222 protein-coding genes and 1 other RNA gene (2 of these 223 running past the window's edge) are annotated in these 220,595 nt (G+C 67.3%); 101 read left to right on the top strand and 122 right to left on the bottom strand.

Annotated elements, in window-relative coordinates:
* Together AC1ROD_RS13620 and thrB are read left to right on the top strand one after the other, a co-directional pair.
* On the top strand, window positions 1-179 hold the end of the coding sequence (locus tag AC1ROD_RS13620) for an amino acid kinase family protein (RefSeq protein ID WP_492948805.1). Its footprint begins 1,567 nt before the window's first position; the window shows 179 of its 1,746 coding nt (coding positions 1,568-1,746); its start codon lies beyond the left edge, outside the window; its stop codon occupies window positions 177-179.
* Window positions 180-182: 3 nt separating this feature from the next.
* On the top strand, window positions 183-1,133 hold the full coding sequence (thrB, locus tag AC1ROD_RS13625; RefSeq protein ID WP_492948806.1) for a homoserine kinase: 951 nt from the start codon (window positions 183-185) through the stop codon (window positions 1,131-1,133).
* On the opposite strand, the gene AC1ROD_RS13630 is transcribed toward thrB, so the two are convergent.
* Window positions 1,130-2,203, bottom strand: coding sequence for a helix-turn-helix domain-containing protein (locus AC1ROD_RS13630; protein WP_492948807.1), 1,074 nt, complete (start codon window positions 2,201-2,203; stop codon window positions 1,130-1,132). The genes thrB and AC1ROD_RS13630 overlap by 4 nt on opposite strands.
* A gap of 91 nt (window positions 2,204-2,294) precedes the next feature.
* On the bottom strand, window positions 2,295-3,713 hold the full coding sequence (gene thrC / locus AC1ROD_RS13635; protein ID WP_492948808.1) for a threonine synthase: 1,419 nt from the start codon (window positions 3,711-3,713) through the stop codon (window positions 2,295-2,297).
* 151 nt (window positions 3,714-3,864) lie between these two features.
* Between thrC and AC1ROD_RS13640 the strand changes: the two genes are divergently transcribed.
* Window positions 3,865-4,803, top strand: coding sequence for a retropepsin-like aspartic protease (locus AC1ROD_RS13640; RefSeq protein ID WP_492948809.1), 939 nt, complete (start codon window positions 3,865-3,867; stop codon window positions 4,801-4,803).
* Here the strand turns inward: AC1ROD_RS13640 and gluQRS are convergent.
* Entirely contained in the window at window positions 4,800-5,654 is an 855-nt protein-coding gene (gene gluQRS / locus AC1ROD_RS13645) for a tRNA glutamyl-Q(34) synthetase GluQRS (protein ID WP_492948810.1), read from the bottom strand. The two genes, AC1ROD_RS13640 and gluQRS, sit on opposite strands and share 4 nt — an antisense overlap.
* Before the next feature lie 86 nt (window positions 5,655-5,740).
* On the opposite strand from gluQRS, the gene AC1ROD_RS13650 reads away from it, so the two are divergent.
* The 4 genes from AC1ROD_RS13650 to AC1ROD_RS13665 all read left to right on the top strand — a co-directional run bounded on the left by AC1ROD_RS13650 (window position 5,741) and on the right by AC1ROD_RS13665 (window position 9,239).
* The gene (locus AC1ROD_RS13650) at window positions 5,741-6,406 is read left to right on the top strand and encodes a DNA-3-methyladenine glycosylase family protein (protein ID WP_492948811.1); all 666 of its coding nucleotides are present in this window, start codon (window positions 5,741-5,743) and stop codon (window positions 6,404-6,406) included.
* A complete protein-coding gene (locus AC1ROD_RS13655; RefSeq protein WP_492948812.1) occupies window positions 6,403-7,083 on the top strand; it encodes a trimeric intracellular cation channel family protein in 681 nt (226 codons plus the stop codon). Before AC1ROD_RS13650 ends, AC1ROD_RS13655 begins: the two co-directional genes overlap by 4 nt.
* A 169-nt stretch (window positions 7,084-7,252) precedes the next feature.
* Window positions 7,253-7,813 carry an HNH endonuclease gene (locus AC1ROD_RS13660; protein ID WP_492948813.1) on the top strand — a complete coding sequence of 187 codons (561 nt, stop codon included), beginning with the start codon at window positions 7,253-7,255 and terminating at the stop codon, window positions 7,811-7,813.
* Window positions 7,814-7,982: 169 nt separating this feature from the next.
* Window positions 7,983-9,239 (top strand): tyrosine-type recombinase/integrase, encoded by a 1,257-nt coding sequence (locus AC1ROD_RS13665; protein WP_492948814.1) that lies wholly within the window; start codon window positions 7,983-7,985, stop codon window positions 9,237-9,239.
* 195 nt (window positions 9,240-9,434) lie between these two features.
* Here AC1ROD_RS13665 and AC1ROD_RS13670 read toward each other — a convergent pair whose 3' ends face one another.
* Together AC1ROD_RS13670 and AC1ROD_RS13675 are read right to left on the bottom strand one after the other, a co-directional pair.
* Entirely contained in the window at window positions 9,435-10,844 is a 1,410-nt protein-coding gene (locus tag AC1ROD_RS13670) for an ATP-binding protein (RefSeq protein WP_492948815.1), read from the bottom strand.
* A 213-nt stretch (window positions 10,845-11,057) separates the two neighbouring features.
* A complete protein-coding gene (locus tag AC1ROD_RS13675; protein ID WP_492948816.1) occupies window positions 11,058-12,905 on the bottom strand; it encodes a hypothetical protein in 1,848 nt (615 codons plus the stop codon).
* A gap of 503 nt (window positions 12,906-13,408) precedes the next feature.
* Here AC1ROD_RS13675 and AC1ROD_RS13680 point away from each other — a divergent pair.
* Window positions 13,409-14,584 (top strand): DUF3363 domain-containing protein, encoded by a 1,176-nt coding sequence (locus AC1ROD_RS13680; protein ID WP_492948817.1) that lies wholly within the window; start codon window positions 13,409-13,411, stop codon window positions 14,582-14,584.
* Window positions 14,585-14,607: 23 nt separating this feature from the next.
* Here AC1ROD_RS13680 and AC1ROD_RS13685 read toward each other — a convergent pair whose 3' ends face one another.
* Window positions 14,608-14,904 (bottom strand): hypothetical protein, encoded by a 297-nt coding sequence (locus AC1ROD_RS13685; RefSeq protein ID WP_492948818.1) that lies wholly within the window; start codon window positions 14,902-14,904, stop codon window positions 14,608-14,610.
* A 274-nt stretch (window positions 14,905-15,178) separates the two neighbouring features.
* On the opposite strand from AC1ROD_RS13685, the gene AC1ROD_RS13690 reads away from it, so the two are divergent.
* The 4 genes from AC1ROD_RS13690 (at window position 15,179) to AC1ROD_RS13705 (ending at window position 20,814) form a co-directional block, all read left to right on the top strand.
* Window positions 15,179-16,102 carry a HEPN domain-containing protein gene (locus AC1ROD_RS13690; protein ID WP_492948819.1) on the top strand — a complete coding sequence of 308 codons (924 nt, stop codon included), beginning with the start codon at window positions 15,179-15,181 and terminating at the stop codon, window positions 16,100-16,102.
* A 198-nt stretch (window positions 16,103-16,300) separates the two neighbouring features.
* Window positions 16,301-16,945 (top strand): hypothetical protein, encoded by a 645-nt coding sequence (locus tag AC1ROD_RS13695; RefSeq protein WP_492948820.1) that lies wholly within the window; start codon window positions 16,301-16,303, stop codon window positions 16,943-16,945.
* Entirely contained in the window at window positions 16,942-18,906 is a 1,965-nt protein-coding gene (locus AC1ROD_RS13700; protein ID WP_492948821.1) for an AAA family ATPase, read from the top strand. Before AC1ROD_RS13695 ends, AC1ROD_RS13700 begins: the two co-directional genes overlap by 4 nt.
* Before the next feature lie 24 nt (window positions 18,907-18,930).
* A complete protein-coding gene (locus tag AC1ROD_RS13705; protein ID WP_492948822.1) occupies window positions 18,931-20,814 on the top strand; it encodes a hypothetical protein in 1,884 nt (627 codons plus the stop codon).
* A 592-nt stretch (window positions 20,815-21,406) separates the two neighbouring features.
* Here the strand turns inward: AC1ROD_RS13705 and AC1ROD_RS13710 are convergent.
* Window positions 21,407-21,820 (bottom strand): GNAT family N-acetyltransferase, encoded by a 414-nt coding sequence (locus AC1ROD_RS13710; RefSeq protein ID WP_492948823.1) that lies wholly within the window; start codon window positions 21,818-21,820, stop codon window positions 21,407-21,409.
* Window positions 21,821-21,845: 25 nt separating this feature from the next.
* Window positions 21,846-23,219 carry a hypothetical protein gene (locus tag AC1ROD_RS13715; RefSeq protein WP_492948824.1) on the bottom strand — a complete coding sequence of 458 codons (1,374 nt, stop codon included), beginning with the start codon at window positions 23,217-23,219 and terminating at the stop codon, window positions 21,846-21,848.
* 279 nt (window positions 23,220-23,498) lie between these two features.
* On the opposite strand from AC1ROD_RS13715, the gene AC1ROD_RS13720 reads away from it, so the two are divergent.
* The 6 genes from AC1ROD_RS13720 to AC1ROD_RS13745 all read left to right on the top strand — a co-directional run bounded on the left by AC1ROD_RS13720 (window position 23,499) and on the right by AC1ROD_RS13745 (window position 31,411).
* Window positions 23,499-24,158, top strand: a complete 660-nt coding sequence (locus AC1ROD_RS13720) for a hypothetical protein (RefSeq protein ID WP_492948825.1) — start codon at window positions 23,499-23,501, stop codon at window positions 24,156-24,158.
* Between the two features lie 181 nt (window positions 24,159-24,339).
* Entirely contained in the window at window positions 24,340-24,954 is a 615-nt protein-coding gene (locus AC1ROD_RS13725) for a hypothetical protein (RefSeq protein WP_492948826.1), read from the top strand.
* Window positions 24,955-25,391: 437 nt separating this feature from the next.
* On the top strand, window positions 25,392-26,282 hold the full coding sequence (locus AC1ROD_RS13730; protein ID WP_492948827.1) for a DNA adenine methylase: 891 nt from the start codon (window positions 25,392-25,394) through the stop codon (window positions 26,280-26,282).
* A gap of 70 nt (window positions 26,283-26,352) precedes the next feature.
* Window positions 26,353-28,071 carry an AAA family ATPase gene (locus AC1ROD_RS13735; protein ID WP_492948828.1) on the top strand — a complete coding sequence of 573 codons (1,719 nt, stop codon included), beginning with the start codon at window positions 26,353-26,355 and terminating at the stop codon, window positions 28,069-28,071.
* Window positions 28,072-28,074: 3 nt separating this feature from the next.
* Window positions 28,075-29,346 carry a 5-methylcytosine restriction system specificity protein McrC gene (locus AC1ROD_RS13740; protein ID WP_492948829.1) on the top strand — a complete coding sequence of 424 codons (1,272 nt, stop codon included), beginning with the start codon at window positions 28,075-28,077 and terminating at the stop codon, window positions 29,344-29,346.
* 10 nt (window positions 29,347-29,356) lie between these two features.
* Window positions 29,357-31,411: an N-6 DNA methylase gene (locus AC1ROD_RS13745; RefSeq protein ID WP_492948830.1), complete on the top strand. Its 2,055-nt coding sequence runs from the start codon at window positions 29,357-29,359 to the stop codon at window positions 31,409-31,411.
* Window positions 31,412-32,192: 781 nt separating this feature from the next.
* Here the strand turns inward: AC1ROD_RS13745 and AC1ROD_RS13750 are convergent.
* The 13 genes from AC1ROD_RS13750 to AC1ROD_RS13810 form a co-directional block, all read right to left on the bottom strand.
* Window positions 32,193-33,560: a hypothetical protein gene (locus AC1ROD_RS13750; protein ID WP_492948831.1), complete on the bottom strand. Its 1,368-nt coding sequence runs from the start codon at window positions 33,558-33,560 to the stop codon at window positions 32,193-32,195.
* Window positions 33,561-33,637: 77 nt separating this feature from the next.
* Window positions 33,638-34,699, bottom strand: coding sequence for a hypothetical protein (locus tag AC1ROD_RS13755; protein ID WP_492948832.1), 1,062 nt, complete (start codon window positions 34,697-34,699; stop codon window positions 33,638-33,640).
* Window positions 34,700-34,721: 22 nt separating this feature from the next.
* The gene (locus AC1ROD_RS13760) at window positions 34,722-35,153 is read right to left on the bottom strand and encodes a hypothetical protein (protein WP_492948833.1); all 432 of its coding nucleotides are present in this window, start codon (window positions 35,151-35,153) and stop codon (window positions 34,722-34,724) included.
* Entirely contained in the window at window positions 35,150-36,577 is a 1,428-nt protein-coding gene (locus AC1ROD_RS13765) for a GMC oxidoreductase (protein WP_492948834.1), read from the bottom strand. Before AC1ROD_RS13765 ends, AC1ROD_RS13760 begins: the two co-directional genes overlap by 4 nt.
* Window positions 36,574-37,851 carry a polysaccharide biosynthesis protein gene (locus tag AC1ROD_RS13770; protein WP_492948835.1) on the bottom strand — a complete coding sequence of 426 codons (1,278 nt, stop codon included), beginning with the start codon at window positions 37,849-37,851 and terminating at the stop codon, window positions 36,574-36,576. The genes AC1ROD_RS13765 and AC1ROD_RS13770 overlap by 4 nt, the downstream gene beginning before the upstream one ends.
* A complete protein-coding gene (locus AC1ROD_RS13775) occupies window positions 37,851-38,981 on the bottom strand; it encodes a hypothetical protein (protein ID WP_492948836.1) in 1,131 nt (376 codons plus the stop codon). The genes AC1ROD_RS13770 and AC1ROD_RS13775 overlap by 1 nt, the downstream gene beginning before the upstream one ends.
* Window position 38,982: 1 nt before the next feature.
* On the bottom strand, window positions 38,983-39,723 hold the full coding sequence (locus AC1ROD_RS13780; protein WP_492948837.1) for a glycosyltransferase family protein: 741 nt from the start codon (window positions 39,721-39,723) through the stop codon (window positions 38,983-38,985).
* Window positions 39,720-41,333, bottom strand: a complete 1,614-nt coding sequence (locus tag AC1ROD_RS13785; protein WP_492948838.1) for a hypothetical protein — start codon at window positions 41,331-41,333, stop codon at window positions 39,720-39,722. Before AC1ROD_RS13785 ends, AC1ROD_RS13780 begins: the two co-directional genes overlap by 4 nt.
* Window positions 41,330-41,749 (bottom strand): HAD family hydrolase, encoded by a 420-nt coding sequence (locus AC1ROD_RS13790; RefSeq protein WP_492948839.1) that lies wholly within the window; start codon window positions 41,747-41,749, stop codon window positions 41,330-41,332. Before AC1ROD_RS13790 ends, AC1ROD_RS13785 begins: the two co-directional genes overlap by 4 nt.
* A gap of 5 nt (window positions 41,750-41,754) precedes the next feature.
* The gene (gene fcl / locus AC1ROD_RS13795; protein ID WP_492948840.1) at window positions 41,755-42,714 is read right to left on the bottom strand and encodes a GDP-L-fucose synthase; all 960 of its coding nucleotides are present in this window, start codon (window positions 42,712-42,714) and stop codon (window positions 41,755-41,757) included.
* Window positions 42,704-43,780, bottom strand: coding sequence for a GDP-mannose 4,6-dehydratase (gmd, locus tag AC1ROD_RS13800; RefSeq protein WP_492948841.1), 1,077 nt, complete (start codon window positions 43,778-43,780; stop codon window positions 42,704-42,706). The genes fcl and gmd overlap by 11 nt, the downstream gene beginning before the upstream one ends.
* A gap of 132 nt (window positions 43,781-43,912) precedes the next feature.
* Complete coding sequence (locus AC1ROD_RS13805) at window positions 43,913-45,145, bottom strand: glycosyltransferase family 4 protein (RefSeq protein WP_492948842.1); 1,233 nt, start codon at window positions 45,143-45,145, stop codon at window positions 43,913-43,915.
* On the bottom strand, window positions 45,142-46,098 hold the full coding sequence (locus AC1ROD_RS13810; RefSeq protein WP_492948843.1) for an NAD-dependent epimerase/dehydratase family protein: 957 nt from the start codon (window positions 46,096-46,098) through the stop codon (window positions 45,142-45,144). The genes AC1ROD_RS13805 and AC1ROD_RS13810 overlap by 4 nt, the downstream gene beginning before the upstream one ends.
* Before the next feature lie 397 nt (window positions 46,099-46,495).
* Here AC1ROD_RS13810 and AC1ROD_RS13815 point away from each other — a divergent pair, with 397 nt between their 5' ends.
* Entirely contained in the window at window positions 46,496-46,966 is a 471-nt protein-coding gene (locus AC1ROD_RS13815; RefSeq protein ID WP_492948844.1) for a c-type cytochrome, read from the top strand.
* A 27-nt stretch (window positions 46,967-46,993) separates the two neighbouring features.
* Here the strand turns inward: AC1ROD_RS13815 and AC1ROD_RS13820 are convergent, their stop codons facing one another.
* The 3 genes from AC1ROD_RS13820 to AC1ROD_RS13830 all read right to left on the bottom strand — a co-directional run bounded on the left by AC1ROD_RS13820 (window position 46,994) and on the right by AC1ROD_RS13830 (window position 49,669).
* Window positions 46,994-48,070, bottom strand: coding sequence for an acyltransferase family protein (locus AC1ROD_RS13820; RefSeq protein WP_492948845.1), 1,077 nt, complete (start codon window positions 48,068-48,070; stop codon window positions 46,994-46,996).
* Between the two features lie 131 nt (window positions 48,071-48,201).
* Window positions 48,202-49,008, bottom strand: a complete 807-nt coding sequence (locus AC1ROD_RS13825) for a metallophosphoesterase family protein (protein ID WP_492948846.1) — start codon at window positions 49,006-49,008, stop codon at window positions 48,202-48,204.
* 64 nt (window positions 49,009-49,072) lie between these two features.
* Window positions 49,073-49,669 carry a polysaccharide biosynthesis/export family protein gene (locus tag AC1ROD_RS13830; RefSeq protein WP_492948847.1) on the bottom strand — a complete coding sequence of 199 codons (597 nt, stop codon included), beginning with the start codon at window positions 49,667-49,669 and terminating at the stop codon, window positions 49,073-49,075.
* 162 nt (window positions 49,670-49,831) lie between these two features.
* Here AC1ROD_RS13830 and AC1ROD_RS13835 point away from each other — a divergent pair, with 162 nt between their 5' ends.
* From AC1ROD_RS13835 to AC1ROD_RS13855, 5 genes are all read left to right on the top strand, one after another.
* Window positions 49,832-50,398 (top strand): hypothetical protein, encoded by a 567-nt coding sequence (locus AC1ROD_RS13835; protein ID WP_492948848.1) that lies wholly within the window; start codon window positions 49,832-49,834, stop codon window positions 50,396-50,398.
* Between the two features lie 131 nt (window positions 50,399-50,529).
* A complete protein-coding gene (locus AC1ROD_RS13840) occupies window positions 50,530-51,018 on the top strand; it encodes a hypothetical protein (protein ID WP_492948849.1) in 489 nt (162 codons plus the stop codon).
* A gap of 97 nt (window positions 51,019-51,115) precedes the next feature.
* Window positions 51,116-52,426, top strand: a complete 1,311-nt coding sequence (locus AC1ROD_RS13845; RefSeq protein WP_492948850.1) for an outer membrane beta-barrel protein — start codon at window positions 51,116-51,118, stop codon at window positions 52,424-52,426.
* A gap of 35 nt (window positions 52,427-52,461) precedes the next feature.
* Window positions 52,462-54,741: a GumC family protein gene (locus tag AC1ROD_RS13850; RefSeq protein WP_492948851.1), complete on the top strand. Its 2,280-nt coding sequence runs from the start codon at window positions 52,462-52,464 to the stop codon at window positions 54,739-54,741.
* 65 nt (window positions 54,742-54,806) lie between these two features.
* Window positions 54,807-56,195: an O-antigen ligase family protein gene (locus AC1ROD_RS13855; RefSeq protein ID WP_492948852.1), complete on the top strand. Its 1,389-nt coding sequence runs from the start codon at window positions 54,807-54,809 to the stop codon at window positions 56,193-56,195.
* Window positions 56,196-56,229: 34 nt separating this feature from the next.
* Here AC1ROD_RS13855 and AC1ROD_RS13860 read toward each other — a convergent pair whose 3' ends face one another.
* Window positions 56,230-57,597, bottom strand: a complete 1,368-nt coding sequence (locus tag AC1ROD_RS13860) for a M28 family metallopeptidase (protein WP_492948853.1) — start codon at window positions 57,595-57,597, stop codon at window positions 56,230-56,232.
* A 157-nt stretch (window positions 57,598-57,754) separates the two neighbouring features.
* On the opposite strand from AC1ROD_RS13860, the gene AC1ROD_RS13865 reads away from it, so the two are divergent.
* The 3 genes from AC1ROD_RS13865 to AC1ROD_RS13875 are packed head-to-tail and all read left to right on the top strand — an operon-like array spanning window position 57,755 to window position 61,050.
* The gene (locus AC1ROD_RS13865) at window positions 57,755-58,774 is read left to right on the top strand and encodes a S1/P1 Nuclease (protein ID WP_492948854.1); all 1,020 of its coding nucleotides are present in this window, start codon (window positions 57,755-57,757) and stop codon (window positions 58,772-58,774) included.
* A gap of 3 nt (window positions 58,775-58,777) precedes the next feature.
* Window positions 58,778-60,232 (top strand): tetratricopeptide repeat-containing sulfotransferase family protein, encoded by a 1,455-nt coding sequence (locus tag AC1ROD_RS13870; protein WP_492948855.1) that lies wholly within the window; start codon window positions 58,778-58,780, stop codon window positions 60,230-60,232.
* Between the two features lie 44 nt (window positions 60,233-60,276).
* Entirely contained in the window at window positions 60,277-61,050 is a 774-nt protein-coding gene (locus tag AC1ROD_RS13875) for an RNA methyltransferase (protein WP_492948856.1), read from the top strand.
* Here the strand turns inward: AC1ROD_RS13875 and AC1ROD_RS13880 are convergent.
* Window positions 61,047-61,748 (bottom strand): NAD-dependent deacylase, encoded by a 702-nt coding sequence (locus AC1ROD_RS13880; RefSeq protein ID WP_492948857.1) that lies wholly within the window; start codon window positions 61,746-61,748, stop codon window positions 61,047-61,049. The two genes, AC1ROD_RS13875 and AC1ROD_RS13880, sit on opposite strands and share 4 nt — an antisense overlap.
* A gap of 145 nt (window positions 61,749-61,893) precedes the next feature.
* Between AC1ROD_RS13880 and AC1ROD_RS13885 the strand changes: the two genes are divergently transcribed.
* From AC1ROD_RS13885 to AC1ROD_RS13900, 4 genes are read left to right on the top strand one after another with little or no spacing between them, the layout of a single operon-like run.
* Entirely contained in the window at window positions 61,894-63,000 is a 1,107-nt protein-coding gene (locus tag AC1ROD_RS13885; RefSeq protein ID WP_492948858.1) for an S-(hydroxymethyl)glutathione dehydrogenase/class III alcohol dehydrogenase, read from the top strand.
* Between the two features lie 29 nt (window positions 63,001-63,029).
* Entirely contained in the window at window positions 63,030-63,413 is a 384-nt protein-coding gene (locus AC1ROD_RS13890) for a VOC family protein (RefSeq protein ID WP_492948859.1), read from the top strand.
* Window positions 63,413-64,276 carry an S-formylglutathione hydrolase gene (fghA, locus tag AC1ROD_RS13895; protein ID WP_492948860.1) on the top strand — a complete coding sequence of 288 codons (864 nt, stop codon included), beginning with the start codon at window positions 63,413-63,415 and terminating at the stop codon, window positions 64,274-64,276. Before AC1ROD_RS13890 ends, fghA begins: the two co-directional genes overlap by 1 nt.
* Complete coding sequence (locus tag AC1ROD_RS13900) at window positions 64,276-64,509, top strand: hypothetical protein (protein ID WP_492948861.1); 234 nt, start codon at window positions 64,276-64,278, stop codon at window positions 64,507-64,509. The genes fghA and AC1ROD_RS13900 overlap by 1 nt, the downstream gene beginning before the upstream one ends.
* Before the next feature lie 4 nt (window positions 64,510-64,513).
* Here AC1ROD_RS13900 and AC1ROD_RS13905 read toward each other — a convergent pair whose 3' ends face one another.
* Window positions 64,514-64,726 (bottom strand): hypothetical protein, encoded by a 213-nt coding sequence (locus AC1ROD_RS13905; protein WP_492948862.1) that lies wholly within the window; start codon window positions 64,724-64,726, stop codon window positions 64,514-64,516.
* Between the two features lie 200 nt (window positions 64,727-64,926).
* On the opposite strand from AC1ROD_RS13905, the gene AC1ROD_RS13910 reads away from it, so the two are divergent.
* From AC1ROD_RS13910 to AC1ROD_RS13935, 6 genes are all read left to right on the top strand, one after another.
* Window positions 64,927-65,544, top strand: a complete 618-nt coding sequence (locus AC1ROD_RS13910) for a superoxide dismutase (protein WP_492948863.1) — start codon at window positions 64,927-64,929, stop codon at window positions 65,542-65,544.
* Between the two features lie 71 nt (window positions 65,545-65,615).
* Window positions 65,616-66,542, top strand: coding sequence for an MBL fold metallo-hydrolase (locus tag AC1ROD_RS13915; protein WP_492948864.1), 927 nt, complete (start codon window positions 65,616-65,618; stop codon window positions 66,540-66,542).
* 161 nt (window positions 66,543-66,703) lie between these two features.
* Window positions 66,704-69,073, top strand: a complete 2,370-nt coding sequence (locus tag AC1ROD_RS13920; protein ID WP_492948865.1) for a bifunctional diguanylate cyclase/phosphodiesterase — start codon at window positions 66,704-66,706, stop codon at window positions 69,071-69,073.
* Between the two features lie 179 nt (window positions 69,074-69,252).
* Window positions 69,253-69,870: a 30S ribosomal protein S4 gene (rpsD, locus tag AC1ROD_RS13925; protein ID WP_207870678.1), complete on the top strand. Its 618-nt coding sequence runs from the start codon at window positions 69,253-69,255 to the stop codon at window positions 69,868-69,870.
* Between the two features lie 93 nt (window positions 69,871-69,963).
* The gene (locus tag AC1ROD_RS13930) at window positions 69,964-70,527 is read left to right on the top strand and encodes a GNAT family N-acetyltransferase (protein ID WP_492948866.1); all 564 of its coding nucleotides are present in this window, start codon (window positions 69,964-69,966) and stop codon (window positions 70,525-70,527) included.
* 32 nt (window positions 70,528-70,559) lie between these two features.
* Entirely contained in the window at window positions 70,560-70,685 is a 126-nt protein-coding gene (locus AC1ROD_RS13935; RefSeq protein WP_492948867.1) for a hypothetical protein, read from the top strand.
* Here AC1ROD_RS13935 and AC1ROD_RS13940 read toward each other — a convergent pair.
* Window positions 70,682-71,872 carry a serine hydrolase domain-containing protein gene (locus AC1ROD_RS13940; RefSeq protein WP_492948868.1) on the bottom strand — a complete coding sequence of 397 codons (1,191 nt, stop codon included), beginning with the start codon at window positions 71,870-71,872 and terminating at the stop codon, window positions 70,682-70,684. The two genes, AC1ROD_RS13935 and AC1ROD_RS13940, sit on opposite strands and share 4 nt — an antisense overlap.
* 79 nt (window positions 71,873-71,951) lie before the next feature.
* Here AC1ROD_RS13940 and AC1ROD_RS13945 point away from each other — a divergent pair, with 79 nt between their 5' ends.
* Window positions 71,952-72,359: a hypothetical protein gene (locus AC1ROD_RS13945; RefSeq protein ID WP_492948869.1), complete on the top strand. Its 408-nt coding sequence runs from the start codon at window positions 71,952-71,954 to the stop codon at window positions 72,357-72,359.
* 11 nt (window positions 72,360-72,370) lie between these two features.
* On the opposite strand, the gene AC1ROD_RS13950 is transcribed toward AC1ROD_RS13945, so the two are convergent.
* Complete coding sequence (locus AC1ROD_RS13950) at window positions 72,371-73,483, bottom strand: NADH:flavin oxidoreductase/NADH oxidase (protein ID WP_492948870.1); 1,113 nt, start codon at window positions 73,481-73,483, stop codon at window positions 72,371-72,373.
* Between the two features lie 279 nt (window positions 73,484-73,762).
* Here AC1ROD_RS13950 and AC1ROD_RS13955 point away from each other — a divergent pair, with 279 nt between their 5' ends.
* The 3 genes from AC1ROD_RS13955 (at window position 73,763) to AC1ROD_RS13965 (ending at window position 76,109) form a co-directional block, all read left to right on the top strand.
* Entirely contained in the window at window positions 73,763-74,161 is a 399-nt protein-coding gene (locus AC1ROD_RS13955) for a hypothetical protein (protein WP_492948871.1), read from the top strand.
* 72 nt (window positions 74,162-74,233) lie between these two features.
* Window positions 74,234-75,259, top strand: a complete 1,026-nt coding sequence (locus AC1ROD_RS13960) for a UbiA family prenyltransferase (protein ID WP_492948872.1) — start codon at window positions 74,234-74,236, stop codon at window positions 75,257-75,259.
* A gap of 13 nt (window positions 75,260-75,272) precedes the next feature.
* Window positions 75,273-76,109: a DUF3298 and DUF4163 domain-containing protein gene (locus tag AC1ROD_RS13965; protein ID WP_492948873.1), complete on the top strand. Its 837-nt coding sequence runs from the start codon at window positions 75,273-75,275 to the stop codon at window positions 76,107-76,109.
* 1 nt (window position 76,110) lies between these two features.
* Here AC1ROD_RS13965 and AC1ROD_RS13970 read toward each other — a convergent pair whose 3' ends face one another.
* The 4 genes from AC1ROD_RS13970 to AC1ROD_RS13985 form a co-directional block, all read right to left on the bottom strand.
* The gene (locus tag AC1ROD_RS13970) at window positions 76,111-77,052 is read right to left on the bottom strand and encodes an alpha/beta fold hydrolase (RefSeq protein WP_492948874.1); all 942 of its coding nucleotides are present in this window, start codon (window positions 77,050-77,052) and stop codon (window positions 76,111-76,113) included.
* Between the two features lie 33 nt (window positions 77,053-77,085).
* Entirely contained in the window at window positions 77,086-77,283 is a 198-nt protein-coding gene (locus AC1ROD_RS13975) for a helix-turn-helix transcriptional regulator (RefSeq protein WP_492033842.1), read from the bottom strand.
* Entirely contained in the window at window positions 77,280-77,684 is a 405-nt protein-coding gene (locus AC1ROD_RS13980) for a hypothetical protein (RefSeq protein ID WP_492948875.1), read from the bottom strand. The genes AC1ROD_RS13975 and AC1ROD_RS13980 overlap by 4 nt, the downstream gene beginning before the upstream one ends.
* A gap of 87 nt (window positions 77,685-77,771) precedes the next feature.
* A complete protein-coding gene (locus AC1ROD_RS13985) occupies window positions 77,772-78,152 on the bottom strand; it encodes a lysozyme inhibitor LprI family protein (RefSeq protein WP_492948876.1) in 381 nt (126 codons plus the stop codon).
* Between the two features lie 67 nt (window positions 78,153-78,219).
* Here AC1ROD_RS13985 and AC1ROD_RS13990 point away from each other — a divergent pair, with 67 nt between their 5' ends.
* Complete coding sequence (locus AC1ROD_RS13990; RefSeq protein WP_492948877.1) at window positions 78,220-79,170, top strand: fatty acid desaturase family protein; 951 nt, start codon at window positions 78,220-78,222, stop codon at window positions 79,168-79,170.
* Window positions 79,167-80,141: a polysaccharide deacetylase family protein gene (locus AC1ROD_RS13995; RefSeq protein ID WP_492948878.1), complete on the top strand. Its 975-nt coding sequence runs from the start codon at window positions 79,167-79,169 to the stop codon at window positions 80,139-80,141. Before AC1ROD_RS13990 ends, AC1ROD_RS13995 begins: the two co-directional genes overlap by 4 nt.
* A 10-nt stretch (window positions 80,142-80,151) precedes the next feature.
* Here AC1ROD_RS13995 and map read toward each other — a convergent pair whose 3' ends face one another.
* Complete coding sequence (gene map / locus AC1ROD_RS14000; RefSeq protein WP_492948879.1) at window positions 80,152-80,919, bottom strand: type I methionyl aminopeptidase; 768 nt, start codon at window positions 80,917-80,919, stop codon at window positions 80,152-80,154.
* Window positions 80,916-81,119 carry a ParD-like family protein gene (locus AC1ROD_RS14005; protein ID WP_492948880.1) on the bottom strand — a complete coding sequence of 68 codons (204 nt, stop codon included), beginning with the start codon at window positions 81,117-81,119 and terminating at the stop codon, window positions 80,916-80,918. The genes map and AC1ROD_RS14005 overlap by 4 nt, the downstream gene beginning before the upstream one ends.
* Window positions 81,120-81,262: 143 nt before the next feature.
* Between AC1ROD_RS14005 and AC1ROD_RS14010 the strand changes: the two genes are divergently transcribed.
* Together AC1ROD_RS14010 and AC1ROD_RS14015 are read left to right on the top strand one after the other, a co-directional pair.
* The gene (locus AC1ROD_RS14010) at window positions 81,263-81,862 is read left to right on the top strand and encodes a DUF998 domain-containing protein (RefSeq protein ID WP_492948881.1); all 600 of its coding nucleotides are present in this window, start codon (window positions 81,263-81,265) and stop codon (window positions 81,860-81,862) included.
* A complete protein-coding gene (locus AC1ROD_RS14015) occupies window positions 81,859-82,512 on the top strand; it encodes a class I SAM-dependent methyltransferase (RefSeq protein ID WP_492948882.1) in 654 nt (217 codons plus the stop codon). Before AC1ROD_RS14010 ends, AC1ROD_RS14015 begins: the two co-directional genes overlap by 4 nt.
* 48 nt (window positions 82,513-82,560) lie before the next feature.
* On the opposite strand, the gene AC1ROD_RS14020 is transcribed toward AC1ROD_RS14015, so the two are convergent.
* On the bottom strand, window positions 82,561-83,334 hold the full coding sequence (locus tag AC1ROD_RS14020; RefSeq protein ID WP_492948883.1) for an EF-hand domain-containing protein: 774 nt from the start codon (window positions 83,332-83,334) through the stop codon (window positions 82,561-82,563).
* Here AC1ROD_RS14020 and AC1ROD_RS14025 point away from each other — a divergent pair.
* A complete protein-coding gene (locus tag AC1ROD_RS14025) occupies window positions 83,297-83,467 on the top strand; it encodes a hypothetical protein (RefSeq protein ID WP_492949080.1) in 171 nt (56 codons plus the stop codon). The genes AC1ROD_RS14020 and AC1ROD_RS14025 overlap by 38 nt on opposite strands.
* 58 nt (window positions 83,468-83,525) lie before the next feature.
* On the opposite strand, the gene AC1ROD_RS14030 is transcribed toward AC1ROD_RS14025, so the two are convergent.
* Window positions 83,526-83,726 (bottom strand): hypothetical protein, encoded by a 201-nt coding sequence (locus AC1ROD_RS14030; protein WP_492948884.1) that lies wholly within the window; start codon window positions 83,724-83,726, stop codon window positions 83,526-83,528.
* A gap of 108 nt (window positions 83,727-83,834) precedes the next feature.
* Here AC1ROD_RS14030 and AC1ROD_RS14035 point away from each other — a divergent pair, with 108 nt between their 5' ends.
* Both AC1ROD_RS14035 and ypfJ read left to right on the top strand, forming a co-directional pair.
* Window positions 83,835-84,200, top strand: coding sequence for a hypothetical protein (locus AC1ROD_RS14035; RefSeq protein WP_492948885.1), 366 nt, complete (start codon window positions 83,835-83,837; stop codon window positions 84,198-84,200).
* 73 nt (window positions 84,201-84,273) lie between these two features.
* Window positions 84,274-85,137 (top strand): KPN_02809 family neutral zinc metallopeptidase, encoded by an 864-nt coding sequence (ypfJ, locus tag AC1ROD_RS14040; protein ID WP_492948886.1) that lies wholly within the window; start codon window positions 84,274-84,276, stop codon window positions 85,135-85,137.
* Window positions 85,138-85,153: 16 nt separating this feature from the next.
* Here the strand turns inward: ypfJ and AC1ROD_RS14045 are convergent, their stop codons facing one another.
* Together AC1ROD_RS14045 and ppk2 are read right to left on the bottom strand one after the other, a co-directional pair.
* Window positions 85,154-85,786 (bottom strand): Crp/Fnr family transcriptional regulator, encoded by a 633-nt coding sequence (locus tag AC1ROD_RS14045; RefSeq protein ID WP_492948887.1) that lies wholly within the window; start codon window positions 85,784-85,786, stop codon window positions 85,154-85,156.
* Between the two features lie 195 nt (window positions 85,787-85,981).
* The gene (gene ppk2, locus AC1ROD_RS14050; RefSeq protein ID WP_492948888.1) at window positions 85,982-86,728 is read right to left on the bottom strand and encodes a polyphosphate kinase 2; all 747 of its coding nucleotides are present in this window, start codon (window positions 86,726-86,728) and stop codon (window positions 85,982-85,984) included.
* A gap of 98 nt (window positions 86,729-86,826) precedes the next feature.
* Between ppk2 and AC1ROD_RS14055 the strand changes: the two genes are divergently transcribed.
* From AC1ROD_RS14055 to AC1ROD_RS14065, 3 genes are all read left to right on the top strand, one after another.
* Complete coding sequence (locus AC1ROD_RS14055) at window positions 86,827-87,984, top strand: serine hydrolase domain-containing protein (RefSeq protein WP_492948889.1); 1,158 nt, start codon at window positions 86,827-86,829, stop codon at window positions 87,982-87,984.
* A gap of 76 nt (window positions 87,985-88,060) precedes the next feature.
* The gene (locus AC1ROD_RS14060; RefSeq protein WP_492948890.1) at window positions 88,061-88,870 is read left to right on the top strand and encodes an extensin-like domain-containing protein; all 810 of its coding nucleotides are present in this window, start codon (window positions 88,061-88,063) and stop codon (window positions 88,868-88,870) included.
* Between the two features lie 205 nt (window positions 88,871-89,075).
* Window positions 89,076-89,279: a cold-shock protein gene (locus AC1ROD_RS14065; protein WP_492948891.1), complete on the top strand. Its 204-nt coding sequence runs from the start codon at window positions 89,076-89,078 to the stop codon at window positions 89,277-89,279.
* A gap of 30 nt (window positions 89,280-89,309) precedes the next feature.
* Here AC1ROD_RS14065 and AC1ROD_RS14070 read toward each other — a convergent pair whose 3' ends face one another.
* From AC1ROD_RS14070 to radC, 9 genes are all read right to left on the bottom strand, one after another.
* Window positions 89,310-90,278: a DMT family transporter gene (locus tag AC1ROD_RS14070; protein ID WP_492948892.1), complete on the bottom strand. Its 969-nt coding sequence runs from the start codon at window positions 90,276-90,278 to the stop codon at window positions 89,310-89,312.
* A 51-nt stretch (window positions 90,279-90,329) separates the two neighbouring features.
* Window positions 90,330-91,619 (bottom strand): glutamate-5-semialdehyde dehydrogenase, encoded by a 1,290-nt coding sequence (locus AC1ROD_RS14075; protein ID WP_492948893.1) that lies wholly within the window; start codon window positions 91,617-91,619, stop codon window positions 90,330-90,332.
* Window positions 91,616-92,749 carry a glutamate 5-kinase gene (proB, locus tag AC1ROD_RS14080; protein ID WP_492948894.1) on the bottom strand — a complete coding sequence of 378 codons (1,134 nt, stop codon included), beginning with the start codon at window positions 92,747-92,749 and terminating at the stop codon, window positions 91,616-91,618. The genes AC1ROD_RS14075 and proB overlap by 4 nt, the downstream gene beginning before the upstream one ends.
* A 60-nt stretch (window positions 92,750-92,809) precedes the next feature.
* A complete protein-coding gene (locus AC1ROD_RS14085; RefSeq protein WP_492948895.1) occupies window positions 92,810-93,235 on the bottom strand; it encodes an acyl-CoA thioesterase in 426 nt (141 codons plus the stop codon).
* 6 nt (window positions 93,236-93,241) lie between these two features.
* Window positions 93,242-93,601 (bottom strand): Grx4 family monothiol glutaredoxin, encoded by a 360-nt coding sequence (gene grxD, locus AC1ROD_RS14090; protein ID WP_492948896.1) that lies wholly within the window; start codon window positions 93,599-93,601, stop codon window positions 93,242-93,244.
* 78 nt (window positions 93,602-93,679) lie between these two features.
* Entirely contained in the window at window positions 93,680-94,609 is a 930-nt protein-coding gene (locus AC1ROD_RS14095; RefSeq protein ID WP_492948897.1) for an aldo/keto reductase, read from the bottom strand.
* Window positions 94,610-94,613: 4 nt separating this feature from the next.
* Entirely contained in the window at window positions 94,614-94,853 is a 240-nt protein-coding gene (locus AC1ROD_RS14100) for a BolA family protein (RefSeq protein ID WP_492948898.1), read from the bottom strand.
* Between the two features lie 72 nt (window positions 94,854-94,925).
* A complete protein-coding gene (locus AC1ROD_RS14105; protein ID WP_492948899.1) occupies window positions 94,926-95,444 on the bottom strand; it encodes a GNAT family N-acetyltransferase in 519 nt (172 codons plus the stop codon).
* 93 nt (window positions 95,445-95,537) lie between these two features.
* Window positions 95,538-96,281 (bottom strand): RadC family protein, encoded by a 744-nt coding sequence (radC, locus tag AC1ROD_RS14110; protein WP_492949076.1) that lies wholly within the window; start codon window positions 96,279-96,281, stop codon window positions 95,538-95,540.
* A gap of 346 nt (window positions 96,282-96,627) precedes the next feature.
* On the opposite strand from radC, the gene AC1ROD_RS14115 reads away from it, so the two are divergent.
* Entirely contained in the window at window positions 96,628-97,932 is a 1,305-nt protein-coding gene (locus AC1ROD_RS14115; protein ID WP_492948900.1) for an OmpP1/FadL family transporter, read from the top strand.
* Window positions 97,933-98,070: 138 nt separating this feature from the next.
* On the opposite strand, the gene AC1ROD_RS14120 is transcribed toward AC1ROD_RS14115, so the two are convergent.
* Both AC1ROD_RS14120 and AC1ROD_RS14125 read right to left on the bottom strand, forming a co-directional pair.
* A complete protein-coding gene (locus AC1ROD_RS14120; protein WP_492948901.1) occupies window positions 98,071-99,618 on the bottom strand; it encodes a DEAD/DEAH box helicase in 1,548 nt (515 codons plus the stop codon).
* Window positions 99,619-99,911: 293 nt separating this feature from the next.
* Entirely contained in the window at window positions 99,912-100,583 is a 672-nt protein-coding gene (locus AC1ROD_RS14125; RefSeq protein WP_492948902.1) for a DUF1345 domain-containing protein, read from the bottom strand.
* 135 nt (window positions 100,584-100,718) lie between these two features.
* Here AC1ROD_RS14125 and AC1ROD_RS14130 point away from each other — a divergent pair, with 135 nt between their 5' ends.
* The gene (locus tag AC1ROD_RS14130; RefSeq protein WP_492948903.1) at window positions 100,719-101,600 is read left to right on the top strand and encodes an ABC transporter ATP-binding protein; all 882 of its coding nucleotides are present in this window, start codon (window positions 100,719-100,721) and stop codon (window positions 101,598-101,600) included.
* Window positions 101,601-101,612: 12 nt separating this feature from the next.
* A complete protein-coding gene (locus AC1ROD_RS14135; RefSeq protein WP_492948904.1) occupies window positions 101,613-105,188 on the top strand; it encodes an ABC transporter permease/M1 family aminopeptidase in 3,576 nt (1,191 codons plus the stop codon).
* A gap of 36 nt (window positions 105,189-105,224) precedes the next feature.
* On the opposite strand, the gene alaS is transcribed toward AC1ROD_RS14135, so the two are convergent.
* The 4 genes from alaS to AC1ROD_RS14155 form a co-directional block, all read right to left on the bottom strand.
* Window positions 105,225-107,873, bottom strand: coding sequence for an alanine--tRNA ligase (gene alaS, locus AC1ROD_RS14140; RefSeq protein ID WP_492948905.1), 2,649 nt, complete (start codon window positions 107,871-107,873; stop codon window positions 105,225-105,227).
* Window positions 107,874-108,005: 132 nt separating this feature from the next.
* Complete coding sequence (gene rraA / locus AC1ROD_RS14145) at window positions 108,006-108,515, bottom strand: ribonuclease E activity regulator RraA (RefSeq protein ID WP_492948906.1); 510 nt, start codon at window positions 108,513-108,515, stop codon at window positions 108,006-108,008.
* A 50-nt stretch (window positions 108,516-108,565) separates the two neighbouring features.
* Complete coding sequence (locus AC1ROD_RS14150; RefSeq protein WP_492948907.1) at window positions 108,566-108,775, bottom strand: hypothetical protein; 210 nt, start codon at window positions 108,773-108,775, stop codon at window positions 108,566-108,568.
* A gap of 25 nt (window positions 108,776-108,800) precedes the next feature.
* Window positions 108,801-109,253, bottom strand: a complete 453-nt coding sequence (locus tag AC1ROD_RS14155) for a hypothetical protein (protein ID WP_492948908.1) — start codon at window positions 109,251-109,253, stop codon at window positions 108,801-108,803.
* Window positions 109,254-109,450: 197 nt separating this feature from the next.
* Here AC1ROD_RS14155 and AC1ROD_RS14160 point away from each other — a divergent pair, with 197 nt between their 5' ends.
* Window positions 109,451-109,834, top strand: a complete 384-nt coding sequence (locus AC1ROD_RS14160; protein ID WP_492948909.1) for a hypothetical protein — start codon at window positions 109,451-109,453, stop codon at window positions 109,832-109,834.
* A 273-nt stretch (window positions 109,835-110,107) separates the two neighbouring features.
* Here AC1ROD_RS14160 and recA read toward each other — a convergent pair whose 3' ends face one another.
* On the bottom strand, window positions 110,108-111,190 hold the full coding sequence (gene recA, locus AC1ROD_RS14165) for a recombinase RecA (protein ID WP_207870722.1): 1,083 nt from the start codon (window positions 111,188-111,190) through the stop codon (window positions 110,108-110,110).
* Between the two features lie 216 nt (window positions 111,191-111,406).
* Between recA and AC1ROD_RS14170 the strand changes: the two genes are divergently transcribed.
* Window positions 111,407-111,553, top strand: coding sequence for a hypothetical protein (locus tag AC1ROD_RS14170; RefSeq protein ID WP_492948910.1), 147 nt, complete (start codon window positions 111,407-111,409; stop codon window positions 111,551-111,553).
* Between the two features lie 4 nt (window positions 111,554-111,557).
* Here AC1ROD_RS14170 and AC1ROD_RS14175 read toward each other — a convergent pair whose 3' ends face one another.
* The 4 genes from AC1ROD_RS14175 to chpT form a co-directional block, all read right to left on the bottom strand.
* A complete protein-coding gene (locus AC1ROD_RS14175) occupies window positions 111,558-113,429 on the bottom strand; it encodes a M20/M25/M40 family metallo-hydrolase (protein WP_492948911.1) in 1,872 nt (623 codons plus the stop codon).
* An 86-nt stretch (window positions 113,430-113,515) separates the two neighbouring features.
* Window positions 113,516-114,334: a CheR family methyltransferase gene (locus AC1ROD_RS14180; RefSeq protein ID WP_492948912.1), complete on the bottom strand. Its 819-nt coding sequence runs from the start codon at window positions 114,332-114,334 to the stop codon at window positions 113,516-113,518.
* Window positions 114,335-114,354: 20 nt separating this feature from the next.
* Window positions 114,355-114,726: a response regulator gene (locus AC1ROD_RS14185; protein WP_492948913.1), complete on the bottom strand. Its 372-nt coding sequence runs from the start codon at window positions 114,724-114,726 to the stop codon at window positions 114,355-114,357.
* Between the two features lie 87 nt (window positions 114,727-114,813).
* Window positions 114,814-115,476, bottom strand: coding sequence for a histidine phosphotransferase ChpT (gene chpT / locus AC1ROD_RS14190; RefSeq protein ID WP_492948914.1), 663 nt, complete (start codon window positions 115,474-115,476; stop codon window positions 114,814-114,816).
* Window positions 115,477-115,570: 94 nt separating this feature from the next.
* On the opposite strand from chpT, the gene cysQ reads away from it, so the two are divergent.
* Together cysQ and AC1ROD_RS14200 are read left to right on the top strand one after the other, a co-directional pair.
* Window positions 115,571-116,350, top strand: coding sequence for a 3'(2'),5'-bisphosphate nucleotidase CysQ (gene cysQ / locus AC1ROD_RS14195; protein ID WP_492948915.1), 780 nt, complete (start codon window positions 115,571-115,573; stop codon window positions 116,348-116,350).
* Between the two features lie 76 nt (window positions 116,351-116,426).
* Window positions 116,427-116,645 carry a hypothetical protein gene (locus AC1ROD_RS14200; RefSeq protein ID WP_492948916.1) on the top strand — a complete coding sequence of 73 codons (219 nt, stop codon included), beginning with the start codon at window positions 116,427-116,429 and terminating at the stop codon, window positions 116,643-116,645.
* On the opposite strand, the gene AC1ROD_RS14205 is transcribed toward AC1ROD_RS14200, so the two are convergent.
* On the bottom strand, window positions 116,642-116,899 hold the full coding sequence (locus AC1ROD_RS14205; RefSeq protein WP_492948917.1) for a hypothetical protein: 258 nt from the start codon (window positions 116,897-116,899) through the stop codon (window positions 116,642-116,644). The genes AC1ROD_RS14200 and AC1ROD_RS14205 overlap by 4 nt on opposite strands.
* A 96-nt stretch (window positions 116,900-116,995) precedes the next feature.
* Here AC1ROD_RS14205 and AC1ROD_RS14210 point away from each other — a divergent pair, with 96 nt between their 5' ends.
* The gene (locus AC1ROD_RS14210; protein WP_492948918.1) at window positions 116,996-117,247 is read left to right on the top strand and encodes a hypothetical protein; all 252 of its coding nucleotides are present in this window, start codon (window positions 116,996-116,998) and stop codon (window positions 117,245-117,247) included.
* A gap of 267 nt (window positions 117,248-117,514) precedes the next feature.
* Here AC1ROD_RS14210 and AC1ROD_RS14215 read toward each other — a convergent pair whose 3' ends face one another.
* The 6 genes from AC1ROD_RS14215 to AC1ROD_RS14240 form a co-directional block, all read right to left on the bottom strand.
* Window positions 117,515-118,066, bottom strand: coding sequence for a CDP-alcohol phosphatidyltransferase family protein (locus AC1ROD_RS14215; protein ID WP_492948919.1), 552 nt, complete (start codon window positions 118,064-118,066; stop codon window positions 117,515-117,517).
* Between the two features lie 41 nt (window positions 118,067-118,107).
* Window positions 118,108-119,349 carry a hypothetical protein gene (locus tag AC1ROD_RS14220; protein ID WP_492948920.1) on the bottom strand — a complete coding sequence of 414 codons (1,242 nt, stop codon included), beginning with the start codon at window positions 119,347-119,349 and terminating at the stop codon, window positions 118,108-118,110.
* Window positions 119,350-119,484: 135 nt separating this feature from the next.
* Complete coding sequence (locus AC1ROD_RS14225; protein WP_492948921.1) at window positions 119,485-119,862, bottom strand: hypothetical protein; 378 nt, start codon at window positions 119,860-119,862, stop codon at window positions 119,485-119,487.
* 225 nt (window positions 119,863-120,087) lie between these two features.
* On the bottom strand, window positions 120,088-121,353 hold the full coding sequence (locus tag AC1ROD_RS14230; protein ID WP_492948922.1) for a hypothetical protein: 1,266 nt from the start codon (window positions 121,351-121,353) through the stop codon (window positions 120,088-120,090).
* A gap of 89 nt (window positions 121,354-121,442) precedes the next feature.
* Window positions 121,443-123,074 (bottom strand): peptide chain release factor 3, encoded by a 1,632-nt coding sequence (locus tag AC1ROD_RS14235; protein WP_492948923.1) that lies wholly within the window; start codon window positions 123,072-123,074, stop codon window positions 121,443-121,445.
* A 12-nt stretch (window positions 123,075-123,086) separates the two neighbouring features.
* Window positions 123,087-124,652, bottom strand: a complete 1,566-nt coding sequence (locus AC1ROD_RS14240) for a hypothetical protein (protein ID WP_492948924.1) — start codon at window positions 124,650-124,652, stop codon at window positions 123,087-123,089.
* 227 nt (window positions 124,653-124,879) lie between these two features.
* On the opposite strand from AC1ROD_RS14240, the gene AC1ROD_RS14245 reads away from it, so the two are divergent.
* A complete protein-coding gene (locus AC1ROD_RS14245; protein WP_492948925.1) occupies window positions 124,880-125,035 on the top strand; it encodes a hypothetical protein in 156 nt (51 codons plus the stop codon).
* A 45-nt stretch (window positions 125,036-125,080) separates the two neighbouring features.
* Here the strand turns inward: AC1ROD_RS14245 and AC1ROD_RS14250 are convergent, their stop codons facing one another.
* From AC1ROD_RS14250 to AC1ROD_RS14260, 3 genes are all read right to left on the bottom strand, one after another.
* A complete protein-coding gene (locus AC1ROD_RS14250) occupies window positions 125,081-126,613 on the bottom strand; it encodes a hypothetical protein (protein WP_492948926.1) in 1,533 nt (510 codons plus the stop codon).
* A gap of 77 nt (window positions 126,614-126,690) precedes the next feature.
* Window positions 126,691-127,071 carry a hypothetical protein gene (locus AC1ROD_RS14255; RefSeq protein WP_492948927.1) on the bottom strand — a complete coding sequence of 127 codons (381 nt, stop codon included), beginning with the start codon at window positions 127,069-127,071 and terminating at the stop codon, window positions 126,691-126,693.
* A gap of 132 nt (window positions 127,072-127,203) precedes the next feature.
* A complete protein-coding gene (locus tag AC1ROD_RS14260) occupies window positions 127,204-127,536 on the bottom strand; it encodes a DUF1491 family protein (protein WP_492948928.1) in 333 nt (110 codons plus the stop codon).
* 57 nt (window positions 127,537-127,593) lie between these two features.
* Between AC1ROD_RS14260 and AC1ROD_RS14265 the strand changes: the two genes are divergently transcribed.
* A complete protein-coding gene (locus AC1ROD_RS14265) occupies window positions 127,594-128,466 on the top strand; it encodes a hypothetical protein (protein ID WP_492948929.1) in 873 nt (290 codons plus the stop codon).
* Between the two features lie 6 nt (window positions 128,467-128,472).
* Here the strand turns inward: AC1ROD_RS14265 and AC1ROD_RS14270 are convergent, their stop codons facing one another.
* Complete coding sequence (locus tag AC1ROD_RS14270; RefSeq protein ID WP_492948930.1) at window positions 128,473-130,167, bottom strand: ATP-binding protein; 1,695 nt, start codon at window positions 130,165-130,167, stop codon at window positions 128,473-128,475.
* 227 nt (window positions 130,168-130,394) lie between these two features.
* Here AC1ROD_RS14270 and AC1ROD_RS14275 point away from each other — a divergent pair, with 227 nt between their 5' ends.
* Window positions 130,395-130,823: a SufE family protein gene (locus AC1ROD_RS14275; protein ID WP_492948931.1), complete on the top strand. Its 429-nt coding sequence runs from the start codon at window positions 130,395-130,397 to the stop codon at window positions 130,821-130,823.
* A gap of 4 nt (window positions 130,824-130,827) precedes the next feature.
* Here AC1ROD_RS14275 and AC1ROD_RS14280 read toward each other — a convergent pair whose 3' ends face one another.
* Window positions 130,828-131,535, bottom strand: coding sequence for a DUF6456 domain-containing protein (locus AC1ROD_RS14280; RefSeq protein WP_492948932.1), 708 nt, complete (start codon window positions 131,533-131,535; stop codon window positions 130,828-130,830).
* Window positions 131,532-131,837: a chromosomal replication initiator DnaA gene (locus AC1ROD_RS14285; RefSeq protein WP_492948933.1), complete on the bottom strand. Its 306-nt coding sequence runs from the start codon at window positions 131,835-131,837 to the stop codon at window positions 131,532-131,534. The genes AC1ROD_RS14280 and AC1ROD_RS14285 overlap by 4 nt, the downstream gene beginning before the upstream one ends.
* 464 nt (window positions 131,838-132,301) lie before the next feature.
* Here AC1ROD_RS14285 and ctrA point away from each other — a divergent pair, with 464 nt between their 5' ends.
* Complete coding sequence (gene ctrA, locus AC1ROD_RS14290; RefSeq protein WP_492948934.1) at window positions 132,302-133,003, top strand: response regulator transcription factor CtrA; 702 nt, start codon at window positions 132,302-132,304, stop codon at window positions 133,001-133,003.
* A 93-nt stretch (window positions 133,004-133,096) separates the two neighbouring features.
* Here ctrA and AC1ROD_RS14295 read toward each other — a convergent pair whose 3' ends face one another.
* The 6 genes from AC1ROD_RS14295 to AC1ROD_RS14320 form a co-directional block, all read right to left on the bottom strand.
* A complete protein-coding gene (locus AC1ROD_RS14295) occupies window positions 133,097-133,822 on the bottom strand; it encodes a hypothetical protein (RefSeq protein ID WP_492948935.1) in 726 nt (241 codons plus the stop codon).
* Between the two features lie 92 nt (window positions 133,823-133,914).
* Entirely contained in the window at window positions 133,915-134,826 is a 912-nt protein-coding gene (locus AC1ROD_RS14300) for an oxygenase MpaB family protein (protein ID WP_492948936.1), read from the bottom strand.
* Window positions 134,827-134,861: 35 nt separating this feature from the next.
* Window positions 134,862-135,920 carry an endo-1,4-beta-xylanase gene (locus AC1ROD_RS14305; protein ID WP_492948937.1) on the bottom strand — a complete coding sequence of 353 codons (1,059 nt, stop codon included), beginning with the start codon at window positions 135,918-135,920 and terminating at the stop codon, window positions 134,862-134,864.
* Window positions 135,920-136,330: a flagellar export protein FliJ gene (locus AC1ROD_RS14310; protein WP_492948938.1), complete on the bottom strand. Its 411-nt coding sequence runs from the start codon at window positions 136,328-136,330 to the stop codon at window positions 135,920-135,922. The genes AC1ROD_RS14305 and AC1ROD_RS14310 overlap by 1 nt, the downstream gene beginning before the upstream one ends.
* 27 nt (window positions 136,331-136,357) lie before the next feature.
* Window positions 136,358-137,701, bottom strand: a complete 1,344-nt coding sequence (fliI, locus tag AC1ROD_RS14315; protein ID WP_492948939.1) for a flagellar protein export ATPase FliI — start codon at window positions 137,699-137,701, stop codon at window positions 136,358-136,360.
* A gap of 86 nt (window positions 137,702-137,787) precedes the next feature.
* Window positions 137,788-138,762, bottom strand: coding sequence for an alpha/beta hydrolase family protein (locus tag AC1ROD_RS14320; protein WP_492948940.1), 975 nt, complete (start codon window positions 138,760-138,762; stop codon window positions 137,788-137,790).
* 136 nt (window positions 138,763-138,898) lie between these two features.
* Between AC1ROD_RS14320 and AC1ROD_RS14325 the strand changes: the two genes are divergently transcribed.
* The 4 genes from AC1ROD_RS14325 to AC1ROD_RS14340 all read left to right on the top strand — a co-directional run bounded on the left by AC1ROD_RS14325 (window position 138,899) and on the right by AC1ROD_RS14340 (window position 142,606).
* A complete protein-coding gene (locus AC1ROD_RS14325; protein WP_492948941.1) occupies window positions 138,899-139,672 on the top strand; it encodes a LytTR family DNA-binding domain-containing protein in 774 nt (257 codons plus the stop codon).
* Between the two features lie 106 nt (window positions 139,673-139,778).
* Window positions 139,779-140,753 carry a cysteine synthase A gene (gene cysK / locus AC1ROD_RS14330; RefSeq protein WP_492948942.1) on the top strand — a complete coding sequence of 325 codons (975 nt, stop codon included), beginning with the start codon at window positions 139,779-139,781 and terminating at the stop codon, window positions 140,751-140,753.
* Between the two features lie 48 nt (window positions 140,754-140,801).
* Window positions 140,802-142,019, top strand: coding sequence for a DUF2336 domain-containing protein (locus tag AC1ROD_RS14335; RefSeq protein WP_492948943.1), 1,218 nt, complete (start codon window positions 140,802-140,804; stop codon window positions 142,017-142,019).
* 158 nt (window positions 142,020-142,177) lie between these two features.
* A complete protein-coding gene (locus tag AC1ROD_RS14340) occupies window positions 142,178-142,606 on the top strand; it encodes a Ros/MucR family transcriptional regulator (RefSeq protein WP_492948944.1) in 429 nt (142 codons plus the stop codon).
* Window positions 142,607-142,759: 153 nt separating this feature from the next.
* Here the strand turns inward: AC1ROD_RS14340 and AC1ROD_RS14345 are convergent, their stop codons facing one another.
* The 8 genes from AC1ROD_RS14345 to AC1ROD_RS14380 form a co-directional block, all read right to left on the bottom strand.
* On the bottom strand, window positions 142,760-143,887 hold the full coding sequence (locus AC1ROD_RS14345; RefSeq protein WP_492948945.1) for a DUF2336 domain-containing protein: 1,128 nt from the start codon (window positions 143,885-143,887) through the stop codon (window positions 142,760-142,762).
* Complete coding sequence (locus AC1ROD_RS14350) at window positions 143,884-144,930, bottom strand: hypothetical protein (protein ID WP_492948946.1); 1,047 nt, start codon at window positions 144,928-144,930, stop codon at window positions 143,884-143,886. The genes AC1ROD_RS14345 and AC1ROD_RS14350 overlap by 4 nt, the downstream gene beginning before the upstream one ends.
* A 64-nt stretch (window positions 144,931-144,994) precedes the next feature.
* A complete protein-coding gene (locus tag AC1ROD_RS14355) occupies window positions 144,995-145,762 on the bottom strand; it encodes an ABC transporter permease (RefSeq protein ID WP_492948947.1) in 768 nt (255 codons plus the stop codon).
* The gene (locus AC1ROD_RS14360) at window positions 145,759-146,523 is read right to left on the bottom strand and encodes an ABC transporter ATP-binding protein (protein WP_492948948.1); all 765 of its coding nucleotides are present in this window, start codon (window positions 146,521-146,523) and stop codon (window positions 145,759-145,761) included. Before AC1ROD_RS14360 ends, AC1ROD_RS14355 begins: the two co-directional genes overlap by 4 nt.
* Window positions 146,516-147,565, bottom strand: coding sequence for an ABC transporter substrate-binding protein (locus AC1ROD_RS14365; protein WP_492948949.1), 1,050 nt, complete (start codon window positions 147,563-147,565; stop codon window positions 146,516-146,518). The genes AC1ROD_RS14360 and AC1ROD_RS14365 overlap by 8 nt, the downstream gene beginning before the upstream one ends.
* Window positions 147,566-147,635: 70 nt before the next feature.
* Window positions 147,636-148,772 carry a TonB family protein gene (locus AC1ROD_RS14370; protein WP_492948950.1) on the bottom strand — a complete coding sequence of 379 codons (1,137 nt, stop codon included), beginning with the start codon at window positions 148,770-148,772 and terminating at the stop codon, window positions 147,636-147,638.
* Between the two features lie 493 nt (window positions 148,773-149,265).
* The gene (locus AC1ROD_RS14375; RefSeq protein WP_492948951.1) at window positions 149,266-150,372 is read right to left on the bottom strand and encodes an alpha/beta hydrolase; all 1,107 of its coding nucleotides are present in this window, start codon (window positions 150,370-150,372) and stop codon (window positions 149,266-149,268) included.
* A 43-nt stretch (window positions 150,373-150,415) separates the two neighbouring features.
* Window positions 150,416-152,233, bottom strand: coding sequence for an ABC-F family ATP-binding cassette domain-containing protein (locus AC1ROD_RS14380; protein ID WP_492948952.1), 1,818 nt, complete (start codon window positions 152,231-152,233; stop codon window positions 150,416-150,418).
* Here AC1ROD_RS14380 and AC1ROD_RS14385 point away from each other — a divergent pair.
* The 6 genes from AC1ROD_RS14385 (at window position 152,232) to AC1ROD_RS14410 (ending at window position 158,840) form a co-directional block, all read left to right on the top strand.
* Entirely contained in the window at window positions 152,232-152,753 is a 522-nt protein-coding gene (locus AC1ROD_RS14385) for a YcgN family cysteine cluster protein (protein WP_492948953.1), read from the top strand. The two genes, AC1ROD_RS14380 and AC1ROD_RS14385, sit on opposite strands and share 2 nt — an antisense overlap.
* Before the next feature lie 111 nt (window positions 152,754-152,864).
* A complete protein-coding gene (locus AC1ROD_RS14390; protein WP_492948954.1) occupies window positions 152,865-154,379 on the top strand; it encodes a phage tail protein in 1,515 nt (504 codons plus the stop codon).
* 98 nt (window positions 154,380-154,477) lie between these two features.
* Window positions 154,478-155,413 (top strand): DnaJ C-terminal domain-containing protein, encoded by a 936-nt coding sequence (locus AC1ROD_RS14395; protein ID WP_492948955.1) that lies wholly within the window; start codon window positions 154,478-154,480, stop codon window positions 155,411-155,413.
* 2 nt (window positions 155,414-155,415) lie between these two features.
* Window positions 155,416-156,576 carry a phosphoserine transaminase gene (locus AC1ROD_RS14400; RefSeq protein ID WP_492948956.1) on the top strand — a complete coding sequence of 387 codons (1,161 nt, stop codon included), beginning with the start codon at window positions 155,416-155,418 and terminating at the stop codon, window positions 156,574-156,576.
* A gap of 85 nt (window positions 156,577-156,661) precedes the next feature.
* Window positions 156,662-157,957: an adenylosuccinate synthase gene (locus tag AC1ROD_RS14405; protein ID WP_492948957.1), complete on the top strand. Its 1,296-nt coding sequence runs from the start codon at window positions 156,662-156,664 to the stop codon at window positions 157,955-157,957.
* Window positions 157,958-158,033: 76 nt separating this feature from the next.
* Window positions 158,034-158,840, top strand: coding sequence for a response regulator (locus AC1ROD_RS14410; protein ID WP_492948958.1), 807 nt, complete (start codon window positions 158,034-158,036; stop codon window positions 158,838-158,840).
* A 54-nt stretch (window positions 158,841-158,894) separates the two neighbouring features.
* On the opposite strand, the gene rpoH is transcribed toward AC1ROD_RS14410, so the two are convergent.
* Complete coding sequence (gene rpoH / locus AC1ROD_RS14415; RefSeq protein ID WP_207870788.1) at window positions 158,895-159,782, bottom strand: RNA polymerase sigma factor RpoH; 888 nt, start codon at window positions 159,780-159,782, stop codon at window positions 158,895-158,897.
* Window positions 159,783-160,010: 228 nt separating this feature from the next.
* Window positions 160,011-161,003, bottom strand: a complete 993-nt coding sequence (locus tag AC1ROD_RS14420) for an RluA family pseudouridine synthase (RefSeq protein WP_492949077.1) — start codon at window positions 161,001-161,003, stop codon at window positions 160,011-160,013.
* 94 nt (window positions 161,004-161,097) lie between these two features.
* On the opposite strand from AC1ROD_RS14420, the gene AC1ROD_RS14425 reads away from it, so the two are divergent.
* Complete coding sequence (locus AC1ROD_RS14425) at window positions 161,098-161,733, top strand: DUF2799 domain-containing protein (RefSeq protein ID WP_492948959.1); 636 nt, start codon at window positions 161,098-161,100, stop codon at window positions 161,731-161,733.
* A 41-nt stretch (window positions 161,734-161,774) separates the two neighbouring features.
* Here the strand turns inward: AC1ROD_RS14425 and fba are convergent, their stop codons facing one another.
* The 6 genes from fba to AC1ROD_RS14455 form a co-directional block, all read right to left on the bottom strand.
* A complete protein-coding gene (fba, locus tag AC1ROD_RS14430) occupies window positions 161,775-162,860 on the bottom strand; it encodes a class II fructose-bisphosphate aldolase (protein ID WP_492948960.1) in 1,086 nt (361 codons plus the stop codon).
* Between the two features lie 119 nt (window positions 162,861-162,979).
* Window positions 162,980-164,176, bottom strand: coding sequence for a phosphoglycerate kinase (locus tag AC1ROD_RS14435; RefSeq protein WP_492948961.1), 1,197 nt, complete (start codon window positions 164,174-164,176; stop codon window positions 162,980-162,982).
* A 50-nt stretch (window positions 164,177-164,226) separates the two neighbouring features.
* Window positions 164,227-164,577 (bottom strand): ribosomal maturation YjgA family protein, encoded by a 351-nt coding sequence (locus tag AC1ROD_RS14440; protein WP_492948962.1) that lies wholly within the window; start codon window positions 164,575-164,577, stop codon window positions 164,227-164,229.
* Window positions 164,578-164,657: 80 nt separating this feature from the next.
* Window positions 164,658-165,665 carry a type I glyceraldehyde-3-phosphate dehydrogenase gene (gap, locus tag AC1ROD_RS14445; protein WP_492948963.1) on the bottom strand — a complete coding sequence of 336 codons (1,008 nt, stop codon included), beginning with the start codon at window positions 165,663-165,665 and terminating at the stop codon, window positions 164,658-164,660.
* Between the two features lie 125 nt (window positions 165,666-165,790).
* A complete protein-coding gene (locus AC1ROD_RS14450; protein ID WP_492948964.1) occupies window positions 165,791-167,371 on the bottom strand; it encodes an ATP-binding protein in 1,581 nt (526 codons plus the stop codon).
* The gene (locus tag AC1ROD_RS14455; protein WP_492948965.1) at window positions 167,368-168,072 is read right to left on the bottom strand and encodes a response regulator; all 705 of its coding nucleotides are present in this window, start codon (window positions 168,070-168,072) and stop codon (window positions 167,368-167,370) included. The genes AC1ROD_RS14450 and AC1ROD_RS14455 overlap by 4 nt, the downstream gene beginning before the upstream one ends.
* Before the next feature lie 130 nt (window positions 168,073-168,202).
* On the opposite strand from AC1ROD_RS14455, the gene AC1ROD_RS14460 reads away from it, so the two are divergent.
* The 3 genes from AC1ROD_RS14460 to AC1ROD_RS14470 all read left to right on the top strand — a co-directional run bounded on the left by AC1ROD_RS14460 (window position 168,203) and on the right by AC1ROD_RS14470 (window position 171,592).
* Window positions 168,203-168,898 carry an EF-hand domain-containing protein gene (locus AC1ROD_RS14460; RefSeq protein ID WP_492948966.1) on the top strand — a complete coding sequence of 232 codons (696 nt, stop codon included), beginning with the start codon at window positions 168,203-168,205 and terminating at the stop codon, window positions 168,896-168,898.
* A gap of 66 nt (window positions 168,899-168,964) precedes the next feature.
* Window positions 168,965-170,308 (top strand): S41 family peptidase, encoded by a 1,344-nt coding sequence (locus AC1ROD_RS14465; RefSeq protein ID WP_492948967.1) that lies wholly within the window; start codon window positions 168,965-168,967, stop codon window positions 170,306-170,308.
* A 9-nt stretch (window positions 170,309-170,317) separates the two neighbouring features.
* Complete coding sequence (locus tag AC1ROD_RS14470) at window positions 170,318-171,592, top strand: S41 family peptidase (RefSeq protein ID WP_492948968.1); 1,275 nt, start codon at window positions 170,318-170,320, stop codon at window positions 171,590-171,592.
* Here AC1ROD_RS14470 and purT read toward each other — a convergent pair.
* From purT to tkt, 4 genes are read right to left on the bottom strand one after another with little or no spacing between them, the layout of a single operon-like run.
* Window positions 171,573-172,778: a formate-dependent phosphoribosylglycinamide formyltransferase gene (gene purT, locus AC1ROD_RS14475; RefSeq protein ID WP_492948969.1), complete on the bottom strand. Its 1,206-nt coding sequence runs from the start codon at window positions 172,776-172,778 to the stop codon at window positions 171,573-171,575. The two genes, AC1ROD_RS14470 and purT, sit on opposite strands and share 20 nt — an antisense overlap.
* Before the next feature lie 4 nt (window positions 172,779-172,782).
* The gene (locus AC1ROD_RS14480) at window positions 172,783-173,175 is read right to left on the bottom strand and encodes a VOC family protein (protein WP_492948970.1); all 393 of its coding nucleotides are present in this window, start codon (window positions 173,173-173,175) and stop codon (window positions 172,783-172,785) included.
* A complete protein-coding gene (locus AC1ROD_RS14485; protein WP_492948971.1) occupies window positions 173,172-174,026 on the bottom strand; it encodes an alpha/beta hydrolase in 855 nt (284 codons plus the stop codon). The genes AC1ROD_RS14480 and AC1ROD_RS14485 overlap by 4 nt, the downstream gene beginning before the upstream one ends.
* Window positions 174,023-176,017 (bottom strand): transketolase, encoded by a 1,995-nt coding sequence (tkt, locus tag AC1ROD_RS14490; RefSeq protein WP_492948972.1) that lies wholly within the window; start codon window positions 176,015-176,017, stop codon window positions 174,023-174,025. Before tkt ends, AC1ROD_RS14485 begins: the two co-directional genes overlap by 4 nt.
* A gap of 112 nt (window positions 176,018-176,129) precedes the next feature.
* Here tkt and AC1ROD_RS14495 point away from each other — a divergent pair, with 112 nt between their 5' ends.
* From AC1ROD_RS14495 to AC1ROD_RS14540, 10 genes are all read left to right on the top strand, one after another.
* Window positions 176,130-176,411 (top strand): hypothetical protein, encoded by a 282-nt coding sequence (locus AC1ROD_RS14495; RefSeq protein WP_492948973.1) that lies wholly within the window; start codon window positions 176,130-176,132, stop codon window positions 176,409-176,411.
* Window positions 176,411-176,731 (top strand): cell division protein ZapA, encoded by a 321-nt coding sequence (gene zapA / locus AC1ROD_RS14500; RefSeq protein ID WP_207870803.1) that lies wholly within the window; start codon window positions 176,411-176,413, stop codon window positions 176,729-176,731. The genes AC1ROD_RS14495 and zapA overlap by 1 nt, the downstream gene beginning before the upstream one ends.
* Before the next feature lie 51 nt (window positions 176,732-176,782).
* Window positions 176,783-176,946: non-coding RNA, 6S RNA (gene ssrS / locus AC1ROD_RS14505), on the top strand.
* A gap of 64 nt (window positions 176,947-177,010) precedes the next feature.
* Window positions 177,011-177,568 (top strand): 5-formyltetrahydrofolate cyclo-ligase, encoded by a 558-nt coding sequence (locus AC1ROD_RS14510; RefSeq protein ID WP_492948974.1) that lies wholly within the window; start codon window positions 177,011-177,013, stop codon window positions 177,566-177,568.
* A 3-nt stretch (window positions 177,569-177,571) separates the two neighbouring features.
* Entirely contained in the window at window positions 177,572-178,393 is an 822-nt protein-coding gene (locus AC1ROD_RS14515) for a TIGR00282 family metallophosphoesterase (RefSeq protein ID WP_207870804.1), read from the top strand.
* 124 nt (window positions 178,394-178,517) lie between these two features.
* Window positions 178,518-179,231, top strand: a complete 714-nt coding sequence (locus AC1ROD_RS14520) for an SDR family NAD(P)-dependent oxidoreductase (RefSeq protein WP_492948975.1) — start codon at window positions 178,518-178,520, stop codon at window positions 179,229-179,231.
* Window positions 179,232-179,313: 82 nt separating this feature from the next.
* Window positions 179,314-179,769: a hypothetical protein gene (locus AC1ROD_RS14525; RefSeq protein ID WP_492948976.1), complete on the top strand. Its 456-nt coding sequence runs from the start codon at window positions 179,314-179,316 to the stop codon at window positions 179,767-179,769.
* Between the two features lie 45 nt (window positions 179,770-179,814).
* A complete protein-coding gene (locus AC1ROD_RS14530) occupies window positions 179,815-180,210 on the top strand; it encodes a MotA/TolQ/ExbB proton channel family protein (protein ID WP_492948977.1) in 396 nt (131 codons plus the stop codon).
* Window positions 180,210-180,521: a BlaI/MecI/CopY family transcriptional regulator gene (locus AC1ROD_RS14535; protein WP_492948978.1), complete on the top strand. Its 312-nt coding sequence runs from the start codon at window positions 180,210-180,212 to the stop codon at window positions 180,519-180,521. Before AC1ROD_RS14530 ends, AC1ROD_RS14535 begins: the two co-directional genes overlap by 1 nt.
* A 65-nt stretch (window positions 180,522-180,586) precedes the next feature.
* Complete coding sequence (locus tag AC1ROD_RS14540; RefSeq protein WP_492948979.1) at window positions 180,587-181,429, top strand: DUF5694 domain-containing protein; 843 nt, start codon at window positions 180,587-180,589, stop codon at window positions 181,427-181,429.
* A gap of 4 nt (window positions 181,430-181,433) precedes the next feature.
* Here the strand turns inward: AC1ROD_RS14540 and AC1ROD_RS14545 are convergent, their stop codons facing one another.
* From AC1ROD_RS14545 to AC1ROD_RS14580, 8 genes are all read right to left on the bottom strand, one after another.
* Window positions 181,434-181,787, bottom strand: a complete 354-nt coding sequence (locus AC1ROD_RS14545; RefSeq protein WP_492948980.1) for a DUF1428 domain-containing protein — start codon at window positions 181,785-181,787, stop codon at window positions 181,434-181,436.
* A gap of 103 nt (window positions 181,788-181,890) precedes the next feature.
* Window positions 181,891-183,456: an alkaline phosphatase D family protein gene (locus AC1ROD_RS14550; RefSeq protein ID WP_492948981.1), complete on the bottom strand. Its 1,566-nt coding sequence runs from the start codon at window positions 183,454-183,456 to the stop codon at window positions 181,891-181,893.
* 70 nt (window positions 183,457-183,526) lie between these two features.
* On the bottom strand, window positions 183,527-184,930 hold the full coding sequence (locus tag AC1ROD_RS14555; protein ID WP_492948982.1) for a cytochrome P450: 1,404 nt from the start codon (window positions 184,928-184,930) through the stop codon (window positions 183,527-183,529).
* A 42-nt stretch (window positions 184,931-184,972) separates the two neighbouring features.
* Entirely contained in the window at window positions 184,973-186,067 is a 1,095-nt protein-coding gene (locus AC1ROD_RS14560) for a glycosyltransferase family 4 protein (RefSeq protein WP_492948983.1), read from the bottom strand.
* Between the two features lie 37 nt (window positions 186,068-186,104).
* On the bottom strand, window positions 186,105-186,575 hold the full coding sequence (locus AC1ROD_RS14565; protein ID WP_492948984.1) for a hypothetical protein: 471 nt from the start codon (window positions 186,573-186,575) through the stop codon (window positions 186,105-186,107).
* Window positions 186,576-186,583: 8 nt separating this feature from the next.
* Window positions 186,584-188,773, bottom strand: coding sequence for a phosphoribosylformylglycinamidine synthase subunit PurL (gene purL, locus AC1ROD_RS14570; RefSeq protein ID WP_492948985.1), 2,190 nt, complete (start codon window positions 188,771-188,773; stop codon window positions 186,584-186,586).
* 50 nt (window positions 188,774-188,823) lie between these two features.
* Entirely contained in the window at window positions 188,824-189,183 is a 360-nt protein-coding gene (locus tag AC1ROD_RS14575; protein WP_492948986.1) for a DUF1801 domain-containing protein, read from the bottom strand.
* An 89-nt stretch (window positions 189,184-189,272) separates the two neighbouring features.
* A complete protein-coding gene (locus AC1ROD_RS14580) occupies window positions 189,273-190,067 on the bottom strand; it encodes a TspO-related membrane protein (protein ID WP_492948987.1) in 795 nt (264 codons plus the stop codon).
* A gap of 118 nt (window positions 190,068-190,185) precedes the next feature.
* On the opposite strand from AC1ROD_RS14580, the gene AC1ROD_RS14585 reads away from it, so the two are divergent.
* Complete coding sequence (locus tag AC1ROD_RS14585) at window positions 190,186-190,389, top strand: hypothetical protein (protein WP_492948988.1); 204 nt, start codon at window positions 190,186-190,188, stop codon at window positions 190,387-190,389.
* 11 nt (window positions 190,390-190,400) lie between these two features.
* Here the strand turns inward: AC1ROD_RS14585 and AC1ROD_RS14590 are convergent, their stop codons facing one another.
* The 5 genes from AC1ROD_RS14590 to AC1ROD_RS14610 all read right to left on the bottom strand — a co-directional run bounded on the left by AC1ROD_RS14590 (window position 190,401) and on the right by AC1ROD_RS14610 (window position 195,706).
* Window positions 190,401-191,054, bottom strand: coding sequence for a hypothetical protein (locus tag AC1ROD_RS14590; RefSeq protein WP_492948989.1), 654 nt, complete (start codon window positions 191,052-191,054; stop codon window positions 190,401-190,403).
* Window positions 191,055-191,063: 9 nt separating this feature from the next.
* The gene (locus tag AC1ROD_RS14595) at window positions 191,064-191,768 is read right to left on the bottom strand and encodes a hypothetical protein (RefSeq protein ID WP_492948990.1); all 705 of its coding nucleotides are present in this window, start codon (window positions 191,766-191,768) and stop codon (window positions 191,064-191,066) included.
* 97 nt (window positions 191,769-191,865) lie between these two features.
* Entirely contained in the window at window positions 191,866-192,528 is a 663-nt protein-coding gene (gene purQ / locus AC1ROD_RS14600; protein WP_492033726.1) for a phosphoribosylformylglycinamidine synthase subunit PurQ, read from the bottom strand.
* 33 nt (window positions 192,529-192,561) lie between these two features.
* Window positions 192,562-193,791, bottom strand: coding sequence for an MFS transporter (locus AC1ROD_RS14605; protein ID WP_492948991.1), 1,230 nt, complete (start codon window positions 193,789-193,791; stop codon window positions 192,562-192,564).
* 109 nt (window positions 193,792-193,900) lie between these two features.
* Window positions 193,901-195,706 carry a methyl-accepting chemotaxis protein gene (locus AC1ROD_RS14610; protein ID WP_492948992.1) on the bottom strand — a complete coding sequence of 602 codons (1,806 nt, stop codon included), beginning with the start codon at window positions 195,704-195,706 and terminating at the stop codon, window positions 193,901-193,903.
* Window positions 195,707-196,052: 346 nt separating this feature from the next.
* Between AC1ROD_RS14610 and AC1ROD_RS14615 the strand changes: the two genes are divergently transcribed.
* On the top strand, window positions 196,053-197,096 hold the full coding sequence (locus tag AC1ROD_RS14615) for a carbohydrate porin (protein WP_492948993.1): 1,044 nt from the start codon (window positions 196,053-196,055) through the stop codon (window positions 197,094-197,096).
* A 5-nt stretch (window positions 197,097-197,101) separates the two neighbouring features.
* Here AC1ROD_RS14615 and AC1ROD_RS14620 read toward each other — a convergent pair whose 3' ends face one another.
* The 4 genes from AC1ROD_RS14620 to purC form a co-directional block, all read right to left on the bottom strand.
* A complete protein-coding gene (locus AC1ROD_RS14620; protein ID WP_492948994.1) occupies window positions 197,102-197,566 on the bottom strand; it encodes a YbhB/YbcL family Raf kinase inhibitor-like protein in 465 nt (154 codons plus the stop codon).
* Window positions 197,567-197,639: 73 nt separating this feature from the next.
* Window positions 197,640-198,992, bottom strand: coding sequence for a hypothetical protein (locus tag AC1ROD_RS14625; protein WP_492948995.1), 1,353 nt, complete (start codon window positions 198,990-198,992; stop codon window positions 197,640-197,642).
* A gap of 189 nt (window positions 198,993-199,181) precedes the next feature.
* Window positions 199,182-199,418 carry a phosphoribosylformylglycinamidine synthase subunit PurS gene (gene purS, locus AC1ROD_RS14630; protein ID WP_207870822.1) on the bottom strand — a complete coding sequence of 79 codons (237 nt, stop codon included), beginning with the start codon at window positions 199,416-199,418 and terminating at the stop codon, window positions 199,182-199,184.
* On the bottom strand, window positions 199,418-200,176 hold the full coding sequence (gene purC / locus AC1ROD_RS14635; protein WP_492033719.1) for a phosphoribosylaminoimidazolesuccinocarboxamide synthase: 759 nt from the start codon (window positions 200,174-200,176) through the stop codon (window positions 199,418-199,420). The genes purS and purC overlap by 1 nt, the downstream gene beginning before the upstream one ends.
* 263 nt (window positions 200,177-200,439) lie before the next feature.
* Here purC and AC1ROD_RS14640 point away from each other — a divergent pair, with 263 nt between their 5' ends.
* Window positions 200,440-200,763, top strand: coding sequence for a DUF1476 domain-containing protein (locus AC1ROD_RS14640; protein ID WP_492948996.1), 324 nt, complete (start codon window positions 200,440-200,442; stop codon window positions 200,761-200,763).
* A gap of 301 nt (window positions 200,764-201,064) precedes the next feature.
* Here AC1ROD_RS14640 and AC1ROD_RS14645 read toward each other — a convergent pair whose 3' ends face one another.
* The 3 genes from AC1ROD_RS14645 to purB form a co-directional block, all read right to left on the bottom strand.
* Window positions 201,065-201,685 carry a fasciclin domain-containing protein gene (locus tag AC1ROD_RS14645; protein ID WP_492948997.1) on the bottom strand — a complete coding sequence of 207 codons (621 nt, stop codon included), beginning with the start codon at window positions 201,683-201,685 and terminating at the stop codon, window positions 201,065-201,067.
* A 102-nt stretch (window positions 201,686-201,787) separates the two neighbouring features.
* Window positions 201,788-202,282, bottom strand: a complete 495-nt coding sequence (locus AC1ROD_RS14650) for a DNA-deoxyinosine glycosylase (RefSeq protein WP_492948998.1) — start codon at window positions 202,280-202,282, stop codon at window positions 201,788-201,790.
* Window positions 202,283-202,290: 8 nt separating this feature from the next.
* Window positions 202,291-203,592 (bottom strand): adenylosuccinate lyase, encoded by a 1,302-nt coding sequence (gene purB, locus AC1ROD_RS14655; RefSeq protein ID WP_492948999.1) that lies wholly within the window; start codon window positions 203,590-203,592, stop codon window positions 202,291-202,293.
* Between the two features lie 138 nt (window positions 203,593-203,730).
* On the opposite strand from purB, the gene AC1ROD_RS14660 reads away from it, so the two are divergent.
* Together AC1ROD_RS14660 and AC1ROD_RS14665 are read left to right on the top strand one after the other, a co-directional pair.
* Window positions 203,731-204,372, top strand: coding sequence for a glutathione S-transferase (locus AC1ROD_RS14660; RefSeq protein WP_492949000.1), 642 nt, complete (start codon window positions 203,731-203,733; stop codon window positions 204,370-204,372).
* Between the two features lie 132 nt (window positions 204,373-204,504).
* Window positions 204,505-204,630: a hypothetical protein gene (locus AC1ROD_RS14665; RefSeq protein WP_263973006.1), complete on the top strand. Its 126-nt coding sequence runs from the start codon at window positions 204,505-204,507 to the stop codon at window positions 204,628-204,630.
* Between the two features lie 4 nt (window positions 204,631-204,634).
* Here the strand turns inward: AC1ROD_RS14665 and AC1ROD_RS14670 are convergent, their stop codons facing one another.
* Both AC1ROD_RS14670 and AC1ROD_RS14675 read right to left on the bottom strand, forming a co-directional pair.
* Window positions 204,635-206,323: a lytic transglycosylase domain-containing protein gene (locus AC1ROD_RS14670; protein WP_492949001.1), complete on the bottom strand. Its 1,689-nt coding sequence runs from the start codon at window positions 206,321-206,323 to the stop codon at window positions 204,635-204,637.
* A 199-nt stretch (window positions 206,324-206,522) separates the two neighbouring features.
* Complete coding sequence (locus AC1ROD_RS14675) at window positions 206,523-207,323, bottom strand: uracil-DNA glycosylase (protein WP_492949002.1); 801 nt, start codon at window positions 207,321-207,323, stop codon at window positions 206,523-206,525.
* Window positions 207,324-207,517: 194 nt separating this feature from the next.
* Between AC1ROD_RS14675 and AC1ROD_RS14680 the strand changes: the two genes are divergently transcribed.
* From AC1ROD_RS14680 to glyS, 6 genes are all read left to right on the top strand, one after another.
* Entirely contained in the window at window positions 207,518-209,167 is a 1,650-nt protein-coding gene (locus AC1ROD_RS14680) for an electron transfer flavoprotein-ubiquinone oxidoreductase (protein WP_492949078.1), read from the top strand.
* Window positions 209,168-209,223: 56 nt separating this feature from the next.
* Window positions 209,224-211,188: a tetratricopeptide repeat protein gene (locus AC1ROD_RS14685; RefSeq protein ID WP_492949003.1), complete on the top strand. Its 1,965-nt coding sequence runs from the start codon at window positions 209,224-209,226 to the stop codon at window positions 211,186-211,188.
* A gap of 1 nt (window position 211,189) precedes the next feature.
* Window positions 211,190-212,062, top strand: a complete 873-nt coding sequence (locus AC1ROD_RS14690) for a 4-(cytidine 5'-diphospho)-2-C-methyl-D-erythritol kinase (RefSeq protein WP_492949004.1) — start codon at window positions 211,190-211,192, stop codon at window positions 212,060-212,062.
* Between the two features lie 128 nt (window positions 212,063-212,190).
* On the top strand, window positions 212,191-212,952 hold the full coding sequence (locus AC1ROD_RS14695) for a fasciclin domain-containing protein (RefSeq protein ID WP_492949005.1): 762 nt from the start codon (window positions 212,191-212,193) through the stop codon (window positions 212,950-212,952).
* Window positions 212,953-213,034: 82 nt separating this feature from the next.
* Window positions 213,035-213,928 carry a glycine--tRNA ligase subunit alpha gene (locus tag AC1ROD_RS14700; protein ID WP_492949006.1) on the top strand — a complete coding sequence of 298 codons (894 nt, stop codon included), beginning with the start codon at window positions 213,035-213,037 and terminating at the stop codon, window positions 213,926-213,928.
* Window positions 213,928-215,979, top strand: coding sequence for a glycine--tRNA ligase subunit beta (gene glyS / locus AC1ROD_RS14705; protein WP_492949007.1), 2,052 nt, complete (start codon window positions 213,928-213,930; stop codon window positions 215,977-215,979). The genes AC1ROD_RS14700 and glyS overlap by 1 nt, the downstream gene beginning before the upstream one ends.
* 186 nt (window positions 215,980-216,165) lie before the next feature.
* On the opposite strand, the gene queA is transcribed toward glyS, so the two are convergent.
* Window positions 216,166-217,227 carry a tRNA preQ1(34) S-adenosylmethionine ribosyltransferase-isomerase QueA gene (gene queA, locus AC1ROD_RS14710; RefSeq protein ID WP_492949008.1) on the bottom strand — a complete coding sequence of 354 codons (1,062 nt, stop codon included), beginning with the start codon at window positions 217,225-217,227 and terminating at the stop codon, window positions 216,166-216,168.
* A gap of 48 nt (window positions 217,228-217,275) precedes the next feature.
* On the bottom strand, window positions 217,276-217,764 hold the full coding sequence (locus tag AC1ROD_RS14715; protein WP_492949009.1) for a hypothetical protein: 489 nt from the start codon (window positions 217,762-217,764) through the stop codon (window positions 217,276-217,278).
* A gap of 111 nt (window positions 217,765-217,875) precedes the next feature.
* Between AC1ROD_RS14715 and AC1ROD_RS14720 the strand changes: the two genes are divergently transcribed.
* The 3 genes from AC1ROD_RS14720 to AC1ROD_RS14730 all read left to right on the top strand — a co-directional run.
* A complete protein-coding gene (locus tag AC1ROD_RS14720; RefSeq protein ID WP_492949010.1) occupies window positions 217,876-218,343 on the top strand; it encodes a hypothetical protein in 468 nt (155 codons plus the stop codon).
* A 57-nt stretch (window positions 218,344-218,400) separates the two neighbouring features.
* Window positions 218,401-219,843 (top strand): response regulator, encoded by a 1,443-nt coding sequence (locus AC1ROD_RS14725; protein WP_492949011.1) that lies wholly within the window; start codon window positions 218,401-218,403, stop codon window positions 219,841-219,843.
* Window positions 219,844-219,911: 68 nt separating this feature from the next.
* Window positions 219,912-220,595: the 5' portion of a lysine--tRNA ligase gene (locus AC1ROD_RS14730; RefSeq protein ID WP_492949012.1), read on the top strand. It continues 996 nt past the right edge of the window; 684 of the gene's 1,680 nt are visible here — the first part of the coding sequence; it begins with the start codon at window positions 219,912-219,914; the stop codon falls past the right edge of the window.

The raw sequence follows: 220,595 nt of genomic DNA on the forward strand, positions 1-220,595 counted from the left end.
AGGATCCGCTGTTCCTGGCCCTGCGCGGCGAACGCAATGCGCTCAAGGTCTATGGCGAGGACGGCCGGGTGTGGTCGTGCAAGGGCCGCGGCGCCGGGCGCTGGCCGACGACGGAAAGCGTGCTGGCCGACGTCGCCGATATCGTGCGCGCGCGTCACGCCGCGCTCGGGTATCATTAGGTCATGGCGGTCTTCACTCCGGTTTCGGACGATCAGGCGCGGGCCTTCGTCGGCGGCTATCCGGCTGCCGGTGGGTTCGTGTCGCTGCACGCCATCGCCGAGGGGGTGGAGAACACCAACTACCGGCTGGAGACCACCACGGGCCGCTTCGTCCTGACCCTGTTCGAGGGTCGGACCGACGCCGCCTCCCTGCCGTTCTGCCTCGGCCTCACCGACCATCTGGGCGCGGCGGGCTATCCGGCCGCGCGGCCGCTGCGAGATCAGTCGGGTGCGTGGATCGGCGAACTGAACGGCCGGCCGGCGGCGGTGGTCGAATGGCTGTCCGGCGCCTGGCTGCGCGATCCGTCCGCGGAGGAGGTCGCCCGCGCCGGCGCCGCCCTGGCCCGCTTCCACCTGTCGGCCCGTCGCTTCTCCGGCCGCCGCGCCAATCCTGTGGGGCCGCCGGTCTGGAAGGCTCTGCTGGAGCGGTCCGCTTCGGGCGCGACGACGGCCGAGGACCGCCAGCTGGTCGCCGACTGCCGTCAGGCGCTGGAGCGGACCGGCGATCCGTTCACGGACGACCTGCCGTCCGGCGCGATCCACGCCGACTATTTCCCCGACAATGTCCTCTTCGAGAACGGTCAGGTCTCGGGCGTCATCGACGTCTATTTCGGCTGCGACGGCCCCTTCGCCTATGACCTGGCCATCGCCCTGACGGCCTGGGGCTTCGACGGTGAAGGGCGTGAGATTTCCGGCGCGGTCGAGGCCTTCCGGCGCGGCTATGAATCGGTGCGTCTGCTGACCTGGGCGGAGGAGAAGGTCCTGCCGCTGCTGGGAGAGGCGGCGGCGCTGCGCTTCACCCTGACGCGACTGCACGACAGGATCTTCCACGACCCGACCAAGCTGGTCACGCCCAAGGACCCCGCCGCCTTCTTCCGCCGCATGGCCTACTGGCGGGTGTCCGAAGCGGTTTAGGCGGCCTCGCCGCGACGCAGCCAGTCGACCACGACGTCATGGGCCGCGCCGTCCAGATAACCTTCCTCATTGGCCGCCAGCGGCGCGCCGCGTCCGACGAAGCCGACGGGCGCCACCTCGGTGGGCGGGAAGCCGAAGCGGTCGCGGAAGGCGCGGTCGAAGCGCGGGCGCGAGCCGAAGCCGTAACGCCGGGCGATATCCTCGACATTGGCCAGACGCCCGCCGCCGTTGACGCGCAGGTCGGCGTAGGCCCGGTCCAGCCGACGGTGCAGCACATAGGTCTGGACCCCGCCCATGTCACCGAAGGCGCGATACAGGGCGCTGCGCGACACGCCGATGGCCAGGGCGACCTCGTTGACGTTCAGAGTCGGGTCGGCGGCGCGGGCGTCGAACACCTGCATGGCCCGCTGGCGGATGGTGCGGTGGATGCTCTCGAGATGCACCGGCGACACCGGCCCGGATTGGCCGAGGAAGCGTTCGGCGATGACGAAGGTGGCTTCGATGGCCGCCCCGCCTTCTTCCTCGGTCAGGTCGCCGGCGACATCGACGAGGGTCTTCAGGTGCGAGGCGACCAGCCGCCCACCGGGACTGTTTGGCGGCAGGACCAGGCCGTGGATCTTGCGGCCCAGGAGCCAGGACGGCACCGAGGTCCGGGGCGTGACCAGATTGATCGTGTCGATGGTGTCGGCCTTGGAGGCCGAGGGGCGGGACAGGTCGCGGAACTGGACCGATCCGGCCGGGGCGATGGTTTCGCGCCCGTCGCAGTCGCCCCGCGTGTCCGTCAGATTGACGATGATGCTGATATGATCGAGGCCCGAGCGGCGGATCTCGCTGGCGGTCCGCGTCAGGGTCTGGGGGACCGAGCGTCCGCGCGCAAAGGTCGCCGCGCCGAACCGCCAGGCCGTGGTCTGACTGCGGAAACCGACGCGTCCGTTATCGGCGACCCCGGAAACGTCGTAGAGCTCGGAAATGGTGGCGCGGTAGCTTTCGTAGGCGTCGGGCTGCTTCTCGGACGAGATGGCCCAGGCGACGCTGAGCGCCTTGTCCGGCTTTACTGAACTCTCTGACACTGCCGCCTACCGCCCATACGCCCCACGCGCGATTCGCCATCGGTATCCGACATTGTGTGGTTTGTCGAAAGAATCCTGTTCGTGCAGAAGCTTAGCTGCGGAAACCTCTCACGGCGGCCAGCGCAGCTTCCGGTGTCGCCTCGATGACGGTCAGGCGTTCGGGGCGGTCGCCGAGCTCGCGGATGACGCGCGGCGGATCGGGATCGAAGCCGACCACGGGGGCGACGTCCTTGCCGAACTTGGCCGCGTGGGCGGTCGACAGGGCGACGACCGGGCCCACGCCTTTGGAATTTGGCCCGTTCAGCTGACTCCGCGCGGCCGACAGGGCCACGGCGGTGTGGGGGCAGACGACCTTGCCGTACGTCTCATACGCATGGGCGATCTCGGCGCACGTGGTCTCCTCGTCGACCGAGACGGCCGAGACCTCGGCGCGGAGGGCGCTCAGGAGGTCGGCGGGCAGGGTGGTCTGGCCGTCGCGCGCGAAGGCTTCGAAGACGGCGCGGGTGGCGGCCGGGTCGCGACCCGAAGCCTCGAACACCAGCCGCTCGAAGTTCGACGGCGCCTGGACGTCCATGGAGACGGAGGCCGTCTCCACCGCCGCGCGGCGAGCGTAGAGGCCGTCGTTGATGGCGCGGGCCAGGGCGTCATTCTGGTTCACCGCAGCGACGAAGCCGGCGACGGGCAGGCCCATCTTCCGCGCCGCGATGCCGGCGAAGGCGTCGCCGAAATTGCCGGTCGGGACGACGAAGGTCGGGCTGCGGGTCTCGCCCGCCGCGGCCAGCTGCATCGAAGCCGAGATGTAATAGGGGATTTGCCCCGCCAGCCGGGCCCAGTTGATCGAATTGACCGACGAGAAGCGCCCGCGCTCGCGCAGGGATTCCTCGGACAGCAGCCCCTTCACCAGCCGCTGGCAGTCGTCGAAGTCGCCGCGGATGGCCAGGTTCAGGACGTTGTCGGCCTCGACGGTCGTCATCTGCCGGCGCTGAACGGCGGAGACGCGGTCCAGCGGATGCAGGACGATCAGGTCGATCCCCGCCTTGTTGGCGAAGGCGTTGACGGCGGCGGCGCCGGTGTCGCCGCTGGTCGCCGTGACCAGGGTCAGCCGCTCGCCCGAGGCGGCAAGGGCTTCCGCCGACAGGGCGGCGGCCAGCTGCATGGCCAGGTCCTTGAACGCCGCCGTCGGCCCGTGCCACAGCTCCAGCATCCACAGATCGTCCGTGAGCTGAACCAGAGGCGTCACGGCCGGATCGTCGAAGCCCGCGACCAGCGTCCGAAGGGCCCGGTCGAGCGCGCCCTCGGGCAGGGCGTCGCCGATATAGGGCGCCATCGCCGCCTTCGCGATCTGCACATACGACTGCCCCGGCGCCGTGGCCCCGGCGGGAAGCTTCGGCCAGGCCGAGGGCATGTAGAGGCCGCCGTCGGGGGCCATGCCGCGCAGCAGGGCGTCGGCGAAATCGGTCGGGGTCGTGTCCCCACGGGTCGAGATATAGCGGGCGGCGGCGTCGGTCATGATGGATTGGTCGTACCCAGCCCAAGCGCCGCCGTCACCCGCATTTCGCCTGAAAGCGACACCCATATTTGCTCCCATATGGGCCCGGTGCGTTTTGCGGGCTGGCGCGGACCCAACGAACCCGCCATGTCTGGGTCATGAGGTCGGCTGAATGAACCGAAGGGATCTTCTGATCCGGCTGGGCGCCGTGGGGGCCACGGTCGGCGCCGCCTGGTGGTTCCGCGACAATGTCCTGTGGCGCAGGCCCAACATCGTCCTGCCGGCCCAACCCGAATGGCTGCCCTTCGCCGAGGCGCGGGCCAATGTCCCGACGGTGGAGGTCCGGCTGAACGGCCGCCGCGTCCGCGCCCTGATCGACAGCGGCGCCCAGTATTCGGTCATCGACCGGGAGTGGGTGAAGTCGCTCGGTGCGGTGAAGACATTCGACATGCCGATCCTCGCCTATGGCGTCGGCGGTCAGGCCCAGATCGGCAAGGGGCTGACGCTGGATCTCGCCGTCGGCGGCGCGCGCATCGACAAGCTCCGCACCGCCATCCTCGATCTCGGCCTGCTGGCTTCGGACGATGGTCTGGGGACGCCCCTGATCCTGGGTCAGGACGTGCTGGGCGAAATCATCCTGGACCTCGATCCCGCGCATCGCCGACTCCGTTTCTTGCCGCGCGAGGCCGCGCCCCCGACCGAGGTCCGGCCCGTGGAGGTCCATCGCGCGGGCAAGGCGCTGCGCACGGCGGTGACGGTGGAGGGGACGAAGGTTCAGGCGGTGATCGACACCGGCTCCTCCTCGCTTCTGGCGCTCAGCCGTTCGGCGGCGGCCTCGGCGGGACTGCTGAACGGGCGCGAGCAGCGGCGGGGCTCCAGCCTGGTGCTCGGCGGGGCCATGGCCTCGACCCTCGTGGAGGTCCGTGAGTTAACCTTCGCCGACCAGACCTATGAGAAGGCCGAGACGGCGATCTTCGGCGACGTCGCCCTGCCGGGCTTCCCCGACGCTCTGATCGGGATGGAGGCCTTCGTCGGGCGCCGCGTCCTGCTCGATCTGGGCGGCGGCCGGATGTGGGCCTCGCGCGAGCTGGATCTGACCGTCGGCGACTAGAGGCCGAGTTCGGCCTTCAAGGCCTCGGCTGTCACACCGGAGGCGCGGAGCTCGGCCAGGGTCACCGACTTGTCCCGCTTGGCGTATCGCTTGCCGTCGGGGCCAAGCAGCAGTGGGTGGTGTCGATAGAACGGCGTCGGCAGGTCGAGCAGGGCCTGCAGCACCCGCTGCACCGAGGTGACCTCGATCAGGTCCTCGCCGCGAATGACATGGGTCACCCCCTGCAGGGCGTCGTCCAGAACGGCGGCGATGATGTAGCCCGCGCCGATGTCCTTCCGTCCCACCACCATGTCGCCCAGCCGTTCGGGTTGGGCGTGATGGACGCCCGGCCTGACCCGTTCCTCGACCCAGGTCAGGGCGTTGAGATCGCCCAGCCGCTCGCGCGCCGCGTCCAGCGACAGCCGCCAGGCGAAGGCCTCGCCTCGCGCCAGCCGCTCAGCCTCCTCGTCGGCGGCTTGCGGGCCGTAGCTGAAGGCGTGGGGGTCGTTCGGATCGTCGGCATGGGGCGCGCCCCCGGCCAGGGCCATCAGCTCCTTGCGGGTCCGGAAGCAGCGATAGAGCACGCCCATGCCCCGCAGCCGCTCAAGGGCGGTATCGTATTCGGTCCGGTGTTCCGACTGGCGGCGCACCGGCTTTTCCCAGTCGATCCCCAGCCAGGCCAGATCCTCGTAGATGCCGGCCTCATACTCCGGACGGCAACGGGTGAAGTCGGTGTCCTCGATGCGCAGCAGAAAACGGCCGCCTGCTGCTTGCGCGGCCGACCAGGCGGTCAGGACCGAGAAGGCGTGGCCCTTGTGCAGATAACCCGTCGGAGAGGGGGCGAAGCGGGTGACGAAGGTCCGGTCGGGCATCCGCTCAGGATAGCGGCTTCCGGACGTGGTCGTCACCGGGCGCCGCGCTGACATTGCCGCCGCGGCGCACAGTCGTAAAAGGGCGAATGCCTGCCGCCGCCACGCCCGACCAGATCCTCGCCGCCCGTATCGCCCTGATCGAGGCCGACCCGGCCCTGACGCGCGCCCATGCCGGCGTGCCGACGTTCGAGTGGCGGACACGGACGGGCGGCTTCGAGGGCCTGTTCCGGATGATCGTCGAGCAGCAGGTCTCGCTGGCCTCGGCCGCCGCCATCTGGAAGCGAACCGTCGAGGGGCTGGACGGGGTGGTCACGCCCGAGGCGGTGCTGGCGCGCGACATCGAGACCCTGAGAACCTTCGGCCTGTCGGGTCAGAAGGCGCGCTACGCCCATGAGATCGCGCGCGCCCAGACGGAAGGGCGCATCGACTTCGACCATTTGGGGCGGCTGTCTGACACAGAGGCGACGGCGGCTCTGGTGGCGATCAAGGGCGTCGGCCGCTGGACCGCCGAGACCTTCCTGATGTTCTGCGAGGGCCGCACCGACGTCTTTCCCGCCGGCGATATCGCCCTGCAGGAGGCCATGCGCTGGGCCGACGGGGCGGCGCTTCGCCCGACCGAGAAACAGGCCTATATCCGGGCTGAACGCTGGGCCCCGCACCGAAGCGTGGCCGCCCATCTGTTGTGGGGCTGGTATGGCGCGGTGAAGCGTGGCGAGATTGCGTTGGATGCGCAAGACGGGGAGGGGACATGACGCCGCTGGTCGACGCCGAAACGGCGAAGGTCCTCGCCGATCCGCAACGGCTTCTGTCGGTGCTGGATTTCGCGGGCGTGGCCGTGTTCGCCGCCACCGGCGCGCTCGCGGCCGCGCGCGAGAAGCACGACCTGGTCACCTTCGCCTTCTTCGCCGCCATCACCGGGGTCGGCGGTGGGACCATGCGCGATCTGCTGCTCGGCCTGCCGGTCTTCTGGGTGCAGGACTGGCGCTATGTGGGCGTCTGTATCGCGGCTTCGATGGCCATCTGGCTGATCGGGCGGCGCGACTGGCGGTTCCGGGCCCTGCTCTGGCTGGATGCGATCGGCCTGGGCGCCTATGGGGTTCTGGGCGCCGCCAAGGCCGAGGCGGTCGGCGCCGCGCCCCTGATCTGCATTGTCATGGGCGCCCTGACGGCCTGTTTCGGCGGTGTGGTGCGCGACCTTCTGGCGGGCCAGCCCTCGATCCTGCTGCGGCGCGAGATCACCGTCTCCGCCGCCCTGCTGGCCGCGACCGTCTATGTGGTGCTCAGGGCCGAGGCGCTGGGGATGGCGCACCTGTCTCCCTGGCCCGCCGCCATCGTCGCGGCCCTGTGCGGCTTCGGCCTGCGCGCCGGCGCCCTGCAATGGGGCTGGAGCCTGCCGGGCTTCCCGGACCGTCCGCGCAAGACAGGCTGAGCCGCCCCTCTCGATCGGGATCGACCGTACGGAAATCGTGATCATTCCGCCGTCGGAACGTCATGGCGGCGTCGTCGAATCGGGCCTAGGGTGTGATCACAGATAAGGAAGGAGATCACGTCTTCAGTCCTGTCGCCTCACACCCCCCTCAGCACAGCGGGAGGGCCTGATGCAGGTCCTGACCCGTCCGCCGTCCGGTTTTCCGGCCTTGGTGCTGAACGCCGATTTCCGTCCCCTGTCCTACTACCCGCTGTCGCTGTGGCCCTGGGAAGAGGCGGTGAAAGCCGTCTATCAGGACCGCGTGGACGTGGTCTCACTCTATGACAAGGTGGTGCGCAGCCCCTCGATGGAGATGCAGCTGCCCAGCGTGATCGCGCTGAAGAGCTATGTCGATCAGGACCGCAGCCCCGCCTTCACCCGCTTCAACGTCTTCCTGCGCGACGGCTTCACCTGCCAGTACTGCTCGGAGACGACCGAGCTGACGTTCGACCACGTCATTCCCCGCTCACAGGGCGGTCGCACGACCTGGGAGAACATCGTCGCCGCCTGTTCGCCCTGCAATCTGCGCAAGGGCGGCCGCACCCCGCGTCAGGCCCAGATGCCCATCCGCCGCGAGCCGGTGCGTCCCAACGCCTGGCAGCTCCAGGACGCCGGCCGCCGCTTCCCGCCCCACTATCTGCACCAGAGCTGGCTCGACTATCTCTACTGGGACATCGAGCTCGAACCCTAGGGTTTACCGTTGTTTCCGTTTGTTGCCCAAGTGCCTGTTTTCATGGCGTTAAGGGTGCGAAGGGCGATTGCCCGGGATGACCGCCTTATCCTCCGACTTGCTTCGTTCTGGTGGCCATTTGGTGACCACGAAATGAGCTCTAACCCCGCTGTGGCGGGACGGAGGAAAGATGTCTGGTGGCCATACGGTGACCAAGCGGCTCACGAAGAGAGTCGTCGAGGCTCTGGAGCCTCGCGACAGCCGTTATGTCGTGTGGGATTGCGATCTCAAGGGCTTCGGCGTGAGGGTCTCTCCGCAAGGTCGGCGGACCTACCTCGCCAGGTTTCGGACCCACGGCGGCGCTGACCGGCTCATGGCGCTGGCTCCCCATGGGGTCATCACCGCCGAAGAGGCGAGAGAACGGGCTCGGATGGCCATCGCCGAGGCCGCACAGGGCGGAGATCCCCAAGCCGACAAGATGGAGCGGCGGGGCGAGATGACTATGGGAGAGCTGTGTGAACTCTACATGGCTGAGGGCACGGCGATGAAAAAGGCATCGACTCTCAAGATCGATCGCATTCGCATCGACCGGCACATCAAGCCTCGCGTCGGACGGATGAAGCTGAGCGACGTCTCACGGGCCGACATCCAGCGGCTCATGATCGATGTCGGGAACGGCAATATCCGGGCGGAGGCCACACCTCACACTCGTGGGGGCAAACACGCGGCGGCGCGCACCGTCGGCCTTTTGGGCGGCATCTTCAGCTTTGCGATTGAGCGGAAGCTCATGATCGAAAATCCTGTCCGTGGATTGAAACGTTACAAGGACAATCGTCGTGACCGCTTCCTGTCGCCGGCGGAGATGGCGCGCCTCGGCGATGTCCTGCTCGAATTGGAGAACGATGGCGGCGATCCGCGCCACATCAACATTATCCGCCTCTTGCTGCTCACAGGGGCCCGCAAGAATGAAATCGCGCATCTGAAATGGTCGGAGGTCGATTTGGAGCGCGGCCTCCTCAGGCTCCAGGATTCTAAGACGGGCGCGAAGACGATCCGGCTGGGTGCGCCTGCTATCCGGTTAATGACAGGCTTTCGCGCAAACGGGAGCGTTTATGTCTTCCCCGATCGCCGCCACCCTAAGCGCCCTGTCGCCAATCTGGATTGGGCATGGGTTAACATTCGCAAGCGAGCGGAGATGGAGGATCTTCGCATCCACGATCTGCGACACAGCTTCGCGAGCGCCGGTCTGGCCGGGGGCGAGGGGCTGCCGTTGATTGGAAAGTTGCTAGGCCACAGCCACATCAGCACGACCAGCCGATATGCTCACTTGGCTGACGATCCTCTCAAGGCGGCAGCTGACAGGATCAGCGAGCTTGTGGCTATGGAGCTGATGCCGACGTTGGTGGCTGATACGTCGTCTGATCCTGGCATAAGAGTTTGCGATTAAATGCAGGATTGCGGTGCGGGCAGGGTTTCAGCCTCTGCCAAGGCTGAGTTTTCAGTTGGCTTTTAAATGGCATGTCCAGCTTGGGATGTTGTGAGACCTCCTCTGACAACATTTAGCGATTAAATGGGATTTCGCTGAAAACCCTCAAGTTTTTGGCAATTGGGCGCAGGGGTTTGCATAGGTCTTAAATGACCGTCAGGCCCAGAATGGCAGATAGCGGGCGTAGCGACGAGATTCTCCCGCCGTTGCGTCGAGCTTCACCCAGCCAGCTTCTATCGTCGCAGCAATGACCTGCGACGTGGTCGCTTGCTTGGTTTCGTTGAGGCCGAACCGCTCTCGAAGTGTCTGGTTGGTCATTCGCTCCGACAGGACATGTTTCAGAGCGCAGTGCTGGTAACACGCACGCACTCGCTCCTCGCGATCCATCTCCTCGAATGGCTTGGGCCCGTAGATCGTCGCCACTGTGCGGTTCTGGGCAGAGCGGAAATCAGGGGCAGGGAGTTGGTAGGCTTCGGCTAGCGTGATGACCCGATCAATGCCGCTACTGCGCTCCTCACAAATCGACATCCGCCGCATGAGATCCGCCAAGCGCTCGTTTCGCGATTGATAGCCATCGATGAAGCGCTCTACCGGCACGATCGGCTCGCCAGGGTTCGAGATTTCGACGCGGTTGGAATAGATTTCGATCATGGGCGACATGCCGGTAATCGAGAGGTCTTGGTGGACCAGGGCGTTGGCGATAAGTTCGCGGACAGCGTAATCAGGCAGCAGCTTCACCTTCTGGCGAAGCGCGTGCTCGATCACCTCGTTCTGGGGAAGCTGCCCCATGACGAAATCAACCAAACCTTGGAAGCCGACGGCATATCCGCGCTCTCCAATCTGATCGATGCGCGTCTCAAGCTTTGATGGGCCAGAGTAGACGACGACCCGCGGAGCCTTTCGGGCCAGGTCGGGAAACTGGTTGAGGCGCTTTGCGAGCAAAAGGCCCCCCAGCCGGCGGATCGAATAGCCGTTCAGATCTCTATCGATCAGCCTTTCCTGAAGCAGTCTGTCCAAAACCGCCTCGCGGTTCGTCGGATAGGGAAGCTTCAACAGCTCGAAGAACGTCTGGGTATCGAGCAGATCGATGACCGCCTGCGGATCCAGATTTCTGAGAGCAGGCTCCTCGACCCAGTCCGGCTGTCCTTCTGCGAAAATCGTCCTGAGACGATCCGGGGACATTGGGCGAAGGCTCTCACCCGAGCGCATCAGATACTTTCCATCCAGATGATACGCCATGCCTTTGGGACGGCTTGGGACTGTGAAGACGACCACCCGACCGCCCTGGTGTTGCACCTCTTCGGCATCGACCCGGAAACCGACCGCCAGAAAGAGTTTGTCCCGGGCGTCGGCCAAGTTCGGGAACGCCTGTGTGCCGACCACTTCGCGAGGATGCTTGTCGGTGACGCCGAGCACTAGGTGGCCCCCACCCTCGTTGGCGATCGCTACGCAGTAGGCGTTCAGCTTATCAGCGCTATAGCTCGCCTTGGCTTCCTTGAATTCCAGCGCCTCGTGTTCAGTCGGTTCCTGCCGCCAGATGTCAATTTGAGCCGGCGAGATCGCCATTCCAGCCTCAAGACGTAATGGACGTCTCCCCATCTAAAATCGGCGTGCCGATTCGAGGATAACGGTCCGGATAAGACCCTTTAGCACCGTACGCTGATCGGGTATCGACCTGACGCTATTCGCCGCATGAGATGCGGCGAATAGCGGCTTCGATTACCGCAAGCACATAGGGGCTATCGCTTCTGCGGAGGTCGGCGGCGCTTGCCGCTTGCCCTAGTTTTTCTCCCAGACCTGATTGAGAATCTGAGCGGCGAGCGCCGCCTTGTCCTGCGGAAGAAATCTTCCGTAGTGGGCAGCGACCGTGGCAGGCGTGTCTTGGATGGCATAGCTAGCTTGCTCGTAGCTGCCGGTCTGCTTGAGGATATGAGTGGCCAGCACATCTCTGACACTGTGAGGACCGTGAGGTAGGAGGCCTGGGATGGCGCCACGGCCCGTCCAAGGGTTGTAGATGCCGTAACGCTGAACGGTCAGTCGCCATGCCTCATAGAAGCCTTGCTGGCTGTAGGCTGCGTTACGGCTCGTCCTCTTGACCGTCTTGACGAAAAAGACGCCAGGATCTGCCGCACCGGCCAGAAGGAGCGGGCGATTTGCGATGTAGTCTTCGATCCAGCGATAGAGATCGCCTAGATCGGGAAGCACGAGGCGGAACGGTCGTCTGGAGAAGTAGGCCGAGTTCGCATTCTTGAATGCGGCGCAAGGGATGAAAACTTCCCAACCGTTGTCGCGCTCGCTCCACCGTAACTCTCCCGCCTTGATACGCTCAAGTTCGCGCTCGCTTGTCGCGGGTTCTCCCTTGGACCTGAACAGCAGCTGGCGAAGGTTCTTCTGCCGCAGGCCAAGATGGAGCCCAAGTCGGAGCATCAGAAAGCTTCGAACGCTCTCGGCCGCCAGTTTCGGATAGCGTTCGGCGTTCGGCATACGTCTCAGAATTTCGTCAGTGATCTTGAGATATTCCGCGACCGGGCGGGGCGCTTCGAGAATGGGAAGCAGTGGCTCGAAGGGATCGCGGTGCACTCGAGCGACCCGCTGAATTTCGCGGGCGCGCGCAAGCACATGGCGGTTCAACCGTTCACAAGCTGCGTCCCAGTCCGCAACAATCTTGCGGACTTCATCTTCGGAAATCAGACCATCAACCGGCTCCAGTTCGGAAGCGAGCCTTGGGCTCTGCCTCAACCACCCTGTGCCGCTGCGCGCCAGGGCCGCTGCCAGCAGGAGCATTTCGGCTTCCCAACCCGTGTAGAAACCCCGGCGTGCCTCTCGCCATTGGACGTACCAATCCCATACGGATGGTGACACGAGCAGGGCAAAGGTCAGCTTCTCTCGCGGGAGGCCAAATCCTTTAGTTACGCTGTCAGCCGGCATCGCTAACGCGCCGAACATGAGTCCGAGATGCTCAATCTTCTGTGACGCCGTTTCCGCATTCCACACTCCCGACCGCTGGAAGCCGATGTCCGTCAGCGTTTGCGTTTTGAACCGCAGCAGGTCCGCCATCTCTCGGGCGAGACGTGGTGTCGGTGCGAATTCCGACCGAGCGGAGAGCTTATTCCCGGATCGAAGCGGCACGCCACCGACAGCGCCTTCGAAGCGAATCGAGAACCGATGCTTGGAGACTTTCGCGTGATACTGATGGAAGGCGGTCCCACCGGACAGGATCGATGACTGAACCCACGCTACGATTTGATCCTGCTCGCTGAGGCTCCGGGTTCCGAAGTCGTCTGGAAGGTGCCAGGCCAGCCGACGACGTTCTGCAGGGCCGACGCCCTCCATACGGTGGCCCGATAGCGCTCCTCTCTGCGACAAGCGCAGGCGCAGGCACCCCTTCGGAAGCTGGTAGCGGTGCTCAATCATGTCGACCACCTGAAGGGTGATAGGCGTCCGCGGAACTTTCGCCCCTCTGGCCCACGCGGTGATCGTCGTGCGATCGACCTTAAAGCCTTTCGACGCGACCCAACGATGCAGCATCCAAGCGCTGTCGCCGTGTCGCGCCATCTCCGCACGCAAGGCGTTGGCAAACGCACCGTTATGCGTCTCGGCGTTCCACAGCGGAGCGGGATGCTCCACCACGGCTTTCCTCGGACGGCCGCGACCTCTCCTCTGCGGTTCCTCCGCGGGCGAAATGTGCGTGGCTGGGCAAAGCGGTGAAGCCGACATGAACTCTCCAAAGCAGCACGTCGCCTCGCGGGCGACATAGGAGAGACGCGTCAGCTATGCAGGTTCCCTAATCCTGCTCCCCTGATGGCTGCCAAATGTTTGTGTTCAGGACGTCGTGGGTCTCAAGCGAGCCTTCGACATGGGGTGTCATGGGTAATCCGAAGCAAACCTGGGTATCGAGAGGCGCAGTGAAGAGAGAGGCAGGGCAAGATAAAAGGGAGGGGCGTTCGTCCTGCCTTTTCCCATTGTCTTCAACGCCTTGTGGGCGCTCCTGATCTCTTCCGACGACTTGTGTTGAGTTTGGCTGGTCAGCGAGCGCTCGTCGGGTGCCGGAACCGTCCCTCATGACCCTTCGCAGCACTATCGACGCTCTTATCGCAAATCCATCCTCGCCTGCAGAGGACGAGCTCCGGGTGCAGCTTGCCACTCGACTGAAGCGCGATGGATCGGTCCGCACTTCTGTGCTGAAGCGGCTCTCGGCCTCGATGCGCTTCAGCTACGGCGCCCGGGCCGGCGCCCTGCGAACCGCGGCGTCACGATCGGGTCGGGCCTTCCGGCTGGACGTTCGTCAGCGGGTGATCGTGAAGGCTCTGGTCTCGCGGCATTCGGGGAAGGGGGCGGCGCGCGGCAAGGCCTTGGCCGCCCATCTTCGCTACCTCGGCCGGGACGGCGCCGGCCAGAAGGGGGAGGCGGCCACCGTCTTCGACCGGCAGTCGGATACGGTCGAGGCGACCGAGCGGGTCCAGGACTGGGCGGAGCATCGTCACCATTTCCGCTTCATCATTTCGCCCGAGCACGGCGACCGCATCCTCGACCTGCGCGACTATGTGCGGGATGTGATGGGACGGGTCGCGGCCGATCTCGGCGAGCCCGCTCTGCCCTGGATGGCGGTCTGTCACTATGACACCGACCAGCCCCACGCCCATGTCCTCCTGCCGGGGCGGCGGGCCAATGGGCGCGATCTGGTCATCCCGCGCGACTATGTCGCCTATGGTTTCCGGGCGCGGGCGCAGGAGGCGGCGCAGGAGCGTCTGGGGGATCTGTCCCGAGCGGATGCCGAGCGCCGTATCTGGCGCGAGACCCAGAGGGACGGCTTCACCCGCTTCGATCGGCGACTCCTGGCGTCAATGGACGGGCAGAGCACGGTCGAGGATGCGGTGGGCGGCCAGAGCGCCTGGGCGGCCTTGATGCGGGGGCGGCTGGCGCATCTGGAAGGCTTGGGTCTGGCCGAGCGGCAAGGGCGGCGGTTTCGCCTGGCCGAGGACCTGGAAGGCGGACTGCGGCGGCTGGAGGTGTCCCGGGACGTGATCCGCACGCTCAACCAGCGCCGGCTGGAAACGGGCAGGGACGCCTCAGTCTTCAGGGAGGGCGAGGTGACCGGCGAGGTGATGAAGGCCGGTCATCACGATGAGCTTGGAGCCTCGCCCTTCGTCATGGTCAGGGATGGCCGGGGCGCTGAACATTATGCGCGGCTGTCCGCGGGCTCGGCTCTGCCGGCGGTCGGTGCGCAGACGACGCTGGCGATCGACGGCCGGGGATTGGTCAGGGCCCTTCCCGGCCTCGGGCGCGACACAGGGCTGGGCCTTTGAAACCCGCAGTCGGATGTGCAGCGTCAGGGATGAATGTTGTCGCCGCTGACCGAGGGGGCGTTCCAGTCGCCGGCCTGGCGGGGCTGGCTGGACGAAGATCGCAGCGCTGTCAGTTGGCTGCGCGCCCATTCGTGCAGTCGGGATCGGGGGTAGTAGGGTGTGCGTCCAAGGTGGACGCAGGGCGGGCCGTCCGAGCGCGTGCAGAAGATCTTGGCCAGGGTCGCCGGCGAGCGGCGGATGCCCATGCGCAAGAGTTCGGTCGACGCCTCCTTGCGGTTCAACAGAACCTCTTCGGTCTCTCCAAGGTAAAGTCCGGTCATTGCTGGAACTCCGTTACAAGGTCTTATCCACAACCGCCGTGTCCTTGGCTGTCAATGCGACCGGCCAGACCAGCCGGAGGGCTTCGAAGGCCTCGGCCGTTTCACCTTGTTTCAGGGCGTTTCAGGGCTTTGCGAGGCCACGGCTGCCATCGAGCAAACGTGATCGTAGAAGGGAGGAAGGGGAGCCATGGGCGATGCGGTCGGACGAGCAGGCGAGAGCCAATCCACGTCCACAACCCTTGCTGTTAACGCCCGTATCAGGGAGACTCGGCACATGAAGAAGGCGCTTAAATCACTTCCGGCTTCGAAGCGCAGGGAGCTCGACCAGGCAGTCGAAATCCTGACCTCGTCCTTCGCCGAGGCAATCTCGACCCGCAAGGCGGACCGCTTGAAGCACGGCCGCATTCTCAAGATCATCCTGTTCGGCAGCTATGCGCGCGGCGATTGGGTCGAGGATCCGGTCGGGCGCTACTTCTCCGATTTCGACTTGCTGGTCGTGGTCGATCATGAGGACCTCGCCGATCCGGAGTTCTGGGCGAGGGCCGAGCAGCGGCTTCTGTCCCACTCCGTTGGTCAGGGCGCATGGAAGACGCCCGTCAGCATCATCGTCCACAGTCTGGACGACGTGAACCATCAGCTGGAGCGCGGCCGGTACTTCTTCATCGACATCGTGCGCGACGGGATCGTGCTGGTCGATACGGGGGGCGTTGTGTTCAGGGAACCGCAGCCCCTACCGGTTGCGGTGGCTCTACGAGAATCCGAAGGCTACTTCGCCCACTGGCTCGAGAGCGCAGACAACGCCTCACTGGGCGCGGCGTTTTATCTCACGAATGGGAAACACAACGACGCCGCGTTCTTGCTGCATCAGGCGACCGAGCGCCTCTACCACTGCCTGCTGCTGGTCATGACGCTATATTCGCCGAAATCTCATAAGATTGTTGCCCTACGCCGTACGGCTGAAGCTCTGGTCCCAGAACTGGCTGAAGTTTGGCCGTCCGAAACCAAGTTCCAACGTCGTGCCTTCGAGCTGTTGCGCGCCGCCTATGTCAAGGCGCGGTACTCGCCACACTACCGGATTACGGCCGAGGAATTGGCGTGGCTGACGGAGCGTATCGGAGTGCTTCGGGAGAATGTTGAAAATGCTTGCGAGCGCCATCTGACGCTCATGGCAGGCCGGGTAGGCCCCAATCTCCCTTAACGGCCGAATGGGCTCAACTGGCAGATGGAAATCCGCTGTAGGCCTGAATGCCAGCGAACGCGCGACGGTCCGGAACGGGCTCAACGCGGACGTTAAGAAGGTCGGCTTCCGAGAACCCTGAGGCGTGGGCTCACGCGGAGGTTGCCGCAAAGCTCAGGCGGCAGTAGCGTCTACTATGGTGTGGGGGACGTTGTCGTTTTGGATGCCACTTATCTGGACGAGCCGACGCGGCAATTTCGCGACGCGCTGCGGCTGCTCTTCATATTCGCAAATGCGGGCGAGTCGGTTGGCGATCCTTCGCCTGAGCCGGACGCAGTTCGGGTCATCTGGTCGCAGAAGCGGCTTCAGAAGATGGATTTCTGGATGCGCAATCCTGACCATCTCGCCCACGCCCTGCTCGATGAATACGAGGATAGCAACGACGCGCGCTGGTTGAGGCATGCGAAGGCTATCCTAAACAGCGAAGAGCCCGAGCTACGCCGGGATGCGATGGCTAAGTATCTGTGGGGTGCCTACGAGCCGATCGACACGGGGCTGGCACCATTGATCAGCTATGGCCTCGCGGTGACCAGGAGGCATCCCGCCAATCGCCGGCGCACATATTTCCTGCTCTCGAAAGGCGCCGATCTGGCGGCCCGAATGGTCAGGGAGATGGAGGAGGCCCGTTGGTACGCCAATCGCGCAGAACTCGTCGGCCTCTTCTGTGAAGGCCGGACAGGAGAGGATCTTGCCCGCATGCAGTACGAGAATCCCGAATACGCCAATGCGCCGAACGGGGAAACAATCGCGTCCATCGCCGAACAGGTTCGTGCGAGGCTTGAAAGACTGGAAACCGCCAGATGACGGACACCCAAGCTGACGCGCCGCTGGCACCGCTACGTGAAGCCGTGGCCGAGAAAGCCAAGACATCCGTGGCCGCCGTTGACTTGGTGTTGTCCGAGATCGGGGTCGGTGAAGAGCGTCCGACCCGTCGCGCGGACACGCTCGCGATCCGGCGGTTAGCCTTCAGCGGCGTCAAGCGCGCGACCAAATACGAGGACGGACCCTACCAGTTCACTTGGTCTGACCTCGGACCGGGTTTGTTCGGCATCCTCAGCCCGGACGCCAACCAGATCGGTAAAAGCACCGTGCTCGACGTGATTGTCTGGGCCCTGCGCGGCCGGCCGAGATCGCTGAAGCCCGAGGTGCGGGCATGGATCGACGAGGTGGAACTGGAGTTCACAATCGGCGGCGAGCGCTACTGTGTCAGCTTCACGGACCTTGATGGGGAGCCTCAAGGCAAGTTGGTTCTGTTGGCCCCCGGTCCGGCGCGGACGCTTCATACCTTCAAAGGCGAGGACCAGTTCGAGCAGGTGATGAGCGATCTCATGATGGATCGCTTTGCCTTGCAGCCTATCGCCACCGTCAACCACAGGGGGGAGGAGGCGACCCAATACGCCCATGCGTGGACGGCTTATGTCGCTTCGATGTTCATTGAGGGTTCCCACCCGGCCATCCTAGGCGATGTCACGACTGGCGCGCTCTGGTGGCGCATGCTTCAGCTTTTTATGGGCATGCCCTACGCTGCGACCCACATGGCCCTGCGGAACGCCGTCACGCTCGACCAAGCGCAAGCCGAAGGCGCCTCGGTCGTGCGCGCAGCGCAAGCGCGTTACGGCGTGGAGATCAAGGCCCTCGAAGGCGAGACCCGGCGCCTGAAGGACCTGCTGAAGAAGGAGGCCAGTGTTGCGATAAGCACCAAGGAACTGGACGACCTCAGCATTGAGAACGCCACGCTGCTGCGCCAGTCCAGCGAGTTACAGACAAAAGTTGCTGGCCTCGAGACGTCGGCGACGGCACTCCGCACCCAGCGTGACGAGGCCAAGGCTACCGAACGGCGGCTCCGGGAGGGGGCTGCCTCGCGCAAAGTGTTCGCGGGTCTCGATCCGGTCTGTTGTCCACGCTGCGCGAGCGCGTTCGAGGAAGAGCGCAGCCATGCCGAGGAGGCCGAGGGACGATGCGCGGTCTGTGATCGATCGACACTGAACGACGACGCGGAAGCGCTTGAAGAGGCCCTGTACGCCGCCCGGCAGCGTGTCGAGGAGCTGGTAGCCGCGGAAAGAGCGGCGCAGACGAACCTCGACGAGGCCCGCAAGGTGCTAACCGGCGTGATGAATTCCCGTGCGGCTGTTGTGACCAAGGTCAGACAGGCCGAAACGCAGGCCTCGGCGATCCGCCGGCGCCGGACGCTCGAGGACGATCTACTGCGTGTGACGGGTGCGCTAGATCAGCTGAAGGCGCTCGCGCGCACCGAGGCGCCGGAGCATTCGGCCGAACGGCTGGTGATCCTCAAAGCCGCCGAGCAGATCGCTGAGACCCGGATGAAGATGACCGGGGCGGACGTAATGACCAGGCTCGGCGACGAGATGGTGATTGTCGCCCAGCGGTTCGGATTCAAGGGGCTAGAGAGCGTTCTCGTTCGCGGGAATGGTATTCAGGTCGGCATCTCCGGTGTGACGAGCTCCTACAGCAAGCAGACCCCCGGTCAGCGTCTGCGCCTGAGGATCGCGCTGGTCATCGCCATGATGCGGATGGCGCTCGACACTGGTTTCGGCCATCACCCCGGCCTGCTGCTCATCGACTCTCCCGGCAGCGAGGAATTGAGCGAGCCGGACTTGGTCGCCATGATCTCCGAGATCAACCGGATTGCGAAGGAAACACCAAACCTGCAAATCTTCGTCGCATCAGCTCGCGGCGGGCTGCTGACCCCTGCATTCCACAAGGATAACATCATCGTTCCCGGGCCTTCCGGGACCATGTTCTGATGAGGTGGCTCCGATGACCGCACCATGATGGACATCGCTGAGCGGCTCGCTGCGGTCAGGGCACCATCTCTCGCCGACCTCGGAGGGGTGGAAGCGCTGAGGGACCAGCCGCACCTGGCGACGAATCTCTATGCGGACAGGCTCGTGCGGGCCATCGTGGACGACGGCGCTGCGGCTCCCGAGCTGTTCTCGGTGGTGGTGGATACGCTGAGGCGCAACCGATATCCGTTGGTCCTCGCCGCCGCCAGCCAGCATGTCGCTGGAGCAGCCCTAGACCCCCGGTATTTGCGCTCCGCCCAGAAGGCGCTTCTTGAACGGACCGTAGAGCGCCGCTCTGACCTAGATGCGGATCTGGCGTCCGAGGCGCTGGCGGGTGCCTTCTTGTTGGCCCAGGCTGGCGGTGCCTCCAGACCTTTTGTGATCGCGGCACTGGATGACGTCAGGGCTGATGACAGGCCCATGTTCGTCGCCCGCGCAGCCCGCTTGGCGGGATTGGCTTGGCTTTGGTCGCGGTCACCCGACCTCCTCGTCGTTCTGCAGCGCCTCGCTCTCAGCGAGGAGGCCTCCGATCAAGCGCTCTATGAACTGGCCCTGATTGCACTCGATGAGGCGCTCGGGCAGGCGGAGCCGACCGACCTTGTAGCGGGTTTGGAGGCGGCTTCTGAAGCCTTTGCTCGTGCATCTACCGCTGATCCCGACATGGAAGAAGCCGCCGCGCTTCACCATGCCGTCTCGGCCGTCGCGAGCTTCTGTGCGGGCCGGTCCTACGACGAAGTGGACGCCCATATCGCATCGACTTCGGAAATCGCGGGAACGCGCCTGATGGAGATGGATCGGTCGGCAGTGAGGAGCTGGCTTCGCCCGTCAATCGCCAGCGAAACTGAGTGGTACATCCTTGTCAGTGCACTGAACGGGTTGCCCCGTAGGCTGGACGAGGCGAGTTGGCTAAATGCGCTGCCGGTGCTGCGACAGCTCGGCAGACTTCGCGAAAGCCTGACCGTCGGTCGCTTCTCGAACGGCCTCGGGGCCGCCGTGATTGATCGGACCGCCGGCAGTCTCGTCGCGCGCGAAGGGCTGAAGTCGCACGTGCAGGCGTGGGCGGACGATCCGGCTACACCGCCCGGGGAACGAGAGCATGCCCAGTTTTTGCTTGAGGCCATGGAGAATGCCAACGGGCGCGCGCCGGGAAAGCCCGATGGCGAAACGGGGGAGGTACCCGACGGCTCAAATGATCCCCTCCCGACCCTCGCCAGCCTCGAGGCGCTCGGAAATCGGACGGCGCTGACCGGAAAACTTGACGAGGTCTATGTCCGTTTGACGAACGCCCTAGATGGACATCCTGATTACAAGGGGGATGTCCGCCATGACGTCCGCGTCCTGATTGCGGCCCTGATCCGCTTTCTCGCCCACTGTCTGGACGTGACGCCGTCTGGTGCTAGGGGGTTCCTAGACTTCCTCTTCGACGCTGGAGACGAGGCCCCGCTGGAGCGCGAACTCCAAACGAGCCTCTGGCATACCCTGCGTCTGGGCGCCCCCGTGTTCGCCCAGCACCAGATTATTCGAGAGCCTCCGGACATCGGTGCCGGGCGGGCGGACATCGCGGTTATTCGGTCCGACTGGCAGTGCGTGATCGAGATCAAGCGCGAGAGGGTCGATGCCTCCCGCAAGGGGATTGCGAGATATCTAGGGCAGGCCGCAAGTTACCTGCTCACGGGGCCGAAGCTGGGTTTCCTCGTGGTCCTCGACCTGTGCTCACAGAAGGATTGGTCCCTGACTTTGGAAGATAACTGCTGGGTCGAAAACGTAAAAGGTCCGGGGGATAGCCTTGGCCGGGCGATTGTCGTTTGGCGCATACCCGGACATCGGCCGGCGCCGTCGCGCGTCAGGACTCCCGTGGTGAACGGGTAGCACTACGGTGCCGAATTCCCAGAGGGGGACGGAACGCCCGGCGCAGAGACCTCAGCCCGCCGCCTTGTCTACAAGAGTGGCATTATCGGCGATGCGGTGCAGATGGGAACGAGTCCGCCGACGTCGACGCACGACGAAACCAAGCGGTCTGAATGCTGCCTCGCTTATTCAACCGTCGGCCGGACGCGAGGCACCGCGTCTCCGAGCAGCTCTTCTACCGGCCAAGAGGTGAACTGTCGCTCGCCTTGCCTATCAAGGCCGGGCCCTCGCGGAAACCCGAGCGATCGACGGAAACGGCCAAATCTGCTCTCCGCCGTATTGCGAGCTACCTGACAAGGGTTGGTGCCGGTGGTGGGCCTCGAACCGACACTCGTTCTGAAACAGGTTCTTCACGCCCGCATGTAGCGGTAGCTATCGCTGCCCACATTCAGCCCGGTCTGTCTTAGCCAGCCGAGCGGGAAGCGTGCTCCTGACACTACGATGTCTTGATTCTGCCTGTCACTGAATGACTGGTTCTGGCGCTGAGCTGTCATTGAGCTGCTCAGGGTACATCTGGAAAAATCCACTGAGCGCTTGAAGCCCTCCGGCCAAGTCACACGAGCAATTTGATCATCCAAAGAGTGTCTGCGTTGTCCGGATTCTCCTCCGTGACGTAGTCGCGCTTTTGATAGAATCGATGCGCACGGGTCTCCCCGGCGTCGATCATGATTCGGACGCTCGGATGGCCGACGGCACGGATTTCGGCCTCCACAGCATTGAGGAGCGCGTCCCCGACGATGCGTTTGCCACGCCAGCCTTGCTCGACGTAGAGCGCCAGAACCTGGTCCTCCTTCCAGCCGATGAAGCCAACCATCTCCGTGGCGATCTCGGCGATCCGGGTGCGTCTCGTGTCCAGGTTTCCGGGAAAGTGAGCATTTCGGTACGGGCTCATGATGGTCATCATGGCCGTCCGATCCTCCCGCGTCGCCGATCTGAGAACGACTTCAGGCGCGTCGGATTCGGTCATCTAACCGCCCTACCAATAGCCATGGTCACAGCTCATCGTCGTCCTCTGCTGGCGCGGGCGGTACCACCCAGCCGTCCTCGCCGAAAAGTTCGAAGACATTATCGAACTGCTGCAGGTGGCGACGCCGACGTAGAAGCAGGTGGAAGCGGTTTCGGGCGCCCGCGGATGGGCGGCGGTTGGCCCCTGCGTTGCGGAGCAGCGTCGATAGAAGGACGCTGGTTGCAGCGGCGGCGTAGTTCTGACTATTCCCGATCACGGCGTCGAGAAGCTCATCAAGCTGGGCCTCTGAAAGGTGCCCGGTGAACGGGGTGATGAACTGACCGAAGTTCGCTTCGGACCCGCGATAACTCCCTGAGTTGCGATAGTTCTGCAGCGCGGTCGGCCACAGGTCGGGGATCGGCGATCCACCGATCGCGGCGCCCGCTTGCGCCTCGTCGAGACGCGCAATCACGGCGAGCAGGTGCGCGCGAAAAGGTTCAAACGTCACCCCTAGCAGGATACGGGTGTCCGTTAGGTTGTCGGGCGTCAGATTGTTGACCGTCTCCTGCAAAACCGTGCGCGTCGGTTCCTGAAGCAGGGGCCAGAAGGCAGGAAAAGCGGCCACGAAGGCGATCGCTCTGGACCGCTCGTCGGGCCCCAAGCCATCGATAAGGTTCACGATGGCCGGGGTCACGTCGGGCCAGACCGCCGGTGCCCGTTCTCGGATCGCCATTAACGCCGAGGTAATCTTGCTGCTGACGCCATCGAGGTGTGGCGGGATGCCCTTGAGCAGCGACTTGGCAAGTACGGTTCCAAAGTTCCGGATGTTCTGCTGCCGCACCCGGTCGAGATATCTCTGCTCGACATAGTGCAGGATCCGGTCGTGGTCAGACGGGAACCCCGGCGATTGTACGTCGGCTTCGAAGATCAGGAAAATGGCGCGACCCTGAAGAGGCTCCTGCGAGAGGACAAGATCGACCGCATTGACGAGATGCATCCGCACCAGTTCGGGCGTGGGCTCGAACAGAAGCGCTTCGGCCGAGAAGGCGGGATGCGCGCACAGATGTCGATCCTCGCGCAAACGCTCGAGTTGACGCTTGCCAATCTGGCTGATCGCCTGGGTGATGTCGGCGGCGTCGTCGATGATCCGGCCTTCGAGGTGAAGCAGTTGTCGGACATCGCTGTTGGCCGTCGCATGGTCCCACGATTGCAGAAAGGTCGTCGCCCCGGCGTCACCTTGGGCGCTCAGTTCGCGGTATTTGGCGATGAGATCGTAAGCGATGGCGACCCAGGCCGCGGTCAGGGCGGCGCGCAGGGCGCCGGCCTTGTAGGCCCTGACAGCGTCGAGGAAATAGGTGCGGGATTGCGGGTTGCGGACCCTGGTCAGCAGGATGTCGATATCTACGAAACTGGAATCCACGAGGCCACCATTACGAAAAGCGTGTGCAACCTTAGAGCATTGATGGTGTAGCTTGTAACCGTTGTTCGCCCATCTGACCTGTCCGCTTCTCGGCCCCCACCCGGTCAGTCGACATGCTCGCCAGCATGAAGGTTCTCATCCGCCTTCGCGACGCGGCCGCCAAGGCGTTTTCGCGCGGGGGCAAGCCATGCGGGACGCCGGCCGGGGCGACAGAGGAATAGGTTGAGGCTTGGACGTGTGACGCAGACGAGACGACGGCTGGTTGGGAGGGGAATACTGATGGATCGGCTACTACGCGTCCGAAGTGCGATCTATCACCATTTCCACGCGTCGCGGATCCGGGAGGGCCATTTTCTGCAGGCGGGCGGCCGGGATCGATTCGCCCAGTACGAAACGGCGATGCTCCTACTGCAGGATACCGGCGAAGCGCTATGGACCCATCGGCGTCGCGAGTTCTCCCCGTCAGCCATGGTGGCTTACATCGAGTTCTGGGGCGTCGTGCAGGCGGTGATCATCCAGCAGGACGCGCTTGTCGAGTTGGCGGCGTCCGTCGGCGCTCCCGCAGTATCGGGCGGCGCGGCCTGGAAAGACATCCGCGACTTCCGAAACCTTTTGGTCGGCCATCCCGGCAACAAGAAATCGGGTCCAAAGAACCATCGCTCCAAAGGGCCCATGCGCAGCTTCATGGGGCGGCAGGACAAGACCTACAGCGAGCTCACGTACGAGCTTTGGGACGGTGGAACTCAGACGGTAAGCCACCCAAGGGTCGATCTCGGCAAGATGATCGATGCCTACGGAGCGGAAGCCGCCGATCACCTCGACGCGATTCTTGCGCATATCCAGCGGGAATGGCCAGTGCCAAGCCCATCCGCAGCCGTGGCTAATAAGCCGGTGATTCTGTCCCTAATGCCGTCGGCGCTTCGCGGCGAGGAGCAATAAGCGATCAGCCTAAAGATCTTCGCAGACCAACCTGTCTTACGACCGATTACGGGCGCAGTACCAATGTCTGCTGCTGGCGCACCTTAGTCGCGATGTTCCCTGCATTGCGGAGCCGCGGTATCAGCTTCCCGCAACGCCGGAATCGCTGAACAGGTTCGGAAGTAAGGGGCGAAGAGAATCGATGACGAGCCGCGTCTCCGGGATTCTGAGGCGAATGGCGGAATGTGCCGAGCATCAGGGCTGGGAAGAAACTCCGCGTCAGCTTCTGCACGCCTACGCGGCCTGCCTCACTCCTTCTGAGATCGGAGAGGCTGCACTCCTGACCCTCGACGACACGACTGCAGTGCGAGGCGCGATCCGGAACCGTATTCTGCGGCTTGGCCGGGAGTGGGCGGCCCCGTCGGAACTCGACGCGCTCGGACACTCCCTCTTGGCGATCGAGCCTCGCGATGGACGCCAGCGGACGCGGATCGATGCGTTGGTTGCGCAGCTGTACGTCTACCTCGGCCCTGCCGCCCGCCACGGAGTCTTAGAGCGATGGCGAGACCGGGGAACCTCCGGCACTCTGGCCCGGTGGGTCAAAGCGATCGCGAGCGACGAAGCCTTGTTCGATACTTGGGAAGTTGCCGAAGTCTGGCGGCGGTCTGGACACCCCAAGGCGGCGGCGCTCTTAGCCAAGCGCGGCCATCCAGAATGCTTGACCCAACTGCTTCCAGAGCTGGTCGCCCAAGATACTGAAGGTTGGATCGTGAGCCGCGCCGCGCTGAGAGCTGCGACGGTTACCGAAGAGGTCTAGGAGGCGGTCTACGCCCGACTTCCCGCGACCTACGCCTATCTCTGCGCCAAAACGGGTAGACCCTGCTCTGACAAGGAAGCGCTGGTGCTCGTAAATCGATCCGAAAGCGGCGTCATGGGCGACCAGGGATTGGCAATCTGGGCGGTCGGCCAGATGGGTAAACTGCGGGTCTTGGATCAGCTCCGAGTTGGGCTCAAAGACGCGTGAACCTTGAGGTGAAGCGCCTACAGTCTTTGACAACTTTGCTGTGCGTTCGATGCGCGCGAAGGTCAGAGAAAGGCGACTGCTTATTGAGCTCTAACTGCTATGAACACGCCTGTTTCAGCGGCCTACGTCCGACATTGTCGCAACACTGATCCACGGTTTCGGTCATGGCTCACGTTGACCTCGATCTCGGCGGCCCATATTCAGTTGCCAGCGTCGGGGAAGTTTTACGTATGAGCCATGTTACGCCCACGCTCGCGGTTGATTCCTGCAAACCGCTTAAACTGACCGCCCGCGCGGGGCGTCCGTTTGTCCGTTGGGTTGGGGGCAAGACCCGATTGCTCGATGCGATCCTGCCGTTCGTGCCGGAGAGGTTTCGCAACTACCACGAACCCTTCCTCGGCTCTGGCGCGGTCTTCTTCGCCGTGCGCGAGCGGGCAACGGGGGTCTGCCTTCTGTCGGACCTAAACTGCGAACTAGTTAATGCTTGGAACGTCGTTAGGGCGAGACCGAACGATCTGCTGAAGTCGCTTTCCCAGTTCGACGGTCGAAGTACGGAAGAAGACTACTATTGCATTCGGGCGGCATCTCCCAAGGAGGCGGTAGATCGGGCCGCGCGCTTCTTCTACCTAAACCAGACGTCTTGGAACGCTCTTTGGCGCGTCAACCGCTGGGGTGTTTTCAACGTGCCGTATGGCCAGCGGAGCTTCAGAGGTTTTTCTGCCGATGAGCTTGGCGACTCCGCGCGCGCGCTTGCCGGAGTCGGCATCGTTGAACAAGATTTCCGAGCTGCCCTGTCCAAAGTCGGGCCAGGCGACTTCGTTTATCTCGACCCCCCCTATCTGCCGGTTTCGGATACCAGCAAGTTCGCCGGTTATACGGAGAAGCGTTTCCGGGCCGCGGATCTGAAGGAACTCGCCGAGCTTTGTGAAGGGTTGTCTAACGCGGGCGTGAACTGGGTCTTATCGAACAGAGATACGCCGTTGGTCCGCGAACTCTTCGCTCACGCACGGATTGTTCGGTTCACCACGCGCCGCTCCGTGGCTGCTCAGAACCGTCGAAACGTTGAGCCTGCGGATTCTCCGGAAGTGGTGATCGTCGGCGGTCCGGACGCCTACCGCTGACCTGAACCAACCTGACGTAGACGACATGTCTGTAGCCGCCTACTTAGGAGTCGCAGTTGGGAGGTGAATCTTGCCGCACAAGCCGGTCGAAGCCGTAGTTTTCTGGCGCTACGAGGTTTCCGCGTTCAAGGCGGTGTACGGGCGCTTTAGCTCTGACGGCTACAGCAAGAATTATCTTCAGACATCTGGGAGCGCAAAGACTGTGCTCGACGAGGTTCTGAATCGCGCCGCAGGCGAAGCGATTGAAGTGAGCTGGCGTTGGCCGGGTGGAGAGCTTGTCGCCGACTGGAAGGAGAAGGTGACCGGTAACGATCGTCGAGGCGAGCTAGATATTCGCGTGGCGCAGGATACTGTTCTTCCCTTCAAGCTCGGGGACCGGGACTTGGAGGTCTTCGCGACCGTTCTCGGCGACCCGAACCAGCAGACGGCGCAGAGTGCCAACATTCAGCTTGAGGCGATGACGGCTCGTCAGGAAGAGCCGTGGCTGGTCGCCGTCAAGCTGCAGGGCGAAGACGGCATCCTTCATGCGCGCGTCTACTTGGGAAATCCGCCGCCGGGCTTCGAGGCGCGCAGCGTCGCCGTCTTGCCCAAGGCGGTCCGCGAAGCGATGGCAGCGCTTGGTAACAAAGGCAGCGGGGGCGTGCGATTACGAGGTGCAGGGACGTCGCGCGCTCCGGCGCTCATGGCCCGAATCAAGGCGGCTCTGGCCAAAGACCCCAATGTACTTTTGGTGGGGCCTCCCGGCACTGGCAAGACCGTGGTTCTCGAAGACCTCCGTGCCGACTATGAGGTGAACACCGAGTTCGATCCAGAGCTCTGGGACCATAACTGGCGGTCGCCTGAAGACTCCGCGACCGGCCGACGCGCCCTCGGCCTCGTTTTCCATCCTTCCTACACCTACGAGAACTTCGTGGCGGGGCTGGCGCCGGGAACCGGGCAGGGGATCAGCCTGGAGGCGCGGCCGGGGCCTCTGCTCAATCTCGCCCACTGGGCCGCCAATAGTGATCGCGAAGCCCTGCTGATAATTGACGAATTCAACCGCGGTCCGGCTGCCGCGATCTTCGGAGATACGCTCGCGCTTCTGGACGCAGAGAAGCGATCGACCCGACTCGGGGATGGGGCCAGCATCACCCGCCCGTTTGCCGACCGCGCCATGACCGTCACTGACGCGTTTAAGAGAGCCGATGGGGAGGTCAAGATTGACGCGGAGCTGAAACTTCCGCGGGGGATTGCCCTCGTCGCCGCCATGAACAGCACCGATAGATCCGTAGCACCCATCGACGCCGCCCTTCGTCGACGGTTCGCGATCATCCGGGTCGATCCGGACTATGAGGTGCTGAGTTCACGTCTCGGCGTCGCGATTCCTGACCTCGCCTCGGGCATGGTCGCGGCCGCCGGTTCGCGAGAGGAGGCGGCTGAACTCACTGTACGCCTCCTCATGACATTGAACCGTCGGATTGACCTGGTGCTCGGCCCTGACTTCATGCTCGGTCACGCGCTTCTTTGGTCGGTCATAGGAGAGACCCGGGAAGCCTTGGGCGAAGCATTGGTCACTGCCTTTGAGCAGCGAATACTCTCAACGCTTCGCTTGACGTTCGTGGACCAGGACGAAGCCTTGGCGGCAATTCTGAAGGTCGATGGATCGACCTCCGGATCGGTGGCGTTCTGGCGTCAACCGCCGCCCGCCCTCGCGTCAGTGGCGGGGGCCCGACTGGAGTTCAGGGACCTCGCGGGGCTGAGCGACCTCGAGGCGCGATTGGCGACACTGAAATCCGTCCTTGGCGACTAAGGGGTGACGGTTCGCCGCCGCTATTCGGTCGTCGAAGGCCAAAACGTCGGCCTGGAGCCGGAGGTTTTGGCGCGATTGAGGCCAGCACTCTTCCGTCTGAAGAGGGGGCTTAAGATGGGGCTGCCTGTCTTGGAGGAGGACGAGACCGGACTTCGAATCCGCAACCTCATTGGCGCGATCGACATCGGAAACGGCGTCATCGTGGATGTCGAGCCCAAGACCCGTCCCGGCGACGACTGGGTTCGCAGCGTACTGTCCCTTCTGATCGGGGATGATCCCGTTGACGCGGCCGGCGATCGCAGCGGCGGACAGGCGTCCGCCAGGCCTGATTTGATTGAAGCGATCGCGACGGTTTATGTGGCTCGTCTGGAGCGCGCCCTTCGGCGAGACGGACCATTGCTGACCATGCGACGGAGCGCGCAGTCAGGATCGCATCTCAAAGGCAAGCTCGACGTAAACCGTTGGCTCGCCTCCGTATTCGCCGATCCAGCCCGGTTTGCGGTCAGCTACGATATTCTGACGCCGGACAATGAGTTCACTGCGGCGATGGCGCATGCATGCCATCTCCTAGCTGCGTCGAGCCGGCGTGCCGCCACGCGAGCCCGACTGTCGCGAGTGGCCGCCTTGTTGCGACCCGGCCTGCCGGCGCTCTCGGAGCTGAATCCGGGGATCGAGCATCGTCGATTGCCGCCCCAATGGTCGGTCTACGGTCCAGCCTGGTCGATTACCTGCGCGGTGCTCGCCAGACGATCTTTGCTGGGGCCGAACGGCCGTCAAGCCGGCGTGTCTATCGCTATCGAGGCTTGGCCGCTCCTCGAGCGGCTGCTTGAACGGTCGTTGCGCGCGGCGGCCCTAGAAACAGGTTCGCATGAGGTGCCGGCCAAGGCGCTTAAGCCGATCCTTCATCGGACGCTCCCAACGGGACGACTGGTCCACGATCTGGAGCCGGACGGCCTGCTCTCGAAAAACGGCAAGGTCGCTGCGGCGCTCGAGGCCAAATACCGCGATTTCGATCCAACGGCCGGACCGCTTCGCACCGAGATTTATCAGGCCCTCGCGGCCGCTCGGGCGGTTTCGGCGCCGGTCTCGATCCTGGTTTATCCAAATAGGTTCGACACCGTCGCCTGGCGTGTGGCGGGGAACGGATCGCCATCGCGGCTGTACGCCGTCGGTCTGAACCTGTTTGGCTATGCTGCGGGCGGCGAAGTCGAGCGTGCTTGGGACCTGCTGAATTGCCTTGAGAGCGAGACTTGCTTGTCCGGGCAGATCGCCTGAGAATCCCGTGATGGATTCACTCTGGCGCCACATCTACCGGCTTTGTCAGGCCGCCTTCGACGCCACAGCGGCTCGCAGGGCGACCAACCTCGTGATCGCCGCCTCCGTCGCCGCCCCAGCTGCGGCCTTGATCACGCGGCGCCATGTCCTCGATCTCGCGCGCGAGCTGGGAGAGGAGGCTCTGTCGTTTGCGGCGTTCGTGCCCGAGGACGCTCTTGAGGCCGCGTCGGCCGCTCAGGGCTCGCTTTCATCTGCGGACTTTGACGCCTGGGTGGAGGCCTTCCAGGCTTCGGCTCACGACCGCAAGGCAGCTGGCGCATTTGCGACGCCGAGCGTGCTGGCGGAACTCCTCGCCGAAGGGGCCCTCGAGGGGATGTCGTCGCCGATGCCCCGAATCATCGATCCCTCAGCCGGCGCAGGAAATCTGTTGTTGGGGGCGTATCGCGCGCTTCAGGCTCGAGGCTATGCGCCGAACAAGGCCGCGCAGTGTTTGTTCGGCGTTGAACTTGATCCGGCGGCGCGGGAGCTCTGCGTTCTGCAGCTTTGGATTGCGACGGGCTCCAGCTTGTCCGTGGCGGATATCGCATCGCGTATTAGCCTCGACAACGCCGTGACGCGGGACTGGTCTTCCGATGAGCCTTTCGACATCGTCCTAATGAATCCGCCGTGGGAGTCGCTTCGTCCTCAGAATGGCGAGACCTGGGATGATGAGCGTCTCGCTACGATCAACCGTCTAACCCGACCATCGAATGGCTCGCCGGGCTTGCCGCCGCTTTTCACGGCCCAGGGACGAGGCGATCGCAACCTGTTCAAGGCGTTCGTCGAGCTGGCCCCGCACCTGATCAGGCCAGGCGGTCGAATAGGTCTTCTCATTCCTGCGGCGTTCGGGTCCGACCTCGGCATGGCCGAGCTTCGCAGACTCTACTTTGATCATCTGCGTCTCGAACGCTGGACCACGTTTGAGAACCGCCAAAAGCTGTTCTCGATCGACAGCCGCTACAAGTTCGGCCTGTTGTTCGGGACGCGGGATCCGCAAGGGACACGGGATTTGAAGACCCGCGCGTTTTGCGAAGAACCCGGAGATAGCTGCAAGACGCATGTCACGCTTTCGCGTAATGACTTCGACACCCTAGGGGGGCGGGATCGGATGATCCCGGAGCTTGTCTCTCATGATGAGCGGCGGCTCCTTCAAACGATGCTCAAGAATGGAACGCCCTTATTTGAGGGTGGGCCGTTCGGGCGACCTCGGTATCGCCGGGAACTGGATTTGACCTTGGACAAGGCAGCTGGGCTTCTCTGGAGAAGAGAAGATCCTCCGCCGAAGGCCTGCGCTGACCAAGTCGTGCCGGTCATCGAAGGCCGCATGGTGGGGCAGTACGACTGCTTCCAGAAGAGCTACGTTGGGGGCGAAGGTCGTCGCGCAGTCTGGGAAGACAATGGGGACCGTCCGCTCGCCGCCTGTCATTCCCAGTATCTCACTTCGGGCGGGGCGGCGAAACCGGCGCGAGTGGCGCTGTGTGATGTGACGTCGGCGACCAACACCCGGACCGTCTTGGCCGCGCTCGTCCCAGATACTTGGCGCTGCGGAAACACCGCACCGATCCTTCAGTTCACGGATGGCGAGGCCGCCCTAGCGGCCACGGCTGTCCTCAATTCCCTGATCTTTGACTGGATGGCCAGGCGCCTTCTGGGGGGGCTGCACCTCAACAAATTCTATCTCGAGCGGTTCGTCTGGCCCCGACTTTCGGTTGAGCAGACCTCAGTACTCTGCGAGCTGGGGAGGCGGGTTCTCGCCGCATCGCCACGGAGTCCGCTTGGGCAAACTCGAGGGGATGCGTCGGCGCGTGCCGACCAGATCGAGGCGCTCGCGTCTATCAATGTCACTGTTGCGCAGGCTTACGGCCTTGATCGCGCGGATGTCGCGATGATGCTCTCGCCCGATCGGGGGGATCGTCGTGGCTTCTGGCGATACTTTGCGGCCCGGGATGACGCAGTACAGATCGCGGAACGAACATTGGACCAGATGATCAGGCGCGCCAGCGGGGCCGGCAAGATCGCAGCCTAAGAACAACGCGTCGCCTTTCGATACGCAGAAGACTTGGCGTCGGCCCGCGAGCGGGCTCAGGCGGCGCGGCAGGAAGCTGTTCGGATACTGGAGAACATCTCGCGCCGGTCCGCAGATTCCGTGTAAGCCTTGACCGCGATGTCTCCAATGGGAGCGGCAATTCTCCATGCGGAAGGGCCGGGAGGGCACCCCTCTTAGGACGCTTGTCAAAAGCTCAGCAGTCTTGAGCAATGGAGCGCCTAAAGAATGCGCAATCGGACCTAGACCGACATCTCCCTGTTCGCCCCTTGGCGAATGAGGAAAGGTGCCTCGAAGGGGTGGAGGGGGTCTTGATCCAAGCGCTGCGTGCGAGGGAAGAACCCTTCCGTCTCTCCGCTAGGCTACGAGCCACCTCCATTTCTGCGGAATGTGGAGCCGACTGCCTGGCTGTGCGCAACGGGTCGGGAACAGGCGATGGCGTCGGACTGGCAAACGACGTTCGCGGGCTAAGACGGCTTGACTGAATGTCGTGTTTCCGACGCTCACCGAATGACCGTTTCTGGCGCTCTGAAGTCGTTCTTAGCGACTTTACCACTGGTTTCTGGTAGCCTCTTTGCGATGACGTAAATCGCTGCGATTTCCGTCGCCGTGGTGGCCATATGGTGACCATGGGCATCGGCCGGGGCGGCGGGTGTCGATTTTAATCAACGCGCTCAGGAGTTTGTCGGCGCGGATCAGGCGGAACCTGTTTCCTCTACTGGGACATCGAGCTGGAGCCTTAGGTACTAGCGCTCGCCCGCCTTCAGTAGGGGCGAACCATCTGCCCGGCAACGGTAGGCGCCTGTTCCTGTTTGGCGGAAATGGCGATCGCGGCCGCGATGATGAAGATCGGCCAGACCACCTTGGGCACATAGATGCCGCCGGAGGTGAAGTAGACCACCGTCAGGAGGGCGAGACCGGCTGCGATATTGATCAGCGGCGAGAGGGCTCGCATGAGCCGCAGCCAGATCATCGTGTGCAGGAAGGCGCCGAGGAAGCCGAAGAAGGCCAGGGTCGAACCCCATCCGTTGTTCATCAGACGCGAGAAGAAGTCGGACCGGATGACATAGGCGGGAACGTGGAAGTCGATGAAGGTCTGGGCCTGGATGGCGCGGAAGCCGTCGAAATTGCCGACCCCGGCGCCGAAGAACGGATAGGCCACGGCGACCCGATAGCCGGCGATAATCGCGCCGTAGGTGCGCGTGACGACGCTCCAGTCCGCGCCGGCCTGGGCCGCGCCGAGACGGCTGCCGAAGACGGACGACATCAACGCGCCGCACACCAGCATAACCCCTACGCCGACGAGACTGCCGAGGAACAGGCCCGGGCCGCTGATGGCGCGCTGACCGCCGGTGGCGTTCAGGATGTAGAAGGTTGTCCAGATGATCGCGGGCAGAATGCAGAACGGACTGCGGATGACGAACAGGGCGACGAGAGTCGTGAGCGCAATGATGGCGGCGGTGGAGAACGGCCTGCCCTGACGGGTCAGGGCCCACATGGTCAGATAGGTGCCGAAATTGATCCCGACGTAGGAGGTCTCGGAGCAGAACAGCTTGGGACGATATTGCCCGTACACCTGGATGTCGCGGAAGGCCGTACCCCAGTCCTGGCCTTGGTAATGCATTGAGGCCTGGTGGAGGCGCCAGAACGCCAGCGGCAACTCCTTGAAAGGCGTATAGACCTCCAAAATCGACCCGATGACGATGAAGGCCGTGAAAAATCCGGTGAACCGGTGGAAGTCGCGCTTCTTCCACAGCGTCAGATCGAGGAAGAGGCCGTAGGCGGGCAGGACCGTATAGGCGAACTGGAAGGGCGGCAGGAGCTGCTCGTTGCCCTTGCCGAGGAAGATGCCGGCGTAGAGGCCGCTCAGGGCATAGAAGCCCGTCAGTATGCCCGCCAGCACCGCGACGCGCGGCGAGATGCGCCGCCAGTGGGCGACCAGCAGCAACAGGCCGAACGGCGTCGCCAGGATGTTCGGCACAACGCCCTGACCCAGTCGGGTGTCGAGCGAGATGTAGAAGCCGATCAGGCACAGCACCGACAGCACGGGCCAGGGGCGGTCGGCGACCTGGGCGGTGGCCCAGCCCCGGGCAGGAGCGCGTCCGTAGGCGGAATCAGCGGCAACGGACATTCGGATCAGTTCCTCGCCTCACGGCGCCTGTGTCTGGATATGGAAGCATAGCAAATAGCATGCCGGTTGCTAACGGATCACGACCGTGCGGACGCGATCGCGGCCCCGATCGCAGCCCCCACCGCGTCGCTGGCGCGCGGCCAGGTGAAGCGCGCCGCGGCGGCGGCCTGGAAGGTCCGGAACCGGTCGATGACCCCCGCGGGATCGAGGGCCAGAACCGAGCGGATAACCGGCTCTATGTCCGAAGCGGAATGGACGCGGCGGATGAACTCTTCCGCATGGGGCAGGCCTTCGTAGTCGGCGCCCACGTCGGAGAAGGAGAGGGTGATCAGGTTGTTGGCGATATAGGCCCCGACCTTCAGCTTGAACCCCGCCTCGAACCGGTCAGTGACGAGCCCGAAGGCGAGGCCGTCGGTCGGGTTCATCTCGCCCGCCTGCCAGTCCGTGACTTTGGCCTTCAGGAAGTCGGGCGGATCCTGATCGAACGCCGGGGCCAGACGGAGGCCCGCCGCCTGATACTCGTCGGCGAACCGCATCAGCCCGCTGCGTTTCAGGACCCAGTCATAGGTCCCCGAGACGGCCAGACGGGATGAAATCCCGGCGGTCGGCGACAGCGGACGGGCCGGCGGCATGCCTGGCTGGGCCATGAACAGCGGCGCCGACGTCATTCCGGCGAGGACCGCCTTGTCCATCTCCGAAATGGCGACGATCGCCAGGCCCGGCCGGGGCGCATAGACCCCCTGCTCGTAGCGGCGATAGAGGGCGTGGAGCGCCTTGCCCGCCGGCCGGTCGCCGAGGAAGCGGCGCGCGTAGTCGCTGGTCACATTGTGCAGCAACAGGACCGTGGGTTTACGGATCGCGCGTGACAGCCAGTCCAGTCCTTCATGGCTGATCACCACCACGTCGGCGTCCGCGCTTGCGGCCAGGGCGACGTCCCGGTTCGTCGCGGATTTGTAGGGGGCGCGGTCGTGCGGGACGAGACCCCGGACCATACCCGTCAGCTGCGCCGCCCGCCCGCCCGCGCCGGTGAGGGCGCAAGAGGTGATCTCCACCCCGGAGAGGCTCTTCTGGATCAGCCGGTCATAGATGGTCCCGCCGTCTTCTTCGCCGGCGCGGCAGATCCAGGAAACATGCGTCATGGGGCCTCGAAAACGCCGGAAGTCAGGTGGGGTCGATCACGACGATCGGATTGCCGCAGCTGGCGGTATAGGGATCGGCATAGGCCAGGAAGCTGACCGGACGGGTCGTGTCGGCGCCGTTCTGGAAGAAGTCGGACGACATCAGAAAGTCGGAACAGATCCGGTCTTCCAGCAGCGACAGGGCTTCCTTCTCGTGGAACACGGCCCGGACGGCCTTCTGCGGCGCGGCCAGGGCCCGCGACACGATGTTGCTGCGGCTGGGGTGGGCGGCGCGGAAGGCGTCGCCGAACTGTTCGACGCTGCCGGACGCGAAGTTCAGATAGTCAAGCCGTCTGCGGACCACGCTCTCGACCGAGGCCGTGCCCAGGGCCGTCAGTACGCCGCCGCCGGCCAGCGCGGCGGCGCCGCCGAGGCCCAGGGCGCCGAAGGTCAGGGATCGTCTGGTGAGCTTCATGCCTGCGCGCCTCCGGTGAGGAGATCCGCCGCCCGCAGCGACAGGGCGGCGACCGTGAGGGAAGGGTTGCTGGGCGGGCCGGACGGGAAGGCGCTGGCGCCGCCGATCAGCAGGTTGCGATACTGGTGGTGCACCAGGCCGTCATCGACCACGCCCTCGACGGCGTTTTTCGCCATCACCGCAGTGCCCTGGATATGGCCTTCGGTCGGTTCGAAAGCGCCGATGGTCAGTTTTTCCAGACCGATGCCGGCCAGAACCGCCTCAAGCTTTGCGGCCGTGGCCTGAATGCCTTTCTTCGCATATTCGGTGTGATCGACGAAGGTCAGGCGCGCCTTGTCGTTGACCAGGTCGACGGTGTTGCGGTCTTCCGGAATGTTCTCGCTGACGATCTTCAGCAGGGCGCGCTTGCGCCACTTGCCCTTTTCGGTCCGCAGGATCGGCGGGGCGTTCTGGTGTTCGATCAGACAGGCTCCGTGGTCGCGGCGGTGGTCGCCGGCGTAGAACATGTAGCCCAGGCCGGTGATGTGGGTGCCGCCGTCGAAATCCTCGGTCTCGGTGAGATCCGCCACCACCTTGACGCCCAGCTGCTCATGCAGCCGCTTGCCGACCAGGGGGTGTTTGTCGCCCGACCGGATCATCACGGTCGCGTTGAAGATCGCGTTGAGACCCAGGAAGACGAGATCGCAGGTCGCGGTCTTCACCTCATCGGAGACGACCCAGGTGACCGATTTCGCCGTCGAACCCTCGAAGTTCACCGTGCGCAGTTCGGAAGAGGTCTGCAGATCGACATTGTCACGGGCGTAGAGCGACTGAAGCTCGTTCATGACCCGGAACTTGGCGTCGACGGGGCAGAGACCGCACACGCCGTTGGCGCAGCACTTGCCGCGATTGTCCGTCCCGGTCGAAGACCGCGCCGTCGGCGCCGGAATCCATTGATGGTCGCCGACCGCCGCGATCATTCTGCGATCGAAGCTCGACAGATGGTGCGGCGGCTGGGGGTAGGGGCCCGTCTTCGGGAAGGGGGTGAGGCTCGGCCCCGCGATGCCCATCACCTCTTCGGCTTGCGAATAGTAGGGCGCGAGATCGTCATAGCCGATCGGCCAGTCATACCCCACGCCATACTTCGACTTCAGGCTGAAGTCCTCGGGCAGAAAGCGCGGCGTCTGACCCCACCAGCAGGAACTGCCGCCGCCCATTCCGGTCGTGAACAGCCATTCCTTGGTGCCGAGGCCGCGGGTGGTGAACAGGGTGTTGGAATCGACCGGCGTCTGTTTGCGGTTCTCCAGCATCCAGTCGTAGCCGGGGTTGGGGCCCCGTTCGATGACGAGGACCCGCGTGTCCGGCTTCCGTTCGAGATAGCGGAGCAGGAAGAAGGAGGAGGCGAAGCCGGTTCCGCCGATGACGAGATCGTAGTGACTGCTCATTGCTCTACCGTACGCTGTTCATCGCCATGCCCGCGCGTCAGGGACAGAACCGAAAGGCTGGCCCGCACGGCATAGGCGACGGATCCCGCCAGAAAAATAAGGGCATAGCCCAGGAAGAAGGCCGAAAAATCGAAGCGCCAGACGGCCGCCGCCACGCAGAGCGCGGCCATGCCGATGATCACCGGCCAGGTCACCTTGACCAGATCGGAAGCCAGCCCGAGGTTCAGAAGAAGGGTGCCCGCGACGGTCTGGAACAGCATGGCGGCCAGCATGATCGCCATGGCGATGCGGACGGGCTCGCTGATCAGCTCGGCCTTGCCCAGCAGGATGCCGAACACCAGGTCGCCGAAGACGGTGACCGCCAGAATGCCGCAGATGGCCGGCGCCGCGCCCACGATCAGGGCGGTCAGGGTGGGCTTCATAAGACGCTTCAGATCCCTGGCGTGCACCGCCGCCGTCTGCTGGGGCAGCACGGCTTCCGCCGCCGCGAGGTAGGCCGTCGCTCCGAACCGGTCGATCTTGTAGAGGGTGTCGAACGACACGACCGCGACCGGATTGGCCCAGACGTGGGGCACGAACAGATAGGGGAAGTTGTAGATCACGCTTTCCAGCGCCGAGAACAGGCCGGTTGATCCGACGAGCTTCATCTGGCTTCCCAGATGGCGCAGCCCTGTCACGAACGTCTGTCCGTGATCCGACCAGGCTTTCGAAATCAGCGGCAGGGCCAGCAGGAAGGCGAGGACCCAAGTCCCCAGAATGATCCAGGCGTAACCCGTGAACGGCAGGCCGAAATAGATGCAGGCCACCAGGACCAGGGCCGCGCCGCGCCGGCCGACCTCGATGAGTTCGAACTTGAAGTGGTTGTTCAGACCGGTGGCGCTCGCCTTGACGATCGTCCAGGGCAGGCCGCAGGTCATGCCGATGAAGTGGATCAGAACGGCCAGGCGGATGTCGGGCGAACCCACCTTCGCGACCAGGATCCAGACGGCGGCGATGAGGGTCGCTACGAGGGCGACCGCGCCATAGATCAGCAGCGAGGTCAGGGCGATCTCCGAGCCCTCGTAGTTCCCGGACAGGAAGCTGGCCCGCACCCGGTTGTAGACGACGCTCGAGAAGCCGAGGTTGGCCGACAGCACATAGCCGCCCAGACCGGTGATCACCGCGACCACGGCATAGTCGCTGAGCGACAGAACGCGCACGAGGACGAAGGTCAGGAAGAAGCTCCAGACCGTGGTCAGGAGCACGTTCACATATTTGACGCCCAGGTACAGCATCAGCGTTTGCCCGTCAGTTCGAGGGCGACGTGCCTGAGCTTCTGGACCTCAAACTTCAGCTGCGCCGCCCACGCCGTCACGACGGCGGGAAGGACGGCCAGAACGCCGGGCCGGGCCGGGATCTTGTTGGTCTGGGAAACGGCGATGCTGTCCGGGAACAGGTCGACCAGATAGCCCAGGTTCGCCGCGCGGGCGCACCACTCGACGTCCTCGGCCTCGCCCCAGGCGATGTCCTCGTCCAGGGCGCAGTCCTGATAGACCGCGCGGGAGGCGAAGAAGACGCCGCCGTCGGCATAGGGGGCGCCGCGCTCATGGATTTCCAGATGGCGCTCGGGCGGCACGTTGCGCGTCGTGAGGGCCCTCGCCATCGGCGCGCGGCCCAGTTCGTTGATGTCCGCGAAGCAGAGGGAGATGTAGGGCGCGAGGCCGCCGTCCGCGGTCGCGGCCATGACATTGGGCGTGCCGATGTCGAACTCGCGCGGAACCGCCGCGAGACAGCCGGGCTGCAGCACGATCCGGCAGTGCATGATCGCGATCTTCGCCGCGTCCAGATGGGCGGCCAGCAAGTTCTTCTTGACCCCGATCAGGAAGCGCGGCCCCGGCGGCGTCTCGAAGTCGAGATAGCGGACGGTCGGATAGCCTTCGATGTGCTTGCGTCCGGCCGCCGGTCCGCAGACCACGACGGCGCCGGGCCGGCCGGCCAGTTCCGGCTGGTTCAACAGACCGTCCAGACAGGCATGGAGGGCGGGCGCCTCCTGATCGCTTCCGGAGAAGACGACCCCGGCCGCCCACTCCGGAGCGGTGATCTCACGCGTCCGCTCGAAGGTCAGCCGACCGGCGGCCGGCTCCATCTCGACCAGTCGGCAGTCGCGGTCCAGCAACCGGAAAGCCCACTGCTTCATCAGACCGAAATTGACCTGGAACGGCGGCGACACCGGGTCGTCGGCTCCGTCGTCGATCACCGTCAGCGTCCCGCCGGGCTTCAGGGCGAAGACCGCATACCGCAACGCCGCCGGAACCAGTCGGCGGTATTTGAGCAAGGCCGTATGGACCGTGACCTGGGACAGGTCGGTCTCGCGGCGCAAGGCGTAAAGGTCTGCGGGAACTCTGACGACGGGGGACTGGGTCACGTCAGGTTCCGGGGCCGAAATGATCGAGGAGCCCGGGGTCCTCAAGGATCGCCTCATACTCGGCTGGAACGCCGCAGAAGAGGATGTTCTCGCGGGGTGTGACGTCATACCGGACGTCGAGCCCCTGTTTGATCAGGTGATTGTAGAGCGGCGCGACATAGAGCTCGCCCAGATCGCACTCGGGCGCCACGCGTTCCTTCGCCAGCGCCTCCATGAAGAGATCCACCCTGGCGAAGGTGTACAGCCCTGTGCAGCACAGGTCGGAAATCCGGCGCTTCTCGGTGGTCTGGATCACCCGGTCGGTGTCGCCCTCGGGGAGGACGAAGGACCAGTTCTCGCCGTCTCCGACGAAGACTTCCAGACTGCCCACGACCTCCGGTCCGCGCGAGACGAGCGGGGTCCGGCGCCGGAAGGTGTCGATGTTGAAGATGGTCAGTCCGCCCTCGGCGATCCCCAGGGCCAGGAGGCCCTTCTCGACGGTTTCGGCCTGCCCGCTGGTGGGCTGGTCCAGACGGGTGATCAGGGGCTCGGGCAGGGACATGGCCGCGCAGCGCGCACGGATGAAGGCCTCTGTCTCGTCGTCGCCGCGATGGATGAAGACGAAGGGCTCGCCGTTGCCGGCGAAGCCGCTCACCGCATAGTCGAAGGCGAAGCCCTCGCCGACCGGCAGCATGAATTTGGGCACGGTATAGCCGGCCTTGGTGAACCGGCTGCTCATGCCGGCCATGGGAAAGACGATCACGGGCGCCCCCTGGCCAGATCGGCGAGCCGGTAGGCGTTGGCCAGCATGGCGTACTGCCGGGTCCGGTTGTCGTTGTGGAGCGGCAGCATGGCCAGGAACAGCAGGGCGGTCAGGGAAAGGATGTCCCGGTCGCCGCCGCCGAAGGCCCCGATCCGACGGCCCAGGAAGTCCTCGGCCGTCGCCTGCATGTCTTCCGAAATATCGAGCGAGAGATCGACGCGGTAGGGCGCGTCCTGCGTCATTGAGAAACGCCCGGCGACGATGAGGTCGTACATCCCGACCGCCGAATGGCACAGCTTGGCGATGTCGTAACGGGCGTCGCCGAACATCGACAGCGTCCCGTCGGGCATCATGCCGCGCGGGTCCACCAGTTTGATGCTGCGGGACCGGAAGTCATAGAAGATGTTCGCGAAGTGGAAGTCGCCGTGCCAGAGGCAGATGTCCCCGGTCGTCGTCGGACGGATCGCCAAGGACAGCTCGCGCGCCAGTTCCGAGAGCGAAACTTCCTTGCGCCCGTTGACCGTCCAGGGGGCATCGACGTCGATGCCCTCGGCGTCGGCGAATTTCCGCACCCGGTCTTCGGTCTTGGAGACAATCACTTCCTTGAAGAAGCGGTTGGCGAAATCCGGGACGACCTCATAGGGCCGCGGCTTCGTGCTCTGGCAGGTCTCCAGGAAGGCGACGCAGCTGTCCAGGATGTCCAGCCAGGTGAACTGCGGCAGGCGCCCGAAGGTGAACAGCTCCGAGGCCGGCGTCAGGAAGATGTACTCCAGCTCATAGGAGACCCGGTCGCCACGCTCGTGGATCTTCTGCATCTCCGGAACAAAGTTCCTGAGCGTCGCCGGCAGATCCCGGTACCAGACGGCCTCGGCGAAGATCTTCCTCTGGTCCGAGCCGGTCTTTTCGATCGTCCCGTCCTTGTAGGTGATCGAGTTGAAAGCCCGCGTCGACAGCTCTGACTTGCGGGATTGATAGTAGTTGTGCAGGTGGCCGAAGTCGCGCCACACCGACGGGTGGAACGGCGTCAGGTCCCAGGCCCCGGCATAGGCGTTCAGGGCGTCGAAGAAGTCCGCGCCCTCCATCAGGGGGCGGAACGTCGCGGGATCGCCGATGTCGAAGAAGCCGACGGCGACGTCGCGATTGGTCTGGAAATGGATCGCCTTGGGTTCGAAGCGAACCTTGCCTTCGGCCATGGAAAAGGAGGTCCAGGCCGCGACGTAGCGCGTCGGCGCCGAGGCGAAGCTGTCGACCGGTGAAGTCCCCTCGAAATCGACGAGGGTGTCGCCGAACAGGATCAGAACCCGGCTCGTGGTCTCGGGCAGGCTGCGCAGGACGGTCGCGATGGCGCTGGACAGGCCGATCTCGGGGTCGCTGGGATAGACCTCGACCCCGAGGGTCTCGAGGCGGCGCGCATCGCTCAGCGGAACCTCGTAGGAGGCCGGAAGCGTCAGAATGATGTGGTCGGTATAGCGGCGCGCCAGCTCGACCTGGCTCTCGAACAGCCGGCGGGTGCCGTTCGGCATGAACGACGGCGGGATCTTCCCGAATTCAGCGATCAGGTCCGGCCCGATATAGGCCCCGCTCAGGATCAGGAAGGCGACGTCGCTCATTGCCTCTCCCTGTCGATCAGGGCCTTGATCTCATCAAGTGAGAGCGCCGCGAACTCGGAAGGCCGGATGCTGCGGTCGTCGACGTAGAAACCCTCGAAACCGCACCAGGGCTTGGCCACGACGATCTCGTCATAGGGGACCTGATGGGCGTCCAGCCAGGCGATGATCAGCGGCAGGGTATGCAGCCGGATCAGGGCCTCGTCCCCGTCATAGGTCCGCATGTTGCGGCTGGTGTGAATGACGACCTCATGCCCTTGGGCGTGAAGCTCGCGCAGCTTGGCGATCACGCTCTCGATCGGCCTGGCGTTGATATATTTGGCGTCGGCGCTCGCGGCCTGATCGTCGCCGTCCAGCGGCGTGCAGATCGTGTGGTCGAGGTCGATCACGATCCGGGGTTTGGAAGACAGCTTGGGCATCGGACCTAACCCGCGCGATCGACGACGGATTGGGAAACCAGCTTGACGGTGTCCTCGATGCCGTCACGCAGGGCAATGCCGGGCTTCCAGCCCAGCGACCGGAGCTTGTCGCCGCTCATCAGCTTGCGCATGGTACCGTCGGGCTTGGTGGTGTCAGTGACGATCCCGCCCTCGAAGCCCACGACCTCGCAGACCATTCTGGCCAGGTCGATGATGGCGATGTCCTCGCCCGAGCCGACGTTGACGTGCTCGAAGTCCGAATAGCCCTTCATCAGGAAAACGCAGGCGTCGGCGCAGTCGTCGGCGTGCAGGAACTCGCGGCGCGGCGTGCCCGTGCCCCAGATGACGATATGATCGGCGCCCGTCGCCTTGGCTTCCTGCGCCTTGCGGATCAGGGCCGGCAACACGTGGCTGGAGTTCAGGTCGTAGTTGTCGCCGGGACCATAGAGGTTGGTCGGCATGGCCGAGATGAAGTCGCAGCCGTGCTGTTTGCGGTAGGACTGGGCCAGTTTGATGCCGGCGATCTTGGCCACCGCATACCATTCGTTGGTCGGCTCCAGCGGGCCGGTCAGCAGGGCGTCCTCCGGGATCGGCTGAGGCGCTTCCTTCGGATAGATGCAGCTCGAACCGAGGAACAGCATCTTGGCGACGCCCTCGCGATACGCCGCCTCGGTGACGTTGGCCGCGATCATCAGGTTGTCGTACAGGAAGTCGGCCGGATAGGTGTCGTTGGCCAGGATGCCGCCGACCTTGGCCGCGGCCATGAAGATGGCGTCGGGCTTGCGGTCCGCGACGAAGGCGCGAACCTGGTCGGGCGACTTCAGATCGACGTCGGCGCGGGTCGCGGTGACGACCTCGCAACCCTCGGACGCCAGCCGGCGCACGATGGCCGAGCCGACCATGCCGCGGTGGCCGGCGACCCAGACCCGTTTGCCGTTCAGCGGGAAGAGGACTTCACTCGCCATTGCCGCGTTGCTCCCTCGCGACGGCGACCAGGTCGGCGGCGACCATTTCCTCGCACAGGGCCTGCCACTTGGTGTCGTGGGTCCAGCCCAGCTTGGCCTTGGCCTTGGCCGGGTTGCCGATCAGCAGGTCCACCTCGGTCGGGCGGAAGTAGCGCGGATCGATCTCGACATAGACGCGGCCGGTCTCGGTGCAGATGCCCTTCTCGTCGACGCCTTCGCCTTCCCAGCGCAGGGTCACGTCGATCTGTTTGAAGGCGTGGGCGACGAAGTCGCGGATGACCGTGGTCTCGCCGGTGGCCAGGACATAGTCGTCCGGCTCGTCCTGCTGCAGCATCAGCCACATGCCGCGGACGTACTCACGGGCGTGGCCCCAGTCGCGCTTGGCGTCGATGTTGCCGAGATACAGGGTGTCCTGGAAGCCGTGCTTGATGGCCGCGACGGCGCGGGTGATCTTGCGGGTCACGAAGGTCTCGCCGCGCAGCGGGCTCTCGTGATTGAACAGGATGCCGTTCGAGGCGTGGATGCCATAGGCCTCGCGGTAGTTCACGACGATCCAGTAGCCGTACATCTTGGCGACGGCATAGGGGCTCCGCGGATAGAAGGGCGTGGTCTCGGATTGCGGCACTTCCTGCACCAGGCCGTACAGTTCCGACGTCGAGGCCTGGTAGAATTTCGTCTTCTTCTCCAGACCCAGGATGCGGATCGCTTCAAGGATGCGCAGGGTGCCGATGCCGTCGGCGTTGGCCGTGTATTCCGGCATCTCGAAGGAGACCTGGACGTGGCTCATGGCGGCCAGGTTGTAGATCTCGTCCGGCTGGGTTTCCTGGATGATGCGGATCAGGTTGGTGGAATCCGTCAGGTCGCCGTAGTGCAGGATGAAGCGCGGGTCCTTCTCGTGCGGGTCCTGATACAGGTGCTCGATCCGGCCGGTGTTGAACGACGACGAGCGGCGCTTCACGCCGTGGACCGTATAGCCCTTCTCGAGCAGCAGCTCCGACAGATAGGCCCCGTCCTGACCCGTCACGCCCGTGATGAGCGCGACCTTGTTCTTACCGACTTCCGACATGCCTAGTCCCCGAAACCTGGCCCCCTGAAAGGCCTCTGAACCTGCTGCCCACGTCCTACAGGCAGGACGTGAACCGTTTACTCGCACCAAACCGGCGCGGCTCTCAAACTCTTGCCCCCGACGGGCTCGCCGTCAGGCGGCCTCCGCCCCCGAGAGAGTGCGGAGGATGCGTCGGCAGACGACCTCCCGATCGATATTCGAAACCACATAGTCGCGTCCGCTGGCGCCCATCCGGCGCCGCATGTCGGCGTCCGACAGCAGGGCCTGGATGGCGTCGGCGAAGGCCGCCGGATCGCCCGGCTCGACGCAGAGGCCCGATCCGGCCTCGGTCGTGACGATATGCAGGGGCGTGTCGGCCAGGGCGGTCGCCACATAGGGGCGTTCGGCGGCCATGATCGAAAAGATCTTGCTGGGCAGGGCGAAGCTGGCGCCCGCGGGATTCTGCGGCACGAGATGGATCGCCGCCGCACCCAGGGCCGCGCTCAGTTCCTCACGCGGAGCCAGGTCCATGAAGGTGACGTTGGCGAGGCCGCGCTCCACCGCCTCGGCCTCCATTTCGACGCGCTCGGAGCCCTGGCCGCGAATGTGGATCGCCGCGTCGACGCCGCGCTCCTGCAGCGCCTGCGCCAGGTCGAGAACCTGATCCAGTCCCTGTTTGCGTCCAAGGTTGCCGGAATAGAGCAGAATGGGGCGACCGGCGGTCGGCGGCGGCGTCGGCTGGATTTCCTTCACATCGACTTGGGGCGGGATGATCGAGATGGGGCGGGTCACGCCCAGATCCCGGACCTCCTGCTCCATGGCCCGGGTCAGGACGATCAGCTCGTCGCAGCGGTTCAGGGACCAGGCCTCAAGCTTTTGCAGGGCGCGGATCATCGCGCCGCCGGCGCCGAAGTTCAGCGACCGGGCCAGACCCGACTGGATGTCATGCACGATGCACACGACCCGCCCGCCCTTCTTGCGGAACAGCGGCGCGATCGCGACCGTGAAGATCGAGGGGCAGACGCAGACGATACCCCGGTATTTCCCGCCGCCGGACGCCAGGGCGGAAAGCGCGAAGCTGGATTCGCTGAACAGCCGTCCCAGGCTGCCGCGCGTCTTGGCCACCACGCTCCAGACGCGGCGAACGGACACGCCGCGGTGAACCTCACGGTCGCGCTGACCGTGCTCGAAGCCGGGATAGACCGCCATTTCCGGATAGCTCGGCCGGGCCGTCAGAACCGCGGGCGCATAGCCGTTTTCGGCCGCCCAGAAGGACAGGTCCGTGATCGGCGGCGCGCTGCCGGTCGGCTCCGGGTGATAGTAGTTGCTGAGGATCAGGAGGTCGCCGCTGAGGGGCGAGGCCTGGCCTTCGCCGGGCGCGCTCATGTGAACTGCATCCCGGTCTCCGCGCCCCAGGCGGTCAGTGCGGAATCCATGTCGGTGCGGAACACATAGCCGTTGTCGAGCAGCCATTGCGGCGCGATCCGCGTCGACTTGACCAGCTTCCAGATGCGTTCGCGGTGGATCGGCGTCTTCAGTCCGAATGCGCCGAGCACCTCGAAGCCGCCGGCGACGACCAGAAGCGGGCCGACCGGGATGACCGGATAGGACGTCTTGACCCCGGACACCTTGCCGAAGGTCTTGACGATATCCTCGGTGGTCGTCTCGTCCGGATAGGCGAAGTTGTAGGTGATTTCCTTGTCGCCCTTGTCGAGGGCGAACTGGAAGGTGTTGACCAGTTCGTCGACGTAGCCGCCGCTCTTGATGGTGGTCTTGCGGCCCGGATAGGCGAAGGCGCCCTTCTTGAGCGCCCGGGCCAGGTTGGTGAAGTTGCCGCGCTCGCCGGGGCCGAAGACCACGCCGGGACGCACCACGACCAGTCGCCGTCCGTCCGCCGCGTTCCACTGGCGATGGATCATCTCGGCCATGCGCTTGGACCGTCCGTAGTCGGAGTTGGGCGTCAGCGGTGACGCCTCGGTGATGATGTCCTCGTTCGGGCCATAGACGGAGATCGAGCTGGTGAAGACAATGGTCGGGCAGCCGGTCTCTTCAGCGTACCGGGTGACGTTCACCGCGCCGCGGACGTTGGTGTCGTAATATTCGTGCGGCGGATGTCCCGGTGTGCGGTGAACCGCGGCGAGATTGACGATCAGGTCCGGCGCGTCGCCGAGGCTGGCGGGCAGGGGCTCCCTGACGTCGGCGTGCACATAGGCGACGCGCGGAAGGACTTGCCGCGGCTCGACGATGTCGACGGCCGTGACGGCGTGGCCCTTGCCCGCCAGGCTGGCGACCAGACGGGTTCCGATGAAGCCGCTGGCGCCGAAGACTGTCGTTCTCACTCGTTCCCCCGAACTGGTTGACGCCGGACATTTGAAATCAACGCCGCCCCACGAGAGGGGTGCGCCTTGCCGTCCTCGCCGCGCGGGTGTGCGCAGGCGAAAATTACTGATCCGATTAGAATTTCCGGAACATCGCGGCCTTCCGTCCCGGATTGAAACGTAAAATAAAGATCAGTGTGTTGCAACGCAACATGTGAGCCGCGAAGCTTAACGTCTTGTGATCGCGGCCAAGGATGCGGGGTTTGCGCCGTCTCATTCTTGAAACGCCGCGTGTCTTTGACCGGGAAGGTTCGTCCTCAAGGTTGTCGGGGGCGTCCGTTCTGAAACTACCATTTTTGCATTGCGAGGCTTACGCTCGCGGAACGCTGAAAAGGGGATTGTCTTGCGGAAACCGATCTTGGCCGCGCTTGTGGCGGCAATGCTCGCCAGCTGTGGATCCGGCGAAAAGGGCGGCGAGACCGCCGCGAGCGTTCCGGACGCCGCGCCGACGGCGCCGGCCCTGACCGACGCCCAGCGGGCGACGGCGTTGGCGGCCCTGCCGGCGCCCTATGATCAGGCGGATCTGACCCACGGCGCCCAGGTCTTCGCGCGATGCAAATCCTGTCACAGCCTGGCGGAAGGCGGCCCCCGCTCCACGGGGCCGACCTTGCATCGGGTGGTCGGGCGCACGGCGGGAACGGAAGCCGGCTATACCTATTCCAGGCCCCTGAAGGAGGCCGGCTTCGAATGGGACAACGCCCGTCTCGACGGCTGGCTGACCAACCCGAGAACCTTCCTGCCCGGAAACAAGATGAATTTCCCGGGTCTTCAGAAGCCTGAGGATCGCCGCGACGTCATCGCCTATCTGAACGTCGAAGCCGCGCAGTAAACGGCGTCGACGGCGCCGGGGGAAGGGTCAGCGCGCTGTCCTGTCCTTGCGGGTCGGCAGCCGTTCGCTGAGGCGGGTCAGAAGGGCGATCATGCGCGGCCTTGCCCAGGGTTCGACCCACCGGCTGACGGCGAGGGCGATCGCGAAAACGATCAGGGCGGCGAGCGGGATCGAAAACGGTCCAAGGGCGGCATAGGTCGCCCGGATGATGTCGTAGCCGATCAGCTGATGCAGCAGATACAGGGGGTAGGTCGTGGCCCCCAGGACCAGGACCGTCCCGGACGCCCATCGCGGCACGCCGCGCCGCATCAGAAAGGTGAGGGCGAAGATCGCCGACGCGATCGCCAGTCCCAGCCACCAGGGAAGCGTCGAGTTTCCGAAATCGCCGACGCGGTTGATGTCGATGACGATCTGGTACTGGGCGAGCGCAAGCGTGGACGGCATCAGCCATTTCGCGTCCTTCGATCCCCGGTCATGGCTGTAGAGAAGCAGGCCGAAGATGAAGAAGGCGCTATAGGGCGACAGGACAGGGGGCCCGAGGGCCGGGACGAACAGCGCCGCGCCGCTGGCGAGCAGCCAGATGGCGGAGAGGAAGTTCAGATTGGGCAGATTGCCGAAGGCGAGCATCAGCAGGGCGATGAAGATGTAGAAGCGGATTTCGATCACGATCGACCAGTAGGACGGGTCGACCTGTCCCCCGCCGAGGGCGATCGGAGCCAGCAGCAGATCCTTGAGCAGGCTTGTCAGACTGGCCCCGGCGATCAGGAAGGTCAGCGGCGCGCAAACGGCCAGCACCGGCCAGAGCCGTCCGATCCGGGCGATCGTGAAGGTGAGGGCGTCGCGTCCGTCCGCGGATCGGGCGATGACGTATCCGGAGACGACGAAGAAGGCCTCGACGGAAAACCGGCCGAAGATCAGCCATGAGGGGCCATTCCCGGTAGGTACGGCGTCAGTCAGCGGGCCGTACCAGAGATAGTGATAGAGCAGGACTGCGACAGCGAACAGGAAGCGCGCCAGCTCCAGGCCCTGGATCTTGCCGGCGAGAGCGGTCGATGCGCCGCGATCCGGCGCATGCTCGCGCGGCAAGCCCATTTCGCGGGGCAAGCTTGCAGCTTTCCACATGGGGATTCCGCGCATCCGTTTTGACGAAGGACCCGACCGGGGCGACGGGTCTCCTCATGGGACGTCACGGATGCGGCTTCGCCTCAAATATCCGTTGAGAGACGGACCGGCCCCTAGATCGCCCGGCGCGTCGTCTCGATGGTCTTGCCGATAGCGCGCGTCTGCAGAAGCTGGCGGGTGTCGCCTTCCAGACGGAGTCCGGTCAGCACCCCGGTCGCATAGGCGCCGGTGTCGATACCGATGCGGCGGCTATCGGCGTGGACAGCCTCTTCCGGCGTATGGCCGTGTACGACCACCTTTTCGAACGGCGTACGGCCGCCCAGGAAGTCGCCGCGGATCCACATCAGATCCTGTTCCGACTGCTGGTCCAGGGCGATGCCCGGACGCGCGCCCGCATGGGCGAAGAAATAGTCGCCGATTTCGTAGGAAGACAGCTGGCGCGCCAGGAAACGGCGATGGCTCTCGGGCAGGGCCGCGTTCAGATTGGCCGAGGCCTCGATCCAGCCGCCGCCGTCGCCCTTCAGGGCCGGAATGGTCACGCCGTAGGACAGCAGGGCCTCGCGACCGCCGTACTCGCACCACGAAGGGCCTAGCTCCGGCTCGGTCAGGAAGGCCTCGAACCGTTCCTCGTGATTGCCGCGCAGGAAATGGGTCTCGATATCCTCGACGTCCGACAGCCGGCACAGCAGGTCGATGACGCCCTTCGAGTCCGCGCCGCGGTCGACATAGTCGCCCAGCATCACGATCATCGGCCGCGCCGGCTTCGTCGCGCGCAGGTCGTTGACGATCTCGGTCAGCAGCGGAAGCAGCAGGTCGGCGCGGCCGTGCACGTCGCCGACGGCCCAGACGACCGCGCCGTCCGGTACGCTCGCGGCGCGCCGGACGGCGGGTTTGGCCTTACGGAAGAAGGAACCGATCATGGTCGGAAAATCGGGACGTTGCGTCCCGCCGACAAGTCCCGGCTCCGAAGTCTTTTGTCGGTGATCAGAAGAACCTCTCGCCGATCCGGATGGTGTCCCCCGGCGCAACCTGGGTGGCCGTGGTCAGGGGGAAGGACTGCTCGCCCGCCGCATCGGCGCGCTTGATGAAGACCTGGCGGGTGTTGGCCCGATAGGTAAAGCCCTCGGCCGTCGCCACCGCGTTCAGCACAGTCAGGTTGTTGGTGTAGGGATACTCGCCGGGCTTGTTGACCTCACCCAGGATATAGAAGGGGCGATAGTTGAGCACTTCGGCGCTGACGCGCGGCTCATTGATATAGCCCTGGCGCAGGGCCTGGGCGATTTCTTCCTGGAACTGGGCGATGGTCAGGCCGGCGGCCTGAACCTCGCCGATCAGCGGCAGGGACACCTTGCCGGAGCCGCCGACCAGGAACTCGCCCGTCAGGGCCTCTTCACCGAAGACGTTGACCCGCAGCTTGTCCGACGGCCCGAGCTTGTATTCCGGAACGGTGCGAACGCCCGCTTCCTGCAGATCGGCGACGGTCACCGGTCCGCTCGCGCCAGGCATGGCGCCGCCGCCTCCGCAGCCGGCCACGCCGAGCAGCAGAACAGCGCCCAAAAACAATACCCGAAGCCAAGTCATAATTCAGAACCCCTTGCTGCAGCGCAACACTATAGGAACGGCAGGCCCAGTCCAACCGCTACAAGCCCCACGCGAAACCCCTCGCTCTTTCCGACAAATCCATCAAGAAGATATCAATGTAACGCTTGATCGGCGTAAGAATGTGACGACAGGGAGTCCGCGGTGAAAGCTTCAGACAGCTACAGGATCAAGCTCGGCGTCTGCGCCGCGCTGATGGGTCTCACCGTGACGACGGGCGTCGCCATGGCGATCGGCGCCGGATCGCCGACGGTCGTAGTGCCCGTCCTCGCCGATTTCGGCGTCGGCGCCGAGCCGCGCGCCGATCTCGCCGCGGCTTCGACTGACGCGTCCCTGGCGGACGCCGTCGCCGCGAACCGCGCCGCGCTGGACGCCGCGCCCATGACCGCCGCGCCCTGGCTGCGCATCGCCTGGCTCAGATCCCGCAACGGCGAACGGCTGGACGCTCCGGCGCTCGAGGCGATCGAACGTTCATACGCGGTCTCTCCGTATGGCGATGACGTCACCACCTGGCGGCTGGGCTTTCTTTATGAACACTGGGATCAACTGACGCCGGATATCCGCGCCGAGGTCACGGCTGAACATCTCACAGCGACCTCGCATGGCCGCAAATGGGAGCCGGATATGGTTAAGAATCCGGCCGGCCGGATGGCTGCGACGTTTACGCGTGCCCGGGGCCTCACCCTGCAGGCGAAAACGCTCCCGCATTAGCCGTAAGTCGTGTCCAACGGGACACATATAAGCAAATGTTGCAGTGCGACAACTCGATATAACAAGGATCGGCTTTACGGGCGGCCTGCTTTTCTGCATTGTCTTTCCAATAGATTAAAAGGGACTCCAACATGATGAAATCCATGATCTTCGCGGTGGCGTCCCGGGCGCTCGCCTCGGTCGGCGCTCTCGCCGTCGTCGCGGCTCCGGCCGTCACGCTCGCCGCTACGGTTCAGGCCGATGTTTCGGCGCTCGCCGTCAGCATCCAGGCTGCCGTGACCCAGGCGCAAACCGCCTCGGCTGCCGCCGGCCTCAGCGCCGACGCCACGACCGCTGCGGTGGAAGCCGCCGTGCAACAGGCGATCGCCTCCAGCGGCGCCACGCCGCAGCAGGCCCTGGCCGCCCTGTCGCAAGCCCGCGCCGCCATGAGCGCCAACGGCACCCTGTCGGCCGCCAGCTCCGCGGCTCTGGGCACCGTCAGCAGCCAGGTCGCCTCGATCGGCACCTCCGGCGGCGGCGCTCCGGCTTCGGGCGGTTCGTCCGGTGGTGGCGCTCCCGTTCCCCCGCCCGCCTCTGCTGGTGGCGGCGGTGGCGGCTCGGACTACCGTCCGACCACCTAAGACTTGCAGGGGCCTGTGGAAACACAGGCCCCCGCCACGAAGACCACCATCTACAAAAAACTAGAGGGCTCGCCATAGCGCGCGGGGGCACATAACCATGTCGATTATTAGCAGAAGTCTGACTGTTCTGATCGCCATGGGCGCCGCCGCCCAGGCCGGGTCCGCACTCGCCCAGTCGGCGTCGGGTTCCCTGGCCGCCGCGCAGGCCCAGTCCGGCGACATGTTCGCCCGCGACCGCAGTGTTGCGGTCCGCGACCGGCCCCACCCCGAGTATGAGGCCATGGGCCTCCCGGCGGGCGGTTTCACCGTCTATCCGAAGCTCGACATCATCGGCGAGTACAACGACAACGTCTTCGCGACCGCCACTGGCGCCGTGGACGACTGGATCCTGCGCCTGCGTCCCGAGATCGCCGTGTCGACCGACTGGAACCGCAGCTCGATCACGGCCTACGCCCGGTCGACCATCTCGCAGTATTCCGACTACACCAGCGAAAACACCACCGACTATGATCTGGGCGGCGCCGCGCGCCTGGACGTGTCGCGCGCCATGAACATCGTCGGCGGCGCCAGCTTCGGCCATCAGTCCGAGCCGCGCACCACGGCCGGCTCGGGCTCGCAGTCCGAAAAGCCGATCGAATACGACGTCACCTCGGGCTACATCGCCGCCACCCGCACCTCGGGTCGCGTGAAGCTTTCGGGCCGTGGCGACATCCGCGCCTATGACTACGAGGACGGCTATACTGCGGCCGGCGTCGTCGTCGACCAGGACGACCGCGACCGCACCAACACCAGCTTTACGGGCCGCGTCGACGTCGCCCTCAGCCCCGCGACCGCCCTGTTCGTCCAGGCGACCGGCAATGAACGGGATTACGACCTTCCCTCGACCCTGACGACCGCCGCGCGCGACTCCTCGGGCTACGAGATCCTCGTCGGCGCCAACTTCGAGCTGGGCGCGGTGGCCCGCGGTGAAATCGCCGCCGGTTACATCGAGCAGAATTTCGACGAAAGCGTCTACGAGGACCTGAGCGGCCTCGGCGCCCGCGCTTCGCTGGAGTGGTTCCCGACCCAGCTGACGACGGTGACCTTCACCGGCGCCCGCACCATCGAGGACTCGGCGATCATCGGCTCGGGCGGCTACGTCTCGACCAACCTCGCCCTGCAGATCGACCACGAGCTTCAACGCAACGTGATCCTCAGCGGTCAGGTGAGCTACGGCAACGACGACTACGACGGGATCGATCGCACCGACAAGCGCTTCGGCGCCCAGGCCAGCGCGACCTACCTCATCAACCGTCACCTCGGCGCCAGCCTGGCCGTCAGCCATTACGAGCAGGACTCGGACGGCGCGGACAACGGCGTGAGCTTCGACCTTAACAAGCTGATGGTTTCGCTGGTCACCCAGTTCTAACGGCTTATCAAGAACTAGACTGTAAAACCGCGTCCATGACCGTCAGCACTGATCCGCGCCCCGCGCCCGAGAACAACTCCTTTGGGCCCGCGGGATGGGGCGAGGGTGCGCGAGGCGCGCTGGGCGAAGTCGCCCAGATCGTCGATGTCCACCGTCTGATCGCGACCTTCCGCCGTCGGCTGAAGCTGTTCGCGGCGATCGCGGTCCTGGTGCTGGTGGTGACCGTCGTGGTCACGGCGCGGGCGACCCCGCTGTATACCGCCACGGCCAATCTGATGATCGACACCCGCAAGGAGAACGTGGTCGACACCACGGCCGTTCTCTCGGGGCTGAGCGCCGACACCGGCGTGGTCGACACCGAAGTCGAAATCCTCAAGTCCCGTCACCTGGCCGAGCGCGTCGTCGATGTGCTCAAGCTGCAGGATGATCCCGAGTTCAATCCGGCCCTGGGCAAGCCCGGCATCGTGAAGTCCGTGGTCGGCGGGGTCGCCACCCTGTTCGGCGCGGCCGCGCCGGACGCCGCTCGCGCCCGGATGAGCCAGATCGACGCCCAGAAGGAAAAGGAAAAGGTCGTCGACATCGTCCTCGACCGTCTGTCGATCAAACGCGCAGGCCTGACCTATGTGATGAGCGTCGGCTTCACGTCCGAGAGCCCGTCCAAGGCCGCGACGATCGCCAACACCTTCGCCGACCGCTATCTGCTGGAACAGCTGGAAGCCAAGTTCGACGCCACCCGTCAGGCCAACACCTGGCTGAACGGTCGCCTGGGTGAACTGCGCACCGAGGTTGAGCAGGCCGAGACGGCCGTCGCCCAGTATCGCGCCAGCAATAATCTGCTCAGCACCTCCGGCGCCTCGCTGACCGAGCAGGAAATTTCGGCCTACAACCAGCAACTGGCCGGCGTCCGCACCCAGCAGGCCGAGGCTGAGGCCCGCCTGCGCACGGCTCGCCAGCAACTGGCCCGTGGCTCCACCGGCGAAGACGTCGGCGAAGCGCTCGGTTCGCAGGTCGTGCAGCAGCTGCGCGCCCGCCGCGCCGAGGTTTCGGGCCGCGTCGCCGACCTGTCCAGCCGCTACGGTCCGCGTCACCCCGATATGCTCCGCGCCCAGCGTGAGCTCGCCGATATCGATAGCCAGATCCAGGCTGAAATCCAGCGCATCATCTCCAACCTGGAAGCCCAGGCCCAGGTGTCGCGCGAACGGACCCAGTCGATGGCCTCCAGCCTGGGCGGCGCCCGTGGCACCCTGGCCGCCAACAACGCCGCCGCCGTTCGCCTGAACGAGCTGGAGCGTAACGCCGAGTCCGTCCGCACCCTGTATCAAAGCTTCCTCGACCGCTTCAAGGAAACCAGCTCGCAGGAAGGCATCGAACAGTCCGACGCCCGCATCGTCTCGCGCGCCGCGATCCCGACCGGCCCCAGCTCGCCGAACATCGGCCTGAACCTGGCCATCGGCCTGATCCTGGCCATCGCGGCCGGCATGGCCGCCGTGGTGATCGCCGAGATGCTCGACTCGGGTGTCACCACCGGCGACGATATCGAGCGGAAATTCCACCTGCCGCACCTGGGATCGGTGCCGATGCTGTCCTCGGTCGCCGACGCCGTCGATCGCGACGAGACGCCGGTCGACTATATCCTCAAGCGGCCGCTCTCCAGTTTCGCCGAGGCGGTCCGGGCCCTGCGCGCCTCGATCCTCTACTCGCGGATCGGTCAGGACATCCAGGTCATCACCATGACCTCCGCCCTGCCCGCCGAAGGCAAGACCACGACCTCGCTCAGCCTGGCGCGTGTCGCCGCCCAGTCGGGCGCCCGGGTCATCCTGGTCGACTGCGACCTTCGCCGCCGCAACGTGAACCGTCTGCTGGGTGTCGAGCCCGAGGTCGGTCTGCTGGAGGTCCTGAACCGCACGACCTCGCTCGAATCCGCCATGCACCTCGATGAGCCCTCGGGCTGCACCATCCTGCCGCTGGCCAAGAACAGCTTCACGCCCAAGGACGTCTTCGGGTCGCAGGCCATGGCCCAACTGCTGACGCACCTGCGTAGCCAGTTCGATCTGGTCATCCTCGACACCGCGCCGGTTCTGGCTGTCGCCGACACCCGCGTTCTGGCCGGCCAGTCCGACGCGGTCGTCTTCCTGACCCGCTGGCGCAAGACCCCCGAGAAGGCCATCGCTACGGCGATCAAGCTGCTCGAACAGTCGGGCGCCCATGTCGCCGGTATCGCCCTGACCCAGGTCGACATGATCGCCCAGTCGCGCTACGGCTACGGTGACGCCGGCTACTACTATGCGGACTACAAAAAGTACTACGCGTCCTAAGTCCGGAACGCCTTCTGGGGTCGCAAACCCTTTCTGGGACCTAAGCGGCGCCGTATAGGCGAAGAATGACCGACACCCAGACCCCGCGTCGCCGCCGGCGATCCAGCACCAGCTTCGCACCCGCGTCGACATCGTCGGCGTCGGGCGGCGGGGGCGGCGAAGCGGCGAACTGGAAGACGCTGGCGGCGCTGGGCGCGGCGCCGGCCCTGCTCTTCGCGGCGCATCTGACCTTCGGGGCGAACCATCCGGTCGCGGCCCTGTGGTTCACCGTCCTTCTGGCGATCAGCCTGGGCGTGGCTCTGGCCTTCCCGGCCGTGCGGCGGGGGCTGCATGACATCTCGCCGTTGACGCCTCCCGCCGTCCTGTTCGGTCTGACGGTCGTCATCGCCCTGTGGAGCCTGACCGCCTGGGCCCCGGGCGGCGCCCACCCGATCTGGGCATGGGCCGGGGCGCCCAACGGCTCCATCACGGTCAACCGCCCGGCGACCCTGTTCGAGATCGTCAAGCTTCTGGGCCTGGCCTGTATCTTCCTTGTCGGCTGCCTGCAGTCCGCCCGCCTGTCGTGGGCCCGCGAAACGGTGCGGGTGGTCCTTCTGGTCGGCGCCGGCTACGGCGTGATTTCCCTGCTGAGCTTCGTTTCGGGCGCCCAGCTCCTGGTCGGACCGCGCCTCACCGGCGGCTTCCTGAGCCCCAACAGCGGCGCCACCGTCTTCGGCATGCTGACGGTGATCGGCCTGGCCGCCCTGCTGCGCGACTGGCGTCAGACCCGCGGCCTCGACCCGGCGAGCAAACTGGGCGAGGTCGCCGTCCCGCTCGCCTGCGTGCTGATGTCCCTGACCTGCCTGCTGCTGACCGCCTCGCGGATGGGCCTGGTCGCGACCCTGGCCGGCGCCGCCGTCCTGATGGTCTGGGAGCTGTTCGACGCCAAGCGTGACCGTCTGCCCCTGCTGATCGCCGGCGGAGTTCTGGTGGTCGTCGCCGCGGTGCTCGCTATCGGCGGCAACGACCTGTTGTGGGATCGCCTCAACACGGTCAGCGCCGACAAGATCACGCGTGGCGACATCTTTGCGGCCCACTGGCAGGCCTTCACCGCCTCGCCCCTGTTCGGCTACGGCCTCGGCTCCTTCGTCGATGTGAACAGCCAGATCACCACCGAGCAGAACTATGGGGCCCTGTGGATCATCCGCGCGGCTCACAACGTCTATCTGCAGTGGCTGGAGGAGGCCGGCATCATCGGCGCCCTGCCGATGTTCCTGCTGATCGCCACGATCCTCGGCGCCGCGGTCATCAGGACCTTCAACCTGCGCAAGGGCCAGACCCTGCTGCGCGGCCTGATCGCCGCCAGCGTGGTCGTACTGGTGCACGGCACCGTTGATTTCGGTCTGCAGGTGCCTTCGATCGCCGCCTTCTGGGCCTTCCTGCTGGGCTGCCAGTTCGCCTTCGGGCGCCGCTGATCCCGACGCCGATCCCGGGGGCGGCGAGGCCCCGCTAGCGGGGCTCCGGCCGCCCGCCCGGCGCCCATTCGGGCGTGAAGTCGCTGGACGCCATCCAGCGCAGGGGCTCGATCAGGGACTGGATCGCCCGGGTCATGAACGGCAGGTCCAGATGGGCGATGTCGTCGTCGGGGCTGTGATAGGTCGGGGTGACGGCCCAGCCGGAGACGGTGTGGGCGACGATGCCCTTGAGCGCGAGGGAGTAGTTGTCCGAGCGCTGGAAGAAGTTCTGTTCCGGATACATGTCGGGCGCGACCAGGGCGCCCTTCTCCTTCAGCGTCGGTCCGAAGTTGGAGCGTTCGAAGCCGGTCATCATCATGACGCCGGCGGGCATCTTCGGATCCTGGGCGCCGATCATCTCGATCTCGAGGTTGGCGACGATGTCGGTCAGGGGCACGGGCGGGTGTTCGCCGAAATAGGTCGAGCCCAGGCCGCCGATCTCTTCCGAGCCATAGGCGACGAACAGGATCCCGCGCCGGTGCGCCTCGCCCGAGGCCAGGGCGTGGGCCAGCTCCAGCACCGCCGTCGTGCCCGAGGCGTCGTCATTGGCGCCGTGCATGATGGTCCCGTCGGGTCGGACGCCGAGGTGATCGAGGTGGGCCGAGATCAGCAGCACGCCGGCCGAGGGATCGCTGCCGGGCAGGAAGCCGATGGCGTTGGTGGTGGTCGTCTCGACGCGCTGGACGTCTCCGGGCTGAAGCATGAAAGGCGTGCCCGTCAGGGTCTTCAGTCGATCGTATTCGGCGGCGGAGACGAGAACGATATCCGTCTGGGGTTGGCGGCGGTCATCCTCCGCCAGCCGATAGCTGGGCCGGGCGGTGCGGCGCGCAGCGGCGGCTTTGAGATACTCGGTCTCGCGAACGATCACGACCTCGGTGTTTCCTTCGGCTGCGGCCCCGATCCAGCCGGCGCCGGCATTGCCCTCCGGGGGAGCGATCAGCAGGAAGGTGTCGCTTGGGAAGGCCGCGGGGTCGTCGCCACCGACAGTCAGTCCGCCCATATGGGACAGACCTGAACTCCGCAGCACGGTCAGGTTCTGACCCTGGGTTAGCACCACATCGCCGGCTGTCAGGGTCGTGTTGGCGCCGGGCGTGGTTTTCACAACCGCCGCTGTCTGCAGATACGACGTCATGCCCGGCGCGGTCTGAAGGCCGTAGCTCTGGAACATGGCGGCGACATAGGCGGCGGCGACGCCCTCGTCCGACGTGGCGCTGCCACGGCCGCGCAGGGCGTCGCTGGCCAGGAAGGCCTCGTGGGCGGCGACCCATTCCTGCTTCACCTGCCAGCCGCCCGTCTGGGCGTGGGCCGAGGCCGAGGTGAGCGCCAGGACGGCGGCGGCGATGAGCGCGTGGCGTTTCGACATGTCAGAGGTCCCCCGAAAGACTGGAGCACAGGGTTAGGCGGCGGCGATCCGGGCCGTCAAGCGGGCGTGTCCTCAGGCTGAAACAAGAATCCGCTCGACGGCGTCGCGCCGTGGATTTAACCGCCGGAGCAGCCCTTTTTCTCATGCGAGTTCCGCCATGAAACGCTTCGCCCTCGCCGCCATCGCCATGCTGGCCGTGGCGGTCCCCGCCGCCCAGGTCGACGCCTGGGGATCGACCGGGCACCGGCTGGTGGGCGTCGCCGCCGTGCGCGCCTTGCCGGACAGCCTTCCGGCCTTCATTCGCGGCATGGACGCCGCCGCCGAGGTGGGCGAGATCTCGCGCGAACCCGACCGTTCCAAGGGCGGCGGCCAGCCCCACGACCGCGAGCGCGACACCGCCCACTTCGTCGACCTGGACGACACGGGCCACGTCATGAACGCCAACGGCATGTCGATCGACGCCCTGCCGAACCTGAAGTCGGAGTATGACGCCCAGCTTCTGGCCGCCGGGATCAAGGTCGATGATGCCGGATACCTTCCCTACGCGATCATGGACGGCTGGCAGCAGCTGGTGCGCGACTTCGCCTACTGGCGCGTGCTCAACGCCATCGAGCAGCGCGAGACCGATCCGGCCAAGCGCGCCTGGTACCGCGAGGACCGTCTGCGCCGCGAAGCCCTGACGCGCCGCGACATGGGCATCCTGTCCCACTACGTCGGCGACGCCTCGCAGCCGCTGCACATGTCGATCCACTTCAACGGCTGGGGCGACTATCCGAACCCGGAAGGTTTCACCAACTCGCGCCAGACCCATTCGATGTTCGAGGGTGGATACATCCGCCGCAACGTCCGTCTGGACGCGGTCGAGGCGGCCATGCCGGCCCCGGCGCTGGAAGGCTTCCAGATGAAGCCCTCGATCGTCGCCTATCTGAAGGCGGGCGTGGCCCAGGTGGTCCCCTTCTATCGCCTTGAGAAGGCCGGCGCCTTCGCCGAGGGGGATGCGCGCGGCGCGGCCTTCGCGACCGAGCGGGTGGCCGCCGGCGCGGCCGAGCTGCGCGACCTGACCATCCTGGCCTGGCAGGCCTCGGAGACCGCCACCGTCGGCTGGCCGGCGGTCAAGGTCGCTGACGTTCAGGCCGGAACCGTCGACCCCTGGGCCTCCCTCTACGGCGAGGACTGATCCATGTCGGTCGAGGCGGAGACCCTGCTGCGGCAAGCCCAGTCCCACAAGCTGGCCGGGCGACCGGCCGAGGCGGCGGAGGCCTATGAAGCCCTGCTGGCGCTTCGCCCCAACATGCCAGACACCTGGTTCAATCTGGCGCTGATGCAGCGCCATGCGGGGCGGCCCGCGGCGGCCCTTGCCTCCTATCAGGAGGCGCTGGACCGGCGGATCAGCGGGGCGGAAGAGGTGCATCTCAACCGCGCCGTCATCTACTCCGACGACCTGGGGCAGGCGGATGCGGCCGAGGCCGAGCTGAAGACGGCCCTGGCCATACAGCCGGCCTATCTCGCCGCCTGGCTGAACCTCGGCAATCTGTACGAGGACAAGGGCGAGCGGGATCAGGCGCGGTCGGCCTATCGCCGGGCGCTCGACCTGTCGCCGCCGCAGGCTGCGCCGCTTGCCCTGGCGCGGCTGGCCAACGCCACCCGCTTCACCGACGCCGCCGATCCCCTGATCGAGGCGCTGCGGGCGGTCATGGGCGGCGCCGAGGCCTCCGACGCTGACAAGGCCGAGGTCGGCTATGCGCTCGGCCGGGCGCTGGACGAGGTCCAGAGCTATGACGCCGCCTTCACCGCCTATGGCGAGGCCAACGCCGCTAGCCGCAAGGCGACCGGCGCGGCTTACGACCGCGCCGCCCAGGAAGCCTTCGTCGACCGCTCGATCGCGGCGTTCCCGAAACCTGTGCCGACGGTGTGGGACCCGACCGGCGCCCCCGTCTTCATATTGGGCATGTTCCGCTCGGGCTCGACCCTGGTGGAGCGGATTCTGGCGGCCCACGACGGCGTGACGTCGGGCGGCGAGCTGGCGTTGATGCCGCGCATCGTCTCGGGCATCGCCCCCTATCCGCAAGCCGCCGGGGAGGCGTCGCCCGCCGAGGCGCTGGAGTGGCGCAAGGCGTATCTGGACCAGCTTCACGCCGCCCGCCCGGGAGCCGCTCTGGTCACCGACAAGCGACCCGACAACTTCCTGCACATCGGACTGATCAAGACGATGTTCCCGGACGCGAAGATCATCCACACGGTCCGTCAGCCCCTCGACATGATCCTGTCGAACTGGTTCCTGCACCTGGACGCGTCCATGGCCTATGCGATGGATCTGGAGGACGCCGCCCACTGGTATGGCCAGCACGAGCGGCTGATGGCCCACTGGACGTCGCTGTATCCCGACATTCTGACCGTCGACTATGACGCCCTGGTCGCCGATCCGCGGCCTGAGATCGAGCGGGTCCTGGGCTTCTGCGGTCTCGACTGGCAGGATCAGGTGATGGAGTTCCACAAGGCGGGCGGGGCCGTGCGCACCGCGAGCGTCTGGCAGATCCGCGAGCCCCTCTATCGCAAGTCCTCGGGCCGGTGGCGCAACTATGAAGCCCACCTCGGCGGACTGAGGGCGGCCCTTGGAGCGCGGTTGGGGGAATGATCCCCCTCCCATAGGGGCACGACGGCGTCTATGAAGCCGCCATCATGACCAGTCCCGTCCCTCCCGTCGTCATCCTCGACCGGCCGCAAATGGCCGAGAACATCGGCGCCGTCGCCCGCGTCATGGCCAATTTCGGGCTCGACCAGCTTCGTCTGGTCGCCCCGCGCGACGGCTGGCCGCAGGAGCGGGCCTGGGCCACGGCCTCGGGCGCCGACTGGGTGCTGGAGGGTGTGCGGGTGTTCGACACCGTCGCCGACGCCATCGCCGACCTGAACACCGTCTTCGCCACCACGGCCCGCCCGCGCGAGACCCGCCAGCCGGTGCGCACCCCGCGCGAGGCCACCCGCGTCCTCTATGACGACCGTGCCTCGGGGCTGGAGATCGGTCTGCTGTTCGGCGCCGAGCGGGCCGGACTTGAGACCACCGACATCGCCCTGTGCCAGGGCATCGTCACCATTCCCATCGACCCGCGCCACCAGAGCCTGAACCTGGCCCAGGCCGTGGCCATCAACGCCTATGAGTGGCGGACCCTGGTGCTGGACGCCCCGCCGCCGAACTTCCGCGAGGGCGAGCCGCCGGCGGAAGGCGCGCTGCAGCTGGGCATGTACGAGCATCTGGAGAAGGAGCTGGACGCCGCCGGCTTCTTCCATCCGCCCGAGAAATTCCGCTCCATGAGCCAGAACCTGCGCGTCATGCTGGGCCGCGCCGCCTTCACCGCCCAGGAGGTCGCGACCTTCCGCGGCGTGATCACCGCCCTGTCGAAGGGCAGGGGCCGGGTGCTGGAACGGCTGGCGAAGGAGAAGGCGGCGAAGGGCTAGAGATCGGCGAAGAAGGCCGGGACTCGTTCGGTCGCGGGGCCGTAGATCCGTTCGTCGAAAGCGCTGGCGCCCAGGCTGGGCTCCAGATTGATCTCCACCGTTCGCGCGCCTGCCATCCGGGCCAGCTGGACAAAGCCCGCCGCCGGATAGACCGCGCCCGAGGTGCCGATGGAGACGAACAGGTCGCACCGGCTCAGCGCCGCCTCGATCCGGTCCATGTAGAGCGGTATCTCGCCGAACCAGACGATGTGCGGCCGCATCCGGCCTTCGGGATGGTCAGGCGAGGGTTCGTCGGGGGCCATGTCGCCCGTCCAGTCGCTGACGACGCCGGAGCGGGTGCAGCGCCCTTTCAGCAGTTCGCCGTGCATATGGATCAGTTCGAAGCCGGGTGCGGGCGGACATTCCGCTTCGGCGCGGTCGTGCAGGTCGTCGACGTTCTGGGTCACCAGCAGGAAGTCGCCCTCCCACCGCGCCGCCAGCTCGGCCAGGGCCCGGTGGGCGGCGTTGGGCTGGACGGTCGGCAGGGCGGCGCGGCGAAGGTTGTAGAACCGCTGCACAAGCACGGGATCACGCGCGAAGGCTTCGGGCGTGGCGACGTCCTCGAACCGGTGACCCTCCCACAGGCCGTCAGCGCCCCGGAAGGTCGGCACCCCGCTCTCCGCCGAGACGCCGGCGCCGGTCAGCACGACGAGGTTCATGTTTCGCGGCTCCGGTCGAGAGAAGCGTGAAGGGACTCCATGACGCATGGATGCGTCGGTTTTACGCGTTCGGGAAGCCTTGGCGGTTCCGATCCGCGTCCCCGCCCGCTAGAACCGCATCTGACTCACGAAAAGGACCTCCCCCATGAAAACCCGCGCCGCCGTCGCCTTCGAGGCCAAACGTCCGCTGGAGATCGTCGAGGTCGATCTGGAAGGGCCGCGCGCCGGTGAGGTGCTGATCGAGATCAAGGCCACCGGCATCTGCCACACCGACGCCTATACGCTGGACGGTCTGGACTCGGAGGGCATCTTCCCCTCGATCCTGGGTCACGAAGGCGCGGGCGTGGTGGTCGAGGTCGGGCCCGGCGTGACCTCGCTGGAGGTCGGCGATCATGTGATCCCGCTGTACACGCCCGAGTGTCGCCAGTGTAAGTCCTGCCTCAGCCGCAAGACCAACCTGTGCACCTCGATCCGTGCGACCCAGGGCAAGGGGCTGATGCCCGACGGCACCAGCCGCTTCAGCTACAAGGGTCAGTCCATCGCCCACTATATGGGCTGCTCGACCTTCTCGAACTTCACTGTCCTGCCCGAGATCGCGGTGGCGAAGATCCGCAAGGACGCCCCCTTCGACAAGGCCTGCTACATCGGCTGCGGCGTGACCACAGGCGTGGGCGCGGTGGTCAATACGGCCAAGGTCGAGCCGGGCGCCAACTGCGTCGTCTTCGGCCTGGGCGGCATCGGGCTGAACGTCATCCAGGGGCTGAAGATGGTCGGCGCCGACATGATCGTCGGCGTGGACATCAACGACACCAAGGAAGAGTGGGGCCGTCGCTTCGGCATGACCCACTTCGTCAATCCGAAGAACGTGTCCGACGTGGTCGCCCATCTGGTCGAGATGACCGGCGGCGGCGCCGACTACACCTTCGACTGCACCGGCAATACCGTGGTCATGCGTCAGGCGCTGGAAGCCTGCCACCGCGGCTGGGGCGAGAGCGTCGTCATCGGCGTCGCCGAGGCCGGCAAGGAGATCGCGACCCGCCCGTTCCAGCTGGTCACCGGTCGCGTCTGGCGCGGTTCGGCCTTCGGCGGCGCGCGCGGCCGCACTGATACGCCGAAGATCGTCGACTGGTATATGGACGGAAAGATCGAGATCGATCCGATGATCACCCACACCCTGCCGCTGGAACGCATCAACGAAGCCTTTGACCTGATGCATGCGGGCGAGAGCATCCGCTCGGTCGTGGTGTTCTGAGATAACGACAACAGAGGGAGGAGAAACACATGTTCACGCACCTGACGGTGGGCGCCAACGACGTCGAGGCGTCGCGCAAATTCTATGATGCGGTTCTGCCGACGCTGGGCCTTCCGGCCTCGGTCGGACCGGATCCCAAGGGCCGCTACTGGTGGCGCACGGACAAGGGCGCCTTCGCCATCGGCAAGCCGATCGACGGCGAGCCTGCCTGTCACGCCAACGGCGGCACCATCGGCTTCGCGGCCAGGGATGCGGCGATGGTGAAAGCTTTCCACGACGCCGGCGTCGCGGCCGGCGGCACGTCCATCGAGGATCCGCCCGGCGAGCGCAACGGAACCTTCGGCACGCTCAACCTGGCCTATCTGCGCGATCCGTCGGGCAACAAGATCTGCGCCGTGCATCGCGTCGGCTGATGGAAACGACCAGGACCCACGTCGTCCATGGCGGGACGCTGCGCTATCTGAAGCACGACAGCGTGTCGACCGGCACGCCCATGACCCTGTCGGTCTTCGTCCCGCCCGGGACCGGGCCCTTCCCGGTGCTGATCTGGCTGTCCGGCCTGACCTGCACCGAGGACAATTTCACCACCAAGGCGGGGGCCTATCGCGCGGCGGCGGAGCACGGGGTGATCATCGTCGCGCCCGACACCTCGCCGCGCGGGCCGGATCTGAAGGGCAGGGCGGTCGCCGATGATGCGGCCTATGATCTGGGTCAGGGCGCCGGCTTCTATGTCGATGCGACGGAGAAGCCCTGGACGCCGCATTTCCGCATGGAGACCTATGTCGTCGAGGAGTTGATCGCCCTGATCGACGCCGAATTCCCGACCACAAAGACCCGCTCGATCAGCGGCCATTCCATGGGCGGCCACGGCGCGCTGACGCTCGCCCTGCGTCGTCCCGAACTGTTCAAATCGGTCTCCGCCTTCGCGCCGATCGCCTCGCCGACCCGCTGCGCTTGGGGCGAGAAGGCCTTCACCGCCTATCTGGGCGAGGACCGCTCCGTCTGGGACGCCCATGACGCCGCGAAACTGATCGCGGGCGGAGCAGGCCAAAACCCTGGGGGAGGGCGCGCCTTCGACGACATCCTGGTCGATCAGGGCGACGCCGACGGCTTTCTGGTGGATCAGCTGAAGCCGGAGTTGCTGGTGGAGGCCGCGAAGGCCGCGGGCCAAACCCTGACGCTCAGGATGCAACCCGGGTACGACCATTCCTATTTCTTCATGGCCAGCTTCATCGCCGACCATGTGGCCTTCCACGCCAAACGACTGAAACCCTGATGACCGACGCCGACCAACCCGACTACGCAGAGATGTTCGCCGCCCTGTGCCGCGAGCTGGGCTACTGCCTGCATGTGAAGGGCGAGAAGCGGGTGATCGCCGCCCTGCCGCAGGGGCTGGACGCTGCGGTCAAGGCCGTGCTGGAGGCTGAGGGCGCGGATTTCCTGAACACTTCGGGCTCGCTGAAGCGTCAGATCCGCGATTGCCTGAAGGCCAATCTGCCGACCGGCTGAAGCCCTAGTTGCCGCCGGGGTGCAGGCGGTCGTCGATGCGGTGATGCACCTTGCCGCGCAGCTGGCGGCGCGTGCGCAGGGCGTCGTGCAGATGATCGGCGAGGCAGAGGATCTGTTCGTCGGCCATATAGTCCGCCGCCTCGCGGACCTGCCGGCACAACTGGTCGAGCTGAGTCTCGCTCAGTCGCGGGGGATAGTAGCTCAGCGACTGTCGCACGCGGCAGTCCTCCATGGTTTCATGGCAGCCCCCCCGTCCCGAGCCATCAATGGTTGCAAGGGCGGTTCCGTTCCCGAGCAAAATAGCTAACGACTCGCAAGAGGAACGAAAACGCGTCCTTCGGCTTGGGTTCGGCGAACGGGCGGACTATCTGCTGCCTTACAACCTTGACCGCACAACCCGCCGCACGGAGCTCTCCCATGGCCTTCACCCTGCCCCCGCTGCCTTACGCCTACGACGGCCTGTCGCCGGTGATCAGCAAGGAGACGCTGGAGTTCCACCACGACAAGCACCATCAGGCCTATACCGACAACCTGAACAAGGCGCTGGACGGCCTGACCGAGGCCGAGGGCAAGTCGCTGGAAGAGATCTTCGCCGAGATGTCGAAGTACCCGAAGGCGGTGCGCAACAACGGCGGCGGTTACTGGAACCACATCTTCTACTGGGAAAGCATGGCCCCCGCCGCTGAGGCCGGCGAACCCTCGGCCGAGCTGGCCGCCGCCATCGACGCCGATCTGGGCGGCATGGACGCCTTCAAGACCGCCTTCGAACAGGCCGGTGTCACCCAGTTCGGCTCCGGCTGGGCCTGGCTGATCTTCGCCGACGGCAAGCTGAGGGTGATCAACACCCCCAATCAGGACAACTCCCTGATGGACATCAACCCGGACAAGGGCGTGCCGCTTCTGGTCAATGACGTCTGGGAACACGCGTACTATCTCGATTACCAGAACAAGCGCCCCGCTTTCCTCGGCGCCTTCTGGCCGATCGTGAACTGGAACAAGGTCAACGAACGCTTCGCCGCCGCGAAAGTGGGCTGAGGCCGAACGATTTCGAATAGAGCGCCCGCCGGTCGATCCGGCGGGCGTTTTCGTCACTGGAGGATGCGTCCATGAAGCTGATCACCACGAGTGCCGTCGCCGCCCTGATGCTGGCCGCGGTCGCCTGCACCCCGGCGGAGAACGCCAGGCGGCCCGAGGCCAAGACGGAGGCGGCGGCCGTCGTCGCGTCGGATGCGGTTTATCCGTTCAAGGTCGGCGCGCTTCAGGCCTATGCGCTGCTGGACGGCGACAACCTCGTGCCGAACGACAATTCGGTCTTCGGCGTGGGTCAGACGCCTGAGGCGGTCGCCGCGGTTCTGGCGGCCGCCGGCCAGCCGACGGATGGTCTGGCGCTGAGCATCCATCCCCTGCTGGTCAAGGATGGCGATCACACGGTCCTCATCGACGCCGGCGCGGGCGCGGCCTTTGGCGACAAGGCCGGCAAGCTGAGCTCGAGCCTGGCCGAGGCGGGCGTCGATCCTGCCTCGATCACCGACGTCCTGATCTCCCACGGCCACCCCGATCACGTTGGCGGTCTGGTCACGGCAGACGGCGCCCTGACCTATCCGAACGCCACGATCCGCATGTCGCAGGCCGAATGGGCTTCGCTGCAGGCCAATCCGGAGATGGCGGTCCTTGTTCAGGCCATTGCGCCCAGGGTCCAGGCCTTCGCCCCCGGCGCGGTCGTCGCGCCCGGCATCACCGCCATCGCCCTGACCGGCCATACGCCCGGTCATACGCTGTACGAGATCGCTTCGGATGGTCAGAAGCTGCTCTACGCCGGCGACACGGCCCATCATTTCGCCGTCTCATTGGCCCATCCGGAATGGGCCATGGGCTATGACGGCGACAAGGTCGCGGGGGCAGCCCAACGTCAGGCCGAACTCGCGGCCCTCGCCGCCTCGGGCGAGCGCGTTTACGTTCATCATTTCCCATTCCCCGGGATCGGGCGGGTTCAGAAGGCCGCTGAAGGCTATATCTGGGTTCCGGAGAACTGAGACCTGAGACCAAGGTTATACGGCGAGAGGGTAAAACAATCTTTGGTTGTGAGATCAGTATTCACCAGTATTCCGGTGCCCGGTAACGGTCATACGGGGGCGGTTTATTAACCAGCGACGGCTAGGGTGGCGTACCCCGAAACAGCTCTCCCCGGCCGTTGATGCGTATTCTTTCCTGTCTGGTTCAGGATCATAACCTTCTGCTCGTCCTGCTGGCGGCGGCGATCTGTGTCGTCGGCGCATGGACCAGCATCCGGTTGTTCAACCGCATTCGCAGCCGCCTGGACGGCCAAAAGACGGCCTGGCTCTTCCTCGGCGCCGTGGCCGCCGGGGCCACCATCTGGTGCACCCATTTCGTCGCGATGCTGGCCTATCAGCCGGGTGTGGCGGTGACCTATGCCCCCGTCCTGACCGGCATCTCCCTTCTGGTGGCCATGATCGGTTGCGGCCTCGCCATGGGCGTCGGCGCTGTGAACCACCGACTGGCTCCGGCCGTCGGCGGCGCCATCTTCGGCGCGGCGGTGGCGACCATGCACTATACCGGCATGGCGGCCTTCGCGGTCGATGCCCTGGTCGTCTGGTCGGCCCCCTATGTCATCGCCTCCCTGATCGCGGCCCTTGGCCTCGGCGCGCTGAGCTTCCACCTCGCGGCCCGCGAGGACACGGTGAAGACCCATCTGATCGGCGCCGGCGTCATGGTCCTGGCCATCGTCGCCCTGCATTTCACCGGCATGGGGGCGATGGAGATCTTCCCCTTCGCCCCGCGCGACATGGCCACCACCGCCGACGACGCCTCGGCGATCATGGCACTGGGCGTGGCCGGCGTGGCCTTCCTGGTGCTGGGAATCAGCGTCGCCAGCCATATGATCGACGCCCAGATGAGCGCCCAGTCGCGCTCGCGCCTGCATGACCTGATGGAGGGCTCGGTCGACGGCATGGTGGTCACGCGCGACGGCCTGGTGATCGCCGCCAACTCGGCCTTCCTGGGCCTGTCGGGCTTCGATCTGGACGCCCTGATCGACCAGCCGGTCGAGCGCTTCATCGAGGGCGCCGAGGCCATGACCGAAGGTTCGCTGATCCAGTGCCAGCTGGCCTCGCGGGACGAAGGTCATGTGCCGGTCGAGGTCGCCATTCGCAACGAGACCGGCGTCGGCGGCCATGCGGTGATCTTCGCGGTGCGCGACCTGCGCGCCCGGCTGGCGCAGGAGCGCCGCATCAGCCATCTGGCCCGCAATGACAGCCTGACCGGCCTGCCCAACCGCACCTCCTTCCTGGAGCGTCTGGAACGCGGCGTCGCGACCCTGAAGACCGGCGAGAGCCTGGCCCTGCTGGCCATCGACCTGAACCGCTTCAAGGAAGTCAACGACCTCTATGGCCACGCCGCAGGCGACCGGTTGCTGGTCCATGTCGCCGACCAGATGCGCTCGGTCCTTCTGGACGGCGAATTCGTCGCCCGTCAGGGCGGAGACGAGTTCGTGGTCATCGTGCCCGACGTGGACCGTGACGGCGCCTTCCGTGCCGCCGAGCGCCTGCGCGCGGCCATCGTCGTTTCGACCGAGATCGATCGCGCCGAGGTGTCGTGCGGGGCCGCCATCGGCATCGCCCTGTATCCGCAGGACGCGACCGAGCCCTCCAATCTGATCAATGACGCCGATCTGGCCATGTACCGGGCCAAGGGTTCGCTGACCCAGTCGATCTGCTTCTACGAAGAGGCGATGGACGAGGCGGTCCGCACGCGTCGCCGCCTGACGCAGGGCCTGCGTGAGGCGTTGGATCACGACCAGTTCGAGCTGCACTATCAGGTCCAGGGCTCGCTCGAGACCGGCAAGGTCACCGGTTATGAGGTGCTGCTGCGCTGGCGCCAGCCCGACGGCTCCTTCATCTCGCCCGACCAGTTCATTCCGCTGGCCGAGGAGACCGGCCTGATCCTGCCGATCGGCGAATGGGTGCTGCGCCACGCCTGCCGCCAGGCCGCGACCTGGAGCGAGCCGCACAAGATCGCCGTCAATCTGTCGCCGATCCAGCTGGCCCACGTCGACCTGCCGCGTCTGGTCCACCAGATCCTGATCGAGACCGGCCTCAAACCGTCGCGTCTGGAGCTGGAGATCACCGAGACGGCGATGATCAGCGACCTGGACCGCACCACCCACATCCTGCGCCAGCTGAAGCTGCTGGGCGTCTCGGTGGCCATGGACGATTTCGGCACCGGCTATTCGTCGCTGTCGACCCTGCGCGCCTTCCCGTTCGACAAGATCAAGCTGGACCGGTCCTTCATGTCCGAGTTGGACGGCAGCCCGCAGTCCAAGGCCATCATCCGCGCCGTCCTGGCCCTGGGCGAAAGCCTGGCCATTCCGGTCCTGGCCGAGGGCGTGGAGACCATGGACCAGCTGACCTTCCTGCGCGAACAGGGCTGCGGCGAGGTCCAGGGCTATCTGCTGGGCCGGCCCAAGCCCGAGGCCGAACACGTTGGAACGCCCGAGGCTATCCTGTCGAACGAGGCCGATTCCGGGGACCAGCGTCGGGTCGCCTGACCTCGCCAAAGTCCATACGGACATTGACTCCACGGAGGCGGGCCGTCATAAGCCCGCCTTTCCCGCATTCGGCCTCACGGTCGAAGGCGCGAAAACACTACGGACGATGCGTGGACCGCCGTTGAGATCGCACTCCCACTTTCGGGGATGCCGGGCCGCATCAAGTTGAAGAGAATAGAATGTCCAAGCGCCACAGCGCCAAGTACAAAATCGACCGCGCCATGGGTGAAAACCTGTGGGGCCGCGCCAAGAGCCCGGTCAACAAGCGTTCGTACGGCCCCGGCCAGCACGGCCAGCGCCGCAAGTCCAAGGTCTCCGACTTCGGCCTGCAACTGAAGGCCAAGCAGAAGCTCAAGGGCTACTACGGCAACCTGACCGAAAAGCAGTTCCGCAAGACCTATGACGAGGCTGCTCGCCGCAAGGGCAACACCTCGGAAAACCTGATCGGTCTGCTGGAAGCCCGTCTGGACGCGATCGTCTATCGCGCCAAGTTCGTCCCGACCGTCTGGGCCGCCCGTCAGTTCGTCAACCACGGCCACGTCACGGTCAACGGCAAGAAGGTGAACATCGCCTCCTACCGCGTGAAGCCGGACGACGTCGTCGCCGTCAAGGAAGCCTCGCGCAACATGGCTCTGGTGCTTGAAGCCCAGCAGTCGTCGGAACGCGATATCCCCGACTACATCGAACAGGGCGACCGCGGCTTCTCGGTCCGCTTCGTCCGTCAACCCGAACTGGCCGACGTGCCGTTCGCGGTGAAGATGGAGCCGAACCTGGTCGTCGAATACTACGCGTCCTAAGTTCGATCCGTTCGAAAATGGAAAGGGCCCCGGAGCGATCCGGGGCCCTTTTTCTTTGGCCCGCCGGTCGCCCGCATGGCCGGAGGAATGAAGATGACCGAGATAGTTCTGGTCACCCCCGCGGCCGCACATCTGGACAGCTATGTCCAGGCGCTGGAGACGGGCTGGTCGCCCGACAGCACGCGGGGCAAGGAAGCGGCGGACCAGCAGCTGGCGCTGATCCGGTCGAACCCTGTGGCCTTCCTCGCCTCGCTCGACGATCCTGAAGCGCGCGGCGCACCCGTCGAACTGCCGGACGGCAGCGCCGTCCCGCGTTTGCCCGGCGTCGTGCGCTGGATGTGGGATGGCGGCTTCTGCGGAATGATCGGCTTTCGCTGGCAGGCGGGGACGGCGGAACTGCCGCCCTACTGCCTGGGCCACATCGGCTATAATGTCGTGCCGTGGAAACGCGGGCAGGGGCATGCCACGCGGGCCCTGTCGCTGATGCTGGATCAGGCGCGGGGTATGGGGATGCCCTGGGTCGAACTGACTACCACGCCCGACAACGCCTCTTCGCGGCATGTGATTGAAGTCAACGGCGGGCGGCTGATCGAGCGGTTCCAGAAGCTGCCGGCCTATGGCGGCGGCGAGGCCTTGCGGTTCCGGATCGATCTTTAGGCTCGCGCATTGATCTCGGGCAGGAGAGATCGATGTTCGATTGGGACGCCCCAACACGCCACAAACATCCGGGTACGCGAAGGGCCTTCGCGGCCTATGCCGTCATGGCCGGCTTCTCGCTCCTGATCTGGATCGGCGTGACCGCCCTTCTCACCTAGAGCGCCGGCTGCGGTCCGTATTCCCAGTCGTAGGGCACGCCTGTCTCGCCGAGGATGAAGCGGACCAGGGTCGGGAAGGCGGCTTCGGACCGTACGTCATTCGACAGGATCAGGACGCAGCGGCGGCTCTGTTCGACGCAAACCCAGGTATTGCCGGTCGAGTCATTGTGCCCGCCCTTGAAGAAGCCCGGGCCCTGAGGTCCCGTGAAGGTGACCACGCCGAGGCCGGCGGACAGACCGGCATGCTGCTCGGCCGGCGGCAGTTCGTCCTGAAACGGCGGAAACTGGGTCGCGGTCCGGATCGGCAGTTGGGGGCGAACCAGTTCGGCCGCCGACGCCGGGCTCAGGCCGTCACGACGGACATAGGCGGCCACGAATTTCGCCAGATCGGCGATGGTCGTATCCATCGACCCGGCGGCGCGCGGTTTGGAGCGTTCGTCATGGGGCTCGACCGAGCCGTCAGCCTCCCAGCCGTCGGCGAGATTGGCGGCGAAGTCGGGCCGCCACATCATCCCGGTCATAGGCATGTCGAAGCGGTCGAAGACCCGGCGCTGCATCTCGGCGCCGATGTCGAGGCCGAGGCCCTGCTCGAGCACGAACTGCAGCAGGATCAGGCCGTCGCCGGAATAGGCGTAGCGCGTTCCCGGATCGTAATGGATCTTCAGCCTTCCATCCGGCTCCAGGAAGCCGAAGTTTGAAAAGCCTGCCGAATGGGTGAGCAGGATGCGCGGGGTGATGGTTCGCCAGCGCGGATCGTCGGCCAGGCCGCGATAGTCGGCATAGCGGTCGGCGAGATCCTCGCTCCAGTACTCGGGCAGGGGTTTGGGCAGATATTCCGCGATGGGGGTGTCGAGGTCGATCTTCCCCTCGTCGACCAGCGACATCACCGTCCAGGCGAAGACAGCCTTGGTCAGGGAGGCGCCGTACATGACAGTGTCTGTCTGGAGCGGGTCGCCCTTGGCGTTACGGTCGCCCCAGGCTTTCACCAGGGTCACCTGACCCTCGTCGATGATCGCCAGCGCCAACCCTTCGGAATGGGTCGCGGTCATCAGCCGCTGGACCTCGGCGTCGACAGCGGCGGGCGAGGGAAGGGGACTGGTCTGGGCCAGAACCGGGGCCGCCATGGCCAGCAGGCCGAGCGTGGCGGCGGCTGTCAGGGACTTGATCGACGACGTCATGCTCAACATGGGGGCAGCTCGCCTTTTCGGATGCTTTCAGATGCGAATTGAGCGCATAATGCGGCTCTGGCTGTTGAGGGTAAGGGGCATGGCGCCCGTCCGCGCATTAATTCTTTGTGGGGTTTCGGTCCTCGCCCTGACCGCCCTGTCGGGGTGCGCTTCCGTGGGGTCGCGCCTCGGGTTGGGACAGGCCGCCAAGGCCGATCTGCCGCCGCCCATGCCGGGCGTGCTGGAGCCGATCCACGCCGCCGCCCTGCTCAACAACACCGCCGTCTTCTGGGTCAGCTCCAACGGCTGCACCAAGAAGGACGACCTGCAGCCGTTCGTCTCCTTCCACGGCGACGCCTCGGTCATCACCCTGCGCCGCATTTCCGAGGACCGCTGCACCACCCCCGAGGACGAGGGGGTGGAGATCAAATGGTCGTTCGAAGAGCTGGGGCTCAAGCCCGGGGCGCGGGTGTCGGTCAACAACCCCTACCAGCTGCCCCAGACCTAGACCTTCCGAATCTAGGCCTTTGCGTGCACCCGGCCGTAGCCCGGCCAGGTGCTGTCGGTCGCCCGCGCATACTGGTCCGGCAGGCCCTCGGGCTGGCCCAGGGCCGAGGCCGCGTGGTGCGGCCAGTTCGGATCGTCGAGCACCGCGCGCGCGATCGCCACGGCATCGGCCTGACCTGAAGCGACGATCTGCTCGGCCTGTTCGGCGTCATAGATCATGCCCACGGCGATGACGTTAGCCTCAGGAAGGGCGGCTTTCACCGCCTCGGCGAAGGGCAGCTGATAGCCGGGCTGGTCGCCGGGGATCTTGGCCGTCGCGACATTGCCGCCGCTGGTGAGGTGCAGATAGTCGTAGCCCAGGTCATGCAGGGCCCGGCTGAAGGCGATCGCCTCATCCACAGTGATGCCGCCCTCGGTCCAGTCCGAGCCGTTCAGGCGGGCGCCGAGGGCCTTGTCGCGGGGCCAGGCGTCGCGCAGGGCCGCAGCGACCCGCAGGGGGAAGCGCATGCGGTTTTCCAGCGAGCCGCCGTAGTCGTCCGTCCGGTGGTTCGACAGCGACGACAGGAACTGGGTCAGCAGATAGCCGTGGGCGGCGTGCAGCTCGACGAGGTCGAAGCCGGCGCGCAGGGCCCGCCCAGCGGCCTGGACGAAGCCGTTGATGACGCGCTGCATCCCCGCTTCGTCCAGCGCTTCGGGCGTATGCCAGTCGTCGCGGAAGGGCTCGGCGGAGGCGGAAAAGGTCTGCCAGGCCTTGTCGGCGCCGGCCGGGCCGCCGCGTTCGATCCACGGCGGATTGGTCGAGGCCTTGCGCCCGGCATGGGCCAGCTGGATGCCGATCGGGGTGTCGGAATAGGTGCGGATATCCCGGATCAGGGTCGCGAAGGCGGCCTCCTGTTCGTCGTTCCACAGACCGGTGTCGGCCCAGGAGATGCGTCCGGCTGCCTCGACGCCCGTGGCCTCCACGATCACCAGAGACGCACCCGACAGGGCCAGCTTGCCCAGGTGCTGGGCGTGCCAGGGCTGGGGCACGCCGTCGACGGCCGAGTACTGGCACATCGGGGCGATGACGATGCGGTTCTTCAGCGTCAGGGGGCCGACGGCGAGGGGCGAAAACAGCTGGCTCATGAAAGGCGTCCGTGGGGAGGAGGCTCAGTAGCTATGCCGGTTACGGATAGGATCAAGGGGGACGCGTCAGGGTGGAAAAGCCTTTCCGATTATTCACGTGTGTTTTGAACGCTGTCGGGTGATCAAGCGTCACAAGCTTCAGTCCAAGGGGATCACACCAATGCTTCGTCTCGCCCTCGCCATCGCCATCGCCGCCCCCCTTCTGTCGGGCTGCATCATCATCGCCACCGACAAGCCGACCACCCGCGTCGTCCAGACCGCTCCGGCCGAAGGCCAGTAATGCGCGCCGTGAAAGGCCTGCTTCTGGCGGCGGCGATTACGCCGCTGCTGGGCGCCTGCGTCATTTATGACAGCGGCGGCGAGGATAAGGTTTCGGTCCGCGTCGGGTCGCACACCACCACCGCCTGGAGCGACGATGCGGAGGTGCTGCGTGCCGTCCGTTTCGATCCGGGCGCCCTGGTCGTCCGCGCCGATTCCAACGGCTGCACCGAGGCCTCGTCCTTCGCGGTCGAGGTGTCTGAAGGCGACGGCCCGACCCGGCTGACGCTCACGCGCCGCACGCCGGACGTCTGCAAGGCTCTCGTGCCCGAAGGCGTCGAACTGCGCTGGACCTATGAAGAACTGGGCCTTCAGCCCGGCGCGTCGGTCAGCGTGACCAACCCGGTCCGCCTGCCCTAAAGGCCGGAAAAAGGGGCGGGCGCCGCCGCGTCCGCCCTTCTCGGCCCGCCCCCGAAGGCGCTAGAAGACGGCATGTCCTCCGCCCTGCCTGATGCGCCCCTTCCCGATGCGAGCCGCAACTGGGTCGACGCCCATGCGCCGGAGGCTCTGAAGCCCTGGCTGAAGCTGGGCCGCTTCGATCGTCCCATCGGCATCTGGCTTCTGCTCCTGCCCGGCTGGCAGGGGATCGCCCTGGCCCACGCCCGCTACGGCGAGACGCCCGGTCTGTATGCGCTCTGGCTGTTCATCGGCTTCGGCATCGGCGCCTGTCTGATGCGGGCGGCGGGCTGCGCCTTCAACGACATCGTCGACCGCGACATCGACGCGAAGGTCTCTCGCACGGCGCTGCGTCCCATTCCGTCGGGCCGGATCTCGGTGAAACAGGCCTGGGCCTTCGTGATCGGCTGCAGCCTGATCAGCCTGCTCATCCTCCTGACCTTGAACCTGCCCGCCATCCTGCTGGGCGTCGGCTCGCTGGCGCTGGTGGCGGCCTATCCCTTCATGAAACGGATCACCTGGTGGCCCCAGGCCTGGCTGGGCCTGACCTTCAACTGGGGTGCGCTGATGGGCTTTGCCGCCGCCGTGACGGTCGCGGCCGTGGGCTTCCTCGCCAAGGCGGCGCCGGCGGCCGGGATCGGCGCCGGTGACGAACTGATGATCGACTGGGGCTTTCGCGACGCCCTGCCGGCCCTGTGCCTCTACGCCGGGGGCGTGTTCTGGACCCTGGGCTATGACACCATCTACGCGCTTCAGGACATCGAGGACGACGCCATGGTCGGGGTGAAGTCCTCGGCGCGGCGGCTGGGTTCGGCGGCCGGACGCGGCGTGGCGATCTTCTATGGCTTGACCGTTGCGGGGGCGCTGGCGGCGGGCTGGGCGGGCGGCCTGGGCCCGCTGTTCTACGCCGCCGTCCTGATCTACGCCGGCCATCTGGTCTGGCAGGTCCGCAGCCTTCGCCTCGACAACGCCACGCTTGCGCTCAAACTGTTCAAGTCGAACCGGGAAGCCGGTTTCATCCTGCTGGGCGCCATCGCGCTTGGCGCCGTCCACTTCGCCTGAGGAGCCCTTTCGCATGACCTCCGCCCGGATGATGAAGGCCCTGCTGCTTACGGCCGCGGTCGCCGCGACCTTCTCGGCCTGCAATCGCGACAAGGACAAACCCGCAGCGCCGGCGCCGGCTCCGGCGGCCACTGTCGCCGAGACCCCTGCCGCGGCGGGCGCCCCGTTCGGCTACAAGTCCGAGACCCCTTACGCCACGGTCGAACTGAAACTGCCCGAGGCGGTGAAGACCCAGCCCGATCTGCACGTCCGGCTCTATGCGGAATCGGTCAAGGACCTGAAGGCCTTCGTCGAGGGCGCCCAGGCCGACCGCACCGAGGCCGGGGGCGACCAGGGCATGCCCGCCTATGAATCCCTGATCACCTTCGACACCCCGGTCGAGACCGGCAAGCTCTTCAGCCTGGCTCGCTCGGACTATGAGTTCACCGGCGGCGCCCACGGCAATACGGCCTATACCGGCGTCCTGTGGGACAAGGCGATGAAGCGGCCGGTGGCGGCCTCGGGCCTGCTCAAGCCGGGCGTGCCGCTTTCGGCTCTCGACAGCCTGCTGTGCGCCGCCGTCAACGCCGAGAAGCGCAAGCGCGACCCGCAGGCCGAGACCGTCAGCCTGAACCCGAAGGACGCCTCGGGCTGGAGCTGCCCGCACGCCGCCAACACCCCGGTGGTCCTGGCCCCGAGCACCGAACCGGGCAAGGCCGGCGGTCTGGTCTTCCTCGTCGGCCCCTATCAGGTCGGCCCCTATGCCGAAGGCTCCTATGAGGTCCCGGTGCCCCAGGCCGCGATCCGCAGCCTGCTGGCCCCCGCCTATGCCGACGAATTCGCCGGCGCGCCGCTGATGCCGAAGAGCTAGGCTACTTCAGGAAGTCATCGACTAACGCGTCGAAGCGGGCGGGCTGGTCGGCCATGATGAAGTGGCGGCTGCCGTCCACCCGGATCAGCTTCACCCCCGGCAGGGCGGCGTATTCGTGCGTCCACAGGCCGTCGGCCATGGCGGCAGGGGCGCCGCCGTCGGCGTCGGAGGCATAGAGGGCAGTGACGGGCGTGGTCATGGCGGCGAGCCCTGCGCGGGCGTCGGTGGTCATGACGTCCTTCAGGGCGGCGGCCAGGGCGTGGCGGTCGCTGGCCATGGACCAGTCGACGACGAGGGCGCGTGTGGCGGGGTCGCGGACGAGGCCGGCGGCCGTCTGGGCCTGCTGGGTGCGGAAGGTGGCCTCGTCGGCGGACAGGATGCCGGTGGCGGCCTGATCGGCGAAGGGGCGAGCCTGTCCGGCGGTGACCTGCGGTCCGTACATGGCGCTGAAGAAGGGCAGGGAGTCGACGCTCATCAGCCGTCCGACCAGCTCGGGATGGGCCTGGGCCAGCAGCAGGCCCGACAGGCCGCCCATGGAATGGCCGATGACGGCGGGGCGGTCGAGACCGGCGGAGCGGATATAGCGGGCCAGTTCCTCGACCTCCGGCGCGACGAAGGCGCCGTCGCCATGGCTCCAGGGTTCGCCCGCGAAGCCCGCCAGTTGGACCAGGTGGACGCGGTGGGTCGCCGCCAGCCGCATCGCCAGCGGCCGCCACACCTCGCGCGAGGAGGCGAGGCCGGGGATCAGGATGACGTCGGGGCCGGAGCCGATCACCTCGACCGACAGCCGGTCGGAGGTGAAGGCGGCGGCCTGAGCCGCAGCGGCGGGCTCGGCGGCGAGCGCATGGCCGACGGCGATCCCGCTGCCGATGATGGCGGCGGCCGCCGAGGCGAGGACGAGGGCGCGCAGGCTCACGCCCCCGCGATGACGCAGGAAGAACATGTCAGTCTCCTTGGTTGGGTTGGTTCGCCGGCCTCAGCCGTGCGGGTTTTCGAAGATGTCCTCGACCGGCCGGGCGAACAGGACGGCGATCCGGTAGGCGAGGTCGAGGGAAGGGTCGTGCTTCTCGGTCTCCAGAGCGTTGACGGCCTGACGCGAGACCCCCAGCGCCTGACCCAGCTGTTCCTGGGTCCAGCCGCGCTCGACGCGGAGCAGTTTCAGCCGGTTCTTCATTTGGAGGTCCGGATGAAGGGCGAGCTGACGCCCCAGAAGAACCAGAACAGCGGATAGATCAGCCAGGCCGGCAGATGATAGGCGCCCGCATAGCTCTCGCCGAAGCCCCAGATGCTGGCCACCGCCATGGCGAGGCCGGAGGCGATGATGAACTGCTTCGCAGTCAGGGCGCGCACGAACTCGTCAGACTCGCGGATCAGGCTCAGCGTGGCCCAGATCTGGCCGACCATGGGTGCGGCAACGACGAAGGCCAGAACCCAGGCGGCTGGCTTGCCGTGGATTTCATCAAACGCGCCGAAGATGGCGAGGGTGTTGACCACCACATAGGGGATCATGAAGGCCATGGTCCGGATGAAATAGCGCCGACCGGCTGGAGTGCCGTTTTTCCACGTGAGCAGCATGACGCGTTCTCCTGACTTGATGTCAGGTGAACATGACACGGCGTTAGTGTAAGGTCAACGTGACTTTTCGTCAGGCTCGCCTGACGTTCAGAACGGCCCGTTCGACACCACCCGCTCGTCGATCGTGGCGCGCAGGGCGGCGATGCGGCGGTCGTAGGCGCGGCGCAGGCAGGGGACGTCGGCGGCGCAGCGGCCGCGCGCGGCCAGCCACTGGGCCTGTTCGCGCCGGATGGCGTCGCGCGAGCCCATGGGGACCAGCTTCAGGATCAGGCCGTAGAGGACCGACAGTTCGACGTCGCGGTCCTCCAGCACCCGGTTGCCACAGATGGCGCGCTCGTCGGGCGCGCGGGCCCGGGCGCAGTCGAAGCTGGCGGCGCGGGCGATCGAGGCGAGGGGCGTGACGCCCTGCCCGACAAGCAGAAGTCCGGCGAGAGCGAGGGTGGAAACGATCAGGCGAAGTGGGCGCATATCCGGTCTCCGATGACGGAATGTCCGCACGCTAGTCCCGCTGTCTTCGCGGCGCTATCCTGAACCCATGTCAGCCGCACCCCGCGTCTCGCCGTCCGATCTGTTCACGCCCGAGGAGTGGGCGCCGTTCCAGTCGCGCTCGGTCTGGAAGGGGCCGCTGCTGGTCGCCCACGCCTGGGGCGTCATCGCCCTGGCCGTCGTGGGGGGGGTGGTGTGGCCGGTGCTGATCCCGGTCTGCGTGATGATCATCGGCACGCGCCAGCTGGGTCTGGCCATCCTGATGCATGAGGCGGCGCACGGGGCGCTGGCGAAGAACCTCAAGCTCAACGACTGGCTGGGGCATTGGCTGTGCGCCGTGCCGATCGGGGCGTCCCTGACCGCCTACCGGCCCTATCATCTGTCGCACCACCGCTTCGCCCAGCAGCCTGAGGATCCGGACCTGATGCTGTCGGCGCCGTTTCCGGTCACGCCCGCCTCCCTTCGCCGCAAGATGTTTCGCGACCTGACCGGCCAGACCTTCTTCAAGCAGCGGGTGCTGCTGCCCATCGCCATGGCGCGGAAGGCGAAGGCCGAGGCGGGAACTCACGATTACGATTCCATCGTCACGGGCCGGTCGGTGCTGCCCTTCCTGTTGTTCAATCTGGCGATGCTGGCCGGCTTCGTCGCCGCAGGGGTCTGGTGGGTCTGGTTCGCCCTGTGGCTGCTGCCGATGGCGACCTGGTTTCCGCTGGTGACGCGTCTGCGAAACATCGCCGAACACGCCTGCGTGGAGGGTTCGGCGACCGACCCCTACCGCGCCGCTCGCACCACCCGCGCGAGCTGGTGGGAGCGCGCCTTCATCGCCCCCTACTGGGTCAATTTCCACGCCGAGCATCATCTGTTCATGCACGTCCCCTGCTGGAGCCTGCCGCGCCTGCACCGCGAGATCGGCCAGCGTCCGCAAGCCGAGGGAATGGAGGTGGCGCCGGGCTATCTGGCAGTCCTCAGGCAGGCGGCGTCGCGCGAGGCGGTGGGTTGAGGACCGCCAGTGTCGTCTGCGGGCTGTGGCTGCTGGCTTCCGCCCCGGTCGCTGCCCAGTCGAACCGCACCGTCGCCCTGACCTTTGATGACCTGCCCTATGCCGGAGAGGTGGCGAACGGTTCCGGAATGAGCTCGGCCGAGGTCGCGGGCCTGAACGCGAAACTGCTCGACGGCCTGCGCGCGCACCAGGCGCCGGCGATGGGCTTCGTCGTCGAGAAGACGCTGCAGGCGCTCGACGCGGATGACCGCGACGCCGTCCTCGGCCTCTGGACGGGAGACGGGTTCGAGCTGGGCAACCACACCTGGAGTCACGCCGATTCCAACCGGCTGACCCTCGATGAGGTCGAGGCCGAGGTCGTTCGGGGAGAGGCCTTTATCCGGCCAGCGATGGCGGAAGCCGGAAAGCCGCTTCGCTATCTGCGCATGCCCATGAACCACACCGGCGACACCGCCGAAAAACGCGAGGGCATCGAGGCCCTGGCGGCGCGTCATGGCTACGCGCTCGCGACCTCGACCATCGACACCTCCGACTATGTGTTCGAGGCCGCCTATCAGCGCGCTCTGGGTCAGGCGGATTCGGCCTGCGCCGCCCGCATCGCCGATGCCTATGTCGCCTTCAGCGCTGTGGAGATCGACTACTACGCCGGTCTGAACGCCCGGGTTCTGGGACGGGCGCCGGCCGAGGTGGCCCTGCTTCACGTCAACCAGATCAACGTCGATACGCTCGAGCGACTGCTGGGTCTGTATGCCGCGCGCGGATACCGGTTTGTCTCCTTGAGCGAGGCGCAGAGCGATCCCGCCTATGGCCGGCCGGCGACCTACGCGACCCGGTTCGGACCGATGTGGGGCTATCGCTGGGCGCGGGAGCTGGGCGTCCGCGTCAACGGGGCCGAGGAGGCGGAACCCCCGGCCTGGATCGTGACCTATGGCGAAACGGCCGGTGCGCCGTGCTCGGCCCCTGCGACCTGAGCGACGATCCTCAGGCCGCCGTTCGCTCCTCTGCCCGCAGCGTCAGCACCCGCACCCCGTCCTTCGTCACCGCGACCGTGTGTTCGAACTGGGCGGAGAGTTTTCCGTCGGTGGTGACCACGGTCCAGCCGTCGTCTTCGGTACGGACCGTGCGGCGGCCCTGATTGAGCATGGGCTCGATGGTGAAGACCATGCCTTCGCGCAGGGTCATGCCGTGGCCGGGCCGGCCGAAATGCAGGACCTGCGGCGCCTCATGCATCTCGCGCCCGATGCCGTGTCCGCAGAAGTCGCGTACGACCGAATAGCCGTGGCGTTTGGCGTGCTGTTCGATGGCGAAGCCGATGTCGCCCAGCGTCGCGCCCGGCCTCACCGCCCGGATGCCCTTCCACATGGCGTCATAGGTGGCCTTGACCAGTTTGCGCGCGGGCCCCGCGACATTCCCGATCAGATAGGTCTTGGAGGAATCGGCGATGAAGCCGTGCTTCTCGAGCGTGATGTCGAAATTGACGATGTCGCCGTCCTTCAGAATCTCGTCGGGCGAGGGCACGCCGTGGCAGACGACCGCGTTGCGCGAACTGTTCAGGGCGAAGGCGAAACCGTACTGGCCCTTGGAGGCAGGCCGGGCGCGCAGCTTGTCGACGATGAAGGTCTCGACCAGATCGTTGACCTGAAGCGTGCTCATCCCCGCCAGCGGCTGCTCATCGAGGTAGGCGAAGACGGAGGCCAGCAGGGCGCCCGCCTCGGCCATCAGCTCGACCTCGGCCGGGGTCTTGGTCATGCGGCCTGATCCACCCGTTCGACGCCCGCCGCCTTCAGCTCGCGCGCGACCAGCTCCTGAAAGGTCAGGCCGGGGTTCAGCTCGCACAGCATGCCGATCTTGATCCAGAAGGCGGCCTGGCCGTTGGTCGAGCGGCAGGCGGCCTTCGCGGCGCGGCGCAACTGCTCGTGCAGCTCATCCTCGATGTTGACGATGCCCATGGGGTGTCTCTGACTATACGATATGTATGTGTTTCATATAGGCGACGACCGCGGGCGGCAAGGGGCGAGCAAGATGACAGGGGGTTAAGTGGACTGCGCCGAAGCTGTGCTCTAGGCGTCGAATACCGCCAAAGGAGCCGCCCATGACCCAACCGAGGACGTCCGTCCTGCTGCTCGGGGCGGTGCTGTTGCCCGTCCTCTATTTCGGGGTCCAGATCGCGCTTTGGCCGACCTTCCCGGGCTATAGTCCGCTGACTGATGCAGCGAGCTTGCTGGGCTCGGACAAGTCCCCTTACGCCGCCGTGTTCAATGCGGTCGCCTTCCTTTGCGGCGCTTGCGGACTGGCGGGGGCGGTAGGTCTGTTCGGGGCCTTGCGGGCCGAGCGGTGCCCGCTGATCCTCAACATCCTGATCGTTCTCGCCGTGGCGATCGCCGCCGCGGGCTGCATCTGGGCGGGCCTGTTTCCGCTGCCGGACCCTCGCCACCGGATCAATCCGACAGGACCGGCCCTGCTGGCCGTGCCGCTGTTGCTGAGCCTCGCTTCCTTCATGGTTCGCAAGCTCAAGCCCTGGCGGACCGTCTTCATCGGCGCCCTGCTGATGCTGGTCGTCATGGTGTTGATCATGGCCGGCGTCATTCCGGTCGACCGGGCGGCCTACGGCGGTCTGGTCCAGCGGTTCATCGCCCTGGCCGGTCTCGGACCGATCGGCGTGGCCGGCTTTGCCCTGTGGCGCCGCGCTTGACCCGCATCACCGATCCCGAGGCCTTCATCCTGGCCAACACCCGGCTGCAGGCCGTGCCGCATACGCCGGAGATTTCCCTGTGGCTGGCCGACGAGATCACGCCGATCTGGCGGATGACGGAGGAGGAGCTGGGCGAGATCGGCCTGCCGCCGCCGTTCTGGGCCTTCGCCTGGTCGGGCGGGCAGGGGCTGGCGCGCTGGATCCTCGACAACCCGGATGAGGTCGCGGGCAAGCGGGTGGTCGATTTCGCGACCGGCTCGGGGCTGGTCGGGGTGGCGGCGATGAAGGCGGGCGCGGCCGAGGTCCTGTGCGCCGACATCGACCCCTTCTGCGGCGCGGCGGTGAGGTTGAACGCCCAGGCCAACGGGGTCGCCCTGAACTTCACCGACGTCGATCTGCTGGATGGACTGCCGCCCGAGGCCGACGTCATCTGCGCTGGCGACGTCTGCTACGAAAAGCCGATGACGGAGCGGGTCCTGGCGTGGCTGGCGAAAGCAAGGGCCAACGGGACGCGCGTCCTGATCGGCGACCCGCACCGGACCTATTTCCCGAAGGAGGGGCTGGAGTTTCTGGCCGAATACCGGGTGCCGACGACGCGCGAGCTCGAGGATTTCGAGATCAAACGCTCCAGCGTCTGGGCCATGCCCTGATGTGAGGCGATGAACGGCCGCGCCCATTCGAGGCGCGGCCGAAACTCATCAGGCGGCGAGCGAGACCGAGGTCGTGCTGGTCGCGCTGTCGGTCGCCGTATTGGCGTTGGCCGCATAGGCGGCCAGTTGCTTCTCGAACAGGGCCTTGATCCCCGCCGTCAGTTCGTCCGAGGCCAGTGAGCCGTCGCCGTTCGCGTCGAGCGACGAGAAGGCGCTGGTCAGGCTGGTGTCGTCGCTGTCCTTGCCGAGGATCGTATTGATCTCGCTCAGGCTCAGCGATCCGGTGTCGTCCGTATCGGCGGCGGACAGCAGGGTGGAAGCCGTGTCCGAAGCCGAGGCGGATTGACCGGGAGGCGGTCCGGGGGGCGGTCCGCCCGGAGGCGGGCCCTTGGCCTTGAAGCCCGCGTCCAGCTCGGTCGAGGTGATCTGGCCGTCGCCGTCCGTATCGACCGCGTTGAAGGCTTCCGTCAGGCTTGAGGTATCGGCGCTGAGCGAGGCCGCCAGCTCTTCCAGGCTCACCGTGCCGTCGCCGTTGGTGTCGGCGGCGTCGATGACCTCGGACGAGAAGCTGGAGCTGGAAGAGCCGGAGCTCTCCTGGGCGCCCAGCAGGGACGACATTGTGTCAGCGCTGAAACCTCCGCCGTTCATCGAGGCGGGGGGAGGGCCCGGAGGCGGGCCCGACGGCGGGGAACTTCCGCCGCTTTCCGAGGCGAAGCCGGGCAAGGTTTGCCCGGTCGACCCGGTGGAACTCGTCTGGAACAGGTCGCGCAGGGCCTGGAGGGCCATGCTCGAACTCGCCGCAGACGATGAGGATATCTGCATCTTCGGCTCCTTGAGAGGAAACGCCGGTGTCCCGGAGCCCTCTCAGGCCCCGTCCCGGCGCCCGGGAGGCCTGCAAAAATCCGACCGCGATCGCGGCGAAATTATTGAAAAGATTGAGATGTTTCAGCTCTGAAATATCGGGCGCAGATCTGTGCCTGAAACCGGCCCCAGGTCTTGCCGAAAGATGAAGATCAGGCGGCTGCGCCGGCGGCGGGGGAGGTCCCGTCCTCGTCCGTCAGATCCGGCGAGAAGTGGATGTGGCGGTCCGGATTGGGATCGACGTCCAGCTTGTGCGGCTCCAGATCGGCGTCGGCGGGGCGGCCGGTCCCGCGCGTCTTCTCCAGCGCCTGATCGCGGCCGTAGCCGGGGTCGGAGGGGGTCATGGCGGTCATCGGCGTTCTCGCAAAGGCGTGGTCGTTCGTCGCAGACGGTAACCCCCTCGCGGCCCGGGCGTTCCGGTCACGCTTGGTGACGGATGGAAACGCGCCCATGTTCGCGGCATGAAGACATTCGCCCTGACCACTGTCGCGTTGGCCCTCTCTGTCTCGTCCGCCGGGGCTCAGGTCAGGCCGTGGGCGCCGCTGGGGACGTCCGGGCTGGAGACCCAGCGCTATCTGATCGAACGCCAGCGTCAGCAAGCCGAGGCCAGCGAGACCCTGGCCCGGCAGCAATCGCTACAGACGCGACTGACCCTGATGGAGCTGCAGGCCCGGCGCATCCCCTCGCCGACGTTGGACGCTCCCACCCCCGCCCTGAGGTCGCCCGAACAGGAACGGGCCGCGCGCGAGGCGGCGACCGCCCGGCGTCAGGCGACGGCCCAGGGTGTCGGCCAGATCGACAGCTGGCTGGATCGCCAACCGCATTAGGGCGTTCGATCCCGGCGCTTTCCTCACGCGAGGGTCGGCGCTAGCGTGAACGAAGCTCCGGGAGGGATCGGCGATGCGGTGGCAAGGCGGACGTGAAGGCGGCAACGTCGAGGATCGGCGCGGCATGGGGGGCGGCGCTCTGACCGGCGGCGGCATCGGCGTCGCGGTTCTGGGGTTGATCGGTTATCTGGTCTTCGGCATCGACCCCTCCACGACCCAGCAGGTCGCGGGCGCGCTGGGCGCGGGCGGTCAGGCCGAGCAGCAGGGGCAGGTCGGCACCCCGACCGATGAGGCCGGCAAGTTCGTCGATGTGATCGGCACCAATATCGACGACGTCTGGAAGTCCCGCATTCGCGGCTACGATTCCCCGACGGTGGTCCTGTACGAACAGGGCACCCCGACCGGCTGCGGTTTCGGCCAGTCGGCGATGGGCCCCTTCTACTGTCCGTCCGACAACAAGGTCTATCTGGACCTCGGCTTCTGGCAGGAGATGGAGACCCAGCTGGGCGCCTCGGGCGCCGAGTTCGCCCGCGCCTATGTCCTGGCCCATGAATACGGCCACCACGTCCAGAACCTGCTCGGGACCTCGGACCGGGTCCAGGCCCAGGAGCAGCGCGCCGGCGGCGGGGCCGCGGCCAACCGCTATTCGGTGGCTCTGGAGCTTCAGGCTGACTGCTACGCCGGGGTCTGGGCCAAGAACGCCGCCGGCGCCTCCAGCGGCCAGGTCGCCGTCGACGGCGCCGATCTGGAAGAGGGGCTGAAGACCGCCAGCGCCATCGGCGACGACACCCTGCAACGCCGCGCAGGCCGCGAGGTCGCGCCCGACAGCTTCACCCACGGCTCCTCGGCCCAGCGGGTCCAGTGGCTGAGGCGCGGTTATGAAAGCGGCGATCCGTCGTCGTGCGACACCTTCACCGGCCTGCCCGGGATGAGCTGAGCCTCAGGTTCGGGCCTTAGTGCCCGGCCAGTTCCCCGGTGCGCGCGTTGTAGCATTCGCAGGCCAGCCGCTCGAGCGCGGCCCGATCGACGATGGTGATCCTGCCGCGGGAGTAGGTGATGGCCCCGGCCTTTTGCAGGGTCTGGGCCGCTTCGTTCACGGTGGTGCGCTGGGCGCCCAGCATGCTGCCCAGATATTCCTGGGTCAGATGCAGGGTGTCGCCGTCGATCCGGTCGTGGCAGCGCAACAACCATTTGGCGAAACGTTGATCTGCGCGGTGCAGGGCGTTGCAGGCGCCGGACTGTTCCAGTTCCGCCTGCAGGCCGGAGGCGTAGCCGGCGATCACAGCGCGTAGCCCGCGGCGTTCATTCATCAGCTCACGGAGCTTGGCCACCTCGATCCGGCGGGACTGGCCATCGGCCTGGGCGACATGACGGGAATAGCTGCGGATCGGCTCGGGGCCCGTCGCCGAAGGGTGGGTCACGCCCTCCCGGCCGACCATGAACACCTCGACAGTGCGACCGTCCTCCATCGCAGCGACCGCGGAAATGATGCCGCTGTTCAGGAAATGGACGTGCTCGATCTGGTCGCCCGCTTCGAGGAAGACGTGCCCCACCTTGAAATCGAAAGGAACCGAGACGGCCAGCAAGGCCTCCCGATCCTCCGGTTGCATGTCCAGAATGAGTGAATTGCGCAGCGTTGCGATAAGCATTGTCGCCGGATAGGGGAAAGCGGCGCGCGCCGTCCGTCGGAAACCGACTTTCGGTCGCACTCAAATACGCTGGCCCTAACGCGGCGAAACGATCAGCGTTCTGTCAGGTTCCGTACAAAAGGGCGCCCGCGCCTATTTCGCCAGACGGTCCTGACATTTGTCGGCGGCGAAGACGACGTCGGGGTCTGGCTTGTGGACCTTGGCGCCGGGCCGGTCGATAGCGTGCAGGATATGACGCAGGATGTTGATCCGGGCCGTCTTCTTGTCGTCGGTGGCGATGACGGTCCAGGGCGCGTGACCGGAATCGGTCTCTTCCAGCATCCGGTCGCGGGCGGCGCTATAGGCGTCCCAGCGGGCCTGGGCCTCGCCGTCGAGAGAGGAGACCTTGAACTTCTTCAGCGGATCCTCGATCCGCTCCTCAAGCCGTTTGGCCTGCTCTTCTTTCGAGATGTCGAGCCACAGTTTGATGATCAGAGTCCCCGCATCGGCCAGCAGCCGCTCGAAACGAGGCGCGTCCTTCAGGAACTGTTCGTGCTGCTGCGGCGTGCAGAAGCCCATCACCGGCTCGACGCCGCCGCGATTGTACCAGGAGCGGTTGAGGATCACGATCTCGCCCGCCGCCGGCAGGTGGCTGACATAGCGCTGGAAATACCACTGGCCGGTCTCGCGCTCGGTCGGCTTGGGCAGGGCGACGACCCGGGTCTGTCGCGGCGAGGCGAACTCGGTGATCCGCTTGATCGCCCCGTCCTTGCCCGCGCTGTCGCGACCCTCGAAGACGATCAGGATCTTGAGCCCCTTCTCGATGGCCCAGGCCTGGGTGTCGACCAGTTCGATCTGCAGCTTTTCGAGATCGCGCTCGTAATCGTCTTTCTTGCTCATCCTTCGAGAGTGGGCTCGGCCGGCTGCGACCGCAAGCGGGGTCGCGCTTCTGTTGCGGTTCTGGTTCAGTGTGTCGCGACGCCATCGGAGACCGCTGCATGACCCCGATCGACCGCCGCGCCCTGATGACCGGGGCGCTTGCCGTCTCCGGCCTGAGCGCGACCGCCGCCTTCTCCCAGGACCTGACCATTCGTCCCGCCGGTTCGGCTGCGACCGGGCCGGACGCCGCGCTGGACATGGCCGCCGCCCTCGTCGGAGGGCCGCCCGCCATCGCCGCCGGGATCGTCACACGCGAGGGGCTGGAATGGTCGGGCGTGCGCGGGGTGCGTCAGGCGGGCGGAACGGACAAGGCGACCCTGGATGACCGCTGGCACCTGGGCTCGAACACCAAGGCCATGACCGCCGCCGTCTTCGCCCGGCTGGTCGATCAGGGGCGGGTGAAGTGGGCCATGCCGCTGGCCGAGGCCTTCCCGGGCGCGACCCTCGATCCCGCCTTCGCCGACGTCACCCTCGACGACCTGATGCGGCACAAGGCCGGACTGACCGATACGGCCATGGCCTCGCCAAACGTCGCCCGCGCCGATCCCCGCCCCGTCATGGAACAACGGGCCGCGCTGGTGGACAGCGCCCTGTCGCGTCCGCCCACGGGGATGAAGGGCGCCTTCGCCTATGCCAACATCAACTATGTGCTGGTCGGCGCGGCCATCGAGCGGATCAGCGGCAAGCCGTGGGAAGAGATGATGGGCTCGGAGATCTTCCAGCCTCTGGGCCTGACTACCGCCGGCTTCGGCGCGCCGACGACCAATGCGAAGGGCGGCGCCAATGCCTGGGGCCATTATGTCGCGCCGGACGGAACGAAGACGCCGGTCGATCCCGCCGGAGTGTCGGACAATCCCGCCCTCTACGGCCCCGCCGCGACGGCTCAAATGACCCTGGCCGACTATGCGACCTGGATCCGCGCCCTGATCGGCGGGGAGCCCGAGGGCTGGCTGAGGCCCGAGCGCATCGGGGTCCTGACCACCCCGCTTCCGGGCGACACCTATGCCATGGGCTGGATCGCACGGCCTGAGGCCTGGGCCGGGGACACAGTCACCATCGCTCACGAAGGCTCCAACACCCTGTGGCACGCCATCGCGGTGGCCGCGCCGGCGAAGGGGCTGGGCTTCATCGTCCTGTCCAACGGCGGAATTCAGGGCCGTTCCACCAGCGTGCCCTTGATCCAGAGACTGATCCGGGAACGGACAGCGACCGCATAAGTGTTAACGCAGACGTGCGACCGGACGGCGTTCCGAGCGTTGCCGTAGGTCATTCGAAGGTCAATGCTGAGGCGGCATGAAGCGCGACTTCGCCGATTTCTGGAATTTGTTGTGGGAGCTGGGGCTGGCCGCCTGCGCCGGCTTCGCCCTCATGAACGCCTTCGTTCCGCCTCAGGACCTGCCGTGGAAGCCGCTGGATCTGAACCATCCGGTGGGCCAGGCGACCAGCGCCAAGGTCGCGGATTTCGAACTGCCCTTCGCCGCCCCCGCCGAACAGGTCGAGGGGGCGACCGAGGCCTGTATCAAGACCCTTCAGGCGGCCGGGGTGGAGGTCGAACGGGTCCCCGATCGCGACGACGGCGGCTTCTGCCGGGTGCAGGGCGCGGTGCGGATCACGGGCGGAGCGGTGACGCCGCTGGCGCCCAACGACGTGATCATGCAGTGCCCGCTGGCGGTGCGCTATGTCATCTGGGACCGTCAGATCCTGCAGCCGACGGCGCGCGAAGTCTTTGGTTCGTCAGTGAAATCCGTCAACGACTTCGGGACCTACTCCTGCCGCCGCATCTATGGCTCGACGGTGATCAGTGACCGGCCCAGCGAACATGCGCGCGCCAATGCGCTCGACGTCGGCGGGGTAACCTTGGCCGATGGGCGAAAGGTTTCGGTGCTGGACGACTGGAACGGAACGGGGCCGGCGGGGCCTCAGGGCTCGGTCTTCCTGAAGCGGTTGAGGGACGGCGCCTGCCGCGTGTTTTCGACAGTTCTGACCCCCGATTACAACAAGGAGCACGCGAACCATTTGCATCTGGACGGCGCGCCGCGGAGCCTTTGCGCCATGGGGCCGTCTCCGCAAACCCGGGCCGCGGCGACGCCCGCGACGCCCTGAGTGCGACCAAAGCTCACTTTGAGCGCGAATCGAATCCGGTTGACCGCTGTGGACAGACGCGAGAGAACGTCTGCGCAGTCCGGATTTTGTGCGTGGGGTCCAAACCCATGTCTCGCTCCTTCGCCTGAACGAGCCGTCCAGATGGACTGACGGGTACCTCTACGTGAGGGCCTGCCTGGAAAGCGCGTTTATGGAGAGCGCAGATATGGCGACCGGTACGGTCAAGTGGTTCAACCCCACGAAAGGCTTCGGCTTCATCCAGCCGGAAAGCGGCGGCGCCGATGTGTTCGTTCACATCACCGCCGTTCAGAAGGCTGGCCTGCAAGGCCTGGATGAAAACGCGAAGGTCGAATACGAGCTGGAATCCCAGCGCGGCAAGACCTCGGCGGTCAACCTGAAGCTGGTCTGATCCGGCTTCCTCTCCGAAAGGAGGGGGGAGCTAAAGATTGACGGGCGCGGGATCTCCGGATCCCGCGCCCGTTTTCGTTTGGGCGCCGTCCTGGCTGGAAGGTGTTTTGCGCGTCGACCACTGGGCCAGGACGATGGCGGCCAGCACCAGAGCCCCGCCGAGCGCCTGAACTGGCGTCAGGGTCTCGCCGAACACCCACCAGCTGACCAGGCCCGCGACCACCGGCTGGACCAGGATGGTGACGGCGGTGATGGTGGCGGGCAGCTTGCCCAGCGCCCAGGCGACGCCGCCCTGACCCGCCACATGCACCAGGCCCAGGCCGATACAGGCGGCCCAGCCGGCGGGGCCTGTCGGGATGATCTGCTCGCCCATGACCAGCGCCGCCAGCAGCATCAGGGGCGCGCCCACCGCCGTGGACCACAGCATGACCTTCTGCGCCGAGGCGGTCTTGCGCGCCGCCTGGATGGTCAGGAAATAGGCGGCGTACCAGACGGTGACCGACAGGGAGAGGGCGTCGCCGAGCAATGAGCGGTCGGCGCCGCCCGAGTGATTGGCGCCCAAGGCCATGGCCGCCGCCCCGACCATCGACAGGGCCAGCGCCACGAGGAACAGGCTCTTCGGCCTTTGTCTCAGCACGACCCAGGCAAACAGGGTCACGACCACAGGGGTCAGGTTGCACAGCACCGTGGCGTTGGCGACCGAGGTCAGGTGCAGGCCGTAGTGCCAGAAGCTCATGTCCAGGGCGAAGAACATCCCGGCCAGGGCCATCCACTTGCCGGGCCGGCCGATGCCCGCACCGCCCAGTGACGCGGGCCGTCCAACGAAGGCCAGCAGCAGGGGCAGGGCGAACAGCAGCCGCCAGAAGCCCGCCGACGCCGGTCCCGTCTCGGTCAGCCGCACCAGCACGGGTGCGAGCCCCAGCACGGCGGCGGCCAGCATCAGGACGATCAGGGCGAAGGCGCGCGAGGTCGCGGGCGCGGATGTCGTGGGGGAGGACATGCGTCGGGCCTAGACCCTGACGCCCGCCGTGTGAACCCTTTCAGGGCCGGATCACGGTCTGATCTGGCCGGTTCCGCGCACGACGTATTTGTAGCTGGTCAGTTGCTCCGCCCCGACAGGGCCGCGCGCATGCAGGCGCGAGGTCGAGATGCCGATTTCTCCGCCGAAGCCGAACTCCCCGCCGTCGGCGAACTGGGTCGAGGCGTTCCACAGGACGATGGCGCTGTCGACGGCGTTGAGGAAGGCGGCGGCGGCCCCGGCGTCGTCGGTGATGATCGCCTCGGTGTGGCCCGAGCCGTGGGTCCGAATGTGATCGACGGCGGCGTCCAGCCCGTCGACGACGCGTACGGCGAGGATCGGAGCCAGATATTCGGTGATCCAGTCGGCCTCGACGGCGGGGGTCATCGCGGGAACGAGGGCCTGCGCCCGGGCGTCGCCGCGCAGCTCGCAACCGGTGGCGATCAGGGCCTCGGCGACCGGGGGCAGCAGGCGTCCCGCCGCCTCGGCGTCGACCAGCAGGGTCTCGGTCGATCCGCAGACGGAGACGCGGCGCATCTTGGCGTTGACGACGATGTCGCGCGCCATGGCGAGGTCGGCGGCGGCATGCAGATAGGTGTGGTTCAGCCCCTCCAGGTGGCCCAGCACCGGCACTCGCGCCTCGGACTGGACCCGGGCGACCAGGCTCTTGCCGCCGCGCGGGATCAGCAGGTCGACATTGCCGTCCAGTCCGGTCAGCAGGGCGCCGACGGCGGCGCGGTCGGGCGTGGGGACGAGCTGGACCGCATCGGCGGGCAGGCCGGCGGCGACCAGCCCCTCGACCACCGCCGCATGGATGGCCAGCGAACTGCCCAGACAGTCCGAGCCGCAGCGCAGAATGGCGACATTGCCAGACCGGATGCACAGGGCGGCGGCGTCGGCGGTGACGTTGGGCCGGCTCTCATAGATGATGGCCAGAACGCCGAGGGGGGTGCGGACGCGGGCGATGTCCAGACCGTTGGGCCGGGTCCAGCGCTCGGTCTCGACGCCGAGCGGATCGGGGAAGGCGGCGATCTCGTCCACGGCGTCGGCGATGGCCGCGACCCGGACGGGCGTCAGGGCCAGCCGGTCGATCAGGGCCTCGGTCAGGCCATTGGTCCGGGCGCGGGCGATGTCGCGGGCGTTGGCGGCGAGGATGGCCTCGAAGCCGTCCCGGATCGCGGTCGCGATGGCGCTGAGGGCGGCGCTGCGGGTCTCCGGCCCGGCCAGACGCACGGCGTCGGCGGCGGCGCGCGCGCGACGGCCCATGTCGGCCATCAAGGCGGCGACGTCTTCACGGTCTGACGTGACGGCTTGAGCAGTCATGCGGGGTCCAGCACCAGATCGTCGCGGTGGATGGCGACACCGGGGCCCTTATAGCCCACCAGCCCCTCGATTTCGCCCGAATGCCGGCCCCGGATCTTCTCCATCTCGTCGGCGGCGTAGGCGGCGAGGCCGACGCCCAGCGAGCCGCCCGTCAGCCGGACGATACGCACGCAGTCGCCCCGGTCGAACCGGCCCTCGACCCGCTTCACCCCCGAGGCCAGCAGGCTGCGTCCGCCCGCCAGAGCGGTCGCGGCGCCGTCATCGACGACCAGCGAGCCGGCCGGCTCGAGGCTCCCCGCGATCCACGACTTGTAGGCCGCGATGGGCGTCGCCGGGGCGGTGATCATCGTATGGCGCGCGCCGTCGTCCAGCGCCTTCAGCGGATGCGGCTCCAGCCCGGAGACGATCAGGGTGACGCAACCGGCCGAGCGGGCGATGCGCGCCGCCTCCAGCTTGGTCGCCATCCCGCCCGTGCCGACGTCAGCCTCGGCATTGGCGCCCCCGGCCGCGGCGAGGATTTCGGGCGTCAGGGCCTCGACCACCGGCAGGTGCTCGGCGTCCGGATTGCGGCGCGGATCGGCGGTGTAGAGGCCGTCGACGTCGGACAGCAGGATCAGCAGGTCCGCCCGCACCAGCTGGGCCGTCCGCGCCGCCAGCCGGTCGTTGTCGCCGTAGCGGATCTCCTCGGTGGCGACGGTGTCGTTCTCATTGACCACAGGCACGGCGCCGAGTTTGAGCAGGGCCTCCAGGGTGGCGCGACCGTTCAGCCAGCGCCGGCGGCGCTCGGTGTCCTCGCGGGTCAGCAGCACCTGGGCGGGGACCAACGCCTGTTCGCTCAGCGCTTTCTCCCAGGCCTGCATCAGCAGGGGTTGGCCCACGGCGGCGGCGGCCTGTTTCTCGTCCAGCCGGGCGTTCTTCTCCAGGCCGAAGCGGCCCCGCCCCAGCGCCACGGCGCCTGAGGAGACCACGATCACCTCGCGCCCGTGCCGACGCCAGTCGGCGATGTCCTCGGCCAGAGCCTTCAGCCAGGCGGCCGCCGGGGCGCGCGTCTTCGCATCGACGACAAGCGAAGAGCCGATCTTGATGACGACACGGGTGATCTGACGAGGTGAGGACGGGATCTGGAACACGGCGGGACCATGCCGCCAAGGTTGCGGCGCAACAAGCGAGAACCGCCTGTTATCGAGCGACTATCGCGCCTCGAAGGTCGGCAGCATGGTCGCGGGGATGCGCTGGGGCCTCAGGGTCGCGGCCTCGACCAGACACCATTCGGAGACGCCTTGGGCGCACAGCCGGCCTTCGCCGTCCTCGATGCGGACATAGCGGTTGAAGCGCGGCCCCTGCGGATCGCCGACCCAGGTGCGGGCCACGACGGTGGCCTCGGGCGGCAGGCCGCGCAGATAGTCGATCTCGTGACGCAGGGCGACCCACGACCATTTGGCGCGATCGGCCTCGTCGAAGCGGGCGTTCCAGTGGGCGGTGCCGACTTCCTGCAGCCAGCCGACATAGACCACATTGTTCACATGGCCGTTGGCGTCGATGTGCTCGGGCAGGATGGCCAGAGGCACGGTGAAGATCTCCCGATCCTCACGCGGCTGGAGCGTCGGCCGCGCCAAGCCGGATCAGTCCTGACCGAGGGCGACGCCCTTTTCCGCCAGCAGGGCCTGGAGCTCGCCCGACTGGAACATCTCGCGGATGATGTCCGAGCCGCCGATGAACTCGCCCTTCACATAGAGCTGGGGGATGGTCGGCCAGTCAGTGAAGACCTTGATGCCGTCGCGCAGGGCTTCGTCCTGAAGCACGTCGACACCGACGAAGGGGGCTTCGATCTGGTCGAGGATCTGAACCGACAGGGACGAGAAGCCGCAGCGGGGCTGGTCCGGCGTGCCCTTCATGAACAGGACGACGGCGTGGTCCGCGATCGTCTGGGCGATGAAGGCGTGGACGGGATCGGCGCTTTGCGCGACAGCTTGATCGGTCATGGGAGTGGCCTCTGGTTCAGCCCGTCAGCTAGGGACGAAGACCCCTTGGGTCAAGGCCGCAGGCGGCTTTGACGCAGCTCAGGCGACCTTGTTCGCCGCGCCGACGCGGGCCATTTCGATCTGGGCCGACAGCCCGGGCGGCATGTCGCGGTCGGGGATCTTCGCGAGGGCCTCGAGCCGTGTGACATCGCGGGCCTGCACCAGGACGGTGGCCACGGCCGGATCGTTCATGACGTGGGCCAGACAGATCGACTCGGCGTCCCAGTTCGGCGTCTCGTGCAGGAAGGCGAAGGTGCCGGCCCCGGCCAGGGGATCGTCCTTGGCGCGTTTGGAGCCGCCTCCAAAGCCGAAGAAGCCCTTCTTCTCCTCGTGCAGGGTCGTGGCCTTCTTCTTCGAGTTCAGGGCCTCGGGGAAATAGTCATAGGCCATGACCGCCATGTCCTGCTCCTGGGCGGCGCGGATGCGGGCGCGCACCTTCCACGAGGAGTTGACGTTGGAGGGGGTGGCGATGACGTCGAACGCGCCGGTCGAGACATAGGCGTCCATGACCTCGTCGTCGCCGAAGACGCCGAGGAAGCGGACCCGCTGGGTCTGACGCAGGGCCTTGAGGGCGTTCAGCGAGGACTGCGGCAGTTCGTGCTCGCCCGGACGTTCCAGCAGGGCGACGTCGATCCAGCCCAGACCCGAGACGTGCAGGGCCCGATCGATAGCGTGGGTCATGCTCTCGGCCGAGAAATCGCGGTCCATGTCCTGGCGGCGGCCGTCGCGGCGACCCAGGGTCAGGCTGACGATCAGGAGCTTGCGCTCCACCGAGGACAGGGCGTGGCCCACGACCTCGGCCAGCACCGGGTCGGCGCTCTCCAGACGGTAGCTGTTGATGCCCGCCTCGAGCGCCGCATAGATCAGCTCGGCGGCGGCCTCGGGGCCGCGCGAGACGGCGTCGATGCCCAGGCTCAGGGTGATGTTCGAGATCGCGGCGCCGGTGGAGCCGAAGGGGCGATAACGCATGGGTTCAGCCTCCTGCGGGCGTAGAGGTTTCGAGCGCCAGGGCGTGCAGCTCCCCGCCCATCTTGCCCTTCAGGGCGGCGTAGACGAGCTGGTGCTGGCGCACGCGCGGCAGGCCCGCGAAGGCGGTGGAGACGATGCGCGCGCGATAGTGATCGCCGTCGCCGGCCAGATCGTCGATGGCGATCTCGGCGTCGGGAAAGGCTTCGGCCAGATGGGCGTGCAGCGTTTCGACGGACATGGGCATGCGGGCGGTCTCGCGGTCTTCTCGCAGGGAAAATGACCGATAAACCTTAATGTCCCGCATACGCGGAAGCGATCACAGAGCGGCGGGCCGCTCCAGCAGATGGACCAGATGGTCCTTGTAGAAGGCGTCGGCATAGGGGCGGTAGCCGACACGCTCGGCCAGCTTCAGCGACGGGGCGTTGTCGGGCGAGATCATGCAGACGGTGCGCGGCGCCTTCATCTGCGTATCGGCCCAGTGAAGCGCCGCCTCCACCCCCTCGCGCGCCAGACCCTGGCCCTGGAAGGCCGTGGCCACGCCCCAGCCCAACTCGGGCGCGTCGAAGGGCTGCTCGAGCGTGCGCAGATAGTGGAGCACCCCGACGCTGCCGACATAGTCGCCGGTGTCGCGCGAGCGCATGGCCCAGTTGCCGTGTCCCAGCGCCTGCCAGTGGCCCAGATCGCGCAGCAGCCGGAACCAGACCTCCTCCTCGCCGAGCGCCCGGCCGGTGATGGCGCGGGTGAAGGCTTCATCGGCCCAGACGGCCTTCAGGTCCTCGAAATCGGTGACGGCGACGGGGGTCAGGATCAGGCGGTCGGTGGTCAGGATGGTCATGCCCCATTCCTTCCATCGCAGGATTGGAAGGGGAAGCCCCTGCGGGCTCTTCTCTCAATGAAGACGCACCCGTCGCCGACCGGGCCGAAAGGGTCAGATCAGCCCCAGTTGCTTGAAGCTGGCCACGCCGTCGCGGCCGACCACCAGATGGTCATGAATCTCGACATTGAGCGCGCGTCCAGCGGCGATGATCTGTTTGGTCATATCGACATCGGCGCGGCTGGGGGTGGGGTCGCCTGACGGGTGGTTGTGGACCAGGATCAGGCTGGAGGACGACAGCTCCAGCGCCCGGCGGACGACCTCGCGCGGATAGACGGGGGCGTGATCGACCGTGCCGCGGTTCTGGATCTCGTCGAGGATCAGCTGGTTCTTCTTGTCGAGGTAAAGCACACGGAACTGCTCGCGCGGCTCGTGCTGCAGGGCCACCCGGACATAGGCCAGAAGCGCGCTCCAGGACGAGATCACCGGCCGCTTCGACGCCGGCTCGCGCGCCACCCGCCGGGCCACGTCATAGATCAGCTGAAGATCCAGCGCCGTGGCCCGTGACAGCTTCCCGCGCACGATCGACAGGGATTTGGCTACCTGATCGTCGATGGCCTCATGGGTCGCCGCGCCTATGCCTTCCAGACTGCCGAACCGGGCCAGCAGGTCCTTGGCCAGGGGTTTGGTGTCCCGATAGGGAATGCTGCGGAACAGCAGCATCTCCAGCAGCTCATAGTCGGGCAGGGCGTCGATCCCGCCCCTGGCCGCCCGTTCGCGCAGGCGTTCGCGATGGCCCGAATTGCGACTTTTGGCCGACGGGGGCGTTGTCTCCTGCGGCGTGTCGTCGTCGGCGATGAAGTCGCTCAAGACCCGGCCCCGTGGATTCGACCGAAGGATGCCTCCGGAGGTTGTCGGGAACAGTAGGGGTTACGCGATTTCGATCAAGGGTCGGCGAACATCCGTCACAGTGTATGTTTCCCTTACGGAAACGGTGGTTATCGCCCATTTTTGCGACTTCAGGGGCACAGTATGCCTATGAACAGCGCTATCTAACGGTGATCTGAAACAAAATCGTCAAAATCGTTGCAACGGTTTGCCCGGATGCGCATTTGCGGGTCCGAAGGCCTCCCCAAGACCTTTTCAATTCCCAGGAAACAGGGCCGCACCGGGCGTAACCGGGGCGTCCGCAAAAGGTAATTCCATGAACGCTTCCCACGTCGCCCGCTTCGGCGGCCTGACCCTGACCGCGGCTCTGCTGGCCTCGGTCGCCACCCCCTCGCTGGCCGGCTCCTTCTATCTGCAGGAACAGTCGGCCCGTGGCGCCGGCCGCGCCTATTCGGGTGAAGCCGCCGACACCGGCGTGTCCTCGATGTGGTGGAACCCCGCCGCCATCGCCCGTTCGGGCCGCGAGGTCTATATCGGCGCCCACGGCCTGCTGCTCGATTCCGACGTCGACAACGCCGGTTCGACCATCACCTATCCCGGCGGCACGACCGTTCCGGTCCAGGGCCAGGCGCACAACGGCGATCCGATCGAAAGCGGCATCGTTCCGAACTTCGCCATCTCCACCCCGATCGGCGATCGCTTGGCCGTCGGCCTGGCCGTCGAAGCGCCGTACAACTTCACCACCAAGTACCAGCCCGGCTCCTTCGCCCGCTATGACGCCCTGACCTCCGAGCTGCGCTCGGCCAACGTCAGCCTCGTCGGCGCCATGAAGGTCACCGACTGGCTCGACCTCGGCGTCGGCGTCGACGCCCAGTACGTCAAGGCCAAGCTGACCTCGGCCCTGCCGAACCTGTCGCCCCTGCTGCCCGACGGCAACTCCTCGCTGGAAGGCGACGGCTGGGACTACGGCTGGAACGTCGGCGCCCAGGCCCACACCGGCCGCTGGAATTTCGGCCTGAGCTACCGCTCCGAGATCGAGCATGAGCTGGACGGCGACGTCGCCATCACCGGCCTGCTGGGTCCGATCGCCGCCGGTAACTACACCGGCTCCGGCATGGCCAGCTTCAACACTCCCTGGTTCGCTTCGGCCTCGGTCCGCTACGCCGTCAACGACAAGCTGACCCTGAACGCCCAGGTCAACCGCATCGGCTGGTCCGAGTTCGACGCCATCCGCGTGCGCTACGCCGCGACCGGCGGCGACACCTATGTCCAGGACTACAAGGACGTGACCACCGGCGCCGTCGGCTTCGACTATGTCGCCAACGACCGCGTCACCTTCCGCGGCGGCATCGGCTATGACCCGACCCCGACCCGCGACGGTGAGCGCACCGCCCGTATCCCGGACGCCGACCGCTGGCTGTTCTCGGGCGGCGTCTCGGTCAAGGCCACGGACTCGATGACCGTCGACACCGGCCTGACCTACATCGCCTTCTCGGACAGCGACATCGCCAGCTCGCACACCTCCTACGCGGGCACGGCTGCGGCGACGACGTCCAACCTGCGCGGTACGGCCGAAGGCTACGGCATCGGCGCCTCGGTCGGCGTGCGCTGGGCCTTCTGATCCAGCCATAACGGCAGACAAGAGAGGCCGGTCCTTCACAGGGCCGGCCTTTTTGCTGCGCGACACCCAAAGAAAAAGCCCGCCCGGCGCGAACCGGGCGGGCTTCTTTTCAGTCAGGCCCGAAGTTAGGCCAGAGGCTTAGCCCTTGGAGGCGTAACCCTTGCCGCCGTTGGACGGGCGACGGCCGCGCGGGCGGCGCTTGAACTGGCCTTCCGGCTTGTCCTGGCCCTCGGGGCGCGGGGCCTGCGGGCGTTGGGCGTTCGCGGCCGAGCGGGCGCGGTCGGCGGCCAGCGGATCGAAGGCTTGCGTCGAAGCGACCGAACGGTCGCCACCGCGATCGTTGTGGTGCGTGCGGTCGCGTTGACCCTCACCGCCGCGGCCGCCGCCCTTGCGGACGCGGTGCGGCTGACCGCCGTGCTCGGGCTTGACGCCGTCGCGACGCGGGTTGCGCGGGCCGCGCTGCTGGCGGTCGCCACGGCCGTCGTCGGGCATCGAGGCCTTGGAGGCCACGCCCGAGGCCATGATCGACTGGTCGAGCAGACCCAGGGCCTTGTCGTTGCGGCGGTCGGTCGCCGGGATCTTCTGGCGCGTGACCTTCTCGATGTCGCGCAGCAGCTTCATCTCGTCGCCGGCGACGAAGCTGACGGCGGTGCCGTCCTTGCCCGCCCGGGCCGTACGGCCGATGCGGTGAACATAGGCTTCCGGCACGAAGGGCAGTTCGAAGTTCACGACGTGCGAGACGCCGTCGACGTCGATGCCGCGCGCGGCGATGTCGGTGGCGACCAGAACGCGCAGCTTGCCGGCCTTGAAGGCGGCCAGGGTGCGTTCACGCTGGGGCTGGGACTTGTTGCCGTGGATGGCGCCCGCCTGGACGCCGCCGGCTTCCAGATAGGCCGCGACCTTGTCGGCGCCGTGCTTGGTCTTGGTGAAGACCAGGCAACGCGTGTACTCCGGATCGGCGAACATCTCGGTCAGCAGGGCGCGCTTGCGGCCTTGCTCGATGTGCACGACCGACTGGGCGATGCGCTGCACCGTCGTCGACTGCGGCGTCACCTGGACCTTGACCGGATCCTTGAGCAGTTCGCCGGCCAGCTTGCCGATTTCGGTCGGCATGGTGGCGGAGAAGAACAGGTTCTGGCGCTTGGCCGGGATGCGGGCGACGATCTGGCGGATCGGCTTGACGAAGCCGAGGTCCAGCATCTGGTCGGCCTCGTCGAGGACGAAGATCTCGGTCGACGACAGGTCAATGGTCTTCTGCTGCATATGGTCCAGCAGACGGCCGGGGGTGGCGACCAGAACGTCGAGGCCGCCCTGCAGCGCGCGTTCCTGCGGGCCGTACTTCACGCCACCGAACACCACCGCGACCTTGAAGCCGAGGTGACGGCCATAGGCCTTGAAGCTGTCGGCGATCTGGCTGGCCAGTTCGCGGGTGGGCGACAGGATGAGGGTGCGGGTGGTGCGCGGCGCCGGGGCGACGCGGTTCTCGGCCAGACGATGCAGGATCGGCAGGGCGAAGGCCGCGGTCTTGCCGGTGCCGGTCTGGGCGATGCCCAGCAGATCCTTGCCGAGCATGACGTCAGGGATGGCCTGGGCCTGGATCGGGGTCGGGTTGGTGTAGCCCTCGGCCGTCAGGGCCTGAAGGATGGCCTTGTTCAGGCCGAAGGATTCAAAGGTCTTGGTGGTCAATGCCGTTTCTTTCGCGTGCGGCGACGCGCATCAGCCATGGCTCAACGCCAGATAAGGCCGCGCGCCGCCAGTCCCGATGGAGCCTCTGCGTGAGGCCGTCGGGGTGGATCGGGCGCCGCCCCGCGTGTCCGGGCAGCGAATGATTTTGAGGGCCGGCCGCTGCTACAGTCAGGTCTTCGAGGGGAGGTGAAGACCCACACGCGCTGGAGCGCACCGGGGGTCGCAATTGTGCGACGCAGCGCAGATGGGCGCTTCATGTGGCGAAGTCAAGGCGGAACGGCGTTTTGCGGCCGTCAGTGCCCCAGCAGGCTGACCGCGAAATTCACTGCCAGGGCCACGATCACCGTGTTGAAGACGAAGGCGGTGACGCTGTGGATCGAGGAGATGCGGCGCAGGCGCCGGTCGGCGATCTGGATGTCGGCGGTCTGGCTGGCCACGCCGATGATCAGGGCGAAATGGATGAAGTCCCAGTAATCGGGTTCGGTCTCCCCTGGGAAGATCAGCCCGCCCCGATCCTTGACCTTGCCGTCCTTGCCCGTCTTGCCCGGCCCGTAGAAGCCGTGGGCGTAGTGTTCGGCGAAGATCAGGTGGATGAAGCACCACGACAGGGCCACCGTCGTGATGGTCAGAAAGGCGCTGGACGCGGCCTCGTGGGCGGGAGCGCCCGCCGTCTCGCCGATGACGATGACCACGCTGGCCATGGCCGCCAGCCAGCTGACCGGCAGGACGGCGGAACCCGCGTCGTCCAGCTCGGCGGCGCGTTCCCGAATCCGGTCCACCGATCGGATGCGCGCCAACTTGATCATGGTCACCAGCAGGAACAGGCCGACGCCCGCGTCCCAGCCGGCGGCGATCCGCGTCGGCCAGCGCCAGTCGGCGGGGGTCAACACTCCGACGACCACCGCGCAGGCCAGCGCCAGCAACAGGGTCCAGTGCAGATGGATCAGGCGTTTGGGCGAGGGCATGGGACGATAGTGGTCCGCGCCGCGCCATCCTTACAAGTCGGTAACTTGCGGAGAGGGCTTGCCGATGACAAGGTCGCTTGACAAAGTCGGGGCAGGGTTCAGGACTGTCTTCCGCACTGCGAAAAGGGGCGTCACATGCTGTCGATCAAGAATCTCGTCCACGTCTACGGCAACGGGACGAAGGCGCTCGATAACGTCAGCCTGGAGGTCCCGACCGGAATGTTCGGCCTGCTGGGTCCAAACGGGGCTGGCAAGTCGACGCTGATGCGCTCGATCGCGACGCTGCAGACGCCGACCTCGGGTTCGATCGATTTCGACGGCATCGACGTGATCAAGGATCCGGACCTGCTGCGCCGCACCCTCGGCTATCTGCCCCAGGATTTCGGCGTCTATCCGCGCGTCTCGGCCTACGACATGCTCGACCATATGGCGGTGCTCAAGGGCATCGCCTCGGGCAAGGACCGCAAGGCGACGGTCGAAAGCCTGCTGCAGCAGGTCAACCTCTGGCCGGTGCGCAACAAGGCCCTGGCCGGCTTCTCGGGCGGGATGCGTCAGCGCTTCGGCATCGCCCAGGCCCTGATCGGCAATCCCAAGCTGATCATCGTCGATGAGCCCACGGCGGGCCTCGACCCCGAGGAGCGCAACCGCTTCCTGAACCTGCTGGCGGAGATCGCCGACAACGTCGTGATCATCCTGTCGACCCATATCGTCGAGGACGTCGCCGACCTGTGCCCGCGCATGGCGGTGCTGGCGGGCGGCAAGATCCAGCGTCAGGGCGCCCCGCTGGAACTCATCAAGGAGATGGACGGCCGGGTCTGGAGGAAGACCATCGACAAGGAGGCGCTCAAGGAGGCGCGCGACCGCTACGACGTCATTTCCACGCGCCTGTTCGCCGGCAAGACCGTCATTCACGTCCTGTCCGACCGCCGTCCGGGCGAGGGCTTCGAGCCCGTCGCGGGAGGGCTGGAGGACGTCTACTTCGCCACCCTGACCGCCTCGCGCAAAGTTCCGGCGTAAGGGCGCGCCATCATGTTCGCCAAGGTCGCCGCATTCGAATTCCGCTACCAGCTGCGCCAGCCGGCCTTCTGGGTCATCGCCATCATGTTCGCCCTGTTCGGCTTCGGCATGCTGGCCATTCCGAACGTCAACGTCAGCGCCGGCGGCAACGTGTTCAAGAACGCGCCGTACTTCCTGGCCGCGATCCACGTTTCAATGGCGCTCTTCTTCATGCTGGGCTCCACGGTGATCGTGGCCAATGTGATCGTGCGTGACGTCCAGTCAGGCTTCGGCCCCATCGTTCAGGCCACGCGGATGTCGAACTTCGACTATCTGTACGGCCGGTTCACCGGCGCCTTCCTGGCCACGGCCCTGTGCTTCGCCAGCGTGTCCATCGGCATGCTGGCCGGCACCCTGGCGCCCTGGATCGACCAGGAGACCATCGGGCCGTTCCGTCCGCTGGACTATCTCTACGCCTATGCGGTTCTGGGGCTGCCGGCGGTCTTCCTGACCTCGGCCCTGTTCTTCATGCTGGCCACCGCCACCAGGTCGATGATGGCGACCTATATCGGGGTCGTGGGCGTGCTGATCGCCTATCTGATCGCTTCGGGCGTCCTGGGCTCCAAGCCCGAGTTCGAGCACATCATGGCCTGGGCCGAACCGCTGGGCTCTTCCGCCTATGGGCTGGCGACCAAATACTGGACCCCGGCCGAGAAGAACACGATCAACCTGCCCCTGACCGGCATCTTCCTCTGGAACAAGCTGATCTGGACGGCGGTCGGCTTCGGCGTCCTGGCGGCGACCTACTGGCTCTATCAGCCGACCGGACGCGGCGCGAAGGCGGGCAAGGCCGACGCCCTGCGCAAGATCGTCGCCACTGCTCCGGCGCGCGAGCCGATCACCGGCGCCCTGCCCGCCGCCAGCCACGGCTGGGCCAGCGGCTGGACCCAGCTGCGCGCGCGCACGGCCTTCGAAATGGCCATGGTGTTCAAGAGCATCGCCTTCGTCATCCTGATGGTCTTCGCCTTCGGCTTCGCCGTGGTCGTGACCCTGGTCTCGGGCGAGATCTACGGCACGCCGGTCCTGCCGGTGACGCGGGTGATGATCACCGCGCTGCAGGGTTCGTTCGGCTTCGTGGCCATGATCGTGGCCATCTACTATTCGGGTGAGCTGGTCTGGCGCGACCGTGACCGCAAGATGCACGAGCTGATCGACGCCTCTGCGACGCCGGACTGGACCTTCCTCCTGCCCAAGACCCTGGCCCTGATCCTGGTTCTGGCTTCGATCCTGCTCGTCGGCGTGGTCGCCGGGATCGGCATCCAGGCCTTCAAGGGCTATTTCAACTTCGAGATCGACAAATACCTGCTCTGGTACGTCCTGCCCGTGACCATCCGCTTCGCCATGACCGCGGTCCTGGCCATCGTGGTGCAGTCGCTGTCGCCCAACAAGTTCGTCGGCTGGGCCGTCATGGTGGCCTATCTGATCTCGACCATCGTCATGTCGAGCATGGGGCTCGATCACGTCCTGTACCGCTACGGGACCGGCGTCGGCATGCCGCAGTCGGACATGAACGGCCTCGGCGACGCCTGGAAGTTCGCCCTGTGGACCAACGGCTATTGGGCGATGGGCGCGACCCTGCTGCTGGTGCTGGGCTACGGCCTGTGGCGGCGCGGGACCGAGACCCGCTACCTGCCGCGCTTCCAGCGCCTGCCGCATCGGCTGAAGGGACCCGCCGGCGTCGTCGGCGCCCTGGCCCTGGCCGCCTTCGTGGGTCTGGGCGGCTTCATCTATGTCAACACCAACGTCTGGAACACCTACCGGAACTCCGACGCCGAGGAGAAGCGATCGGCCGAGTATGAAAAGACCCTGCTGCGCTTCGAGACCACACCCCAGCCGACCATCGTCGACGTCAAGCTGGACCTCGACCTGCATCCCCATACGCCGCGTCTGGAGACGCGCGGCTCCTATGTGATCCAGAACAACACCGGCGCCCCGCTCGGCGAGATGCACCTGCGTTGGGTCGACGATCTGCAGATGAAGAACCTGACCGTCCAGGGCGCACGGATGGTGCGTGAGTGGAAGGAGTTCGACTACCGCATCTACCGCTTCGACACCCCGATGCAGCCGGGCGAGCGCCGCACCGTCAGCTTCGACACCGTGATGGAGCAGCGTGGCTTCAAGAACGACGGCAACATGACCCGGATCGCCGACAACGGCACCTTCGTGAACAATATGGAGTTCGCGCCGATCGTCGGGATGAGCCGCTCCGGCGGCCTGCTGACCGACCGGACCAAGCGCCGCAAATACGGCCTGCCGCCCGAACTGCGCCCGGCGAAGCTGGAGGACCTGTCCGCCACCCGCCGCAACTATATCGGCGCCGACTGGGTCAATACCGACATCACCGTCACAACCGACGCCGACCAGACGCCCCTGGCGCCGGGCTATCAGCGCTCGGACGTCACGAAGAACGGTCGCCGCACGGTCCGCTTCGTGACCGAGGCGCCGGTGCTTTACTTCATGTCGATCCAGTCGGCCCGCTACCAGATCGCACGTCAGAACCACAACGGCGTCGATCTCGTCGTCTATTACGACGCCCAGCACGCCCGCAACGTGCCCAGGATGATGCAGGCCCTCAGCGCCTCGCTGGACTACTACACCGCCCATTTCGCGCCCTATCAGTTCCGTCAGGCGCGGATCAGCGAGTTCCCCTACGGCTCCTTCGCCCAGTCCTATCCGAACACCTTCGCCTGGAGCGAGAACCTGGGCTTCATCGCCGACGTCTCCGATCCGGAAAAGGTCGACTACGTCACCTATGTCGGGGCGCATGAGTTCGCGCACCAATGGTGGGCGCACCAGATCATCGGCGCGGACATGCAGGGGGCGACGTCGCTGTCGGAGACCCTGGCCCAGTACTCGGCCCTGATGGTCATGGAGAAACTGTACGGCCCCAGCCAGATCCGCCGCTTCCTGAAGTACGAACTGGACGCCTATCTGCGCGGCCGCAGCACGGAGCGGCTGGAGGAGCTGCCGCTCGAGCGGGTCGAGAACCAGCAGTACATCCACTACCGCAAGGGGGCGATGGTCATGTACCTGCTGCGTGACCAGATCGGGGAGGAGGCGGTCAACCGCGCCCTGGCCTCGCTACTGCAGCGCTACGCCTTCCACTCCGCGCCCTACGCCCGGTCGGTGGACCTCGTGGCGGCCCTGCGCGCCAATGCCCCGGCCGACAAACAGGCCCTGATCACCGACCTGTTCGAGAAGGTCGCCCTCTATGACCTGAAGACGACCCAGACCCGCGCGGTGCGTCGCGCCGACGGCAAGTGGGACGTGACCCTGACGGTCGAGGCCAAGAAGCTCTACGCCAGCGGCAAGGGCGTCGAGACCGAGGCCCCGCTGAACGAAAGCATCGACATCGGTCTGTTCACCGCCGAGCCGGGCAAGAAGGGCTTTGATCGCCGGTCGGTGGTGGTGATGGAACGCCGCCCGCTGCATTCGGGCGTCCAGACCTTCCGCTTCGTCACGGCGGTCAAGCCGACCTTCGCCGGGGTCGACCCGTACAACAAATGGATCGACCGGACCTCGGACGACAATGTGAAGGCGGTGTCGTAGGGCTCACCCTCTCCCATAGGGAGAGGGTAGCTTCGGTTAGCCCAACGCCGCCCGCACGGCCGCCAGACCATCCTCGGCCTTGGACCCGTCCGGCGCGCCGCCCTGGGCGAAGTCGGCCTTGCCGCCGGCGCCCTGACCGCCCATGGCCAGCACCGCGGCGCGGGCCAGTTCAGCGGCGTTGACCTTGTCGGTCACGTCCGAGGTCGCGGCGACGGTGACCGCCGCCTTGCCGTCGGTGACGCCGATCAGGGCCACGACGCCCGAGCCGACCTGTTTGCGGAAGTCCTCGGCGACGCCGCGCAGGCCCTTGCCGTCGACGCCGTCAAGCACGCGGGCGATCAGCTTGATCCCGTTGATCTCTTCCGGAGCCGCCGATGCGCCCGAACCGCCGCCCAGGGCCAGCTGCTTCTTCAGGTCGGCGACCTGCTTCTCCAGCGCCTTGACCGAGGTCTGCAGGCTTTCGACGCGCGCCGGGACGTCCAGAGGCTGGACCTTGAAGCCCTGGGCCAGCCCCTTGGCCACGCCGGCCTGGGCCAGCAGATACTGACGCGCGGCCTCGCCGGTCAGGGCCTCGATACGGCGCACGCCCGCGGCGACGCCGGTCTCGGAGATGATCTTGAACAGGGCGATGTCGCCGGTGCGAGCCACGTGGGTGCCGCCGCACAGTTCGACCGAGAAGGCCTTGGCCTCATCCGTTAGCGAACGGCCCAGCGTCAGGACGCGGACCTCGTCGCCGTACTTCTCGCCGAACAGGGCCACGGCGCCCGCATCGATGGCGTCCTGCGGCGTCATCAGCTTGGTTTCGGCTGGGATGTTCTGACGGATGACGGCGTTGACCTCGTCCTCCATCGCCGCCAGCTCGGCCTCGGTCACCGGGGCGTTGTGGCTGAAGTCGAAGCGCATGCGGTCGGCGTCGACCATCTGGCCCTTCTGGGCCACGTGGGCGCCCAGCACATGCGACAGGGCCGCGTGCAGCAGGTGGGCGGCCGAGTGGTTGGCGCGGGTGGTCAGGCGCTTCTCGGGCGAGACGCGCAGCTGGACCCGGGTCCCGATCTCCAGCGTGCCCGCCGTGATCTCGATGCGGTGGGCATAGAGGTCGCCGCCGTGCTTCTGGGTGTCCAGCACCGTGCCGGCCCCTTCGGCCCATTCGATCTCGCCCTGATCGCCGGCCTGACCGCCGCCCTCGCCGTAGAAGGAGGTCTGATCGAAGACGATCTCGGCCGTCTGGCCGGCCTCGACGCGGTCGACGGACTCGCCGTTGTGCACCAGGGCCAGGACCTCGCCCGAGGCGTCGACGCTGTCATAGCCGGTGAAGACGGTCGGCCCGAGGCGGTCGCGCAGGGCCAGCCATTCGCCGGCGTTGGCCGACTGGCCCGAACCCTTCCAGTTGGCGCGGCCGCGCTCGCGCTGCTCGGCCATGGCTTCCTCGAAGCCGTCGACATTGACCGAATAGCCGCGACGGCGCGCCTCGTCCTGGGTCAGGTCGAGCGGGAAGCCGTAGGTGTCCGACAGGGTGAAGGCGGTCTGGCCATCCAGCATGTCGCCGGGCTGGAAGCCCTGAACGGCGGTGTCGAACAGGGCCATGCCGCGGCCCAGGGTGGTGCGGAAGCGGATCTCTTCCTGCTTCAGCGTGTCCTCGATGAAGGCCTGGGCGCGGCCGAGCTCGGGATAGGCCTCGCCCATCTCCGACACCAGGGTCGGCACCAGACGGTGCATCAGCGGGTCCGAAGCGCCCAGCAGGTGGGCGTGGCGCATGGCGCGGCGCATGATCCGGCGCAGGACGTAGCCGCGGCCCTCGTTCGACGGCGTCACCCCGTCGGCGATCAGGAAGGATGACGAGCGCAGGTGGTCGGCGATGACCCGGTGGCTGCCGGCCTGCTCGCCCAGCGCCTTCGTCGAGGTCGCCTCTTCGGAGGCCGCGATCAGGGTGCGGAACAGGTCGGTCTCGAACACCGAATGCACGCCCTGCAGCACGGTCGTCATCCGCTCCAGACCCATGCCGGTGTCGACCGAGGGCTTGGGCAGTTTGCGAACGATCTCGTCGTTCTCTTTTTCAAACTGCATGAAGACGTTGTTCCAGATCTCCACATAGCGGTCGCCGTCCTCGTCGGGCGAGCCGGGAGGGCCCCCGGCGACCTTGTCGCCGTGGTCCCAGAAGATCTCGGTGCAGGGGCCGCACGGACCGCTGTCGCCCATGGCCCAGAAATTGTCAGAGCCGGCGATGCGGATGATCTTGTCGTCGGAGAATCCGGTGACCTTCTTCCAGATCGCGGCGGCCTCATCGTCATCAATATAGACGGTGACCAGCAGGCGCTTGGGATCCAGACCGAAGTCCCTGGTCACCAGATTCCAGGCGCGATCGATCGCGTGTTCCTTGAAATAGTCGCCGAACGAGAAGTTGCCGAGCATTTCGAAGAAGGTCAGGTGGCGCGCCGTATAGCCGACGTTGTCCAGGTCGTTGTGCTTGCCGCCCGCGCGGACGCATTTCTGAGAGCTGGTGGCGCGCGGATATGGCGGCGTGGCGGCGCCGGTGAAATAGTCCTTGAACGGCACCATGCCGGCGTTGACGAACATCAGCGTCGGGTCGTTCTGCGGCACCAGCGGGGCCGACTGGACCTTGGCGTGACCATCGGCCGCGAAGAAGTCGAGGTAGGTCGAACGGATCTGCTTCAGGGTCGTGGTCATGGGGCGTCTCGGGGCGGTCTATTACACAGGCGTCGGAATACAGCCGGGTCGCACGCGTCGAACAGGCGGAACGGGCGTCATATAGGGGTTTTGGCGCCGACGCATCACCCTGTTGCGCGATGGCGCCGGACCTCAGCTGAGCGGCAGGACGTGGGGCGCGACGACGATGCCGTCCTCGTCGCTGTAGAGCCACTGGCCGGGGGCGAAGGTCACCCCGCCGAAGGTCACCGGGATATCGGCCTCGCCCGCGCCGGTCTTGGCGCTCTTGGCCGGATTGGTTCCCAGGGCCTTGAGGCCGAGGTTCAGGGCGCCGATGGCGACGCGGTCGCGGATCGCGCCGTTGACCACCACGCCCGACCAGCCGTTCTCGACCGCCAGACCCGCGATGATGTCGCCGACCAGGGCCCGGTTCAGCGAGCCGCCGCCGTCGATGACCAGAACCGCCCCCTCGCCCGGCGAGGACAGGGTCGACTTCACCAGGGCGTTGTCTTCGAACACCTTCAGCGTCCGGATCGGGCCGTGGAAGCGGGCGCGGCCGCCGAGATTGCGGAACTGCAGCGGGCAGGAGGCCAGCAACGCCTCATGGGCGTCGATCAGGTCGGCGGTGGCGGGGGACGCAACCGAGTGAGAGGCTTCAGGCATGGGGGCGCTCCGGGAGGAGGGCGCACTCTGCCGGGCGCGCGGGGAGGCGGCTAGTCCTCGATCTCGTCGTCACCGTCTTCGACGATGGCGTCATCATCGGCCGAGATGAGGGCGTCGAGGGCCTCGATGATGGCGTCCAGCTGTTCGGCGGTGGCCTCGACGGTGATCATCCCGCCCTTGTCGCCGCCGATTTCCAGCAGATAGCCGTCGTCGGTTTCGGCCAGGTTGAACTGGGCCAGCTTCTGGATGGGGGCGACCATGGCGCTCTCCGGTAAGCGATTGAACTCAGGCCTTTGCGCCTAGCATCCGCGAGGCGGTGAAGGCGAGGGCCAGGCCGAACAGGATGTGGGCCACAAGGCCGAGGCCGAGCATGACGGCGGTCGGCGCGTGGCGTTCAGGCGCGTTGGACAGGGGCACGACGATGGCGTTCATGATGCCGTAGACGCAGACGCCGAACACCGGCCCGGCGATCAGCGGCTTCTTCAGCAGCACCGGCGCCTGACCGGCGGCGAGTACGAAGATGGCTGCAAAGATGATGGCGATAGCGAAGTGGGACACGAGACCCAGCCCCGCCGCCGGAAGCCCGCCCTTGAACGACGCCTTGCCCAGCCAGCCGCTGGCCACCGACTGCAGGATCACCATCGGCGTCGCCGGGCGATAGATGACGAAGGCGGTCAGGATATCCGCCGCCCCGCCCGCGAGACCCGCGAGCAGGATGGCGATGGGCTTGCTGGACATAGGTCGGTCCCCCTCGTGGCGACCAGGATGGTCTGCCGATTGTCGCCAAGGTCAAGGGGCGGGTGCCGACGCGGTCGCGGGGAGCTAGCAAACGCCACAGTGGATAAACCCGGGATAGATAAAACCACAGATTGCCAATCTGTGATTGTCGGGAGACCGTTCACACGCACAAGCCGTGCGGTTCACAGGAGGGTTCGATGAGGATGCGTATGTTCGGCGCCATCTCGGCGGGTTTGATGATGGCGGCTTCGCTTGGGGCCGCAGCGCCGGCTCCCGCGGCTCCGGCGCCCGTGGCGGCGGTTTCGATCGCGGCGGCGGCCGTCGCCTTCCAGCAGTATTATCCGGGGCCTGGAATCTACTGCAGCCCGGACATCAACGGCTGCGCCCCGATCGCCTACAGCTACGAGGTCTATTCGGACGCGGCCCTGACCGATCTGATCGCCACCGGGTCGGACAGCTGCGTGAGCGGGATCGGGGGAACGGTCTATGTCACCAGCCCGCAGCTCCCCTCGGGCTACGAGGTCAAGACCCAGATGTACGTCTGCACCAGCATGGGCCCTTATCTGCCCTGGGACTGGTGATCAGGCGGGCCTGACGGACGAATGAAAAGGCCATCTGACCGGATCGGTCAGGCGGCTGGTCCGGCCGGTCCGCGGGATCGGCGCCCAGAGAAAAAGGGCCGCCTCGCTGACGCGGGGCGGCCCTTGCTCACTCCGGCCCGAGCCCCGCGGGGTCGGCGGCGGGTCGCGGGGACCAGCCGGAGGGAGTGTCTCTTGAGATTTACCGCCCCAGCCCCCGACAATGACGTCCGTTGAGGGGCTGGGTCCCCGCCTGCGCGGGGATGAGCGGAATGATCAGCCTTCCAGATCCTGGCCTTCGTCCGGCTCGGGCGTACCCAGCAGGTCGTCGGCGATCTTGTTCTGCGACTTGCGGACCTTGTCCTCGATGGCGTCGGCCATGTCGGGGTTGGCCTTGAGGAAGGCGCGGACGTTCTCGCGGCCCTGACCGATGCGGGTCGAGTCATAGGAGAACCAGCTGCCCGACTTCTCGATCACCCCGGCCTTGACGCCCAGGTCGATGACCTCGCCCAGCTTAGAGATGCCCTCGCCGTACATGATGTCGAAGATGACCTCGCGGAACGGCGGGGCGACCTTGTTCTTGACCACCTTGACCCGGGTGGTGTTGCCCGTGACCTCGTCGCGGTCCTTGATCGCGCCGGTGCGGCGGATGTCCAGACGGACCGAGGCGTAGAATTTGAGCGCATTGCCGCCCGTCGTCGTTTCCGGCGAGCCGTACATGACGCCGATCTTGTGACGGATCTGGTTGATGAACAGGACGATGCACTGGGTCTTGTTGATCGAACCCGTCAGCTTGCGCAGGGCCTGCGACATCAGGCGGGCCTGAAGACCCGGCAGGCTGTCGCCCATCTCGCCCTCGATTTCGGCGCGGGGCGTCAGCGCCGCGACCGAGTCGACCACCACGATATCGACGGCGCCGGACCGGACCAGGGTGTCGACGATTTCCAGCGCCTGTTCGCCGTTATCGGGCTGGGAGACCAGCAGTTCGTCGAGGTTGACGCCCAGCTTCTGGGCGTAGGACGGATCCAGCGCATGTTCGGCGTCGACGAAGGCGGCGGTGCCGCCCGCCTTCTGGATCTCGGCCACCGTGTGCAGGGCCAGGGTCGTCTTGCCCGAAGATTCAGGGCCGAAGACCTCGATCACCCGACCGCGCGGCAGACCGCCGATGCCGAGCGCGATGTCCAGACCCAGCGAGCCGGTCGAGACCGAGGGGATGACCTCGGCGACGCCGTTCTTGCCCAGTTTCATCACCGAGCCCTTGCCGAAGGCGCGATCGATCTGCGCGATCGCCGCCTCCAGGGCGCGCTGCTTGTCGCCGTCTTCCTTGCCCACCAATTTCAATGCCGCCTGCGAAGCCATTTTACCGCTCTCCCTTGCCATGATTCCCATCGATTGCCTGGGAGAGACCCGCCGTGGACCCGCTCCCTGTGAACAGATGTAGAACACGCTTTCGGGGTGTTGCCAAGGTGTTCTTGAGAACATCAGTAGAACGTTTTCCGGCCATACGACCGATTTTGACGCCATGCTGCAGCACCGAAATTGCAACCGTGACCGCCGCGGATCGTTAACGAGGGCATGACCTGCCATCACGAGCCGCATGAACACGACTACCGCGCCGCAACCGCCTCGGGCGATCTCGCGGCCTTCCTGCATCGCCATAACCGCCCGCTAATCCTGATCGGCGCGGCCGTCGCGGCGGTGCTTTTGCTGATCGTGATCTGACGGATCAACCCACCGAGGTCGGGGCGTCCATCGGCTCGGCGAACCTGGCCGTCATCGACACCCCGCAGGCGAAAATCAGACAGGCGGCCGCGCATCCGGCTAGGGCGCGCGCCACCTGTGGCGGGGCAAGCGGGCGGACGAACATCAGGATCAGCAAGCCGAGGGGGACCAGGACGCCGGGCAGGTCCATGCCGATGCCGAGGAAGACCGGATGGGCCAGGCTGACGATCCAGCCGCCGCCGATAACGGTGACCAGCGCCGCAGGGACCATCGAGGCTTTCGACACCAGACGCGCCCCGATCAGGGCCGACAGGGCCGCCGCGAACGCCGCCGCCAGCGCCGGCCAGACCAGCAGGAAGGCCGCTTCCGGCGCGACGGCCTGAAGTCCGGCGCCGAGCAGGCCGATCAGCAGGATCAGGCCCAGCCAGCCGCCCCAGACGGTGCGCGGTGCGGCCTGCGACCAGAGGCTGAGGCCCACGGCGATGACGGTCGCGCCGGTCAGGACCGGGTTGAAGCCCCCCATGACGGTGGCCAGCAGGGTCGCGGCGACGACCACGCCCGCCAGCACCCGGCGCCCGACGACATCGCGTCCGGCCAGCGCCGCCAGGGCGACGGCGAGAACGGTCAGGGCGACGCCGCCCTCGATCCACGGCAGCCGCCGCAGCAGGACATAGTAGGTGTCGGCCGAGGCCACCCGGGTGGAGATCGGACCGGCCAGCAGCCGCACGGCCTGGGCCAGGGCGAGGCCGGTGGTCAGCAGCCACAGCCCCCCGAGCAGGCCGCGCCCGACGTCTGCGGCGGAAAGGGCCGTGGCGTGACGCCCGCCCCAGAAGGCGAACAGGAACAGGGCCGCCGTGATCGCCAGCAGGATCCAGCCCGTCGTCGGGGCGTGGGCGACGATCAGATGGTCGAGGACGTCGGCATAGACCCGGCTCTCGCCGGCGGCGGGCAGGGCGGGGGCGCGCAGCAAGGCGTCGGTCGCCTCCAGCGCCTGGGAGCCGATGTGCTGGACGCTGCCCTGATCCAGCGCATCCGGGGTCGAGGTCGGGGAGTGGTACTGGGCCGGGCGGCCGATGAAGGCGAGGTTGATCCCCGGCAGCCCCTGTTTGCGCGGCACGGTGAAGTCGGTGCCGTTGGGCATCAGGGCATAGATCAGCACCGCCAGTGAATTGCTGGTCGCGCCGCCGTCGGCCCTGGCCGCCGCCCGGGTGAACAGGTCGATGGTCTGGCGGTTGCCGGGGCCGGTCTCGAACATCATGGCGCGGCCCCCGCCGCCCCGGGCCTCCAGATTGACGATGGCCCCGGCGTGGGCGCGTAAGGGATGGCTGGTGAAGAAGTTGCGGGCGCCGTCCAGACCCAGCTCCTCACCGTCGGTGATCAGGACGATCAGGTCGCGGTCGGCCTGACCCCGCGCCTTGATGGCCCGCACCGCCTCCAGAATGGCGGCGACCCCCGCCGTGTCGTCGGCGGCGCCCGGCGACTTCGCGACACTGTCATAGTGGGCCATCAGGACCACGGTGGGCTTGGTCGGATCACGACCGGGCAGGACGCCGACCAGGCTGATCGCCGGCTTCGACGGATCGAGGCCCCATCGCGTCAGCCGCTTCATGGCGGCCTCGCCCAAGGGGCCAGAGTGGGTGGTGGGGTTCAGACCCAGCGCCGTCATCCGCCCGAACAGATAGCCGCGAACCGCCTCATGCTCGGGCGAACCCAGCGGGTGCGGCTTGGCGGCGATGATGCGCACATCGGTCATGGCGCGCGCGGTCGAGAAGGCGGTTGCGGGCGTCTCCGGTCCTCTGGGCGACGGCGTCTGCAGGGCGATGACGCCGATGAACAGCGCAAGCGCCAGCGAGCCGAGAAGCAGGGCGAGCCGCATGATGATCCCCTCCGATCAGAAAGGAGACTGTAGGTGGGCGGACGAGGGTTTGGGAAGCGGGTTCGCCTTGCGCAGGCGAACAGAAATCAGGCCGCGCGGCTGAGCGCGGACGGCGCCTTCACGAACAGGCCGCGGCGGCCGTTCACGGGACGGAAGGCGACCGTGTCCCCGTCCAGCCGCTCGTCGGCGCCGAGGAACAGGCAGCCGTCGTCGACCAGACGCCGCTCCAGCCCCTCGATGACCATGCCGCGCTTGGCCGGGTCCATGTCGTTGAGGACGTTGCGGCAGAAGATGACGTCGAAGCGCGGCGCGCCCGCGATCGGTTCGTCAAGCAGATTGGCGCGCTCGAACTGCACGACCCCTCGCAACGCGTCGCGGGCGGCCCACTGTTCGTCGGCCGGCTCGAACCAGCGCAGCATGGCCGAGGCGGACAGGCCGCGCTGGATCTCGAAGGTGGTGTAGCTGCCGGCCCGGGCCCGCTCGATCGCGCGCTGCGACAGGTCGGTGGCGATGATCTCGACATTGGCGCCGGCCTCCAGCCCGCCCATGGCCAGGGACCAGGCCTCCTGACCGTTGGAGCAGCCGGCCGACCAGACGCGCACCAGCCCGTTTTCGCGCACCCGGCCGATCGCGGGCAGAAGTTCGCGGGTGAAGGTGTCGAACGGCGCCCGGTCGCGGCGGAACCAGGTCTCGGGGTTCAGCATCGTCTCGATGACGGCCCAGCCCAGGGAGGCGACCGGCTTGGCCCACAGGGCGCTCAGCAGGGCGTCGACGCTGTCGAAGCCTTCGCGGCGGGCCACAGGGGCGAGGCGGTGTTCGGCAAGATGAATCCGGTCGCGCGTCAGGCGGAAGCCGGCCCGGGAGGCCAGCAGCGTCTGGAGGCGTTCGAAATCTTCCTGGGTCATGGCGTATTCAGAAGACGTCCTCAGACGGCCCCCACCTCCGCCAGCTTGGATTGCAGAATCTCGCCGTCGAACGGCTTCATCACATAGTCGTCGGCGCCGGCCGCCAGGGCCTCGGCGATCCGCTCGGGCGCGGTCTCGATGGTGCAGAACAACACCTTGGGCGTGCCGCCGCCGGGCTGGGCGCGCAGGCGGCGCAGGAAGGTCAGGCCGTCCATGACCGGCATGTTCCAGTCCAGCAGGACGATGTCGGGCATGACCGAGGCGCAGTAGGACAGGGCCTCGGCGCCGTCGGCGGCCTCGTCGACCTCGAAGCCCAGCCCCTCCACGATGCGCCGCGCGACCTTCCGGATGATCCGGCTGTCGTCGACGATAAGGCAGGTTCTGGCGTCCAAGTCCGGGGTCTCCAGCCGGGCCCTAAGCGCCCGCACTTCAAGGTTATTATCGCTTTACGCCGGTTAACGAGCCGTTGGGAAAAGGGATTAAACGGGCATCCGGGCGACCAGCGCTACCCGGCCTTCCTCGGCGATGACGCTCAGGCTGCCGCCGGCCTCATGGGCGGTCAGCCACAGCCAGTAGGGCTGGATCCACTGACCGGCGAGGCCCTCCTTCAGCCGCTCGCCCGACAGTCCGGTGATGGCCTCGGGCTTCAGCCGGGCCCGGGCGCCCTCGGCCAGGCCGGTCAGGATCAGCATATCCCCGTCGCGGCGGCTGGTGATCACCGCCTCGCCGCCCGAGGGCAGGGCGCCGGCGGTCAGATAGGCGAGGTTGAGCAGGGCCCGCGCCGAGGGCTTGTCGAAGTCCGTCTCCGACACCCGCCAGTCCATGGTCGCCCGTCCGCCCTCGATCATCCCCGCGACCAGGCCCTTGAGCTCGTCGCCGGTGAACCGCTCGCTGGTCGTCGCCGCGCCGAACGCCACCCGGCAGAAATAGACGAGGGCCAGAAGCTTGGAGGCGCTCTGGGTGATCAGGCCGAGCGCGTCGTCGCGCATATCGGCGGCCGAGGGATCGTTGAGCAGGTCCAGACCCGAATTGATCGCCCCGGCCGGGCTGACGAAGTCGTGGCACAGCTTGGCGGCGATGAAGGCGGCCAGTTCGGCGCCCGAGAGTTCGGCGTTTACGTCAACGGTCAGATCGTCGGTCATGAAGCTTCTTTTTCGGCGCACGGAGAGATGGTTGGGCAAACTGGGGTGATTTGCCGGTTCGCGAAACCGGTCGGATCGGCTATCGACCCGCCCCATGACCAAGATTCTGACGCAGGCCCTCGCTTCGGGCGCCCTGCACGACGCCATCGCCGACATCGCCGAAGAAGCCGCCCGGGTGATCCTGCCCTACTGGCGCTCCGGCGTGACGGTGACTGCCAAGTCCGACGACAGCCCCGTCACCCTGGCCGATCAACAGGCCGAGGCGCTCATTCTGGAGCGGCTGAACGCCCTCTATCCCGGCGTCCAGACGGTCGCCGAAGAGGCCGTGGCGGCCGACGGCGCGCCCGAGACGGCGGCCAAGCGCTTCTGGCTGATCGATCCGCTGGACGGCACCAAGGGCTTCGTGGCGGGCAAGGAGAGCTTCACCGTCAACATCGCCCTCATAGAGGACGGCGTTCCCGTCGCCGGGGTGGTCTCGGCGCCCGCGACCTCCACGACCTGGCGGCTCGGCCCCGACGGCGCCCAGCGCCGCCGCTTCGGCGAGGCCTGGACCACCATCAAGGTGCGCAACCGGCCGGAGGAGGGGATCGCCCTCCTGAGCCACAGCGTCACCGACGAAGAGGCCGCGCGTCTGGCCGCCCGCCATGGCTGCACCCAGTGGCAGGGTACAGACTCCTCCCTGAAATTCTGCCTGATCGCCGAGGGCCGTTTCGACGCCTATCCGCGCACCGGCCCGACCCATGAATGGGACACCGCCGCCGGTCAGGCCGTGCTCGAAGCCGCCGGCGGCCGCGTCCTCGGCGCCGACGGCCAGCGCATGGCCTACGGCAAGCCGGGCTTCAAAAACGGCGCGTTTGTCGCCATGGGCGGCTAGGCCACGCAGAGCGACCCGTCGCCGGAACGTCCGCGACGGGGTGGGAAGCGGACGCCGCCACGGCTAGGCTGAGCGCATGACCGAATACTCATGCTGGTTCTGCGACCGAGGGATCGAAAGGTCCGACGATGGGGCCATCCTCATAACGCTTGAGGGCCTGTGGCGTTGGCACGATGGGTCCCGAAGCGACGAAGACCCGTTTCAGCAAGTCTATGCGCATTCTTCCTGCGCGAAGCAGCGGCTGAAGGGGGCGATGATGGACATCGAGCCTTCGGTGTTCGGTGAAGAGGGCTAACGTCTGTGACGGGCCGGGGCTGTCAGCCAGGCGAAGGTCGCCGAAGCGGCTTCCTCAGCATCAGCCACGGTCTGGTAGAAACCCGAAGTCTCGGCGGGGATCCACCTCGGGCCGCCAAGCTCTGGAATGTCGGGCGCAGGGTCATACAGCCGCCACAAGGTGAAACGGCTCAAGCCGTGGTCGCCTTCCTCGACGGTCACTTCAAACTGCCCGTCGGGGCTCGCATGGCGCCGCCGCTCACGATATTCGGTCATGGCGTATCCGTAGCTCACCTTCGGAAACGCTCAACGTCTGCTGAGGGGTTGGAAGCGGACATTGAGGTCACGCCGATATGAATCCATCTTCGGCGCATGACCGAGCAGACATTCAACTTTCAACCCCGATGGAAAGAAGAGCTGCTTGTCAGTGGACCGGGCGGTTCGTTCATCCTCGAACTGCCCATGGGGGTTTTGTCAGCATACATTCCGACTGAAGCGGCGTGGCGAACCAAAGCGCCGTCTTGGGCAGTGGATCTTTGGCCGGTGTTGCGGTCCGAACTTGAGGTCTGGTGTCAGGCCAACAAGGCCAGACTCTTCGTGGATGAGACCGCTGGTGTCTGGTGACGCTGCCGATACCGAGTGCAAGAGAACGTCTGCGACGGGTCGATCTGCGCCGCCCACCCAGGCGACCCATGTCGCCGCGACGGTCTTTGATATGTCGAGGCAGCGGTTCAGGGTCTGTCAGCAGGACAGCCGGAATTTCGCATAACTGGCAGGGCGCCAATCGGTTGATCCTGCAAGTGACTGATTTCACTCGATCCTAGAGTCAGTCTGGCACTGTTGGCGCTGTTTTTTCCGCAGGGCTCCGTGCCAGATTTCTGACGGGCGCCATCAGCCCTTCAGGCTGAACACCGAGGGCACGTCGCAGCGCCATTCCTTGAGCCGCATCGTGATGGCGAAGGCCTCGATCTGGGAGGCGACGCCCAAGGCGAGGACGGTCCACAGGGTCGGCAGGACGGCGCCGGTCAACAGGGCCTGGGCGACCAGGGCCCACAGACCCAGTCCGAACAGCTTGGACAGGTAGTGGTGCGGCGAGGCCTCGCGGCGGAAGCGGGCGAAGCTGACCAGATGATTGGCGATCTCCAGCGCCGCGATCAGAGCGGCGGCGGGCCAGAGCAGGGGGATCAGGTTCGGGCGGGCGATGGCGACCGACGCCAAGGCCGAGATCCAGAAGATGACGTCGGCGCGGCTGTCCCAGGTGCGCAAGCCCTCGGTCGCGACGCCGAGCCGTCGGGCGATGATCCCGTCGAAGATGTCCGAAAGGACGCCCAGCGCCAGCAACAGGGCGCACAGGCCCGGCCGGACGAGGACGGCGAGACCGATCATGGCGGGCCCGGCCGCGAGGCGGAACAGGACCAGCATCCAGGGCAGACGGTTCAGCATCCGCCAGAGCTAGCACACCGTCACGAGACGGCCAGAGAGCCTCAGGCGTTCAGGCGGATCGCCAGCAGGGATCGGGCGCGGGCGGCGAGGTCGGGCAGGCCGTGGTCGGTGGCGACCTCGGCGGCTTCCAGCAGGGCGAGGGATGAGGCGCTGGCGTCGGAGCCGGTCAGCAGGGCGCGGGCGCGGGCGATCCGGGCCATGGCGATCTGGTCGACGGCCCAGTCCAGCTCGGACGGGTTGCTGGCCAGACGGATGCGGGCGGCGGTCTCGACGTCGGTCAGGCGCGGCACGTCGCCGGTCGAGGTCGCGGCGGCGATCTCGCCCTCGATCAGCATGTCGCGGGCCATGGCGCCGACGACCAGATGCTGGCCGGCGGTCAGGGCCTCGGCCTGGCGCAGGGCGGCCAGCGAGACGGCGCCGGGCGTGCCGCCGCGCACGATCTGGATCACGACCCAGTCCAGCGGGCTGTGGTCGGGGGTGAACTGGTCGGCGGCGGCGTCGAACATGGCCCGGCCCTGTTCGCGCGCGGCCTCGTTGTCGGCCAGGGCGCCCAGGGCCGCCATGCCGGCCCCGCACAGGGTCAGGGCCCGGGCGCGGGTCAGGGGGCGATAGTCGGGCGAGGCGCTCTCGACCAGACGCAGCAGCTCGCGCCCGGCCTGGTCCAGCAGGTTCGGATCGCGGCGGTCGACCCCGACCTCCAGCGCCAGGGCGGCGCGGTCCATGCGGATCTCGTCGAGGTTGCCGGCCCGGGTGCGGTCCATCTCGTGGATGGCGGCGTCCAGCAGGGCGGCGGCGGCCATCAGCCCCTTGCCGTCCTCCTCGAACCGGGCCTGACGCATGCGGATCCGGGCATGGGCGGCGGAGATCAGGGCGATGGTCGCTGGGCGGCAATCGCGCGTGCCCGGCACGGCCTCGGCGGCCATGTCCAGCACCTCGCGGCCGCCCGAGAGGTCGAAGCGGAGCAGCAGGGTCAGGGCCTTCTCGACGGCGGCACGGGCGATCTCTTCGGGGGTCTTCGCCTGCCGGGCGGCGTCCAGCGTCGCCCCCAAGGCCTTCCGGATGCTGTCGGCCGAGCCGGTGCGGCGCGCGTGCTCGCGCCATAGGGCCGCGCCGCGCAGCCAGGCGGGATGGGGTTTGGCGCAGGACACCCGGCCCGCGTCGGTGCATTGCTGACGTGCCTCGACGGCCAGAAGATCCACGCCGATCAGCTCCAGCCAGCTCAGGTCCTCGCTCTCGCGCGCCTGGGCGAACAGCCGTCTCAGGTCTCTTCCGAACTCGAACATGCGCCTCGTCAGCCTCTCGGTCGTCCCGCTTCGGGACCGCGGGGGCGGTCCTGAGGGGCTCCACGCAAACGCAGGGCCGGTTCGGCGGTTCAGCTCAGCTTTGTCGGGATAAGCCGGGTCGTCCGCCATCGGGTATCATCCCAGGTCCGGCGTTCGCGCGCGGCACCGCTGCAGGGCCGCCTTGGCGTCGGCGTCGCCCGCATTGAGCTGCTGCACCGCCCGGATGCGGGCGCGGTTCTGGTCGGCGTCAGCGACGTTGGCGTTCCGGTTCGAGGCCTGGGCCGCCTGGGTCGCGGCCAGCGACCAGTAGAGGGCCGAGTCGGACAGGGCCTTGCCCTCGGCACTCTCTCCCCCCTCGAGTTCGGACGCCGCCTGGGTCACTCCGGCGCAGCGGACCGTCTCGTCATAGGAGATGAGCGTCGGCGCCGGCGCGGTCTGCGCCGCGGTGCTGACGGCTGCGTTCAGGGCCGTTGCGGTCAGGGCGGCCAGCAGGCCGGCGATGGTCGCGGTCATGACGTCCTCCACGACGCTCGCGCCGTTTCGAAGCGTCACAGAAGCATGAGCACATGGCGGAAGGAAGGCCCATCGGGTCTTACCCGAAGTCCTTCGCAGGGAACCCTGAGGGTTATCCCCGTTCCTGACCGGGCAGGCCCGATCGGCATCGCGGGTCATCAGACCGCGTTATGCGGCGATAAAGCCTCAACCCCGGCTTCGGTTCCACAGCTCGCGCCGCCGGGCTCAGCGTCCGATGGAGCGCTGGATGCGCGCCTGGGCGTTATAGGCCCGCTGGTCGGTGGGGTCTGCCTCCAGCGCACGGGCGATGTAGTCCCGCGCAAGGTTCCACTGCCGCGACTGTTCGGCCTCGTCCGTCGCGTCGCCGCCCCGCTCCGTGCTGAGGTTCGCCATCAGGATGAGACCCTCGACGTTGTCGCTCTGAACCTCGAGCGCGTGGGTCAGGGCCGTCTCGGCGGCGGCCTGGTCGCCCCAGCGCATTTCCGCACGACCCAGGGCGACAAGAGCGAGAGGGTCATCGGGGAAGCGGGCGGCCGCCGCCCGCAAGGTCGCCAGAAGCGCTGGCCCGTCGGTCTGGTCGGGATTCCACGAGCGGGCGTTGATCGCCGGCAGAATGACCGTGTCCGCCGCGGGCGACAGGGTCGTCACCGTGGTGACCGGGCTGATCGGCGGGATGTCGAGCTTGGCGTAGGAGAGGCGGCCCTGGACGTGGGCGCGAAGCTGGGCCGTCAACTGCTCGGGCGTCATGCCGAACACCGCCTGCCAGGCCTCGACAGGATCCTGACCGCCGTTGACTGCCCTGACGTAGCCGGACAGGGCGCGGATGCGGTTGGCGTCGGCCAGCAGCCAGTGAACCAGGGCCCAGGACTGGGCGTAGTACATCCCCATCTGCTGCTGCCCGGTGATGCCCAGGGAGCCTTCGGCGCGCAGCACCGCATCCATGGGCAGCCAGCGCTCCGTCTGCAGCGCGCGCATGCGCCCCGGACTGGGCAGGCCGAATGACGCCGACCCCGCCTCGGTCACCGTCGCCGTGGCGAAGAACTCGGCGAAGCCTTCGTTGAACCAGCCCGGGTATTTCGTGTCGCCGGCCCGGGCCATGACGTGGTGGCTGTATTCGTGCAGCAGGATGTCGTCGCCTTCGCCGCGGATCAGTACCGCGAACACGTCGGCGTCGCTGCTGGAGTAGTAGCCGGCGATGCCGGTGGGCAGGCCCGGCACAGCCACGCGCAACGCCCGGCCGTCGCTCACCAGATAGACCGGCAAACGGCGGGCCTCCGCGCGGGCGCCGCCGAAGCGGGTAGTCAGGAGCGCGTCAAAACGCTCCAGCCTGGCCGTATAGTCGCGCAGCACGCGTTCCGAGCCGTCGCTGTAGACGACGAAATGCTCGCTCTGGGCGCGTCGCCATTCGGCCAGGGCCGACACCGGCGTAAGGACGGTCAGCGCCACGGCGAAGACCGGGGCGGACAAAAGGCGTTGGACGACTGGCGACAAGATTGAACTCCCCCGAGAGCCCCCATCCTAAACTCGATTTGCCGCAGGCGGTCCACCGTTCGTTGAGCGGCCTGCAACCTGAGCGACGGCTAGCCGCGTTCCCTGGTCTTGGTGAAGGCCACCTTGGGGAAGCGTTCCATCACATAGCCGGTCTCCCAGCTCGACTTGGCCAGGAAGACCGGGGCCTGGTCGATGTCGCGGGCCATCTGGCTGCGGTATTTGGAGCTGAAGTCCTCGATGTCGGCGTCCGTGCCGTCGATCCAGCGGGCCTCGGCGTAGGGGCTGGGCTCGAAGATGACCTCAAGGCCGTACTCTTCCCCCAGCCGGTCGGCCATGACCTCGAACTGCAGCTGGCCCACGGCCCCGACGATGAAGTCCGCGCCCAGCTCGGGACGGAACAGCTGGGTCACGCCCTCCTCGGCCAGGCCGTCCAGCGCCTTCTTCAGGTGTTTGGCCTTGAGCGGGTCCTTGACCCGCACCCGCTGCAGGATCTCCGGCGCGAAGTTGGGCAGGCCGGCGAAACGGACCATGCCGCTTTCCGACAGGCTGTCGCCGACGCGCAGCACGCCGTGGTTCGGGATGCCGATGACGTCGCCGGCGAAGGCGTCCTCGGCCAGTTCGCGGTCCGAGGCGAAGAACATGATCGGGGCGTTCACCGACAGCTGCTTGCCGGTGTTCTGGACCTTCAGCTTCATGCCGCGCTTGAAGCTGCCCGAGGCCATGCGGAACATGGCGATGCGGTCGCGGTGGTTGGGGTCCATGTTGGCCTGGACCTTGAAGACGAAACCTGTGACCTCGTTCGCGCCAGGCTCGACCGTCAGGTCGACGGGGGCGGGGGCGTTGCGGGTCTCGGGCGGGGCGGCCTTCTGGGCCTTCATGGTCTTGGGCGGCGGAGCCCAGTCGCCGATCGCCTTCAGAAGCTCGTCGATGCCGAAGTGGCGCAGGGCCGAACCCCACAGGATCGGCGTCATATGGCCTTCGAGGAAGCTCTGGTGGTTGAAGGCGGGATAGCCGCCCTCGACCAGTTCGGCGGCCTCGCGCAGTTCGTTCAGCTCGCCAGCCTCGAAATGCTGGGAGGCGGCGTCGATGTGCAAGGCCTCGGGATGGCCCGCGTCCTCGACCGCGCCGGGGACCTTGCGGGCATAGGGCTGGAAGTTGCCCGTCCCCACCTCGATCATGCCGCGCAGCCGGTTGCCGCTCTGGGCGGGCCACCAGATCGGGGCCGGATCGAGCTGCAACTGGGACGCGATCTGGTCCAGCAGCTCCATCGGGTCCAGGGCCTCGCGGTCCAGCTTGTTGATGAAGGTGATGATCGGGATGTCCCGCAGACGACAGACCTCGAACAGCTTCAGCGTCTGGGGCTCGATCCCCTTGGCGGCGTCCAGCACCATGATGGCGCAGTCAGCGGCGGTCAGGGTGCGATAGGTGTCTTCCGAGAAGTCCTCGTGCCCCGGGGTGTCGAGCAGGTTGAACATCTTGCCGTCGTGCTCGAACGTCATGACCGAGGCCGAGACCGAGATGCCGCGCTCCTTCTCGATCTTCATCCAGTCGGACTGGGTGCGCCGGTTCTCGCCACGCGCCCGCACCGCGCCCGCCGCGCGAATGGCCCCGCCGGCCAGCAGCAGGTGCTCGGTCAAGGTGGTCTTGCCGGCGTCCGGGTGGGCGATGATGGCGAAGGTCCGCCGACGGGCGGCTTCTTCAGGCAGGGTCAGTTTCGACATGGTCGCGGGGGACTAGCCCGCATCGCCATCCGGAGCAACGGCGGGCGCGCTCGCAGATGCGCCCGTGGGGGCTTCCTCGGGTGGCGCGACCTCATCCGTCGCCTCGCCGTCCGGCCGCAGGCTTTCCAGCCGGGCCCGGGCCTGGGCGGCGGCCGGACCGCCGTGGGGATCGCTGGCGAGAGGCAGCAAAAGGGCGATCGCCGTTTCGTTCTCGCCCGCGCGACTGAAGGCCTCGGCGGCTTCCCAGCGAACGGCGCCGACCTGGGGCGCCAGTTGGGCCGCCAGGCTCCAGGTCGCGAGGTCGTTGGCGTTGGGATAGCCGGGCGAAGACCGGCGGGTCCGCGCCAGGGCCAGATAGATGCGGTAGTCGTCGGGATCGGCGTTCATGGCGCGGGCGAGAAAGGCGCGGGCCTCGCCGTTCCTTTGCGCCTGGGTCTCGACGTCGCCGGCCTGGGCGGCCTGGGCCGCCGCAGTCTGGCGCAGCCGGGCCAGCCAGCGCAGGGCTTCCGTATCGGCTGGGTCGCCCGCCAGGATCGTGTTCAGCGCAGCTTCGGCCGCTTCGGGGGTCCCCCACGCGACCTCGGCCTTGGCCAGGGTCATATTGGCGAGGCGATCCGTGGGCCAGCGCGCCTGGGCCGCCCGGACGCGGGCCAAGATGCGAGGACCGTCGTCGCCGCGCTGCGCATAGTTGAGCCGGATCGACAGGGGGAAAAGTTCGTCGGCAGAGGGCGGCAGGGTCTCGATCGTCATCGGTACATCGTCAGCGGCCGGTGTCGGATAGGTGGCGTAGGGCATGGAGCCGTTCTGGTAACGACGCAGCGCGCTCAGCAGCTCTTCCGGAGACATGCCGAAGGCGGGCTGGACGGCCTCCATCGGGGGCACGCCCTCCGAAACGGCCTTGAGATAGGCTTCCAGCCGGGCCCGGCGGCCGGTGTCGCTGACGAGATAGTGGGTGAGCAGCCAGGACTGGGCGTAGAAGACCGCCATCTGCCGGAGGTCGCTGTTCAGGGCGCGTCGGGTCAGCAGCCGGTCCATCGGCAACCACGGCAGGGCGTTCAGCGTCGCGACCCGCCCATCGTCGCGAAAGCCTACGCGCGTCTCGCGATCGTCGATCCGGGCGGTCATGTAGAACTCCGCGACCCCCTCGCTGAACCAGGCGGGCATGGCGATCGGGAAGTTCTGGCGCATCACGTGATGCGTGTATTCGTGGAGCAGGACCTTGTCGTCACTGCGCCGGTCAAGGGCCGCGTAAATGTCCTGCTCGGTCGATGAGTACCAGCCGCCAATGTTGCGAGGCACGTTGGGATAGATGGCCTCCATCCCGTCACGGCCCGACACCAGAAGAATGGTCAGGCGACGCGCCGGCGGGGCGTCGGACAGGCTGAACGGGGCGCGCACCAGTCGGTCGAAGCGGTGCAGCATCTGCACCTTGTCGCGCAGCTCCCGCTCCGGGCCCTCGCTGTAGACGATGAAGCGGTCGGTCTCTGCCTTGCGCCATTCGGCATGGACGGGCGTCGCTGCGAGTGTTGCGACGACGAGCATCAGGGCGAGGCGAAGGCGGCGGAACGGCGCGGACATGAAGGCCTTTCGAACGACGAGGTTCACCACGGTTAGCCGTGCAATCGGACATTGTCATGAAGGTTGGAAAACACCGCGTGGAGCCGCGCGCCGGATCACTATCGATGAACTGTCGATAAAATCCGCAAAGACCCCTCGCCAGCAGGGGTTTTTGGAGTCATCCTTCGGCCCGCGCGAGACGTTTCCGGCCACGCAGTCGGGCGCCGTGCGGGAAAAAGGAAACGACCATGGCCCTGCTCGATCCGTCGGACGACACCTTCGCCCGGCCCGTCTCGTCCGATCACCAGAAGACAAACCACCCCTTCATCTGCCTGTTGGGGGGCTTCGGCTTCATCGTCGCCGCCGCCGTGGCGGTGCATATCGTCTTCAACGTTCTGGTCTGAAGGCGGATTTCTTCGGGACGGCTTCCCTCATCGGGTGGCGCGATCTCAGTTCGATCCCGCGGGCGGATCGGCGTCGACCTGGTTGGCCTCGGCCGCCTCGCGATCGGCTTCGGCCTGGGTCAGGCCTCGCGCGCGGTTGAGCAGAGCCTGGGCCGCCTCGGCGTCCTTGCCCTCGTGAGCACTGTTGGCCAAGGGCTCGATGATCCGGATCGCGTCTTCCCGGCCGTTCGCGTCGAGATAGATTTCGGCGGTCATCAACCGGGCCTTGGCAAGCTGCGGCGCCGTCTGCAGCGCGAGTTCACGGGTCACGATGTCGTTTTCCGTCGGATAGTTCGGGCCCCGCTCGCCGGCCTCCGCCAGCAGGATGAAGGTGCGATAATTGGCGTCGTCGATCCGATAGGCCCGGGCGAGCAGCGCGCGGGCTTCGGCGCGAAGTGCGCGGGCGTCGGCGCCCTCCTCGTGTGAACGCTCAAGTCGCGACTGGGCGAGGAACTGCAGGGCCGGCACGCTGTCCGGATCGATCTCCAACGCCCGGCGCAGGGCAGCCTCGCCGGCGTCGCGGTCATCGAGGTGAATACCGGCGTGTCCACGCGCGATCAGGGCCGTGACATTGTCGGGATAGCGCTCCACCAGCCGCCGGGTCTCCGCCAGGGTGGCCGGCCCGCGCCCTTCGGGAACGCCGGTCAGTCTCTGTGTGATGAGGATCAGATCATCTGTCTCGGGCGGCAGGCGAGTGATGCGCACCGTCGCCGGCGGGAAGGGGTTGGCCATGGAGTAGTAGGGGATGCGGCCCATGTAGCGCCGCAGGTCCCGGCGCAGCTCGTCGACCGACATGCCGGTGGCGTTCTGCATCGCCTGAACGGAATCCACCCCGGAGGCGACGTCGCGCAGATAGGCCGTCAGCTGCGGTCCGCGGGATTCCGTGCCCATGAACCAATGGGTCAGCAGCCAGGCCAGGGGATAGTAGGTGCCGTTCTGGCGCCGGACGTCGCCGGAGCGTTTTGCGAGAAGGTCCCGCATCGACACCCAGGTGGCCTCGCGCAGCATATAGCCGCGATCCTCGTTGAATTTGCCGACGAAAATCTTGTCGTCCTTGATGTCGACCGTCGCGAAATATTCCGCGAAGCCTTCGACGAACCAGGCCGGATAGCTGTAGGCGAAATTCTGGTACATGAAGTGGTGGGCGTATTCATGCAGCAGCACGTCGTCGCCCATGACGCCGCTCAGCACGACCGCGAAGATGTCTTCCTCTCGGGCGGCGTAGAAGCCGCCGATGTTGTCGCTGATACCCGGATAGACGGTGCGCAGCCCGGCCCCGTCGACGATGTAGATGGGCAGCTTTCGCAGCGGCGCCTCGTCGACCGGCAGGCCCATCTTGAGCCGCAGCAGCCTGTCGTAGGTCTCCAGCTTCTGGACGAAGACAGTCAGGTCGCGTTCGCGGCCCTCGCTATAGACAACGAAGCGCTCGCTCTCGGCCTTCAGCCATTCGGCGTGGGCGGAGGCCGGCGCCATGGCGGACAAGGCGAACGCCAGCGCCATGGCGAGCCATGCGGTATTGAATTTGAACACTGAAGCCACCCCCTCGTCTTCCCCGTGAAAGGGGTAGCGTCCGGAGCCGGTCAAGCCAAGGTTGAAAGTCGTGCGAGTGCGCGGCTTTACGCCGCCATGCGGTTCCAGACGGCGCGGTCGGCGGCGACGGCGTCGAGGCGGCCGCGTTTTTCCTGACGGCCCAGCTGGCTCATCACGGCCTCGGGCAGGGCGCAGAAGCGGGGCTCGACCAGGTCCGGATCGCAGTCGGCTTCCGGGGCGGCGAACAGGGCGGCGTTGATCTCCGGCGAACGGTCGGCGATCAGCCAGGCCAGACGACGGGCGCGGCCCGGATCGGTCCGGTGCAGCATGGGATCCTCGGCGAAGAGCTCGCAGCCGAGCTCCAGCACATAGTCGAAGCCCAGCTTCTCGAACCGGCGCGCGTCGGCGGGCGTGACCGGGGTGGCCTCATCCAGATCGAACACGACGTCGTTCAGAAGAAACAGCATGAAGCTCTACTCGCCAGACCTCGACGTTTCTCGCCGATGACTGCACCGTAGCGCGGCTCGCTTGCGGTCCCGTTCACGAACGCGGTTAAGGTATTCTGACCATCGGGCCGCCCTCGCGCGCACGTAAGAAGATCAGGTCTTCGCCACATCCTCTGTGATGAAGTGGCGACCTTCACGGTCCTCGATTTCGACCACCCAGATGTCGGGGTCGTAGCCGATCTGGCGCTGGATATAGGCGTCCAGCTCGCTTTCGAACTCGCTGGTCACCGGCTGGATCCAGAGGCGTTCGCCGTCGGGGCCGAAGGCTTCCGTATAGAGCCGGGCCGTGCGGTCCAGGGTGTTGTACGCCTTGACGATGACGGTGCCGGCGCGCTGGTCGCCACGCCGGGCGACCGTCGCATTGGCCCCGGCCAGTTCGGCGCGGCGGATCAGGGCGCTGACCCAGAGATCACTGGAAAGAAGCAAATCGCTAACCCTGCTCGGAAACGGGACCGGAACGCCCTTGGGGTTACGGTCGGGGTCATGAGGACTGCCCCTGCGACCCGATACGCCAGAACCACCGTGCTCGCCATGGCGATGCTGGCGGCGCCGTTCACCGCCCTGGCGGATGCGACGGTCCCCTATTACGAACGCAGCTTCGTCCTGGCCGCCGACGCCAAATGCCGGCTGTTCGCCCCGGCCGTGACCACCGCCCTGACGGCCTCCGCCTGGCAGGCGCGCGGCGCCGCGGCCCGTGCGGGCGCCACCGACGTCGCCCTGGCCGAGACCGCCGAGCGGGCCCGGACCAGCGCCGCCCACACGCCTTGCGCCGATCGGGAGCTGGCCACCGTCCGCACCCGGGTCAGCGACGCCTTCGACGGCTGGTCGCGGATCGCCAAGATGAACTTCCCCGGTGGTCGCGCCGCCTGGACCGCCGACCGCACCGGCTTCTCCAGCCCGACCTGGAGGCTGATGCAGACGACCCGCGTCGGCGCCTCGCCGGTCACCTTCGGCTATGTCGAGGGCGGGGGCGAACGCCAGACCCTCAAGGCCGTGGTCTCCTTCGTCGGCCGGTCGCGCCCCTATGCGGCGCGGGTGGTGATGCGCGACATCGAGCGCGCGCCCCATCCCTATATGACATCGCCCGGCGTGGCCTCGATGCCGCCTGAAGCCGCGCGCCGGGCCTTCTTCGCCGCCGGCAACCTGCCCGCCGATACGGGTCTGCTGCAGCCCGAGAAGACGCAAGGGGAGGCCTGGCTCTTCCCTGCCGATACCGCCGACGCCCTGTCGAAGCTGGACCCGCGCGAGCCCTTTGCGGTCGACTTCCTGTTCCCGGACGGCAGTCTGGCGCGGGCGACTTTCGAGGCGGGCGACTTCGCGGCCGGCCGCGCCTTCATCGCGATGGGGTCGCTTTAAGGCCTCTCAGCCTGCGTCGTTGGCCGAGTTGAGGTCGGGATGCAGGGGGATGATCTCGGCCCCGCCTTCGGGCGGCGCGGCTTTCGTGAGGCTGACGACCGGCATCCGCACCGTGACCGCCGTGCCTTCGCCCAGCGTGCTTTCGATGCTCATCCGGCCGCCGTGCAGTTCGGACAGGGCGCGGACCAGCGACAGGCCGAGACCCGTCCCCTGCGCCCTCTGCTCGGCCCCGCCCGCCTGTTCGAACGGACGGCCAAGGCGGCGCAAGTCCTCGGGCGCGACGCCGACGCCGGTGTCGGCGACGACCAGCTCCATATACGGCCCGATGGCGTCGATCGTCAGGGTGACCGAGCCGCGCGCCGGGGTGAACTTGATGGCGTTGGACAGCAGGTTCAGCGTCATCTGCTTGAGCGCCCTCTGATCGGCCTCGACCATCAGGGGCTCGGACGGCAGGACCCCGTTCAGATCGACACCCTTGTCGGTCGCCGACAGCCGGACCAGGGCCAGGGCCGCGGACACCGCCTCGCGCGCATCGAACCGTTCGATCGACAGCTCATAGCGCTCGGCCTCGATCTTGGAGACGTCCAGCACGTCGTTGATCAGGTCCAGCAGATGGCCGCCCGCCTCATGGATGCTGTCGGCATAGTCGGCGTAGCGGTCGGGCAGGGGGCCGAACAGCCGCTGGCGCATGATGTCCGAGAAGCCGAGCACGGCGTTCAGCGGGGTGCGCAGCTCGTGGCTCATATTGGCCAGGAAGCGGGTCTTACCGGCGTTCTGTGCCTCGGCCTCGGCGCGGGCGCTTTCCAGACCGGACTCGCGCGCGAACTGGGGCGTGCCGTCGAAGGCCTGGGCGATCAGCCGGACGGCGTCGTCGGCGCCGTCCAGTCGGCGCAGCACGACGGTGACCCGTCGGTCCAGGGCGATACGGGGGGCGAAGATGACCTGGGCCTCCATCCCGACGCGGGCGCGTTCCAGCGCGGCGGAGACCAGGGTCCGGTCCGGCGCATGGACCTGGGCGATCAGGCCCTGGGTGAACAGGGCGTCGACGTCCAGCGCGGGCGGCGGGGTGCCGTAGGCGCCCAGGACCCGGCCGTCGGGATCCATCACCAGGGTCAGGCCGGGCTGACCGGCGAGGACGCTCTCGACCCGGCCGAGGTTCTCCTGAACCTGTCCCAGGACGTCGGCCCGGGGGCGGGTGGTGATGTGGATGGCGGCGACGGCGCCCAGGCCGGTGATCACCGCGGCGGTGGCGGCCAGGGCCGGACTGTCGCCGGGCGCGCCGCCCAGAAGCACCGAGATCAGCCCGACGAGGGCCGACAGCACCACGGCAAAGGCTCCGGTCAGGGACAGCACCCGACCGCCCAGCAGCAGGCCGGCGACCAGGGGAGCGAAGACGAAAGCGGAAAGGGACCCTGTCAGGCCGCCAGACAGGGCCGAGGCCGCCACGGAGGCCAGGCTCCAGACACCCAGCACCAGCGCCCGGTCGCCGAGGCTGTCGCTGCGGGCCAGCCATAGCCCCGCCAAACCCGGCAGAACCATGCCGATCAGCCCGGCCAGAACCGTGCCCTGCAGAGCCGGCGACAGCCAGGGCGCGGCGGCGATCAGCAGGATGGACGCCACGATCCAGCCCAGATGCCACGCGACCACGGCGCGCACGTCTTCGGCGCGTCCAGGAGCTGCGAGGGCGGGGGCGAGGTTCAATGCGGTTCCAGATGGGCTTCGGGCGGGCCGCCCGACCGTGAAACCTAGCGGTGGCGGCGAGTCGGTGCGAGAGCCCGCACCTCTGAGGCGACTCCTCGCAAGGGGAGAAGGAGTCTCAACTGGGGACGGTCACGCCTGTTAGGGTTACCTCTCCGACTTGTCCCCAGGCGGCGCCCGAAGTTTGCAGACGGTTGTCCTCACCGGGGCGGGCCTCTATCTGGCGCCCCATGACCGAACCCGCCGCCAGTATCGCCGAGACCTTCGCCGCCATGGTCGAGGATTTCGACCTGTTCGACGACTGGGAGCAGAGGATCGAATACGTCATCGACCTGGGCAAGGAGCTGGAGCCCTTGGCCGAGGCGGACCGGATCGAGGCCAACAAGGTGCCCGGCTGCGCGGCCCAGGTCTGGCTGGCGACCGAACGCCGCGACGGGCGGCTGATCTTCCACGCCGATTCCGACAGCGCCATCTCCAAGGGCAATGTCGCTCTGCTGCTGGCCCTGTTCTCGAACCGCCAGCCTGACGAGATTCTCGGCTTCGACGCCAAGGCGGCGCTGGACCGGCTGGGCCTGCCCCAGGCCTTGACGCGGCAGCGCGCCAATGGACTGAATTCCATGGTCGGACGGATAAGGCAGGAAGCTCTGGCGGGCGCCTGAGCCTTCAGCCGATGCCGTAGTGTTCGGCCAGCGCCTCCAGCCCCTGTTTGAGCAGGGTCTTGCCCTGACGGCGGCGCAGGCCGAGTTCGCGTTCGGCCAGCTGCAGACTGGAACTGCGCAGGCAGACATGGATCACGAAGGCGCGGACGCGGGGGCTGACGGCCTGCAGCGCCGCCTCGACGCGGGCGGCGGCAGAGATCGCCCGGTCGCCGGGCTCCACCCGCGCCGCCGAGCCGCCGCCCGAGCGAGGCAGGGCGTCCCAGCGCATGGTGAGGGACGGGCCCGAGGCCGCAAGCTCGCCGTCGCGCTTCAACCGTTCGCCCGCCGCGACCTCGGCGGGGGTCAGCCAGGGACGGCCCGAAGGATCGCGTCGCCGCGCCAGCCAGGCGATGGGGCTCTCGCCCAGATTGGCGGTGCGGGTCGTCAGCCGGCCGTCGGCCTCCATGACGGTGGTTTCGCCGAGAACCAGACCGGGGCGCCCGGGAGTGGGGGCGGTGTCTTGGCGGGCGGACCGTGCGATCCAGCCGCCTCCGGGCCGGGCGCGCAGGCCGGGATCGGCGACCAGGGCGCGGAAGTCGGCCTCGTCGAGGGTCAGGCTAACGCGCGAGCGCCGATCGCCGCCGATCCTCAGCGGATAGCGTCCGCCCTGCTGGTCGATCCAGGCGCCGGGCCGGGCCAGCATCCGGCGCGCCCTTTCGGCGGCGGGGCTCATGCCGGGGCTCCGATCGCGAGTTCCAGCCGGGGGGCGTCGCAGATCTGGCGCAGGGTCTGCTCCATCCGGTCCAGGGCGGCGTCGATGGCGGGATCGTCGCGGGCGTCCTCGGACCAGCGGCAGCCGGTGCTGGCCGTCGCGCGGTTGACCCCGAAGGCCAGGCTGACCCGCTCCAGCGTCCAGCCGTAGCCTACATGGGCCAGATAGATGGCCAGCCAGCGGCCGCGGCAGCCCTTCAGCCCCAGCCGGTCGCCCCGCATCGCCGCGATGGGCACATCGAAGGTCAGGGCGATCATCTGCATCGCCAGCCCCGTTCGCGTCCGGTCGCCCTCCGTGACCGGCGCCCGCCAACCCGTTTCTTCCATTCCTGCCTGCAACACTGTTCCAAACTCCATGATCGACGACGGCCATCTTGGGACCGCCTTCGAGCCATGATAGGAATTATGTCCTATTCGACGTCAGTTTCGGTCATAACCCTAGGCCGAGACCGGATCTGGCGGTGGAGGACTATGCGGGTCGGGGAAATCCGGGCCGCGCCTTCAGGCCGCGCTTCGGAGAGGCGTTCGCGTGGCGGGCGAAGAAAAATGGAATCGTTGACTCACGACGCTCGACGCGGATTCGCAAATCAGCCTACGATTCGACTCAATGAGCGGCCATTAACTGTTCTTAAGGTTTTGACCGGTTAACTCACGAACAAGGTTACCCGGGCGTGTCCGAGACGGGACAGTCGGGTCATATGGTCAAGGTTTGCCTGGAGGGGCAGTGAATGCGCGTTCTGCTGATTGAAGACGATCACGCGACGGCCCAGAGCATCGAGCTGATGCTGAAGTCCGAAGGCTTTAACGTCTACACGACCGACCTCGGCGAGGAAGGCATCGATCTGGGCAAGATCTATGACTACGACCTGATCCTGCTCGACCTGAACCTTCCGGACATGAGCGGCCTGGAAGTCCTGCGCCAGCTGCGCGTCGGCAAGGTCAACACCCCGGTCATGATCCTGTCGGGTTCGACCGAGATCGAAACCAAGGTCAAGACGTTCGGCGGCGGCGCCGACGACTACATGACCAAGCCCTTCCACAAGGACGAGCTGATCGCGCGCACCCACGCCGTGGTCCGTCGCTCCAAGGGTCACGCCCAGGCCATCATCCACACCGGCGAGATCGCCGTGAACCTGGACGGCAAGACGGTCGAGGTGAACGGTCACCGCGTCCACCTGACGGGCAAGGAATACCAGATGCTGGAGCTGCTCTCGCTCCGCAAGGGCACCACCCTGACCAAGGAAATGTTCCTGAATCACCTGTACGGCGGCATGGACGAGCCCGAGCTGAAGATCATCGACGTCTTCATCTGCAAGCTGCGCAAGAAGCTGGCCACGGCTGCGGGCGGCAAGCACTACATCGAAACCGTCTGGGGCCGCGGCTATGTCCTGCGCGACCCGTCGGAAGCCTCCAACAGCGTCGCGGCCTAAGCAGCCCTCGACCCGAGACCAGTAAGCGTCAGGGAAGAAACGGCCTCAAAAAAATGAACGCCCGTCGGATCGCTCCGGCGGGCGTTTTCAATTTCAGCGAACCGAATAGACCCCATCCTCGGGAATGGTCAGGGGGCTATCAGCGACCCGGATCGAGGCGGGATCGATGGCGCCGGTGGTCAGGTCGCCGATCATCCACAGCGGCCTCCAATCGCCGACCGTCGGGCTGTAGTCGCCACTGCAGGCGTCGGCGCGGCTGATGGTGACGATGACCAGGCCACGTCCGTCGCGCGTCCAGCGGGCGCTGTTGGGCAGGATCATATCGGGCCGGAGGCAGGGATAGCGGTCATGGGCCACGCGGACAGCGGCGTCCGTCAGGGCGGAGCGCTCGACCGGCATACCGTCCACGATCTCGAAAATCTGAAGCACGTCCATGAAGGAGCCGACGTGGTGGTTGGCCAGGAACCAGTGGGAGTCGAGCGACCATGCGATCGAGAACGGCATATCGTCGCTGAGCGTCGGCAGCCGGGTCACAACCCTGTCGCCTGCGTCTCGAAACTCGATCGGTGGCTGTTCATTGTCGTAGGCCTGCTGAACCACGGCGAAGCGTCCATCGGGAGACGACGCGCGGCCGGGGCAGGTCGCGATGAACTGATAGGCGAGACCTTCGTCGGTTCCGCCAAGCCGACAGTCGGATTGCAAGGCGCCGACCGTTCCTCCGTAGGTCAGAAGCGCGGTGGTGGGGATCGGGGCGTCAGCCTGAACGAGCAGCGCCGGCACGACCGCCGACAACACGAGCAGCAGGAATTTGCCATTCATCCGGATCACCGCCCCGCGCCCTCCCGGCGCAGCCTGACGCTATCACGACGTGACCGTTCGCCAGGCCGGGCGGCCCACACATCTTCGCGATGTCAGCGCCGGTAGAGCCAGTCGGCGGGCAGGCCGAGGCGCAAACAGGCCTGGGCGGGCGGAGCCTCCTTCAGCGGCAGGCGGTCGGCGGCCCGGGCGGCGGCGCGGACGATCGCGGTCTGCCAGGACGAAAGGCCGTGGCGCGGTTCCAGCCCGACGATACGCGCGACCTCGGGCGGGGTCAGATCGACGGCGGCGCGGATCAGCAGGGACTGCAAGGGACGCGCGAGGCCGGGCAGCAGGGGCGCCGCGCGCATGATGTCGAGAAACTCGAACACGATGGGCGAGGCGGTCAGCTTCGGCGTCATGGCGGTGAGCTGGGCCTGCCACTCCGTCCGGGAGGCGGGCGCCCCGGTCGCGCCGTAGAGGCGGGCGGCGGGGCCGGCCTCGGCCCAGGCCCGGTCGCGTTCGGCCTCAGACAGGGGGCGGGCGAAGCGGTGGAAGGCCTCGATGAAGCCGTAGCTGGCCGTGGCCTGGACCCAGTCCAGCAGCTCCAGATCGTCGGCGGCATAGGCGCGGCCGTCGTCGGCCGTGCCGGTGACCCGGGCGTGGCGGCGATTGACCCCGGCGATCATGGCCTCGGCCTGGGAGCGGGCCGCATAGACGGTGACCATGGCCGCCAGACCGGTGCGCCTCAGGCGTGGGGCCGGATCGGTGCGGAAGCTGGTGTGGTCCCAGACCCCGGCCCGCACGCGCGGCTCGGCCAGCTCCAGGATCACCGCCGTCACCCCGCCGATGAACAGGGCGATCGGGTTCTTGAAGATCCGCCAGGACACAGAGTCCGCACCGATCAGGGCCGGTTCGCCCCTGGGCCCGGAGAAGTCGATCGTCGGCAGGCCGTCCCCGCGCAGAAAGCCCCCGGCGGCGGCCTCGACGCGGCGCTGGAGCGCTTCGGGCAGTACGATGGCGGTCATGGGAGGGGAAGGCGTGGAGCTGGCGCCCGGTTCCTTCAGGCGAAGGCCCCCGCCACCGCCGCATACATCGGACGCGGTCGTCCGGCGCCGTCGAAGAGGAGGGGCTGGTCCTGGCCGTCGTCGCGGTCGCCCTGACGCAGCCAGCTGTCGGTGTCGCGCGCGCCCCAGACGGAGAAGGCGAAGCGTTGGCGCTCGGGCAGGGCCATGAAGGCCTCGGCCAGTTCGCCGACGCGGGCGGTCTGTTGCTCGATGCGTTGGGCGCGACTGCGCAGGTCGACGCGGTCCTCGCTGCGCAGGGAGGCGTCCAGCTCCGAGACATGGATCGGCAGGCCCAGCGAGGCGGCGTCGTTGAAGAAGGCGCGAATCTGGCCGGCGGGGATGCGGATGTCGAGGTGGGACTGCGTTCCGATGCCGCCGATGGGGGCGCCGGCCTTCATCAGCCGCTCGACCAGCTTGAGGAAGGTCGCGCCCTTCCGGGGCGTGTTTTCCAGATTGTAGTCGTTGAGGAACAGGACGGCGTTCGGATCGGCGGCGCGCGCCTTGTGGAAGGCCCGGATCATGTATCCGTCCATGCCCAGCATCCGGCTCCAGTGGCAGTCGCGAAGCTCCGAACCCTCGTCGGTCACCGGCTCATTGACCACATCCCAGCTGACCACCTGGCCCCGATAGCGTCCGGCGACGGTGGCGATGTAGCGGTCGAAGGCGGCGATGAAGGCGGGGCGGTCCAGTCCGGCGAAGGCCTGTTCGCCCTGCGCGTACCAGATCAGCGTATGGCCGTGCAGGCGCAGACCATAGTGTTTGGCGAAGGCGGAGATGGTGTCGGGACCGTCGAAGCGGAAGCGCCCCGGCCCGTCGCCGAGGATGTATTCCATCTTCATCTCCCACTCGGGCGTGAGCTGGGAGAATTGGGCGGTGACGAGTTCGACCCAGGCCGGGTCCTCGAACTGGGGACTTTTGGCGCAGACCCCGACCGGGAAGGGGGCGAGGGACTTCAGGGGACGGGCAGGCGAAGCAGCGGCGGGCTGCGCCGAGGCGAACCGCTCGCACGCGGCCAGGGCGATCGGCAGCGCGAGGAGGGCGCGCCGGTCGAGCATCAGCTCACGCGGCGGCGCAGGCCCATTTCGTCGAAGGCGGCGGTTTCTCGCTTGCCGGCCTCGATGATGGCGTTCAGCCGGGTCATTTCGGCGACGTGTTCGAACTTCTTGAGCTCGCCGAAGGCGTCGGTCAGGGCGTCACGGGCGCCGGATTCCTCGCCTTCGAGGGTGACCAGGTCGGCCTCGGCGACGCCCTTGCGGGCCTTCCAGCCGTTCATATAGGCGCCGAGCAGCATATTGGCGTTGGCGTCCGCGCGGGCGCGCTCGCGTTCCACCTCGACCTCGGCGTCCAGCACGGCCAGACGCATCTCGGCGGAGGCCTTGCGCGCGGTGATCTCGGCAAGGCGCTTCTGCAGCGTCTCGACCTCGTAGTTCGAGATACGGATGAGCGAATGGGCCCAGGCGGTCATGCGATGTCTCTCCGATTAGGCGCCGCCTTACGACGGCACCATCCCCTGGTTCAGGATTGCCTCCAGGCGGGTAAAGGAATCGGTAAGACGCGTGGCGTCGTCCTTGTCCTGGCCCAGAAAAGCTTCAAGCGCGGGGTTGAGGGCGATGGCCCTGTCCGTGATGGGATCGGCCCCCGCGCGGTAGGCGCCGATCTTGATCAGTTCCTCCATCGAGGAATAGGCCGACAAACATTGGCGAGCGCGGCGGTTCAGCTCGCGCTCGGGCGGGGTCTGGCAGCCGGGCAGGGTCCGGCTGACGGATTTCAGGACGTCGATGGCCGGGAAGCGGCCGCGCTCGGCGATCTTGCGGTCCATGACGATGTGCCCGTCCAAGATACCGCGCACGGCGTCGGCGATGGGTTCGTCATGGTCGCCGCCGTCGACCAGCACGGTGAACAGGGCGGTGATGGGCCCGGCCGTGGTGCCGTCCGGCCGGATCGGTCCCGGCCCGGCGCGCTCCAGCAGTTTGGGCAGTTCGGTGAAGACGGTCGGCGTATAGCCCTTGGTGGTCGGCGGCTCGCCGGCGGCCAGACCGATCTCGCGCTGCGCCATGGCGAAGCGGGTGACCGAGTCCATCAGGCACAGGACCTCGAGATCCTGATCCCGGAAATATTCGGCGATGGCCAGGGTCATATAGGCCGACTGACGCCGCTTCAGGGCCGGTTCGTCGGAGGTGGCGACGACGACGACGGCGCGGCGCAGGCCCTCTTCGCCGAGGGTTTCCTCAATGAATTCACGAACCTCACGGCCCCGTTCGCCGATCAGCCCGACCACCACCACATCGCAGGTGGCCTGTTTGGCCAGCATGGACAGCAGGACCGACTTGCCGACGCCGGAGCCGGCGAAGATGCCCAGACGCTGGCCCCGGCAGGTGGTGGTGAAGACGTCCATGGAGCGGACGCCCAGATCCAGACGCTCGCCCACCCGGCCGCGCGAATGGGCCGGCGGCGGCGAGGCGCGCAGGGGATAGGGGGCGGGCCCTTGCGGCAGAGGCCCCTTGCCGTCGATCGGATTGCCGAAGGCGTCGATGATGCGGCCGAGCCAGGCGGTAGTCGGCTTGACCGAGGCCTGTTCGCCGATGATGCGGATGTCGGCGCCGGGGGCCACGCCCTCGACCGGGCCGAAGGGCATGAGCAGGGCCTTGGAGTCGCGAAAGCCCACGACCTCGGCGGGCAGGGCGGTGGCGCCGCGCCGCACGATCTCGGCCCGGGCTCCGACGGCCAGACGCGACAGACCGCCCCGGGCCTCGATCAGCAGCCCGCTGACGCCGGCGACCTTTCCGGTCACGACCAGCGGGTCGATGGCTTCGACGGCGGCGACGAGATTGCGCAAAAGGACCCCGGGAGACTGGCGTTAACGAATGCGGGATCATGGTTAACGAGGGGTGAAGTCGAGGCCGATCGGCCGGGGACTAATACCTATTTCAGCGTCTCCTCGAAGAAGCGGACGACCTTGAGGTTCAGGTCGCGATGGAAGGCGGCGCGATCGAAGTCGGGGGCTGAGCGGCACAGGTCGGGGAGTTCGGCCGCCATGCCTGGACTGCAGGGCGTCAGGAAGTCGTAGTGCATCGCCCGCTCGACGCGATGGTATTCAGGCGGGGCGCCCAGACGGTCGCGGATCGGCTCGACATTGAAGGGTGCGGGCAGGATCTCATCCTCCGCCGCCTGCCACAGCTGGACCGGGATATGGACCGAGGCCAGGCTCGCGTCGGTGAAGGAGAAGCCGAGCGCCGGGGCGGCAATGACGGCGGCCTTGATCCGGTCATCACGGGCCTCGGGCCGCCAATTCGAAAGGTCGATCCCCTGTTGGGCCAGCAGGCGACAGGCGAAGAAGTCCGGGTGGGCGCGGCAATTGTCGCGGATGGCGACGGCGTCGGAAATCCCGCCGATGGCCGAGGTCACAGTGAAGCCGCCCGCGGAGAAGCCGAAGGCGCCGATGCGGTCCGGATCGATGGCGGCGGGTCCTGACCAGTCACGGGTCATGTAATCGATCAGGCGGCTGAGCTGGGGCGCGCGCATGGTCAGCTGGGTCGAGCGGCTCTGGTCGCGGAAATTGTCGCCCGGATGGGTCAGGGCGGCGACAACGAAGCCGGCGTCGGCAAGGGCGCGGGCGGTGTCGGGATGACCGCGATACCAGCCCCCGTTGCCGTGGGAGATGACGACCAGCGGGACCGGTCGTCCATCGGCGGGCGGGGCGGGCAGCCAGACCCCGGCCTCGATGGCGCCGTCGGCGCCTCCGGGGAAGGTGAAGGACTGGTCAGGGGCGAGCCGGTCAGTCCGGGCGTGGGCCGAGAGCGGCAGACCCGCGATCAGAGCCAGAAGGATGAAGGCGAACAGGAGGAAGCCGAAGAGGCAGGCGATACGGCTTCGGGGCGAGGGTGCGGGGTGCGGCATGGTCGGTTCCGGGTTGGGGTTGCTCCCTGTTCGGGCGGGCGGCGTCCGCTCGCCAGCGGGGTTTCGCGAATGGGCGAACGGGTGCGCGGTTCGGCGAACGGTTCCGTCGGCAAAGAGCGCGGCTATAAGAGGCGGGATGACGGGACCGACGCCTGAAGGATTGAATACGCCGCGCGCCTGGGCCGTGGATCTGGCGGCCTGTGCGGCGACCGGCGTGGTGCTGGGCGTCGTCGGGCCGTTCGGCAGCTTCTTCAACGACGTCCTGCCGGTGCGGATCGCCTACTGGACCCTGGTCTTCATGATGAGCGGGGTGGTCTTCGGCGCCGCGATCCGCTGGTTGTGGCCGCACGCCTGCCGCCTCCGCCTGCCGTTGTGGCTCTGGCTGCCGATGCTGGTCGCGGTCGGCAGTGTGCCGCTGACCGTCGCCAGCCGTCTGATCGCCATGAGCTTCTGGCCCGGCATTCGTCATGCCGTGGGCTGGGTTGAGTGGTACGGCCAGTCGGTCCTGATCGGCCTGATCTATGTCGGTCTCTACGCCGTGCTGCGGATGCGGGGGGCGGCGCCGGTCACAACGGAGGCCGTTGGTGAGCCGGTCATTCTGCGGCGTTTGCCGGGTCGGCTGGGGCGCGATCTGATCGGGCTGCAGATGGAGGATCACTATGTCCGGCTGCATACCGCCGAGGGGTCGACCCTGGTCCTGATGCCGCTCGGCAAGGCCATGGCCGAGGTCGGCAATCTGGACGGGATGCAGGTGCATCGCTCCTGGTGGGTGGCGCGCCGGGCGGTGGAAGGGGTGGTCGAGGACGGCCGCAACCTGCGTCTGAAGCTGAAGACGGGTCTGGAGGCGCCGGTGTCGCGCGCCCATGTCGCACGGCTGAAGGCGGCGGGTTGGCTGCCGGATCGGACCTGACGCCTCACGAAATCTCGCATGGCGGCGATCAGAAATCGCTTAGCTGCGCCTTGCGATCGGCGTATGCGGCCTATCTGAACAAGACCTCGAACGACGGAGACGCCCCATGTCCGCATATGACGCCAGCCGCCACGCCACCCAGGGCCGGGGCAAGATCTACGACTCGATCATCGACACCATCGGCGATACGCCTCTGGTGCGCCTGCCGCGTCTGTCGGCCGAGTACGGGGCCAAGGCCACCGTTCTGGCCAAGCTGGAGTTCTTCAACCCGATCGCCTCGGTCAAGGACCGCATCGGCGTGGCCATGGTCGAGGCGCTGGAAGCGGCCGGCAAGATCAACGCCGACACCGTCCTGATCGAGCCGACCAGCGGCAACACCGGCATCGCCCTGGCCTTCGTCGCGGCCGCCAAGGGCTACAAGCTGATCCTGGTGATGCCCGAGAGCATGTCGATCGAGCGCCGCAAGATGCTGGCCCTGCTGGGCGCCCAGCTGGAGCTGACCCCGGCCGAGAAGGGCATGAAGGGCGCCATCGCCCGGTCGCAGGAGCTGCTGGCCTCGACCCCGAACTCGATCAGCCCGTCGCAGTTCGACAACCTGGCCAATCCGGCCATCCATCGCGTGACCACCGCCGAGGAGATCTGGAACGACACGGCCGGGGCGGTCGACATCGTCATCGCCGGCGTCGGCACCGGCGGCACCATCACCGGCGTCGGCCAGGCCCTGAAGGCCAAGAAGCCGTCGGTGAAGATGGTCGCCGTCGAGCCAACCGCCTCTCCGGTCCTGTCCGGCGGCGAGCCGGGCCCGCACAAGATTCAGGGCATCGGCGCCGGCTTCATTCCCGCCATCGTCGACCGCTCGGTGATCGACGACGTCGAACAGGTGTCCAACGAGGACAGCTTCGACATGGCCCGCAAGGTCGCCCGACTTGAAGGCGTGCCGGTCGGCATCAGCTCGGGCGCCGCCCTGACCGCCGCCTTCCGCCTCGCCGCCAAGGACGAGAACGCGGGCAAGACCATCGTGGCGATCATTCCCAGCTTCGCCGAGCGCTATCTGTCGACGGCCCTGTTCGAAGGCCTCTGATCGAGAACGTCACCAGCGGTTAACCGGCTGGGCCTAGATTTCGAGGTCATGTCCGATCCTGCGGTCATTCCTGAAGGCGAGGCGCCGCAGCCGGCGATGCGGGCGCGGCACGCCCTGCTCAAGCGGCTGGCCGACGTCGTGTCTTTGCCCGCCAGCCGGATCAACGCCTTCGAGCGGGCGGTGACCGGCGACCTGCTGGTCGAGATGCTGAGGTTGGCCGAGCCGCGCGAGCGCAAGCGCGTCGCCGAACGCCTGGCCCCGCTGTCGGAGCTGCCCAACAGCCTGGCGCGGATGCTGTTGCGCGACGACCCGGCCATCGCCGGCCTGCTGATCGAGCAGTGCGCCTCCCTGACTGACGCCGATCTGGTCGCCTGCGCCCGCGACGCAGGGCCCGAGCATCGCTTCCTGATCGCCAACCGTCGCAGCCTCTCCGAAGTCGTCGCCGAGACCCTGGTCGGGTTCGAGGAGGCGGCGGTGATCGAGGCCCTGCTGCGCAACACGACGGCGCGGCTGTCGCAGAGCGCCGTCGAGAGCATCGTCAGCCTGAGCCGTCAGCACCCCGGCCTGTGCGCCCACCTGCTGCGCCGCCCCGAGCTGCGGCCGTCGGGGGCCTATGTGATGTTCTGGTGGTGCGGACCGGACGACCGCAAGACCATCCTCCAGCGCTTCGCCGTGTCGCGCGAGGTCATGCAGGAGGTCGTCGAGGACGTCTTCGCCATGGCTGCCGAGGAGGGTTGGGCCGATCCGGTGTCGCGCAAGGCCCTGCAGTTTATCGAGCGCCGGCAGCGTAACCGCGCCGCCATCGCCAAATCGCCCTATGACAGCCTGGAGCAGGCGGTCGCCGTCGCCGGCCAGAACGGGCTGACGCGCGAGGTCGCATCCGAAATCGCCTATCTGGCCGGGATCAAGCCCCTGACCGGCGCCAAGATCCTGGGCGACGTCGGCGGCGAGTCCCTGGCCATCCTGTGCAAGGCGACGGGCATGTCCCGGGTCGACCTGCTGAACCTGTGGCGTTCGATGCGCCGGCCCGAAGCGACGGTCGACGGCGCGATCGATCCGGCGTGGGAGCGGGTCTGCATTACCTTCGAGATGCTGGCTGTAGACCGCGCCCAGACGGTGCTGCGTTACTGGAACTGGTCTCTGTCCTCGGCCCTGACCCCCGCACTGCTGAAAGCGATCCGCGAGGGGGAGAATGAAACCCTTGATGAATATTCAGCGCCTGAGCGCGCGGCGATGATGGCGTTGGCGGAAAACTTCGGCCGTTAGTCTGAACTGGCCGTTTCTGGGTTGCAACACTGGGAAATGCCACTCCCTCGCCATAGACCGGGCATCCATTGCTTTCACGAGCGAACGTCAGTATTGGCGGAATCACGATTTGAGTGGCGATGTCAGTCGTCAGTGGGGATTAGCAAGTGGAAACGCCAATGGACGACAAGACCGAACTTCTGGAAATGACCGCTGACATCGTGTCGGCCTATGTCGGCAACAACAGTGTGGCGGCCAATGATCTGCCCGCGCTGATCGCCAACATCCATGCCGCGCTTTCGACCGTTTCGACCGGCGTGGTCGAGGTCGAGCCCGAGCCCAAGGAGCCGGCGGTCCCGGTTCGCAAGTCGATCAGCCCCGACTTCCTGATTTGTCTGGAAGACGGCCGCAAGTTCAAGTCGTTGAAGCGCCACCTGCGCACCAAGTACGACATGAGCCCGGAAGAATACCGCGCCAAGTGGAACCTGCCCAAGGACTATCCGATGGTCGCCCCGAACTACGCCAAGGCGCGTTCGGACCTGGCCAAGCAGATGGGCCTGGGCCAGGGCGGCCGTAAACCGGCCCGCGCGACCCGCGGCAAGAAGTAATCACGCGATATCCGCTCATCCCCGCGAAAGCGGGGACCCAGCGTTTACGAGGGCCATGTCCGGATCGCGGGCGTGGCCCTTTCGTTTGCCGATGATCGCCCAAAGATCTGGGTCCCCGCTTGCGCGGGGATGAGCGGATTCAGGTTCCGGGGATCAGGCCGCCTGGACGCCGCGGCGCATGCGCCAGAAGCGAAGGGTGCGCATGGCCTGTTCGCGGGTCAGGTCGGCATAGAGGCGCGCATAGCCGTGCGCCTTGGCCATGGCCTCGCCGTCGTCGTTGAGGATGACCACGGCGAAGGTCAGGAACAGGGCGCGGTCCAGATCGGCGGCCCGACAGATGACGGCCAGGGCGTCCAGCTCGCGGCGCTCGATGATCTGGCGCGCGGTGTGGAAGTCGACGTCGGCCAGCTGGGCCAGGGAGATCAGGAAGGGCGTGCGCGAGCCGGAGCGCAGGAAGCGGGCCAGCATCTGGGGCGACAGCTGGTTGGCGGCGGCCAGTTCCTGAACATAGGCCAGGCTCTCGGCGTAGTCGGCCGGAAGGACGCCGTCCTCGGTGGCGACACGGGCGCGGCCGGCGGCCAGAGCGGCCTCGAGCAGGACGGGGTCCAAGGCGGCGTTGGTCTCGAGGATATGCTGGCGCAGCCGGGCCTCGACGACGAAATACATCTCGTTGAGCAGATCGGCGGGCAAAGCGCTGCGTTCGACGGTCGCTGCGTGCAGGGCCGGATTGACCTTGGCGCGTTCGACGGCGGTCTCGGAGGCGGTGCGCGACAGGCGGGCGCCGTCATTGCGCAGCAGGGTGCCGAGGGTTTCGTCGTCACCGCGCTCGACGATGACTTCCGACACCGCCTCGGGCACTTCCGGGCGGCTGGAAACGGCGCGCAGATGTTCCTGGCCGTGGACGCGCACGACACCCAGCAGATCGGCCTCGGTCAGGACGGTCGAGGCGCGCAGGACGGCGTCGGCGACGTCGGCCTCGTCATTGGCCAGGCGGCGGATCAGCCCGCGCGGCGCATCGGCCCTGACCGAGAAGCGGTCCGAGAGCTCCTTGCGGACCGCGAGCTCCATATCGGCGGACAGGTCGGAGAGGACGGAGCCGTAGAGCTCGTCTTCCTTTGCCGTGCGCAGGGTCGAGCCGAAGAAGTGGTCGGTCAGTTCACGCAGCAGGGCGCGGCGACTGTCGCTGGACGGCTCTTTGGCGAGGGCGATGAGCGCGGGAAGGCGCGATCCCGTCAGGGCGATCTCATCGGCCGCGGAGAGGGGGGCGGCGACGTCACTCATGGCAGATTGGGATCCTGATTGGGCACGACGATCTGGGCCTGGCCGTTGACGGTTCGCGTGCGCACGGGGGCGGCGGGCGGCTCGGCCAGATCGATGGGGGCGTTATCGAGATAGACGGACTCGGGGATGGCGATCGGGTCCGGCTGGCGGCCTACGGCGCGCTGGACAGAATAGTAGCGGACGCCCTCACGCGGCGGCTCGGCGCCGGCGTAGGCCTGACCGCCCGGCGTGCGGCCTGAGACAGGCTGGGTCAGGACCGGCGACTGGATCTCGCCCTGGGTGTTGGCCTGGGTAGCGGGCGCAGGCGTGGGCTGCTGGGCCTCGGCCTGCGGCTGCTGCATGCGGAAGATGGGCGCGTCCCGGCGCGGGGCCATGGGATCATAGTCAGATGCGGCGGCCGGAGCTGGGCCGACGTCGGCGCGCTGCTGAAGCGGCGCCGACTGTTGGGCCTGATCGGCGGCGGGAGCCTGCATGTGCACGGCCTGCTGCTGCGGCTGTGGCATAGCGCGGACCTGGGCCTCGTACTGGGCCTGGGCCTCGGATCGGTACCAGGCCTGGTACTGCGCCTGGATCTGCGCCTGATAGGCGGCCTGGGCGCGGGCCTGTTCGGCGGGATCGGCCTGGGGCGCGGAATAGACGGGGATCGGGCCGCGCGAGGCGGGTGCTTCCGGAGCCTGCGGTTGAGCGGCGGCAAGCGGGACGGGGGCGGGGGCCGGGGTGCGGTTGGAGCCGGTCCAGGCGGAGGCGGGGGTCAGGCCGGCGCCTGAGCCGACGCCGTAGCGCGAGGGGCGGGCGGAGGCGTTCTGGATGCCGGGATAGCGGGCGCCGTTCGCCGCGAGGGGCGTGGGCGGCCCCGCGACGGGAGACCGACGCAGGCCGTCGGCCGCGCCGGCCGTCGGGGCGTCGGGTTTGCCGGCCCAGGTCAGATAGCGCAGACCCATGACTTCGCCGGGGCGCGCCTGCTGGGCGAGCGAAGGGGAGGCGGCGAAGAGGACGCAGGCGCCGATGGCGAGCGCGGGCAGAGCGTTGGATCGGTTGCGCAAATCGGACTCCCCGCGTTCGCATGGAACGTCCGATCAAGGTATCCGAAGGCGCATTAACCCGGGGCTAACGGCCGGAACGCCGTTTCAGGATTTCCCGTGCGCCGAGGGCGACGGCGAGATTGAGCAGCAGGCCAAGCGCCGCGAGCCACACGAGGGCGGCCAGAAGCTCGGGGGTCCGAAGCCGGTTTCCCGCCTCCAGCAGGCGCCATGCAAGGCCTTGCGTCTGGCCGGTGCCGGAGACGAATTCGGCGACGACGGCGCCGATCACCGCGAAGCCCGAGGCGACGCGCAGACCCTCCAGCGCGAAGGGCAGGGCGGTCGGCAGGCGCAGCCGGGCCAGTCTCTGGAAGCGGTTCGCGCCATAGAGGTCGAACAGCCGCTCCAGATCCGGATCGGCGGACTGGAGCCCGGTCAGGACGCCGGAGAAGACCGGGAAGAAGGCAGCGGCGGCGGCAAGGGCGACGACCGCGAACTCGGCGTTGTCCAGACCGGCCCAGATGACCACCAGAGGGGCGATGGCGACGATGGGGGTAACCTGAAGGGCCACGGCCAGAGGGCGGACGGCGCGCTCGGCGATCGGACTGAGGGAGACGGCGACGGCGAGGCCGCCGCCGATGATCGAGGCGGCGATCAGAGCCTGAATCGCCATGCGGAAGGTCTGGAAGGCCGAGCCGGCCAGAACAGGCGCGCGCTCGACCAGGGCGACGGCGACGGCGCTGGGCGGCGGCAGGAAGTAGACGGGCACATGCAGCAGGCGGCAGGCGGCCTCCCACAGGCCCAGCAGGAGAGCGAGGAGAAGGAAGGGGGCGAGGCGGTTCGCGACGCGGGTCATCCGGCGGCCTCAAGCGCGGAGCGGGAGGCGACAGTCAGGGCGTCGGCGACGGCTTCAACCGTCTGTCGGTAGGCGGGTTCTGAACGCCAATGCGGTGGGCGAGAGATGGGACCCGGCGTCGGCATGGGCTCGCCAGGGCGGCCCGTGGCGGCGTCGAGGACGATGACGCGCTGGGCCAGATAAACGGCCTCCTCGACGTCATGGGTGACGAAGACGATGGCGGGCCGGGTCTCGGACCACAGGCGATGCAGGTCTTCGACCAGGCCGCGGCGGGTGATGGAGTCCAGGGCCGCGAAAGGCTCGTCGAGCAAGAGGAGGTCGGGGCGGGTGACCAGGGCGCGGGCGAGGGAGACGCGCATGGCCATGCCGCCTGACAGCTGGAACGGACGGGCGGTCAGGCGGTCGCCGAGGCCGACGGCGGAGAGAGCCTCGACGGCGCGGGCGCGGGCCTCAGGGCGGGGGACGTGGGTTAGCTCCAGCGGCAGGGCGACGTTGGCAAGGGCGTCCGCCCAAGGCATCAGGGTGGGGCTCTGGAAAACGAAGCCTGTGCCCCCGGGGGTGATCTGGCGGACGACGGCACCGGCTGCCGGTTTCTCCAGGTCGGCGAGCAATCGCAGGATGGTGGACTTGCCCGCGCCGGATGCGCCGACGAGGGCGACGATCTCACCGGTAGCGATGGTCAGATCGACGGGGCCGATAGGGGCTCGGTCCGCATAGGCGACCGTGACGCCGGAAAGGCTGGCCGCAAGTCCGTCAGCCACGGCCGGGCAGATAGCTGTCCGTGAAGGCGTTGCGCCAGTTCAGGTTCTGTGGATAGACGCCAGCGCCCGAGGTGGTGTCGAAGAAGGCCTGCCACCGCTCGTTGGTCATGGCGCCGAGACCGTAGAGGGCCGCATCGCCGCCCTCGACGATGGAGTTGGTGTTCAGGGCGTCGCGCGCCTGGGCCAGGACCTCGTCGGTCATGTCAGGATTGTCGCGCTTGATCAGGGCGTTGGCCTCTTTCGGGTCGCCGTTCATATAGTCGCGCCAGCCCTCGGCCGAGGCGGCGATGAAGCTGCGCAGGGCCGCGGCGTTGTCGCGCGCGAAGCCGTTCGGGGAAAGGACCATGGCGGCGTAGGAGGGGTAGCCCTCGTCGGCCAGCAGGAAGACCCTTGGTTTGAAGCCGCCGACCTTCTCGATCGTATAGGGTTCGGACGTCAGATAGCCCTGCTGCACGGCCCGCTCGTCGGCGAGGAAGGGCGCGGGGTTGAAGGTGTATTTGCGGACCTGATCATCGGTGAAGCCGTATTTGGCCTTCAGCCAGACCCAGAAGGCGGTGATCGAGGCGTCGGCGAGCAGGAACGGGCGGTCCTTGAGATCCGCGATGGTCTTCAAATCCGGATCGGGGTGGGCGATCAGGACCTGGGGATCTTTCTGGAAGAAGGCGGCGACGGCCTTCACCGGCGCATCCTCGGCGACAAGGTTGAAGGGAATGAAGGAGTTGGAGCCCATGCCCAGCTCGACGGCGCCCGAGGCCAGCAACTGGGGCACATTCACGCCCGGCCCGCCCTGGACGATCTGGACGTTCAGATTGCGCTTCGCATAGAGGCCGGTCGCGAGGGCCTGGTAGAAGCCGCCGTGCTCGGCCTGGGCGCGCCAGTCGGTGGCGAAGCGGATTCGGACCCGGCCCTGATCGTCGACCGGCGCCTCGGAGCGGAAGCAGGAGGCGAGACCCGTCATGGTCGTGGCCACAGCGGCCATCGCCCCGCCCGCGAGGACAAGGCGGCGGCTGGCGATGAGTGTGCGATTCTGGTCCCGCGACATGGGGCGCAAGCTAGAGTGCGGAGGCGGCGAAGGAAAGGCGAACGAAGGTAGGACGGATCCGCCGCTTCCGTCAGTCGGTATTGGGTTCCTGGCCGTCCGCCGGCATCCGGAAGATGACGCGGTCAGTGCAGCGAACGGCGGCGGCGAAGCCCGGCGTCGCGCGGCCCGAGGCGATGACCTGACGGGCGGCGTCGCCGAAGGCGGCGGCCGGTTGCGCCGAGAGGACGGTGACGCCACCGACCTGACCCCAACTGGCGATGTCGTAGCGCACGATGGCCCAGCCCTCGATACCTCGCCGGCGGAAGGCCTCGGGGTAGGTCAGTCTTCCGGGGGCGTAGCGGGCGCGAACCTCCGCCGGGCAATCCTGGAGCGGGTCGCCGGTCGGCTCCGGTTCGGGCGTATTGCCGAGGGGTTCGCCCGCCTGGCTGAAGACGGTGATGCAGCCTGTGCGGGGCTTTGAATCGACGAACAGACTGTCGCTGACGGCCCGCCGTCCTTCCGCATCGAAAGCGGGTTCGCCCGACGAGGTCACCGTCTCCACAGCGGCGGTGCGGCCGTCCGGGAGGATGTCCCAGCGCAGGACCGTCCAGACCCGCCCTCCGGCCGGGGGCGTGACCTTGCGCCGGTCCGGATAGATGGCGGCGAGCATGTCGGGGCGGTCGGCGCAGTTGTCGCCGGCACGTTGCAGCCGTGCGTTGATCGCCCCCCGCCAGCGCCGCTCCAGTGTCGAGGTCAGAAGCGGAGCGATCGCCGCCTCGGGCGCATAGGCGAGGGGGCTGAGGCGGCGCTTGATCGTCAGGCGACAGTCAGCGGCGGCGGCAGGAAAGCGCCATGCGGCGAGCGACGCCTGATCCTCGGTCAGCCGGGCGGTGTTGAGCATCGCCAGCTCGGAGCTGTTCGCCTGTGCGGCGTCCGGGCGGATGTCACGAGGACGGCCGTCCGAACCGATCGAAAACGCCAGAACGGCATCGGGCAGGACCTGTGGCTGAACCGGAGCGGCGATTTCGGCTGTCAGGGACTCCGAATAGACCGGGGCGATCGGTTGATCGCCGCAGGTGACCGCGCCGGTCTTCAGAATGACCATGAACGACCCGGGGCCGGTGGCGTCAGATGGCGGGACGACGAGGACCGGAGGAGTCTGCCCCGGGGCCGATGCGCCGAACGGGCTCACGGCGGCGACTATCATCAGGCCCGTAGCGATCCGCATCCGTATCTCCGCAACTTGTACGCGGAGGAGGCTGCTATCACGGCGGAGGGTTGTCTATCATCCTGATGTGAAAACCCGACGCCGGAATTGAGCGAGGGGACGAGCGCACCGGCGAACCGACACTCTCGTCCCCTCGCCAAGTCCGGGTTGGACTTGGCCAATGAGGTTCAGGGCCCTGGCTTCAGCATCCGCGAGGCAAGCCCCGGAGATGGTCCGCTGTATCCTGGCGGCTCCTGTTCGATGCCGGTCCGTCGAGGATTGCGTCCCCGCCGTCGTTCATCGATCCCGATCCGGTTCCCTTGCCGGGCCTTCCCGCCGAAGCGGTTCAGCCCTTCAGAGCCTGGATCCTGCCGTCCCGTCTCGCTTCGTCGCCCGAGGGCGCCAGTGGAAGACCGTCTGGTCAGAGAGCCGGACCGACCCGCTTGAGCCCCGGTTCTCACCGGATTTCCGCGCCGCCGTGTCCCTCGGCCTGTTGACGTTCGCGCCAAATCCGTTAGACGGCAAGCGTCCGAAATTCCCCGTCTGTGCAAAGGCTTAGCCGTAGCGGTGGACAAGGCTGTGTATATCTGTGGGCGGATAAAAATTCACCATAGATATCAGCGGTATGGATTTCCACAGAAACGGGGTCGAGCGCGGCGGTTTGGTCGATCCAGCGCCGCATGAAGGCCTGGGCGAGGCCTGCGGTCGGGGCGCCGAAGTGCTGGAAGCCGTGCGGAGCGGTCGGGACGTCGAGCAGATCGACGGGGGCATGACGACCCCAAGCCTCGGCCATCAGCAGACTGTCGTCGCGGAACGGGTCGAGCTCGCCGGTCACGAACAGGGCAGGCGGCAGGCCGGCGAGATCGGCGTGGAGCGGCGACAGCTCCGGAGCCCGCTGTCCGGTCTCATCGAGACCGGGTGTCAGGCGGCCGAGATCGCGCGGCAGGTTGGGGCCGTCGAACAACAGGGTCTCGGGGCTGGCGGCGCGAACGGACGGCGTTCCCGATAGATCGAACACCCCCTGAACGAAGATGCAGGGGGGAAGGCGGGTCTCGCCCTCGTCACGCAGCGTCAGGAGCGCGAGGGCGGCCAGGTGAGCGCCGGCGGATTCACCCATGAGGAAGACCCGGTCGACGCCGAAACGTTCGCGGCCCTCGGCGAGGGCCCAGCGGAGCGCCGCCACACAGTCGGCGACCGCATCTGGCATCCAGATCTGGCGCATATCGTCGAGCAGGCGGTAATCGATCGAGGCGACGGCGAGGCCGTCCTCGGCGAAGTGACCTGTCAGCCGGTCGTTGAGCGCGGCGCTGCCCACCACCCAGCCGCCGCCGTGGAAATCGATCAGGAGGGCGCGGGGCGGGTTCGAGGGGTGCAGCAAGCGGACGGCGACGGGATGAACGGCGTTCAGGGTAAGGGCGGAAACGCGCACGCCGCGACGCTTCAGGACCAGGGCGCCGACGCGACCGAGAGCCGGATCGGCGATGGGCATCAGGCGCTGGCCCAGCCGCAGTCGCCAACCGTCGGGCTTGAGGCGCGGGGCGACGGCCATTGTGGCGTTGACCCGGCGTGCGGCCTTCTCCTGGGCGAGGGTCAGCGACAGGGTATGAGCGGTCAGCGGCATGACCGGACTCTAGCCCATGCCGCCGCCGACGCCATGGCGGCGATCAGCCCGCCAGCGCCTCGCGCTTCTCCTCGAGGGCCAGCCATTCTTCTTCGGCGTCGGAAAGCTTCTGCTGGGCGGCTTCGAGGGCCTTCATGGTGGAGGCGAAGCCGGCGGGATCGCGGGAGTAAAAGTTCACGTCATCGAGCCGGGCCTGATGGCCCTTTATGGTCTCCGGCAGCTCGTGGATCAGGGCGTCCAGTTCCTTGAGGCGGTGAGTGTCCTTGAAGGACATCTTGCCCTTGGCGGCAGGGGCGGCCTTCGCCGGGGCCGGAGCAGGCGCCGGGGCAGGCGCGGCGGGTGACCCGCCACGGCCCTCGGCGATCTGCTTCAGGAAGTCCGGGTTCTGGCCGATGAAGTCGGTCCAGCCGCCGGGAGTTTCGACGATGTCGCCTCGGCCGTTCATGCCGATGGTGGAGGTGGCGAGGCGATCGACGAAGTCCCGGTCGTGGCTGACCAGGATCAGGGTGCCGTCATACTGCTCGAGCAGCTCCTCGAGCTTGTCGAGGGTGTCCATGTCGAGGTCGTTGGTCGGCTCATCGAGGACCAGCATATTGGCGGGCTTGGCCAGGGCGAGGGCCAGCAGCAGGCGGTTGCGCTCGCCGCCCGACAGGGTCGAGATCGGCTGGCGCAGCTGGGCCTCGGTGAACAGGAAGTCCTTGGCGTAGGCGGCGACGTGCTTGGAAATCCCGCGCACGATGATGCTGTCGCCGCCGCCCGGGGTCAGCGCGTCCCACAGGGTCATGTCGGACTTCAGGCCCTCGCGCGACTGGTCGAGGTAGACGGTCTCGAGGCTGGCGCCGAGTTTGACCGTGCCGGCGGTCGGCTCCAGCTCGCCGAGCATGATCTTGACCAGGGTGGTCTTGCCGGCGCCGTTCGGGCCGACGATGGCGAGGCGGTCGCCCCGGATGATGCGGCTGGTAAAGGGCTTGATGACCACACGGTCGCCGAAGGATTTGGTGACGCCCTTGAGGTCAGCGACCAGCTTGCCGGACGTGCTTCCGGAATCGACGCCGAGATACATCTCGCGCGGGCGGTCCCTGGCCTGTTCGGCGCGTTCGGCGCGCAGGGCTTCCAGAGACCGTGCGCGGCCTTCGTTGCGGCTGCGGCGGGCGGTGATGGAGCTGTAGAAGGTCGCGGTCTCGCGTTCGATGGTTTTCGTGAGCTTCTGGAAGGCGATGGCCTCTTCTTCCTGAACCTTGGTGGCCCATTCGTCGAAGGCGTCGAAACCCTTGTTCAGGGTGCGGACCTGACGGTTGTCGAGCCAGTGACAGGACTGGGTGACGCGGTTCAGGAAGGCGCGATCGTGGGAGACGATCAGGGCGGCGCAGCGGGCGGCGATGATTTCCTTTTCAAGGAGTTCGATCGCCAGGATGTCCATGTGGTTGGTCGGCTCGTCCAGCAGGAGCAGGTCGGGCTCCTCGGCGAAGGCCTTGGCCAGGGCGGCGCGGCGGATTTCGCCGCCGGACAGGCCCCTGGTCGACTTGTGCGGGTCCATACCGAAGGTTTCGAGCCAGGATTCCGCGGTCCAGTGCTCGGCCTCATTGGAGGTGGCGTAGTCCAGCAGGGTGTCGCCGGCGATCAGCGGCTCCTGCGGGACATAGGCGAATTTGACGGCGCCCTGGACCGAGCGGGTGCCCGAATCCGGCTCGATCAGGCCCATGACGACCTTCATCAGGGTCGACTTGCCGGCGCCGTTGCGGCCGACGAGGCAGGACCGGGTGCGCGGTTCGATGGCGAGGTTGACCCCGTCGAAGAGCGGCCGTTGACCGTCCTGCAGACGGACGTCGTTGAGCGAAACGAGAGGCGGGCGAGCGGCCATGGGTGCTTTCGGGAGCGGGGAAGGCTATGGGGAGGGCGTGGATGTAGAGCGTACCGACCCGGCAACCAAGCCCTTCTGGCAGACCAAGCGTCTGGAGCAGATGACCCGCGAGGAATGGGAGAGCCTCTGTGACGGGTGCGGACTGTGCTGCCTGATCCGCTTCGAGGACGAGGATTCCGGCGAGGTCTTCGCGACAAAGGTGCATTGCAAGCTGTTCGACAGCGAGAAATGCACCTGCACCGACTATCCGAACCGCAAGGAGCATGTGCCGGACTGCATCAAGCTTACGCCTTGGAACATCGAGGCGCTGCAGTGGATGCCGAAGTCCTGCGGCTATCGGCGGATCAACGAGGGGCGGGGGCTGGCGAACTGGCATCCGCTGGTCTCGGGCGATCCGGAGAGCGTGCACGAGGCCGGAGTGTCGGTACGGGGGCAGACGATCTCGGAACTGGATCTGGCCGATCCGGACGACGCCGTGGAGCTGGCCGCGCCCGAGTGGGACATCGAACGCGGCGTCTAGGCTCCGAAGGGGGCGCCCGATCCACTGAGCTCGCCTATTTGACGGCGCCAATCCCAAGGCGGGCCCGGGTTTGCGTTTTTCTCGCGCCGCTGAGCCCGCCTGAGGGCGCTGGTGCGCTATGTGATCGACCGGCCGATGCGGATCCGCGACGCATTGGAGCCGCTGCTGGCCGCCTTCGGTATGACGGCAGCGGAGCGCGACGGGAAGGTGGCCCTGGTCGGGGAGGAGGACGCGCCGGCGACCGTGCTGACCCTCGACGCCATGGCCCTCTCGGACGAGGGGACGGCGGTCACCCGCAAGCGGGAGACGGAGACGGCGCCCTCGGCCGCGCGGGTGCGGTTCGTCGACGAGGGGGCGGACTATCAGACGGGCTCGGTCACCGTCCGGAGCGACGAGGGCGGGGCCGGCGACGCTGTCGATCTGGTCTTGCCGGCGGTCTGCGGCGCCGGTCTGGCGGCCCGGATGGCGCGACAGGCCCTCAGCGCCGAGCAGGCGGAACGGTTGATCCTGGCGCTCGGTCCACTGGAGGCGCTGGGGCTGGAGACGGGCGATGTGGTCCAGCTGGAGGGGGAGGGAGGCGATTGGCGGGTCGAGAGCGTGACCCTGGACGAAAGCCCGACGATGACGCTGGGGCGGGCGCCAGCGGTCGGGGCGCAGGATTTGATCGAGTCCTGGCGAACCGCCGATGCGCCTGCGACCTTCGGAGCGCCGTTGTTCGCGATTCTGGACCTGCCGCCGTTGCCGGGAGGGGAGGGCGATCCGCGGCCGGTGGTGGCGGTCGCGGCCGATCCCTGGCGGCCGATGCGGGTGGTCGCGGGCGTTGGCCCTGACGGGTTAACGGCGCGTGGCGAGGCGGCCTCGCCGGCGCGAGTCGGGGTCCTGACCGGGGCCTTGGCTCCCGGCGTCGTCGGGCGATGGGACGAGACCCATGCGATCGTCGTCAGGGTCGAGGGCGCGGCGCCGGCCAGCCTGGGTGAGGCGCCGGTTCTGGGTGGGGCTAATGCGGTCGCGGTTCAGGCGGGAGACGGTTGGGAGATCGTTCAGTTCCGGTCCGCCGAACTGGTCGGGCAGGGGGTCTGGAAGCTGACGGGCCTCTTGCGGGCGCAGCAGGGAACCGACGCGGAGATGGCGGCCGGGTCGGAGGTCGGGGGCCTGGTGGTGTTTCTGGACGAGGCGATGAGCCGGGTTTCGCTGTCGTTGAGCGAGGTCGGGCTGCCGCTGATCTGGCGGGTCGGACCGGCGGGCGGCGTTCCCGGCGGCCCGGGTGTGTCGGAGCAGGCCATCACGATGCGAGGGCTCTTTCATCGGCCCTGGAGCCCCGCCCATCTGAGGGTGAGTCCTGGCGCGACCGGGTTCGACATCCGCTGGATTGCGCGGTCTCGATTGAATGGAGATGTCTGGGACCGGGACCTCGGCGCAGACCCGATGCGGTTCAGAGTCAGGGTGCGGGACGGCGGCGCCGTGATCCGGAGCTGGGAGACGACCGACGCCGCGGCGACCTATGAAACGAGCGCCGTCAGCGCGGACTTTCCGGGTGGTCCGGGGGCGGACGTTCGGATCGGGGTCGCCCAGGCGGGGGAGGTTTTCGGGTGGGGTGTTGAAGCGGTCGCAGCCCTTCCGGTCTGAAACCCATTGCTTTGGCGCGTCCATGCCTTAACTGACGGCTTTCCCTTTCGGGCGTGGCGCGTGGTGCGTCGGGCTGATTTCGGCGGAGCGGTGCAGACGTGGCGGGCGATCCCTACAAGGAACTTGGCGTTTCCAGGGGCGCGAGCGCGGATGAGATCAAGAAGGCCTTCCGCAAGCTGGCCAAGGAACTGCACCCCGACAAGAACCCGGGCGACAAGGCGGCCGAGGAGCGGTTCAAGCGGGTCACCGCCGCCTTCGACCTCTTGGGCGACGCCGAGAAGCGCGCCAAGTTCGATCAGGGGCAAATCGACGCGGACGGACGTGAGCAATACGCCGGCTTCGGCGGCGGGCGTGGCGGCGGCGCGGGCGCGGGCGGGTTCTCGGGCTTCGGCGGCTTTTCGGGCGCGGGCGGTCCCGGCGGGCGCGCCAGCTTTGACGACATCGATCTGGAAGAGCTGTTCGGGCGGTTTGGCGGCGGCGCGAGGGCCGGAGGAGGTCGGTCGCCGTTCAACGGCAAGGGCTCCGATGTGCGCGCGACGCTGGACATCAGCCTGGAAGACTCGATCACGGGGGCGACCCGGCGAATCCAGTTCTCGGACGGCCGAACGCTCGACGTCGCCATCCCCAAGGGCGCGGGCGATGGCCAGACGATCCGGCTGAAGGGGCAGGGAGCGCCCGGTCGTGGCGGCCCGGCGGGCGACGCCCTGATCGAACTGAAGATTTCGGCGCATCCGGTGTTCAAGGTCGACGGCGCCGATCTGACGATGGACCAGCCGGTGTCGCTGTACGACGCGGTTCTGGGCGGCAAGATCCCGGTCAGGACGCCGGAGGGCACGGTCAGCATGACCATTCCCAAGGGTTCGACCTCGGGCAAGGTGCTGCGCCTCAAGGGACGCGGGGCCTTCGCCAACGGCAAGCGCGGCGACCTGCTGGCCAAGTTGATGATCGCCCTGCCGGACGGGGAGGACGAAGCCCTGACCAAACTGGCCCAGAAGCGGCGTGACGAGGGCCCGATGCGGCCGTTCCGGGACTGACCATGACCAAGCCTGCCGCCAAGCCTGCCCGTCCCTGGTTCGGGTCGGGGCCGACTGCGAAACGTCCCGGCTATAGTCTGGGCGGCCTGCCGACGGGGCTGCTTGGGCGGGGCATCCGTGCGCCGGAGGTGGTTGAGCGGTTCGCCCATGGCTTGCGGCTGACCCGGGCCGTTCTGGAGGTCCCGGAAAGCCATGTGATGCTCTACACACCGGGTTCGGATACGGGCGCGGTCGAGGCGGCGTTATGGGGTATGCTGGGCGAGCGGCCGGTGCAGGTCGTCGCCTATGAGAATTTCGGCCTGACCTGGCTTGCGGATGTGAAGACGCATCTGGGGCTGGAGCCTGAGGCCCTGACGGCGCCCTGGGGTGAGCTGCCGGATCTGTCGAAGGTCAATTGGGCCAAGGATGTCGTCTTCCCCTGGAACGGCACGACCTCGGGCGTGCGCGTGCCCAACGGCGACTGGATCGCGGATGACCGCGAGGGGCTGGCGATCTGCGACGCGACCTCGGCCGCGTTCGCTATGCCGCTGCCGTGGGACAAGCTGGATGTCGTCACCTTCTCATTCCAGAAGGCGTTGGGCGGAGAGGCCGGAATCGGGGTGATGGTCCTGTCGCCGCGAGCCGTGGCGCGACTGGACGGCTTCAAACCCGACCGACCGATCCCCAAGGTGCTGCGGATCACCGACGGTAAGGGCTTTGACCGGTCGCTGGCCGACGGGGTGGCGATCAACACCTTCTCGATCCTGACCATTGAGGACTGGATCGACGCCCTGGAGTGGGCCGAGCGCGCGGGCGGACTGACGGAGCTGATCCGCCGGACCGACGCCAACTATGCGGCGCTTGAGGCTTGGGTCGAGAAGACCGACTGGATCGCCTTCCTGCCCGAGCGGCTGGAAATCCGTTCGACCACCTCGGTCTGCCTGAAGTTCACCGACGCGCGCGTCGCCGCCCTCGACGATGAGGCGCAGAAGGCTTTCGTGGTGCGCTTCAAGGCTCTGCTGGAAGGCGAGGCTGCGGTGTTCGACATGGAGCCGCACCGCAACGCCCCGCCCGGACTGCGCCTATGGTGCGGCTGTACGGTCGAGACGGCCGACGTGATCGCCGCCGCGCCGTGGCTGGAATGGGCGTTCGAGACCGCGGTCGGAGAGCTGTCCGTCAGATAAAACGTCCCGACCGGGACGACATTCGGCGATTCCCTCGCTATAGGCTGCGCCCGCCCATTACAGGCATTGGTGCGGAGAGACGGTTTTGGCGAATGTTGCGGTGGTCGGCGCCCAGTGGGGCGACGAGGGCAAGGGCAAGATCGTCGACTGGCTGTCGAACCGGGCAGACATGGTCGTGCGGTTCCAGGGCGGTCACAACGCCGGCCACACCCTGGTGGTGGACGGCAAGGTCTACAAGCTGGCGCTGCTGCCTTCGGGCGTGGTGCAGGGCAAGCCCTCGATCATCGGCAACGGCGTGGTGGTCGATCCCTGGCATCTGGTCGGTGAGATCGAGAAGATCGAGGCGCAAGGAATCTCGATTAATCCCGGCATTCTGACCATCGCGGACAACGCCTGCCTGATCCTGCCTATCCACCCGGCGCTGGACGTGGCGCGTGAGGCGGCGGCGAGCGCGCCGGGCGCCAAGATCGGCACCACCGGCCGGGGCATTGGCCCGGCCTATGAGGACAAGGTCGGCCGCCGGGCAATCCGCGTCTGCGACCTGGCCAACGAAGAAGACCTTAAGGTCAAGATCGACCGCCTGCGCTCGCACCATGATCCGCTGCGCGCCGGACTGGGTCTGGAGCCCATCGATCCGGAAGCGCTGCTGGCCCAGTTGCTGGAAATCGCGCCCAAGATCCTGCCCTACGCCCAGCCGGCCTGGCGTGTGCTGGATCAGGCCCAGCGCGCCGGCAAGCGCGTGCTGTTCGAGGGCGCCCAAGGCGCCTTCCTGGACGTCGATCACGGCACCTACCCCTATGTCACCAGTTCGAACACCGCCGCCGGCCAGGCCGCGGCCGGCTCCGGCATCGGGCCCAAGAGCGTCGGTTATGTGCTGGGGATCGTGAAGGCCTATACGACCCGGGTCGGCGAAGGCCCCTTTGCCTGCGAGCTGTTCGACGAGGTTGGTGAGCATCTGGCGACCGTGGGGCGCGAAGTCGGCGTCAACACGGGTCGGGCCCGGCGCTGCGGCTGGTTCGACGCCGTTCTGGTGCGCCAGTCGGTGGCCATCAACGGCATCGACGGTATCGCCCTGACCAAGCTGGACGTCCTGGACGGGCTGAAGACGCTGAAGATCTGCGTCGGCTACAAGATCGACGGGCAGGTTCTGGACTATCTGCCGTCCAGCCTGAAGGCGCAGGCCGCAGCGGAGCCGGTGTTCGAAGAGCTGGAAGGTTGGAGCGAAAGCACGGCCTCGGCCCGCAGCTTCAAGGACCTGAACGCCAATGCGATCAAATACGTGCGGCGGATCGAGGAACTGATCGGCGCCCCGGTGGCGATCCTGTCCACCAGCCCCGAACGGGACGACACCATCCTGGTGCGGGATCCCTTCCTCGGCTAAGGCGAAAAGGTTCGCGCGTTCAACGCGGCCTTAACCGGAAGCCGGTAGGGATAATGCTCCATCGCGGAGTGTCCCCTTGTTTGCTGCCGACGCCAAAACTCTTGCCCGCATCGCGCCGACCATTCAGCGGGTGGTGGTTGTCGATCCGAATCCGGCGGCGGCGCGGTTGCTGCTCGACCTGATGAAGAGCCTCGGCTCCCGTGAGGTGGTGCACGAGACCGACGAGCTGCGCGCCATGGATTCGATCCGCGAGATCGAGCCGGGATTGATTTTCACCGAACGGGCAGGGCCGCGTCTGGATGGCGAGGGCTTCACGCGCAAGCTGCGCCGGTCGAACCTGGCCAGCCGACGCTCGCCGGTCATCATGGTGACGGCGGAAGCCACGGCGAACTCCATCAAGGGCGCACGCGACTGCGGCGTGCACGAATTCCTGCGCAAGCCTTTCACCGCGACGGATCTGTTCCGCCGTGTCGAGAACGTGGCCCTGAAGCCGCGCGACTGGATCGAAGGCGTCGCCTACGTCGGGCCTGACCGTCGCCGCTTCAACTCGGGCGAATACGCCGGGCCGCAGAAACGCAAACAGGACAAGCCGGCTTCCGGAGCCGCCGCGGCCGTGGCGGTCAAGGATCAGGCGATGAGAATTCTCGCCGCGGCTCTCGCCCAGTATGACAGCGACCCGACCCAGGCCGTACGAGCCGCCCGTCAGCAGGCCGAAACCCTGAAGGCGCTGGCCATCAAGACGGCGGATGCAAAGCTGGCAATCGCCGCAGCGGGTCTGGAGGCGCTGTTGGCGGCCGGAATGCCGACCAAGGCAGCGCTGGCCCAGCCGATCGGCGGGCTTCTGGCTCTGCACGAGCCGGAGCAGCTGGCCCGGGCCTCCTGAATCAAAAAAGCCCGGCTCGTGGAGCCGGGCTTTTCTTTTGAGCGCTAGCAAGAATCAGGCGTCGACGAGGTTCCGCTCTTCGGCGGCGGCGCGCATGGCCTTTTGCAGCTTCTCGAAGGCGCGGACCTCGATCTGACGCACCCGCTCGCGGCTGACGCCGTACTGGCTGGCCAGTTCTTCGAGGGTCACCGGATCGTCCTTGAGGCGACGCTCGGTCAGGATGTGCTTCTCACGATCCGTCAGCTCGCCCATGGCTTCCTGAAGCAGGCCCATGCGCAGCGACTTCTCTTCGTTGTCGGCAAGGGCGGTCTCTTGCGAGACCGCCGTATCGTCGGCGAGCCAGTCCTGCCATTCGCTTTCGCCGTCCACGCGCAGCGGCGCGTTCAGCGAGGCGTCGCCGCCGAGACGGCGGTTCATGTTGGTGACCTCTTCCTCGGTCACGCCCAGCTTGGTGGCGATGGCCGAGAGGTGCTCCGGATGCAGGTCGCCTTCCTCGAAGGCCGAGATCTGGCTCTTGGCCTTGCGCAGGTTGAAGAACAACTTCTTCTGCGCGGCGGTGGTGCCCATCTTCACGAGCGACCAGCTGCGCAGGATGTATTCCTGGATCGAGGCCCTGATCCACCACATGGCGTAGGTCGCGAGGCGGAAGCCCTTGTCCGGGTCGAATTTCTTGACGGCCTGCATCAGGCCGACGTTGCCTTCGGAAATGACTTCGCCGATCGGCAGGCCGTAGCCGCGATAACCCATGGCGATCTTGGCCACGAGGCGAAGGTGCGAGGTGACCAGGCGGTGGGCGCTCTCGGCGTCCTGGTGTTCAGACCAGCGCTTGGCCAGCATGAACTCCTCGTCCTTGGTCAACATCGGAAACTTGCGGATTTCCGTGAGATAGCGCGACAGTCCCTGTTCAGGCGACATCACCGCGATCGATTTCAGTGCAGCCATAGTCTGATCCCTCCGACCCGTATCAACGAGCGGGCTCTCCGGTTCCGGCCACCGAGTGTGCGCCGGGCCCTCACCCCTCAACCAATCAAGTAGCTACGGGTTTCCGCACATTGTAGGGGCGGATCGTCACACATAAGCGTGACCGTGTTCCTGGCGCCACTTGCACCGGTCGAGGAGCTATATAGCGACTAGTCCGTCCTTAATCAAGACTGACTATGTTGCCCCAGCTCAGAGCGCGGCGAGAAGGGTCTCAAGGGCGGCCATATCCCGGGGAAGGGCAGTCTCGAAGCGAAGCGTCTTTCCCGTCACCGGATGGACGAAGCCGAGAACGGCGGCGTGGAGCGCCTGCCGACTGAGGCCGGCCTCGGCGATGGCGGCGCGGACGGATGAGGCGGGGCTGCCCGAGCCGTAGACGGCGTCGCCCAGGATCGGAGACCCTTTGGAGGCCAGATGGACCCGGATTTGATGGGTGCGCCCGGTATGCAGGGTGCAGGCGACACGGGCAGCGAGGGGCGCGGCGCCGGATTTTGCGGGAACGGCGAAGGCGCGGTGGACAACATAGTCGGTGATGGCCTCACGCCCACCGCTGCGCAGCACGGCCATCTTCTTTCGATCCGAAGACGACCGGCCGATCTGGGTCTGGATGCGGCCGCTGGTAGGGGAAGGCGCGCCGCGGGTCAGGGCGATATAGGTGCGCTCTATGTCGTGGGTCGCGAACAGGGCGGACAGGCCCGCGTGCGCCCGGTCGGTCTTGGCGGCGACCATGACGCCGGACGTGTCCTTGTCCAGGCGGTGGACGATGCCGGGGCGAGCGACGCCGCCGATGCCGGACAGGCTGTCGCCGCAATGGGCCAGGAGGGCGTTGACCAGGGTTCCGGTCTCGCAGCCCGGCGCCGGATGGGCGGCCATTCCCGCGGGCTTGTCGATGACGATCAGGTCGGCGTCCTCGTAGAGGACGGTCAGGGGGATAGCCTCGGGCTGCGGCGTAGCCGGGGCGACGGGGGGCAAGGCGACGACGTAGAGGCCGGGTTGGGCCTTTGCCGAGCCGCCGGTCAGGATAATGCCATCGCGGCTGACGGCGCCTTCGGCGAGGAGTGCCTGCAAACGCGCACGCGACAGGGTCGGGAAGGCTTCGGCCAGGGCCTTGTCCAGCCGAATCCCGGACGCGTCGATGCGCGCCTCCAGAAGTTCGGTCGGGAGAAGGCCGTCCTCGTCAATCAGATCAGGGTCGGACACCGGGCTCTCCTAGCACGAGGCGCGGCTTGCACGACACATAACTCGGTTCAATAGTGAAGCTTGGAAGGGAAGGGGTCCAATGAAGAAGGTTCCGATCGCTGGCAGCATGATCGCCGCAGCCATGCTGCTGGGCAGCTGCGCGACCATGAGCGAGGACGAATGTCTGGCCGGCGCCTGGAGGGAGAAGGGGTATTCCGACGGGGCCGCGGGCTATCCGATGTCGCGTTTGGACGACCACGCCAAGGCCTGCGCCAAGTTTCAGGTGACGCCGGAGCCGGCAGCCTACAGCTCGGCGCGCGAGGCGGGCCTCAGGACCTACTGCACCTTCGATCGGGGATGGGCCGAGGGACGGTCCGGCAATACCTATCACGGCGTCTGTCGTCCCGAGGAAGAGGCGGCCTTCATGCCGGCCTATCAGGACGGGCTGCGGCTGCACGGGGCAGAAGAGGCCGTGGAGACCGCTACGAGCGCTCTGAACAGCGCCGTGGCCCGGATCAGGGACAGAGAAGACAAACTGGACGCCAAGCAGCGGGAATTGCGCGGCGAGGGCCTGACGGACGAACAGCGGCAGCAGATTCGCGATCGTATTCAGGAGGTTCGGGGCGAAATCCGCGACGCGCGTCGCGATGCCGACGCCGCCAACGCCGCGCTGGAACAGGCTGAATGGGATGTGCGCCGGGTGCGGCGTGAGCTGAGCGACCGCTATCCGGTCTAGAATTGAAAAGGGGCGGCCTTTCGAGCCGCCCCTTGGTCTTGTCAGGCGGCCTTGACGGCGGCGCCGCGGAAGGACGGATCCAGAGCGCCGGACGCGTAGCGCTTGGCCATCTGGGCGGTGGACATCGGCGTGATCTTGTCGGCCATGCCTTCGCAGCCGAACTGCTGGTAGCGCTCCTTGCAGAGCTTCCTCATGGCTTCCTTGGCGGGCTTCAGATAGGCGCGCGGATCGAACTCGCCCGGCTTCTCGACCAGAACCTTCCGGATCGCGCCGGTGATGGCCATGCGGTTGTCGGTGTCGATGTTGACCTTGCGCACGCCGTGCTTGATGCCGCGCAGGATTTCCTCGACCGGCACGCCCCAAGTCTGGGGCATCTGGCCGCCGTAGGCGTTGATGATGTCCTGCAGGTCCTGCGGCACCGACGACGAGCCGTGCATCACCAGGTGGGTGTTGGGCAGGCGGCGGTGGATTTCCTCGATCACATTCATGGCCAGCACGTCACCGTCCGGCTTGCGCGTGAACTTGTAGGCGCCGTGTGAGGTGCCCATGGCGATGGCCAGGGCGTCGACCTTGGTGGCGGCGACGAAGTCGACGGCCTGATCCGGGTCGGTCAGCAGTTGCGAGTGGTCCAGCTTGCCTTCGAAGCCGTGGCCATCCTCGGCCTCGCCCATGCCGGTTTCCAGCGAACCCAGAACGCCGAGTTCACCCTCAACCGAGACGCCGCAGCTGTGCGCCATCTCGGTGACGCGGCGGGTGACGTCGACATTGTATTCGTAGCTGGCGGGTGTTTTGGCGTCCTCTTCCAGCGAGCCGTCCATCATCACCGAGGTGAAGCCGTACTGGATGGCGGTGGCGCAGGTCGCCGCGCCGTTGCCGTGGTCCTGGTGCATACAGACCGGGATGTTCGGATAGAGTTCGGCCAGGGCGTCGATCAGCTTGGCCAGGACGATGTCGTTGGCGTAGTTGCGGGCGCCGCGCGAGGCCTGGATGATGACCGGGGCGTTGACCTCATGGGCCGCCTCCATGATCGCCAGGCCCTGCTCCATGTTGTTGATGTTGTAGGCCGGCAGGCCGTAGTCGTTCTCGGCCGCGTGGTCGAGCAATTGCCGCAGCGTGATGCGCGCCATTGTGTAGTCCCCTGATGTCAGTCTGTTTTATTTTGCCGGGAGACTAGCGCCGCGACGCGATAAAGTCACGTCATGTAACAGCCATTACGCCGCGTCACCTTGCCCGAGGAGCCTGATGTTCAGGTGCGCAGGGCCTCTACGCCGGGCAGGGGCTTGCCCTCCATCCACTCCAGGAAGGCGCCGCCGGCGGTGGAGACGAAGGTCAGGTCGTCAGCCACGCCCGCGTGATTCACGGCCGCGACCGTGTCCCCACCGCCCGCGACGGCGATCAGGACGCCCGCCTTCGTCCGGTCCGCGACATGCTTTGCAGCGGCGACGGTGGCGGCATCGAAGGGCGGGACCTCGAATACGCCGAGCGGGCCGTTCCAGATCAGGGTCTTCGAGCCGTTGATCGCGGCGTTCAGCTTCGCCACCGTCTCGGGGCCGGCGTCGAGGATCTTGTCGTCGGCGGAGAGCGTCTCGCCCGCCTTGACGGTGCGGGCCTCGGCGCCCGGCTTGACCTCGGTTGCGACGACAACGTCGACGGGCAGCAGCAGTTCACAGCCGGCCTTCTCGGCATTGGCCATGATCTCGCGGGCGGTGTCGGCCATGTCTTTCTCGGCCAGCGAGCCGCCGATATCGAGCCCTTGCGCGAACAGGAAGGTGTTGGCCATGCCGCCGCCGATGGCGAGCTTGTCGAGCTTGCCGACCAGGTTCTTGAGCAGATCGAGCTTGGTCGAGACCTTCGATCCCCCCACGATCCCGATCACCGGCTTCTGCGGATTGCCGAGCGCCGCATCCAGCGCCTCGAGCTCGCGGCGCATCGACTCGCCGGCATAGGCGGGCAGGTGGTGGGCGACGCCTTCGGTCGAGGCGTGAGCGCGGTGGGCGGCCGAGAAGGCGTCGTTGACATAGAGGTCGGCCAGTTCGGCGAGGCTGGTCGCGAACTCTGCGTCATTGGCCTCTTCCGCAGCGTGGAAGCGGACGTTTTCCAACAGGACTACGCCGCCGGCGTCGAGACCGTCGATGGCCGCATGGGCCGGGCCGCCCACACAATCCTCGGCGAAGTGGACCGGGGCGCCCAGCAGTTCGGCCAGCGGGCCCGCCAGCGGCTTCAGGCTCATGGACGGCACGACCTGGCCCTTGGGGCGGTCGAAGTGAGCCAGCAGCGCGACCTTGGCGCCGGCTTCCCGCAGCTTGTTGATCGTCGGCAGGGCGACGCGCAGCCGGGTGTCGTCGGTGATCTTGCCCCCCTCCATCGGCACATTGAAGTCCACGCGGACCAGGGCGGTCTTGCCGGCCAGTGAACCGGCGTCGTCGAGGGTGCGGAAGGTCATGGAAATCTCGGAAAGTTGGGGCGGGGAAAGCTGGACTGCAGGAATTCGGATCAGAGTATTCGGGTTTTACGGACGGCCTCGATGGCGATCACACCCATACCGCCAGCGGCATAGGCCGCAAAATCCCGAAGGTCGTACGCGCTGCCCAGAACGGTGCGCGCAAGCGCGTTGCCGCGGAGGCCGAGAGCGTCGATGAAATTCAGCGCTTGGGCGAGCTCTACGGCGAAGGCGAAGGTCAGGGTGGCCGCCACCTCCGGCAAGACCGGCAATGGCGTGAGGGCTCTAAGCACCAGATAGATCAGGCCGATCACAAGGGCGTCGCCCAGATAGGGGCGGATAAAGCCATCGTGCACGAACAGGGCGATGAGTACTTCGACGCCAAACACGACCAAGGCCGCCAAGGCGTAGAAGCCGCGCTCGCTTTGGCGAACTGGGCCGCGCGCTGCCGACACCGCCGTCGGAGTTCGCGCGGCCCTCACGATCAGAGGAACTTGGCCATCACCAGAGCCGTGTCGGCCATGCGCGAGGCGAAGCCCCACTCATTGTCGTACCAGGTCAGGACGCGGGCCAGCTTGCCGTCGACGACCTGGGTCTGGGGCAGGGCGGCGGTCGAGGAGGCCGCGATGTGGTTCAGGTCGTGCGAGACCAGCGGCTCGACGGTCGTGGCCAGGACGCCCTTCATCGGACCGTCGGCGGCGGCCTGCAGGGCGGCGTTGATCTCCTCGACGGTGACGTCGCGCGAGGCGACGACCTTCAGGTCGACGACCGAGACGTTCGGGGTCGGGACGCGGATCGAGGAGCCGTCCAGCTTGCCCTTCAGTTCCGGCAGGACCAGTCCCAGGGCCTTGGCGGCGCCGGTCGAGGTCGGGATCATCGACAGGGCCGCGGCGCGGGCGCGGTACAGGTCCTTGTGCATCGTATCCAGCGTCGGCTGATCGCCGGTGTAGGAGTGGATGGTGGTCATATAGCCGCGCTCGATGCCGAACAGGTCGTGCAGGACCTTGGCGACCGGGGCCAGGGCGTTGGTGGTGCACGAACCGTTGGAGACGATGATGTCGTCGGCGGTCAGGGTCTCGTGGTTGACCTTGTAGACGATGGTCTTGTCGGCGTTGTCGGCAGGCGCCGAGACGAGCACGCGCTTGGCGCCTGCGGTCAGGTGGGCCGAGGCCTTGTCCTTCGACGTGAAGATGCCCGTGCACTCGAAGGCGATGTCAACGTTCAGTTCGGCGTGCGGCAGCTTCGAAGGATCACGCTCGGCGGTGACCTTGATCTTGCCGGTGCCGACGTCGATCCAGTCCTCGCCCGAGGTCACGGTGCCGGGGAAGCGGCCGTGCACCGAGTCATAGCGGAACAGGTGGGCGTTGGTCTCCACCGGACCCAGGTCGTTGATCGCCACGACCTCGATATCCGTGCGGCCATGCTCGACGATCGAGCGGAGGACGAGGCGGCCGATGCGGCCGAAGCCGTTGATGGCGACGCGAAGGGTCATGGGCGGGCTCCTGAAGCGGGTGGATTATCGTTGGCGCTTCAATGGGGCTCTCGCGCACGAGGATCAACCCCGCGGGCGTAACATCGCGTGATGAACTGTGACGCTTGGCGCTGCGGAAACCGTTGTCAGGCCGTCCGGGTCTTCAGGGGCAGAACCATCAGGGCGGTCAGGCCGCCTTCGGGGCGGCTGATCAGGGTCACGTCGCCGCCGGCGCCGCGCGCCGCCTGACGCGCCACCGACAGGCCCAGACCTGCGCCCCCGGTTTCGCGATTGCGCGACCGCTCGCCGCGCGCGAAGGGCTCGAACACCGTCTCCAGTTCTTCCTCGGGCAGGCCCGGGCCGTCGTCCTCGACCGAGATCACGGCCTGATCGTCCAGCAGGAAGGTGCGGACCCGCGCGGCGTCGGCGAACTTGACCGCGTTCTCGATCAGATTGGCGATGGCCCGGCGCAAGGCCGCCGGATCACCCTCGACCGGCAGGGCGCGGCCGCCGTCGAAGGTCACCGCTGCGCCGGTCTCGGAAAAGCCGCTGGCGCAGTCGCGGGCCAGGGCGTCCAGATCCAGAGGCTCGCGTCGGTCGGCCTGGGTCTCGCCGCGCACGAAGGCCATGGCCTGGCCGATCAGGGCGTCCATTTCCTCGACATCGGCGACCATGCGGTCGCGCAGCTTCGGCGGGGCCTGCTCGACCCGGAACCGTATCCGCGTCAGCGGGGTGCGCAGGTCATGGGCGATGGCGGCGATGGTCTGGGTCCGTTTACGCATGTGATCACGCAGTGAGGCCTGCATGTCGTTGAAGGCCCCGATGGCGGTGCGCACCTCGGTCGGACCGGTAGGTTTCAGAGGGTCTGCGTCCGGATCGGCGCCTAAGCGTTCGGCGGCCTCGGCGAAGACCCGGATCGGCCGCGTCAGACGCCGCGCCAGCAGCCAGACGATCGGCGCCAGGATCAGCATCGAGATCAGCAGCGAGATCAAAAGCCGCTTTTGCCATGGCGAAATCAGGCTGCGCGGCGGCTCCACCGTCGCCCATCGACCGTCCGGCAGCTTCACCGAGGCGGAGAAGGGGTCGAAATTCAGCCGGTCGGCGATGATGTTGAACTGGCGGGTGGTCTCCACCGCCCCCGCATTCTGGCGGTGGATGGTGACGCGGGTCGAAACGTCTGCCGAGGTCACGGCATTCGGAGCCATGCCTCGCTCCGGGTCTGGAGCGGAGTGATCGGGGCGGATGTCGGGTGGCGGCGGCCCGTCCGGCCGCGTCAGAACGAAACTGGTCGTAAAAAGCGGCCGACCGTTAGGATCCATCCCCGGGCCCTGACCGGGGAAGGGGCCAGGGCCGTTGCGCCGACGCCCCATGCCGAAGGGCGGGCGGCGGTGTTCGATCCGGACGCGGACGTTCTCAACGGGGGTTTTCAGTCTCTGCGCCAGCCCGGCGGTGACGAAGGTCACCAGCGGGTCGTTCGGGCGCCGGTTGTTTTCACCATCGAGCGCGATCGGGTGGTCGCCGAGCTTGCGCACCAGCTTGCGTCCGTCGCTCGTCTTCGCGGGTTGGCCCTGCAGGGCGGCGGCTGCCGAGGCCAGGCTGAAACCCGGGGGGGGCGGTTCGGGCGCCAGGATGATGACGGCGAAGGCCACGGCCTGGGACATGACCACGGCCAGCGCGGCCAGCGCCCCGACGGACACCAGCACCGGCAGCGATGAAGGTCGCTTCACCGGCGGCTCACCTTGACGTCGAAGCGATAGCCTTCGCCGCGCACCGTCTGGATCATCTCCAGACCCGAGCCGTCATCCAGCTTCTTGCGCAGGCGGCTAATCTGGACGTCCATGGCGCGGTCGAAAACGTCGGCGTCGGCGCCGCGCGCAGCCTCCAGCAACTGGTCACGCGTCAGGATGCGTCCGGGCCGTTCGGCGAAGGCGTTCAGAAGCGCGAACTCGCCACCCGACAGCCCGACCAGCATTCCGTCCGGTCGCGTCAGTTCGCGCCGCATCAGATCCAGCCGCCAGCCAGCGAAGGTCAGGGCGGGACCGCCCGCCGGGGCCTCTTCGTCTCGCGGGCGACGCAGCACGGCGCGCACCCGGGCCAGCAACTCGCGCGGATTGCAGGGCTTGGCCAGATAGTCGTCGGCGCCCAGCTCCAGGCCGACAATCCGGTCGGTGTCCTCGCCCATGGCGCTGAGCATGACGATCGGCGGGCCGTTGCCGCTGAGCCGGCGCACGACCGACAGACCGTCTTCGCCGGGCATCATCAAATCCAGCACGATCAGATCGATGGAAGCGGCGGCAAGGGCGCGGTCCATCTCGGAGGCGGAGGCGGCGCCGCTGGCCTCATAGCCATGCTGACCCAGATAGTCGCAGAGCACTTCGCGGATGCCGGGGTCGTCGTCGACGACGAGAATACGGGAGGGGATTTCCATGAGCATGGCCGCCTTATGCCGATGCCGATGCATCGCATCATTGCAGCGGTGAAACAAATCCATGCAGTTCTGAAATATCCGTGCAAGCCCGGCGTGGTCGATGACGGCGTCCAGAACGGAGACACCACGAATGCTTATCGCCATGATCCTCGCCGGCCTCGTCGCCGATCCCGAAGCGATCCAGACCCCGCCTGAGCCCCGTACCGAGATTCACCGGGATGTTCGCGTTTTCACCACGGGGCTCGACGGCCCCCGTTCTGGCGCCCTTGGTCCGCACAATATGACCATGGACAAGAACGGCGACGGTTTCGTCACCCGTGAAGAGTTCACCGCCCCCCAGACCCAGGCCTTCGACTTCCTCGACAAGAACCACGACGGCAAGATTTCGACCGATGAGTTCGCTGAGGGCCGCGCGGCGGCCATGGTCGTGCTCGGTGGTCCGGGTGGTCCGGGTGGTCCGGGTGGTCCGGTCCGCGTCCATGTCGGTGGTCCTGAGGGCGCCTTGTTCAACGGCCAGTTGGGCAGGCCCGAAGGCGGAGACACCCGCGTCTTCGTCACCCGCCTTGGCGGCGCGGACGGCGACCTGCCCCCGCCGCCGCCGGGCGCCCGCATCCAGATCGACCGCATCGGCGGTCCGGGCGAGGGGCCCGGTGATCTGGACAAGGACCACGACGGCAAGGTCAGCGAGGAAGAGTTCCTGGCGCCCCTGCGTGAAGCCTTCCAGCGCGCCGATGCGGATCATTCCGGCTTCATCGAAAGCGGTGAGAAGGGCGAGGGTGGCGGCGTCCATATCTTCACCCGCCGGATGAACACCTCCGCCGAATAAGGGCCGGGCTGACAAGTTCGGCATCGCGCTTGAGAACCGCCGCATTCGCGGCATAGGGTGGCGGAGATGATCTCCGCCACCCTTCTTCTTGGTCAGGGCCTTTACGGCAGGGCTTTGTACCGGCGACTGATTCCGGCGGTGGCGGCGCTCAGCATGCTGACGGTCGGCCCGGTGCGCGCGGGCGATGGCCCCATCCCGACCGCCGCGTCCGCCCCGGTTTCCGCACCCTCATCGACGCCGGATCGCGACCGGGCGCGCATGAACCAGCGGGTCTTCGACCAGGTCTGGACCGAGGTTCAGCGGGACTACTACGACCCCTCGATCCATGGGCTGGACTGGCGGGCGGTGCGCGCGACCTATCGGCCCCAGGCGTTGGCGGCGAACAGCGACGGCGCACTCTATCGTGTGCTCGACCGGATGCTGGATCTGCTCAACGACGATCACGCGGGCGTTGCGCCCCCGGCCGCGGTGCGTCGCCAGGACCTGCTGCGCGAGCGCCATCCGGTGATGGGCGTCACCCTCTATCCCGAGGACGATGGCGTCTATCGGATCGAGCGGGTGCGTGCGGGCTCCCCGGCGGAGGAGGCGGGCGTCCGCGTGGGCTGGCGGCTTCGTCCGGACGACAACAGATGGAGTCCCGATCTCGACGTGGTCGATGGTCAGGCGATCGCCCTGAGGTTCGTGGACGAGGCTGGCGCGCTCCACGACGTGACCGTCATGCCGCGCGAGATGGACGCCCTGCCGGCCTTCGTCGCCGACCGGTCGAGGCCCGGTGTTCTGGTGTTGCGGGTCGAGGGTTTCGAGCCCGGCCTGGGCGACTGGATGGGCGATCAGCTGGCCGACCTGCCCGCCGACACCGACGTGGTTCTCGATCTGCGCGCCAATCCGGGCGGCTTGCTGATGGAGGCCGATGCGGTCCTGTCCTGCTTCCTGCCCGATCGGCAAGTCTGGGCGACCCGCACCTCGCGCAGCGGCCGCGCCTCGACCCTGCGCGTCCAGCCGGGCTGCGGAACCCTCGACGCCCCGGCGCCCAACGCCCTCGCGGTGCTGGTGGATCGCTCCAGCCGCAGCGCAGCCGAACTGACCCCCGCCGCCCTGCAGGAAGCCGGCCGCGCGGTCATCGTCGGCGAGAAGACCGCAGGCGCGGTTCTCATTTCGCAGGACAGTCGGCTGCCCGACGGCGGTCGCCTGACGCTCAGCCGCTCGGACTTCGTCACCCGTGGCGGGGTTCGGCTCGAGAAGCGCGGCGTCGCTCCCGACGTCACCGTCGCCGATGCCGATGAACCCGCGTCCGCAGCGGCGCCCGACCCCGCGCTCGACGCCGCGGTGGCCACCCTGCGACAGCGTGACGTCGCGGCCGGTGGAGGAGCCGCCGCCCAAGCCTTGTCGATACAGGCTTCGCCGTTCTAGCCTGAGCCCATGCGCGGGCGGCCCTTTCCTCTTTCGAAGCGACTGGTCGCGCCGCTCGGCCTGGCCCTGGTCCTGCTCGGGGCTTGCGCGACCCTGCCCGGCGCCAATGAACGACGCGTGCCCGAGGTCGCCGCCGTCGCAGACGCCTCTCCCGAGCGGCTGGCGCTCAACGCCCGGGTCTATGATCTGGTCGTGGAGGCGGTGTCGGAGCAGCATTATCAGCGCGAGGAGCGCGGGGCCCACTGGCTCGAACAGGCGGCGGAAAAGCGCGCCGAGGTCGTGGCCAGTCAGGATGAGGTCGGCTTCTATCGCGGCCTGAACGGCGTGCTGGCCGAGCTGGGTGACAAACACACCAACGCCACTCGGCCCTACGCCAACCGCCTGACCCGCCAGCGTCGCCTGGGGGAGGGGCTGGAGTTCGGCTTCTCCCTGGCCGGTGCGGGCGAGGGCTTCGTCGTGGATCGGGTGCGGCCTGACGGCCCGGCGGCGAAGGCGGGGCTTCAGCCCGGCTGGCGCGTCGATACCGTCGATAGCGAACCCTTCGTCCTGACCGGCTCCTATCTGGAGGGCGAGCATCAGTGGGGCTTCACCGACGCCGAGGACCAGCCGCACCTCGCGACCTTCGCCGCCGCGCCCTTGCCGCGCGAGGTGGGCTATGTCGAGCACACGCCCGAAGGGGTTCTGGTGATCACCTTCAACACCTTCGACGGCCCCAGCCGCGAGTGGGTGCAGGCCCAGCTGGCCGCTGCCCAGGCCGATCCGCCGCCGGGGATCATCATCGATCTTCGCGGCAACGGCGGCGGCGACGCCTGGGAGCTGCGGCGCATCCTGTCGCCCTTTTTCACCGAGCCGATCGCCTTCGGGATCATCGATTCCGGTCCGATCTTCGGCGGGGTGCGCAAGACCGGGCGGTGGCGCACGCCGTGGACAGGGCCGCTGGCCGTTCTGATCTCGGGACGCACCGCCAGCGCCGCAGAGCTGTTCGCCGCCGCCGTTCAGGAGAGCAGGCGCGGTCCGGTGGTCGGCTCGAAATCCGCCGGTGCGGTGGTCGCTTCACGCCATTTCGACCTGCCGGACGGCGGCATGCTCAGCATCGGCGTCCGCAGCTTCCGCACGGCGGCGGGGGTCACGCTTGAGCACAACGGGGTGACGCCGGATGTGGTTACGGCGCCGACGCTGGATGAACTGAGGCAGGGCCGTGATCCGACCCTGCGTGCGGCCGTCATCGCCCTTCTGGGACAGGCAGCGGTGTCCGAGCCTGAAACTATCCCCGAACCGGCCTGACCTTGCCGGCGGCCTCGCGGGCCCGGTCGCGGGCCTCGTCGGTGGTCGCGCCCCGCGCTGTGGCGACGCCCATGCGCCGCCGCTCGAAGGCCTCGGGCTTGCCGAACAGACGCAGGTCGGCGGTCGGGACCGACAGGGCCTCGGCGACGCCCTCGAAGGCGATCCCCACCGCTTCCATTCCGCCGTAGATCACCGCGCTGGCGCCGATCTCACGCTGGCTGACGTCGACCGGCAGGCCCAGGATGGCGCGGGCGTGCAGGGCGAATTCGGACTGGGTCTGGGTGGCCAGGGTCACCAGCCCCGTGTCGTGCGGCCGCGGAGAGACTTCCGAGAACCAGACCTGATCCCCCTTCACGAACAGCTCGACGCCGAAGACACCGAGACCGCCGAGCGCCGCCGTCACCTTGCCCGCGATGTCCTGCGAGGCGGCGAGGGCGGCCTCGCTCATCGCCTGGGGCTGCCAGCTTTCGACATAGTCGCCGTTGACCTGACGGTGGCCGATCGGGGCGCAGAAGTCGGTGCGGACCTGACCGTCGGCGCCCAGGGAGCGGACGGTCAGAAGGGTGATCTCGAAGTCGAAATCGATCCGGCCCTCGACGATGACCCGCGCCGTGTCCACCCGCCCGGCCGACTGGGCATAGGCCCAGGCGTCGGCGATCTCGTCGGCGTTCTCGACGAACGACTGACCCTTGCCGGACGAGGACATCACCGGCTTGACGAAGCAGGGGTAGCCCACCGCCGCTGCGCCCGCCGCCAGTTCCTCGGCCGAACCGGCGAAGTCGAAGGGGCTGGTCGCCAGACCCAGGTCTTCGGCCGCCAGCCGACGAATGCCCTCGCGGTTCATGGTCAGCTGCACCGCGCGCGCGGTCGGGATGACCGTCGCCATGCCCGCCGCCTCGATATGGGCCAGGACGTCGGTGGCGATGGCCTCGATCTCGGGCACGATGATGTGCGGCGCCTCGGCCATGATCACGCCGTTCAGCACCTGCGGATCAGTCATCGGAATGACGTGGCTGCGGTGCGCCACCTGCATGGCCGGGGCGTTGGGATAGCGGTCGACCGCGATCACCTCGGCGCCCAGCCGCTGCAGTTCGATGGCCACCTCCTTGCCGAGCTCGCCCGAGCCCAGAAGCATGACGCGGATCGCGGTGTCCGAAAGCGGGGTGCCGAGTTTCATGGCGGGCATGGGGTCAGGCTCCTTTGGCCGGTTCGATCAGGTCCCAGGCGTTGCCGTAAAGGTCTTCGAAGACCGCCACCACGCCATAGGGTTCGTGTCGAGGCGTCTCGCGGAAAGTGACACCCGCCACCGTCAAGGCCGCATGGTCGCGCGCGAAGTCGTCGGTCTCGAGAAACAGCCAGACCCGGTCGCCCGCCTGTTTGCCGACGGCCGCGATCTGCGCCTCACTGGTCGCCCTGGCCAGCAGCAGGGAGGCGTCGCCCCCTTTCGGCGTCACCCGCACCCAGCGCTTGCCGCCGCCCATGTCGGTGTCCTCGCTCAGGTCGAAACCCAGCGCGTCGACATAGAAGGCGATGGCCTCGTCATAGTCGCGGACCAGCAGGCTGACGGCGCCCAGACGGCTCACGGTGCGGGCGCCGCATAGAGCTTGCGGAACGCGTCCAGCGCCGCGCCGTGATAGATGGTGGCGTGGCTTTCCGCCGGTCGCGGCTGGAAGCTCCAGCTCACGCCGGGCAGGGCGTGATCGCGCAGATTGGCGATCAGGAGGTCCATCGGCGCCTGCATCTCCTCGCCTTCGTCGCCGAGGGTCAGGATCAGGGTGTGGGGATCATTGGACTGGTCGCGCAAGCGGGCGCCCGACTGGCGCGCCAGTTCACCGCCGTCCCACCACAGGCTCGGGCTGACGGCGACATAGGCGCCGAACATCTGCGGCTCCTTCAGGAAGGTCTCCACGACGAACAGCCCGGCCAGGGATTCGCCCATCAGGGCCGTCTCGCCGCTGGTGCGGAACCGTCCATCGATGAAGGGCTGCACCTCCTCGCCGAGGAAACGGCGGAAGCGCTCCGACTGTCCCTGGGTCGGGTAGCGGGCGATCAATTCCGGATTGGTCGTCGGCAGGGCCAGTTCGTTGCGGCGATCCACCGAGGCGACCCCCACCACGATCACGTCACGGGTCGTGCCGACGATGGTCCCCAGCTGGGCGATGCCCGAGATGTGGTGGAAGTCCTGATCCTGCCCGCCGTCCAGCACATAGAGGACGGGGTAGGTCTTGCCGCTGTCGGCATAGCCGGGCGGCAGCCAGACATTGATCTCGCGCGTCGCCCCCATCACCGCCGAGGGCAGGGCGAAGGAGCGACCGATGACGATCGGCGTCTCTGCGACTGAGGGTGCAGTCACCGTCTGGGCGTGGACGGCCGGCGCGAGGGCGAGCCCCGCGGCCAGACCGACCGCCGCCGCCAGACGGCGAGCGTGGATCACAGCCGGGCCTTGGCCGCGGCGACCACCGCCTCGGCGGTGATCCCGAACTTCTCGTACAGGACCTCGGCCGGGGCCGAGGCGCCGAAGGAGGTCATGCCGACAAAGGCGCCGTCTTCGCCGATGAAGCGTTCCCAGCCCTGTTTGATCGCGGCCTCGACGGCGACGCGGACCGTGCCGCGGCCGAGGACCGAGGCCTGATAGGCCGCGTCCTGCTTGTCGAACAGCTCGACGCAGGGGACGGAGACGACGCGGGTGGGCGTGCCTTCGGCTTCCAGGGTCTCGGCGGCTTTCAGGGCCAGGGCCAGTTCCGTGCCGGTGCCGAACAGGGTGACCTTGGCCTCGCCCGAGGCCGCCTTGATCTCATAGGCGCCCTTCGCCGTCAGGTTCTCGGCCGAGGCGACCGTGCGGACCGCCGGGGTCTTCTGGCGCGACAGGCACATGGCCGAGGGCGTCGTCTTCGCTTCAAGCGCGATCTTCCAGGCTTCCATGGCCTCGACGGTGTCGGCCGGGCGGAAGACATAGAGGTTCGGGATGGCGCGAAGGGCCGCCAGATGTTCGACCGGCTGGTGCGTCGGGCCGTCCTCGCCCAGACCGATGGAGTCATGCGTCAGGACGTGGATGGCGCGAACGCCCATCAGGGCGCCCAGGCGGATCGCCGGGCGGCTGTAGTCCGAGAACACCATGAAGGTGCCGCCATAGGGGATGACCCCGCCGTGCAGGGCCAGACCGTTCAGGGCCGCGGCCATGCCGAACTCGCGGATGCCCCAGTTCACATACCGACCCTCATAGGTCGGGGCGTCGAAGATCGGGGTGTCCTTGACGAAGGTGTTGTTCGAACCCGTCAGGTCGGCCGAGCCGCCGATCAGTTCCGGAATGGCGGCGAAGACCTCGTCGAGCGCCGCGCCCGAGGACTGGCGCGTGGCCTGGGCCGGCTTCGTTTCGATCAGTTCGGCGATCTTTGCGTCCAGCTTGGCGAAGGCGGTTTCCGGCAGATCGCCCTTCATGGCGCGGGTGAAGTCGGAGGCCTGTTTCGAGGCGGCCAGACGCGCTTCCCAGGCCTTGCGGTGTTTGGCGCCCTGACGGCCGATCTTGAGCCAGGCCTTCTGGATGTTTTCCGGCAGTTCAAACGGGTCGTGGTCCCAGCCCAGACCCAGACGGGTCGCGGCGACCTCGGCGGCGCCCAGGGCCGCGCCGTGGGTCTTGTGGCTGCCTTCCATGGTGGCGGCGCCCTTGCCGATCCTGGTCTTGCAGGCCAGCAGCGTCGGCTTGTCCTGTTTGGTCGCCCACTTCAGCGCGGCCTTGATGGCGTCGTTGTCGTGACCGTCGACGGCCTTAACCGCCCAGCCAGCGGCCTTGAAGCGAGCCTTCTGATCGGTGGCGTCCGACAGCGAGACCTTGCCGTCGATGGTGATCTCATTGTCGTCCCACAGGACGGTCAGCTTGTTCAGCTTGTAGCGGCCGGCCAGGGCGATGGCTTCCTGCGACACGCCTTCCATCAGGCAGCCGTCGCCGGCGATCACCCAGGTGCGGTGGTCGACCAGATCGTCGCCGTACTTGGCCGCCAGATGGCGCTCGGCCATGGCGAAGCCGACCGAGGTGGCCAGGCCCTGACCCAGAGGCCCCGTCGTGACCTCGACGCCCGGCATATGGCCGTACTCGGGGTGGCCCGCGGTCTTCGATCCCCACTGGCGGAAGTTCGACAGCTCCTGCTTCGTCGCGGCCTTGTAACCGGTCAGGTGCAGCAGGGCGTAGATCAGCATCGAGCCGTGGCCCGCCGACAGGATAAAGCGGTCGCGGTCGGCCCAGTCGGGGCGCGAGGCGTCGAACTTCAGGAATTTCGAGAACAGCACCGTCGCCACATCGGCCATGCCCATCGGCATCCCGGGGTGACCGCTTTTCGCCTTTTCGACGCCGTCCATGGCCAGGACGCGGATGGCGTTGGCCATCTGCTTCTGGGTCGGTTTCACGGAATCGGTCTTGGGGTCGGTCATAGCGGGCGACCTTTCGTAGATGGGGCGTTTGATCGGAGGGCGGTAAAATTGGGTGCGCCGCTTTACCCCGAGCCGTCCACGGGTTCTATAAGAAATCTGGAGGATGCGACTGATGGCCGACGCCACGACCGCCGCCAAGGACCGGGTCGACCGGGCTCTGGCCGCACTGGAACGCAAGGTGCTGGAGTTGAAGGCGAGACCGGCCTCGGCGCCGGCGATCGCCGACGACGACCTGTTCGCCATTCCTTCGCCGGGCGCGAGCGCGTCCGATCCGGCGGATCAGGCCCGAATCGAAGCGCTGGAAGCCGCCGGCCGGGACGCCTCCGCCGCCCTGGCGCGCGCCGCGGATCAGCTTCGCGGCTTGCTGTCGGTCGATCAGGAGCCGGAGGACTGATGGCCACCGTCACTGTCGATATCAATGGACGCCCCTATGCCGTCGGTTGCGCGGACGGTCAGGAGGAGCGTGTCCGCATCCTGGCCAAACAGTTTGACGGCCATGTGCGTTCGGTAGCGGGCGACGTCGGCCATGTCGGCGACCTGCGCCTGTTCCTGATGGCGGCCCTGCTGCTGGCGGATGAACTGCATGAAGCCCGGCTGACCCTGCAACATGGCGCTCCGGTCGCTGCCCCGGCGCCCGGCGTCGCCTCTGACGGCGTCGCAGAGGCCCTCAACGCCGTCGCCGCCCGTCTCGAGAAACTCGTCCAGACGATCTGACCAGCCCGCCTTGTGAGCGCCCGGTTCAGGGCCTATCTTGATCGACGGCGGGTCCTGCTGCGGCTCTCGTCGGAGGCGACATATCCTCGCGGCCTTAATTCACTCGAAGGGAGCTGTCCCTGTCCGGCCTCGTGGGGCTGGGTATATGGCGCCCACCTGGTTATCCAGGCTCGAGAGGATTTCAACTGTCCTCCACGGCTCTTCGCGGCGCCGCCAACCCTTCCTTCTTTGGGCGCTACCGCTCGCGACGCGGTCGCTCGCTGCTTGAGCGCGGTTGTGATGATCTCCGACAAGCCCGCTCTCCGCGCTTCGATGCGCGCCCTCCGCAAACGACTGGCCGGGACGGATCCGCTGGCCGCCGAACGCGCCGCCGATCATTCGGACTCCCTGCCTGCCGCCGAGATCGTCGCCCTCTATCGCGCCATGGGGTCCGAACTCGAGACCGACGCCCTCGCACAGGCCCTGTCCGCTGCGGGCCGGACCCTCTGCCTGCCGGTGGTGCTGGAACGCGACGCGGCGATGATCTTCCGCCTCTGGTCGCCGGGCGAGCCGCTGGAGCTGGACGCCGCCGGCTGTCCCGCGCCCCTGCCGCTTGCCGCGACCGTCGTCCCCGATCTGATCCTGACGCCGCTGCTGGCCTTCGACGACTTCGGCGGGCGGCTGGGGCAGGGGGGCGGCTTCTACGACCGCACCTTCGCGGTCCTGCCCGACGCCATCCGCATCGGCTTCGCCTACGCCGGCCAGCGCCTTGAGCGCGTGCCGATGGAAGGTCACGACCAAGGTCTGCATGGCGTTCTGACCGAGGTGGGCTATACCCCGGCGCGAAAGGTCCCCTAACCCATGCGTCTTGCCTTCTTCGGCGACGTGATCGGCAAGTCCGGTCGCGACGGCATCAGCGATCATCTCCCCGGCCTCAAGCGCGATCTGAAGCTCGACTTCGTGGTCGTGAACGCGGAAAACGCGGCCGGCGGCTTCGGCATCACCGAGAACACCGCGCGTGAGCTGTTCATGGCCGGCGCCGACTGCCTGACGCTGGGCAACCACAGCTGGGACCAGCGCGAGGCCCTGACCTATATCGTGCGCGAGCCGCGCCTGATCCGCCCGGCCAACTATCCCCGGCTGATGGACGCGCCCGGCGCCGGCGCCAATCTGTTCGAGACGCACAGCGGGCGCACCGTCCTGGTCATGAACGTTCTGGGCCGCATCCACATGGATCCGATGGACGACCCGTTCAGCGCCGTGGACCGGGAGCTTAACGCCGCCCCGTTGGGCGCCGTCGCCGACGCCGTCATCGTCGACATGCACGCCGAGGCCACCTCCGAGAAGATGGCCATGGGCCATTTCTGCGACGGCCGCGCCTCCCTCGTCGTCGGCACCCACACCCACGTCCCCACCGCCGATTGCCAGATCCTGCCGGCCGGCACCGCCTACCAGACCGACGCCGGCGGCTGCTGCGACTACGACAGTGTCATCGGCAATGAGAAGGAAGAGCCGCTCCGGCGCTTCACCACCCGCATCTCGCAGGGCCGCTATTCCCCGGCTCACGGCCCCGCCACCATCTGCGGCGTCTTCGTCGAGACCGACGACCGCACGGGGCTCGCCACGCGCGTCGAACCCATCCGTGTCGGCGGCCGCCTTAGCCAGGCGATCCCGGTGGTCTGACGGACGCTGTTCCCGGTCTTGATCGGGAGCGACTTCTCTCCGAGGTTGGCGCGGCCTTTCAGGAGACCGCCATGCCTCTGACCCCGCCCTTCCGAACTTCAGCCTGTCCGGCAAGCGCGCCCTCGTGACCGGGGGCGGGCGGGGCATCGGCGCGGCGGGCGCGGCGATCTTCGCCCAGGCCGGCGCCCACGTCACCCTGTGCGCCCGCACAGCCTCCGACGTCGACGCGCGCGTCGCCGAAATCCGCGAAGCCGGGTTTCAGGCCGACGGCTTCACCCTCGACGTCAACGACATCGCCGCCGTGGAACGCGAGATCGCAGCGCGCGGCCCCTTCGACATCCTGCTTAACAACGCCGGGGCCAACCGCATCCGCTCGATCCTCGAGGTGACGGAAGAAGACTACGACGCCGTCCTCGACCTCAACCTCAAGGCGGCCGTGTTCGTCGGCAAGGCGGTGGCGAAAGGGCTGGTCGAGGCCGGCCGCCCCGGTTCGATCATCAATGTCTCCTCCCAGATGGGCCATGTCGGCGGCGCCGGTCGCTCCCTCTACAGCGCCTCGAAATGGGGACTGGAGGGTCTGACCCGCTGCATGGCCATCGACCTGGCCCCGCACGGCGTGCGGGTGAACACCATCTGCCCCACCTTCATCGAGACCGCCCTGACCCGTCCGATCCTCGACACGCCCGGCACGCGCGACTTCGTCCTGAGCCGCATCAAGTTCGGCCGTCTGGGTCAGATGGACGAGCTGACCGGCCCCCTCCTGTTGCTGGCCTCCGACGCCTCCAGCCTGATGACGGGCAGTTCGGTCATGGTCGACGGCGGCTGGACGGCGGGCTGATCCGCGGTCTGCGGGAAGTGCGCTTGACTCGACTACGCATGTAATCCACAAAGATTACGAACGTAATCTTCAAGAGGATTCGATGTCTCGCTCCGCCGCCTTCCTCGCGACCGCTTCCATCCTGTTGCTGTCCACCGCCGCCCAGGCCGAAAACGCCGTCCATCCCGGCGGTACGGGTCAGAAGGTGCCATCGGTCATCCTCGACGCCGGCCCCATCGCCAAGGTCTGCCTGTTGCTGATGATCGTCGCGGCGATCACGGCCCTGGTTCTGGGCGTGACCTCACGCCTTCGCCGGACGGCGACCGGCCAATCCTTTGTCTCCAGCCTGCGCCTCGGCGGGCCGCTGTTCGCGGCGGCCGTGGCCATCTACCTCGGCGCCAATATTCTGGTGCGGATCAACTATGATGGCGGACTGCCGCCTTTCCACATCATCTCTCCCGGTCTGGCCGAGATCGCCGTGGTGGTTCTGGCGGGTTTGCTGGCCTCGGTCGCGGCGGTCTTCGCCCACGGCTGGATGGCGCAGCGCCAGCCCGCCTGACTCCACGCGCCGATCGAACCAGAACAGCAACCCTCGGGAAATCCCATGTCCGCTCCAAACCCCATCACCCCGCTCACCGTCTTCCTCGATGCGTCCGTGCCGGTGAAGGTCATCGTGCTGGCCCTGGTCGTCGCCCTGATCGCCGCCGTCGTGGTGACGGCGCGCAAGGTGATGTCCGGCCCGCATCTGAACGGCGGCTCGACCTTCCTCTCCGCGTTGCGCCTGGGTGCGCCGCTGCTGGGCCTGCTCGGCGCCGCCTATAATCTGCTGATGATCTTCATCGGGGTCTCCAACAGCGGATCCCAGCCCTTCAACGTCCTGGCCCCCGGACTCGCCGAGGCCGCCTTCCTGCTGGTCCTCGGCCTGGTCGTCGGCGTCGTGGCCGTGATCTGTCACTGGATCATCGAGGCGCGGGTCGACCGTCTGGTGCTCAAGGCCTGATGGCCCGCATTCCCGTCACCGAAGCCGAGAGCGAGGTTCTGGCCGCCCTCTGGCGCAAGGGCCCTCTGTCCTTCGCCTCCCTGATCGATGAGGTGAAGTCGATCCAGCCCTGGGGCGACGCCACCATCAAGACCCTGCTCAACCGGCTGATGCACAAAGGAGCGGTCCGGTCGGTGCGCGAGGACGGCCGCCAACGCTACCACGCCGAGATCGACCGTCGGGCCTATGTCGACGGCGAGGTTCAGGCCCTGGCCGACCGTCTGTTCGCTGGCGACCGCGCCGCCCTGATCCGCGACCTGTCGGAAACTTAATGCCGGCGGGCGCATCCGCCGGGCCGCAGCCGCGCCTCTGAACAGAAACCCTGTCGGAGACCTCCATGCTGAAGATCCTCGCCGCCGTCGCCGCCCTGGCGCTACCTTCCGCCGCCCTGGCCCAGACCGCGCCCGCGCCGAAGCCTGAGCCTATTCAGGTGATGATCGTCGGGACCTTCCACTTCGACAATCCGGGGCAGGACATCAACAACGTCGTCGCCGACCCGGTCACCACCCCGGCCAAACAGGCGGAACTGGCCGCCGTCGCCGAGGGCCTTCGCCGCTTCCACCCGACCGCCATCGCCGTCGAGCGGATCGCGACCGATGCAACCACCCTGCTGGATCAGCGCTACCCCGCCTTCACCCCCGCCGACCTCCTGACCAACGCCGATGAGCGGGTCCAGATCGGCTATCGGCTGGCCAATCTGGAGGGCCTGACGCGGGTCTACGCCATCGACGAACAGCCCGATGACGGCGAACGCGACTACTTCCCCTTCGACAAGCTGATGGCGTGGGTCACCGCCCATCACAAGGAGGCCGAGCTGGCGGCCGTCAACGCCCCGGTCGCCGCCTATGTCGCCGATCTGTCGGCGCGCCAGCGCACCGAGACCCTCGGCGCCCTGCTGGCCGACAACAACCGCCCCGACCACCCGATCAACGGCACGATGGACCTCTATTACGGCCTGCTCCAGTTCGGGGACGCGGTGGAACAGCCGGGCGCCGAGCTGAACTCGGGCTGGTATGAGCGCAACGCCAAGATCTTCGCCAAGCTGATGCTGACGGCCAAACCCGGCGACCGGATCGTCATCGTCTACGGCGCCGGCCATGCCTATTGGCTGCGCCACTTCGTCGAGAACACGCCCGGCTATGTCCTGGTCGACAGCGTCCCCTACCTCGCGGGGACCTGATCGGTCAGGCCGAGACGATCTGTTTAAAGCCGCCGAAGATCATCCGCTTGCCGTCCACCGGCATCTCGTTCATCGCGGCGGCCATCTTCTCGTTTTCCATCATCTTCTTGTTCGCCTCGTCACGTACCTCCCGCGAGGGATAGGTGATCCACGAGAAGACGACGATCTCGTCCTCCTCCGCCATGACCGCGCGGGGGAACGACGTCAGCTTGCCATAGGGGACGTCGTCCGCCACGCATTCCACCACGCTCAGGGCGCCCAGTTCCTTGAAGATCTGGGCGCTCTCTTCGGCGATCCGCTTGTAGTCCTCGATCTTGTCCTTCTTCACCGCGATGATGAAGCCATCGACATAGTCCATGCGCGTCTCTCCCTTGGGGTCTTCGCCCCGAGCTTGCTGCGTCAAGACTGACTCAAGAACCCGCGTTCGAACAGGTTCCCTGCCGGTGGCGAAGGGTCGCGGATCAGGCCTCCATCAGCCCCGGCTTGCCCGCCTCAATGGCGTATTTGGCCCGGGTGGTCAGGACGCCGTCGCGGTTGTGGATCTGGTCCAGCACCTTGAACTCGGTCTGCCAGCGCTCGGGCGTGACGTCGCAGACCACATAGCCGCGCTGGCTGTTGAGGAACTTCAGCTGCGGATTGGCGGCCATGAAGGCGGCCCATTCCGGCTTCTGATCGACGCCGTCGCCGCCCGAGCTGATCGAGGTGCCGACGAACTCGCTGGCGATCGGATCGCCTTCCGGGTGGCGGCCGTCGAGGAACAGATTGCCGGCGAAATTCTGGTGCTCATCGCCTGTCAGGACCACGGCGTTCGACACCCGGCGGTCCTGCATATGCTTCAGTAGCCGGCGGCGCGGCGTCGAATAGCCGGCCCAGCTGTCGGGATTGACGCTCCAACCCTCGCCGGAGTTCCGGTTCAGGTCCATCATCATCACCTGCTGCGCCAGCACCTTCCAGGTCGCGGTCGAGCGATCCAGGTTGTTGAACAGCCAGGCCTCCTGCGCCTGCCCCAGGATCTGGGCCTCGGGCGCATCGATGGCCGCGCAGTTGGCGCCGAACCGGTCGCCGCAGGGCTGGTCCGAGCGGAACTGGCGGGTGTCGAGGAAGCTCAGGTCCATCAGATTGCCGTACTGGGCCCGGCGATAGAGCTGCATCGACGAGCCGCGCGGGAAGGCCGACTTCCGCATCGGCATGAACTCATAGAAGGCCTGCATGGCCGCCGCCCGACGCAGCAGGAAGATCTCGGACGGGGTGCCGTCCTGATCGATCTCGCCCACCCAGTTGTTGTCCACCTCATGGTCGTCATAGACGGCGAACCAGGCCGCCGAGGCGCGGGAGGCCTGCAGGTCCGTATCCATCGTGTATTGCGAATAGCGCCGGCGATAGTCGTCCAGGCTGTAGATCTCGCCGCCCAGATGGACGCGCGGATTCTCCATCGGACCGGCGGCGTTCTGATAGGTCGGATTGCCCCGGCCTTCGTAGATGTAGTCGCCGTAGCAGAAGATGAAATCCAGATCCTCGGCCGCGATCTTGCGGTGAGCGGTGTAGAAGCCGCTCTCATAGGCTTGGCAGCCGACGATGCCGAACTTGGCCCGGTCCATCGCCGCGCCGACGGCGGGCGTGGTCTTGGCGCGGCCCACGCCGCTGCGCTCGGTCCCGACGGTGAAGCGGTAGAAGTACGCGCGGGCCGGCTCCAGTCCCTCGACCTCGACGTGAACCGAATGGCCCAGTTCCGGCCGGGCGATGGCCTCGCCTGAGCGGACCACGGTGCGGAAGCCGCGATCAGCCGCCACCTCCCACTGCACCGCCATCGGCTGATTGGGCATGCCCGAGCCGTAGGCGAGGGGATCGGGCGCCAGCCGCGTCCAGATCACGAAGCCATCGGGTTGGGGGTCGCCGGCGGTGACGCCCAGCCGGAAGGGGTTCACGTCGAACGCCGCCTGGGCCAGGGCCGGGCCGGTCTGCGTCAGGGCCAGGCCGCCGCCGAACGCGGTCAGAAGTCCCCGGCGGGACAGGTCGAAACGGGTCATGGGGCGGCCTCTGAACGGGTGAGGTTTCCGCCCTACGCCGGGTTTGCGACAGTGGCGCTTCAGATCTGCGTCAGGCTGCCGCGGCCTCAGGCGAGGTCCGGCGAGGTCGCAATCGCAGGTGTATGGGCAGGCGGCTGCGCAGGGTGACCTGATGCGTCGGGTGGGGTTCGACCGTGCTGATCGCCTCGACCTCGGCGGCCTTGAGCAGGGTCGTCAGGGCGATCATCGCCTCCTGCATGGCGAAGGCGGCGCCGATGCAGACCCGGGGGCCGGCGCTGAACGGAATATAGGCGTAGCGGTCGATGGACTTGCGATTCTCCGGCAGGAAGCGCTCGGGCCGGAAGGCGTCGGGCTCGTCCCACAATAGTTCGTGCCGGTGTAGGATCCATGGCGAGATCAGCACCGCGCAGCCCTCGCCGATGGCCTCGCCGCCGACCACATCGGGTCCCATCGATCGCCGCGCCAGGGTCGGAGCCGGCGGGAACAGCCGCATGGCCTCCTCGATCACCGCCCGCGTCCACGGCAGGCCCTCGGCCCACTTCGGATCGGTGATGTCAAAGGCGTCGGCCTCCGCCTTCAGCGTCTCCGCCACGGCCGGGCTGCGCGAGATCAGATGCAGGGCCCAGCCCAAGGTCCGCGCCGTCGTCTCATGCCCGGCCAGGATGAAGGTCAGGATGTTGGCCGCGACCTCCCGATCGTCGAGGCCTTTTCCGTCTTCGGCCTCGTCGCGCGCGGTGAGCAGGGCGGTCAGCAGGTCGTCAGGCGCGGCCTCTCCGGCCTCGATCCGCGCGCGCCGCCGGGCCACCAGCGCACCCACCCTCTGTTCGAAATAGCGGGCCGAGCGATAGCTGGCGGTCTTGCCCAGTCGCGGAATCCACGACGGCGCATTGAACACGTCCAGCGGATCGATCCGCGCGCCGACCGCCAGATACTGGTTCAGCGCCGCCTCGAACCCGCGCGCATCCCCGTCCAGCTCGTCGGAGAACAGGGTCGCCGACAAGATGTCGAAGGTCAGACCCGACATCTCGGAATCGATGTTGAGCACCCGCGCCCCATGTTCCAGATGCAGGGCCTCGACCCGGGCGCGGCAGACTTCGTCCATCCGCGCCGCCATCTTCAGCGTCCGCGCCGGGGTGAACAGGGGCGCGAGAATGCGCCGCGCGCGCCTCCAGACCTCGCCCTCGGTCAGCAGCAGGCCGTCGGCCAGCATCGGCCCCAGCACCCGGCGCTGCAGGGCGCCCTTCTCATAGTTGGCGGCGTTCTCGGTCAGGACGTGGCGCACACCCTCGGGATGGCTGACGACCAGCACTTCTCCGAGCGGCCCGCGACCGTGCAACTGCGGTTCGGCGAAGTGACGGTCCGACCACATCAGCAGCGGATTGCGCCAACTGATCCAGAGGAACGGGATCAGCCCCAGCGGCTTGGGCGGCCGGGGCGGCGTCCAGGGGCGGAAGGTCTGCGATCCATCGGCCATGCCCCGAACGCTACGCCCGGATCGTGACAGGTGAAAGGCGATTCAGGGGCGTGCGCGATCGGCGTTCGCGAACCGGCGCCGCGCCGCGTCCAGATCGCGCGCGCGGTCGTGGGCATCGTGCTCCCTGAGGGCGTAGATCTGCCCCGCGGCGGCCATGGCTTCCCGTGCGGCGGCATCGTCGATCAGCTTCAACAGGGCCTGGCCCAGCCGCACCGGGAAGTCCGCATCTGGCGTAACCACCAGGGCGTGATCGCCGCTGGCTTCCGCCAGCCCGCCCATGCCCGAACTGACGACCGCGCTTCCGGCGGCGTGGGCCTCGATCGCCACAAGTCCGAAGGGCTCGCGCCACAGCGAGGGAATAACGACAATGGCGGCCCGCTGGAAAAGAGCGCGGACGACGTCACGGGGGGCGTCGTGCCGCACTGTGACGCGGTCCCCGAACCTCGCCAACGAGGCCAGTTGCGCCTCGGTCCATGCCTGATGCCGGTCCCAGTCGCCCAGCGCCAGCTCGACCCGCCAGTCTGGCCGCGCATCCAGAACCGGGACCAGCGCCTCGCACAGGGGCGCCAGACCCTTCTCCGGCGCCGCCCGGCCAGCGAAGGCGATCAGGGGCGCGCGATCGGCGACGGGCGCGGACCACAGGGCCGTGTTGATGGCGTTGGGCATCGCGACGGCTCGATCGGTCAGATGCGGGTAGCGATCGACGAACTGTCGCCGGCCGACTTCGCTGACGAACAGGTTGCCGTCGAACAGCCCCGCGCGCAGCCGATGGCGCAGGCGCTTCAGGGGGTTTCCGGCGCGCGGCAGAAGGTTGTGGCGATACAGGATGACCGGCAGGGTCCGCAGGCGTTTGGCCAGCGCCGCCGCGCTCGGCATATGCTGATGGACCTCGACGATATCCGGCCGCAGCCGCGCGATATGGTCGGCGATCACCCTGGCCCGTCTCCCCGGCGATCGTTCCGGCGCAATGGCCAGGGTCGTCAGGGCGTCACCACGCGCCGCGCCTTCATCGCAGATGACGGTCAGCGTCTCGCGATCACAGCTGTGCTCGCCCAGCGACCGGACCACGGTCTCGATCGAGGTCGGCCGATTGACGTCGAAGCGCGATCCCGGAGGCAGGACGACTACGACCCGCATTGGAGCGTCGGGCGTGTTCAAGAGTGTTCGGGGGATGTCATTGCGCGGTCGGATAGAGAGTGGCGCGGCTGCGCCCGTCGCGGTGACGGACCGTCGTCGGCGCCCGGCTGCTGGTCGAAGGCAGCTGGGCGGCGATCGTCCCGTACAGGCGGTTGGCCGCGGCGTCGTCCTTCGCCTTGAGACACAGGGTCGTTTCGCCCTCACGACCCCAGGGTTTCATTTCCGATGCGGTCACGCCGGGATCGGCCTTCACCAGGGTCACGATGTTGTCACGCAGCACCACGTCCGGGCCCGCGCCATAGCTGCCGAAGCTGACTTCGACGTCGCATTCGGCTGTCGCCGCCGGAGCCGCTTCGGGAGCCGCTTTCGCCGCCGCCTCGGCCTCGGCCGCGGCGGCCGCCGCATGGTTCTTGGTCGAGACGTCGCGGATGACGCTGTCGACCGGATCCTCGCCGTCACAGGCGGCCAGGCTGATCAAAAGCAGGGCGGGGACGATCAGCCGACGCATAACCGGCCTCAGGCCGCTTCGATCCAGCCCGGCATCCAGCCTTCGTGGATTTCACGCAGGTCGGCCATCGGGATGGAGAACAGGCCCTCGGCGGCGAAGGCCGTTCCGCCCGCCTTGCCGACCAGCGACACCGGCAGACCGGCCTCGCGCGCGGCGGTGATGATCTCGTCCGGGTTCGGCGCGGCGATCAGGTAGCGGGCCTGGTCCTCGCCGAACAACTGGCCGTGGTCGGCCGCGTTCAGGGTCAGTCCGATATCCGAGGCCAGGGCGATATCCGCCGCGGCGCCGATCAGGCCGCCGTCCGACAGGTCGTGGACCACGGTCAGCAGGCCGGTCTCGATCTGGCTGCGGATGAAGTCGCCGGTGCGGCGCTCCAGCTTCAGGTCGACCGGCGGCGGGGCGCCGTCCTCGCGGCCCAGAACCTCGCGCAGATAGATGGAGGCGCCGAGTTCGCCTTCGGTCGCGCCGATCAGGATCAGGGCGTCGCCCTCCGCCACGCCCGAGAAGCCGGTGACGACATCATAGTTCTTGAGCAGGCCGACGCCGCCCACGGTGGGAGTCGGCGGGATCGCGGCGCCGTTGGTCTCGTTGTAGAGCGAGACGTTGCCGCTCACGACCGGGAAGTCCAGCTCGCGGCAGGCCTCGGCCATGCCGTCGATGGCGCGCACGATCTGACCCATGATCTCGGGCCGCTGCGGGTTGCCGAAATTCAGGTTGTCGGTGATGGCGATCGGCAGGGAGCCGACGGCCGTCAGGTTGCGCCAGGCCTCGGCGACGCATTGCTTGCCGCCTTCATAGGGGTCGTTCTGCACATAGCGCGGGGTGCAGTCCGAGGTGACCGCCAGACCCTTGTCGGTGCCATGGACCCGCACCACGCCGGCGTCGGCACCGGTCGCCGAGTCCTGAAGCGTGTCGGCCATGACGTGACGGTCGTACTGTTCCCAGATCCAGCGCTTGGAGGCCATGTCGGGGCAGGAGACGACCTTGAGCACCGCGTCATTCCAGCTCTCCGGCGCGGCGACGTCGGCGGCGGTCAGGCGGCCGTGCAGCTCGGGCTGAACCCACGGACGGTCATACAGGGGGGCGTCGTCAAACAGCGGGGCCAGCGGCACGTCGCAGACCACCTCGCCGTGGTGGTTGAGGACCAGACGACCGGTGTCGGTGGTGCGGCCGATGACGGCGGCGTCCAGACCCCACTTCTTGAAGATGCGATAGCCGTCTTCCTCGCGGCCCGGCTTCAGCACGGCCAGCATCCGCTCCTGGCTTTCCGACAGCATCATCTCATAGGCCGACATGCCCTCTTCGCGCTGGGGGACATTGTCCATGTCCAGCTCGATGCCGACGCCGCCCTTGCCGGCCATCTCGACCGAGGAGGAGGTCAGGCCCGCGGCGCCCATGTCCTGGATGGCGGCCACGGCGCCCGAGGCCATCAGTTCGAGGGTGGCCTCGATCAGCAGCTTCTCGGCGAAGGGATCGCCGACCTGCACCGTGGGGCGCTTCTCGTCGGAGTCCTCGTCGAACTCGGCCGAGGCCATGGTCGCGCCGTGGATGCCGTCGCGGCCGGTCTTGGAGCCGAAATAGACCACCGACATCCCCGCGCCCGGAGCCGCCGAGTAGAAGATGGCGTCCGACTTGGCCAGGCCCACACACATGGCATTGACGAGGATGTTGCCGTTGTAGCCGGCGTGGAAATTGGTCTCGCCCGCCACCGTCGGCACGCCGACGCAGTTGCCGTAGCCGCCGATGCCCGAGACCACGCCCTTCACCAGACGCTTCGTCTTCTCATGGCCGACGTCGCCGAAGCGCAGGGCGTTCAGCAAGGCCACCGGACGCGCGCCCATGGTGAAGACGTCGCGCATGATGCCGCCCACTCCCGTCGCCGCGCCCTGATAGGGCTCGATGAAGGACGGGTGATTGTGGCTTTCCATCTTGAAGATACACGCGTCGCCGTCGTCGATGTCGATGACGCCCGCGTTCTCGCCCGGTCCGCAGATGACGCGCGGCCCCTTGGTCGGGAACTTCCCGAGGTGGATCTTCGACGACTTGTAGGAGCAGTGCTCGGACCACATCACTGAAAAGACGCCCAATTCCAGCTGGTTGGGCTCGCGGCCCAGACGGTCCAGGACGACCTGGTATTCAGCGGGGCTCAGGCCGTATTCGGCGGCGAGTTCGGCGATGGTTTTCTGGGGGGCGCTCATGGCGGGGCTTCTAGCGATGTTCGTCGCCGGAGTCAGCCCGGGGAAGGGCCTTAAACCCCGTCCTTCTCCGCCGCGAGCCGCGCCCGGATGTCGGCATGGGCTGCCGTGATCAGCTCGGTCAACGCCGCCTCGTCCACCGGCTTGCCCCAGCGCAGCTTCACATGCCGCATCCGCTTGCCCGTGCCTTCCAGCAAGCCGGCCGGGTCGGGCAGGGTCGCGCCGCGAAAGAAGCCGACGTTCACATGGGCCTTGAAGGCGTCGACATAGGCGAAGGCCGCATCCTCGACGCAGGCCATCGGATGGCCGTCACCCAGGGTCTCGCGCACACCCTCGCCGCAGTCGCGCATGCGCTGGAACCAGATACCGGCCAGCTGCCGTAGCGGATCGTCCGACGCCAGCCACTGCTCCACGCCCGGATCGCGCCGGCTTGTTCCGTTCAGCCTGAAGAGGGCCTCGGCATCCATTAGGCCACGCTAGCAGCCCGTCGTGACCTGTCTACCTAGGCCACGCGCTCGACCCGTCGCCTCTGCGCCAGGACGATCACCACATCGGCGACCAGAACCGCCACGGCGGCGATCACGGCGGTGAAGGCCAGGGCCTCGTTGCGCGCCTGTTCCGCGGCGAACACCCCGGCCAGGCCCCAGGAGACCGGCAGGCCGAAGGCGATGGTCCGGATCCGCCAGGTCATGGCCACGGCGCCCAGGGAAACCACGACAACCGCCAGCCCGGCCCACAGCGTCGGCGACAGGGCTGACGGCAGGTCGCCGTTGCCGGTCGCCACCGTAATCAGATTGACCGGCGCCGCGATGCTCAGCCACCCGGCCAGCAGGCTCAGCGGCCAGACGGTAATCCATCGGTCCCTGTCGGCCAGTTTCAGGTTCCGCATCTGGCGCGCATGGGTCAGCAACGGAATGACCAGCACGGTCAGAGACCCGAAGATCAGCACGATCGTCGCGACCTCCCAATCCATCGCCGCCGCCACGATCCACAGCCCGATCCCGGCGAAGGCCAGGACCGAGGGCCAGCCGAAGGCGTGGATCAGATCGCTCTCGCCCGTCTGCGGCAGCACTTGCCGCACCGCATAGACGAGCAGGCCCAGATAGATCAGGCCCCAGATGGCGAAGGCCCAGCCGGCGACCTTCAGGGTCGCATCGCTGTCGGCGGCGAAGGCGGCGGCGCTCTGCCCCCAGCCGAGGCCCATCTGCGCCTGGGCCACGACCACGGCGAAGACGGCGGCGCCCAGCACGATCCAGCGGCGGGTCTTCTGGGCGGCGGTGGGTCGGACGATGGACATGCAGGCTCCGGCAACGGGTTCAGCCCGCCCTTACGCCTCAGCGCGGCGAAGGTTCACCGGAACCGCAGCGGCCGCCCGGCGGTTCAGCCTGCATCATCGCTTAGAGAAGGAGGCTGCAATGCCCGATCCCAAGGACGCTCCCGAGGACAAACCCCATTTCGAGACCGACGACGTCGAGGCCAATCTGGCCATCGAACAGGGGCTGGGCGTCGGCGCGCGCGAACTGGCCGCCCAGCGCGACCCGGGCGGCGTCGTCACGCCCGACGAGGATGAAGACGCCGTCGACGAGGACGAACAGCTGTCGCGCACCAGCGACGCCTGAGGCGTCCCGCTTCAGGCCGGATCGGCCGGCTTTTCCTCGGTGTCGCTGTCGTTGACTGTGACGTTGACCGTGCCCTCCCAGGAGAAGGTCCGGCTGGTCCTGGCTTCCGTGCCCGTCGTGAAGTTGGACGTGATGTAGCCCGTCGAGATCGTGGTTGTGTTGGTCCCGACGTTGATCGCGTCATAGCGGGCGCCGATCCGTGTCGGATCGACGTCCACGACGATATAGGCCTCACTCTCGCGCGGCCGGAACTGAACCGAATAGACCGGGCCGCGATACAGGAAGTCCGCCGTCGTGAAGGCGCGGGTCACATGGCCCTCGCCGTCCAGAACGGTGATGCCGGGCGACAGAATGCGGTTGGTCTCCAGCAGTCCGCCGATGATCAGGGTCTTGTCCCCCCGGTCTGCGGGGAGGGCATAGACCACATAGGGCGAGGTCCGCCCTTCACGCGCCAGACAGGCGGTGTCGGCGCCCATGACGGTCGAAACGAAATGCGTCCGCGTTTCCTTGGCCGGCGTCAGGCTGATTGCCGTCGTCAGGTTCGGCGCAGCGTCGCAGTTGTCGCGCGCATAGGCGAGGACCGGCGGAGCCGGCGGCGGCACGCTGGCGCAGCCGGCCAGGACCACCGCCGCCAGGCCGGCGCCGAGAAGAGGCTTGATCCGCATCGTCGCGACCTAGCGCAGCAGGTGGACAGCGGTGTCGGCGACCTGGTTCAGGGCGTCCTCGATGCCCGCGGCCAGACGGTTCGGGTCTTCCAGAAGCTCCGACCGGTTCTTGAATGCATAGTCGGGGTTTGGCGACAGGGTGATCACGCCCTGCATGGCGTTCAGCGGATTGTAGATGATCATGTTTTCCATGAGCACCGACCCGTCGGAGACCTTCACCAGCTTGACCTTGGCTCCAACGGTCGGACGGAAGGGTTGGCCTGCGCCCGAGGACATATAGCCGTAGTTGACGATGGCGATGTCCAGATAGCCGTCCACGCCCGCGGGGGCGGTCGGGTAGGTCGTCAGGAAATCGCGCTTGGGCCTGTCGGCGCCGGGCAGGGGCGCGGCGGTATAGCCCTGCTCGCCAAGGGCGGCGATCACCCGCGCTTCCAGTCGGGCCTCGGCGTCGAAGCCCGTGCCGTTCAGGGCCTCATTGACCGCGCCCTGCCGCTCGGCCTGGATGCCCGCGTCGACGAGGGCGCCGATCAGGCCGAAGTTCGAACCGACTGAAGCGACTTCATAGGCGGTGGCCTTTTCCGGCACCGAGTCGTCGATCAGAACGATGCCGTGCACGGCTCCGGCGGTGCGGTCATAGGGCGTGGCGACATAGGTCGGCGCGCAAGCGGCGACGGACATGGCCGCGACGGCGGCCACGAGAACCTTCTTGAACATTGGATACTCCCCCCAAGCTTTGCCTTAGGCATGCCTCAGAGGTTGTGACGGTGTCAATCGCGCGGGTTGCGTGAATGCGGCGAAAATGCGCGCGCCCTTAGGCCGCGGCCATCACGCTGCGGAACAGGGTCGCGCCGTCGGCGGAGCCCAGCTCGGCCTCGAAGGCCCGGTCGGGGTGGGGCATCATACCCAGCACATTGCCGCGCGCGTTCTGGATGCCCGCGATATTGGCCACCGAGCCGTTCGGATTGTCGACATAGCGGAAGACCACCTGGCCCTCGCCCTCGAGCCGGGCCAAGGTCTCGGCGTCGGCGAAATAGTTTCCGTCGCCGTTGCCCTGGGTCATGACCACTTCGCGCTGGCCCTGATAGCCGGCGGTGAAGCGGGTCTGGCCGTTGGTGACTTCCAGTGCGATGGGCTTGCAGACGTATTTCAGCCCGGCGTTGCGCAGCAGGGCGCCCGGCAGCATTCCGGCTTCGCACAGGATCTGGAAGCCGTTGCAAATGCCGACCACGGCGACGCCGTCGTCCGCAGCCTTCTTGACCGCCTGCATGATCGGCGCCTGGGCCGCCATGGCCCCGCAGCGCAGATAGTCACCGTAGGAGAAGCCGCCCGGCAGGACGATCAGGTCCAGGTCGTCGGGCAGGCTGGTCTCGCCGTGCCAGACCATTTCCACCCGCTCTCCGGTGGAGCGTTCAATGGCGACTTTACAGTCCCGGTCGCAGTTGGATCCGGGGAAGACGATGACGGCTGCGCTCATGGGCGGGGCCTCTAGCAGGATTCCGTGAGGGTGTCAGGCGGCAGGCGTGCGTTTTGCGTCCCACATCGCCCACGCCCAGATGATCAGGCCGCCGAAGGCCAGGGCGGACCCGACCAGACCCGTCGAGGCCCAGCCGAAGCCGGCCGCGATGGCCAGGCCGCCGAGAAACGGTCCCAGCGCATTGGCGGTGTTGAAGGCCGAGTGGTTGAGCGCCGCCGCCAGGGTCTGGGCGTCGCCGGCCACGTCCATCAGCCGGGTCTGCAGCAGCGACCCCAGCCCCATGCCGGCGCCGATCAGGACGATGACGATCAGCACGGCCCACAGGTGCGGCGCGGCGAAGAAATACAGGATCAGTGAGAAGATGCTCCAGATCAGCATCCCGGCGCCGGCCTTCATGCCGAACCGGTCAGAGGTCCAGCCGCCGATCAGGTTTCCGGCCAGCATGCCGCCGCCGAAGACGGCGAAGACCCAAGGGATCATTCCGGGCCCGACACCGGTGACCGCCGTCAGGGTCGAGGCCAGATAGGCATAGACGCAGAACATCCCGCCAAAGCCGATGGCCCCGATGCCCAAAGTCAGCCAGACCTGCCGCCGCTTCAGGGCGCCGAGCTCGCGCAAGGGGCTGGCGTCGGGGTGGGGCGGGTCGCGCGGGGCGAACAGGGCGACCAGGGTCATGGTGATCGCGGCCAGCACCGAGACGGCGGCGAAGGTCCAGCGCCAGCCGAAGGCGTGGCTGACGCCGGTCGCCACCGGCACCCCGATCACGGTGGCGATGGTCAGGCCCAGCAGGATCGTGGAGACGGCGCGGGTCCGGTAGGCCAGGGGCACCACCGAGGCCGCGACCAGGGCCGCGACCCCGAAATAGGCGCCGTGCGGCAGGCCGCTCAGGAAGCGGAAGGCCAGCAGCCAGCCGAAGGTCGGCGACATCGCGCTCAGCGCGTTGCCGACGGCGAACAGGGCCATGAAGCCGATCAACAGCTTCCACCGGGCGATGCGCGCGCCCATCACCGCCAGCAGGGGCGCGCCCACGACGACGCCAAGGGCATAGGCGCTGATGGCGTGACCGGCGGTGGGCGCATCGACGCCCAGATCATTTGCGAAGTCCGGCAGGACGCTCATCGCCGAGAACTCGGTGGTCCCGATAGCGAAACCGCCCATGGCCAGGGCGGTCAGAACCAGAGCCACCGCCTTGGGGGCGGCGGCCTGCGGCTCTGCGGCGATCGAATGCGCGGCGTCGAGCTCCGGCGTGATGTCCGTGGCCATGGGTATCCTGCAGGCAGAGAATTGCTGCACTGCAAAATAGGGAGGCCCGTCGTGGGATCAACCGCAACCCGCTCCGATACCGATCACACCTTGCTTCAGGCGGCGCCCATCAAGCGGCGTAGCGCATCCGCGATCCGCCGGCGGCCTCGCCGCCGCCCGACAGGCGGAACCGTCCGACCGACTGGCTCAGGATTTCGGTCTCCTGGGCCAGGGCGTGGCTGGCGGCGGTGGTCTCCTCGACCATCGCGGCGTTCTGCTGGGTCACCTGATCCATGTGGCTGACGGCCGTGTTGATCTCGGTCAAGGCGGTGGCCTGTTCCTGGCTGGCGGCCGCCATTTCGGTGATCAGCGACCCGACGCGCAGCACGCGGTCGGCGATCCGGTCCAGATTGGCGCCCGTCTGACGCACCAGGTCCACGCCCAGCGACACCTGACGGCCCGAGTTGGAGATCAGGGCGTTGATCTCCTTGGCCGCGTCGGCCGAGCGCTGGGCCAGAGCCCGGACTTCGGAGGCCACGACCGCGAAGCCGCGACCGGCGTCGCCGGCCCGCGCGGCCTCGACGCCGGCGTTCAGGGCCAGCAGGTTGGTCTGGAAGGCGATCTCGTCGATCACACTGATGATCTGGCCCATTTCGTTGGACGAGGCGTGGATGGCGTCCATGGCGGCGACGGCCTCGCCGACCACGCGACCGCTGGACTCGGCCTCGTCACGGGCCTCGCCGACCACGTTGGAGGCCTGACGCGCGCCCTCGGCCGAGCGGTTCACCGTCGCGGTAATCTGTTCCAGGGCCGCGGCGGTCTCTTCCAGGCTCGCGGCCTGCTGTTCTGTGCGGCGCGACAGGTCGTCGGTGGCCTGGGTCATCTCATGGGCGCCGCCGCGGATGGTCGAGGCGTTGCCGTTGACCGAAATCAGGGTCTCTTCCAGCTGGACCATGGCGGCGTTGAAGTCGGCCTGCAGCTTCTCATAGCCGTGCGGGAACTCGCCGACGATGCGGTGGGTCAGGTCGCCCTGCCTCAGCTGGTCCATGCCCTCGGCCATGGCGGACACGACCTGGGCCTGCTTCTCGGCGGCGGCCAGCTGGGCCTTCTCGGCCTGGCTGCGCTGGGCGGCCTGGGCGGCGGCTTCGGCGCGGGCGCGTTCGACGATCAGGGCCTGAAGCGCCACGACCGATCGGCCGACGGCGCCCAGCTCGTCCTTGCGGCCGGCGCTGGTCAGATCGACGTCGGTGCGGCCTTCGGCCAGGGCGGCCATTTCGTCGTTCAGCACCCCGATCGGGGCAACCACCTCCCGCATCGATCGGCGGATCAGCAGCAGGCTCAGGCCCACGCTCAGCAGGATGGCGATGATCATCGTCACGATGCCCGCGACGGCCATGAACTCGGCGCGCGCCTTGGTGGCGGCCAGGGTGGATTCGATCTGTTCGGAAATCGCCTCCATCCGCGTTTCCAGCGCGCTGAAGCTGGTCCGGAAGGCGGGCAGGGCGGCCTCGGCGCCGGCCGGATTGCTGCCGGCCAGCTTCACGATCCGGTCGGCGGAGGCGATGTACTCCTGCAGCGGAGCGTCGGCCTGTTCCAGGGCGCCGATGGTTTCAGCGTTGGTCGCCTTCTTGTGGTTCTCGTCGATGGCGGCGCGGAAGTTGGCGGAGTGTTCTTCCAGATCGGCGCGGATGCCGGTCATCGCCCCGGCGTCACCGGTCTGGGCGGCCAGCAGGGCGGCCAGGACGTCGGCGCGCAGGGCGTCATGCATCATGTCGGCCTGCATATGGTTTCGCAGGACCTCGGCGATGCGCGCCGAATCCGACATCGATCCGTTCAGCGACGCCGCGATCAGCAGGCCCGAACCGGAGCCCAATGCGCACAGAATGGCCATAGCCAGACCGGCGAACTTCACCTTGGATCGGATCGTGGAAAGCATCGGGTCCCCCGCTTTTGCGTCCAACCTAAAGCCAACAGGGTTAACGATGTTATTCCGTACGGTAAGGAACACTGCGTACCCAAAACGCTGTTCGAATTGAGAAATTTTTGAAGGGTTTGCCCGATGATGCAGTCAACAGGGCGTCCCGGAAAGGGTGATGCCTCATCTTCCAGAATGGATGAGAAACAAGATGGCGTTGGTACGGGGCGTATTCGCGTCGGTTGCTTTGGGTGTTCTTCTGTCGGCGACTTCATCTTTCGCAAAGACAGCTGATACGGATTCGCAATCGCCTTCGGAACAGCCGATCTGGGAATGGCATTCCGCCTATACCGCTGACGTGATCGGCGTGGTCGACGGCGCCGATGTGCGCGCGGGCCGGTATCTCGATAACCTTGACGTCTCCCTCGACGGCGATCTGGAACGGCAGTTCGGCTGGCGCGGCGCTCGCGCCCACATCAGCCTTCTGGCCAACGGCGGCGGTCAGCCCAACGCCATCGCCGAGACCCTTCAGGGCTATGACAATATCGAGGTCGGCTCCCACGGCGTCCGACTGTTCGAGGCCTGGATCGAACAGGATCTGGCCAAGGGCCGCGCCTCTGTTCTTGCGGGCCTCTATGACGTCAATAGCGAGTTCTATTCAACCGAGGCCTCGGACCTGCTGATCTCGCCGCCATTCGGCATCGGCTCGGAGCTGGCGGCGACGGGGCCGAACGGTCCGTCCATCTTCCCCTCGACGTCTCTGGCGGTGCGGGTGCAACTCGGTTCCACCGACGGCCTTCACGCCCGGTTCGCGGCGGTCAACGCCAAAGCCAGCGCCATCGGCGACGACGGCGGCGTCGATACGTCTCTCGACGACGGCGCCCTCTATCTGGCCGAGATCGGCTGGTCCGGCCCGGTGCGCGTCGCCATCGGCGGCTGGCGTTACGGCGAGGCCCAGGAGGACATCCGCGACCTCGACCCGTTCGGCGATCCGGCCCTGACTGACGCCCAAGGCGCCTATCTGGTCGCCGAGGGCACCCTGTATCAGGCCGAGGACAAGCCCACGGTCCGCGCCTTCATGCGCCTCGGCGCCTCCGACGGCGACACCACCGACTTCAAGGGCGGCTGGCAGGCGGGCCTGCGCGTCGATTCTGTCTTCCAGAGCCGCCCCGACAGCGCCTTCTCCATCGGCTTCGACCAGGGCTTCCTGTCCGACAAGGCCCGCGCCAACGCTTTCGACGCCGGGACACAGTTCGGCGACGCCGAAAGCGGCGTGGAGATCACCTACGCCGACACCTTCGGGCCGTTCACGATCCAACCGGACCTGCAGTGGATCCATAATCCCGGCGGCGACCGCGACCGCGACGCCATCGTCACCGCCGGCCTGCGGGTGATCCTGACCCTGAAGTAGGAGGCCTACGCCTTGTTTTCGTAGGTCGCGGTGATCGTGGCCTTGGCCAGGGTGTGGAAATGCAGGTTGAAGCCGAAGACGGCGCCGGAGTTGTCGGGCGTCACGTCCAGCTTGTCCGTGTCCACGGCGAAGACGGTGAAGATGTAGCGGTGCGGGCCGTGGCCCGGAGGCGGGGCGGCCCCGCCGAAGCCCGGCGCGCCGTAGTCGGTGCGGCCCTCGACCGCGCCTGAGGGAACGGGGCCGCCGGCCGGAAGCGTGGTCACGTCCGCGGGGATGTTCGCGACTGTCCAGTGCCAGAAGCCCGAGCCCGTCGGCGCGTCCGGATCATAGACGGTGATCGCATAGCTCTTCGTGCCCTCCGGCGCGCCGGACCAGCTCAGCTGCGGCGAGGTATTGCCCTTGGCGGCGACCTGGGCGTCGGGCAGGACGCCGCCGTCCGTGATGTCGGTGGAGGTCAGGGTGAAGGTCATGGGCGCTCCTGTGTTCCAGCCGTGAACGCCTCCCGACGCGGGAGGGTTCGGTCGGCTCGTCCTATCAGGGGCCTCAGCTCGGCAGAAGCGTCTTCACGATCGAAAGATTGCGGATCTGGTCGGGCAGGGCGCGCGCCTGTTCCGGCAGGGCCCGGGCCTGGGCCAGCAGGGTCGGACCGTCGAATGTCCCGGTCGCCAGGCCGACGCCCAGGATCACGCCGCCGAGGATCAGCAGCAGCATGATGACGCGCAGAAGGCCGGTGAAGAAGCCGGTCTTGCGGCGCTTGCCCTTGGCCGTGGCGGTCGCGACGGCGGTGATCGGGCCCAGCGGATCGGGCTCCACGGCCTTTTCGGCGGCAATCGGCTCGGGGGTCAGGGGTTCTGCGACTTCCGCCTCGGCGGCGACGGGTTCAACAGCCAGCGGCTCGACGTCGGGGGTCTCGACGACGGGCGCCTCGACAACCGGGGCCTCGTCGACCAGCGGCTCGGCGCTCACGGCTTCTGCGGTCTCCGCCTCGACCGTCTCCGCGGGGTGCTCAGCTGCGGCGACTTCGGCCTCGGGGGCTTCCGGAACAGCGACGGGCTTCTCGGCGACAAGCGTCTCTGACACGGGCGGCTCCTCGATTGTCGAAGTGGACTGGGACGCGACCAGCGACAGGGGCGCGTGCCCGGTCGTCGGATGGCCGTCGTCGGGCATGCTGTTCGGGGTCGGCTCCAGCTCGGCCAAGGCCAGGGCCAGGGCGCCCGACGACGCGGCCGCCGGACCCAGTTCGGCCAGGGCCAGGCCAAGGGCCCCGGGCGCTGCGACCGGCTGACGCTCCATGGCCGCCATTTCGCGGCTCTGCGGCTCGGCGTTCACTTCGGGAACCGCGCGGATGTCCTGAGGCGGAGGCCTGCGGATCGGAACGACGTTGGAAACCGGTTCGGGTTCCTCGGTGATCTCTTCCGCCACCGCCGCTTCATCATCCAGCGAGGGTTCGGCGTGGGCGACGACCGGCCACGGCTCGAGGCTTTCCATGGCAGCCTGTTCAGTCTCGGGGGCTGCGTTCGCCTCCGCCCCCGCCTCCGCCACGGCCTCGGCAGCCGCCCCCGCCTCCGCCACGGCCTCGGCAGCCGTCGCCTCTTCGCCCGGATGCAGGGCCGGCTGGCCGTGCAGGGTGGCGTCGTCGGGATACTGGGCCAACTGGGCCTGCAACTGGGCTAGGGTGAAGGGGGCGTCGGATTCGAAGCGCGATGGAATGATCGGCCCCAGCTGGCGCAGCGCCCAGTACTGGGCCTTCGCCGCCGCCGGGCTGGGGGCATAGAAGATCTGCTTCAGCGTGCCGCCGCGAAGCGGGGCGCCGGTATCGTCAGTGTCGCTCCGGCTGGCCAGGCGATAGCCCAGTCCGTCGGTGTATTCCCACAGTTCATGGCGCAGCCAGATCATCGTCGAACCGCCGTATCAGGGGGCCGCGGACCCGCATTTCGGGCTCACACGACCGGGAAGGAAAACGCAGGCGTTAACCTTATCCGACAGAACGGCATTAGGCCACAGGACTCACGGCCAAGCTTCACTGTTGCGTCGACCCTGTGGGCTCGGCGCATCGCTTGCCTGGACGGCGCGGGCTTCTGGGCCTCAGGCGGCCTCGATCCGGTAGGATTCGATGACCGTGTTGGCGAGCAGCGTCTCGCACATCTTCTTGGCCTCTGCCGCCGGGTCCTCGGCGCCGTCGAGGTCGAACTCGATCAGCTTGCCGACGCGCGCGTTGGCGACACCGGCCCAGCCCAGACCCTGCAGGGCGCCTTCGACGGCCTTGCCCTGAACGTCCAGCACGCCGGGCTTCAGGAAGACGTGAACCTTGACCTTGGCCATCAGTGCAGTCCCCCCTGAATCACGGTCGGCATATCCTTCATGATGCCGAGGCGGCGGGCCACCTCCGCATAGCTCTCGATGACATTGCCCAGGTCGCGGCGGAACCGGTCCTTGTCCAGCTTCTCGCCGGTGGTCGCGTCCCACAGGCGGCAGCTGTCCGGGCTGATCTCGTCGGCCAGAATGACGCGGGCGAAGTCGTTCTCCCAGATCCGGCCGAACTCGATCTTGAAGTCCACCAGGGTGATGCCGACCGCGCCGAACATGCCCGACAGATAGTCGTTCACGCGCACGGTGGTGGCCAGGATGTCGTCGATCTCCTGGGTGGAGGCCCAGTTGAACGCCGTGATGTGCTCTTCCGTCACCATCGGGTCGTTCAGCTCGTCCTTCTTGTAATAGAATTCGATGATCGAGCGGGGCAGGGGCGTGCCCTCTTCCTGGCCCAGGCGGGTCGCCAGCGAGCCGGCGACGATGTTGCGGCACACGACTTCCAGCGGGATGATCTCGACTTCGCGGATCAGCTGCTCGCGCAAGTTCAGGCGTTTGATGAAGTGGTTGGTGACGCCGATGCCGTTCAGGCGGCTCATCACGAACTCGCTGATACGGTTGTTGATCACGCCCTTGCCCTCGAGCTGGGCCTTCTTCTCGCCGTTGAAGGCGGTGGCGTCGTCCTTGAAATACTGGATCAGGGTGCCGGGTTCGGGTCCTTCGTACAGGATCTTGGCCTTGCCCTCGTAGAGCTTCTTGCGCTTGGTGTTCATCGTCGGTCCCGGGCGGGAAAAGGTAAGGGCTTCGCCGGAAACGGAAAACGCGCGGCCAGAGACAGGGTCTGGGCTCCGCGTTCGGGAATCAGGCTGGGCGGGGAAATCTGTTCGGCTCTCCTTTAGCGGAACGGGGCTCGCGACACAAACCACGGGCCGATCGGGCCCCGTCACGAGCGATCCCGGTTGCGTTGGGCGGCGGGGCGGCTATAGACGCGTCTGCGGCGCCCGGATTGGCCCGCGTGCGGAGCGAATGACGGCTGATGACGACCTTCGATGATCGGGAAAAGGGCTTTGAGTCCAAGTTCGCGCTCGATCAGGAGCAGGAATTCAAGGCCATGGCCCGCCGCAACAAGCTGCTGGGTCTGTGGGCTGCTGAGAAAATGGGCCTGTCGCCCGAGTCGGGCGAGGACTACGCCAAGGCCGTCGTGCGCGCCGACTTCGAACAGCCGGGCGACGAGGACGTGTTCCGCAAGGTCGCTGGCGACTTCAAGGGCTCGGGCCTGACCGTTTCGGACAGCGAAATCCGCTCCAAGATGGACGAACTGGCTTCCGTCGCCCGCGACCAGATCCGCACCGGCGAGTAATCTCCTCACCACGCGAAGCGTGGGGAGGTGGCGCGACGCCGCTTGGCGTCGTGACGGAGGGGGTTCTTTGTCGAACCGGACTCCGCAGTTGAAATAAAGTCAGCGAGAACCCCCTCCACCACCCGCCAAGGGGCGGGCGGTCCCCCTCCCCATCGCAAGAGCGATGGTGAGGACAACGAAAAGGGCCGCACTCGGGGGAAAGTGCGGCCCTTCGTTTCGGGGGCTGGGGGAAGCCTCACCCGATACTTGCGTCTTGCGCCCCTCTAGAATGCGCACGCGCGAAAACGGTTCACGAGAAAACTCATTTCGGCATGACGACCGTGTCGATGACGTGGACCACGCCGTTCGATTGCATCACATCGGCCTGAGTCACCTTGGAGGTTCCGCCCTTGGCGTCGGTCAGGGTGACCGAGCCGTCGGGATTGACGTTGGCCGTCAGGGTCTCGCCCTCGACGGTGGTCAGCTCGACCTTGCCGCCGTTGGCCTGGGCCTGAGCGGCCAGATCGGCCGCGGTCAGCCTACCGGGCACCACATGGTAGGTCAGAAGCTTCGTCAGGGCGGCCTTGCCGGCCGGCGCCATCAGGCCTTCGCGGGTCGCGGCGGGGATTTTCTCGAAGGCGGCGTTGTCCGGCGCGAAGACGGTGAAGGGGCCGGTGGCGTTGAGGGTGTCGGCCAGGCCCGCGGCCTGGACCGCGCTGACCAGGGTGGTCAGATTGGCGGCCTTGGAGGCATTGGCGACGATGGTGGCGTTGGGGCTCATCGGCGCGCCTCCGACCATCGGATCGGTGGTGGCGGGCGCGGTCGCCGGAGCCATCGGCTCGGCGGGAGCGGGCGCGGCCTCTTCCTTCTTGTTGCAGGCGGCGACGGCCAGCAGGGCGGCGACGGAAACGGTGGCGAGAGCTGTGAAGCGGGGGGCGGACATGGGGGTTTCTCCTGAGGCCGCACTGTCGGCGGCTATGCAGCAGGTACTGTCCAGCGCTGGAAAGGATGCATACGGCCCAGCATGAGCGACGGGGATTGCGCGTCAGACCGCCAGGAATGCCCCGAGACGGCTCCACGCCTCGGCCTTCTCCGATAGCGGTCTTGTGTGGGCCGGGCTGGAGGAGGGCAGGTCGATCAGGGTCAGGCCTTCGACGCCGTTCAGCACCCTGCGGCCGCCCTTCGCCGCCGTCGCCCCGTTGAAGGCCACGGCTCTCAGCGCCGGCAGACCCGCGATCAGTCCGCGCAGATCGGCGGCTTCGGGCGACCGGATGGCGGCGTCCAGACTGCCGGGCCGTTCCGCCGAGGCGATGACGTCCCACAGGCCGACGCCCGCCGCCTTCAGCGCTTCCAGCCGTTCGGCATAGGGCAGGGCATGGGCCTCGCGCCCGATCACGCCGCCGATGAGGCGCCAGAAGCCGTTCTGCGGGTGGGCGTAGTACTGCTCAGCCTTCAGCGAGGCGTCACCGGGCAGGCTGCCGAGCACCAGCAGCCGTGTGTTCTCATCGACGACCGGGGCGAAATGCCGCTTGACCGTCATCGCGGGGTTCAGCTCGCGCCGAACACCCGCTGGAATACCGTATCCACGTGCTTGGTGTGATAGCCCAGATCGAACAGGGCCTCGAGCTCGGCGTCGGGGACGATGACCTCGGGGTCTTCCTTGAGGAAGTCGAGGAAGTTGCCCTCGCCGCGCCAGACCTTCATCGCGTTGCGCTGGACGGCCGCATAGGAGTCCTCGCGCGACTGGCCCAGTTGGGTCAGGGCCAGCAGGACGCGCTGCGAATGGACCAGACCACCGAGGCGGTCGAGGTTCTTCTGCATGTTCTCCGGATAGACCAGCAGACGCTCCATCACCCCGGCCAGACGGTTCAGGGCGAAGTCGAGGTGGATGGTGGCGTCCGGGCCGATGCCGCGCTCGACCGAGGAGTGGCTGATGTCCCGCTCGTGCCACAGGGCGACATTCTCCATTGCCGGGGTCACAGCAGAACGGACCAGACGGGCCAGGCCGGTCAGGTTCTCGGTCAGGATGGGGTTGCGCTTGTGCGGCATGGCCGACGAGCCCTTCTGCCCCTTGTCGAAGAACTCCTCGGCCTCGAGGACTTCCGTGCGCTGCAGGTGGCGGATCTCGATGGCCAGACGTTCGATCGAGGAGCCGACGACGCCGAGGGCCGCGAAGAAGGCGGCGTGACGGTCGCGCGGGATCACCTGGGTCGAAACCGGCTCGACCTGCAGACCCATCTGGTCGGCGACATATTGTTCGACCTGCGGGTCGACGTTGGCGAAGGTGCCCACGGCGCCGGAGATGGCGCAGGTGGCGATCTCTTCCTTGGCCACGATCAGGCGGCGCTTCGCCCGCTGGAACTCGGCGTGATAGCCGGCCAGCTTCAGGCCGAAGGTCACGGGCTCGGCGTGGATGCCGTGCGAACGGCCCACGGTCGGGGTGTACTTATGTTCCCTGGCCCGGGCCTCCAGCGCCGCCAGCACCCGGTCGACGCCGGCGATCAGCAGGTCCGAGGACCGCGCCAGCTGCACGGCGAAACAGGTGTCCAGCACGTCCGAGGAGGTCATGCCCTGGTGCAGGAAGCGGGCTTCCTCGCCGACCGTCTCCGAGACGTGGGTCAGGAAGGCGATGACGTCGTGCTTGGTCGTGCGCTCGATCTCGTCGATCCGGTCCGAGTCCCAGGCGGCGTCCTTGCCCTTGGCCCAGATGGCCTCGGCGGCCTCGGTCGGGATCACGCCCAGCTCGGCCATCTTGGTGGCGGCATGGGCCTCGATCTCGAACCAGATCTTGTACTTGGTCTCGGAGGACCAGATGGCGACGGCTTCGGGGCGGGAATAGCGCGTGATCATGGGCGCGGGGTGTCGTTGCTGCCCCCGCCTGAGTCAAGCGGCGCTTGTGTCTGGGGCGCTTAAACTTGCGTGACCGGCTGTGGCGCGCGGGGCCGAGTCGGCGCATGAGGGCGCCATCAAAGACAGGGAGAGGGCCACATGGAACTGATCATCGGACCGCGCCGGTTCTCGACCTGGTCACTGCGCCCCTGGCTGGTGCTCAAGCGCTGCACCGGCGACTTCACCGTGCGCGAGCTCGATTTCAACACGCCTGAAGGCCACGCCGAGATGCTGTCGGTCTCCCCGAGCGGCCTGGTGCCTGTGCTCAAGGTGGACGGCGAGACCATCTGGGATTCCCTCGCCATCTCCGTCTTCTGCGCCGAGCGCTTCCCCGAAGCGAAACTCTGGCCCGCCGACGCCCACGCCCGGTGGCTGGCCCGGTCGGCGACCTGCGAGATGCACGGCGGCTTCTCGGCCCTGCGCACCCACTGCACCATGAATCCCAGCCATCCGATGGTCGGGCCCGAACGCTCGCCGACGCCGGAAAACGACGCCGTCGCGGCCGATCTACGTCGTCTGGTCACCCTGTTCCGCGGCTTGCGCGAACGCTTCGGAGCCGGGGGCGACTTCCTGTTCGGCGAATGGTCCGTGCCCGACGCCTTCTTCACCCCGGTCGCCACCCGCATCCGCCACTACCAGATCGATCTGGCCCGCTACGGCGACGAGGATGGCGTGGCGAGCACATATGTCGCGGCCTTATTGCAACAGCCCGATTTTCTCGAATGGGAAGCTCTGGCTTAGCCGGAACCTCGCCTCATTTGGGGCCTTTGAGGGACAGTGTTCCATTAAGCACGCCTGCTGACCGGCGCTTAAGGCAACGCTGTTATCTTTCTCTCATCCGGGGGTCGCTCCCCAACACAGGACACACCGACCATGACCGCTCCGGTCGAGCCGCGCCCCGCCGTCGTCACGCCGCGTCAGCCGACGCTCGGCAGTGTCGCGCTCGCGCTTCTGGTCGGCTGCTGCCTGTGCGCCTCGCTGGTCGCCAGTATCTTCTAGGACGTCAGAGACCGCCTGACGGGGCGGGGGCCGAGGCCATCTCCACGGGCGCGGCCGGCGCGGGCGGAACATAGTCCAGACCGATCGACACCAGACCGGCGCCCGAAGCGACCGCGTCCAGGGTGTTCAGCGGCTTGCCGAACATGCGCTGATAGACCCAATAGGCCGCCACGACCTTTTCGACATAGTCTCGCGCCTGGGGCACGTCGATCGTCTCGATCAGCAGCAGCGGGTCCGGATTGGGCCCCAGCTTGCGCAGCGCCGCCAGCATCGGGCCGGGACCGGCGTTGTAGGAGGCCACGGCGCGCAGGATGTCGCCCTGGAACTCGGGCCGCGACAGCATCTGGTTCACATAGACCTGCCCCAGCCGCATGTTGACCGCCGGGTCGAACAGCTGCTGTGGCTTCGAAACGAAGGTGCGGTCGCCGGTCATCTCGGCGGCGGTGCCGGGCATGACCTGCATCATCCCATAGGCGCCGGCGGCCGAGCGGGCGTCCGGATTGAAGTCGGTTTCCTTGCGCGCCAGGGCATAGACCAGCGCCGGCTCGATGGTGAAGCCGCCTTCGGGCGTCAGCACCGGGGTCGCATAGCGCATCGCGTCGACCCGGGTCACATCGGGACCCGAGCCGCCCATGCGCGGGCCCAAGGCGTCGGCCAGGCCGGTCCACATGCGCCGGGCGGTGTCGCCGACGGCGGTGCGCAACCCGGCGCGCAGCTCGTCCCGGGCGTCGGAGCGGCGACCGACTTCCAGATAGGCCACGGTGCGGCGGGCGCGGTCGTCGGACTGGATGAAGGCGTTCAGGTCGCGCGGATTCACCTCGTTGGCGGACCGGGCGGGCTGATAGGCGACGCGCTGGACCCCGGCGGGTTGATAGGGGCGCGGGCCCAGACCCTCGATGGCGACGTCGCGGCCCAGCTGGCGCAGCGCCACCTGGCCATAGAAGGTCGCGGGCCATTGCGCGGCCAGGTTCAGGAAGCCGGTGATCCGGTCCTGACGGCCCGACTGGGCGGCTGCCTTGGCGGCCCAGACCCCGGCCCCGGCGCGGACCCAGGGGTCCTCGGTGGGGTCGGCGGCGACGCGCTCGAAGGCCTGCATGGAATCGTTGAACTGACCCAGCCGATAAGCGGCCAGACCTGTGGTCCACCAGTCGCCGATCTGGGTTCCCAGCATATAGGCGGTCGTCAGGTCGTCGTGGTTGTAGGCGACGCGCGCGGCCTTGGCGGGATCGTCCTCGGTCGAACCGCCGCCGGCCTCGACGACGCTGGACCAGGTGCGGCCGCTGACCCCGGCGGGGCGTTTCGGCTCGGCCGCGCCGTCCGGGCGGCGCTTCAGGGCCAGGGCGTAGGCGCGCGGGGCGCACGGCAGGTCCGAATAGTCGTCCAGCCAGGCCGACAGTTCCTCATAGGTGGCGACGTAGTCGGGGTGGAACAGCCGCTCGAACTCGACCTGGCCCAGCAGAACGTGATCGCGCGCCTCGCGCGCCGCGGCGCGGGCGAGATCGAGGTCTCCGCGGCGCAGGGCGTCGAAGGCGGTGGTGTAGCTGAGGCGGTCGGCGGAGCTCAGGGCGGTCGGCCCGCCTTCATCGGCGGCCTCGTAGGCAACGCCCTCGGCGGAGTCAGTCGCGGCCGGGGCGGCGGACTCGGCGGAGGGCGCTTCCTTGGCCATCGCGACACCGGAAGCGAGACCGGTCATCGTCAGGGCGAGCATCGGCGCAAGGAGAGCGCGGCGGTAAGCATACATAGGCGGCGGCCCCCTCGTGCAACGCGTCTCCCGTCTCGATCAGGATCGGCGCGTGTGTCTGCGATCGGTCGTCAATCCGTAACCATGCCCGAAAAACGGCCCGGCCTCAATCACATGACTGTCAGCAGGGGTATCGCCCTGGTTCGAGGCGTCAGTGAGGCGCGCTCGATTCGGCCTCTTCCAGCCGCGCCGCCAGCGCCAGAATATCGGCCCAGGCCTGCTTCTTGGCCTGGGGCTGACGCAGCAGGAAGGCGGGGTGCAGGGTCGGCAGGGCGGGGGCGGAGACGTCGCCCTCGTGCAGCCGCCACTCACGCCACTGGCCGCGCATCTTCAGGATGCCTTCGTCGGTCGCCAGCACCGCCTTGGCCGAGGCCGCGCCCAGCAGCAGCACAAGCTTCGGCTTCAGGATGGCGAAGGCCCGCTCCACGAAGGGGGCGCAGGCGGCCTGTTCCTGCGGCGTAGGCGTCCGGTTGCCCGGCGGCCGCCAGAAGACGGTGTTGGTGATGAAGACCTTCCCGGTCAGGCCCGCGGCGTCGAGCATCTTGTCCAGCAACTGGCCCGCCTTGCCCACGAACGGCAGGCCCTGCGCGTCCTCGTCAGCCCCCGGACCTTCGCCGATGATCAGGATGGGGGCGTCCGTCGCGCCGCGCCCGAACACCGACTGCCGGGCGCCCATGCCACGCAGGGGGCAGCCTTCGAATGTCGCCACCGCCGCCGCCAGGGCTTCGAGCGTCTCAGCGCCCGCTGCCAGCCGCCGCGCCTCGTCGGCGGCGTCATGGCTGTTGTCCTGAACCACGACCGAGGCCGTCGCCTTGGCCACCGCCTTCAGGGCTGGCGGGGGGATATAGGTCCGGTCGACCGCGGCGTCTTCATAACAGGCGTCCACCCCCGCATCCCGCCAGAAGGCGAGCAGGCTTTCGGTCGCAGCGATGTCCTGGGGAGAAGCGTTCATGTCGTTCGGTACATGGATAAGCCTTGACCGCCGCAACGTCACGTTCTGATAAGCACATAACCACACTGAGAACCGGGATTCAGGAAACCATGGCCGAGGAAGCAATCGAGGGCGGCGCCACCACTCCGGCGCAGGAAGCCATCCTCGACAACCTGCCCCCGCTGGAAGCGCTTCAGGGCGTCGAGCGCGAGGTCATGGAATATGACGTCGTCATCGTTGGCGGCGGCCCCGCCGGCCTGTCCGCCGCCATCCGCCTGAAGCAGCGTGCGGAAGCCGAGGGCAAGGAGATCAACGTCGCGGTTCTGGAAAAGGCGGCCGAGGTCGGCGGCCACATCCTGTCCGGCGCGGTCATCGACCCCAAGGCGCTGAACGAACTCTTCCCCGACTGGAAGGAACGCGGCGCCCCGCTGGAGACGCCGGTCACAAAGGACAAGTTCCTGGTGCTCGGCCCGATGGGCGAGGTCTCCATCCCCATGCCGCTGCTGCCGCCGATGATGCACAACGACGGCTGCTACATCGCCTCGCTGGGCAACGTCACCCGCTGGCTGGGCGAGCAGGCCGAGGCCCTCGGCGTCGAGGTCTATCCCGGCATGGCCGCCAGCCACGTCGTCTGGGACGAGCCCACCGGCCGGGTGAAGGGCGTCGTCGCCGGCGTCTTTGGTATCGACAAGCACGGCCAGCCGACCGGCGACTTCCAGCCGGGCATCGAGCTGCATGGCAAATACGTCTTCATCGCCGAGGGCGTGCGCGGCTCGCTGGCCAAGACCATCATCGCCCGCCACAAGCTGGCCGCCGGCAAGTCGCCCCAGAAATTCGGCATCGGCCTGAAAGAGCTGTGGCAGGTCCCGGCCGAGAAGCACCAGCCGGGTCTGGTCCAGCACTCCACCGGCTGGCCGCTGGATGAGTTCACCGGCGGCGGTTCCTTCCTCTACCACTTCGGCGACAACTACATCGCCCTCGGCTACGTGGTTCACCTGAACTACAAGGACCCCTTCCTGTCGCCGTTCGACGAGTTCCAGCGGTTCAAGCACCATCCCTCGATCTCCCAACACCTCGAAGGCGGCACGCGCATCTCCTACGGCGCCCGCGCGATCACCGAGGGCGGTTTCCAGTCGGTGCCCAAGCTGTCGTTCCCCGGCGGCGTCCTGATCGGCTGTTCGGCGGGCTTCGTGAACGTGCCCCGGATCAAAGGCAGCCATAACGCCATGAAGACCGGCATGCTGGCCGCCGACGCCGCCTATGACGCGGTGATGGCCGGGCGCGAGGGCGACGAACTGGTCGAATACCAGACCGCCTATGAGAAGAGCTGGGTCGCGAAGGAGCTGAAGGGCGTCCGCAACGCCAAGCCCTATCTGACCAGGTTCGGCACGACCCTGGGCGGCGCGCTGGGCGTCGCCGAGATGTGGCTCTTCGCCCTGACCGGCCTGACCACGCCCTGGACGATGAAGCACAAGAAGACCGACGCGGCCTCGACCGAACCGGCCTCCAAATACAAGCCGCGCGTCTATCCCAGGCCGGACGGCAAGCTGTCGTTCGACAAGCTCTCGTCGGTGTTCATCTCCAACACCAACCATGCCGAGGAACAGCCGGCTCACCTGAAGCTGATCGACCCGACGGTGCCGATCCGCGTCAACCTGCCGAAGTTCGGCGAGCCCGCGCGCCTCTACTGCCCGGCGGGCGTCTATGAGGTCCTCTACGCCGAGGACGGCAAGTCGGATCCTCGCTTCCAGATCAACGCCCAGAACTGCGTCCACTGCAAAACCTGCGACATCAAGGACCCGTCGCAGAACATTGTCTGGACCACGCCCGAAGGCGGCGGCGGCCCCAACTATCCGAATATGTAGGGCCTGAGGGGAAACCCCCTCTTGCGGGGGAGGGACAAAGTGGCGAGGGTTCCGTCATGACGTCCCTCCGCCTCACGCTGCTTTCCTTCACGGCTCTCGGCCTCGCCCTGACCGCGCCCGGTCTCGCCATGGCCCAGGAAGCGCCGCCGGTCTCAGATCCGGCCGCCGGACAGCGTCCGCCGATCATCGTGCCGGTTCAGCCGGGCCAGTCGAATCCCGCCGTCCAGCCGCCAGCCGTTGTCGCCCCGGTTGAAGGCGAACCCGAGGACGGCGAGCCCGCTTCCGACGAAGCCCCACTCCCGCCGCCGGCCGCGCCGGCCATCATTCCCATCCCCGCCGTCTGGGCGCCGGCCCCGGTCAACCGCGAGGGCCACACCGCCTATGGCCTCTATCTCGGCGGGCGCAATCTGGTCGCGCGTTCGACCGTCGGCGATGGCGAGGCCGCCCTCGGCGCCCGCTATCTGTCCGAGGTTCAGTCCCTGACCCCGGAACAGCCGACCGTTCAGCAGCAGGCCTTCACCGCCGCCCTTCTGGCCGGGGATCTTTCGGACGCGGCCCGGATGGCGCCGTCGGGCGAGGGCGTTCCGCCGGTGCTTTCGGAGGCCGGGCGACTGGTTCAGGCCATCGACCTCTATGCCCACGGCAAGGCGCGCGAGGCCGCGGCGGTGTTCAAGGCCGGGCCGATCCAGATGCCTCATGCCGCCGCGGGCCTCCTGACCCAGCGCTGGATCGCCGCCGCCGGCGGCGACTGGGACTTCGCCCTGATCGGGCCGCCGCAGACCGCCAATGACACCTTCAGCCAGGTGCTGCGCTTCCAGCGCGCCCAGTTGCTGGAGCTCCATCGCCGTTACGATGAGGCCGAGGCCGAGTTCAGGGCTCTGGACGCCAATCCGGCCGCCCAGCCGCCCTTCCATGCGGGCTACGGCGCCTTCCTCGAGCGCCGTGGCCGCAAGGCCGAGGCGGTCGCTGTCTATGACAAGGCCCTGGCCGCCAATCCCGACAGCGTTCTGCTCGCGGCCGCCAAGGCGCGGGTATCCCAGCCTCGCAGCCGCGCCCCGGACGCCGCCACCTATCGCGACGGCGTCGCCCAGGGTCTGACGCTGGCCGCCTCCCTCGCCGCCGACAGCCGCGCCAATGAGTTCGCGGCCGTCTATCTGCGCATGGCCATGGAGGTCGCGCCCAGCGACGATATCCGCCTGCTGCTGGGCGGCGCCCTGGTCAGCGCTCATCTGGAAGCCGCTGCCCGCGACGCCATGGCCGCGATCGGCCCGCGCAACGCCGCCGCCTATGCCGCCGCCCGGCTGCAAATCGGCGCCAGCCTCGGCCGCGACGATCGCAAGGAAGAGGCCCTGGTCGAGTTCCGCAAGGCCTTCGCCGCCGCGCCGGAGTCCCAGGACATCGCCTATGCCCTGGCCACACAGCTTCTGGAGCTGAAGCGCAACGACGAGGCGCTGGAAATCCTCAACGGCCCGCTGCTCAACACCCCGGACCAGCCCGCCGCCGTCCACTTCGTGCGCGGCGCCGCCTATGAGGCGTCCGGCAAGATCGCGGAGGCTGAGACCGAGCTCGCCGCCGCCGTCGCCGACCAGCCCAATGAGCCGGCCTTCCTCAACTATCTGGGCTACCTCTGGGTCGACAACGGCACGAAGGTCACCGAGGGCGCGGCCCTGATCGCCCGCGCCCACGCCGCCGAGCCCAATGACGGAAACATCCAGGACTCGCTCGGCTGGGCCCAGTTCCGTCAGGGCCAATACGACACCGCCGTCGTCACCCTTGAGGAGGCTGTCGACAAGGAGCCGGCCAACGCCGAGATCAACGACCACCTCGGCGACGCCTATTGGCAGGTGGGCCGCAAGCGCGAGGCGGGCTTCCAGTGGAACCGCGTCCTGACCCTGAACCCCGACGCCGAACGTCGCGCCGGGGTAGAGAAGAAGCTGGCCGAGGGTCTGCCGCCCCAGACGCCTGTCGTGGCGCCGGTCACGGTCACGCTCCCCGCCGCGTCGGTCGGCGCCGAGCCGTAAGGTGCTGCTGACCGGGCTCGCGCCTGCCAAGATCAACCTCTTCCTCCACGTCGGGAGCCTGCAGGCCGACGGCTACCACCCGCTCGCCAGCTTGGTGGCCTTCGCCGATGTCGGCGATCGGGTCACGGTCGAACGCGACGAGGCCTTGTCCCTGAGCGTCGAAGGCCCGTTCGGCGCAGGCCTGGCGGCCGAGCCCGACAATCTGATCCTCAAGGCGCTGCGGGCCCTGGGGCAGGGCGCGGGGATCGGCGAGCCCGCCCTGCGGGTGACCCTCGACAAACAGCTGCCCATCGCCGCGGGTCTGGGCGGAGGTTCCTCCGACGCCGGGACCGCCCTGAAGCTGGCGCGCGAGCTGCTCGACCTCGATCTCGATGACGCCGCTCTGGAAGCGGTGGCGGGGGTGGTCGGCGCCGACGGTCCGATGTGCCTCCGCGCCCGCTCCGCCTGGGCCGAGGGCAGGGGAGACGTCCTGACCGAAGCGCCCGACCTGCCGTCGCTCCACGCCGTCCTCGTCAACCCGGGCGTCCCGTCCCCGACCGGCGCTGTCTATCGCGCCTTCGACGCCGGTCCTGCGGGTTCGACCGATCGCCCTGTCGCGCCCGACGACTGGAGCCCCGCCGCCGTCATCGACTGGCTGGGGCGGCAGCGGAACGATCTGGAGCCGCCCGCCCTCGCCCTGACCCCGGGGATCCGGCCGGCGCTTGACGCCGTGGCGGCCTGTGCGGGCGTCGGCCTTGCGCGCATGTCGGGCTCCGGCGCCACCGTCTTCGGCCTGTTCGCCGCGGCTGACGACGCCGACTGCGCCGCCGCCGCCCTGTCGCAGGACCGGTCTGACTGGTGGGTCAGGCGCGCCGTTCTCTGCGCGGACCGCTAGAGGCGCGGCTCATTATCGGCGTCCGGATGGAACTCCGGCCGCGCTAACCGTCTTTCCTTCGCGACAGCCCCATTCCGCAAGCCGTCGCGATCCCCCGCGCGATGGACCGAGAGTCAAAGGAAACCGTCATGCTTCGCGCCCGCCTTCTGACCGCAACCGCCGCCGTCGCCCTGTTCGCCGCCCCCGCCGCCTTCGCACAGGACGCGACTCCCGTCGCTGCGGCTCCGGCCATCGCGCCCGCCGCCTCCGACACCATCATCGATGAGCTCAAGGCCAACGGCCAGTTCACGACCCTGCTGGCCGCCCTCGACCGGGCCCAGCTGACCGAGACGCTGAAATCCCAGCCGGCGATCTCGATCTTCGCCCCGACCGACGCCGCCTTCGCCCAACTGCCCGAGGCCGAGCGCGCCCGGCTCATGGACCCGGAAAACGTCAATGAGCTGCGTCAGCTGCTGCTCTATCACCTCATCGTCGCCGACGTGAACTCGAGCCAGATCAAGGGCACGCGCGGCGGGGTCGAGACGGCGGCCCGCACCCAGGTCCAGCTGGACGGCACCGGCGACGCCATCAAGGTCGATGACGCCACCGTCACCACGGCCGACATCGACGCCTCCAACGGCGCCGTCTTCGCCATCGACAAGGTCCTGAACCCGGCCACCTCCGAGGTCGCCTCGGGCGACGCCGACGAGGCGCCAGCCGCCCCCATGGTCACCGAGGCCCCCGCCGCCGAGGCGCCGGCGACCGCTCCGGCCGCCCACCCGACGATGACCGCCCCGGTCGCCACCTCGGCCCCCGCGCCCACGCCCCCGATCGCCCCGACCCCGGATGAGGACAAGAACCCGGTCACGACCGAACCGGCCCCGACTCCGACGCCCACGCCGCAAGGCTAATTCCCTGCGTCAGGTTGAGTTTGCAGGCGGCGGGCCCTAGGGTCCGCCGCCTTTACTTTTGCCTGCACAAAGCCTCCCAGCCTTGCCCCACGCATCCGAACCCCTGTCCTTCCAGGACCTCATCCTGACGCTTCAGCGCTACTGGGGCGAACAGGGCTGCGCCCTGCTGCAGCCCTATGACATCGAGGTGGGGGCGGGGACCCTGCACCCGGCGACCGTCCTGCGCGCGCTCGGCACGAAGCCGTGGAAGGCCGCCTACGTCCAGCCCAGCCGCCGCCCCGGCGACGGCCGCTATGGCGAGAACCCCAACCGGCTCCAGCACTATTATCAATTCCAGGTCCTGCTGAAGCCGAACCCGGACAATCTGCAGGAGCTCTATCTCGGCTCGCTGGCTGCCATCGGCATCGACCCCAAACTGCACGACATCCGCTTCGTCGAGGACGACTGGGAAAACCCCACCGTCGGCGCCTGGGGTCTGGGCTGGGAGGTCTGGTGCGACGGCATGGAGGTGACCCAGTTCACCTATTTCCAGGGCGTCGGCGGCATCGAGGTCGACGTCGTCTCGGGCGAGCTGACCTACGGGCTCGAGCGTCTGGCCATGTATGTCCAGGGCGTCGACAACGTCTATGACCTGAAGTTCAACAACGACGGCCTGACCTATGGCGAGGTCTTCCTCGAGAACGAGCGCCAGCAGTCGGAAGCCAATTTCCACGGCTATGAGGTCGAGGGGCTGAAGCGCCGCTTCGAGGACATGGAGCGCGAGTCGACCCGCCTGCTCGCCATGACCGGACCGCAAGGGCAGCCGCTCGTTCTGCCCGCCTACGATCAGGTTCTGAAAGCCTCGCACCTCTTCAACCTGATGGACGCCCGCGGCGCCATCGCCGTCGCCGAACGCCAGAGCTACATCGGCCGCATCCGCGACCTCTGCAAAGCCTGCGCCCTCGCCTACGTCGAACAAGAGCGGAAAACCGCCTGATGCCCCAACTCCTCCTCGAACTCTTCTCCGAAGAAATCCCCGCCCGCATGCAGCAGGGCGCCGCGCGCGACTTGGAACGCATGGTCTCCGAGCGGCTCAAGGCCGCCGGCCTGAGCTGGGAGGCGCTCAATGTCTTCGCCGGCCCGCGCCGTCTGACGCTCGTCATCGACGGTCTGCCCTCGGCGACGCCCGACCGTTCGGAAGAGCTGAAGGGCCCGCGCGCCAATGCCCCGGAGCAGGCGCTGGAAGGCTTCCTGCGCAAGACCGGCCTGACCAAGGACCAGCTGACCGAGCGCGACGGCGTCTTCTTCGCCGTCATCGAGCAGAAGGGCCGCGCCACCGCCGACATCGTCCCCGAGACCGTCGACGCCATCGTTCGCGCCTTCCCCTGGCCCAAGTCGATGCGCTGGGGCTCCGGAACCCTGCGCTGGATCCGTCCGCTGAAGCGCATCCTCTGCCTGTTCGACGGCAAGGTCGTGCCCTTCGACATCGACGGCATCCTGTCCGACGCGATCACCGAGGGCCACCGCTTCCTCGGCAAGGGCCAGCCCATCGCCGTCAACGACTTCGCCGACTACCGCCGCAAGCTGGAGGCCGACTACGTCCTGCTCGACGTCGCCGACCGCAAGCTGAACATCCTCGACGCCTCGAAATCTATCACGGCCGCCAGGGGCCTCGCCCTCGTCGACGACGACGGCCTGCTGGACGAGGTCGCGGGCCTGGCCGAATGGCCGACCCCCATCCTCGGCGACATGGACCCCCAGTTCCTCAGCCTGCCGCCCGAGGTGGTCCGGCTGTCGATGAAGGTGCACCAGAAGTATTTCGCCGTCCGTGATCCGTCGAAGCATGGCCTCGCGCCCAACTTCGTCGTCGTCGCCAATGTCGAGGCCTCCGACGGCGGCGCGGCCCTCGCCGCCGGCAACAGCCGCGTGCTGTCGGCCCGCCTGAACGACGCCCGCTTCTTCTGGGACGAGGACCTCAAGACCGGCTTTGACGCTTGGTCGGAGAAGCTCTCCGGCGTCACCTTCCACGCCAAACTCGGCACGCTCGCCGAACGCGTCGACCGCATCGCCGCCCTCGCGCGCGAGATCGCCCCTCTGGTCGGCGCCGACGCCGATCAGGCCGAACGCGCCGCCCGCCTCGCCAAGGCCGATCTGGCCTCCGGCATGGTCGGGGAATTCCCGGAACTGCAGGGCGTCATGGGCGGCTACTACGCCCGCGCCGCCGGCGAGCCTGACGCCGTCGCCGACGCCGTCCGCGACCACTACAAGCCGCAGGGCCCGGCCGACACCGTCCCGACCGCCCCGGTCACCGTCGCGGTCGCCCTCGCCGACAAGCTCGACACCCTCGTCGGCTTTTTCGCCATCGACGAAAAGCCCACGGGCTCGAAGGATCCCTATGCGCTGCGGAGAGCGGCGCTGGGCGTGATCCGGTTGGTGCTGGAGAACCAGATCCGGCTGCATATCCGTGGCGCGGCCTTGGATGCTTGGTCGGAGCGGTGGTTCCAACAAAAGCACGACGACCGCTTTGAAGACGTCACGACCTTCTTCGCCGACCGCCTGAAGGTCCTCCTGCGCGATCAGGGCCAGCGTCACGACCTCGTCGACGCCGTCTTCGCCCTCGGTGACGACGACCTCGTCCGCATCGTCCGCCGCGTCGAGGCCCTGGCCGCCTTCCTCGCCACCGACGACGGCGCCAATCTGCTGGCCGGCTTCAAGCGCGCGTCCAACATCCTCAAGGCCGAGGAGAAGAAAGGGCCGGTGCCGACCGGCGCCGTCGCCACGGGCCTCGCCAACCAGCCCGAGGCCGAGACTGCCCTGGCCTTCGCGACCGCCGCCGCCGCGACCGCCGTCGACACGGCCCTGGACGCCGAGGATTTCGCCGCCGCCATGACGGCCCTCGCCGCCCTGCGCGCCCCGGTCGACGCCTTCTTCACCGACGTCCTCGTCAACTCCGACGTGCCCGCCGAACGCGACAACCGCCTGAAACTCCTGGGCCAGGTCCGCGACGTCATGGGCCGCGTCGCCGACTTCGGCCTGATCGCGGGCTGACGCGAAGCGTCTCCTCCCCTCGCGTAGCGTGGGGAGGGGGACCACCCGCCGCTTGGCGGGTGGTGGAGGGGGTTCTTTCTCGGAACCCCCCTCCGTCCGGCGAAGGCAAGGCAGCAAGAGCCCCCTCCGTCACGGCCCCAACCGGGGCCGCGCCACCTCCCCATCGCAAGGCGATGGGGAGGAGATTCAGGCCCGAAACAGCAACGACCCGTCGCCGTAGGAGTAGAACCGGTACCGGTCCCGGATCGCGTGCTCATAGGCCGCGCGCATCGTCTCCAGCCCTGCGAAGGCCGAGACCAGCATGAACAGGGTCGACTTGGGCAGATGGAAATTGGTCATCAGCACATCCACCGCCCGGAACCGGTAGCCCGGGGTGATGAAGATGGCCGTGTCGCCGTGGAAGGCCTGAACCACGCCCTCCGGCGTCGTCGCCGACTCCAGCAGCCGCAGCGAGGTCGTGCCCACGCAGACGATCCGCCCACCATTGGCATGGACAGCGTTCAGGGCGGCGGCGGTTTCGGCCGACACCTCGCCCCACTCGGAATGCATCTTGTGGTCGGCCGTATCGTCCGCCTTGACCGGCAGGAAGGTGCCGGCGCCCACATGCAGGGTCACCGCATGGGTCGTCACGCCCTTGGCCCGGATCGCCTCCAGCAGGTCCGGCGTGAAATGCAGTCCCGCGGTCGGCGCCGCCACCGAGCCGTCGTGCTGGGCATAGACGGTCTGATAGTCGGTCAGGTCGCGATCGTCCTCGGGCCGTTTGGCCGCGATATAGGGCGGCAGGGGCATGACCCCCACGGCCCGGATGGCGTCGTCCAGCGCCGGCCCGGCCAGGTCGAACTTCAGGGTGATCAGGCCGTCCTCGCCCTTGTCGGCGACCGTGGCTTCCAGTGTCTGGAACTTGATCCGGTCCCCCGCCTTGATCCGCTTGCCGGGCTTCATGAAGGCCGACCAGACGTCGGGCGCATCCCGGTGATGCAGGGTCGCCTCGACCTCGACGGTCAGGATCTCGCCCGCCACCACTGGATCGGGCCGTTCCCGCACCCCCGACAGCCGCGCCGGGATCACCCGCGTGTCATTGAACACCAGGGCGTCGCCGGCCCGCAGGAAGTCTGGCAGGTCCCGGATGATCCGGTCCCCCAGCGCGCCATCCTGAACCACCAGCAGCCGCGCGGAATCCCGCGGCTCCCCAGGCCTCAGGGCGATGCGGTCCTCGGGCAGGTCGAAATCAAAGTCGGCGGTCTTCATCAGGCGGCGCAAAGGCCACGGAGGAGGGGAGGGGTCAAGTAGAGTTCACTATCGGCGGCCTGAGGCCTTCAACGCCCGGAGCGCGGCGAGGTCGGTGGCGGACACCTCCATCCAAGGACCGGAGTTGCCGCAATAGTTCGCGTACCATGCGCCGCGAGCCTCGCGCGGATTGGACCGATCACGTGGAACCGGTTCGAGGAACAGCAGATATTCTCCGCCGACATCGTCGGTGTAGAAGGCGCCGCTGTTCCTGAAGGTGAACAGGGACAGTTCAGTGGGCGGCTGGCCCTTGAAGGTTTCGAGCACTCGTACGCGGGTCAATGTCCAGGGCGCGTCGTCGTCGGACCAGCCGGGCTGCCGCCAGCTATCGAAGGCCGAAATGACCCTGACGTGCACGACCAGCGGATCGTCGCCGAACTCCCGCTCCACGGTCGGATGGGCGTAGAGGACGCCATCATAGCTGCACAGGGCCTGAGCCGGGCCGAACCAGATGGCGCCGAGAAGCAGGGCCAGGAAGGCGGGTGTGGAGCGGGCCATGTCGGTTCGAATTCAGAAGGATGAACCACCACGCTGCACCCGGCCGGAACGGGCGTCAAACCCCGGTCGAATCGGCACTGAACCTTGATCAGGCCGGGGCGTTCGAGCCAGATGAAAACCTCCCCCCTTCTGCCCTCCGTCCTCATCGGCGCCGTCGCCAGCGCCCGCTCCATGACCCCGATGGCCGCCCTCGCCACCGCCCGCCTCGCGGGTGAGCGCACACCCGGCAAGCTCATCCTTCTGGACCATCCGTTGTTCAGGTTCGGGGCGCTGGCCATGGGCGTGGGCGAGCTGTTCGGCGACAAGATGAAGACCGCGCCCGACCGCACCGTCTTCCTCGGCTTGCTGGCCCGGGTGATGAGCGCGGGCATCGCCGGCGCCGCCCTTGCCCCCAAAGGCCGCGAGAAGACCGGCGCCGCGCTGGCTGTCGGGACCGCCATTCCGCTGGCCTACCTCGGCCTCGCCGGTCGCAAGAGGGCCATGGCCCGCATCGGCCAGACGAAGAGCGGCCTGATCGAGGACGCCCTCATCGTCGCCGCCGGCGCCGCCGTGGTGGGCTTGACCGCGCGGCGGCGCTGACCCCGGATCGTCCCCGGGTTTAAGTGTTGCTTCAGCCGTTCAGGGCAGGATGGCCGGATGAGTTTCGACCTTCCAAATCTCGCTGACGGCGGGCGTCTCGACGCCTGGGACCGCTTGAGACGACCGGTGTGGCTGTTCGACCCGGTCAGCTGCCGGGGCGTCTACGCGAACGTCGCCGCCCTGGCCTTGTGGGGCGCGGTCGATCTGGATGAGCTTCTGGCTCGGGACTTCTCCAAACTGTCCCCGGCCGTCCGGGCGCGAACCGACCGGCTCCGGGCGGCGACCACCGAGGGACGGGAGGTCGAGGAGCACTGGACCTTCTATCCCAACGGCAGCCCGGTGACGGTGCAGGCGGTGATCTCGACCGTCGCCCTCGCCGATGGCCGCGAGGTCCTGCTGTTCGAGGCCGCCGCCGTCGAGGTCGAGGCCGAGGAACGCCGCGCGGTCGAGGCCCTGCGCCACTCCTCCGGCCCGGTCGGCCTGTTCGACGGCGAGGGGAAGTCATTGTTCGCCAACCCCGCCGCCTTCGCCGCCTATGGTCTGGACTCGGGCTTCGTCGCCCGGTTCGCGAAGCCGGAAGACGGCGAGGAGGTTCTGGCCCGCGCCATGGAAGGCCAGGCCACCGGCGCCCTGTTCCAGATGACCACGGGGGCCGGTCCGCGCTGGCACCACATCGATTGCCGCCCGCTCCAGGACCCCGTCACCGGCGCGATCAGCGTCCTGCTCAATGAGCGCGACGTGACCGACCGGGTCGAGGCCGAGGCCGCCCGCGCTGCCGCCGAACAGAAGGCCGCCATGGCCGAGGCCCGGCAGCGCTTCCTGACCGAGATGTCGCATGAGCTGCGCACCCCGTTGAACGCGGTGCTCGGCTTCTCGGCCCTGCTGTCCGAGGCCGGGCTGGCCCCTGTCCAGCAGGATCACGTCGGCCGCATCCACGCCGCAGGCGAGCGCCTGTCCACTGTCGTCGAGCAGATGATCGGCCTGTCCCAGCTGGAAGACTGGACCGGCGGCATTGAGCCGACGGCCGAACACGAGCCGGGCCTTCCGGACGACAACAGTCTTGCCGCCGATGAAGACGAGGGGCGGGCTATGCGCGTCCTCTATGTCGACGACAACGACAGCAACCGGGCCCTGATCTCGGCCCTTCTGGCCATGCAGGGCATCGTCTGCGAGACGGCCGATGACGGCGCGCAAGGGTTGGCTGCGGCCGCTCGCGGCGACTGGGACGTGATCCTGATGGACATCCAGATGCCGGTGATGGACGGGGTCGAGGCCTCCAGACGCATCCGCCTGCTGGACTCCGAAGCCTCGGCCGTGCCGATCATCGCCGTGACTGCCAATACGCTGGACGAGCAACTGGCCGCCTATGCGGATGTCGGGATGAACGACTGCGTCGCCAAGCCGGTGAAGGCCCCCGAGTTGCTGACCAGGCTGTTCGAATGGGCCACCACCTCCTGGCGCGAGGACTGGCGGGCGCAGAACCTGGCCGCGGTCGCCTGAGCCGGCGAACCGAGACGGGCCGCACGCAGCCGTTGACCCCGCGCCCCTGACGCGCCAAACCGCGCGCCATGCTTCAGAACCTCGAAACCCTCGCCCGTGAGGCCAAGTCCTGGCCGTTCGAACAAGCCCGCAATCTTCTGGCCCATGTGCTCAAGAAGCGGCTGTCGGACGCCGAGCGGGATGCGGCCAGGCTGCTGATCGACGCCGGCAAGGCGGATGAGGCCCTGGCGACCTTCGAGGCCCTGCAACGGCCGGTGATCCTGGAGACGGGCTACGGCCCCTCCGGCCTGCCGCACATGGGCACCTTCGGCGAGGTGGCCCGCACCACCATGGTCAGGAACGCCTTTCGCGCCCTGACCGGCGACCATTGGCCGACGCGGCTGATCGCCTTCTCCGATGACATGGACGGCCTGCGCAAGGTGCCCGAAGGCGTGCCCAACCCCGAGATGCTGCGCGAGGACCTGCACCTGTCGCTGACCCGGGTGCGCGACCCGTTCGGCACCCACGACAGCTTCGGCGCTCACAACAACGCCCGCCTGCGCGCCTTCCTCGACGGCTTCGGCTTCGACTATGAGTTCATGTCCTCGACCGAGACCTACAAGTCCGGCCGGTTCGACGCGACGCTGCTGACGATGCTCGAGCGCTATGACGCCGTCATGGCGATCATGCTGCCGACCCTGGGCGAAGAGCGCCGCGCCACCTATTCGCCCTTCCTGCCGGTCAGCCCGATCACCGGCCATGTGCTGCAGGTC

The sequence above is a fragment of the Brevundimonas sp. GW821-FHT12E07 genome (genome assembly GCF_058807035.1).

Excerpts from the sequence above, each read along its gene's own strand:
- thrB (WP_492948806.1), top strand. The coding sequence starts at position 183 with ATGGCGGTCTTCACTCCGGTTTCGGACGATCAGGCGCGGGCCTTCGTC.
- thrC (WP_492948808.1), bottom strand. The coding sequence starts at position 3,713 with ATGACCGACGCCGCCGCCCGCTATATCTCGACCCGTGGGGACACGACC.
- AC1ROD_RS13640 (WP_492948809.1), top strand. The coding sequence starts at position 3,865 with ATGAACCGAAGGGATCTTCTGATCCGGCTGGGCGCCGTGGGGGCCACG.
- gluQRS (WP_492948810.1), bottom strand. The coding sequence starts at position 5,654 with ATGCCCGACCGGACCTTCGTCACCCGCTTCGCCCCCTCTCCGACGGGT.
- AC1ROD_RS13650 (WP_492948811.1), top strand. The coding sequence starts at position 5,741 with ATGCCTGCCGCCGCCACGCCCGACCAGATCCTCGCCGCCCGTATCGCC.
- AC1ROD_RS13655 (WP_492948812.1), top strand. The coding sequence starts at position 6,403 with ATGACGCCGCTGGTCGACGCCGAAACGGCGAAGGTCCTCGCCGATCCG.
- AC1ROD_RS13660 (WP_492948813.1), top strand. The coding sequence starts at position 7,253 with ATGCAGGTCCTGACCCGTCCGCCGTCCGGTTTTCCGGCCTTGGTGCTG.
- AC1ROD_RS13665 (WP_492948814.1), top strand. The coding sequence starts at position 7,983 with ATGTCTGGTGGCCATACGGTGACCAAGCGGCTCACGAAGAGAGTCGTC.
- AC1ROD_RS13670 (WP_492948815.1), bottom strand. The coding sequence starts at position 10,844 with ATGGCGATCTCGCCGGCTCAAATTGACATCTGGCGGCAGGAACCGACT.
- AC1ROD_RS13685 (WP_492948818.1), bottom strand. The coding sequence starts at position 14,904 with ATGACCGGACTTTACCTTGGAGAGACCGAAGAGGTTCTGTTGAACCGC.
- AC1ROD_RS13690 (WP_492948819.1), top strand. The coding sequence starts at position 15,179 with ATGAAGAAGGCGCTTAAATCACTTCCGGCTTCGAAGCGCAGGGAGCTC.
- AC1ROD_RS13700 (WP_492948821.1), top strand. The coding sequence starts at position 16,942 with ATGACGGACACCCAAGCTGACGCGCCGCTGGCACCGCTACGTGAAGCC.
- AC1ROD_RS13705 (WP_492948822.1), top strand. The coding sequence starts at position 18,931 with ATGATGGACATCGCTGAGCGGCTCGCTGCGGTCAGGGCACCATCTCTC.
- AC1ROD_RS13710 (WP_492948823.1), bottom strand. The coding sequence starts at position 21,820 with ATGACCGAATCCGACGCGCCTGAAGTCGTTCTCAGATCGGCGACGCGG.
- AC1ROD_RS13720 (WP_492948825.1), top strand. The coding sequence starts at position 23,499 with ATGGATCGGCTACTACGCGTCCGAAGTGCGATCTATCACCATTTCCAC.
- AC1ROD_RS13725 (WP_492948826.1), top strand. The coding sequence starts at position 24,340 with ATGACGAGCCGCGTCTCCGGGATTCTGAGGCGAATGGCGGAATGTGCC.
- AC1ROD_RS13730 (WP_492948827.1), top strand. The coding sequence starts at position 25,392 with ATGAGCCATGTTACGCCCACGCTCGCGGTTGATTCCTGCAAACCGCTT.
- AC1ROD_RS13745 (WP_492948830.1), top strand. The coding sequence starts at position 29,357 with ATGGATTCACTCTGGCGCCACATCTACCGGCTTTGTCAGGCCGCCTTC.
- AC1ROD_RS13750 (WP_492948831.1), bottom strand. The coding sequence starts at position 33,560 with ATGTCCGTTGCCGCTGATTCCGCCTACGGACGCGCTCCTGCCCGGGGC.
- AC1ROD_RS13755 (WP_492948832.1), bottom strand. The coding sequence starts at position 34,699 with ATGACGCATGTTTCCTGGATCTGCCGCGCCGGCGAAGAAGACGGCGGG.
- AC1ROD_RS13760 (WP_492948833.1), bottom strand. The coding sequence starts at position 35,153 with ATGAAGCTCACCAGACGATCCCTGACCTTCGGCGCCCTGGGCCTCGGC.
- AC1ROD_RS13765 (WP_492948834.1), bottom strand. The coding sequence starts at position 36,577 with ATGAGCAGTCACTACGATCTCGTCATCGGCGGAACCGGCTTCGCCTCC.
- AC1ROD_RS13770 (WP_492948835.1), bottom strand. The coding sequence starts at position 37,851 with ATGCTGTACCTGGGCGTCAAATATGTGAACGTGCTCCTGACCACGGTC.
- AC1ROD_RS13785 (WP_492948838.1), bottom strand. The coding sequence starts at position 41,333 with ATGAGCGACGTCGCCTTCCTGATCCTGAGCGGGGCCTATATCGGGCCG.
- AC1ROD_RS13790 (WP_492948839.1), bottom strand. The coding sequence starts at position 41,749 with ATGCCCAAGCTGTCTTCCAAACCCCGGATCGTGATCGACCTCGACCAC.
- fcl (WP_492948840.1), bottom strand. The coding sequence starts at position 42,714 with ATGGCGAGTGAAGTCCTCTTCCCGCTGAACGGCAAACGGGTCTGGGTC.
- gmd (WP_492948841.1), bottom strand. The coding sequence starts at position 43,780 with ATGTCGGAAGTCGGTAAGAACAAGGTCGCGCTCATCACGGGCGTGACG.
- AC1ROD_RS13805 (WP_492948842.1), bottom strand. The coding sequence starts at position 45,145 with ATGAGCGCGCCCGGCGAAGGCCAGGCCTCGCCCCTCAGCGGCGACCTC.
- AC1ROD_RS13825 (WP_492948846.1), bottom strand. The coding sequence starts at position 49,008 with ATGATCGGTTCCTTCTTCCGTAAGGCCAAACCCGCCGTCCGGCGCGCC.
- AC1ROD_RS13830 (WP_492948847.1), bottom strand. The coding sequence starts at position 49,669 with ATGACTTGGCTTCGGGTATTGTTTTTGGGCGCTGTTCTGCTGCTCGGC.
- AC1ROD_RS13840 (WP_492948849.1), top strand. The coding sequence starts at position 50,530 with ATGATGAAATCCATGATCTTCGCGGTGGCGTCCCGGGCGCTCGCCTCG.
- AC1ROD_RS13845 (WP_492948850.1), top strand. The coding sequence starts at position 51,116 with ATGTCGATTATTAGCAGAAGTCTGACTGTTCTGATCGCCATGGGCGCC.
- AC1ROD_RS13850 (WP_492948851.1), top strand. The coding sequence starts at position 52,462 with ATGACCGTCAGCACTGATCCGCGCCCCGCGCCCGAGAACAACTCCTTT.
- AC1ROD_RS13855 (WP_492948852.1), top strand. The coding sequence starts at position 54,807 with ATGACCGACACCCAGACCCCGCGTCGCCGCCGGCGATCCAGCACCAGC.
- AC1ROD_RS13860 (WP_492948853.1), bottom strand. The coding sequence starts at position 57,597 with ATGTCGAAACGCCACGCGCTCATCGCCGCCGCCGTCCTGGCGCTCACC.
- AC1ROD_RS13865 (WP_492948854.1), top strand. The coding sequence starts at position 57,755 with ATGAAACGCTTCGCCCTCGCCGCCATCGCCATGCTGGCCGTGGCGGTC.
- AC1ROD_RS13870 (WP_492948855.1), top strand. The coding sequence starts at position 58,778 with ATGTCGGTCGAGGCGGAGACCCTGCTGCGGCAAGCCCAGTCCCACAAG.
- AC1ROD_RS13875 (WP_492948856.1), top strand. The coding sequence starts at position 60,277 with ATGACCAGTCCCGTCCCTCCCGTCGTCATCCTCGACCGGCCGCAAATG.
- AC1ROD_RS13880 (WP_492948857.1), bottom strand. The coding sequence starts at position 61,748 with ATGAACCTCGTCGTGCTGACCGGCGCCGGCGTCTCGGCGGAGAGCGGG.
- AC1ROD_RS13885 (WP_492948858.1), top strand. The coding sequence starts at position 61,894 with ATGAAAACCCGCGCCGCCGTCGCCTTCGAGGCCAAACGTCCGCTGGAG.
- AC1ROD_RS13890 (WP_492948859.1), top strand. The coding sequence starts at position 63,030 with ATGTTCACGCACCTGACGGTGGGCGCCAACGACGTCGAGGCGTCGCGC.
- fghA (WP_492948860.1), top strand. The coding sequence starts at position 63,413 with ATGGAAACGACCAGGACCCACGTCGTCCATGGCGGGACGCTGCGCTAT.
- AC1ROD_RS13900 (WP_492948861.1), top strand. The coding sequence starts at position 64,276 with ATGACCGACGCCGACCAACCCGACTACGCAGAGATGTTCGCCGCCCTG.
- AC1ROD_RS13910 (WP_492948863.1), top strand. The coding sequence starts at position 64,927 with ATGGCCTTCACCCTGCCCCCGCTGCCTTACGCCTACGACGGCCTGTCG.
- AC1ROD_RS13915 (WP_492948864.1), top strand. The coding sequence starts at position 65,616 with ATGAAGCTGATCACCACGAGTGCCGTCGCCGCCCTGATGCTGGCCGCG.
- AC1ROD_RS13920 (WP_492948865.1), top strand. The coding sequence starts at position 66,704 with ATGCGTATTCTTTCCTGTCTGGTTCAGGATCATAACCTTCTGCTCGTC.
- rpsD (WP_207870678.1), top strand. The coding sequence starts at position 69,253 with ATGTCCAAGCGCCACAGCGCCAAGTACAAAATCGACCGCGCCATGGGT.
- AC1ROD_RS13930 (WP_492948866.1), top strand. The coding sequence starts at position 69,964 with ATGACCGAGATAGTTCTGGTCACCCCCGCGGCCGCACATCTGGACAGC.
- AC1ROD_RS13935 (WP_492948867.1), top strand. The coding sequence starts at position 70,560 with ATGTTCGATTGGGACGCCCCAACACGCCACAAACATCCGGGTACGCGA.
- AC1ROD_RS13940 (WP_492948868.1), bottom strand. The coding sequence starts at position 71,872 with ATGTTGAGCATGACGTCGTCGATCAAGTCCCTGACAGCCGCCGCCACG.
- AC1ROD_RS13945 (WP_492948869.1), top strand. The coding sequence starts at position 71,952 with ATGGCGCCCGTCCGCGCATTAATTCTTTGTGGGGTTTCGGTCCTCGCC.
- AC1ROD_RS13950 (WP_492948870.1), bottom strand. The coding sequence starts at position 73,483 with ATGAGCCAGCTGTTTTCGCCCCTCGCCGTCGGCCCCCTGACGCTGAAG.
- AC1ROD_RS13955 (WP_492948871.1), top strand. The coding sequence starts at position 73,763 with ATGCGCGCCGTGAAAGGCCTGCTTCTGGCGGCGGCGATTACGCCGCTG.
- AC1ROD_RS13960 (WP_492948872.1), top strand. The coding sequence starts at position 74,234 with ATGTCCTCCGCCCTGCCTGATGCGCCCCTTCCCGATGCGAGCCGCAAC.
- AC1ROD_RS13965 (WP_492948873.1), top strand. The coding sequence starts at position 75,273 with ATGACCTCCGCCCGGATGATGAAGGCCCTGCTGCTTACGGCCGCGGTC.
- AC1ROD_RS13970 (WP_492948874.1), bottom strand. The coding sequence starts at position 77,052 with ATGTTCTTCCTGCGTCATCGCGGGGGCGTGAGCCTGCGCGCCCTCGTC.
- AC1ROD_RS13975 (WP_492033842.1), bottom strand. The coding sequence starts at position 77,283 with ATGAAGAACCGGCTGAAACTGCTCCGCGTCGAGCGCGGCTGGACCCAG.
- AC1ROD_RS13980 (WP_492948875.1), bottom strand. The coding sequence starts at position 77,684 with ATGCTGCTCACGTGGAAAAACGGCACTCCAGCCGGTCGGCGCTATTTC.
- AC1ROD_RS13985 (WP_492948876.1), bottom strand. The coding sequence starts at position 78,152 with ATGCGCCCACTTCGCCTGATCGTTTCCACCCTCGCTCTCGCCGGACTT.
- AC1ROD_RS13990 (WP_492948877.1), top strand. The coding sequence starts at position 78,220 with ATGTCAGCCGCACCCCGCGTCTCGCCGTCCGATCTGTTCACGCCCGAG.
- map (WP_492948879.1), bottom strand. The coding sequence starts at position 80,919 with ATGACCAAGACCCCGGCCGAGGTCGAGCTGATGGCCGAGGCGGGCGCC.
- AC1ROD_RS14005 (WP_492948880.1), bottom strand. The coding sequence starts at position 81,119 with ATGGGCATCGTCAACATCGAGGATGAGCTGCACGAGCAGTTGCGCCGC.
- AC1ROD_RS14010 (WP_492948881.1), top strand. The coding sequence starts at position 81,263 with ATGACCCAACCGAGGACGTCCGTCCTGCTGCTCGGGGCGGTGCTGTTG.
- AC1ROD_RS14025 (WP_492949080.1), top strand. The coding sequence starts at position 83,297 with ATGCTCGAACTCGCCGCAGACGATGAGGATATCTGCATCTTCGGCTCC.
- AC1ROD_RS14020 (WP_492948883.1), bottom strand. The coding sequence starts at position 83,334 with ATGCAGATATCCTCATCGTCTGCGGCGAGTTCGAGCATGGCCCTCCAG.
- AC1ROD_RS14030 (WP_492948884.1), bottom strand. The coding sequence starts at position 83,726 with ATGACCGCCATGACCCCCTCCGACCCCGGCTACGGCCGCGATCAGGCG.
- AC1ROD_RS14035 (WP_492948885.1), top strand. The coding sequence starts at position 83,835 with ATGAAGACATTCGCCCTGACCACTGTCGCGTTGGCCCTCTCTGTCTCG.
- ypfJ (WP_492948886.1), top strand. The coding sequence starts at position 84,274 with ATGCGGTGGCAAGGCGGACGTGAAGGCGGCAACGTCGAGGATCGGCGC.
- ppk2 (WP_492948888.1), bottom strand. The coding sequence starts at position 86,728 with ATGAGCAAGAAAGACGATTACGAGCGCGATCTCGAAAAGCTGCAGATC.
- AC1ROD_RS14055 (WP_492948889.1), top strand. The coding sequence starts at position 86,827 with ATGACCCCGATCGACCGCCGCGCCCTGATGACCGGGGCGCTTGCCGTC.
- AC1ROD_RS14060 (WP_492948890.1), top strand. The coding sequence starts at position 88,061 with ATGAAGCGCGACTTCGCCGATTTCTGGAATTTGTTGTGGGAGCTGGGG.
- AC1ROD_RS14065 (WP_492948891.1), top strand. The coding sequence starts at position 89,076 with ATGGCGACCGGTACGGTCAAGTGGTTCAACCCCACGAAAGGCTTCGGC.
- AC1ROD_RS14070 (WP_492948892.1), bottom strand. The coding sequence starts at position 90,278 with ATGTCCTCCCCCACGACATCCGCGCCCGCGACCTCGCGCGCCTTCGCC.
- AC1ROD_RS14075 (WP_492948893.1), bottom strand. The coding sequence starts at position 91,619 with ATGACTGCTCAAGCCGTCACGTCAGACCGTGAAGACGTCGCCGCCTTG.
- grxD (WP_492948896.1), bottom strand. The coding sequence starts at position 93,601 with ATGACCGATCAAGCTGTCGCGCAAAGCGCCGATCCCGTCCACGCCTTC.
- AC1ROD_RS14095 (WP_492948897.1), bottom strand. The coding sequence starts at position 94,609 with ATGCGTTATCGCCCCTTCGGCTCCACCGGCGCCGCGATCTCGAACATC.
- AC1ROD_RS14100 (WP_492948898.1), bottom strand. The coding sequence starts at position 94,853 with ATGCCCATGTCCGTCGAAACGCTGCACGCCCATCTGGCCGAAGCCTTT.
- AC1ROD_RS14105 (WP_492948899.1), bottom strand. The coding sequence starts at position 95,444 with ATGACCATCCTGACCACCGACCGCCTGATCCTGACCCCCGTCGCCGTC.
- AC1ROD_RS14115 (WP_492948900.1), top strand. The coding sequence starts at position 96,628 with ATGAACGCTTCCCACGTCGCCCGCTTCGGCGGCCTGACCCTGACCGCG.
- AC1ROD_RS14125 (WP_492948902.1), bottom strand. The coding sequence starts at position 100,583 with ATGCCCTCGCCCAAACGCCTGATCCATCTGCACTGGACCCTGTTGCTG.
- AC1ROD_RS14130 (WP_492948903.1), top strand. The coding sequence starts at position 100,719 with ATGCTGTCGATCAAGAATCTCGTCCACGTCTACGGCAACGGGACGAAG.
- AC1ROD_RS14135 (WP_492948904.1), top strand. The coding sequence starts at position 101,613 with ATGTTCGCCAAGGTCGCCGCATTCGAATTCCGCTACCAGCTGCGCCAG.
- alaS (WP_492948905.1), bottom strand. The coding sequence starts at position 107,873 with ATGACCACGACCCTGAAGCAGATCCGTTCGACCTACCTCGACTTCTTC.
- rraA (WP_492948906.1), bottom strand. The coding sequence starts at position 108,515 with ATGCCTGAAGCCTCTCACTCGGTTGCGTCCCCCGCCACCGCCGACCTG.
- AC1ROD_RS14150 (WP_492948907.1), bottom strand. The coding sequence starts at position 108,775 with ATGGTCGCCCCCATCCAGAAGCTGGCCCAGTTCAACCTGGCCGAAACC.
- AC1ROD_RS14155 (WP_492948908.1), bottom strand. The coding sequence starts at position 109,253 with ATGTCCAGCAAGCCCATCGCCATCCTGCTCGCGGGTCTCGCGGGCGGG.
- AC1ROD_RS14160 (WP_492948909.1), top strand. The coding sequence starts at position 109,451 with ATGAGGATGCGTATGTTCGGCGCCATCTCGGCGGGTTTGATGATGGCG.
- recA (WP_207870722.1), bottom strand. The coding sequence starts at position 111,190 with ATGGCTTCGCAGGCGGCATTGAAATTGGTGGGCAAGGAAGACGGCGAC.
- AC1ROD_RS14170 (WP_492948910.1), top strand. The coding sequence starts at position 111,407 with ATGACCTGCCATCACGAGCCGCATGAACACGACTACCGCGCCGCAACC.
- AC1ROD_RS14175 (WP_492948911.1), bottom strand. The coding sequence starts at position 113,429 with ATGCGGCTCGCCCTGCTTCTCGGCTCGCTGGCGCTTGCGCTGTTCATC.
- AC1ROD_RS14180 (WP_492948912.1), bottom strand. The coding sequence starts at position 114,334 with ATGACCCAGGAAGATTTCGAACGCCTCCAGACGCTGCTGGCCTCCCGG.
- chpT (WP_492948914.1), bottom strand. The coding sequence starts at position 115,476 with ATGACCGACGATCTGACCGTTGACGTAAACGCCGAACTCTCGGGCGCC.
- cysQ (WP_492948915.1), top strand. The coding sequence starts at position 115,571 with ATGACCAAGATTCTGACGCAGGCCCTCGCTTCGGGCGCCCTGCACGAC.
- AC1ROD_RS14200 (WP_492948916.1), top strand. The coding sequence starts at position 116,427 with ATGACCGAATACTCATGCTGGTTCTGCGACCGAGGGATCGAAAGGTCC.
- AC1ROD_RS14205 (WP_492948917.1), bottom strand. The coding sequence starts at position 116,899 with ATGACCGAATATCGTGAGCGGCGGCGCCATGCGAGCCCCGACGGGCAG.
- AC1ROD_RS14210 (WP_492948918.1), top strand. The coding sequence starts at position 116,996 with ATGACCGAGCAGACATTCAACTTTCAACCCCGATGGAAAGAAGAGCTG.
- AC1ROD_RS14215 (WP_492948919.1), bottom strand. The coding sequence starts at position 118,066 with ATGCTGAACCGTCTGCCCTGGATGCTGGTCCTGTTCCGCCTCGCGGCC.
- AC1ROD_RS14220 (WP_492948920.1), bottom strand. The coding sequence starts at position 119,349 with ATGTTCGAGTTCGGAAGAGACCTGAGACGGCTGTTCGCCCAGGCGCGC.
- AC1ROD_RS14225 (WP_492948921.1), bottom strand. The coding sequence starts at position 119,862 with ATGACCGCGACCATCGCCGGCCTGCTGGCCGCCCTGACCGCAACGGCC.
- AC1ROD_RS14235 (WP_492948923.1), bottom strand. The coding sequence starts at position 123,074 with ATGTCGAAACTGACCCTGCCTGAAGAAGCCGCCCGTCGGCGGACCTTC.
- AC1ROD_RS14240 (WP_492948924.1), bottom strand. The coding sequence starts at position 124,652 with ATGTCCGCGCCGTTCCGCCGCCTTCGCCTCGCCCTGATGCTCGTCGTC.
- AC1ROD_RS14245 (WP_492948925.1), top strand. The coding sequence starts at position 124,880 with ATGGCCCTGCTCGATCCGTCGGACGACACCTTCGCCCGGCCCGTCTCG.
- AC1ROD_RS14255 (WP_492948927.1), bottom strand. The coding sequence starts at position 127,071 with ATGCTGTTTCTTCTGAACGACGTCGTGTTCGATCTGGATGAGGCCACC.
- AC1ROD_RS14265 (WP_492948929.1), top strand. The coding sequence starts at position 127,594 with ATGAGGACTGCCCCTGCGACCCGATACGCCAGAACCACCGTGCTCGCC.
- AC1ROD_RS14275 (WP_492948931.1), top strand. The coding sequence starts at position 130,395 with ATGACCGAACCCGCCGCCAGTATCGCCGAGACCTTCGCCGCCATGGTC.
- AC1ROD_RS14280 (WP_492948932.1), bottom strand. The coding sequence starts at position 131,535 with ATGAGCCCCGCCGCCGAAAGGGCGCGCCGGATGCTGGCCCGGCCCGGC.
- AC1ROD_RS14285 (WP_492948933.1), bottom strand. The coding sequence starts at position 131,837 with ATGCAGATGATCGCCCTGACCTTCGATGTGCCCATCGCGGCGATGCGG.
- ctrA (WP_492948934.1), top strand. The coding sequence starts at position 132,302 with ATGCGCGTTCTGCTGATTGAAGACGATCACGCGACGGCCCAGAGCATC.
- AC1ROD_RS14295 (WP_492948935.1), bottom strand. The coding sequence starts at position 133,822 with ATGAATGGCAAATTCCTGCTGCTCGTGTTGTCGGCGGTCGTGCCGGCG.
- AC1ROD_RS14300 (WP_492948936.1), bottom strand. The coding sequence starts at position 134,826 with ATGACCGCCATCGTACTGCCCGAAGCGCTCCAGCGCCGCGTCGAGGCC.
- AC1ROD_RS14305 (WP_492948937.1), bottom strand. The coding sequence starts at position 135,920 with ATGCTCGACCGGCGCGCCCTCCTCGCGCTGCCGATCGCCCTGGCCGCG.
- AC1ROD_RS14310 (WP_492948938.1), bottom strand. The coding sequence starts at position 136,330 with ATGACCGCCTGGGCCCATTCGCTCATCCGTATCTCGAACTACGAGGTC.
- AC1ROD_RS14320 (WP_492948940.1), bottom strand. The coding sequence starts at position 138,762 with ATGCCGCACCCCGCACCCTCGCCCCGAAGCCGTATCGCCTGCCTCTTC.
- AC1ROD_RS14325 (WP_492948941.1), top strand. The coding sequence starts at position 138,899 with ATGACGGGACCGACGCCTGAAGGATTGAATACGCCGCGCGCCTGGGCC.
- cysK (WP_492948942.1), top strand. The coding sequence starts at position 139,779 with ATGTCCGCATATGACGCCAGCCGCCACGCCACCCAGGGCCGGGGCAAG.
- AC1ROD_RS14335 (WP_492948943.1), top strand. The coding sequence starts at position 140,802 with ATGTCCGATCCTGCGGTCATTCCTGAAGGCGAGGCGCCGCAGCCGGCG.
- AC1ROD_RS14340 (WP_492948944.1), top strand. The coding sequence starts at position 142,178 with ATGGACGACAAGACCGAACTTCTGGAAATGACCGCTGACATCGTGTCG.
- AC1ROD_RS14345 (WP_492948945.1), bottom strand. The coding sequence starts at position 143,887 with ATGAGTGACGTCGCCGCCCCCCTCTCCGCGGCCGATGAGATCGCCCTG.
- AC1ROD_RS14355 (WP_492948947.1), bottom strand. The coding sequence starts at position 145,762 with ATGACCCGCGTCGCGAACCGCCTCGCCCCCTTCCTTCTCCTCGCTCTC.
- AC1ROD_RS14365 (WP_492948949.1), bottom strand. The coding sequence starts at position 147,565 with ATGTCGCGGGACCAGAATCGCACACTCATCGCCAGCCGCCGCCTTGTC.
- AC1ROD_RS14370 (WP_492948950.1), bottom strand. The coding sequence starts at position 148,772 with ATGCGGATCGCTACGGGCCTGATGATAGTCGCCGCCGTGAGCCCGTTC.
- AC1ROD_RS14375 (WP_492948951.1), bottom strand. The coding sequence starts at position 150,372 with ATGCCGCTGACCGCTCATACCCTGTCGCTGACCCTCGCCCAGGAGAAG.
- AC1ROD_RS14385 (WP_492948953.1), top strand. The coding sequence starts at position 152,232 with ATGGGTGCTTTCGGGAGCGGGGAAGGCTATGGGGAGGGCGTGGATGTA.
- AC1ROD_RS14380 (WP_492948952.1), bottom strand. The coding sequence starts at position 152,233 with ATGGCCGCTCGCCCGCCTCTCGTTTCGCTCAACGACGTCCGTCTGCAG.
- AC1ROD_RS14400 (WP_492948956.1), top strand. The coding sequence starts at position 155,416 with ATGACCAAGCCTGCCGCCAAGCCTGCCCGTCCCTGGTTCGGGTCGGGG.
- rpoH (WP_207870788.1), bottom strand. The coding sequence starts at position 159,782 with ATGGCTGCACTGAAATCGATCGCGGTGATGTCGCCTGAACAGGGACTG.
- AC1ROD_RS14425 (WP_492948959.1), top strand. The coding sequence starts at position 161,098 with ATGAAGAAGGTTCCGATCGCTGGCAGCATGATCGCCGCAGCCATGCTG.
- fba (WP_492948960.1), bottom strand. The coding sequence starts at position 162,860 with ATGGCGCGCATCACGCTGCGGCAATTGCTCGACCACGCGGCCGAGAAC.
- AC1ROD_RS14435 (WP_492948961.1), bottom strand. The coding sequence starts at position 164,176 with ATGACCTTCCGCACCCTCGACGACGCCGGTTCACTGGCCGGCAAGACC.
- gap (WP_492948963.1), bottom strand. The coding sequence starts at position 165,665 with ATGACCCTTCGCGTCGCCATCAACGGCTTCGGCCGCATCGGCCGCCTC.
- AC1ROD_RS14455 (WP_492948965.1), bottom strand. The coding sequence starts at position 168,072 with ATGGAAATCCCCTCCCGTATTCTCGTCGTCGACGACGACCCCGGCATC.
- AC1ROD_RS14460 (WP_492948966.1), top strand. The coding sequence starts at position 168,203 with ATGCTTATCGCCATGATCCTCGCCGGCCTCGTCGCCGATCCCGAAGCG.
- AC1ROD_RS14465 (WP_492948967.1), top strand. The coding sequence starts at position 168,965 with ATGATCTCCGCCACCCTTCTTCTTGGTCAGGGCCTTTACGGCAGGGCT.
- AC1ROD_RS14470 (WP_492948968.1), top strand. The coding sequence starts at position 170,318 with ATGCGCGGGCGGCCCTTTCCTCTTTCGAAGCGACTGGTCGCGCCGCTC.
- purT (WP_492948969.1), bottom strand. The coding sequence starts at position 172,778 with ATGCCCGCCATGAAACTCGGCACCCCGCTTTCGGACACCGCGATCCGC.
- tkt (WP_492948972.1), bottom strand. The coding sequence starts at position 176,017 with ATGACCGACCCCAAGACCGATTCCGTGAAACCGACCCAGAAGCAGATG.
- AC1ROD_RS14495 (WP_492948973.1), top strand. The coding sequence starts at position 176,130 with ATGGCCGACGCCACGACCGCCGCCAAGGACCGGGTCGACCGGGCTCTG.
- zapA (WP_207870803.1), top strand. The coding sequence starts at position 176,411 with ATGGCCACCGTCACTGTCGATATCAATGGACGCCCCTATGCCGTCGGT.
- AC1ROD_RS14510 (WP_492948974.1), top strand. The coding sequence starts at position 177,011 with ATGATCTCCGACAAGCCCGCTCTCCGCGCTTCGATGCGCGCCCTCCGC.
- AC1ROD_RS14515 (WP_207870804.1), top strand. The coding sequence starts at position 177,572 with ATGCGTCTTGCCTTCTTCGGCGACGTGATCGGCAAGTCCGGTCGCGAC.
- AC1ROD_RS14525 (WP_492948976.1), top strand. The coding sequence starts at position 179,314 with ATGTCTCGCTCCGCCGCCTTCCTCGCGACCGCTTCCATCCTGTTGCTG.
- AC1ROD_RS14530 (WP_492948977.1), top strand. The coding sequence starts at position 179,815 with ATGTCCGCTCCAAACCCCATCACCCCGCTCACCGTCTTCCTCGATGCG.
- AC1ROD_RS14535 (WP_492948978.1), top strand. The coding sequence starts at position 180,210 with ATGGCCCGCATTCCCGTCACCGAAGCCGAGAGCGAGGTTCTGGCCGCC.
- AC1ROD_RS14540 (WP_492948979.1), top strand. The coding sequence starts at position 180,587 with ATGCTGAAGATCCTCGCCGCCGTCGCCGCCCTGGCGCTACCTTCCGCC.
- AC1ROD_RS14545 (WP_492948980.1), bottom strand. The coding sequence starts at position 181,787 with ATGGACTATGTCGATGGCTTCATCATCGCGGTGAAGAAGGACAAGATC.
- AC1ROD_RS14550 (WP_492948981.1), bottom strand. The coding sequence starts at position 183,456 with ATGACCCGTTTCGACCTGTCCCGCCGGGGACTTCTGACCGCGTTCGGC.
- AC1ROD_RS14555 (WP_492948982.1), bottom strand. The coding sequence starts at position 184,930 with ATGGCCGATGGATCGCAGACCTTCCGCCCCTGGACGCCGCCCCGGCCG.
- AC1ROD_RS14560 (WP_492948983.1), bottom strand. The coding sequence starts at position 186,067 with ATGCGGGTCGTAGTCGTCCTGCCTCCGGGATCGCGCTTCGACGTCAAT.
- AC1ROD_RS14565 (WP_492948984.1), bottom strand. The coding sequence starts at position 186,575 with ATGCGTCGGCTGATCGTCCCCGCCCTGCTTTTGATCAGCCTGGCCGCC.
- purL (WP_492948985.1), bottom strand. The coding sequence starts at position 188,773 with ATGAGCGCCCCCCAGAAAACCATCGCCGAACTCGCCGCCGAATACGGC.
- AC1ROD_RS14580 (WP_492948987.1), bottom strand. The coding sequence starts at position 190,067 with ATGTCCATCGTCCGACCCACCGCCGCCCAGAAGACCCGCCGCTGGATC.
- AC1ROD_RS14585 (WP_492948988.1), top strand. The coding sequence starts at position 190,186 with ATGCCCGATCCCAAGGACGCTCCCGAGGACAAACCCCATTTCGAGACC.
- AC1ROD_RS14590 (WP_492948989.1), bottom strand. The coding sequence starts at position 191,054 with ATGCGGATCAAGCCTCTTCTCGGCGCCGGCCTGGCGGCGGTGGTCCTG.
- AC1ROD_RS14595 (WP_492948990.1), bottom strand. The coding sequence starts at position 191,768 with ATGTTCAAGAAGGTTCTCGTGGCCGCCGTCGCGGCCATGTCCGTCGCC.
- purQ (WP_492033726.1), bottom strand. The coding sequence starts at position 192,528 with ATGAGCGCAGCCGTCATCGTCTTCCCCGGATCCAACTGCGACCGGGAC.
- AC1ROD_RS14605 (WP_492948991.1), bottom strand. The coding sequence starts at position 193,791 with ATGGCCACGGACATCACGCCGGAGCTCGACGCCGCGCATTCGATCGCC.
- AC1ROD_RS14610 (WP_492948992.1), bottom strand. The coding sequence starts at position 195,706 with ATGCTTTCCACGATCCGATCCAAGGTGAAGTTCGCCGGTCTGGCTATG.
- AC1ROD_RS14620 (WP_492948994.1), bottom strand. The coding sequence starts at position 197,566 with ATGACCTTCACCCTGACCTCCACCGACATCACGGACGGCGGCGTCCTG.
- AC1ROD_RS14625 (WP_492948995.1), bottom strand. The coding sequence starts at position 198,992 with ATGATCTGGCTGCGCCATGAACTGTGGGAATACACCGACGGACTGGGC.
- purS (WP_207870822.1), bottom strand. The coding sequence starts at position 199,418 with ATGGCCAAGGTCAAGGTTCACGTCTTCCTGAAGCCCGGCGTGCTGGAC.
- purC (WP_492033719.1), bottom strand. The coding sequence starts at position 200,176 with ATGAACACCAAGCGCAAGAAGCTCTACGAGGGCAAGGCCAAGATCCTG.
- AC1ROD_RS14640 (WP_492948996.1), top strand. The coding sequence starts at position 200,440 with ATGACGACCTTCGATGATCGGGAAAAGGGCTTTGAGTCCAAGTTCGCG.
- AC1ROD_RS14645 (WP_492948997.1), bottom strand. The coding sequence starts at position 201,685 with ATGTCCGCCCCCCGCTTCACAGCTCTCGCCACCGTTTCCGTCGCCGCC.
- AC1ROD_RS14650 (WP_492948998.1), bottom strand. The coding sequence starts at position 202,282 with ATGACGGTCAAGCGGCATTTCGCCCCGGTCGTCGATGAGAACACACGG.
- purB (WP_492948999.1), bottom strand. The coding sequence starts at position 203,592 with ATGATCACGCGCTATTCCCGCCCCGAAGCCGTCGCCATCTGGTCCTCC.
- AC1ROD_RS14660 (WP_492949000.1), top strand. The coding sequence starts at position 203,731 with ATGGAACTGATCATCGGACCGCGCCGGTTCTCGACCTGGTCACTGCGC.
- AC1ROD_RS14665 (WP_263973006.1), top strand. The coding sequence starts at position 204,505 with ATGACCGCTCCGGTCGAGCCGCGCCCCGCCGTCGTCACGCCGCGTCAG.
- AC1ROD_RS14670 (WP_492949001.1), bottom strand. The coding sequence starts at position 206,323 with ATGACCGGTCTCGCTTCCGGTGTCGCGATGGCCAAGGAAGCGCCCTCC.
- AC1ROD_RS14675 (WP_492949002.1), bottom strand. The coding sequence starts at position 207,323 with ATGAACGCTTCTCCCCAGGACATCGCTGCGACCGAAAGCCTGCTCGCC.
- AC1ROD_RS14680 (WP_492949078.1), top strand. The coding sequence starts at position 207,518 with ATGGAATATGACGTCGTCATCGTTGGCGGCGGCCCCGCCGGCCTGTCC.
- AC1ROD_RS14685 (WP_492949003.1), top strand. The coding sequence starts at position 209,224 with ATGACGTCCCTCCGCCTCACGCTGCTTTCCTTCACGGCTCTCGGCCTC.
- AC1ROD_RS14695 (WP_492949005.1), top strand. The coding sequence starts at position 212,191 with ATGCTTCGCGCCCGCCTTCTGACCGCAACCGCCGCCGTCGCCCTGTTC.
- glyS (WP_492949007.1), top strand. The coding sequence starts at position 213,928 with ATGCCCCAACTCCTCCTCGAACTCTTCTCCGAAGAAATCCCCGCCCGC.
- queA (WP_492949008.1), bottom strand. The coding sequence starts at position 217,227 with ATGAAGACCGCCGACTTTGATTTCGACCTGCCCGAGGACCGCATCGCC.
- AC1ROD_RS14715 (WP_492949009.1), bottom strand. The coding sequence starts at position 217,764 with ATGGCCCGCTCCACACCCGCCTTCCTGGCCCTGCTTCTCGGCGCCATC.
- AC1ROD_RS14720 (WP_492949010.1), top strand. The coding sequence starts at position 217,876 with ATGAAAACCTCCCCCCTTCTGCCCTCCGTCCTCATCGGCGCCGTCGCC.
- AC1ROD_RS14725 (WP_492949011.1), top strand. The coding sequence starts at position 218,401 with ATGAGTTTCGACCTTCCAAATCTCGCTGACGGCGGGCGTCTCGACGCC.